This window comes from Pyramidobacter sp. YE332, from assembly GCF_033060595.1.
In the GTDB taxonomy this organism is placed as follows: domain Bacteria; phylum Synergistota; class Synergistia; order Synergistales; family Dethiosulfovibrionaceae; genus Pyramidobacter.
This window is the reverse complement of record NZ_CP133038.1, coordinates 288,358-514,825: the sequence shown is the minus strand read 5'-3', so window position 1 is coordinate 514,825 and position 226,468 is coordinate 288,358. Positions and strand designations below refer to the sequence as shown.

Below are 226,468 nucleotides of genomic sequence, written 5' to 3'. Positions count from 1 at the left end.
GTTCTGCTGGTTCAGCACGTTGAAGATGGCTCCCGGCGACAGCCCCAGCGACGACAGGCGCGTGGCCGAGAACTCCACGTAAACGGCTTCCTTCTGCTCGCCGAGGATCTTCACGCTGGCCACGCCGGGCACGAGCACGAGCTGCTTTTTGAGGAAATCGGCGTAATCCCACAGCTCCTTCATCGTGTACCCGTCTCCGACGAGCGCGTAATACTGACCGTAAACGTCGCCGAAGTCGTTGTCGACCATGATCGTGCTGCCGGCGGGCATGAAGACCTGCACGTCGTTCAGCTTCTGGCGCAGCACGTCCCAGATCTCCGGCAGGTCTTTCGACGCGTATTTATCCTTGATGTCCACGTAGACGATCGCCATGCCGGGAACGGAACGCGAGCGGATGCGCTTGATCTCGCCCATGGCCTGCACGGCGTCCTCGACGCGGCTGGTCACTTCGCGTTCCACCTCGTAGGCCGTGGAGCCCGGATAGACGATGGTGACCACGGCGGTCTTGATCGTGAAAGAAGGGTCTTCCAGCTTGCCGATGCGGAAATACGCCGCCACGCCCGCGATCGCCACCAGGGTGCAGAGGAACAGGACGACGGCGCGGCGTTTCAGACTGGCGCGCGCGACGCTCATGACCGTTCACCGGCTTTCATCAGGCGGACTTTCTGACCGTCCTTCAAAAAATGCACGCCGGCCGTGACGATCAGGTCGCCGTCGCGCAGCATCTTTCCGCTCACTTCGAGGCGGGCGCCCTTCCAGCCGGCGACAGCGACGGGCACGCGCCGGACCTGCCCGTCTTCGAAGCGCCACAGCCAGCGCGCTCCGTCCTCGCCGGTCAGCACGGCCGGCTCGGGCACGAGGAAGCGGTTTTTCGCCGCGCCGGCGGAGAAATCCACCGTCACGGTGACGGCCATGCCGGGCAGCACGCGCGCGCCCTCCGGCTGAGGCATGGTGACGGTGACGGGATACGTTTTGGTGCGCGGATCGGCCTGCGCGGCGAATTCCTTGAGGCGCACGGGGAACGACCGGCCCGCGATGGCGTCGAAGCGGGCCTCCATGCCGAAGGAGGCGGCGTATCGCGCCAGATCGCGGGCGTCGGCGCCGGCCGGCACGGGGGCGCTGAGCACGTCCTTGTCGGGCACGGCGAAGACGATCTCCAGCGTGGAAATGTCCTGAAGGCTGAGGATGGGCTGCTTGGGCAGCACGTCCTGAAACTTCTCGGCCATGCGGTCGACGACGACGCCGTCGAAGGGGGCGCGCAGCTCGGTGTCGCGCAGCGCGTCGGCGGCCGTGCGCGCCTGGGCCTCGGCCTGCTGCACGGCGGAGCGCGCCACGTTCAGCTGCGTCTTGTAGGCGTCGTACTGCGCCGCGGCGATGACTTTCTGCCTGTAAAGCTCGTCGTAACGTTTGAAGTTGGTGGCGGCGTCGCTGTACTGGGCGCGCGCCTGCGACAGCGCGGCCTGCGCCTGCGTCAGGCGGGTCTGGAAATCGCGCGGATCGATGCGGCCCAGCAGTTCGCCTTTCTTCACGGCGACGCCCTTTTCGGCCGGCAGTTCGAGCAGCGGCCCCGAGACGCGGAACGACAGGTTGACGCGCTGCGCCCCCTGCACGGTGCCGAAATAGCGATGTACGTTCTCGCCCGCGCCGCTGTCGAGCCTGACCGTGCGCACGGGGCGGACGATCTCCGGCTCGGGCTTCGGCTCGCGCAGCTGACGGAATCCCTCGATCCCCGCGCAGGCGGCGAAGATCGCGGCCAGCCCGGCGGCCATTTTCAGCAGCGAAAAAGCGGAAAACTTTTTCATCCTCATTCCTCCAGTGCCATTCTTTCGCTTCCGCAGGCGGCGAAAAAAACGCCCGCAAACTCCGGAAATCCACCGCGTTGATTGTACCACGCGCCCCATCCCTTTGCACGGAGGGCGCGGACAAACCCGCCGTGGGACGGGAAGAAGTTCCGTCACGCTATTGGCATCCCGCGGAAAGCGATTTTACGAAAAGAGCCTTTTGAACCACATCCGATGAAAAGCGTCCGGAAGCCGATGGATCCTCGATCATCGGCTTCCGGACGCTTTCAATGTTCCACGTGGAACATTGACACCGGTCAGCGGTTCTCCGTTTCATCGTCCGCGAACGACGAAGCGTTCATCTGTTCAAAGAGTTTCTGCGCGGCCTCCCGGGCGCGTTTGCATTTTTCCGCCGAAAGCCTGGCGCTGCGGAACATGCCGCGCCCTTCCAGCCTGTTGATGAGAGGTGCCGTGCCGACGGCGCCGTTCAGGCGAGCCAGCCACGCCCACTTATAGGCCTCCTCGTCGTCGCGGGGCACGCCGGCCCCTTTGCTGTACAGTTCGCCAAGGGCCTTTTGCGCGGGAGCGTGGTTCTGACGGGCGCTTTTCAAAAACCACGAAGCGGCCTCGGCCAGGTTTTGTCCGACGCCGCGGCCGGCGCGATAGCAGGTGCCAAGGCTGAACTGCGCCCGTTCGTTGCCCTGGCGGGCGGCGCGCAGATACCAGCGGGCCGCTTCGTCAACGTCCTTCTTCACGCCGGCGCCCCGTTCGCACAGACTGGCGTAGCGTTCCTGAGCGGCGTCGCTGCCCTGCTCGGCGGCCAGTCGGTACCATTTGGCCGCTTCGAAGGGCTCTTTTTCGCCGCCCCAGCCGTTTTCGCAGATCTGACCGAGCAGGAACTGCGCGCGCTCGCGTCCCTGACCGGCATAGACGCGGCAAAAGTTCGTCAGCGCCGCGTAAATCTCGCCGCTGCGCCGCGCCAGATCTTCGTGACGGACCAGCAGAACGCCTGCCCGAACACGTCCCTGAGGCACGCCGAGCCTGCCGCGCCACAGCTGCGCCTCCACATAGCAGGGCACGGGAGCGCCGGGGTGGAGGCGCTGCAGTTCCGACGCCATGCGCCGCGCCGTGCCGTCCTCATGATTGAACCACGCCGTCAGCAGATCCAGCGTCTCCACAGGCACGTTCACGTTCGCCAGCACGCGCCAAAAACCGCGGCGGAAGTGCGTCATGTCGAAATCGCCGGACTCCATGGACTCGAGCACCACAGGGCTGATCTGCGTTTCCGCCTCGAACAGCACGTTGTTGCGCACGGCCGTCACCCCTGCCTTGCGGTCCCCCAGCGCCCAGCTGACCGTGCCGTAAAAGAGATTGTCGAGCCAATCGCGCGGCCCAATGTTCTCCCTGATCTCGGCCAGCAGCTCTTTGAGACGGGACGGCGGCAGACTTTTGTCGAGCAGGATGCGCTGCTTGGCCGTCTGCACCCTGTAGGGATCGCGGCGCAGCACGCGCCGCCATTGGCGGTCGAACTCGTCGAAGCAGGCCAGCGCCGTCTTCACATCGCCGCAGCGGCCGGCCGCCTCGCCATAGTAATACCAGAACGGAGGATAGGCGCCGAACGATTTCTTCAGCGCCGGGAACATCAGCAGCGCCTTGCGCTTGTCGGGCTGCGCCAGCGTCTGCTCGAGGTAGTCCAGATCCTCCTGGCTGATGCGGTAGGCGTCGGGCAGGCGGTATTTGCGCAGCAGCGCCCACGAGTCGGCCAGCAGCTCCTTCTGCAAGTCGTTCAGCGCCGTCAGCGCTTCTTTTTTCAGCGACCACATCTTCTGATCCATCGTGTTGCGGATCTCCGCCATCTCGCTGCGGTAGCCGAAGTAAGCCGTGATGCCGCCGCTGAACAGCGAGGCGAAGAAACTGTCGAGGTCGCCGCCGACCGGCCACATCTTCGACAGCGACGAGATCAGGGCATGATGCTGCTGCGTGTCGTACACGCCCTGAAAAACTTTGCTTTCCTCCTCGGTCAGACGGTAAGTGTTGATCGTGTCCAGCAGCCGGCTGTAAAGTTTGACGATCTCATCGTCGCTGGCGATGTCGCCAAGACTGAGATTGTTGATGATGCTGCGGTACTCCTGATCGAGCACGATCCGGTCGCGGCTGGCCGTCATGTGCTTGACCGAGACCACGGCCATGTTCAACGCCACCGCCGTGTTGACCGGATCGTAGTCGTCGGCCGCCGACGCCGTGGGCACGACGCACAGCCACAGCGCCGCCAGCGCCGCGGAAATCCTCCTGATGAACCATTTCATTGCGATCGTCCTCTCCCTTCCAGCGGAAAAAGCGCGTCCTTTCCCCGCAGAGCTTTATTATACACAGATCGCCCAACGCACGTAAATTCCCGCCGAAAGCAAATGACGAGCACGCCGCGGGAAGTTCTGTATAGAGCGCTTGACCTGGTGGGAAGCGGGGAGTATTCTCTCTTTGCGCATCCCGTCGCAGGGAATGAACGTCTTCTGCGCAATCCTTACCGCACGGTGGTTTTGACTCAGACCCCGGCGGCACGCAGACGCATCCCGCAGGACCGGCAGACGGCCTTCATCAACAGAGCCCTGAACAAAGCGGAAGACATCGAATACGGCGAGATTCCCGCCGGAACTCACGCGGACTACGCGACCGTCGATTTTGAACTTTTCAAGACGGCGATGAACAGCGCTGAAAACGGGGAGTGACAAGAGTCCCTTCCTCTTCGGCAGCAAAAACTCAAAACGAGGTGATCGGCATGAGCATCAAAGAAAGACTGAAAGAACTGGGCATCGAGCTTCCGCCCGCAAACAAGCCCACGGGATCCTATGTGCCCGCCACGGCTTCGGGAACGCTGTGCTTCTCCTCCGGACAGACGCCGCGCGTCAACGGCGAGGTCGCGTACGCCGGCACGATGGGCGCAGAAAACGGCCCCAGCCTCGAGGAGGCCTACGCGGCCGCCCGCGTCTGCGCCATCAACTGTCTGGCCGCCATCGACATGGCCGCCGGGTTGGACAACGTGGCACGCGTCCTCAAGGTCACGGGCTTTATCAACGCCGCTCCGGGCTTCACGCAGACGGCCAAAGTGTTGAACGGCACCTCCGACCTGCTGCTCGAGGTCTTCGGTCGGCCCGGCCGCCACGCCCGCAGCGCCATCGGCATCCAAGCCTTGCCCGGCAATGCGGTCGTCGAGGTGGAGATCGTTGTCCGCCTCAAGGAACCGCGCGAATTCCCCGCGGACTGACTCCGCGCTCTGCAAAAAAATCCCTGCCGCTTTCGCGGGCAGGGATTTCTTCATGCCGCCCCAAAACAGGAACGCTTTCGCAGCTTCCAGCCGCCGCGGATCTTCGCAAAAAAACCGCCTTCCCGGTGTCGGGAAGGCGGTTTTCGATCCTTTGTGATTTTTCGAGGACCGTTACGCTTCGAAGGTGCCCTTGGCGAGCACTTCGCCGTCGCGCATCATCACGCGGCCGCGGCCGATCAGCGTGCGCAGGCGGTAATCCTTGTCGAGGATCATCAGGTCGGCGTCGAAGCCCTTTTCCAAACGGCCCTTGCCGGGCAGCTTGAGCCAGACGGCCGGATTGGCGCTGGCGAACGCGAAGATCTTTTCCAACGGAGCGTCGCCTGCGCGCGCGCAGTCGCCGATCGCCTGCAGGATGGAGGCCGGGTCGCCCACGCCCATGCCGGCGAAATTTCCCGCCGCGTCGAAGCGCGGCATGCTGCCGTTGCCGTCGGAGCTGAAGCAGACGTGCGACAGGTCGGCCCCCTCGGCCACGTAGCGGGCGACCGCGCCGGGCGTCTTTTCGTCGGCGGTGATGTCGGCCACGCCGCCGGCCTTGACCCAGGCGACCGCGTCGTCGAGAAGCTCGGGGCAGCGCGTCGTATGCGTCGGCATGAACTGGCTCAGCGGCACGCCGGTACCTTTGACGGCCTCGCGCAGCGGTTCCAGTCCCGAAGCCTCGCTGCCCATGTGCACGCAGACGACGCCGGCCTTGCCGGACAGCATCCCGGCCACGCGCGCTTCGGATACCAGCGCGCGGATCGTCTCCACCGCAGGATGCGAGGAACGGTGATCGGACAGCGCGATCTTGCAGCCGATGACCTTGTCGATCCAGGCGATGTCGTGGCCGACCTTGCCCGTGATCGTCGGCCCGGGCAGCTGATAGGAGCCGGTGTACATCCACGTGCTCAGCCCTTCGATGTCGAGCGCGCGGGCCTTGGCCAGCAGTTCGGTGAGCGAACGGCTGAAGCCGTCGGTGCCCAGCAGGCCGACCGCGGTCGTGATGCCGGCTTTGACGAACGTGGAAAACTGCGCGGGCGGCGTGCGGAAGTTGAACGCGCCCTCGCCGCCGGCGCCGCCGAAATGATTGTGATGATCGACGATACCGGGCGCGGCGATCAGCCCCTCCGCGTCGACGACTTCAAGGCCGGGGATCTTTACGTCGAGCCCTTTTTCCACGGCGGCGATTGCGCCGCCAAGGATCAGCAGATCGGTCAGGCCCACGTGCTCGGGCGCGTACAGATCGATGTTTTTCAGAAGCAACGGATTATACATTGTCCTTTCCTCGATTCACAGCAAATGATTGATTCAGTTTCACGCAAAGAAATCGCAGGCCAGTCCGGTCTGCGATTTCCTGTCCCAAAACGCGATTATTTGCTTTCCGCCGTTTTGGTGCGGAAAATCGCGATGTTGCAGAACGCGTAGATCCATGCCAGCACCGCGCCCGAGTAACACATGATCGTCCAGGGCAGGTACTCCAGCACCGGCACGTCGAGCACCGACGCCATGTAAACGCCGGCGGCCGACCAGGGGATCAGCGGCACGACCACCGTACCGGAATCCTCGAGCGTGCGGGACAGCACGTTGCGGCGGATGCCGAACTCGTCGAAGGGATCGCGGTACATGATGCCGGGCATGATGATGCTCAGATAGGAATTGCCCGTGCCGAGCGCGGTGATGATGCCCGTCAGCGAGGTGGAGAACACCAGGCGGCCGACGCTGCTCTTGATGAAGCGCTCGCGCATGGCGTTGGTGATCACCTTGATCGTGCCGGTGCACTCGAGCTGCCCGGCGAAAATGTAGGCGAAGAACACGACCACGACCGAGCCGGACATGAAGGAAAGCCCGCCGCGGCTGAGCAGGCTGTCGACCACCTTGACGCCCGTCGCCGCCTTGGGGCCGCTGGCCATGATCTTGACGATCGCGGGCAGCGAATGGCCCTGCATCATCGCGAACGGTATGGCCGAAACCATCGACGCCCAGAGCACGGGGATCGTCGGCTTGCCCATGTAGGACAGCACCAGCATGACGCCCGCGGGGATCAGCACGAGCGGCGTCAGCTTGTAGGATTTCTCGATCGCGCCGACGATCTCGTTGATGCGGGTCATGTCCATCGTGTCGGCGCTGGAGGAGCCGACGTAGGCGTACACGGCCAGGCCGATGCAGAACGCCGGCAGCGTTGTCCACATCATCGACTTGATGTGGTCCATGATGTCGCACTCGGCGGTCGCGGCCGCCAGGACCGTGGTGTCGGAAATGGGGCTGATCTTGTCGCCGAAGTAGCTGCCCGCGATGACCGCGCCCGCGGTGGCGGCGGGATTGATGCCGAGACCGTGACCGATGCCCATCAGCGCCACGCCGAACGTGGCGGCCGAACCCCACGAAGTGCCCGTCAGCACCGAAGAGATGGCGCAGATCACCGAGGCCGAGATCAGGAACGTACTGGGACGGAGGATCGACAGGCCGACTTTGATCAGATAAGGTACCGTGCCTCCGGCCATCCAGATGGCGATCATCGGGCCGACGATCAGCAGGATCAGGATCGCGCCCGAAGCGCGGGCGACCATCGGGATGACGCCTTCCTTGAACATATAATCCCACGTGAAGCCATAGCCGAACACGTACACGACCGTCGTCGCCAGCGCGACGATCAGGCACAGCATGCCCGTGTCGAAATTCATGAACAGTTTGCCGACGACCATGATCGCGAGGATCATCACCATGATCGCAATCGCGCCGCCCAGTCCGACTTCCTTGTGCGGCTTTGCTGCTTTCTCTGCCATACTCCTTCAACCTCCTGCACCAAAAACAAAACCGTGCCCTTCGTCAGGGCCCTTTACGCCGCCAGCCGGCGCCAAAACGCCGGCCGCAAAAAAGCGAGGCGTCGCCCGGCGGGCGACAAAAGATTGGATACAGATTCGAATCCACGCGATTAGTATAATTAAAAATATTTCTCCTGTCAACGGAAAATTTTTCGGTGCGGAAAAACGTCCCTAACGCGGCCGGAAACGGAAAAGACGGGAACGCGCGCAAAAAAAATGACGGAGCGCCCGCCGAGAGCGTCCCGTCATTGAAAAACGCGCGTTACTGCCTTTCCGTTTCCTCCAACAGCGAACGGTAACGGAACGTGTTCAGCACGTGCTCTTCCATCAGCCGGCGGCTGCGCTCGGCCTCGTGGGCCTCGAGCGCGTCGATGATCAAGGAATGTTCCTTCCAGCTCGGCACGTTTTCCCCCGTCGAACGCGTTCGTTCCCGATAAAAACGGGTATAAAGCAGCGTGTACATCGTGGAGCGCCAATAACTGCTGTTGAAGAAACGCAGCAGGTACACGTTGCCGGAAAAAGAGACGATCAGGCGGTGCAGTTCTTCGTTCAGCTGCGCGTACTGCGCTTTCTCCTCGGGAGTTTGCCGCTTTCGTCCGAACAGTTCCGCCTCTTTGGCGTTGATCGCGCGCAGCACCGTCACGTGTTCCGGCGTGCAGCCATGCGCCAGCCGCGCCGCGGCGGCCCCCTCCACGGCGGCGCGGCTGTAGAAGATCTGCCGCATGTCCTCCGACGACAGCGCCGGCAGCAGATAGCCCTTGCGCCCCCGCTCCTTGACCAGGATGCCCTCCGCGACCAGCCGGCTGAGCGCGGTGCGCAGCGGCGTGCGGCTCATCGACAGCCGTTCGGACAGATCCGGCTCGAAAAGCCGCTGCCCGGGAACGATCTCGCGCTGACGGATCAGCTCCACCACGGTGTTGAACGCGCGCAGCTCGGCGTTTTGCTTCGACGCTTCTACCTCTTGGTCCATCGAAAATTTCCCTTCCGACGTCGCTTTCGACGCTCGAAAAACGTTCCTCCGGCAATGAAGCGCCGCCGAACGGGAACTCTCTTTCCGGATATCCGCTCTCTATTGGCCGGTGCGCGCGGCGAGACGGCGGCTTTTCAGCTTCCAGCGGCCGGAGTTGAAATAAAGCCACAGCAGCGCGCCGCGCACGCCTACGTCGAGATCCATGGCGTACCACGCGCCGGCCAGTCCCAGCCCCAGCTTGTTCACGAACAGCCAGGCCGCGCCCAGACGCAGCCCCAGCATGGAAAAAATGCCCAGCCACAGCGGCACGACCGTGTCGCCCGCGCCGCGCAGCGCGCCCGAGCTGGTCAGCGCCGCGCCGAAAAGCGTCTCCACCCACGCCACGATGCGCAGCGCCCGCGCGCCCTGTTCGATCACGGCCGCGTCGGACGTGAACACGCGGATCAGCCATTCGGCCCCGAAATACATGCCCGTGCTCACCACCGCCATCACGGCCAGACAAAGATGGATGCAGGCCCGGCCCTCGGCCTCGGCGCGCCGTTCGTCGCCCGCGCCCAGAGCCTGACCGACCAGCGTCGTGGCGGCGATGGCGATGCCGTAAACGGGATTGTAGCACACGCCTTCGGCCGTCGTCGCCAGATAATGCGCCGAAACGGCCACCGTGCCCAGCGCGGAGATCACCGACATGTAGAGGATCTGCCCGCTGGAGAGCACGATGCGTTCGGCCGCGATCGGCAAACCGACTCGCAGCAGATCGTCCAGGCGTTTTTTCTCGAAGCGCAGGAACCGCGGCGCCGACAGCTCGAGCTCGTCCCGGCGCCGCCTCAGCGCCGCCGCCATGGCGGCGGCCGCCAAAACGATCGAAACCGCCGTCGACACCGCCGCGCCGCGCACGCCCCAGCCCATGCCCCACACCGGCAGGCCGCCCAGCCAGTCCAGATTCCGTCTGGGATAGATGAGCAGGAAGTTGCCCGCCACGTTGCACAGGTTGGCGGCGACGGAGATCTTCATCGGCGTCACCGTGTCGCCGGCGGACTGGAGCACGCCGGCCATCGTCCGCTCCGCCATGAGAAAGGGCAGGGACGCGCCGACGATGCGCATGTAGGCCGCCGCGTCGGGCGCCACGTCGGGGGCGGCATGCATCAAGGCGACGTACAGGCCGGCGCCGGATTCGGCGGCCGCGGTCATGCACAGGCCGATCAGCGCGCCGAGCACGACCGCCTGCGCGGCGTAGCGCCCCGCCAGCGCGTAATCCTTCGCGCCCCAGCAGCGCGCCACCAGCACGGAGGCGCCGCCGGCAGCGATCATCGTCACCGCGTAGGCCAGCCACATCGGCTGCGCGTTCAGCGCCGCGGCCGCCGTCGCCACGGCCCCCAGCGAACCGACCATGGCCACGTCGACGATATTCACCAGCGTGAACATCACGTTTTCGAAGACAGCCGGCAGCGCCAGACGGATCACCCGTCTCAGCGTGTCCCGACGTTTTTCTTCCATGCCCTTCCCCGTCCCTTCGCGCCCACTTTACCAGTTTCGCGGCGTTTTTGCAAAAAACAGACGGGCCGCGAAAAAAGCCGTCGATCGGAGTAATCGACGGCTTTTTTTGTATATCATGTTTTTCCTCGCGGCGCCAAGCCGGCCGCTTTTCGAAACGGCGCGGGCGTTACCCGATTTTACTCGCCTTCGCCCTCTTCGATGTGGATCGTCCTCAGCTCGTAGTCGAGCGAGCCCATGCCGATCTTGGCGCCGTGCTCGAACTGGGCGTGGGGAGCGGTAGTCGGATGAAGGAGCTGGAACTTGTCGTCGCCCTCGTGGAAATGATGTTCCTCTACAGCCGAACCCGAAGCGGCCATGACCATATCGTAGCAGGCTTTGTCGAGCGCCACGGGATCGGTGCTGGCGGCGACGCCGATGTTGGGGACGATGGGCGTGTCGCTCCAGCCGCAGCAGTCGCACAACGGCGTGATGTCCATCATGACGTTGATGAAGAGGGAACGTTCCTTGTCCTTGATCGCGCCCCAGGCGTACTCGGCCATGCGGCAGTTGAAACTCGACTTGTCCTCGTCAGCCGTCCAGATCATGCCGACGGCCTGAGTGGGACAGACGGTCATGCACTCGCAGCAGCCCAGGCACGGTTCGGCGTGGATATGCGACGTCGTTCTGCCGGCGGCGTCTTTCTCCATCGTGATGGCGTGGCCGGGGCAATTGCGGAAGCAGCGGCCGCAGCCGATGCACTTTTCCTCGTCGACTTCGAGACGCACCGCGTGCTGGGCTTTTTTGCCGCGGGCCGGCGCGCAGCCCATGGCGAGGTTCTTGATCGCGCCGCCGTAACCGGCCGCCACGTGTCCCTTGAAGTGCGAGACGACGACGAGCGCGTCGGCTTCGGCGACGGCGGCCGAGACTTCGACTTTTTTGAAATACTGGCCGTCGATCTCCACCTCGCGGAAATCGTTGCTCTTCAAGCCGTCGGCGATAATCAGCGGCGCGCCGGTGACTTCGTAACCGAAGCCGTTCTCGATGGCGGTGATCAGATGATCGACGGAATTCTTGCGGCTGCCCACGTAGAGCGTGTTGCTGTCGACGAGGAACGGCTTGCCGCCGCACTTCTTGACCTCGTCCACGACGGCGCGGATGAAGATGGGCCGCAGATAGGTGTCGTTGCCCTTTTCGCCGAAGTGCAGCTTCACGGCCGTGAGCGCGTCCTTCGCGACGGTCTTTTTGAACTCGACGGCCTCGACGGCTTTTTTCAGCACGTCCACCTTGCTGACGCCGGGCGTGAAAGGCGCAAAATAAACGATCGACTTTTTATTTCCCATTGTGAAAATCCCCCCTGCGAATGTTTCCGCAGCCGGCCGATCCCCCCGGGCCGCCCGCGGTCGTTCGACGAGAGTTTACCACATGAAGTGAACTCCAAGTCAAGCGGGCGCTTAAAATAGGCGATTTTCCCGATTAGCATTTTCAGACATACTGGCTTATAATTTTCGATGAGACCCATCAGGATTCAAGGAGTGTTGCCGATGAAAAAAATTCTCCCGCTCGCCGCCGCGCTTTTGCTCGCAAGCGGCGCCATTTTCCCGGCCGGAGCCATCGACGCGCTGTCGCTCATCACCGGCGCCGACGCGGGAACCGCCGTTGATGCGGCGACATCCGCCGACCGGGCCGTCGGAAAAGACGAGACGCCTCAGCCTTATACGCCCTCCGCCGATCCGGAAGCCTGCAGCAAGCGCCTCGCCGAGATCGAACGGCTTCTCGCCGAATGGGAAAGCCTCAAAGCCGACGAGGCCGCCGCCCGTTTCGGCGTCACCGCCGAAGACGTGACGAGGCGCGTCGAAAATCTGACGCTGCTCAAAAACGCTTACCCGCGAATCATCAACGCCATCAGCCGCAAAAAGCAGGACGACGCCGATCTGGCCCGTCAGAAAGGCGACGTCAGTTCGCCCGAACTGACGCTGAACGACAAACCGCCCTACAAGCTCGGCTACTACGACGCGTACATCGCCGGCCTCGACGATATCCGCAAGCAGATCGACGACGCCAAGGAAGATCTGGAGCGCTTCGACTCGTACGCCGCCGCCTCGCAGAAACTCGTCGAGGAGCGCGAAGCGGCGTGGCGCCTTGCCCGCGACAATTATCAGAAAGCGCGGGATCAGAAGACTTCCTGGCAGCTTCATGGCGCCGCCTATCTGCTGGAAATCGCCCGCGCCCAGCTGATCCTCGACGGTTTCGAAAAAGAACGCGCCGCCACCGCGCTCGCGAAATACGAGCTGCAGTATCAGCGCCGCGGCTATCTGCAAAAATACATCCGCGAGAACCTCGACCTGAGCGCAGAAAGTTTTGCCGCCCAGATCGCCGCGTTGAACGCCGAGATCAAAAAACTGGAAGACTCGCGCCCGGCCCTGAACCGCCAGATCAAACAGGCGGAAGCCGCCGCCGAGACTGCCGAAATGAAATACGCCGCCGACGACAAAGACAAGCGCGCCGCCCAGCTGGAAATGAGCTACCGCACCGCCGAGCGCGACCGCTACCGCCTGCAGCTCGAACAGCTGCAGGAAACGCTGGTGCTCTACGCCGAACGCAAGCGCCTGTGGACGCTGCGTTACGACCTGGCCCGCGGCGCCGTCGACGAAACGACCATTCCCGCTGCCGTCAAAAACATGAACGCCGAAATCAAAACCCTCGAAAACAACCTGCTCGACGTGCAGAAAGACCTGCTCTCGCTGCAGAGCCGCCAGTCCGCTATCAGCAAGATGCTCGACAGCGGAACGACCGAGCCCAAATACCTGCCCGGGCTGAAAAAATACAGCTCCGCCATACAGGCCTCTATCGACAGCTGCCTCAGTTACACCGCCGCCGTCGTCTCGCTGTCCGCGCAGGAACGCGCTTTCGTCGGCGAACTGCAGGAGACCTACAAGACCGTGTCCACCTTCGACAAGATCCGCGCCTTCTGGAAAACGCACGCCGCCACGCTGCTCAACACCGAGCTGTGGCAGAGCGGCGGTTATGCCGTGCGCCTCAGGGAATTTCTGATCGCGCTCGCCATCATCGTCTTCGGCACGTGGGGGGCCCGCAAACTGGTGCACATGTTCTCGTGGGCCGTGGGCAAATATTTCAAGTTCGACGAGACCAGCCGCCGCACCTTCGACCGCTTCGTGTTCTACCTCGCCGGCATCGCCATCTTCCTGACGGCGCTTCACATCGTCGGCATACCGCTGACGGCCTTCGCCTTCCTCGGCGGCGCCGTTGCCATCGCCATCGGTTTCGGCGCTCAGAACATGTTCAAGAACCTCATGGGCGGCATCCTGCTGACGCTCAACCGCCCCTTCCGCCTCGGCGACGTCATTGAAGTGGCCGGCATCGCCGGCACCGTCACCGACCTGGGCGTACGTTCCACGCTGATCCGCACGTTCGACGAAAAGGAAGTCGTCGTCCCCAACAGCCAGCTGCTCGACAACCAACTCATCAACTGGAGCCTGTCCGACGCCCTGCTGCGGGTCGGCGTCGACTTCGGCGTCGAATACGGCACGCCGGCGAAGAAAGTCCGCGACACAGTTCTGCGCATCGCCGACGCCAATCCCAAGATCCTCAAGAATCCCGCGCCGTGGCTCTATTTCGCCGCTTTCGGCGACAGCGAGCTCGATTTCACGCTTTACTTCTGGGTCAACCAGAAGATCGCCAGCGGCATGAAAGTCAGCGGCGAGATCCGCGAGGCCATTCAGGAAGCCTTCGCCCAGGAAGGGCTGGTCATGGCGTACCCGCACATGGACGTCAGCATTTCCTCCGCCGGCACGAAAAACGGCGCGCCCCAGGCCGCGGAGAGCGAAAAATAACGCGCTGCAAAAGCTCTCCCGCGCGGAACACAACGAGGGGATGCGGACGACTCTCCGGTCGTCCGCATCCCCTCTTTAAATTTGTCCTCTTGATTTTCCCACCCGCGCGGCGCTACGGCAGTTCCCGGTGCGGGATCAGGGAGCGGTGGATCTTCGCCACGATCTTGCGGATCCGCCGCGGCGTCCCCGGCGCCACGCAGGGACGGTGGGCGTCCTCGGGGAAGAAGACGGCGAACATGCCGCCCGTGCAGTCCAGCGTCAGCCCTTCGCCCTTGAAGAACTGAACGTCGCGCTTTTCGTCGTACTCTCCAAGCGGCGTCACCTGAGCCAGCGGCGCATAGCCGATCAGCTCGTCGCCGGCGAGCGTCATCTGCACGTCCACGAACTCGCGGTGCGCCTCGAAAAGCGTCCGCTCGAGCGGCTTCGTCTCCGGCTCGTCGATGGAAAACCACGCCTTGCCGGGAATCAGCTCCGTCGTGCCGACCGGCAGCTCCTTCAGGTCGGCGCGGGCCAGCTGGCGCACGGCCCAGGCAAAGACCTCGTCGAGGCCGCTGTAATTCCTCGCATCGTCGATATGCGCGTAAATCATGGACTCTCTCTCCTTCGGATAAAAACTCCGTTTACTTGAAACTGTCGAAAAGCCCCTTCACCTCGTAGCCGGCCACCCGGCGCGAGGCGAAAGAATCGTACAGGCGCATGGACGCTTCTTCCAGCGCCGCGGGGCGCACGCCGATGCGGATCGACTCGCGCGCTTCGATGTAGGCCGACAGCTTGTCGCAGACCTCGATGACGCGGCCGTCGACGGGATCCATCTCGTCGCGCCCCTCGGCGTCGGCGAGATCGCGGCCGATGACGCGCACGCGGCCGTTCGTGCGGACGCGGTTTTCGAACTCGTCCATGACCATGTAGAGCACGTCGTCACGCCACGCCGGCGGCAGCAGCGGGAACAGGTTCTCCTCGACGCCGCGGCGTTCCAGCTTCTTGACCAGCTCGTCGAGTCCCTTGACGGAGCGCTTCACGGGCGAAATGATATCGCGCGTCAGCACCTCGGGCAGGTCGTGGAAGAGACCGCCGTAAAAATCGTTGCGCCGCCGCCGCGCGCCCGCGCCGATCTCGAGCGAAATGAGCCAGCTCAGCAGCGCGACCACCAGCAGATGGCCGAGCACCGACGTGGGCGGCAGGCGCTGGATCTGCGCCCAGCGCTTCTGGAACTGCAGCTGCCCGACGAGGCTGATCAGATCGTTGAAGGCGCTGTGCTCCGACGAAAGGATGTCGCCCACCGCGGCCAGATCGCGGTATTTTTCGATCTCGCCCATGATCTCTTCACGCGTCTTTTCGATGCCGTACAGCGGCTTGCTCCAATAGTAGATGAAGCCAAACTCCCAGCGCGTGGCGACGTAGTGCGCGGCGCCGAGGATACGGTCTTCGAGGCTGTCGGGGACCGATCCGAGATAGGCGCGGCACTGCTCGCACAGCGGATAACCGAGCGGCGACAACAGCGGCTCGAGCTGGGCGTAGACCCAATCGTTGAGCTGACGCTGCTGCGCGCGGTCCTGCATGAGGCGGTGAAAGACGGGCGGCTTGATGTCGGTGACGAGCACGCGGTGCAAAAAACTGAACGCGCCGTTGGCGATAAGCCGGTTCCAGTCGACGGCGCGGCCGCGGTCCTCCTCGGCGCGGGCGATGAAATAGGCGATCATCGCCTTGTGCGCCTGCTTGTCGATCTCGGTGAACTGGGCCGTGCGCGGATGGTCGTTCCAGCGTTCGATGCTCGAAGCGGAAAAAATCAATTCCATCAGGCCTTTTGAAATCATGAAACGTTCATCCCTCCTTCAGCGGGGATTCCGCACCGATTATAATGGATCGGGACGTTTTATGACAGCCCCGCCGGTCTTCATGTATTATAATAAAGGATCTTCGAAACCGCGCTCTCGTTTCGAAGACGAACAGGAGGTTTGACCATGAAAAAAATCATCCGGACGCTGCTGACGTTTCTGATCCTGACAGTCCCGCCGCTGACGGCGGCGGCGCAGCAGCCTTCCCCCGAAGAACAGGCCGCGGAGAAATTCTTCTTGAGCCGCAACTGGAAGTCCATCGAAACGCTGCTCGAACAACGGGAAAAACTTTCGCCGCGCGCCCTGTCGCTGGCGGCGAACGCGCTTTGGTATCAGTCACGCTGGGGTGACGCTCTGGAAGTGATGGAACAGATCGGCAGCCGCTATCCCAAAAGCGTCGTCCCCTATGCGAGCCTGCTCACAGCTCTGGCACTGGAACGCACCGAACGGCCCCGGGAAGCCTATCAGGCCGGGCTGGCGCTCTATCAGGCAAAATCCACGCCGCGGCTGGCGCGCTACTACGCCATGTATCTGCTCTTCCGCCTCACCGAGAACGTCGACGAGAAGGAAAAGTGGCTGCGGCGCATGGCCGACGCGACCAGCAGCGACGACCAGGAAGCGGAGATGCTGAGCGAGCTGGCCAAGCTCGGGCGCATGAAGTCCGCCGACGCGCTGCGCCTGCTCAAACTGGAGCCGCGCAATGCCGCCGCGCTCAAGATCGCCGCAAAAGCGCCTTCGTCGCTGCAGCGCAGCTATCGCCTCGGCTACGCCGCCTACCTCGACGGCCGTTATCAGGACGGCGTCAAGTTCCTGAGTCAGCTCAAATGGGGCGGCGCTTACGGCGAGTCGGGGACTTATTATCTGGCCATGTGCTGGCAGCGCCTGGGGAAGCCGCCGCTGGCCGCGCCGCTTTTCGAGAAGCTCGTTTTCAAAAAAGACGGCGATTACGTGCCCCGCTCGCTCTCGCGCCTGTCGCTGATGATCGGCGGCCCGGCGGAAAAAGCGGCGCTGGCCGCCCTGCTCAAGGCCTCCGGCGACAAAGACGCGTTCCGCGCCGCGTCGGCGCTCTATTCGCTGGCCACCAGCCGCTGGAGCAAAGCCGAGGAAGCGCGCGACGACTACATCGAACGCTTTCCCGACGGGACGCGCGCGAACGCGCTGATCTGGGGCAAAGGCTGGGACGCTTTCTGCCGCAAAGATTACGAGACGGCGCTGAAAAACTGGAAACTTTCGGCCGCTCACCCCGGCGACCTGAGCGCCGCCCGCCTGCTCTACTGGCACGTCAGAGCGCTGAACGATCTGGGGCGCGCCGGCGAAGCGGAAAAATACGAGAAAGAACTGGGAGACGACCACGCCCTGAGCATCTACAGCTTTATGGCCTTCGACGGCGGCTCGCTCAAAATCGCCGACGCGCCGCTGCCGAAGGACCTCGCCCCCGCGCCCGCGAGCGAACTGGAACGCTGGGGCTTCATGACCCACGCCCGCATGCTGCTGACCGGCAGAAACGATCTGCCCAGCCGGATGCGCCGCTCCCAGCTGGCCCGCTGGCTCGGCCTCGAGGGGCAGGCGTACGCCGACCTGCACGGCGCCATCGAGAGCAAACTGAAAGGCCGCGAGATCCCCCGCTCCCTGCTGGAGCTCGTCTACCCGCGTCCCTACCGCGCCGCCGTCGAGGCGCAGGCCGAAAAGTTCGGCGTCGATCCGCTCCTGATTTGGTCGATCATGAAGCAGGAAAGCTCGTTCGATCCCCGCGCCACCAGCTGGGTGGGCGCGGCCGGCCTGATGCAGCTCATGCCGGCCACGGCGGCCGGCGAAGCCAAAAAGATCGGCCTGAAAAAGTACAGCTCCTACAATCCCTCCGACAACATCGCCATGGGCGCGTCGCACATCGGCGGCCTGATCGCCCGCTTCAAGCGCCTCGACTGGGCCGTATCGGCCTACAACGCCGGTGGCGGCAACGTGAACAAGTGGAACGCCGAGCGCGGCGGCTGGGAACAGGACGCCTGGATGGAAGGAGTTCCCTTCCGCGAGACCAACGATTACGTCAAAAAAGTCCTCGGCAACTACGAAGTGTACAAAAAGCTCTACGGCGACTTCTACGCCAAGCAGAAAGAGAAGCGCGAAGCCGCCCGGAAGGCGACCCCCGGCGATCAGACGCCGCCCGTCCATGAATAAGTCCGTCTGCTGGATCGCGGGAGCCGGCGAGTTCTACGCCCCCGCTTTCGCGCCGCTGCCCGGCGATTATGTGATCGCGGCCGACGGCGGCTATGAATCGCTGCGCCGCCGCGGCGCGCCAATCGACATGGTGCTGGGCGACTTCGACTCGCTGGGTTATGTGCCCGAACACCGCAACGTCGTGCGCTGCGCTCCCGTCAAGGACGACACCGACATGGCGCTCGCCGTCAAGGAAGGACTGGCGCGCGGCTGCGAGCGTTTCGTCCTGCTGGGGGGACTTGGCGGTCGACTGGCGCACACGCTCGCCAACCTGCAGACGCTGATGTACCTTTCGCGCCGCGGCGCGCGCGGCTTTTTGGCCGGAGAAAACGAGACCGCCACAGCGCTGACCGACGGCGAGCTGCGCTTCAGCGCCGCGCATCGCGGCTACCTCTCGCTGTTCTGCCTGAGCGAGCCGGCTTGCGGCGTCACGCTGCGGGGCCTCAAATACGAACTGACGGACGCCGTGCTGGAAAGTTCCGTCGCCCTCGCCGTCAGCAACGAATTCACCGGCCGAGAAAGCTCGGTGGCTGTCGCCCACGGCACGCTCGTCGCGCTGTGGCAGGACGGCCGTCTGGAAGAAATGCTGCGCGCTTGACGCGGGCGCCGCAGGGATTATAATTTCAAACGGGAGTTCCATCACGCAGGGGAGTCCGCACAGGCGGGCTGAGAGGAGGCCGCACGGCCTCGACCCTTTGAACCTGATACGGGATCATGCCGGCGAAGGAAGCGCTTTCTGAAAAATGACGGGGGAGAACCGGCGCGCAGGCTCTCCCCCGTCATTTTTCTGCGGCGAGAATCGCCCCGCGACGAACGCCTCTGGTGAACACCTCTGATGGAAAGAAGGGAAACTCATGAACTGCTCAAGAGAATCGCTGCGCCTCTACGCCGTCACCGACCGCCGCTGGCTGGGGACGAAGACGCTGGCACAGGCCGTGGAAGAGGCGCTGCGCGGCGGCGCCACGATGGTGCAGCTGCGCGAGAAGGACCTGCCCGACGGCCTTTTTCTGGCCGAAGCGCTGGCGATCGGATCCGTCGTGAAAAGATACAACGCGCCGCTGATCGTCAACGACCGCGTCGAGATCGCGCTGGCCTGCGGCGCCGACGGCGTCCACCTCGGACAGGACGACGCGGATCCGCGCGCGGCGCGCCTGCGGCTCGGGCCGCGCAAAATCATCGGCGTCTCGGCTCACAACGTCGCGGAAGCCGTCGCGGCCGAACGGGGCGGCGCCGACTACCTCGGCTCGGGGGCGCTGTTTCCGACCGATACCAAGGCCGCCACTGCCGCGCTTTCGCTCGACGAGCTGAAACGCATCGCCGCCGCCGTCTCCATTCCCGTCGTGGGCATCGGCGGCATCACGGCGGACAATCTGCCGCGGCTGAAAGGCACGGGGCTGTGCGGCGCGGCCGTCGTCTCGGCGCTCTTCGCCGCCCCCGACGTCGAAGCGTCGGCGCGTCGCCTGCGCCGCCTCGCCGACGAAATCTTCGGCGCCTGAAATTTTTTCGCAAAGGAGTCTTTCCGATGATATACAAAGTCCTCACGATCGCCGGTTCCGACTGCTCGGGCGGCGCCGGCATCCAGGCCGACCTCAAGACCATGGCGGCCCACAAGGTGTACGGTATGAGCGCGATCACGGCGCTGACCGCCCAGAACACCACCGGCGTCTTCGGCGTGCTCGAAGCTTCGCCGGAATTCGTGGCGCAGCAGATCGACTGCGTCTTCGACGACATCCGCCCCGACGCCGTGAAAATCGGCATGGTGTCCAGCGCCGCCATCATCTCGACCATCGCCGCCCGGCTCAAGGCTTTCGGCGCGCGCAACGTCGTCGTCGACCCCGTCATGGTCGCCACCAGCGGCTCGCGCCTGCTCGACGAAGACGCGACCGGCGCGCTGCGCGGCGAACTGCTGCCATTGGGGACGGTGATCACGCCCAACATCCCCGAGGCGGAAGCACTCTGCGGCTTCGCCATCGCCGATCACGGCGACATGGAACGGGCGGCGCGGCGCCTCGCCGCCGGCCTGGGCGGCGCCGTGCTGATCAAGGGCGGCCATCTGACCGACTGCGCCGACGACCTGCTCCTCAGCGAAGGACGTCTCGTCTGGCTGAATTCGCCGCGCCTGGACAACCCCAACACTCACGGCACGGGCTGCACGCTCTCGTCGGCCATCGCCTGCCATCTCGCTATGGGGCGCAGCGTCGAAGAAAGCGTGCGCCGCGCCAAAGCCTACGTCACCGACGCGCTGCGGGCCGGACTGGATCTCGGGCGCGGCTCGGGGCCGCTCGACCACGCCTGGGCCGTCAGAGAAGCGGACTGAATCCTATTTCTTGATAAAAAGCACCAATATAGTTTGCAGAGCGCTGCGGAGTGCCGCCGCGCGCCGAAACATTTTTCCGACTCTGCCGGAGTTGAAAAACATCTTTCCCCAACTTTGATTCCTGGGCTGAATCCTCACGTTGACACCGTGAGGTAGCATTGTTACAATCCCAAAGCGCCACATAAAAATTTTAATAACTGAAAAGCGGCCGTCAAAAGCTGACGGTATCATACAAACGAGACGGGGTGTTTGCATGTCGTTATGGATCCGCAACGCGGCGATCGCCACCATGGACCGCGAGAACCCGGCCGCCGATTCGGCGGTCGTCGTCGGGGATTTCTTCGCGTACGTGGGCAGCGACAGGGGGCCGAGGCCTATCTGAAGGAGCATCCGCAAAAGGAACTCGAAGTGCTGGACTGCGGCGGGGCGTTTTTGATGCCCGGCTTCAACGACAGCCACATGCACTTCCTGCATTACGCCAAGTCCAAATTGGGCTCGGTCGACCTGCGGGGGACGAAGTCCGTCGGCGAGGTCGTCGAGCGCATGAAAAAGGGGCTGGAGAAGTACGATCCGTCCTCGGGGCTGTGGCTGCTCGGCGAGGGCTGGAACCACGACTATTTTACCGACGAGAAGCGTTATCCCACGGCGGCCGATCTCGACGCCGTGACGGCGGACTATCCGCTGCTGGTCATGCGCACGTGCTTCCACGTCGGCGCGCTCAACTCCAGGGCCATGGAGCTGGTAGGGCTGGACAGGGCCGCGGCGGAAAAGATGGGAGAGTTCGCCGGGAAAAATCCCGACGGCTCGCCCGACGGCGTCGTCAAGGAACATATCGTCGACAACATCAAGGCCAACCTGCCGGCGCCCGATTTGGAGACGCTGCTGGACATGGTGCTGGCCTGCCAGAAGGATCTGTTCGCCTGCGGCATCACCAGCATCCAGTCGGACGACTTCAAGTACACGCCCGACGGCTGCGCTTACGAGATGATGCGCCTGCTGCGCGATGCCTCGGAGGACGGGCGGCTCAAGGTGCGCTGGGGGGAGCAGGCGCTGCTGCCCACCAAGGCCGAGATCGATGAGTTCTTCGACCGCAAGGGATTCGACGACAGCTACGGCAACCGCAGCTTCAAGATCTCCACGGTCAAGCTGCTCACCGACGGCTCGCTCGGGGCGCGCACGGCCTACATGCGCAGGCCCTACGCCGACGATTCCTCGACGCGCGGCCTGCCGACCTACACGCAGGAAGAACTCGACGCGCTGGTGCTGAAGGCGCACGAGAACAACATGCCCGTGGCCATGCACGCCATCGGCGACGGCGCCATGGAGATGGCGCTTGGCGCCATCGAGCGCGCCCGCAAGGCAATGCCCTATGTGCACCCGCGCCACGGCGTCGTTCACTGCCAGATCACCGACCGGCGCCAGGTGGAGCGCTTCAGGGAACTCGACGCGATCGCCTTTATCCAGCCGGTCTTCATTGACTACGACATGCACATCGTCTTCGACCGCGTCGGCAAAGAGCTGGGAAGCACTTCTTACGCCTGGAAGGATTACATCGAATCGGGCGTGCACGCGCCGTTCGGCACCGACGCGCCGGTGGAAGACTTCAATCCCATGCGCGGCCTGTACTGCGCGGTCACCAGCCGCGACCTGAACGGCGAAGGGCCGTTTTTGCCGCGGCAGATCCTCAGCCGCGAGCAGGCGCTGTACGGCTACACGGCGGCGGGGGCCTGGGCGACGCGCGACGAGGACGTGAAGGGCAAGATCAAGCCCGGCATGTACGCCGACTTCATCACGGTGGACCGCGACCTGCTGAAATGCCCGGAGCGCGACATCCTCGCCGCCAAGGTCACGGCGACGTATATCGGCGGCGAAAAAGTGTTTTAAGGGGCCGCGCACGCGGATAAAACGACTTTTCTCAGGGGGAAAAACAAAAAAAATGGCGGACAATCAGAATCTCGTTTCTCAGCTCAGTTCCGAAAAGACGGAGTTCAAGCGCGAAATCACGCTGTTCGGCGGCGTCAGCATCCTCGGCGGCATCATGATCGGCGGCGGCATCTTCTATCTCGGCTCCTACGTTTTGCAGCGGGCCGGCTTCAGCCTCGGGCTGGCGCTGCTGTGCTGGTTCGTGGGCGGCGTCATTTCGCTGCTGGGCGGCCTGTGCTTCGCCGAACTGGGGGCGATGATCCCCAAGGCCGGCGGCGTCACGGTGTACCTGAACACGGCCTACCACCCGCTGGTCGGCTTCATCAGTGGCTTCAACAGCTGGCTTTTGACCGGCCCCGCTTCGCTGGCCGCGGGCGCGGTGGCGCTGACGGCCATGTTCGGCCTCGGCGGCGTGGCGGCGCAGGTCGCCGCTTCCGCCATCCTGATCGCCTTTACGGCCTACAACTGCTTCGGCATCAAGCGCGGCTCCGTGCTGCAGAACGTCACGATGGTCGCCAAGCTGATCCCCATCTTCATCATCATGGGTTCGGCGCTTTTCATGGGCGACGTCTCGCCCGACCTTTCCTTCACGCCCATGGACGGGCCGGTGCCGTTCTCCAAGGTGCTGAACATGATCGGCTTCGCCACACTGGCGACGCTGTGGGCCTACGAGGGCTGGACGAACCTCAACGCCGTCACCGAGGAGATCAGGGACCCCAAGCGCAACCTGCCGCTGTCGCTGATCATCTCCATCTCCGGCATCGCCGTGCTCTACATGCTGTTCAACTACGCCATTTACCGCGTGCTGCCCCTGGCCGAAATGCGCGCCATGATCGAGGCGAAAAAGCTCTATCTGGGCACCGAAGTCGCCCTGCGCCTGCTGGGCGGCGCCGGCGGCATTCTCGTCACCGTGGGCATGGTCGTCTCCATGCTCGGCTCTATCAACGGCATGGTCATCGCCTTCCCGCGCAACTACTACGCCATGGCCAAGGAAGGCCACTTCTTCCGCTCGTTCGGCAAACTGCACCCCGCCTACAAGGTCCCCACGGCGCCCATCCTCTGCCAGTGCGTCATCTCCATCGCCTACATCTGGGTGCGCAGCCTCGACCAGCTCACCAACCTGGTGGTCTTTGGCTCGATGCTCATCAACGTGCTGATCATCGCCGCCGTGCTGGTGCTGCGCAAAAAGCTGCCCGACCTCGAGCGTCCCTACAAGGTGTGGGGCGGCGCCTTCACCGTCTGCCTGACGCTGCTGATCAACTTCGGCATGATGGTCAACACGCTGGTCAACGACCCCGTCACCTGCGTCACCGGGCTCTCCATCCCCTGCATCGCGGCCTGCGTCTATTTCTACTTCGGCTACAGGAACAAAAGGGAAGAACAGCGGTAAGCTTCCGCACGGCCGAAAAACCGCGCCGCGGAGCAGGGCGGCCCGTCCTGTTCCGCGGCGCTTTCGCAACGGAGCGGAGCGCTCCATCGGAGGTACGAGAAAAATGAAAAAATTCGCCCTTGTCAACGGGAAAATCTACGTGGAGCGCGGCCGTTTCGCTCAGGCGCTTTACGCCGAAGACGGCGTGATCCGCCTCGTCGGACGCGACGACGAGATCAGATCGGCCGCCGGGCGCGGCGCGGAGATCCTCGACTGCGAAGGGCGCGCGGTGATCCCCGGCCTCAACGACAGCCACATGCACCTGCTCGGCGTCGGCATGGAAATGTCGCAGCTGCGGCTGAACGGCGCGCGTTCTGTCGGCGAGATCGTCGCGCGCGGCCGGCGCTTCCTCGCCGAGCATCCCGAGCTGTGCCGCCACGGCGTCGCCGGCATCGGCTGGAACCAGGACCTTTTCGACGAAGGCGAAAAGCGCCTGCCCAACCGCCACGACCTCGACCAAATCTCCACCGACATCCCCGTGATCGTCGAGCGCGTCTGCCGCCACATCGCCGCCGTCAACACCAGAGCCATCGAGATGCTCGGCCTCGGCAAAAATTCGCCGCAGTACGAAAACGGGGAGTTCGAGCTGGAAGCCGACGGCTTCCCCAGTGGCGTCTTCAAGGAGCAGGCCGTCGTCCATGCCAACCGGCTGATCCCGCCCAAGTCGGCGGCCGAATACGAAGACATGTTCGTCAAAGCCGCCGATTACGCCGTCGCCCACGGACTCACCAGCGTACAGTCGAATGACGCCGGCTTCGTCCCCGTGCCGGCCGGCACGCTGATGGAGATCGTCACCCGCGCCCACGCCGGCGGCCGCACGACGCTGCGCTACCGCCACCAGATGACCTTTCGCGGCGTCGGCGACTTCGAAGAATTTCTGCGCGGCGGTGCGCGCGAAAAATACCACGACCCCGCCGCCCACGTCGAGATCGGCCCGCTCAAGCTCTTCAAGGACGGCTCGCTGGGCGGCCGCAGCGCCAAAATGAGCCGCGATTACCGCGACGACCCCGGCAACCGCGGCGTGGAAACGCTCTCCAACGAGGAAATGGACCGCTTCTGCCGGGCCGCCCGCGACGCCGGCGTGCAGGTCATCACCCACGCCATCGGCGATCAGGCCATCGCCGACACGGTCGCCTGCTACGAGCGCGTCACAGACGGCGGGAAAAACCCGCTGCGCCACATCGTCAACCACTGCCAGATCACCGACCGCCCGCTGCTCGAACGCATCGCCGCGGACGGCCTCTGCGTCGCCTATCAGCCCATTTTCCTCGACTACGACATGCACATCGCCGAGTCCCGCTGCGGCGCGGAGCTGGCGAGCACGTCCTACGCCTTCGGCACGGCCGCCGCGCTCGGCATCCCCGTCGGCTACGGCACCGACGCGCCGGTCGAAGACTGCAACCCGTTCCCCTGCATCTGCTCCGCCGTCGCCCGCACGGACCGCCTCGGCCGGCCCGAAGGCGGCTGGTTCCCGCGGGAAAAAGTCGACGTCGAGACGGCGATCGACGCCTACACGGCCGGCAGCGCCTATCTCGAGTTCCACGAGCGCGACAAGGGACGCCTCAAGCCCGGCTTCGTCGCCGACCTGGCCGTGCTCGACCGCGACATCTTCGCCTGCCCGATCGCGCAGATCCGCGAGATCCTGCCCGCAGCGACCGTGATCGGCGGCGAGATCGTCTACCGCCGCTAGAACCGCGTTTTTCCGGAACGAAACGCCGAAAGAGCAGCGCCTCCTTTTCCGCGGCCGAAAGAAAATGTTCCACATGGAACATGGACTCATGAAACGTTGAAAAAAACGCGCTCCGCCGCGGCGGTCATAAAACAAACGAAAAGGCGCGGACTGGGAGACAAATCCAGTCCGCGCCTTTCATATGATTTCTTATGCTTTCCCCGCCTACCGGGCCCTCCCCGAGGCGCGCAGCAGGCGTTCCAGTTCCGCCATGCGCGCTTTCAGTTCGGCCTGTTGGCGAGCCTGCGAAGCCTTCAGTTCCGCAATTTCCTGAGCCTGCGAAGCCTTCATCTCCGCCATCTCGTGCTCCATCGAGGCCACCTGGGCCTGCAAGTTCGGCGTTTTCCTTCTGCATCACGTAGACGCTGCCGATCGGGCCCTTGCGGTAACGCGCCGGGATCGCGTCCTTGTCTTCCTTCTTGCCGATCTTCCACGTCAGCCCGGCGTTGGCCATCGATTCGCCGTGGTGGGTAATCGACACGCCGGCGTGGACCATGAAGTCTTCCCTGACGTAATGCGCCACGCCCAGCGCCAGCGCCCACGTGTCGCGGTAGTTGCCGAACCTGGCCATGATCTGGCTGGGCCTGACGGGATCGTACTGGATCGGTTTCAGCCCGGAGAGCGCGGAGCTCAGCGCGCCGACGTTCTTGACGTCGCTTCGCAGTTCGCCCATCTGTTCGTAGACGCTGCCGAAATTGTTGTAGATGTTGGTGAATTCGGTGTCTGCGGCGCTGAGGGCGTCGCCGACGTTATGGTATGTGCCGCCGCGGATGGTGTAGGCAGGCGCGCTGATCGAGCCGTCGGAATTGACCGTGGAGCCGCCGCCGAAGCGGCCGGCAACGCTCGACGAGACGCCCCAGAGCTGCGAGCCGTTGATGGCGTCGGCGCTGGTCTGGCTGACTTCTCCTTTGGCGACGTTGGCGATCTTTTTGTTTCCGGCGTCGATGCCGGCCCTGGTGACTGAGGGGCCGTTTTCAATGACGAGGCCGTTGTCGGTGATCGAGGCGCCACCGGCCGTAAAGGCGTTCGCCGTGACGCTGTTGAAGTTCGCGTCGGCTTTCGTGGCGATGGTGACGTTTTTGTCGTCGCGGGTGATGGCGATGTTGTCGCCGCTGGTGAACGTCACCGTGTCGTTGGGATTGACGGCGGCCGGGGGCTGCGCGCCGGGCTTGGTGTCGAGGTTCCAGGAGCCGCCGGCGCCGTCGAGTTCGAGGACGAGGGTCTGGCCGTCGACGGTCAGTTTCAGTCCTTCGCCGGCCCTGAAGGCCGGGGCGGCCGCGGCGCTTTCCATGTCCAGCGCGCCCAGGAGCGCGCCGTTCGAGTCGAAGGCGCGGAACGAGAGGCCGCGTTTGAGCTGGGCGATGTTGACGGCGTCGGTGCCGTGCGTGCCGCCTGCCACGCCGGTGATCTGGCGGCTGGCGGCCGGCACGGTTTCCGTAACGGGATTGCCGTTCAGGTCGGTATAAGTATAGCTGTACGGCGTCCGGTTGCCCACGGCGACGGCGTTGTGCGTCGATTTCCAGGCCGGCTCCGTCTGCCCGCCGGCCAAAAAGGCCGTTTCCCCGGCGGGGGTGTCCGCGGTGGCGAAGCTGCCGAGGGCGACGGAACCGGCCAGTTTGGCGTGGGCGCCCCAGCCCGCGGCGAGGGAGTTTTCCGCCGTTCCCTCAGTGACGCCGCCCGACGCGGCCAGGGAGTTTCTGCCTTTCGCCTGCGAAGCGTACCCCATCGCGGCGGAAGCGTCGCCGCTGGCGGTCGCCCACTGCCCCATCGCGGTGGAAGCGAAACCGCTGGCGGTCGTCCCCTTCCCCATCGCGGTGGAATATATGCCGCTGGCGGTCGTTTCCCCCCCAGGGCAATCGCTTACGAAATAAGCAAGCCCGTCGGCACCAGTCCCAGGACCTGCAGAGCCGTAGGGACGCCAAGCCCGCAGAGCTTGCGCTTGCTCCTCATCCCGCATTTGCACGTTTCACAGGTCTTCAGCATCTGCAAAGCAAGTTTTCGCAGAATGTTCATCACTTCCGCCGCGTTCTTCGCTCTCGCCCGACAGTCATCCTCCCTGAAGGCCATGTCCAGCATCCAGTGTAAGTTGTTCTCGATCGCCCAGTGCTCTCTCTTGATGCGCAGAAGGTCTTGCGCCCGGGCTCCTTTCAGGCTGTAGATGAAGTAATGGTCTTCAGTGCTGGTCTTGTTATCGACGTTCCGGGTGTTGTGGATCCAGGCGACGCCCGTGATGCCTCGCCAGCCTTCAAGTCCTTCGAACCAGCTCAGGTCGTTGGAGAGGTAACATTCTCTTCTCTCGATGCGCCCATGATCCTTCTCCAGGGTGCTGGCATACTGTCCTTTGGCTTTGAGTTCTCTTGTGCTTGTGTCCTGCGCTTCGCTGCGCAGGTGCCAGATGATGTCGTCGTGCAGTTTCTTCTGATTGCCTTTGACGGCGAGGACGTAATCTCCGCCCTTTTCGATGATCTTAGCGGCGATGTCCTTCTGCGTCCCCATGGCGTCGATGGTGACGACGGTGTCTTTGACCTGAAAGAGATCCAGCAGTTCGGGGATGGCCGTGATCTCGTTGCTCTTCTCGTCGGTCTTGATCTGACCGAGGACCAGCTGCGCCCGACTGGCAAAAGCGGTGAGCACGTGACTGGCTTTCTGTTCGGAACTGCCGCTGCGGCATATGGTCTTGCCGTCGATGGCGACGGTCATGCCTCCTGACTCCGCCAGCTTGCCCAGGTGGACGTACAGCTCGCTCATCCAGGCGTTGAAGCGTTCGGACAACACACGGGGATCGAGGCGGCTCAACACCTTGCCAAAGGTATCGTGAGAAGGGGTGCCGTGGCGGAAGTCGCAGAACGGCGCCAGATATTTCTTCTGATGATCGGCAAACATGGCCATTTCCGTATAGGTATCCATGTTACAGATCACGGCCAGCACGCTGACCAGAAGGATATCCTGGAGCCGATAGTGGATCGCGTTGCCTGTGCGGAAATCTTCAATTTCTGCCAGCAGTTCCAGAAATGTCTGGTTCATTCTCGTGCCTCCTGTCGGTGTTTTGGGGCGTTTTCGGTGTTTCTTTGTATTCTACCGCAGGGAGGCTTTCTTGGGATGAACTTACTTTTCTGCGTTGCGGCTTTCTTCTTCTCGTGAGCTTAATGGCAATTTCCTCGAGTGGATTTTCGTAAGCGATTGCCCTGTTTCCCCCCCATCGCGGTGGAAGAGCTGCCGCTGGCGGTCGTTTGCTGTCCCATCGCGGTGGAAAACTGGCTGCTGGCGGTCGTTCTCCATCCCATCGCGGTGGAAGAGTCGCCGCTGGCGGTCGTTCTCCATCCCATCGCGGTGGAAGAGCCGCCGCTGGCGGTCGTTTCCCCTCCCATCGCGGTGGAATAGTCTCCGCTGGCGGTCGTTTTCCATCCCATCGCGGTAGAAAACTGGCTGTTGGCAGTCGTTTTCCATCCCATCGCGGTAGAATAGTCGCCGCTGGCGATCGTTTCCCCTCCCATCGCGGTAGAATAGTCGCCGCTGGCGATCGTGTAACTCCCCATCGCGGTGGAATAGTCGCCGCTGGCGGTCGTTTGCTGTCCCATCGCGGTGGAAGAGAAACCGCTGGCGGTTGTTTCCCCTCCCATGGCGGTGGAATAGTCGCCGCTGGCGGCCGTTTTCCATCCCATGGCGGTGGAATAGTCGCCGCTGGCGGTCGTTTCCCCTCCCATCGCAGTGGAAGAGCCGCCGCTGGCGGTCGTTTGCTGTCCCATCGCGATGGAAGAGAAACCGATGGCGGCCGTCCCCTTCCCCATCGCGATGGCGTCAGCGCCGGTCGCCTGCGAGTCGGAGCCGATCACGACGAGCGCGCCCACGCCCGGAAGGGCGGCGCTGCCGATCTGCAGCTGGTCTCCCGTCACGATGCCCCAGCCGGCTTCCGCTGTCGTGACCGCCAGCGCCAGAGCCAGAAGCGCCCGCGCGGCGCAGAATTTTCCCTTCGTTTTCATCCCGATCCGCCTCCTTTGTGTGGCACGCCGCATGGAGCGGCGTACGATATGTTGTCTTTTGACGTTTACAAGTTTAACATCCCCCCCCCCCGCGTAAAGATAACGAATTGTATTCGTCGCGGCGCGGATTTTTCATCGCAAAGCGCGCCGCCGAGGGAGTCGGCGGAGGGCCCGCGGAAGCTCCCGCCTTTCGGGGCGGCGGGGCCGCGGCCGCCGCCCGAGCGACGTTTCGCGCGAAAATCCTTGAACAAATCGTTTTTCAGGAGTAGAGTAAGCGGGAAATCACCCAGAAACGGAGACCTGCCATGAATGTCCTCACCCTCGCGCTTTTGATGAGCTCCGCGGCCGCCGGCGGGATCATCAACACCGTCTGCGGCTTCGGGCTCGGCGCCGTGGCCATGTCGGTCTGGCCTTACCTGATGCCCTACATGCAGTCCGTATCGGTGGTCACTCTCTGCGGGCTGACGATCGATCTGCTGCTGCTGTCCAATACGTACCGCTTCATCAGCTGGAAAAAGCTGGTGCCGTGCCTGATCTGCGGGATGATCTTTTCCAGCCTGTCGGTCTATCTTTCCGTCGGCGCCGCCGAAAAGGCGCTCACTCGTTCGCTGGGCGTCATCCTCATCGCTCTGGGCGTATATTCGGTGTTCTTCAGCGGCCGGATCCGCATCAAGGCGTCGCCGTTCAACGGCTGCATCGCCGGCGCGCTGGCGCAACGGCATCATCACGGCGCAGGTGCTGCGGGTCTGGCTGCTGCTGGCCGCCGCCGTCGGGCTGAGCATTCTCGTCGGCAACAAAGTCTTCCACAAACTCGACGGGGCGAAGCTGCGCAAAATAGTTTACGCTTACCTGATCTTCTCCGGCGCGCTGCTGCTCTTCCGCTGAGTTCCGAGCGCCGGCGGGGACCGCCCCGCGGAAAGCGGCCTTTGTTTTTTTCGCGCTTGAAAAGGCGCGCCGGAAAGCGTAAAGTGGATACATTCCCCCATTGAAAAGGAGTTTTCTTCATGCCGCCTCTCACTTTCGCCGCAGCCTTCTCGGTCAGCCTGATCGGCGCGGTCATCCAGGCCGTCTGCGGTTTCGGCTACGGGCCGGTGAACATGTCGCGGCTGCCCTACCTCTTCCCCTACGCGCAAGCGGTCGCCCTCTCCGGCCTGTGCGGCTCGACGACGGCCGTTTTCGTCGCCGCCAGCAGCTTCAGGTACATCCGTTGGAAGACCGTGCTGCCCTGCGCTGTGACGGCGCTGGTTTTTGCGGCTCTGTCGGTGCAGCTTTCCGCCGGCGCCGCCGACGGGTTCATGGTTCGCAGTCTCGGCGCCGCGCTGGTCGCGCTGGGCGTTTATTCGATCTTCTTCAGCGGCCGCCTCCGCATCAGGCCGACGCCGCGCAACGGAGCCATCGCCGGCGCGCTGGCCGGCGCGCTCTCGGGGCTCTTCTCCGTCGGCGGGCCGCCCATGGCCCTCTACCTGCTGGCCGCCACCGACAGCAACGACGAATACCGCGCCTCGCTGAACGCTCATTTTTGCTTCACCGCCTGCATCACCACGTTTATGCGTTGGCGCAACGGGGCCTTTACCGCCGCCACGCTCCGCGCGTACGGGCTCGTCCTCGTTTCGCTGCTGCTGGGCGCCTGGATCGGCGGGAAAATCTTCCGCCGCCTCGACCCCAAGCGCCTGCGCCTGCTCGTCTACGGCTATCTGATCGCCTCCGGGCTCCTGATGCTCTTCAAGTGAGAAAAAATCATCCCCCGCCCGAAAGCGCTTCCGCGCTGCGCTCTCGATCGGTTGTTCCACGTGGAACATTCGTTCTCGAAAAAAAACGGTTCTCCGGCGTTCGTCATGCCGAAGAACCGTTTTTTTGTCGCCGCGGAATCTCAGCGGCCGTGGCGCGCCAGCCACGTCATGGCGCTGCCGGCGGCCATGGCGGCGCCGCGCCAGAGGATGCCGTCGTCGATCTCGAAGCGCGGGCTGTGCTGCGGCGTGGGGCCGTGGGACGAGGGCGTGTACATGAGCAGGAAGGTTCCCGGCCCCTTGAGCAGATAGCCGGCGAAATCCTCGCCGCCCGTGGTGGGCAGCGGCACGCGCAGGAAGGCTTCGTCGCCGAAGAGTTCGCGCCCGATGGCGACGACTTCTTCGGTCGCCGCCGGATCGTTGACCAGATTGGCGGCGCCGCGCGTCCAGACCAGCTCGGCCGTGGCGCCCGACGCCTCGGCGATCAGCTCCGCCATGTTCCTCATGCGCTCTTCGATGCGGCAGCGCTCCTCCTCGGAAAGGGCGCGGGCCGTACCGTTCATCACGCAGGTGTCGGGGATGATGTTGAAGGCCGCGCCGGGCGTGCGCACCTTGCAGACCGACAGGACCATCGGCTTCGTGGCGCTCTGTTCGCGGCTGACGAGGCTCTGCCAGGCGTCGATGACGCGGGCGGCGATCAGCACGGGATCGACGGCCAGCGACGGGAAGGCGCCGTGACCGCCCTTGCCGGTGATGGTGCACTGCCAGCTGTCGAGGAAGGACATGAACGCGCCGGGATAGAATCCGAACGTGCCCGCCGGCCAGTCGTGCGGCGCGATGGAACCGGCGTGAAGGCCGACGATGAAATCGGTGTGCGGATTCTCGAGGCAGCCGTCGGCGATCATGGCGTTGGCGCCGTTGCCGGTCTCCTCGCCGGGCTGGAAGAGGATCTTCACCGTGCCGTTCAGTTCGTCTTTGTGTTTCATCAGCAGGGATGCCGCGCCCAGCGCCATGGCGGCGTGCGTGTCGTGGCCGCAGGCGTGCATGCAGCCGTTTTTCGAGGCGTAGTCCACCGGCGTCTGTTCCACGACAGGCAGGCCGTCGCAGTCGGCGCGCCAGGTGAAGCACTTGCCGGGACGCCCTTCGATCAGGGCGACGACGCCGTGACCGCCCACGCCTTTGCGGTACGGCACGCCGAGCGAATCGAGCGCCGCGCAGATGTAGGCTTCGGTCTGGGGAGTTTCCAGCCCCAGCTCGGGGAACTGGTGCAGCTCGCGCCGCCAGGCGACGATCTGGGAACTGAGCTCTTTCGCTTCGTCAAGGATCGTTTTCATGTCATTCGCCCTCCTTCGCAAGCCACTCGAGCGCCAGCGCCGCGAACAGCGCCGTGCCGCGCCACAGCCAGCGGTCGTCGATGCGGAAATGGCAGTTGTGCATGTTGTACGCGGGTCCGTCGGGCGGCGGCACGACGAGGAACGCCATGGCGCCGGGAACATGTTCCGTGTAAAAGGCGAAATCGTCGCCGGCCAGCATCGGCTCGTTCACGAACAGCGCGTTTTCGCCGCCGAACAGGGCCGCCGCCGTCTTTTGCGCCGCGCCGATCACCTTTTCGTCGTTCAGCAAGGGCGGCGCGCCGCGCGTGTATTTCACGCCGGCTTTCACGCCCATGCTCTCCGCCGTCAGGCGGGCGATCTCGCCCAAGCGCCGCTCGATCAGGTCGCGCGTCTGCGGCCACAGCGTGCGCGCCGTGCCCACCAGACGGGCCGTCTCGGGGATGACGTTGGACGTCTCGCCGGCCTCGAACTGGCACACGGAGACGACCGAGGGGCACATCGGGCAGGCGTTGCGGCTGACGATGGTCTGCACTCCGGTGACGATCCGTTCCGCCGCCACGACGGGATCGCGCGACATCTCGGGGATGGCGCCGTGGCTGCCCTTGCCCGTCAGATCGATCTCGAACTTGTCCATGCAGGCCAGCGCCGCGCCTTTGATAAAATGGAAGGAACCGGCTTTTTTGTTTTCGCCCGATCCCATCGACACGTGGATCGCAAACGCCGCGTCGGGCGTTGGATCTTCAAGGCAGCCGCCGGCCATCATCGCCTTCGCGCCCGCGCCGATCTCTTCGGCGGGCTGGAACAGCACCTTGACCGCGCCGTTCAGTTTGCGCCGGCGCGCCAGCAGCAGTTTGACGGCGCCCAGCCCCATGGCGCTGTGGGCGTCGTGCCCGCAGGCGTGCATGTTTTCGTTCTGCGACGAGAACGATTCGCCCGACTCCTCGCGGATCGGCAGACCGTCGCAGTCGCAGCGGAACATCAGGCAACGGCCCGGCAGTTCTCCCCTGACCACGGCGGCGACGCCGTGCCCGCCCACGCCGCGGCGGTATTCGGCCCCCATGGCGTCGAGCTGGCGGCAGAGATAGTCCTCGGTCCACGGCGTCTCCAGCCCGACTTCGGGGAAGGCGTGGAGCTCGCGCCGCCAGCCGCGGATCCGCTCCTGGAGCGCCTGAGCCTCGTTCAAAACAGTGTCCATTGCGTACTCTCCTTTGTTTTCATGAAATTCCGCCTGCCCGGGACGGACAGGCGGAACGGCAAATTTACTTCTTGATGATGCCGGCTTTGTAAAGCACCCGCGCCGTGATGATCGTGCCGAACACCGCACCGAGGATCAGCGTGGCCGGATGTTGCAGCGCCGGCCTGCCGCTGGCGAAAAGCAGCCCGGGGATGCCGATGCCGGGAACGGCCAGCAGCGGTTCCTTAATGACGCAGGAAACGAACATGGCGCCGAAGACCGCCGGCACGGCGCAGCTCTTGAACGCCGAGACGATGCCCGCGGGCAGCACGGAGAGCACCGAAGCGCCCGCCACCGCCGCCAGCGTGACGAAGAACAGGTTGACGACCACCGAGCCCGTCAGCCCCACGGTGGAGACGATCAACGCCTCGGGCGAACCGCTCTCGGTGCCGACAGCTTCCTGCGCCGCCGCCGAGCAGGGCACGCGCAGATTGCCGATGTTGCCCGTCAGGAAGGCGATGTAGATGCCCACTTCGCCAAGCACAGGGAAGTAGGAGATCGGTTCGATGAAGTACACGGCGCCGCAGATCGAGACGATCATCAGCCAGGCCTGGAACGCCGCGCCCCAGCCGGGCCACGCGCCGTGAACGAGATAGAGATACAGGTTCGGGAAGAAGCAGGCCACGATCACGATCCACAGCGTCGTCACGCCGATGCCGCGGGCCGGACGGTTCCACACGCCGCCGAAAGCCGAAAGTTTGTCAGACATGAGTTTTCCCCTCTCTTCCTGCGATTAAAAGAACGTAGCCACGATCATGCCGGCCAGCATGGCCAGACCGAGATTGTACTCGCGCAGCTTGGGACGTTTTTTCGAGACGCGGATCAGGATCGCCATGGCGATGCCGGCCGCAATCGTGGCGATCATCGGCTGCAGCGGCGTCGTGCCCGAGCCGCCCGCGGCGAGCGCCTTGCGGTAATTGCGCAGCGCCTTGCCGATCGTGTCGGCGCTGAGGTAGCCGTAACAGCCGGTCGTCGCCGCCACGGCGATGAGCACCAGCCAGCGGGCGTCGCCGCCGCCAAACTTGGCGCGCACCTTTTCCAGATGGGGCGTCAGCACCGCGGCCACGATCAGCCAGCCGATGCCGTTCACCGACATCGTCCACCACGAGGCGGCCAGCGCGTTGAGATCGTATTGGGCCGAGTTGAGTTCGACGCCGTACGCCTGAGCGCCCAGCATCGCCCCCGTCATCTCGATCGGCGCCGAGCCGATGATCGAACAGCGCAGCCATGCGATCGGCGCGCCCACGGCGCTGATCAGGCCGACCATGACGAGGAACACCGCGAACGACGGCCCCACCGACGAGACCGCGCCCGTCCACAACCCCTTGTACACGTTGCGCCGCTCGAAACCGATCGCGTCGGCCGCCTTCAGCGACAGACGGATGTAGAGCAGCGACTGGATCAGCGCCACCGCTACGACGATAAAGCAGAGGAACCACACCACCGCGTTGTTTGCAACCTGAAAAACTTCCTGCGGCATCACAAGACCTCCCCATTAAAGAATAAAAATGATCTCCGCGCCGCGAAAGCATGACTTTCGAGCGCCGAGACCATTATCCAAATTCTTGTTTTTCTTTTCATCGTTATTTCACGACGAAAAACGATCATGAAATTTTAATATTCCGTTCCCGAAACAGTGATTCTCGTCTAAATGAACTTATCAGACAAAGATTCTTCACTAAAATCGTCCATCTGTTTCATCTTCAGCGCCAGTTCCGCGCAGAAACGGCTTTCGCTGCTGGAAAAATCCTCGCTCAGCAGGGAGCAGATCTTTCCCCATCGGTATTTGAGCGTATTGTAATGAAGCCCCAGCGCCGCGGCGCTCTTCTTCACGCTCCAGTTGCAGGCGATCATCGTTTCCAGCGTGCGCCGCAGCGTGTCTTCCTTTTTTTCTGCGTCGCAGCGCAGCAGCGGCCCCAGCTGCGCCTCGACGAATTCCCGCGCCGCCGGATTCTGAAGCGTCGTACAGAGCACGCGCGGCGCTCCCATACGGTTCCACCAGGCGATGCGGTTGCCGCCGGCCGTCCGCCGCGTCAGCTCCAGCGCCGTGCGCGCCTGATTGTAGCCCTTCCAGCAGAGAAACACGTCGCCGCAGCGGCCGCTGACGCCCACGGTGACGGAAAAGCCCGTCTGCGCGGCGATCTGCTCCATCATCGGCGTCAAAATGCATTCCAACTGGCGCTGCTCTTCCTCGAAGATTCCCCGCGAGGAAAGGATAAACGCGGCCGAGTCGCTCATCTCCGCGTAGGGCACGTGCTTTTCCATGCGGCCGATGAACTCGCGGCAGACGGCGAAGATGCGCCCCTTCGACTCTTCGAGGACGGCCGGCCCCTGCCCGGCGGCCATGGCGCGGGTGAGGCGGTTCTTGTAGTCGTCGATGTCGCAGACCACGACTTTCTTGGCGCCGCCCAGATCCCAGCCGAACGAACGGGCGCGGTTCCACACTTCGTCCTTGAGGCGCAGGTTGTTCATGAGGATGTCCATGACGAACTCGTTGCGGTAACGCCGCTCCACCTGCGCGCCCGAGCTCCAGCGCTGGAAGAACAGCAGCAGCGCGCCCTTGGCCTGGGTGATGGGGATCTCGTTCCAGGACTCGCGCAGCCGGGACGGCTCCGCGTCGAAAACGAGCCAGGCGGAAGCGGACTCGCCGCAGAGGGCGATTTTCTCCCACGGATAGCGCTTCAGCACTTCCGGCAGCGGCAGCGACGCCAGCGCTTCCCGGAAAGGGCCTGCGTCGGCGCAGAGACGGTCGAAAGAACTTTCCGTACAGCGCAGCGCCAGGTTGAGATGAGTGAAATTGCGCAGCGTTTCCAGCAGATCCTCGAGGCTCGCGCACTGCACGTTCAGGTCGAAAAAGGCCTTCTGCACGGTGCTTGAATAGCGGAGCAGATGCGCCTGATCGCTGATGACGCGCGACTGTACGGGATGGAGGATCTCGGCGAAGGGCATTTCCAGCGGGATGGAGATCAGCGGATAACCGATTTTATCGGCCAATGCCAGCGCCTGCGGCGGCAGCCTGTCGATGTAACGCCCCAGTTTGATGCCCAGGGCCGCCGTGCCGGACTCGCAGCAACCGCGGATCAGCTGTTCCACGTTTTCCGGATCGCGGAACGGATAGCCCGAGGTGATCACGAACTCGCCGCCCTGCGACCATTTATAGCAGTCCGGCGCGTCGCCCACCGTCGTGCGCAGCACCTCGCGCCCCAGCCCGCCGGCTCCGCCCAGCAGGCGAAAGCCCTTGAACTCGGGCATGTTGAGAATGTCCCGTACGGTTACAACCATTTCCCTCTCCCCCTTGACCGCCGCTTCAGCCTGTAGATTTCGCCGCGGCGGAACTGAGCCACACCCCGGCGACGATCACCAGCCCGCCGAGGATCTGCCGCGCGGAAACCGCTTCATGAAGCACCAGGCAGGAACAGACGATGCCCACCACCGGCACCAGATTCAGCAGCGCCGCCGCCGCAGACGCCGAAAGCCCCGTCAGCGAATAATTGTAGAACAGATAAGACAGCAGCGAACAGCACACGCCCAGAAAGAGGATCGCCGCCCCCGACGAGACCGTCGGCATGATCCAGGGACGCCCCTCGAACGCGGCGAACGGCACGAAAAAGAGCGCGCCGAAGAGCATCTGCCAGGCCGTCAGCATCGACGCAGGATAGCGAACCGCCACCTTCTGAGTGATCAGATTGTAGAATCCCCAGGCGATGCCCGTGGAGATCAGCAGCCAGTTGCCCAGAGCCTCCCGCGGGCCCCGCGACACCGCCGCGCCCGTCAGCAGCGCCACTCCCGCGATGGCGACGAGGATCCCGACGACCTGACGCAGCGGCGGCATCCTTCGGCGCGCGGCGCACTCCATCAGCACCGTGATCGCCGGATAGGAAGCCACGATCAGCGCCGCGTGCGACGACGAGGTCATGTCGAGCCCCAGATTCTGAAAGGAGAAATAGAGCGTCACGCCGAAAAAACCGCTCAGAGCGATTGCCGGCAGATCCTTGTTCGCCGGCCGCCCGTCACAGCCCTGCAACCGGCAAAAAGCAGCGCCGCCAGCGCGGAGCGCACCAGCCCCAGCTGCAGCGGCGCGATGGTCCGGTAGGCGATCGCCGTGACAATGAACGAAGCTCCCCAAAAAACGACGGCCGTCAGGACCGCAAGATAGTGTCTGCCCATGATCAAAGTTCCGTTTCCTCTGTAAAAGAATTTGCGCCCCCACGCGGAGGCAATTTATCATACCACATTCGCCGCTCGGCAGCGCCCCCATCCGTCGGCTCCGGCCGTTCCCGACGTACGGACTTTCCTCAAAAAGGAAGCGCTCGCGCAAATTTTGCGATTTAAGGCATTGACCTTACCTGATTTATTTTGCCCGTTCTTTGAAAAAGCGAAAAAATCCGGCTTCCTTTTGCCGGGCGACGCTCTTGCGTGGAAAGGGACGGGCGGCTGTGTTATACTATTTTTGACAAAAAGCATTAACAGAGTTTGCAGGGCGCCCATCCTTATTAATTGAGAAATAGCATTACAGTGCCCGTGGACGCTTGACAAAAAAGCCCCCGCGGCAGGATTTTTTGCCGCGCGGGGGTTTATCTTTCAGAAAAAGGGGCTCAATAAAAAAATGCCTTCTCCCGTCACGAAACGGCAGGAACCGGAGCTGAGCTGGCGCGTCGGCGTGCCGGTCGGTTCCAATCCGCTGATCCTGCTCGACTTCGCTTCGATCCTCGTGGTCGCCTTCCTGCTCGCCTGGCTGGTGCTGCTTGCCGCGCAGTTTTACTTCGACGGATTCGTTACCGCCGCCCACGTATGGAGCGGCGCCATCGTCGCCTTCGACTTCTGCGTCCTGCTCGCGATCTTCTACGCGGTCGTCTGTTTTCTCGTCATGCGCAACCGCTACGCCGCGCTCTACCGCTTCGACCGCACAGGGGCGCACTGCGACAACCTCAAGTGCTATCCCAAAGCGCTGTCGCGCAAAGCGCTCCACTGCCTCTGCTATCCGATCGAGCCGCCGCCGTTCTCCGCGCGCAGCGTCGAAAAACACGTCGGCTGGGGCGACGTCACCCGCGCCGCCGAGCTGCGTTCCCTGCGCGTCCTCCTGCTCAAGGGGAAACGCGGCACGTTGATGCGCGTCTATTGTCCCGATCGGGAAAGCTACGCCGCCGCGCTCCGCTTCGCCGAAGCGAAGATCGCCGCCGAACGAACGCCGACCGGCGGCCAGTGAAACCGGCGGCGGAGGCCCGGCGCCCGGACGCCTGTCGAAAAAGCGCGCCCCGTAAAGAGCGCATGAGCGCCGCCCCGTCCCCGGGACACGGCGCGCCCCGTCAGCAAAAAACGAGTGCGGATGGCTGGATCGTGCGCCAGTCATCCGCACTCGTCGTTCCCGCGCTTATTCCGCGGCGAGGACGTGGACGGCGTTGCCGCTGGGGACCAGGATCGACAGGCCGTTCATTCCCGACTGTTCCTGCAGCCACCTTTCGGCCGACTGCATGTCGCGGAAAACCTGCCCGGGAAAAGGCACGTTCTCGCGCGAAGTCACCAGAGCCGCGGGGCGTCCCCGCATTTCCAGCACGGTGCGCAGGGCGATGTAGCCGGGGATCGTGAACGCCGTTTCCATGTGGCGCATAAAGGCCGACGCGTCGTGCAGCGAACTGCGCAGCGAGGCCTCGAAATCGCCGGGGCCGAGGCTGTCTTCCAGATCGGCGACCAGCACGATCGGCGCCCCGGGCTCCAGGGCCGCCAGCGGCGAAAACAGCGCCTTGGTGGCCTGGTAAAGATCGAGATCCAGCGGAAAGCCGCCGCAGGAAGAGACGGCGCGCGCCGCCCGGCGCGGGATCCACAGCGAGGCGAAGGAACGGCTCGTCTGGCAGCCCGCCTCCCACGCCTGCCAGATGTCGCCCGCCACCCACGCCGCCGGCTCGCCCACGCTGTCGGCGATCGTGTTGAGGACGAAGCATTTTTTGCCGCGCAGCGCCAGATCGGCGTAAGCGCGCTGATCCTGCGCCATCGGGTTGTGTTCCAGCAGGCCGCTGTCGGTGGCGGGATTCAGTCCGCCGTCTTTGAGACAGTGGTTGTGATTTTTGACGATCGAAAGGCGTCCGGAAACGCCGGGCATGATCATCTTGCGCCCGCCCGAAAAGCCGGCCATGTCGTGGAACGTGATGCCGCCCACCAGCACCGCCAGATCGGCGGCGACGAAGGCCGGATCGAGCGTGACCGGCGTGCCCAGCGGCGTGACCAGCCCCGTGTCCACGACGTCTTCGCAGTCGTGGCTGAGCCAGCGGTCGCCGGACATCATCGCGCCGCCGAAGACCAGTTCTTTGTCCCGCTCTTCCACGGCGCGGTGCTGTCCCGTGGCGACGATCCACGTCACCTCGGCCGATTTGTTGACGGCAAGGCGTTTTCTTACCGCCGCGTTCATCTCGGGGGCGCGGCACCAGCCGCGCGTGACGTCGGGCACGACGATGGCGATGCGGCGGGAGTCTTTCGCCAGTTCTTCCAGCGAGGGAGAACCGATGGGGCGGTCAAGCGCCTCCTCGACGGAGCACGACGCGCCGCACAGGCCGCGGCCGCGCGGCTGCGGGACGATATAGTCATACGGGCTCTGCCAGCGCTGCACGCCGCGACCCATCTTCACCTCGTAAGTTTTCATGGCGGACTCCTTGCGACAGAAAATTTTGTCTCATTATAGTCTCATTTGAGCTAAAAGGTCAATCATCATTTCAAAAATAAATTTCTGTACATAACGCTGATTCCTGATAGAAAGTGTTAGGATGGGTTTTTAGGCGCTGCGAGGGAGTTCAGCCGCTCGGAACTGCCGCGCAGCGCCCTCGTGTTCGGCTTTTTCGATCAAGAAATAGTATCAAAGCGCGCTGCACCTGCATTTCAACTGAACTGGATCTGATACGCATGAAGCGCCGCATTCCCTGCGTTGGGGAATGCGGCGCTTCATGCGTTTAGCGGCGATGGTTCCAATCGCGCGTCGCGTATTTATTTTCGATCAGGTCCTCCGCCAACGAAAGCTCGTCGTCAGTCAAGTCGTCTTCCACGAAATGAGCGTCCAGATCGCGCTCCAACGCGATGAAGAAGCCTTCTTTGAACGCGTCAAAGAGCTCGTTCCACGGAAGCGGGCGGCCAGTGAGATGGCGTATACTCGTCGCTTTTTCAAGAAACGTCGCCTTGGCCCGTTCCAATCTCCGAGGGTTTTCGTCCTTCATGGTTGCAAAAAGCATCTCCGGATTCAGGTCGTTGAGCACTGAACCATGCTGGAGTACGGAGCCAAAGCGACGGGCTTGGGCGCTCCCAACAATTTTTTTGCCGTCCGCTTCAAGCTCCCAGACCGAAAGGGCGTCGAAGCAGGCCGCGGAACTTCCCGGTTTACCGCTTCTCGGCGCCGGATGACTCATCGTTACGGGCAAATCGAGTATCCGAAAGCCTTCGGCCAGTCCTCTGGAGAGCACGCGATACGAGTCAGTGATGCTGTCGGGCAACGGGCACCCCTCATGAGGCATAACGATGCTGTAGGTCAATTCTTGATCGTGAAGAACGGCGCGGCCGCCGGTGAGACGGCGCACGACGTCGATGCCGAGATGAGCGCAGGCGTCGAAGTTCACGTCGCGTTCGGCCTTTTGAAAATACCCCAGCGTGAGCGCAGGAGGCCCCCAACGGTAAAAACGAAGAGTCGGCGGCACGCGTCCGGCGGCGCAACAGGTCATAACGGCCTCGTCGATCGCCATGTTCCACGCGCCCGAATGGATTTCGGTATCAATGAATCGCCATTTCATGAGGGCACCTCCTTGTTTCCTTGCCGGTGACGGGCGTCAGATCGTTCAGGTCTGTCTGAGCAAATAAATGCGTTTCTTTCAAGGCCTGGATGACCTCTGAGTTTTTCAGCGGGCGAGGGTAGTTGTACATCACGCCGTGTCCGGGATTTTCGTTGTAGTAAGGACGGTTGCAGTCGCGGCATCCCGCCGTCTCAAACGCTTCGCCGGAGGATAGGACTGACAGCAGTTCTTTTATGTCTCCGTCAATGCCAGAGAGTCGCCCATTCGAAAAAGACATGTCGGAAACGCGCCGACGTTTCGTTTTGATCAACCAGTTTGCCAGCTGAACGCGACGGTAGCGTCCGGCCTCGGGGGGCGGGCACTTCGCCATGCGCGTGCCGCGCAGAGGCGTGAAGGCGAAAAGCCCCACGGTGACATTCAGGTCGTGCATGTTTTGTATCGCGGCGATCACGTCTTCCTCCGACTCTCCAAGACCGACGATGAAGTGCGTGGTGATTCGGCCGGGGTAGCGCCTCGCGCACTCGGTCAGGAGTTGGACCTTGCGAGCGTAGCCCGTGCCTTTCACCTGATCATGAAGGGATTGAGTAGCGGCGTCAAGCGCAATGCTTACTCGCGCCGCCCCGCTTCCCATCAGTCGATCGACCTGGCTGGCGGAGGTGATATTGGTCGAGACGCTGACGGGGAGCGATACTGCGTTCGTCACGGCTTTGAGAATAACGAGGGTGCGCTCAAAGGAACCGGCGTTCAGGGTAACCTGAATACACGCACGGCGAATAGTCCCGCCTCGAGCGGCGGTGATAAGGCCGCTGAGAACGTCTCCTAAGTCATAAACCGGCCAGATAACCCTTGAGAGATGATCTTCTCCAGTTTCGGCCTCTCGCGCCTGAGCGCAGAACGCGCAATTGTGCGCGCATCTGCCGCCCGTATCCATCAGATACGCTGTGGTGGGAAGCGCGTCGGATTTAAGACGCGCAAGACCAAGGGCAGCCGCGGTGCCGATTGACAGACGTATCTTCACAATACGCAGCACTCCTTCCGGTCAATGAGCTTAAGGCCGAGCGAGCGCGCCAGGCGCAGCGCCGGCGGCGTGGGATTCACAAGACGGTTGAGACCGCTGGCGACGGCAAGCGTGTCAAGTTCGGCTCTGTAGCGTCCTGCCGGACGCATGCATCCAAGATTGATCGATTGGCGCGGGAACAGTTCCCGCGCGCGGGCAAAGACGTTCGCGACATCCTCAAGCGGAGGCGGCTGGCGGTCGGCAAAAGCCGTGCCGGGGGTCGGTATGAGAACGATAAAGACCAGCGCGTCAGCGCCAAGTTCGGCGAGCACGCGCAGCGCGTCGTACTCGCCACGCACCTGACCGCCCCAGAGGCCGACGCAAATGTGAGGGACGACCCGGGCTCCAGCGGCGCGCAGCCGGCGATAAGTATCAATATAATCATCTCCGGTACGCGTCAGACCAAATACATCACGGATAGTCCGATCGTCAGTCACCATATCGAATGAGATCCGATCGGCGAGCGGCGCTAAAACGTCGATCTCGGCCTGGCTGATGAGGCCGGCGTGCACGTTGATTTTCAGCCCGCGGCTCTTAAGCCGCATTACGAGTTTTTCCTGGCGGGCGACTTCAACCTTGCCGGCCGGCGTGCATCCGCCCGAAAGGAGACAGCTGGTATAGCGCCCCGTCGCGAGAGCCGCTTCAATTTTTTCAATTGGAGTCATCCCCTCGAGGTAGTGCCCACCGCAGTGAGCGCAGTTGAGAGCGCACTTCGCGCCTGTAAGCGAAACGGCGAGCGTGGAGCCGGGACGATCGCAGATCAGCTGCGGCGGAAAATGCGAGCGGGCCGTGTTCCAAGCGCGCTCGACCGCGGCCCTTGCTTTTAGCGAAAGTCTTGTCAATTCGTCGGCGGTCATGGCGGCGTTCCTTTCAGTCATATCTCTGCAGAAACATTTTATTTATTATAGCACGGCCGTTCTCCTCTCATACTGATTCTTGATAGAAAGCGTCAACATAGTTTTCCGGGTGCTGCGAGGAAGTTCACTCGCCCAGAACTACCTCGACTGCCGCGCGGTCCGCGCGGCTCTCTTTGTGAATCTCCCTCGCAGCGCCCTCGTGTCCGGCTTTTTGCCCGAGAAATGGGTATTGAACGTTCCGCTGGCGGTCACGTATGATCCGGCGGAACGTTTTTGATTTCCGTCGGCGCCGTACTATAATGTGCACATCAACGTTTTTCAGGAGGACGCCATGGAATATCGCATCACCCGCGCCGTCAGAAACCAGCCCCGCGTCAGCTACGCGCTCGGAACGGAAACGCCGCCCTGCGAAGTGGACTGCGGCGAAGGCGTTAACGTCGAACTGGCTTCGCCGGCGGCGCGCCGAGCCTTCGCGGCGCTCGATTTCAACATGTGCGCGCCGTATCCCCACGCCAACGGACTGAAGGAGGCGATCGCCGCCTATTGGAAGGATCATGCCGCGCTGGGAAACGAGAACATCGTCCTCACCGAAGGCTCCGTCAGCAGTCTGTATCTCGTCAACCGGCTGTTTCTGGAACCGGGCGACCGCGTGCTGGGCGGCGCTTCGCTGTTTTTCGAGTACGGCGCCGACGTGCGTCTGCACGGCGGCTTTTTTGAGACGGTGCCGCTGAAAGCGGAGGAGGATTACCGTTTCAGCGCCGCGCGTTTTGCGGCGGCGCTGTCGCCGCGCTTCAAGCTGGCGGCGTTCGACAATCCCAACAATCCGACGGGACAGGCGGTCCCGCCCGCCGCGCTCGAGGAGATCCTCGCCGCGGCGCGGGAGGCGAACGTCTGTGTGCTCGTCGATGAAGCCTACGGCGATTACGTGCCGCGCGGGCGTTCGGCCGTGAGCCTGTTCGACGCGTACGACAACCTGCTCGTCGCCCGTTCCTTCTCCAAGGGATTCGGGCTGGCGGGGCTGCGCGCCGGCTACCTGCTCCTGCCTCCCAAGCTGGCCGCGGCGGCGAACACCCTTTCCAATCCCTATGCCGTGTCGTCGCTCTCGCGCCGCGTGGCCGCCGCCGCGTTGAGCGAACCGGAGTTCCTGGACGAGCTGCGCGCCCGCACCGCCGCCGCGAAAAAAAGCCTGATGCGGCCGTGGCGGCATCTTTCTTTCGCGCATACGACCGACAGCGTGGCGATCTGCATGGTCGTCCACGCCGACTCGAACGTCGACCTGGCGCGCGAGTTCGCCCGCCGCGGCGTGCGTGCCGTCTCCTGCGAAGGCTTTGCGGGGCGCAACGCGGCGCGCCTGCGCGTGCCTATCGGGCCTCGCCTCGAAAAAGTCCTGACGGCCATGGAACGGATCGACGCGGGGCAATAGAGCGAGAGGACGCCCTCGGGCGTCTTTTTCTTTGCGCGCCGAACGGCGGCCTTGTCAGCGGGGAATAAAACTGTTATGCTTTTCGTAATCGAAAGGCCGGGCGGCGCTTTGCCGTTTGGGGAAGCGCCGGCCTTCATGAAAGGAAAAGGGAAAGAAAATGGAAAACGACGAACTGAACGTGACGAACGCGCCCGAAGCCGCGGCGAAGCGCAGCGCTTTCGAGATGACGCTGGCCGACTGGGAGCGTTTCGTGCAGGAAGAGCTGGACATGCCGCGCTACACGGCCGATCAGCTGTGCCAGTGGATCTACAAGAAGAAAGTTTTCAGCTTCGGCGCCATGACCAACCTGTCCAAAGCGCTGCGCGAGCGTCTGCCCGAGCTGCTGGAGATCCGGCTGCCGAAACTGGCCAAGCGGCAGACGGCCGCCGACGGCACGCGCAAGTACTTATGGCGGCTCGACGACGGCGAGTACGTCGAGTCGGTGCTGATGGACCACGGCAACCACTACACGGCTTGCATCTCCTCGCAGGTCGGCTGTCCGCTGCGCTGCGAGTTCTGCGCCACGGGGCAGCAGGGCTTCAGGCGCAACCTCAGCGCCGGCGAGATCGTCTCGCATTTCGCCGCCATGGAGTCCGACGTCGGGCACGATATCAACAACGTCGTCTTCATGGGCATGGGCGAGCCGCTGCTCAATTACGAGAACGTCGTCAAAGCCGTGCGCATGTTCCTCGAGCCGAAGATGCGGGGCTTGAGCGTGCGGCACGTCACCATCTCCACGTCCGGCATCCCCGAGGGCATCCGCCGCCTCGCCGACGAAGGGCTGGACATCTACCTGTGCCTGTCGCTGCACGCGCCCAACAACGAGCTGAGATCGCGCATCATGCCCGTGAACGAGCGCTTCCCGCTCGGCGCCGTGTTCAGCGCGCTCGAATACTGGCAGCAGAAGACCGGCGTGCGCCTCACCATCGAGTACGTCATGCTCAAGAACGTCAACGACACGCCGGACTGCGCTTACGAGCTGGCGACGCTGTTCTCGAACCTGCAGGTCTACGTGAACCTGATCCCCTACAACCCCGTGGCCGGCACGAGATTCGCCCGCCCTTCGGCCAGCCGCATCGCGCCGTTCATGAAGATCCTCAAAGAGCTGAACGTGGAGTGCGAAGTGCGCAAGGAGCATGGGACCGACATCGACGCCGCCTGCGGCCAGCTGCGCGGCAAGACGGTCAGTTAAATGAAGCCCAATCCTCTCGGCCCGTCGGCGAAGGTCATGGCGCTCGCGGCCGCGCTGGCGCTCGTCGTCTGCACCGTCGTCCTCTGGGGCGTCGTCGCCCGCAGCGGCAAAGTGACGCGCGATTCCGCCGAACTGGCGGCGCGGATGCGCCTGATGGCTCCCGAACCACGATGGAATGACCGCCTGAACCGCGCGGCGCTGGAGAAGTCTCTGCGCGCGGCCCGGCCCGATCTGCCCGGAAACGCCCAACTCTGTTTCGTCGCGCCGTGCTGGGCCGTCGTGCACCTTGCCGATTCCTCGCTGTTGCTGCGCTGGCAGCCCGAAGCGGCGGATTTCGGCTGGACCGAACTGGACCGGACGCAGCGCTGAGGGCCGCGCGGGAACCCCGCGAAGCGAGCTGCGCCGTTCGCTTTGTGGATTTTCCTCGCAGCGTCTTGAGTTCGACCCGAATCAATAAAGAAACAGCATGACATTATCACTGAACAGCGACACGTCAGTTGAGGCCCCGACTTATTATTTCAAAAATCGATAATGAGAGGGGAAACTATCGCACACTTCTGGAGACAATGAAATGACTATACCTCTTTATTATCAAATTTATCGCGATTTACAGTACAAGATCTGCGAAGGACTCTATAAGCCGGGGGCAATGCTGCCGACGGAGGCCGATCTCGAGAAAATTTACGGCACCAGCCGCGCCCCGGTACGACAGGCTCTGGGGGCGCTCGAAAACGAAGGGCTCGTTCTCCGCCTCCAAGGCAAGGGGACTTTTGTCACCAAGCAGGTGCGCACGCACCCTTGGTTTACCGCCACAGGCTTTGTGAACGTGTATGAGCAGTATTGGGACCGGCTTTCAACCCAAACGCTGGAGATCTCCCTGAAGGTCCCGCACGATCGGGACATCCAAACCTTCCTGAATTTGGGCAAAAAGGAGCAAACGACTTATTTGATCCGCAGCCAATGTATCGAAGAAACCCCCGTCTTCGTCTTTGAACATTATCTTCCGCAGCGTTTTGACCTCTCCATTTTCAAAGCGGCAGGAGATTTTATCTCCATGAAGGAGATGCTGACCTCTAAATTCAACACCATGATCTGCCGCGTTCACGAGAAACTTGCCGTTCGTATCCCGCCTAAAAAGATCACGGATTATTTGCAGGTCGCTGAACACACGCCGGTTCTAAGAGTTCGTCGTTTCTTCTCCGACAACCAGGGGAAAGCCGTGTGGGTGAGCAATCAATACGTTTTTACTGAAAAATGGGAATACGAGATGGATTCCACGCTTAACTATTGACGCTCGTAATCCGGGCATTCTGCCGGCACGCATAAAGCACGCCTTAAAACTGTTGGGATGGCGCAAACGGTCACGTTTACGCCATCCCAACAGTTATTTACAAAGTTTTACGAAAAGTCCAGCCTTTCCGGTCTAAGCTCCAAACGCTTGTCTAAACTCAGCCGATTGATTTGCCGCGCCCGGTGGCAGGCGACAAAGTGGCGCGGGCGGAGCTCGTCGAGCCTGGGCGTTTCCCGAAAGCAGCGATCCTCGGCATGAGGACAGCGTTTCGCAAAACGACATCCGTCGCCGAGCCCGACAGGCGAGGTGATCTCGCCTTTCAGCAACGAGCGCTCCTTCTTCGCTCCGATCACCGGTATGGGGACGGCGGCCAGCAAGGCCTGCGTGTAGGGATGCAGACGGACGTTGAACATTTCTTCCGAATCGGCAAACTCCACCATGCTGCCCAGATACATGACCATGATATCGTCGGAAACATGGCGGACCACCGACATGTCGTGGGTGATGAACATATAGGTGAGGTTCATGGCTTCCTGAAGATCCTGCATCAGGTTGATGATCTGCGCCTGAATGGACACGTCCAACGCCGACACGGGCTCGTCGCAGACGATGAACTTCGGTTCCAGCGCCAGGGCGCGGGCGACTCCGATGCGCTGCCGGCGTCCGCCGTCGAGCTCGTGGGGATACGAGTTCGCCAGACGGCGCGCCAGGCCGACGGTATCCATCAGTCGGGCGACGTGACGCGCCAGTTCGCGCTCAGTTCCGTGTTTCTTATAGATCAGCAGAGGCTCGGCGATCAGCTGGCCGACGGACATGCGCGGGTTCAACGACGAAAAGGGATCCTGAAAAATCATCTGCATGTCTTCGCGCAGATCTTTGAGCCGATGTTCGTCAACGCGGCTGATGTCCCGCCCTTCAAAGACGATCGTGCCGGATGTCGGTTCCTGCAAATGGATCACGGTACGCCCCAACGTGGATTTGCCGCAGCCCGATTCGCCCACGACGCCGAGAGTCTTGCCCCGTTCGATGGCAAAGGACACGCCGTCCACGGCGTGCAGCAGACCGCGGGGCGTCTCGAAATACTTTCTCAGATCGACGACTTCAAGGATCGCAGACATGGCTACTCCCCTCTGCCCGCAAAGTTCAGGCAACGCACGAAATGGCCGGGGGCGATCTCCACGTTGGAAATGACGCCGTGACGGCAGGATTCCCTCGCCTCCGGACAACGGGCGGCGAATACGCATCCGTCGGGCAGGTTGGCGGGGTCGGGCATCAGACCGGCGATCGGTTTGAGGCGGCGAACTTTTTTGTCGAAGTTGGGGATCGAGCCGAACAGTCCCTGCGTATAGGGATGCGACGTATGGTTGTAGATATGCTCCAGCGTGCCGTACTCCACGATGTTTCCGGCGTAGACAATGCCCACTCGATCGCAGACTTCGGCCACAACGCCAAGATCATGGGTGATCAGCACCAACGACGTGCCGAAACGCTTCTTGAGCGTTTCGATGAGGTGCAGCACCTGTTCCTGGATCGTCACATCCAGCGCCGTCGTCGGCTCGTCGGCCAGCAGCAGCGAAGGATTGCAGGCCAGCGCAATGGCGATGACAATGCGCTGCTGCATGCCGCCGGAAAACTGATGGGGATATTCGTGGCAGCGTCCGCCCTCGATGCCGACCATTTCCATCATTTCCATGGCCTTGCGCAGCGCTTCCTTCCTGGCGATCTTCCGGTGCAGGCCGATGACCTCGGCGATCTGGTCGCCGACGGTCAGTACGGGGTTCAGCGCCGTCATCGGATCCTGAAAGATCATGGAGATCTCGTGACCGCGGATCTTGCGCATCTCCTCTTCGGATTTCTTGCAGAGATCCTCCCCTTTGTAGAGGATAGAGCCGCCGACGATACGCCCGGGAGGATTGGGGACCAAACGCATAATGCCGAGAGCCGTCGTGGTTTTCCCGGCGCCGGTTTCGCCGACCAGGCCGAGAGATTCTCCCTGCGCCAGGGCAAAACTGATGCCGTTGACCGCTTTGACCACCGTTTTATCGACGAAATAATGAATCGTCAGATCTCTGACTTCAAGGAGGTTCTTGTCGTTTTCACTCATCGTGTCGGCCTCCGCTCATCAGGATTTCAAACGGGGATCCAGCGCGTCGCGCAGACCGTCGCCGAACAGGTTGAAGGCGAACACCGTGATCATGATGGCCACTCCGGGGAACGTGATCAGGTTCCAGTGGTCGCGGATGAACTGACGGCCGGTGGAAAGCATGCCGCCCCACTCGGGCGTCGGCGCCGGCACTCCCAAACCGATGAAGCTCAGACCGGAAATGGTCAGAATCGCCGTCGCGATGCCCATGGACACCTGGACGATGATCGGCGCCATGGCGTTCGGCAGCACATATTTCCAGATGATGCGCAGATTTGAGGCCCCCGTGGAACGGGCCGCTTCGATATACTGCTCGCCGCGTACCGTGATCACGGCCGAGCGGGTGACGCGCGCAAAACTCGACATCAGCCCCAGACCGATGGCCAGGATCAGGTTGGGAATGCTGTTCCCCAGCGCGGCCACGATGGAGATGCCCAGCAACAAGTTGGGAACCGCCAGCAGCACGTCGATGCAGCGCATCAGCACGTTGTCAAGCCAACCGCCGTAAAATCCAGCCACACAGCCCACCGCCGTGCCAATGACGCAGGCGATCACGACCGAGCTCAGTCCGATCGTCAGAGACGTGCGGCAGCCCCAGATCACGCGGGTAAAGATATCGCGCCCCAGCTCGTCGGTCCCCATCCAGTGCTCCGCCGACAACGGCAGATAACGCATGCGAAGGTTGGGGCGAGCATAATCGAATCCGCTGATCTGACCGGGAAACAGAGCGCAGACGACGAGGATGACGATGATGACCAGGCCGAGCACGGCGGCTCGATTCTTCAGGAAGCGTCTGCAAATGTCTTTCAGCTGTCCGCGGCTGCTGATGGAGATTTCTTCGAGTCCGGCGAGATCTTCGAACGCCGCTGTTTTGTTCTCGATCCCTGACATCTACGCTCCCCCCTTTGCCGATTTCCTGCCGAGACGCGACCGCCGCGGCTTCAGATATTGCGAACGGATGCGCGGATCCACGTAAGCGTAAAGCACGTCGACGATCAGATTGACGACCGACATGGCCAGAGCGATGAACATGATGCCTCCCTGGACCAGCGGCGCGTTCTTCACCTTGATGGCGCCGATGATCAGGTTCCCCAGGCCGGGGATGGCGAAAACGACCTCGCTGATCGCCGCGCCGCCCAACATCTTGCCGAAGTTGACGCCCACCACCGTCATGACGGGAATGATCGCGTTGCGGAAGGCGTGATGCCAGACGACTTTCACTTCAGACTGTCCTTTGGAACGAGCCGTGCGCACATAATCCTGACGGATGGCCTCCAGCATGCTGGAACGGGTCATGCGCATCACGGCCGCCGCCGAGGAAGTACCGATGGTCAGCGCCGGAAGCACCACATGTTTCCAGCTGCTGAATCCCGACGACGGAAACCACTTCAGAACAACCGAAAAGAGAATGATCAGCAGCAGGCCCTGCCAGAAATTCGGCATGGACACGCCGATCATGGCCAGCACGCGGCAGATATTGTCCCACACAGTATACTGTTTGACCGCCGAAACAATGCCGGTGACAATCCCCAGAGCCACCGCGATCAACGTGCTGAAAAAAGCCAGCTGAAACGTGGTCGGGAAGCGGCTCATGATCTCGGTGACCACAGGCTGCTTCGTCGTGTAGGAAATGCCCAGATCCCCCGTCAGGGCTTTCCTGATATAGTTGAAATACTGGATGATGAATGGATCGTTCAAGCCGTTTTCAGCCCGGAATTTTGCCTTGTCCTCTACGGTCGCCATGTCACCGAGGATGTAATCCTCAGGCTTTCCGGGAGAAAAGTACATCATGCTGAAGACCAGCAGCACGACGCCCAGCATGACCGGAACCATCATCAGGACGCGTTTGCCGATGAATTTGAGCATACGCCGGATTTCCCCTTCCTCGTGAAACACTCATTCTAAAAAGCAGCCGGATCCTTCGGAAGAGTCCGGCTGCCCAATCATGGCGCGTGAAGACGAGACGCGAATGCTATTCTTCGACTTCCCAGTCCTTGACGTTGACGCGGAAGATCGTCGTAGGCATGACGAAGTTTTTGATCTTGTCGCTGACGCCAAAGATCGTGTCGGCTTCGGCAAAGGGAATGGAATAGCGTTTCTCATAGAGATAATCCTGGATCTCGCCGAGCAGGACCTTCCGTTCCTCCCGATCGTACAACGTCTTCAACTTTTTGAGCATGCCGTCGAGTTTCATGTCGTTGGGAGCCAGGCGCGAACCGAACTCTTTCTCGTAAATGATGAGGATATTGGAGATCTCGTTGGCCGTCGCCGTGCGGATCGAGGCCTCCCAAGGCCCCTGCGCCTCGCGGGTCGCCAGGGCGCTCTGTTCGATGCGAGCGTTCACGCCGACGGCTGCCCAGTACGCCTGAACGATCTCGCCCATCCGCTGATACAGCGCCTCGGGCAGAAGGTGCAGCTCGACGTCGAAGCCGTTGGGATAGCCGGCCTCGGCCAGAAGCTGCTTGGCTTTCTCCGGGTTGTATTCCCAGCCGCCCATATCCTTCCAGCCCTCGACGATGGAGGGATATACGCCCGTCATGGCGTGAGCGTGACCGTCGAAGGCCGCGTCGGCCAAAGCGGGAATGTCAACGGCATACGACAGGGCGTGACGGACTTTCTGATTCGACAGAATCGGGTGGTTCATGGCCATCGTGATCAGATAATATTTTTCGGAACGTCCCGATTCGACGTGGCAGCCGTCGATCGCGTTGACGCGGTCGATGTCGGATCCGTTGATGTAGAACGCGAAGTCGGCGGCGCCGGTCTCCAGCTCGATCACGCGGGAAGCGGGCTCGGGGACGAATTTGAGCAGGACATTTTTGGTCTTCGCCGGCGTACCCCAATATTTTTCGTTCCGCTCAAACAGCATGCTGGCGCCGTTGGTCCACTTGACCAACTTATAAGCGCCGGAACCGACGGGCGCTCGGGCATAATCCTTTTCGCCCATCTCCTCCATGGCTTTCTTGCAGCCGATCCAGCAGCGTCCGCTGGCCAGCACGTTGAACACGGGAGCGTAAGGCTGATGCATGGCCAGGACCACTGTGTAGGGATCTTCGGCTTTGGAGTTTTTCTCGTCGTACCAGATCATCGTCGAATAAGAAGTGGAATCGTCCTTGGTGCGCCCCAGGCTGAAGAGGACGTCCTCGGCAGTCAGCGGGTATCCGTTGGAAAACACCACGTCGCGGCGCAGATGCATCCTCAGGTGCGTGCCGTCGATGAACTCCCAGCTCGTCGCCAGACGGGGAATCTCTTTGCCCTCGCGGTCAAGATCCACCAGCGAGTCGTAGATCAGCGTCATGACGATGTTGTTGGAAATGCCGTTGCCGCGCCGCGGGTCCAGCGTGTCCGGCTCCAACTCATTCACCATCGTGATCGTGTCCTTGAAAGCCGCGGGGGCAGACGCAGCGCACAGTCCCGACAGGGACGCGACGCACAGAACCATTGCGAAAAGTTTTTTCATGATTTTTCCTCCTGCCGAACAAATATGATGAGATTCAATCCGCGGCCGCAGGGCCGCTCCCCGCCGCAGAGGCGCAAAGGCTACAGCTTCTTCGTGCCGGAACGAATATCGGCGACAATCTGTTCCATGTTCGCCTCGATAAGAGGATCGACGCTGCGCAGCGGAAATTTTCCATCAGCAAAGTCCTCGCGCATCTTCGCTTCTCGCAGCGCCGCCGCTTCGGCTTTGGCCAAGTACGCTTCGCAGTTATCGGGCGGCATCACGATCACGCCGTCGGCGTCGCCAAAAACGATATCGCCGGGATGCACGACGGCGCCGCCGCAATTGACGGGAATGTCGTACTGCCCCGAGAGCCCCCAGACGTTGGTCGTCGCTGCCGAGATGCCGGCGCAGAACACGGGGAACCCCATACGGTCGATCCAGACCGAATCGGTCGCCGGACCGTCGATGACGATCCCTGCCAGACCGAGAGCCCGGGCGTTGCGCGCCACCATTTCCCCGACACAGGCAAAAACTTCGTCGCCGGCGCGATCGACGACCAGCACAGAGCCTCCGGGAGCCTCCTGAATGGCCTTATACATGGCGCAGGAATCCTTGCCGAGGATGCGCGCCGTGTAAGCGGGGCCGACCATTTTCATCGAACGGCTGACCGGTTTGATGCGCGGCATCATGAAGCTGACGCCGGGAAAATGTCCGTAAGTCGCCGGATCGGTGCCCATAAAACGCTTTACCAGTTCGGGCGTCCATTCCATGGCAGGCGCCTACTTCCTGACCGTGTCATACACGTCGGCACGGCGATTTTTCAACGACGGCAGATGCGCGCGCACCTTGTCGAGATACTCGAGGTCGATCTCGCCGACGGCGAAGCCGGCGCCTTCGGAGGCGCGGGCGACAACCGTTCCCCACGGGTCGATGATCATGCTGCCGCCGAAGGAATCGGACGTTCCGTGTTTTTTGCCGTACTGCCCGGCCGCCACCACGTAACAGGTGTTCTCGATAGCGCGGGCGCGCAGGAGCGCTTCCCAGTGATCCTTTCCCGTCGCCATGCGGAAGTTGGCCGGCGCGAACAGGATCTGAGCGCCATGCAGGGCCAGATAACGGTACAGCTCGGGAAAACGGATATCGTAGCAGATCGACAGCCCGAGACAGCCCATTTCCGTGCCCACCGTCACCATCTCCCGGCCGGGCTTGATGCGGGCCGATTCCTCAGCCACGCTGCCATCGGGGAGCGTGATGTCGAACGTGTGAAGCTTACGGTATTTGGCAACCATTTCTCCCCGGGGATTCAACACGGCGGTCGTGTTGAACTTGCGGTCGCCCTCCGGGTTCACTTCGGCGATGCTGCCGCAATGGATCCAGAGATTATGCCGGCGGGCTTTTTCGGCCATCAGGGAAATCGTCCGCCCTTCGGGAACAAGTTCAGGCGCCTCCTGCCCCTCGTCGATCACATTGAAAACTTCCGGGAAAGAGACAAACTTCGCGCCTTTGGACGCCGCCTCGTCGATAAAGTCACAGGCAGCCTTCAGATTGGCGTCTTTATTGTCGCGCGTATCCATTTGAATCACGGCCATCAGGTATTTTCTCATCTGTTTCGCAATCTCCTTTGTGCTGCTTTAACGCCATTGCTTGAGGAACTCGACCACACGTTCCACTGTTTTGCCGACGATCTGTTCGCCTTTCTCCGCGCTGGCCGGCGTGGGATCCCCTACGTGGGCCTCGGGATACGTTTCCACAAAGGGAACAAACTGAGGAATATCGGGATATTCGTTGGCGGCAAGCCCCACGTCCTTCAAGCGCTCGGTCTTGACCAGGTCGGGGCGCAGATACATAAACGTGGAGGTGCCGGCCTCAGCGGCATGAGCATGGGCGGGACGGCCGTCATACTTGAGAATGCCCCTGCAAATGGGCTGGATGATCCGCCACCAGTCGATCAGACAGCACTTCACGTTCCTGGTACGGCGCAGGTGCGTGGCGATCTCGGTAATAACGGACACGTTGCCCAGATGCGGGGCAACAAAGCAGAAACGGTTCACTCCCGTTTCCACAAGGCTCTCGACAATGTCATAAAGATAATTGCGCAGCGATTCGGGACGAACCGTAATAGTACCGCCTTCAGGCGCAAAAAGACTTTCCGAATAGCCGACGGGAACCGAAGGGCCGACGACCCAGCCAATCTTTTCGGAAATACGATTGGCGATCTCTTCGGCCACCAGCGTATCGGCACCGACGGGGAGATGAGGCCCCCAGACCTCGAACGCGCCAACCGGAAGAATTATCGCGCGAGTTTTGGCAACCTCGGCACGGTAATCGACAAAGTTCATCTCTTTCATCAACAGCATCTGACAGCCTCCATATCGCACTACAAAAACTCTGAATTTGACCATGGATCTCCGTGAATTGCATATGATTATAACATCATAATCACATGGCCGCAAGTTTTTCATCAGCTCTATTGACTGTGAAACGCCCCTTTGGGCACGGTATAACGTGCATAAAGCTGAATGTGCCCTTCTGCTCCCTTTTTATAGAGCTTCTGATCCAACTGCACAGAGGTTTATTACCTACTCCGATTTCTCTTGTACCTTCGCCTATGCCTTGCTCGCTGCCGAGACACTCTCGAATGATCTCGACCGTTCCTCTTACGGATATTCTTTGCTTGTGTGCCATAACAATGCTCCCCCTATGATTACAGTGTTTTTCTCTTTTCACTGTCTCTCATAGAGGGAGCATATCAACTGAAGCCTCAGGGATTTTTCATAGGCCGTGTTCCACGTGGAACATGGCGGTCGGCACGTCTTTCTCGCGCGGCGGGCTCCCGGAAATATCAGAACTCCGTCAGCACCAGCGAACCGTCCTCGCCGCTCACGTTGACGGCGAAGTTCCGCGTCGCGCCGTCCTCGCCGACGTAAGAGAAGCCGTTGTTGGGCAGGTCGCCGAAAAACGTCGTCACGACCGCCAGAGGATGTTCCGGCGCGAGCTGGTCGAGCCGATACAATTCCTTGACCGCGAACGAGACTTTTCCGTTTTCGTCCACGCTCTCAAACGCCAACGCCAGCACCTTGAAGTCTTTTACGGCGCGATCGGCCGAAAAGAGGATCTTGGCCTGCGGTTCCGAACTGCCGGCGACAAACTCGCCGCAGACGGAGATCCCGGCCGGGACGTCTTTCGCCCACTGCGCGCGCACGAGCGGTTCGGCGCGGTTCGCGGCCGGCGCATTTTCCCCCGCCGGCTTGTACTCCGAAAACGGGGGCAAATCCCGTGAAGCCGCGTTCGCCGTCGCGGCCAGCATAGCGCAGAGCGCCGACAATCCCAAAAACGACAACAACGTGCGCTTCATGTTTTTTCCTCCAGCTTTTTCGAATATCGTTTCTTCGCAGCCGCGCGAATCCGCCGGCTGAGTTCAAGCACATTATAGCACGGCGTCCGCGCTCTCCGGGGATTGCCTGCCGGTTCCGGCGCGTTTACGCGGCGGTTTTTCCTTCGCCGCCCCGCTCCGGCCGCGCCGTACGCCAAAAAGCGCGGCCGCGCCCAGTTCGGCCGACATGGAGAAGATCGCCATGCCCGCCGGAGAGCGGTCGTACAGACAGCCCATCAGCCAGCCGCCCGCGAACAGGCAGACGCCGAACGCCGTCTGGAACGAACCGTAGCCCGAGCTGCGGCGCTCCTTGGGAACCAACGTCGCCACCGCCGCCTTGAGGATCGATTCCTGTGCCCCCATGCCGGCGCCCCACAGCGCCGCGCCGACGTACAGCGCCACGCCACCCGGCAGCAGGAAAATCAACGCGCTGAAAGGCGCCGTCAGCAGCGCCGACAGCGCCAGCGCCTTCATGCCCCGGCGGTCGTAAAGCCAGCCGAAAGCAAGCGCCGCCGCCGCGTCGACGCCCATCGCCGCGGCGTAAAGCAGCGGCAATGCGCCCGGCGACATCAAGCCGCGCCGCGAGACGTGCATGGAGATCATCGCGAAATCCATGAAGCCCAGCGCGAATAAACTGATTCCGGCGATATAAAGCGTGAATTTCTTTCCGGAAGCAAAATTTCCGACGGCAGCTTTTTTCGTATCCGGTTCGAAATTCTCCGGCTGCGGAAAGAGCCGGCGCGCCGCCAGCAGCAGCCCCATCGTGACCAACGCCGGCACGGCCAGCAGCGCGAAACAGCGGCGGTAATCGGTAAGGCTGTCGCCGGAACCTTTGAAGTACATCACGGCGAACAGCGCCACAGGCCCCAAAAACGCCCCCAGCTGGTCGAGAAACTCCTGCAGCGCGAAGCTCCGCCCCACGCCGTTCTGCGCGGCGGCAAAGGACAGCAGCGTGTCCTTGGCGGGCTTCTTGACGGCCTTGCCGGCGCGTTCCACGACGATCAGCGCCGCCGCCCAGAGCCAGCCGTTTTCGGGGACCAGCGCCAGCGCCGGCACGGCGAGAAGATCCACGGCGTAGCCGACGATCGTCAGCAGCCAATATCTCTTCGTGCGGTCGGCCAGACGTCCCGTCGCGCAGCGCAGCGAATACCCGACCAGTTCGCCGAAGCCGGAAACGAACCCCACGACCGCCGCCGACGCTCCCGTCAGGCTCAGATAAGCGCCGAGAATGCTCTTGCCGCCCTCGTGCGTCATGTCCGAAAAGAGGCTGACGACGCCCATCAGCACGATGAACGACAGCGCGGCGCGCTTCAGATCCTTGTTTTCATCGACTCCCTCATTCACGAAGACTCACGGCTTTCGAGAAAAATTTTTTACGCGTTCACGCCCGTATTTTAATAGATCCAGAACAGTTTGAGGAGAACCCCCGACGAGGGCAATCCGGAGATCAGCACCCGCGTCGTCGACCTGCCCGTGCGGGGCGGCGCCGTCTGAACGGCTCTTGACATTGAAGCCCACTTCAATGTTAGATTATCATCGTTGTCATATTACGTGAGAGCAGGGTGAGAGCCATGGAGTATTCGATCAAAGAGGCGGCGCAAATGCTGAACATCCCCATCAGCACGATCCGGTACTACGACAAGGAGGGGCTGCTGCCTTCCCTCGAGCGCAAAAGATCGGGCTATCGCGTGTTCTCGGAACACGATATCGAAACGCTGAAAACCGTGATCTGGCTGAAAAAGGCCCATATGCCGCTGAAGGAGATCGGCCGTTTCATCCAGCTGCTGAAAGAGGGCGACGCCTCGCTGCGGCAGCGCCTCGAACTGTTCGAACGCCGTCGTCAGGCCATGGAGCGGCAGCTCAGGGAGGATCAGGCCGTGCTCGATTTCATCAACTATAAATGCCACTATTACCGGACCGCCGTCGAAGCCGGCACGGAAAAGATCCACCGCGGCGGCGAAAAACTGAAAATGCCGCCCTGCGCCTGCGATCCGTCCGGAAAACTTTTATGAAGAATATCAGCCGGGATCCCGCCAACGCTCGGGATCCCGGCTTTTGTTCTGCCCTTTGCGGGGCTCCACGCGCCGCAGGAAGACGCATGAAGCGTGATGGAGTTTCGCCGCGCTGACGGGCGCTTTTTTATAGAATCTTTGCGCCTTCATTCACATTATTATATTTTCAAGTATAATTTACATGTTTCTTGCTTCATCAATCTTTTGTTTTCCATAAAAAATGCTATCATTAAAAACGAATTGATCCGCGTATACAAAATACGTCGATCCGACAGACTCAGCGGCTGTCGGAAAAGGCAAAAGGGGGAAAGATTTATGGGATTTCCTACTTTTTGGGGCGGCGTGCATCCGCCTCAAAACAAGGATCTGACGCGGGACAAGCAGATCGAACCGTATCTGCCCACAGGCAATCTGACGTTTCCGATGTCGCAGCACATCGGCGCGCCGAACGCGCCCGTCGTCGCCAAGGGGGACAAAGTCAAAGTCGGCACGCCGCTGGGCAGCGCCGATGCGTTCGTTTCCGCGCCGGTGCTCTCGAGCGTCTCCGGAACGGTGAAAGAAGTGGGACCTCGCCCAACCGTGCCCGGCACGTTCGACACCTGCGTGGTCGTGGAAAACGACGGCCTTTACGAGAAAGACGGACGCTGGGCGCCGCTGCCCGATTACGAGAACTGCGATCCCAAAGAATATCTCGCGCGCATCCGCGAGGCGGGCATCGTCGGCTTCGGCGGCGCCACGTTCCCGGCGGCCGTCAAGTTCGCGCCGCCGCCTCAGGACAAAATAAAGTGGTTCATCGTCAACGGCGCCGAATGCGAACCGTATCTGAACTGCGACTTCCGCCTGATGATGGAAGCGACCGACGAGATCGTCAAAGGCACGGCGCTGTTGCTGCGTCTCTTCCCCGAGGCCGAGGGCGTGATCGCCGTGGAGAACAACAAGCCCGAGGCGATCGCAGCGCTGTCCGAGTCGGTCGCGCGCCTGGGGGCGAAGAACGTGCGCGTGCAGCCGCTCACCGTCAAATATCCGCAGGGTTCCGAAAAGATGCTGATCGAGGCGCTGACGGGACAGGAGTACGTCGTCACGGCGCTGCCGGCCGACGTGGGCTGCATCGTCGCCAACGTGCGCACCGTGCAGCAGTGCTGGCGCGCCATCGCCCTCGGCGAACCGTCGACGGAGCGCGTCGTCACCGTCACCGGCGACGCGATCGCCGAACCGAAGAACGTGCGCATCCCGCTGGGCACTTCCATTCGGGAGCTCGTGGATTTCTGCGGCGGCTTCAAGGAAGCGCCCGTCAAGGTGTTGGCCGGCGGCCCGATGATGGGCATGTCGATGCGCTCGCTCGACGTTCCCGCCGTCAAGGGCACTTCCGGCGTTCTGGCGCTGACGGCGCGATCGACGATGCTCAGACGCGCTACGGCCTGCCTGCACTGCGGCCGCTGCGTCGACGCCTGCCCGATGGGGCTGGTGCCCAGCGCGCTGGATTCGCTGGTGCTCGGCAAAGAATACGAGCGCTTCGAAACCGAAGGCGGCATGAACTGCATCGAGTGCGGCAGCTGCACCTACGTGTGCCCGGCCTGCCGGCCGCTGACGCAGAGCTGCCGCGACGGCAAGAGCTTCGTCATGGCGCAGCGCAAAAAGAGAAAGGCGGCGGGGAAATAATGGATCATAAGCTGGTCGTTTCAAGTTCTCCCCACGCCCACGCCGGTCTGACGACGCCGCAGATCATGGCCTGGGTGCTGGCGGCGCTGGTTCCCGCCGGCGTCATGGGCGTCGTCCGCTACGGCGCGCGCGCCGCGGCGGTGATGGCGGTGTGCGTGCTCGCCTGCGTCTTCTGCGAATATTTCTGGCAGAAGTGCACGGGCCGCGCGGTCACGGTGAGCGACGGCTCGGCGGCCGTCACGGGGCTGCTGCTGGCCTACAACCTGCCGCCCACGATCCCCTACTGGATGGCGGTCGGCGGTTCGCTGTTCGCGATCATCGTCGTCAAACAGTTTTACGGCGGCCTCGGCGGCAACATCGTCAACCCGGCGCTGGCCGGACGCGCCATGATGCTGGCCAGCTGGCCGGTACCGATGACGACCTGGACGCTGGACGGCGTTTCCGCGGCCACGCCGCTGGCGCTGATGAAATCCGGCGACGTGAGCGCCCTGCCCTCGTATCTCGATCTGTTCCTCGGCAGGACGGGCGGCTGCATCGGCGAGAGCTGCACGCTGGCGCTGCTGATCGGATTCGCCGTGCTGCTCTGGAAAGATATTATCAAATGGCAGGTTCCGGCGGTCTACGTCGCCGTCGTCGCCGTGCTGTGCACGGTTTTCGGCCGTCCGGCGGCGCCGCTGGCGGAGATTTTGTCCGGCGGTCTGTTCCTCGGCGCCATTTTCATGGCCACCGACTACACGACGTCGCCGATCACGCTCAAGGGGCAGATCGTCTTCGCCGCCGGCTGCGGCCTGCTCACAGCGGTGATCCGCACGTGGGGCGGCTATCCCGAGGGCGTCTCCTATTCGATCCTGATCATGAACCTGCTGGTGCCGCTGATCGACCGCGCCACCAAGCCGCGCATTTTCGGAGAGGTGAAGAGCCATGCCAAAAATCGCTAAGCTCGGTTCGATCCTGTTCGCGATCACGGCCGTCACGGGGTTGCTCCTCGGCGCCGTGCAGAACATCACCAGCGGCTCCATCGCCGCCCAACGCGTCCGTCAGAAAAACGACGCGCTGGCGGCGACGCTGCCCGGCGCGAAAAACTTCACGCCCGTGGCGCTCAAAACCGACGCCGGCATTATCGCCGAGATCTTCTCCGGTTCCGGCGGCGGCAAAACGCTCGGCTACAATTTCACGCTCACGCCCAAGGGTTTCGGCGGCCTGATGACGCTGGTCTGCGGCATCGACGCCGAAGGCCGCGTCACGGACATCGCGATTCTCGAGTCCAGCGAGACGCCCGGCCTCGGCGCCCGCGCTTCCGAGCCCGCGTTCGCCGGGCAGTTCCACGGGCGGCTGGCCGACGGCGATCTGCAGGTTACCAAGACGCCGCCCGAGAACGGCGACCAGATCCAGGCCATTTCCGGCGCCACGATCACGTCGCGCGCCGTCACCGACGCCGTCAACGCCGCGCGCACTTACTGGAAAAACCATCTGAAAAAAGAGGAGGCAAAGTAAAATGGGCAATCCTCTCAAAACCATCATCAACGGCCTTTTCGCCGAAAACCCGATCTTCGTCCTCGTGCTCGGCATGTGCCCGACCATCGCCGTCACGTCCAGCGCCATGAACGGCCTCAGCATGGGGCTGGCCGCCACGGCCGTGCTGATCGGCTCCAACGTGGCGATCTCGGCGCTGCGGCGCGCCATCCCCGACGAGATCCGCATCCCCTCGTTCATCGTCGTCATCGCCGGATTCGTCACCGTGCTGCAGCTGGTCATCGCCGCCTATTTCCCGGCGCTGGACAAGGCGCTGGGCATCTTCATCCCGCTGATCGTCGTCAACTGCATCATTCTCGCGCGCGCCGAAGCGTTCGCCTCCAAAAACGGCGTCTTCGCTTCGGCCTGCGACGGTCTGGGCATGGGGCTCGGTTTCACGCTGGCGCTCATCGTCATCGGCGCCATCCGCGAGCTGATCGGCGCCGGCGCGGTCTTCGGCGTCCAAGTTTTCGCGCCCGGTTTCTACCAGCCCGCGCTGCTGGCTATCCTCGCTCCGGGCGGCTTCATCGTGCTGGGCGTGCTCATGGCCGTCATGCATCAGCTCAAAATCCGCAAGGAACTGAAAAGTCGCGCGCCTCTGGCCGAACCCGCTTACGACGGCTGGGCCGAACTCGGTTCGTGCAGCGGCTGCGCGCTGGCGGGCGCGTGCCGCAAGACGGACTGCGCCGCGAAAAAGGACGGTGAGGGCAAATGAATCTGCTGGGTCTGCTGATCAGCTCCATCTTCGTCAACAACATCGTTTTCATGCGCTTCCTCGGCTGCTGCCCGTTCCTCGGCGTTTCCGGCAAACTGGAGACGGCCAGGGGCATGGGACTGGCCGTGGTGTTCGTGATCACCTTCTCGTCGGTGATGACCTGGCTGGCCTACAACTTCCTGCTCGTGCCGCTCGGCCTCGAATATCTCTACACGCTGGCCTTCATCCTCATCATCGCCGCGCTCGTGCAGTTCGTCGAGATCGTCATGAAGAAAATAATGCCGGCGCTGTACAAGTCGCTGGGCATCTTCCTGCCGCTGATCACCACCAACTGCGCCGTGCTCGGCGTGGCCGTGATCAACATGAACGAGAAGTACGACCTGCTCACCGCCGTCGTCAACGCCTTCGGCACCGCCGTCGGCTACATGCTGGCGATCGTGATGATGGCCGGCATCCGCGAGAAGATCGAGCTGAACGCGGAAATGCCCCGCTGCATGCGCGGCCTGCCGATCGCGCTCATCACCGCCGGGCTGATGTCCATCGCCTTCATGGGCTTCAGCGGCCTGGTCAAGTAGGTGACAGCCATGACTGCCATCGTTTACCCCATGTTCGTCATGGGCGGGCTGGGCGTCGTCTTCGGCTGCCTGCTCGCCTTCGCTTCCAAAAAGTTCGCCGTCGCCGTCGATCCGCGCCAGATCAAGATCCGCGCCGCGCTTCCCGGCGCCAATTGCGGCGGCTGCGGCTATCCCGGCTGCGACGGCTACGCCGAAGGCTGCGTCCTCGGCGCCTGCGCGCTGAACAAGTGCGTCGTCGGCGGCGCCCCCGTGGCGGAAAAAATCGCCGAGATCATGGGCGTCTCCGCCGATGGCGCCGAGCCCGAAGTCGCCTTCGTGCGCTGCCAGGGGATCTTCGACAAGACACACAAAGACTGCGTTTATCTGGGCATCGGCGACTGCCAGAGCGCTTCCGTCGTGCCGGGGCGCGGCCCCACCTCCTGCGCTTTCGCCTGCATGGGTTTCGGCACCTGCGTCAAAGCCTGCAAGTTCGACGCCATCCACGTCATAAACGGCGTCGCCAAAGTCGACCGCGACAAGTGCGTGGGCTGTAAAGCCTGCGTCGAAGCCTGCCCGCGCGGCATCATCGCCATGGTCCCCAAAAAGAAAACGGTCCACGTCGCCTGCAGCAACCCCATGCCCGGCGCTTTCGTGCGCAAAGTCTGCACGATCGGCTGCATCGGCTGCCAGATGTGCGTGAAAGTCTGTCCCAAGCAGACCATCTCCATGAAAGGCGCTCTCGCCGTCATCGACCCGAGCAACTGCATCAACTGCGGCCTCTGCGCCTCCAAGTGCCCCGTGCACGCCATCAACAATTCCAAGGCCAAGCCCGTCGTCGTGCCGCCGGCGTCGGTAGCGTAATATCCGCGTCGTCAAAGAACAAAAAAACGTCTCGCGCCGGACATTCGCGAATGTCCGGCGCGAGACGTTTTTTAACGACGATGCCCTTCGTACCAGTAGGACTGTTCGAGGCCCTTGAAGATGACTTCGCGGTCGTCGATGCGATCGGTAAGGTTGGGCAGAAGGAGGCAGCGCAGCTCCAAGTCGTTGACGGGGCTGCGCTCCATGGCCTGAAGATAGAGGGCTTTGTCGACGTTCTGCCAGTCGACGACGCGGCGCAGTTTTTTCCTGAGCATCAGATCGAGCCAGATGCGCATGGCGCGCCCGTTGCCCTCCATAAACGGGTGAGCGACGTTCATCTCCACGTACTTGGCGACGATCTCTTCGAAAGAGTTTTCGGGCATTTTTTCAATGGCGCGGAGCGCTTCTTGCAAATAAAGACAGTTGGCGAAGCGGAAATTGCCCCTGGAAATGTTGCACGTGCGGATCTGCCCGGCGAAATCGTACAACCCGCCGAACAGGGCCTCGTGGATCCGCCGCAGCCCCGCGACGGTACCGACCTCGACATGATCGACGTCACCGCTCTCATAAAGACGGCGGGCGTTGCGCAGGCTTTTTTCGTCAACGTCGTTCATCCTTGCGTCCCCTCTTCCTTCCGGCGTTTTGCGCTTTCATGATACCATCGATCATACCACAGCGGCCAAGAACGCGGCGATCGTTTGGGCCAATTCTTCGGGGCAGTCGTACATGACGGCGTGACCGGCTGGGAAGAGGCGGAAGCGCGCGTCCGGCAGGGCGGCGGCGAGTTTTTCGACTTCTTCCGGCGGGAACAGGAGATCGTGTTCCCCGGCGCAGACCAGCGCCGGCTGTTTGATTCGCGGCAGGACGGGGTTCAGCGGGGGCGCGGCTTTCAGCGCTTCGCGCTGGGCGTTCCACAGGAGCGCGTCGTCCGGCGTCCGGCGCGCGGCCGTCAGGCGCATAAAGTTCAGCGCCGCGGCGGGGCGCTCACGCAGGAACTGGGGCATGACGGCCCGCATCAGCAGTTTGTGCCAGCGCGGCCACGGCGCTTCGAGCAGTTCGCGCAGCGCGGCGTTCCGCTGCGCCGACGCCGGTTGGTCGGCGCAGGCGGCGCACAGCACGAGCGAGGCGACAAGCTCCGGGCGTTCCAGCGCCAGACGCAGGGCGACTTCCGCGCCCATGGACCAGCCCAGCACGGCGCAGGGAGCGCCGCGCCGTTCGATCTGCGCGGCGGCCGCGGCGACGGCGCGGGCGAACGAATAATCCCGCGGCGGCGCGTAAAGCAGCGGGGTCGCGCCGGCCCGCCGCAGGGCGGCGAGGAACGGCTGGCCCCAGCAGTCCGCGCCGCCGGCCAGTCCCGGCAGCAACAGCAGCGGGACGTTCGGCGTCATCTTAGCCCTCGACGATCCTCAGGCAGGCGTCGCGGAAGCACTCGCACAACGTGGGATGCGCGTGGATGGAATAGGCCACGTCGCGCGCGGTCAGCCCCTTGGACACGGCCAGCGCCGCTTCGCCCAGCAGCGACGCCGCTTCCGGCCCCATGATGTGCACGCCCAGCAGCACGCCGTCGGCCTTGCGCGCAACGACTTTGACGAAGCCGTCGCCCTCCCCCATGGCCAGCGCCATGCCGTTGGCGGCGAAGTAGGCGCGCGAGGTCACGTAATCGATGCCGCGGGATTTGGCTTCTTCCTCGGTAAGGCCGACGGTGCCGACTTCCGGCTCAATGAAGACGCAGGCGGGCAGGGCGTCGAGGTTGACGGCGTACTCGCCGCCGGTCATGCTGCTGACGGCCGCCAGCGCCTGATACTCGGCCAGGTGCGCCAGCATGGCGCCGCCGGTACAGTCGCCGATGGCCCAGACGCCGTCGACGGAGGCGCGCATCTGCGCGTCCACGGCGAGGCAGCCTTTTTCGATCTTCACGCCGCTGTTTTCCAGACCGTAGCCTTCGAGGATCGGCGTCATGCTGGAGCCGACGATGAGGCGGTCGCAGCGCTCCTCGAACGGTTCGTCTTTCGACGTGCCGCGCAGGATCAGTCCGTCGCCGTCGGGTACGGCTTCGGTGAGGCGCACGTAGTCTTTGACGATGGTCTTGCGGCGCTTGACGGCCAGCGCAACTTTTTTCTTGACGTCGCCGTCGAGGCGGCGCAGGATCTGGTCGGAGTGCTTGAGCAGGATCACTTTTTTCCCCAGCCCCTGCAGGATCATGCCCATTTCCAGCGCGATCACGCCGGCGCCGAGCACGGCCACGGTCCGCACGTCGGCGTTGCGTTCGGGATCCCAAAGCTGCGGGTCGGTGATGGCCCAGTCGCCGGTGAGCACCTGCGGCAGGTCGTTGCCGGCGAACTCGGGGCGCACGGAACGCGCGCCGACGGCGATCAGCAGGCGCTTGCCTTCGATCTGTTCCTCAGAACCGTCGTCGTGAGTGACGGTCATTTTTTTGGTTCCTTCCCATTCGGTGACGACGCCGGTCCCGCGCAGCACTTTGACGCCGGCCATCTTCATCAGCTGGGCGTTGCCCTTGCGCAGCGTGTCGATCACGCCTTCGAGGCGCGCCCACAGCCCCTCGCGCGGCCCCTTGCCGCCGATCACGTGGGAATAGAGCGCTTTGGTGGGGATGCAGCCGCGGTTCAGGCAGGTGCCGCCGAGGTGGGCTTTTTCCACGAGCGCGACCTGCATGCCGCAACGGGCCGCCAGTTCCGCGGCGCGCGTGCCGCCGGGGCCGCCGCCGAGGACAATCAGATCATACATGTGTTTTTTCTCCTTCTGTTTTCGTCAAAAAAATGCGAAGCGGTCGCGCCGCGGGGAGCCGCCTGTGGCGAAAAATCCCCCGCGGCGCGATCGCTTCGCGTTTTGACGTCTGATTCCGGTATTAGAACTGCCAGCGCAGAACGGGATGGCGCGCCGCTTCGGTTTCGTCGGGACGCGCGATCACGGTGCTGTGCGGTTTGGCGTGGAATTCTTCCGCGCCCTTGGCCTTGGCTTCTTCGACGATCTTCTGCAGAGCGTCGACAAAGCCGTCGAGCGTTTCCTTGGACTCGGTCTCCGTCGGCTCGATCATCAGCGCCTCGTGGACGATGAGCGGGAAGTAGGTCGTGGGCGGATGATAGCCGGCGTCGATCAGGCCTTTGGCGACGTCCATGGTGGACACGCCGGTCTCGTGCTTGAGCTCGCTGCCGTCGGCCACGAACTCGTGCTTGCAGAAGCCGTTGACGGCGAGCGGGTAGAACTTCCCGATCTTCGCGGCCAGATAGTTGGCGTTCAGAACGGCGATGTCGGAAACTTCCTTCAGCCCGGCGGCGCCGAGGTTGCGGATGTACGCGTAGGCGCGCACCAGCACGCCGAAGTTGCCGTAGAAGCTGCGCACGCTGCCGATGCTCTTGGGATGCTCGGCCTTCGTCTCCAACGTATAGGCGCCGTCCTTGCGGACCACGATGGGCGTGGGCAGATAGGGCAGCAGCTTCTCGTTGACGCCGACCGCGCCCGCGCCGGGGCCGCCGCCGCCGTGCGGCGTGCTGAAGGTCTTGTGCAGGTTGAGGTGCAGCACGTCGAAGCCCATATCGCCGGGGCGCACCTGACCGACGATGGCGTTGGCGTTGGCGCCGTCGTAGTAGCACAGGCCGCCGGCCTTGTGGATCATGTCGGTCAGTTCGAGGATGTTCTTCTCGAAGATGCCCAGCGTGTTGGGGTTGGTCAGCATCAGCCCGGCCACGGTGTCGTCCATCAGCTTGGCCAGCTCGTTCAGGTCGACCATGCCGTCCTTGTCGGAAGGCACGGCCACCGGCTCGAAGCCGGTGACGGTGGCCGAAGCGGGGTTGGTGCCGTGGGCCGAATCGGGGACGATGATCTTGGTGCGCTTGAGGTCGCCGCGGTCTTCGTGGTACTTCTTGATCAGCATCAGGCCGGTCTGTTCGCCGTGAGCGCCGGCGGCCGGCTGCAGCGTGACGGCCGCCATGCCGGTGATCTCCGCCAGCATCGCGGACAGGTCGTGGATCAGGCCGAGCGCGCCCTGTACGGTGCTCTCCGGCTGCAGCGGGTGGATGCGGGCGAAGCCGGGCAGACGGGCGGCCGCTTCGTTGATCTTGGGATTGTACTTCATGGTGCAGGAACCGAGCGGATAGAATCCTTCGTCGACGGAGAAGTTGAGATGGGACAGGCGCGTGAAGTGGCGCACCACATCCACTTCCGCCATCTCCGGCAGACGGGGAGCTTCCGCGCGGGCCATGCCGCCAAGGGCGTTCGCCGGCGCGGCGGGAACGTCGAGCCTGGGCAGCGAATAACCGACGCGGCCGGGACGGCTGGCTTCGAACAGAGATTCAACAGGGCGGAGCATTAGCGGTCACCTCCTGCGGCGATCGACACAAGGCGGTCGATTTCTTCCTTCGTGCGCTGTTCGGTCACAGCCAGCAGCCAGGCGTTGCCGAGTTCGGGATGGCTCTTCGAGAGGTCGAGGCCGCCGAGGATCCCGGCCTCGAGCAGGCGGGCGTTGAGGCTGGCGACCGGTTCGTCGCAGATCAGCACGACTTCGCGGAACGCGGGAGCACCGGCGAAAGCCGGACGGAACTTGCCGGTCTTGACCAGAGCGTCCACGGCGTAGGCCGTCTTGGCGAGGATCCGCTCGTCCACTTCGCGCAGTCCCCGCGGCCCCATCAGACTGAGATAGACCGAGGCGGCGACGATGCACAGATTCTGATTGGAGCAGATGTTCGACGTGGCCTTCTCGCGGCGGATGTGCTGCTCGCGGGCCTGCAGGGTGAGCACGTAGCAGTTGCGCCCCTTGACGTCCTTGGTCCGGCCGACGATGCGGCCGGGCATCTTGCGCATCAGTTTTTTCGTGGCGGCCATAAAGCCGAAAGCGGGGCCGCCGAAGCTGACGCTGCTGCCCACGCTCTGTCCGTCGCCGACGACCACGTCCGCGCCGAACTCGCCGGGAGCCTTGAGGCAGCCCAGCGCCAGCAGGTCGGTGGAGACGATCAGCAGCGCCTTGGCGGCGTGCAGCTCGTCGGCCAGACCGGTCAGATCCTCGACGACGCCGAAGAAGCTGGGCGTCTGCAACAGCAACGCCGCCACGTCGCCCTTGGACAGTTCGGCGTTTAGGGCTTCGCGATCAAGCTGACCATTCTTGCAGGGCAGGACGGTCAGTTCATAGCCGCGGCTCCAGCAGTAGGTGCCGAGCACGCGGACCGTTTCAGGATTGACGCTGCACGATACGAGCAGGCGCGAACGGCGCGTTTCGGCGGCCGCGATCACCATCGCTTCGGCGGCGGCGGTGGCGCCGTCGTACATCGAAGCGTTGGAGACTTCCATGCCGGTCAGCTCGCAGACCATGGTCTGGTACTCGAAGATGGCCTGCAGCGTGCCCTGAGCCGCTTCCGGCTGGTAGGGCGTGTAGCTGGTGGTGAACTCGCCGCGCGAAACGATCGTATCGACGGCGGCGGGGATGAAATGGTCGTAGGAGCCGGCGCCCAGGAAGCAGGTCAGCTCGTCAAGGTTCTTGTTCTTTCCCGACAGCGCGCGCAGATGGCACGCCAATTCAGGCTCGGAAAGCGCCTCGGGCAGGTCGAGCGCCTTGGCCAGGCGGACCTGAGCGGGAATATCCGAGAACAGTTCGTCGATCGACGCGACGCCGATGACGTCGAGCATCGCGCGGCGATCAGCCTCGGTGTTGGGGATATATTGACTCATAAAGTTGAACACCTCCATTGATCGGCTCAAAAATCACGGTCTTCCGGCGGGAAATCTCGTCCGGAAAGCGACAGCCCTGTCTCCGGACGAGACTTCCCGTAGCGGAACTACGCCTCCGCTTCTTCCTTCTCCACCAGCGCCTGATAGGCGGCGGCGTCGAGCAGGTTATCCATTTCCTTCAGGTCGGCGGGCTTCAGCTTGACCATCCAGCTGCCGTACGGATCGGCGTTGACTTTTTCGGGAGCGTCCTCAAGCTCGGAGTTGACCTCCACCACCGTGCCGGACACGGGGGCGAACACGTCGTTGGCGCCCTTGACGGACTCGGCGATCACGGTGGCTTCGTGAGCCTTCACTTCGCGGTCGACGTCGGGCAGCTCGATGTAAACGAGGTCGCCCATGGCGTGCTGCGCGTGGTCGGTAATGCCCATCAGGCCGAAGCCGTCGGCGTCGATCTTGATCCACTCGTGGTCCTTGGTGTACTTCAGCTCAGGCAGAACTTTGGTCGTCATTGTCAGTATCCTCCTCAAAAATTTTTGTTGATTCGCTCGATGCGTTTTCAGCGCGAACGCCGCGTTACTTCTTGTAGCTCTTCTTGTAGAAGGGCTTCTTCACCACTTCGGCCTTCTTGGCCTTGCCGCGGATCACGATCCACAGGTTCTCGCCCACAGCCGGCGCGGGCACGTTCACAAGGCAGTTGGCCAGGTTGGCGTCCAGCGAGGGGCCGTAGCCGCCCGTGGTGACCACGCCGATGACATTGCCGTCCTTGTCGGCTACTTCCATCTCGTGGCGCGGCACGCCCTTGTCGATCAGCTTCGCGGCCACGATCTTGCGCTTCAGGCCGTCGGCCTTCTGCTGCTTGAGCACCGGCTGGCCGATGAAGCCGCCCGCCTTGTCGACCTTGACGAAGAAGCCGAATCCGGCTTCCAGCGGTCCGAGCGTGTCGGTGAATTCCTGCCCGCACAGCGGCAGCCCGGCCTCGAAGCGAAGGCTGTCGCGCGCGCCCAGGCCGATCGGCATCAGGCCGAGGTCCTTGCCGGCCTCCATGACGATGTTCCACAGCTCGGCGCCCTTGCTCCAGTCCACGTAGATCTCGAAGCCGTCCTCGCCGGTGTAGCCGGTGCGGCTGACGATGGCCTTGATGCCCCCCACGTCGACGGGATCCTTGAAGTGGAAGAACTCCAGCGCCGCGGGATCGAAATCGACAATCTTCCTGAGGATCGCCTCGGCGTTGGGGCCCTGCAGCGCCACTTCGGCCGTCTGCATGGAGATGTTCTCGATCTTCACGCCGTCGGTCAGGTGGTCGTTGAACCAGGCCCAGTCCTTCTCCACGTTCGCCGCGTTGATGACGAGCAGATAGCGCTCCCTGGTGTAGCGGTAGACCAGCAGGTCGTCGACGACGCCGCCCGTGGGGGTGCACATGATGTTGTACTGCACCTGTCCGTCGTGCATCTCCGTCACGTCGTTGGTGACGAGGCCGGAGATCCAGGCTTCGGCCCTGGGGCCGACCACCGTCACTTCGCCCATGTGGGAAACGTCGAACAGACCGGCCTTGGAACGCACGTTCAGGTGCTCGGTCTTGATGCCCGTCGCTTCGTACTGCACCGGCAGCTCCCAGCCGCCGAAATCGACCATGCGGCCGCCGGCGGCCACGTGGCACTCGTACATCGGGGTTCTCTTCATCTTTTGACCTCCTGCTTTCTCAAAAGGCGCCGCCTGCGCGGCAGCGCCGCCAATCCCCGGCACCCACAAGGATGCCTGTTTTTACAAAAAACGCGTCCGTCCGCAAGGGGCGGACTGAAATACGCCGAAATCCGCGCCGTTATGCCTGCAGCGCCGGATGCTCGCGGAACCACGCAGCCAGATCGCCCATTTCCGCCTGCTGCGGGAACGCGCGTTCCAGCGCTTCCGCCAAAACGTTCCAGTCGAAAGCCTGTCCGTCCAGGCAGCGTTCCGCCGCCTGGATCAGTTCGCCGTCCATGGCGTCGGAAAAGACGCGCAGATCCTTCACCGCGGCGTCTTCGATGTCGAAGCACAGCTGCACGCCGCCCCAGGCGAAACGGCGGCGCAGCGCGGCCTCGCACTGCGGCGAGCGCCCCAGCAGCCACTCGCGACTGCCGTAACGGGCGTACAGTTCGCGGTACAGGTCGTCGTCCGGCAGCGAGTTTTCGCGCGTCACGCGATCGCCGCCGTACTCCGCCAGAAAGGCTTCTTCCAGCGGCGCGTACATCTTCTCCACCGTCAGCGACGGGGCCGCTTCCTTCAGATTGACGACGCGGGACGCCACCGATTTGACGCCCTTGCTCTTGAGCTTTTCGGGATCGACGTTGAGGTAGCGCGGCAGCACCGACATGTTGGAATCGACCAGCAGCGTGCCGTGATGCAGCCCGACGCGCCTCGTCAGCTGATAGGCATTGCCGGAAAATTTGCGGCCGTCCACGGTCAGGTCGTTGCGCCCGGTGAACTCCGCGTTCACGCCCAGCGCCCGCAGCGCCGACAGGATCACGTTGAGCTGCCGCGTCATGTCGTAATGCCCGCGCGGCACGACGAAGGAGAAGTTCAGATTGCCCAGGTCGTGATAGACCGCGCCGCCGCCCGTCGAACGGCGGGCCAGCGTCACGCCTTCCTTCTCCATCAGTTCGACGCGGCACTCGGCCCAGGCGTTCTGATTGCGCCCGATCACCACGGTATGGGCGTTCTGCCAGAGATAAAAGATCGCTTCGTCGTCCGCGCAGTTTTTCGTCAGATATTCTTCCCAGGCGAGATTTCTCCACGGATTGCACATCGGCGAGCGAACCAGGCGGGCCCTGACAACGTCCATAAAATTCTCCTCTCGTGCGCGCGATTTTTTTTACATCCACATCGATACATCAATCCGACGCAAGTTTCTTCAATCGCCGTAAAATAATATTACCTCTAAGACAATATAATCATAAATTACCCGTCCGTTTTTTTCAAGCAAGAACCCCGCGAATCATAGTAATCAAACTAGAAATAATCTACACCGACAAGTGCGAATATTCGCACTTGAGATTTTTCTTTAAGGCGCTGAAAGTAAGAAATCATGGCATTGTTTGATTTGTAAGTTAGAGTCATACAACTCACACTATTGAAGCAAAAAGAGATTTTCCCGCGGCGCTGCTCAGAGACAGTTTTTATTCCCGCGTCACACGAAATCGTCGGCGACGCCATAGGCCGTCCGTGGACGGAAAACCGTAAAGAGTCGTCCCTTGCAAAATTTTGAGTTCACGCTACAATATGTGGCGCGAAAGCCACGTGGCACTTATTTCACATAAACGTGAACGTCAGTCACGAAAGGAGAACCTCATGAATCAAGATGACCTGAAAAGTTGCGCCGCTGTGTTCAAGGCCGTCGCCCATCCCGCACGGCTGCTTATTCTCGAAGCGCTCGCTCAGGGAGAGCTGTGCGCCTGCAAGATCGCGGAGCTTTTTCCGGCGCTGGACCGTACCACGGTGAGCAAGCATCTGGCGCTGATGGTGAGGAAAAACGTCCTGCGCGTCGAAAAGCGCGGCGTCAACAGCTACTATTCGCTCAAACTGACCTGCCTGCCCGGCACGCTGGAATGCGTGCGCCGCGCGCTGGGGGGAACGCCCCGCGCCGGAACGGACGGAACGGATGGACAATGCCGCTGCGGCGGCCTTCACAAGGAGGACACTCGATGAAACTGATCCAGATATTCGGTATGGGCTGCGCCCGTTGCCATGAGACAGAGAACAACGTGCGCAAGGCGGCAGCGCGGCTGGGGCTCGACGCCCAGATCGAGTTCGTCGGCGATCTGAAAAAGATGACGGCCATGGGCATCATCGGCACGCCGGCGGTCGCGGTGGACGGCAAGGTCGTTCTGGCAGGCTCCGTCCCCAGCGCGGCGGCCTGCGCCGCGCTGCTGGAAAAATACAGATAACGCGGTTTTACATGAAGGGGCGGCGCTTCGTTTTCCGCGCCGCCCCTTCACGTCATGAAAGGATGTTTCTTTTCCCATGTGGGATTTCATTCAGCACCAGATTCTCGCCATGCGCTGGCTCAACGACCTCGCCAGCCGGGCGCTGACGGCCTGCGGCGTGGACACATCCACGCGGCTGGGCGGCAGTTTGCAGTTCTTTTTCTTCGACGTGACCAAGATCGTCATTCTGCTCTCGATATTGATCTTCGTCATTTCCTATATCCAGAGCTATTTCCCGCCCGAACGCACCAAAAGGATCCTCGGGCGCATGCACGGCCTTGCGGCCAACACCGCCAGCGCCCTGCTGGGGACGGTAACGCCGTTTTGCAGCTGCTCTTCGATCCCGTTGTTCATCGGCTTCACCAGCGCCGGACTGCCCATGGGCGTGACCTTCTCGTTCCTGATCTCGTCGCCGCTCGTCGATCTCGGCTCGCTGATCCTGCTGACGAGCATCTTCGGCGCGCGCATTGCCGCCGCCTACGTGGCCGTCGGCATCGCGCTGGCCGTCGCCGGCGGCACGGCGCTCGACCGTATGGGCATGGAAAAGTACGTCGAACCGTTCGTCAGGTCGATCGGAGCCGCCGACCTCGACTCGCCGGAGCTGAGCGTACGCGACCGTCTCGCCTACGCCAAGGGACAGATGCTGTTCACGCTGAAAAAAGTGTTCCGCTACATTCTCATCGGCGTCGGCATCGGCGCGCTGATCCACAACTGGCTGCCGCGCGAGTTCGTCGTCAGTCTGCTGGGCAGCGGCAATCCGCTCGCCGTCGTGGCGGCAACCGTCGTGGGGATCCCCATGTACGCCGACATCTTCGGCACGATCCCGATCGCCGAGGCGCTTTACGCCAAGGGCGCGGGGCTGGGTACGGTGCTGTCGTTCATGATGGCCGTCACGGCGCTGTCGCTGCCGTCGCTCGTCATGCTGCGCCAGGCCGTCAAGCCGAGGCTGCTGGCGGTCTTCACCGGCATCGTCGCGCTGGGCATCATGGCGATCGGCTTCGGCTTCAACGCGTTCGGGAATCTGTTCGTCTGATACTGACTTTCAATGAGAAAGCGGCGTTGAAAATGCCGCGCCGGCACGTCGAAATCCGGCGCGGATCAACGCGGCTGACGCTGCTCTCGCCGGTTCGTATCTCCGAAGCGAGCCGCAGAGGGCTTCGGGCGAAATTTTTGCAACAAAAAATCGGGCGGAGGCCGACGAGAACGATTTCGCCGGCTTCCGCCCGATTTTTTCATGTCCCGCGTAGAGGGCCGTCAAAAAAGCAGCGCCGCGGCCAGAGGCGCGTCGACCCATTTCTTTGCGGCTGGCGAGTTTTTAGGGGAATTTATCATATTAATTTTGAAGTATATAAATAGAACCGTTACAAAATCTACGTTTGAGGCATAACGTTTCACGTGGAACATCGCGAAGAAGCTTTTCGCTCCCGCTTTTTTCTCCGATCGACGAGCGTCATGGAGGAAAACGAACGCGCGCCCTTCGCTTCCTCTCCATGAAAATCCGGGCAAGGCTCGGACAGTTTTTCGATTGACAATTATGCATAAAATAACTAAACTCATGACAATGCGATCGTCTTACAAACAATCCCGCAAAAAAAATGACAATTTCAAGAGAGGCCGGAATGGAATCCAAAGTCACCTTATCGAAAAAAGTCGAAATCTATCTGAGGAACAAGATCCTCAACGGCGAGCTGCTGCCGAACGACAAGATCGTGGAGCTGGACGTGGCCGGGGAAATGGGCGTAAGCCGCGGCCCCGTGCGCGAAGCCTTGAAGACGCTGACGTTCGAAGGACTTGTGGAGTATCAGACCAACAAGGGGTGCTCGGTCACGACCCTTTCGCCCAAAGACGCTTACGAAGTTTTCTTCATGAGGGGGAGCCTTGAAAAGATCGCTCTGGAACGGTGCGGCGGGAAGTGCAGCGACGAGGCCGTCCTGAAAATGGAGATCGCCCTGGGGCAGATGAAAAAGGCCTGCGAGGACGATTCGCTGACCGCGATCATCGCCGCCGACGAGATGTTCCACCGCCAGATCGTGGACATGGGGCGGATGTCGCGCCTGACCAAGATGTGGCAGATGCTCAGCCCTCTCAACGGCGCGATGTTTTTGACCGTCAAGAATTCGCGCAAGCTGGGGGCGGACGTTTTCGACGCGCCGTCGGCCAACAAGTACGCCGTCGGCCACAAGAACAATTACGAAGCCCACAAGGTCATCCTAGAGGTTCTCAAGAAAGGCGATCTGAAAGATTCCTGCCTGTGCCTCGACGCGCACTACCTGATCGTTGGGGAAAAGATCTATCGCGTAAATTTGGAGGACGAAGCCAGGAAAGCCTCTATCTGCAACTATTCAGCGCCGCCGCGATGAATTTCATGTCTTCCGTGGAAAAGCGCTGGTCGCAGGGCAGGCTCAGCACGTGGTCGTATATGTAGCGGGTATCCTCCTGCCCGTCCAGATCGATCAAAGGCCCCCGGGGCCAATAGACCGAAGTCTTGACGTCCAGCGCCTGCAGGGCGGCCCGGACTTTTTCCCTTTCGCCGGCGAAGACCGTGAAGTGGCTGGGGACGGCGCCGGCGTCGAGAACGGGGAAAACGACTTTGAGGTTTTCGCTTTCCCTGACGTTTTCCAGAAGGGTCCGGTAGTTCTCGCGCCGCTTTCTGCAAATCGATGGGAAATCGGCGTGTTTCATCAGATAGACCGACTCATCGTCGCTGCCGAAATCATCGAAGATCCGCCGCAGCATCATTTCCCCTTTCCAGAAGAGTCCCATGTCGTCCCGTTCTATGGCGTCGTATCTCAGCTTCAGATGTTCCCGGTGCGGCGGCATCGGCGCGCGGGCGAACCGCCCCCGCCTCTTGAGCGCGAAGCCGCCGCAGGCGACGCCCATCCACTTGCGCAGGCTCCCCGCCGCGTAATCGCAGTTTTCGTCAAGTCCGTCGGCGGACAGGACCGAATGCGTCATGTCTTCCATGACGGTGAGGCCGCGCGCCTTGCACTTTCTCACAAAATCCCTGTCGAAGGTGGAAAATCCGTAATAGCCGCAAACGGAAACGAGGCTGACGCCGTCCAGCGCGTCTTCGGAAAATAGGGGGCGCATGTTCCGGTCAAGCGGATAAAATTTCAGCGCAAAGCCAGCTTTGACAAAGGGGGCCACGACGGTCTCGCAGGTATATAAAGGAAGGTACGCCACCCGTTTTTTATCGTACCGCGCGATGTCCAGCAGGCAGTGATAGATCCCGCACCGGCCGGACAGGAGATACGCCAGGCCTCCTTCGGGACACAGGCTTTCGAGAAGCCCGTTCTCCTCTTCGACGGTCGCTTCCAGCGGGAACAGGCCGTTCGCTCGTTTCATGCTCGCCACTTCCTTCGTTATTAAAGTCAGGCCGCGTCGGCGCGGGGATCACACCTTGACTTTTCTGAATTCCTCCGCTAGGTCCGCGATGTAATCGGCGCAGGCCGCCAGCATTTTCTTTCCCCATTCTTCCGTGGCCGTACCGGGATGATCGGGGCCGATCCAGCCGCTGTCGGTGATCTTGCTGATCTGGCGGGGGACGTTGAAGCTCACTCCCTTGTAGCTGACGCTGTAAAATCCCGTCGCTTTGATTGCGCCGGAGATGTCGTTAAGTTTCAGCGCCGGGCCGATCTCGCTCCGATCGACCAGGGCCGGGTTGATGCCCAAAATCGCGGCCGTCTCTTCGCCGCCGCCGTGGCCGCCCTTCCAGGCGGGTTCCATGTCCCACGCCATCAGCCACCAGTTCAGCACCGCCGTGAGGCAGCCTTTCTTGTCCATGTCAAGGGCAGCTCTTTCAATGGGTTTCACGTTGCCGCCGTGGCCGTTCAGGATCAGGAACTTTCCGGCGCCGTGGCGGCGCAGGCTCTCCATGACGCAGAGAAGGTACCTGTAAAGGACGTCGTTGTCGATGTCCACCGTACCGGGGTACTCGTTCAGGGACTGCGTCGCGCCGTAGGGAATGGTCGGCGCGATCAGCACGTCCGTCTTTTCCTCGATCATGGCAAGGAGTTTGTCGGGGATCAGCGTATCCGTCCCCAGCGGCATGTGCCGGCCATGGCTTTCGATGCTGCCGATGCCGATGATGACCGTACCGTCCTCTTTCAAATAGCGCTCGGCCCGGGGCCATGTGATGTTTTCCAGTCTCATGATGATTTCCTCTATTCTCGGTTATTGTCACGTCCGCACGCCGCGGAAGGCGCCCTTCTGCCGAAGGGGCGCCTTCCGTTTTTTTTGTGAAGAGCGCCGGCCGTCTCGCCGGCTTCCCGACAAAATCCTATTTTTCCGGAAGGGGAAGCTTTTTGAACTCTTCCATGAAATCAACGATGTAATCGGCGCAGGTTTGGAGCATTTCCCGGCCCCATTCCCCGGTCGCGGTCGAAGGATGGTCGGGGCCGATCCAGCCGCCGCTCGGGGTCACATGATCGACGGGCCTGAGGATCTCGATATTGACGCCTTTGTACTTGACGGACCGGAAGCCCGTCGTCTCGAATTGATCGGAAAGATGAATGTATTCCAGCGGGCCGCCGATCTCGCTGCAATCTACAAGATCAGGATCCACGCCCATCACGCCGGCCGTCTCTTCGCCGCCGCCGTGCCCGCCTTTCCACGCGGGATTCATGTCCCACGCCATCAGCCACCAGTTGAGCAACGCAACGAGGCAGCCTCTCTTCTCGAAATCGAAACCGACGTTTTCGATTGGCTTGATGTTGCCGCCGTGTCCGTTCAGGATCACGAACCGTCTCGCTCCGTGACGGTAAAAATTGTCCATCACCGCCGCCAGCAAACCGCACAGCAGTTCGTCGCCGATGTCGATGGTGCCGGGATAGCACGCCAGGGATCTGGTGGAACCGTAGGGGATCGTCGGGGCGATCAACACGCCGCTTTTTTCCTCGATCAGCTCCAGGATCCTGTTGGGAATGATCGTGTCCGTGCCGAGGGGCAGGTGCCGACCGTGGCATTCGCAGCTTCCCACGGCGATGAGGACGGTGTCGTTCTCTTTAAAGTATTTTTCCGCCCGGGGCCAGGCGATATGTTCCAATCTCATGCAGACGCTTCCTTTCTCCAAAATCGCGTCCCGTCTCCCCGCTCTTCCGCCGGAGACGGGACGCACTCGCAATATGCAAAACCGCGCGCGCAGCGTGCAACGGAACGCCCTTCAGGCCCGTCAAAACACGCTGCGCCCGGTTATCGTCCGATCTTATCGAGCAATTCTTACGGCGTTAAGTTCGTGATAACCTACCGGGTCGATCACGAAACCTTCGACTCCCTTCCGCGCGCCCACGTTGATGGTGGAGTAATAGATCGGCGCGTTGTTGTTGATCTTTTTCAGCAGCAGCGCGAGGTCTTTGTAAATAGTCCTCCTCTGCTCGGGATCGGAAATGCTTCTGCCGCTTTCGACCAGCCTGTCCACCTCGGGATCGTGGACGAACGAACGGTTGCCGGAAGCGCCCTGCTTGCTGGAATGTTCAAGTGAGTAATAGGTGTAATCGGCGTCGCGGGTAGAGGTCGTCCAGCCGAAGAAGCCCATGTCGTGTTCCCCAGCCGTAGTCTTCTGGATGAACGAACCGAACTCCATGACCTCGACAGAGCAGTCGATGCCGATATCCAAAAGCATGGCCTGGACCGCCTGACAGATCTCGATCCTGGACTGGTTGTCGTTGACCCAGAGCGTGGTCTTGAAGCCGTTTTCATATCCCGCGTCCTTGAGGAGCGCCTTGGCCTTTTCCGGATTGTATTCATAGACGCCCGAAGGGTAATATCCGAAGACCGACGGCGCGATGATGGCGTCGGCGGCCTGCCCGTTGCCGGACATGATCGTGTCGACGATGAGCTGACGGTCGATGGCATAATTAACGGCTTCTCTCACCCGCGGGTCGTCAAAAGGCTTCTTGTTCATGTTCATCGAGATGTACCAGCAGGAAAGGCTGGGGGCCTCCAAAATAACAAGGTCTTTGTTGTCGCGCCCTCTCTTGACGTCGTTCACGCCGAGATCGTAGGAGATGTCAAGATCGCCGGTCTCGAGCGCGATCAAGCGCTGAGACGTCTCGGGAACGACTTTCATGACAAGGTGAGGCGTCGCCGGCCTGCCGTCCATGTAATCGTCGAAGGCGTCGAGCTTGACCGTATCGCCAGGTTTCCACTCGACGAACTTGTACGGCCCGGAACCGATGGGATGCAACTTGAAAGCTTCCTCGTCCTTCTCCACGACATCCTTGCAGACGATCGCGGCGAAAGGAACGGCAAGGTTCCTCAGGGCGGGAGCGTACGGCGCGCGCAGGACCACTTGCACCGTAAAGTCGTCCTTCACGTTCACTTCCTTGATGAAGTCGACGATGTAAGAGACGGAAGCGGAAGCGATGGCGCGGTCGAGCGAGAACTTGACGTCGGCGGCCGTCAGTTCGCTTCCGTTGTGGAACTTGATCCCTTTCCTGATGTGGAAGACGTAGGTCGTATCGTCAAGCTGTTCCCAGCTTTCCGCGATCTGCGGCTTCACTTCGCCGGTTGCGGGATCGACGGCCGTCAGCGTATCGAAAATCTGACAGGTGACCGTGACCGCAGGTGTTTCCTTGCCTTGGTGCGGATCGAAGGACGTCACGTCGGCGCCCTGTCCCCAAACGATCGTATCCTTGTACCCCGCTCCGTCCGCCGCTGCGCCGGCGCAGAACACCGAAGCCGTGGCCAATACCGCTCCAAGAGCGATAACCAAAAGTTTCCCGCTGAAGTTCTTCATTCTTTTCGTCCCCTTTCATTTTTAAGCCGGACCTTATGGCTGACGGCTTTATTAAAAGCCGATACGGCCTTTAACCTGAATGAAAATGTTACTCAACTTTAACGCAGCTAACGAAATGATTCGCTTCGACTTCCGCCAGCGTCAGATCTCCAGACGTACAAGCGGCTTCGGCATACGGACAGCGTTTGGCGAAGCGGCAGCCCTTCGGCGGATTGACAGGCGAAGAAATCTCTCCCGACAAGGCAATCCTCTGCATGGGCAGATCGGGATCGGCGACAGGGATCGCCGAAAGCAGCGCTTTCGTATAAGGATGCAACGGATTTTTGAAAAGCAGGTCGGAAGGCGCCTTTTCCACCATCTGCCCCAGATACATCACGATAATGTCGTCGGAAAAAAACTTCACCACGGAAAGATCGTGGGTGATGAACAGGTACGTCAGCCCCAGCCGGTCCTGCAGATCCTGCATGAGGTTCAAAATCTGAGCCTGGATGGAAACGTCCAGCGCGGACACCGGCTCGTCGCAGACGACGAACTTGGGATTCAGCGCCAGCGCCCGCGCGATGCCGATTCGCTGCCGCCGCCCGCCGTCCAGCTCGTGCGGATACGTGTTGACCAGCCTCGGAGCCAAGCCGACGAGATCCATGAACTCGGCGACCTTTTTGCGAAGGCCTTTTTTGTCCCTGCGGCTGTAGACATTCTGCACGACAAGCGGCGCGGCGATCGCTTCCGCGACGGTCATGCGCGGGTTGAGGGAAGCGAACGGATCCTGAAAGATGATCTGCATGTCTTTTCTGAGAGCTTTCAGCCGTTTTTTGCCGTAAGCGAGGATATCCTCCCCCTCGAAACGGACGGAGCCGGACGTCGGCTCGTGCAGCCTCAGGATCGCCCGCCCCATCGTCGACTTGCCGCAGCCGGATTCGCCGACCACGCCTAGCGTCTTGCCCCGGTTGAGAGAGAACGTGATGTCATCTACCGCGTGGAGCGTTCCCGCAGGTGTGTCAAAATATTTTTTGAGATGCTCGACCCGCAAAATCTCATTCGTCTCCGCCAAGCCCCGTCCCTCCCTTCCCGCAATATTCGAAGCAGCGGACTTTATGCCCCGGCCCGTACTCGACCAGCTCGGGAAGTCCGCGGCGGCACCTTTCAGCGGCGCGGGGACATCTTTCGTAAAACTTGCAGCCGCCGGGGAGCCTCGTGGGATCCGGCATCATGCCGTCGATCGCGCGGAGCCGCCTTTCCGTCGAAGAGAGCGAAGGGACCGAACCGAAAAGCCCGTTCGTATACGGATGAAGCTTTTTGCGGTACACGTCCTTTATATTTCCCACTTCAACGATCTCGCCCGCGTAGACGATGGCGACCTCGTCGCAGTTCTGGGCCACCACGCCCAGATCGTGGGTAATGAGCAGCATCGAAGTGTTGTCCCGCCTTTTGAGTTGATTGATCATGTCGAGAATCTGCGCCTGGATCGTGACGTCAAGCGCCGTTGTCGGCTCGTCGGCGATCAGCAGCTTCGGCCGGCACGCCAGCGCGATGGCGATAACCACGCGCTGCTTCATGCCGCCGGAAAACTGGTGCGGATAATCGCCGTACCGCCCCCTGGCGATGCCGACCATTTCCAGCATCTCTTCGGCCTTTTTCTTCGCCTCTTCGCGCGCCATCTCGCGATGGTGCGTTTCGATCACTTCGAGAATCTGGTCGCCGACCGTCAGAACGGGGTTCAGCGACGTCATCGGGTCCTGAAAGATCATCGAGATGTCTCTGCCGCGAACCTTCATCATTTCCTCTTCGGAAAGAGCGAGAAGATCCCTTCCTTCGAACAGAATCTCGCCGTCGATGATTTTTCCGGGCGGATCGGGAACCAGACGCAGAATTCCCCGCGCCAGCGTGCTTTTCCCCGCTCCCGTTTCGCCGACCAGCCCCAGCGTTTTCCCCTCTTCGATCGTGATGGAAGCTCCGTTCAACGCTCGCACGACGCCCTCGTCCGTTGAATAATGAATGCGCAGATTTTTCACTTCCAGCAAACTGCCCGGCATGTCTTCCCCGCCTTTCCTCAAAAGCTTCTTCTAGTTTTTCAGTCTGGGGTCAAGCGCGTCACGCAGCCCGTCGCCCATAAGGTTGAGGGCGAGGATCGTCAGCATGATGCCCATCCCGGGAATGATCGTGATGTGCCATGCGTCCCGGATGTACGTCCTCGCGTTGGAAAGCATCGCCCCCCATTCCGGCGTGGGCGGCTGGATCCCCAGACCGAGGAAGGAAAGCCCGGCGATAGAGAGAATCGCCCCGGCGATCCCCAACGTCACCTGGACGATCGTCGGCGCCAGAGAATTGGGCACGATGTACTGAAAGATGATCGTGAAGTCGTTGCAGCCGATGCTCCGCGCCGCCTCGATGAATTCCTGTTCCTTCACCATCAGCACGGAAGCCCGCACCGTTCTCGCGAAAACGGGGACGTAAGCCACGCCGATGGCGATCAGAACGTTCGTGAGACTGGTCCCCAGCGCGGCCACGATGGCGATGGCCAGCAGCATCGAAGGGATCGCCAGCAGAATATCCATAAACCGCATCAGCGCGTTGTCCAACGCCTTGCCATAATATCCGGCGACCGCCCCAGAGCCCCGCCGACGACGCTGGAAAACAGGATCGCCAGCGTTCCCATAAAAAGAGAATAGCGGGTTCCCCACAGCATCCTCAAAAGCATGTCCCGCCCGAATTCGTCGAGCCCAAACGGGTGCCGCAGGCTGGGCTTCTGAAGACGCAGCCGCAGAGACTGCTTTATCACGTTGCGGTTATAAAAATCCCCGTTCGTCGCTACGTCCACCGCCGTCGTGGCGACGGACGTCAGCACCAGAAAAAGAATGAAGTAGAGCCCCGCCATCGCCATCCGGTTCTTTTTGAAACGCCGCCACGCTTCCTGCCACAAAGAACGTTCTTTTGCCGGTCCGTCTGAACGGAGCCGGATATTTTCCCCGTTTTTCTCCATAAAAATTCGCCTACTTTCCCCTGTACTGGGACTTGATCCTCGGGTCGACAAAGGCATAAATGATGTCCACAACGAGATTGACGATCGAGAAAGTCGTCGCCATGAAAATGATGGATCCCAAAACGAGCGGGATGTCCTTCGACTTGATCGCGTCCACCATCAACCGTCCCAGCCCCGGCCAGGAGAAGATCGTCTCCGTCAGCATCGCGCCGCCCAAAAGGCTGCCGAACTGCAGGCCGGTGGCCGTAATGATGGGGATAAGCGCGTTTCTCAGCATATGACGGCGGGTGATCGTCTTTTCATCCAGTCCCTTCGCCCGCGCCGTGCTGATATAGTCCTGCCGGATCACTTCGAGCATGGAAGAACGGGTCATCCGCGTCACGGTCGCCGCGCAGCCCGTCCCCAACGTCAGCGCGGGAAGGACGATGCTTCGCAGCAGGGGGACCAGCCCTTCCCCCATCCCCTGAGAGGGCAGCCAGCCGAGCGTCAGCGAGAAGACGATAACGGCCAAAAGTCCAAACCAGAAGTTCGGCATGGCGACGCCGATCAACGCGAAAACCATGGACACGTTGTCTATGATCGAATATTGTTTTTTCGCCGAGATGATGCCGACCGGTATGCCGATCAGCAGCGCCACCATAATTCCCGCCACCGCCAGGACGCAGGTGTTGGGGAACCGCCCGATCACCTGATCCCAGACGCTGATGCTGTTCTTGTAGGAAAGGCCCAGGTCGCCGTGGAGCATATCCCACATGTAGCGTCCATAGCGCTTGAGAAGCGGATCGTTCAGATGCAGCTCTTCCCGCTTCATGGCGAGCGCTTCCTCCGTGGCCTGCTCGCCCAGAATGATGGCCGCCGGGTCTCCGGGAGAAAGGTTCAGAATGAAGAACACAATAAAGGTCACGCCGACGATGACCGGTATCAGCGTTAAAAGACGCCTGACGATGTATTTTGACATTTTCACCATTCTCCAATTCGCACTCTCTAATTTTTACTACCGACTATCATTATAATATTAATTTTAATAATGTCAACTTATTAGCTATATATTTTACAATAATATCTGACTGTAAAACCCATATAAAACCAATTAGATAATATTATATTCAAATCTGCAAAAACTCCGTCGAACATTATAAATCCTGATTTTTATCCAAAGAGATTGGCCAGTGCGCCTATAGAATCACCAATCTTAAGACTCTGCGGCCCGAAATCGCAAACTTAAAAAACGACCGGCAGCGCCGATCGTTTACTAGGCTTCTTTTTCCGCAGTGAATCCCCAGACGCTCGCTCGATAAAGTTCATAAAAAACTCGCAACGGTTCCCCAAAAAGAGACCGTTGCGAGTTTTCGTATTTTCACGAGGGGCAGAACGTTATTTGCCGCCCAGATAGGCCGCGGCGATCTCGGGATCGGCGAGCAGGTCGCGCGACGGGCCCTGTTTGACGATGCGGCCGGTCTGGAGCACGAAGGCGTGCTGCGAGAGCAGCAGCGCCTGCCGGGCGTTCTGCTCGACGAGCAGGATGGTGAGCCCTTTTTCGTTGATGCGGCGCAGCTCGCGGAAGATGTCTCTGATAATCACGGGAGCCAGCCCCAGCGACGGCTCGTCGAGCAGCAGCAGCCGCGGTTTGGACATCAGCGCCCGGGCCACGGCGAGCATCTGCTGCTCGCCGCCGGAGAGCGTGCCGGCGTACTGGTTAATGCGTTCCTCGAGGCGCGGGAACAGCGAGAACACCCAGTCCATGTCTTCTTTGACCGCTTTTTCGGAATCGCCGCCGCTGCGGGGGAACGCGCCGATTTGCAAATTTTCCAGCACGGTCAGCGGCGCGAAGATGCGGCGCCCTTCCGGCGAAAGCGAAATGCCCGCCTTGACGACCTGAAACGAGCGGCGCGGCAGCGGCTTGCCTTCGAACTCGATCTCGCCGGAATGGTACGGCACCTGTCCCATGACGGCGCTCATCAGCGTGGACTTGCCCGCGCCGTTGGCGCCGATGACGGAAACGATCTCGCCGGCGGGGATGGACAGCGACACGCTGTCGAGCGCGCGGATCGCGCCGTAGCTGACGCAGAGTTCTTTCACTTCGAGCAGTCCGGCCATTCAGATCGCCTCCTCGTCGTCGCCCAGATAGGCTTTGAGCACCTCGGGATTTTTGCGGATGTCGTCGGGGCCGCCCTCGGCGATCTTGGCGCCGAAGTTCACGCAGACGATGTGCGGGCAGATCTGCATGATCAGGTCCATGTGGTGCTCGATCACGAGGATGGTCAGTTCCAGGTCGCGGTGGATGCCCGTGATCAGTTTGTTCAGGTCGGCCACTTCTTCGGGGTTCATGCCCGCGGCCGGCTCGTCGAGCAACAGCAGGATCGGCTCCAGCGCCAGAGCGCGGGCGATCTCGAGGCGGCGCTGCATGCCGTAGGGCAGCGTGCCGGCCGTCTGAGCGGCGCGATCGGCCAGCCCGACGCGCTCGAGGAACTCCATGCTGCGGCGACGCGTGATCTCCTCGCAGCTGCGCCAGCGCCCCAGATGAGTGATGGACTCGATAAAACCGTAGGTATGATGCACCTGAGCGGCGGTCATGACGTTGTCGAGCACGGTGGACTTGCCGAACAGGCGCAGGTTCTGGAAGGTACGGGCGATGCCGCGGCGGATCACCTGATAGGACTTGAGGCGGATCGTGCTGAGACCGTCGAAGATGATGTCGCCGGAGTCGATCGGATAGACGTTGGTGATCAGGTTGAAGACCGTCGTCTTACCCGCGCCGTTGGGACCGATCAGCCCCATCAGCTCGCCCTGCTCGATCTTGAAGCTGACGTCCTTGACGGCGTGCACGCCGCCGAACGACTTGTTGATGTTGAGGATCTCAAGGATGGGCGCGTTCATCGCGATTCCTCCTTCTTCGTCCCGCGCGCGCGGCGGAACTCCCAGATCTCGCGGCTGCCCAGCAGGCCGTCGGGGCGCAGCACCATGACCATCACCAGCACGGCGCCGTAGATCAGCATGCGATACTGTGAGATGGGACGGAACAGTTCGGTGATCAGCGTGATGATGCCGGTCGCCAGCAGCGTGCCGCTCATCGAGCCGAGACCGCCGAAGACCACCAGCGAGGTCAGTTCGGTGGACTTCATCATGTCGAACATGGCCGGCTGGATGAAGCTGAGGTAGCCGCCCAGCAGCGCGCCGGCGATGCCGCAGTAGAACGCGGAGATCAGCAGCGAGACGAGGCGGATGTTCGGCGTGTTGAAGCCCAGCAGCGACGCCGCCGTGACGTCGTCGCGGCAGGCGCGGAAGTAGCGTCCCCAACGGCTGTAAATCAGGTTGAACATGAACAGCGCCAGCGCCACGAAGAACCACACCGCCACGGCGCGCGTGGTGTAGGGATCGATGCCGGGAATGCCGCGCGCGCCGCGCGTCACCGACTGCCAGTTCTCGATCACGAGGCGGATGGCCTCGCACAATCCCAGCGAAGCGATGGCGTAATAGTCGCCCGTCAGCTTCATCGTCGGCACGCCGACGACCCAGGCCAGCGCCGCGGCCAGCACGCCGCCGGCGAGCACGGACGGGAGCCAGGCCACGTCGTAGTTCATGATCAGGATCGCCGCCGTGTACGCGCCCATGGCCATGTAGGCCGCGTGCCCCAGCGTGAAGATGCCGGTGAAGCCCGTCAGCAGCGACACGCCCATGGCCGCGATCATGTTGATGCACAGCAGCATGAGGATCCCTTCCGTGTAATAATCCATCGGCACGTAAGCCAGGACCGCACCCAAAGCCGCGAGGGACAGAGCGCCGAGAAGCGATTTTTTCATGACGGTCCCTCCTCTACACCTTGTCGCGGATGTCGCGGCCGAACAGGCCGGACGGCTTGATGATCAGCGTCGCGATCAGCAGCGCGAAGACGACGAAGTCGCGCATCTGGCTGCTGATGAACCCGGCCGTCAGCATTTCCGCCAGCCCCAGCAGGATGCCGCCGATCACCGCGCCAGGCAGGCTGCCGAGACCGCCGATCACCGCCGCCACGAAGGCTTTGGTGGTGATCATGTTGCCCAGCTGCGGATAAAGCGTGTAGCGCGTCGCCAGGAAGATGCCGCCCACCGCCGCCAGCGCGCCGGCGACGAAGAAGACGATGGCGATCAACAGATTGACGTTGACGCCCATCAGCCCCGCCGTGCGCAGGTCGCAGGCCGCGGCGCGGATCGCCAGCCCCCAGCGCGTGCGCATCAAAAACATCTGCAGCAGCAGCAGGAAGACGACCGTCACGCCCAGCGAGATCAGATCGAAGGCGCTGATCGTCAGCAGCGGCGTCAGCCCCTCGGCCGCGCCGGGGAAAAACCTCATCACCGACTCGCCCGCCGCGCCGGCGGCGCGCGCCGCGAGGACGATCGGCTGCGAGGGGAACACCTCGGGCAGCGCGCGGTAACGGCCGCCGATGGTGACGACGAAAATGTTCTCGATGACGATGGAAACGCCCATCGAGGCGATCAATAAATAAAGCGTGGCCGACGTGCGCTCGCGGATCGGCCGGTAGGCCATGCGCTCGGTGACGATGGCGACGACGCCTGCGGCGAGGATCGCGCCCGCGCCGGCGATCCAGATATTCATGCCCATGGAGTTGAGCATGCCGTAGGCCGCGTAACCGCCCACGACGAGAAAACCGCCGTGAGCGAAATTGGAAAACAGCAGGATCGAGTACACCAGCGAATACCCGACCGCGATCAGCGCGTAAACGGAGCCCAGCGAGAGACCGTTGACGACTTGTTGCAGAAAGGTTGCCACGACGACTCCTCCCTTTCATGACGAAGGGGCGGCGGCCCTTGCGCCGCCGCCCCTTGCAGTGAACCCGTCGGATTTGAAAACGCTTTTTACATTTCGGGCTTGATCGTGGCAAAGTAGCTCGTCTTGCCGCCTTCAGCCTTGAGCATGATGCCTTCCTTGCCCTTGGGGTTATGGAACTCGTCCATGGTCAGCGTGCAGTGCATCAGCTTCAGATCTTTGGTCTGCTCGAGAGCGTCGCGGACCTTTTCGGGATCGAGGCTGCCGGCGCGTTCGACGGCGTCCTTCAGCCAGTACACGCAGTCGTAAGCCATCATCGCGTTCATGAATTCCTTGCACTCGGTGCCGGTCTTCTGCTCGAACTTGTCGAAGAACCCCTTCAGCTTCGGGTCGCCCTTGTCCACGTGGCTGACCCAGTAGGTGTTTTCCATGGCGTCGCCGGCGATCTCCCACCAGAAGTCGCCGTAACCGTCGCCGCCGATGATCGGGCAGGTGAAGCCCATCTCGCGGGCCTGTTTGATCGCCAGAGGCGTGCACTTGCCCATCGTCGGGAACACGAGGATGTCGGGCTTGGCTTCCTTGAACTTGGTCAGCTGGGCGCGGAAATCGACGTCTTCGCCGCGGTGCCCTTCGTCGGCCACAACCTCGCCGCCCATCTTCTTGTACTCGGTGACGAAGAACTCGCGCAGCCCCTGCGAGTAGTCGCTGGACACGTCGTACAGCACGGCGGCCTTCATGAGGTTCAGGTTCTTGACCGCGAACGTGGCCAGGATGGCGCCCTGATACGGGTCGAGGAAACAGATGCGGAAGTTGTAGGGACGTACCTTGCCGCGCTCGTCCATGGTCACCATCGGGTTCGTCGGCAGCGTGCCGAGGTGAGGCACGTGACCGCGGTTGAACACGGCGGCGGCGGAAATGCACAGCCCGGAACCGCTCGGGCCGATGACGGCGACGACCTTGTCCTGATTGACGAGGCGGCGCGCCGCGTTGACCATGTCTTCGTTGCGCGTGCGGCAGTCGTACTGAATGACGCGCATCGGCAGCATCGCGTCGCCGACCTTGACGCCGCCGGCGGCGTTGATCTCTTCGAGGGCGATCTTCACCGACTCGACTTCGGCGAAGCCGTAAGCGGCAAAGTCGCCCGTCGAAGTCGAAATCTCGCCGACCAGCACTTCCTCCGCGGCGAACGCCGGGAACGCGAACATCGCAACTGCCACAACAATCGATAGGAACTTTTTCACGCTGGCACCTCCATTTTTAAAATATAAAGTTTGTTACACGAGAATCTTAACATAACTTATCTTTCGAAGCAAGTTATTTTTATGCAGCGAATATTATAGAAACACGCCGCGTTTATCGTTCTTTTGCGTCCGAATAAATCATTTGCGTTTTGCTGAAAACGCAATTCATGGCATGAGATTTCGGCAACGCGCGCGTCCGCGGAAGAACTCGCCCGGAACGGCGAACGGCCGTCCGCCTCCGCCGCGAACGTTTGACAAAGCGCCGCCGATGATCTATCGTCAAAAAAACAAAAAGCCCTTGATTCTTTCTCATAGCAAAGGAGACGCCATGGACACGAAAAAATGCGCCGTGCTGCTGCGGGCCGTCGAAAACGGTTCGCTGACCACCGCCGCCGAAGAGCTTGGTTACACTCCGTCGGGCGTGAGCCGCATCATCGCTTCGCTGGAAAAAGAGGCCGGCTTCCCGCTGCTGCGCCGCAACCATATCGGCGTCAATCTGACGCGCGAGGGCGAGCTGCTGCTGCCCGTCCTGCGCGAGCTGGTGCGCGCCGCCGGACAGTTCGCCGAAACGTCCGCCCAGATCCGCGGCGTCGAATGCGGCAGCGTCACCGTCGGGGCGGCGTACGGCGTTTATTATCCGCTGCTGGCCCGTCTCGCGGCCGAGTTCGGGCGGCTTCATCCCGGCATCGCCGTTTCCATCGCCGAGGGGTTGAGCAGCGACCTGGCCGCCATGGTCGAAGAGGGACGCGCCGATTTCTGCGTCATCAGCCGGCGCGAGGGCAGCTTTCAGTGGACGCCGCTTTGCAACGACAAGCTGGTCGTCTGGGTACCCGCCGGGCACTGGTCCGTCGCCCGCGGCGCCTTCCCCGCCGAAGCGTTCGCCAGCGAACCCTACATCGAAATGTACCCCGGCCGCGAGAGCGACAACTCGCGCTACTTCGCCGCCCGCGGCGTCACGGCTGCGGCGCGCTGCTCCACCTCCGAGGTCAGCGCCGCCTTCGCCATGATCGAAGCCGGCCTCGGCGTGGCGCTGATGAACGGCATCCTGCAGCGGCCGCCCAGCCCGCGCGTGGTCAGCGTGCCGCTCGACCCGCCCGAAACCGTCAAGATCGGCCTGGCTTGGCCGAAGGAAGAGTTTCTCTCGCCGGCGGCGCGCACGTTCGCTGCCTTCGCCCGCGGCGAATTCCTCAAAAACAGGCGCTTGCCGTAACACGCCGTCCGCCGACAAAAAATCCGGTCCCTTTTCGGGGCCGGATTTTTTGTCGGCGGACGAAGCGTTCCTTGCCAATGCTAATGGCGGCACGAGCCGTTTCCGCAGGAATGTTCCGCGCCGTGATCGTGATGATGACAGTTCGCCTCGGCGTTAGCGGAAAGCTGTCCGGCGGCAAACTTTGCGGCAGCTTCGTCCGCGCTGCCCTGATTGCCGGCGTAAATGGCGATCCCCGCCTCCTGCAGCGCCGTCACCGCGCCGCCGCCCAAACCGCCGCAGATCAGCGCCTCGACGCCCCTTTCCTTCAAAAAGGCCGCCAGCGCGCCGTGCCCGTGCCCCTCCGTGCCGATCACTTCCGAGGCGCCGACCGCGCCGTTTTCGATCGTGTAGATCTTCACCGTTTCGGTGTGTCCGAAATGCTGAAAGATCGCGCCGTTCTCATACGTTACCGCTAATTTCAAGTCTCATCCCTCCATTGTATTTTACGCAGCCGAAAAGGAATCAGGATCCGTCGCGGAGGACGTCCCTGTTTTCGAATCCCAGCGGGTGTTCGACGCTGTAAACGCAGCGCGGCTTCCTTCCCTCGCACACGTCGAACAGCGCCTGCACGGCCGCCGTGCCGACGCGGCGCAGCGCTTCGTCCGTGTTGGCGCCGAGATGGGGCGTGGCGATCACGTTGTCCAGCGAGAGCAGCCGATGTCCCGCCGTCGGCGGCTCGTGCTCCCACACGTCGCAGGCGGCCCCCGCCAGCCGACCGACGCGCAGCGCCTCATAGAGCGCCTCCTCGTCGACGACGCCCCCACGCGACGTGTTGATCAGCACCGCGCCCTTTCTGGCCGCGGCCAGTTCCTTGGCGCCGATCAGATGAAAGGTCTCTCCCGTCAGGTGCACGCCCAGCGAGATCACGTCGGCGCCCCGCATCACGTCGATAACGGAAGGGCGATGTTCCACGTGGAACATTTTCGCTTTCTCGGGCGTCAGCGAGGGCGAATAGCCGATGACTTTCATGCCGAACCCTTCGCGCAGAATGCGCGCTGCGCGCCGGGCGATGTCTCCGACGCCGATCAGTCCCAGCGTCTTGCCCGCCAGTTCGCGCCCGCAAAACTCCGGCGGCGCGCTTCTCACGGGGCGCCCCGAACGGACCGCACGGTCGGCGGCGGTCACGCGGCGCATCAGATCCAACGCCAGCGCAGCGATCAGTTCCGCCACCGAATCGGCATTCTGCGCAGGCACGTAGGTTACGGTAATGTTACGGGCCGCGCACCATTCCAGATCGATGCCGTCGCTGCCCGTGCCGTGCACGGCAATCACCTTCAGCCGCGGCGCGCGTTCCAGCGTTTCCCGCGGCAGCTTCAAATTGCGGCTGATCAGACCGTCGCACTCCGCCAGACGCCCCCAGTCGGCGACGATCTCAGCCCGCGACCGCAGCAGGGCCACGGCGTCACGGTGCAGATGTTCGCAAAGGAAAACATTCATGAGCTCGTCCTCCGTTCGTTCTCTGATCATTCGCTCCGCCGAGAGCCGGAGCCGCGCGCGCCTGTCTCGCTCCTGCTTGACCGCCGGCGCCGCAGAAGGTAATATCGTTCCATCTTCTCCGAACGAAGGAGGACCGCTGATGGACTACTCTCGACGCATTGCCCGGGCGCTGTTCGGGCTGCTGCTTTTCGGCACGGGATCGTGCTGCAACATCCAGGCCAACGTGGGGCTCGGCCCTTGGGAAGCGTTCAGCATGGGCGTGGGAGCTCGGCTGGGGTTGAGTTTTGGGACCGTGCTGGCCGGATCGGGGCTGGTCATCCTCGCCGTCGACCTGCTGCTGCGCGAAAAAATCGGGCTCGGCACGCTGCTTGACATCGCCTGCATCGGCCCCATTGCCGATCTGCTGCGCGCCGCCGGCGTCATTCCCATGATGACCGGCTTCCCCTCGGGCATCGCCACGCTTTTGACGGGACAGCTTCTGATCGCCGTGGGCAGTTATTTTTACATCGGCGCGGGGCTGAGCTGCGGCCCCCGCGACGCACTGATGGTCGCCCTGCGCAAGCGCTTCCCGCGCACTCCCGTAGGCGTGATCCGGTTTTCCATCGAAGGCGGCGCTCTGCTCACCGGCTGGCTCTGCGGCGCCAAGATCGGCGTCGGCACCGTCGTCGCCGTCTTCGGCATCAGTTTTATCCTTCAGGCCGTGTTCTCGCTGCTGCGCTTCGACGTCAGCACGATCGAACACGAGGATCTGCTCGCCACCGCCAGGAACCTTCTGAGCCCCAAAGCGCCCCGCTGAGCGCACTTCAACAATAAATGCCTCTGAATATTATTTCTTAAATCAAAAAGCCGAACGCAACGGCGCCGGCCGGCGGCTGCATGAGCAGTCCCCGTCCGGCGCCGTTCATTTCGATCCGCCCGGGGCGTCGGTTCAATACAGCCCGGGATAGAGCGGTTTCGCCTCGCAGAGTTCGGTGATCTCGGCGCGGACTTTCCCGATCTCCGCTTCGTCGTCGATGTGGGTGACCACGCGGTCGATCCAGCCGGCGATCTTCTCCATTTCCTCGCGGCCGAAGCCGCGCGTGGTCGCCGCCGCCGTGCCGATGCGCACGCCGCTGGTCACCATCGGGCTCAGGGTCTCGAACGGGATGGTGTTGCGGTTGACGGTGATGCCGGCCTGGTCGAGCGCGATCTGCGCCTGTTTGCCGGTCACGCCTTTGCTGGTCAGGTCGACGAGGATCAGGTGGTTGTCGGTGCCGCCGGAGACGAGGCGGAAGCCTTTCTCCATCATCTTTTCGGCAAGGTGTTTGCAGTTGCCGACGATGTTCTGCTGGTAGGTCTTGAACTCGGGTCTGAGGGCTTCGGCGAAGGCGACGGCTTTGGCGGCGATGATGTGCATGAGGGGGCCGCCCTGCATGCCGGGGAAGATGGCGGAGTCGAGTTTCTTGGCGTACTGTTCTTTGCACATGACCATGCCGCCGCGGGGGCCGCGCAGGGTCTTGTGGGTGGTGGTGGTGACGAAGTCGCAGTAGGGCACGGGATTGGGATGGACTCCGGCGGCGACGAGGCCGGCGATGTGGGCGATGTCGAACATGACGAGGGCCCCGACTTCGTCGGCGATCTCGCGGAATTTCGACGCGTCGATGATGCGGGGGTAGGCGCTGGCGCCGCAGACGATCATCTTGGGATGATGCTTGCGGGCAAGCTCGCGCACCTGGTCGAAGTCGATGGTCTCGGTGTCGCGGCTGACGCCGTAGGGGACGACGTTGTAGAGTCTGCCGGAGAAGTTGACGGGGGAGCCGTGGGTGAGGTGTCCGCCATCGGTGAGGTTCATGGCCAGGATGGTGTCGCCGGGCTGGAGCTGGGAGAAGTAGACGGCCATGTTGGCCTGGCTGCCGGCGTGGGGCTGGACGTTGACGTGGTCGCAGCCGAAGAGTTTCTTGGCGCGGTCGCGGGCGAGGTTTTCGGCCTTATCGACGACTTCGCAGCCGCCGTAGTAGCGTTTGGCGGGGTAGCCTTCGGCGTACTTGTTGGTGAGCACGGAGCCCATCGCCGCCATGACGGCGCGCGAGGTGAAGTTCTCGGAGGCGATCAGCTCGATCTGGTGGTTCTGGCGGCGGTACTCTTCGATAATGATGTCGGCGATCTCGGCGTCAACGTCCCGGATGTACTTGTCGCTGTTCTTGTCCATTGATATCTACCTGCCCTTTCATTTTAGAACTGTCAGTTTATATAGTAAAAACATCAGCAACGCGCTTTTAAACAAAGTAACAATACATCATTTTACTCCGTCTGTCAAAAGGATATACCACCTTCCATGAAAATATAAAACATCCGCCATCCCGCTCCCGGGCAATTTCCGTTCGGTTCCGGAAAGGCAAGGCGATAGCTTCGGACGAGAAAACGCAAAAAGGCAAAATTTTCCTGCCTTTCTGATAAAATAAAAACCAAATCCGTGAGAGAAGGCTTCGTCTATGAGAGATCAATCCGCGCTGCTCACGCAGGGCCCTATCGCCAAAACGCTGCTCACGTTCGCGCTGCCGCTTTTTCTCGGCAACCTGTTCCAGCAGATGTACAACACGGTCGATTCGCTGGTGGTCGGCAACTTCATCGGCAGCGACGCCCTCGCCGCCGTCGCTTCGTCGGGACACATGGCCTTTCTGCTGATCGGCTTCCTGCAGGGCGTATTCGTCGGCGCCGGCGTGATCATCGCCCGCTATTATGGCGCACGCGATGCCGAACGGCTGCGCATTTCCGTGCACACCACGGCATTCTTCGCGCTCCTGGGGGGCGGTCTGCTGTCGGCGCTCGGCGTCGTCTTCTCGCCCGTCATCCTCAGGCTGATGGGCACGCCGGAGACCGTGCTGCCCAATTCGCTGACCTACTTCCGCATCTATTTCGGCGGCTTGCTTTCCGTGGTGCTCTACAACTGCGTCAACGGCATCCTCCAGGCGGTCGGCGACAGCCGGCATCCGCTGTATTACCTGATTTTCTCCTCGTTGGTCAACGTGGCGCTGGACCTGGTTTTCGTGGTCGTTTTCCGCTGGGGCGTGGCCGGCGTGGCGGTTGCCACGGTGATCTCGCAGGCGGCCAGCGCCGCGCTGGGGTTTTATCACCTGAGCCGTCACGGCGGCGAGGCGCGCGTGTCGTGGCGCGATCTGCGCCCCGACTGGCCGATGCTGAAACAGATCCTGCGCATGGGCGTCCCCTCGGGGCTGCAAAACTCCATCATCTCTTTTGCCAACATGGTCGTCCAGTCGCACATCAACTCTTTCGGCGCCATGGCCATGGCCGGCAGCGGCACATTTCTGAAACTGGAGGGATTCGCTTTCCTGCCCATTTCCAGTTTTGCCCTGTCGATCACGACCTTTATCGGTCAAAACATGGGAGCGTGCCAGCATGAGCGGGCACGCCGCGGCGCCGTCTTCGCGCTCTGCGCCGGAGCGATCATGGCGGAGCTGCTGGCGCTGCTGATCCTCTTCAACATCCGCCCGCTGATGATGGCTTTCGGCGCCGAGCCGGAGGTCGTCGCGTTCGGCGTCGCACAGTCGCGCATCGCCACGCCGTTTTACTTTCTGCCGGCGATGTCTCATTGCATGGCGGGCATCCTGCGCGGTTTGGGCAAGGCCGTCGTACCGATGCTGGTCATGCTGGTGTGCTGGTGTCTGATCCGCGTCGGCTATCTGTCGGTCGCGCTGCGCATCAATCACGACATCCGCCTGCTCTACGCCGCCTATCCCATCACCTGGGCGCTGAGCGCGGCGACGCTGCTGATCTGCTGCCTGCGAGTCCGATGGGACGTGCAGGAACCGGACTGATACCGCTTCTTGATCAAAAAGCCGAACACGGGGGCGCTTTCTTCGTACCGCGGGGACGGAGCCAAATAATCCGACTGTCGATAATATATTTCGCGTGGATAATTTGTATTTTCTGTTTTTCTACTTGAAAACCTCTATTCAATAACTTATAATCTTTTAAGCGTCGTTATCCACATAATACACGAAAGGAGAAATAAAGTAATGAGGAAATTTTGCGCTTTTGCGGTAGCTTTCTGCATGATGGCTTCAACGGCCCTGGCGGCGAATAAGGTCGTCCGTATCGGCATTTTCCAGCCGGCGTCCGGCGACAGCGGCGCGGGCGGCAAACAGGAAACCCTGGGGTCGCAGTTCGGCTTTCACGAAACGCCGACGGTCGTGATCAACGGCGAGACGTACGACGTCGAACTGGTTTACGCCGACAACGGTTCTTCGCCCGACAAGGCGCCTTCGGCGGCCCAGAAGCTGGTCAGCGCGGGCGTTTCCGTGGTGCTCGGCTCCTACGGTTCGGCCGTTTCCATCGCCGGCTCCCGCTACTTCGCCGACGGCGGCGTTCCCGCCATCGGCATCGGCTGCACCAACCCGCAGGTGACGGCGGGCAACACGCACTATTTCCGCGTCTGCTTCCTCGATCCGTTCCAGGGAACGGTGCTCGCCGACTACGCCTACAACGAGCTTGGCGCGCGCACGGCGTACTGCCTCGGCGAACTGGGCAACGACTACGACGTCGGCCTGTGCCACTATTTCAAGATGACTTTCGAAAAGCTGGGCGGCAAGGTGATTACCGACACGTTCCCCACGGGCAACTCGGACTTCACATCCTATCTGACCAACGCGAAGATGTACGGCGCGGACGTGTTCTTCTGCCCCACTTCGCTCGCCTATTCGACGCAGATCCTCGCCCAGGCCGGCGCTCAGGGCGCGACGTTCCCGATCCTCGGCGGCGACACGCTCGACAGCAACAAGACGGCCGAAGCGGCCAAGGACGCCAAGGTCAAGCTGGTCGTCTCCACCTTCTACCAGGAGGGCGGCTCGCCCAAGTTCGACGAGGGATTCAAGCAGTGGTTGCACGACGATTCCGAAGCGATGACGAACAACGGCGGCAACGACATGATCGCCGCGATTTCAGTGATGGGCTACGACGCGTATTATGTGGCGCTCGAGGCGCTCAAGGCTTCCGCTTCCCCCGATCCCAGAGACGTGAACAAGGCGCTGTGGGGCGTCAAGTATAAGGGCGTCAGCGGCATGATCTCCTTCGACAAAAACGGCGACGCCATCCGCGACTCGGCGTTCCTCAAAACCGTCAATCCCGAGACCGGCCAGTGGGACTTCCTGGCCGAGCATCATGTGGGCGGCGTAAAGTAAGCGGCGTCAAAAACGCTTTGTAATATTTTCAGAAAAAGAAAAGAAGGCGTTGTTTTTCCGATTGCGAACGAGGGCGCGGCGAGGCTGTCAGGTTCTTCCCCGCCGCGCCTTCCGCGTTGAAATCTAATCTGAAAGGGAGTCGTTCTCCTCATGTGGAAAACCGTTTTTCCCTATCTGCTGTCGGGCATTTCGGTGGGGGGGCAGTACGCGCTGATCGCCATCGGCTACACGATGGTGTACGGCATCCTGCGTCTCATCAACTTCGCCCACGGCGACGTGTTCATGGTGGCCGGTATCCTGATGGTCTATATCTCGGCTGCGGCGCCACTCTATGTCTCGGTGCCCGTCGTGCTGATCCTGACGTCGCTGATCGGCTTCTTCATCGAGCGCATCGCCTACAAACCTCTGCGCGCGGCGCCCAGGATGAGCGTTATGATTTCGGCCATCGGCGTGAGCTACACGCTTCAGAACCTCGTGCTCTACGTCACGGGCGGCCTGAACCAGTTCTATCCAAAGATTCCTTTCATCTCGGATTCGGTCCGCATCAGCGGCGCGACCACTACGATGGTCACGATCATCACGCCGTTTCTGACGCTGCTCCTGGCGGGCATCCTCGTCATGCTGATCAACCGCACCAAGCTGGGCATGGCGATGCGCGCGGTCAGCAAGGACTTCGAGACGAGCCTTCTGATGGGCATCAAGATCGACCGGGTCATTTCGGCGACGTTCGTCATCGGCTCTTTCCTGGCGGCGGTCGGCTCGGTGCTGTATTTCACGAACTATTCGACGGTCATTCAGACTTCCGGCGCCATGCCCGGCCTGAAAGCCTTCGTCGCGGCGGTGTTCGGCGGCATCGGCTCCATTCCCGGAGCGGTCATCGGGGCTTTCATCATCGGCATCTGCGAGAATCTTATCAAAGGACTGGACGTTATTCTGTTCCGACTCGGCTTTATCGCAAAACCGCTGGGACTGGCCACGTTCTCCGACGCCTTCACGTTCGCGCTGCTGATCGTCATTCTTCTCGTCAAGCCCACCGGCCTGTTCGGCGAAGAACATACGGACAAGGTATAGGTGACGGCCATGATCGACAAAAGACAACAACGCACAGCCAACGTCATCAGCGTACTCATCATCGTGGCGATCTATATCGCCGTGTTCGTAGCGGAGCAGTGCCTGCCGCCGCGGTCGATGCTCTTTACGGTCCTGAAGAAAGGGGCCGTCTACGCGCTCGTCGCCGTGGCGATGAACCTGCTCAACGGCTTCACGGGCATCTTCTCGCTCGGACAGGCCGGGTTTATGCTGATCGGCGCTTACGTATATTGCATCTTCACGATCCCCGTCGTCTCCCGCCCCATCGTATATCAATATTTCGGCGGCGGCATCGTCCAGTTCACGCTGCCGTGGTTCGTCGCCATGTTCCTCGGCGGCCTCGTCGCCGCGGCGTTCGCTTGGCTGATCGGTCTGCCGGTGCTGCGGCTGAAGAGCGATTATCTTGCCATCGCCACGCTGGGCTTCGCCGAGATCATCCGCGCAATTTTCCAGTGGAACCAGCTGGGGCCGCTGACGAACGGCTCGAACATGCTGAGGCTGTTCACGATCTTCACCGACTTCAATATCCTCAACGTCGACGGTTCCGTGTCGGTCTATCTGGCGACGACCGTGCCGATGTTGATTTCAGGCTTCTGTATCGCGCTGCTGGTGATGTTGATCAACTCCACCTACGGACGCGCGCTGCGTTCCATCAAAGATAACGAGATCGCCGCCGAAGCCATGGGCATCAATCTGGCCCGGCACAAGCAGCTGGCGTTCTGCGTTTCTTCGTTCTTCACGGGCATTTCCGGCGCCATGCTGGCCATGTATCAGACGTCGGTGCAGGCCAAGAGCTTCACGGCGGCCATGACCTACGAGATCCTGCTGATCGTCGTCATCGGCGGCGTCGGCTCGGTGACGGGGTCGTGCCTGAGCTCGTTCCTGTTCGTGGCCTGCTCCGAGTGGTGGCTGCGCTTCCTCGACGAGAAGCAGATCGTCAACGGCTTCGAGGTGCCTCTGCTGCGCAACGGGTTCCGTCTCGTCGTGTTTTCGATCATCATCATGATCGTCGTGCTGTTCTTCAGCCGCGGCATCATGGGCACCAAGGAACTGCCCGATCTGTTCAGGCGGCGCAGAACGAAGGAGGCGACGCCCCATGACTGATCCGAAGAACGTGCTGCACCTCGACCACCTCACCATGCAGTTCGGCGGCGTCGTCGCCGTCAACGACCTGACGATGGACGTCAACGAAAGAGAGATCGTCGCCCTGATCGGCCCCAACGGTGCCGGCAAGACCACGGCCTTCAACGCCGTCACGGGCATTTACGCGCCCACGAACGGCGAGATCTCCTTCCACGGCACCCCGATCGTGCGCAACCACCCTTCCGACAAGATGAAAACCCTTTACGCGGGGACCAACGCCGACCGCTACAAAACGGGCGTGCTGCGCCCCACGCCCGATCAGATCACCAAGCTCGGCATCGCCCGCACGTTCCAGAACATCCGCCTGTTTTCGGGCATGACCGTGTTCGAGAACGTGCTCACGGCGCGCCACCTGCGCCGCACCAGCAATTTCATCACCGCGACGCTGCACCTCAACGGCCGGGAAGAAGCGATGATGCGCGAGCGCTCGCTGGAACTGCTCGATATCGTCGGCCTGGCCGACGAGCGCGACGAAATGGCCGTCAGCCTGCCCTACGGCAAACAGCGCGTGCTCGAGATCGTCCGCGCGCTGGCGACCGACCCTACGCTGCTGCTGCTCGACGAACCGGCGGCCGGCATGAATCCTCAGGAAACGCTGGCGCTGGGGCAGTTCATCAAACAGATCAAGAAAGATTTCGACCTGACCGTTTTCATCATCGAACACCACATGGACCTCGTCATGAACATCTCCGACCGCATCTACGTGATCGAATTCGGGCGCCAGATCGCCGAAGGCACGCCCGCGCAAGTTCAGAACGACCCCGTTGTCATCAAAGCCTATCTGGGAGGTGACGAAGAATGAGCCTGCTCAAGATCATGGATCTGAAGGTCAGCTACGGCGGCATCGAAGCGCTGAAAGGCGTGTCCTTCTCCGTCGAAAAAGGCCAGATCGTCACCCTCATCGGCGCCAACGGCGCCGGCAAATCCACCACGCTGCGCGCCATCAGCGGGATCGTGCCGATCAAGGAAGGTACGATCACCTACGACGGCAACGTCATCAGCGGGCAGGATCCGCAGGCGATCGTGTCGCAGGGCATCTGCATGGTGCCCGAAGGGCGGCGCGTCTTCCCCAATCTGACCGTGCAGGAAAACCTGCGGATCGGCGCTTACCTGCGCAGCGACGACCTGACGGCCGACCTCGAACACGTGTACGAACTCTTCCCCCGCCTCGAGGAACGTTCGTGGCAGATGGCGGGAACGCTCTCCGGCGGCGAACAGCAAATGCTGGCCGTCGGCCGCGCGCTGATGATGCGCCCCAAACTGCTGATGATGGACGAACCCTCGCTGGGACTCGCCCCGATCGTCATCCGCGACATCTTCAAGATCATCGAGACGCTGCACCGCGAAGGCATCACCATCCTGCTCGTCGAACAGAACGCCAACGTCGCGCTGAAGATCGCCGACTACGCCTTCGTCCTCGAGACCGGCTCGCTCGGCGTCCAGGGCAAGGGCAGCGACCTGCTCAACGACCCCGCCATCAAGGCGGCCTACCTCGGCAAGGCACGGTAGTTTATGCCGTTTCCCGATCGAAACGCCGAACCGTCCCCAGCCCCTCTGGGGAAAAACGCAAAACGCGCGATGCCGCCAAAAATACGTCACCGCACAATTCCATCAGTTTTCAGCGCGCTTTGGGCGCTATAAAAAAAGACCAGAGGAACCTTGGCACTTTTAGCGAAAATCCAGTACAAAACAGCCGAGCCCCTCGGTCTTGTCGAAACAGCAAACCGGTCCATGAACGTTCGTCCATGGACCGGCTTGTTTGACAGGCTCTTATTACAGCTTGTACTTGGAATACTGATCGCGGATGCCTTTGACGGCAGCGGCGAGCGCCTCGGGATCGAGCACCATCTCCATCATGGAAATCTGCTCCTCCCACGCCTTGGGATCAGCTTCAGCACGAATCTCTTCATCGAAGATGTCATAAACGGCGAGTCCCAACGGGACGCCGGCCAGGGGACCTGCAAAGGTGGGATCTCCGTTGGTCACGGTTTCGGCGTAAATCTCGGCGCCTTCGGCGTCGGACGAACCGAAAATGACCACGCAGTTCTCAGCACCGTACTTCTCAGCGCAATCCTTGACGCGCTGCTGGTTCTGCAAGTCCATGGCTCCGGCAGCCGTTCAGACGAAGCACTCCGTTGCTTCGAAGACGACTTCGGCTCCACTGTTCTCAAAGCAAGCCTTCATAGCAGGCGCAGGTACACCGTCGCGCTCGCCGAGAAGGATCAATTTCTTGCCTGCGAGTTTGCCCATAAGTCGCACCTCCTTCTTTTGATGTTCTGGGTTCATTATAACCAAATTTTTCTTTCCCGCAAGAGGACTATAACATTTCTAGATAAAGCGCTCGAAATCACATTCTTGATTTGTGCGTTTTATACATCCATCAGCGTCGATTGGCTGGCTTTTCCGGTCATAACAAATAAGACACTTCCTTTTCGGAGATTCCGTCCGTCGCTCCTTTCGCCCGACACGGGCCGACTTTCGAGCCTTCTCCCCGCATTGCTCCCCTTTCGCCTTGAACGATCTCCCTTGGATTTTGAGCGATCCGTGTTATAATGGGCGGCAGCATGCCGCGCACCATTTTCCATCCTAAACTTTTCCCCTAAAGGAGCCTGTGTTTATGAACGAGATCCGCCTTGCCGATTTTCGCGCCGAGAGCCTGCAGTTCGACATGAATCACCACTTTCAGCCCAAGAAGGACGAGAACCTCCCCCTTTCCATCAAACTGGATCAGCGCGTGCGCATGAGCGCCACGCCCAAGGAGCCGACGTTCCTCAACATCCGCGTCACCGTGTTCGACGACGCCGAGAACAACAACTATCCATTCGAGATCATCGCCGACGTCACCGGCGTGTTCTTCATCGACGCCGAAGGCGCCGACCGCGAGGCGATCCTCAAGGACAACGGCATGACCATGTTGCTGCCCTATGTGCGCGCTATGATCAGCCAGCTCGTGTCGCTGGCCAACCTGCCCACGCCCGTCATCCTGCCGCCCATGGATCCTTCGCAGATGAAGCCCATGGAGCAGCCCTCAGCAAACGACTAAGAACAATAAACGTCCTTCCCGTGAAAAAACGGGAAGGACGTTTATTGTTCTTGATCACGCGAATATTATCTTACGAATACAGCCCCGCCGTCTCGCCGCCGTCGATACGGATGTCGGCGCCGGTAATGTATCGAGCGTCGTCGCTGGCGAGGAAGGCGTAGAGCGCGCCGATCTCCTCGGGCGCGGCGTGGCGCTTCATGGGAATGCCTTCGTTGACCTTGGCCAGCATCTCGTCGGTGTATTCGGCACGCTGCATGGGCGTGAGCACGTAGCCGGGACACACGCAGTTGACGCGCACGACGGGGGCCAGCTCGAGCGCCAGCGTCTTGGTGAGCAGGATCACGCCCGCCTTGGAAGCGTTGTAATCGGCGTACCAGCGGTGGCCCTCGGTGCCGTTGCTGGAGGCGGTCATGAGGATCACGCCGCCGCCCTGGGCTTTCATGCGCCTGCCGGCTTCTTTGGCGCAGAGGAACATGCCGCCCAGGTTGATGTCCATCACCTTTTTCCACTGCGCGTAGGGGATATCCAGCGCGTCGCTGCGGACGGAGATGCCGGCGTTGGAGATCAGCACGTCGATGCCGCCCAGCAGGCGATCCATCTCCGCAAAAGCCGCTTTGACGTTCTCCTCGTCGGAGACGTCGGCCGCGGAAAATCCGGCGAACTCGGGACGTTCCTTCTGCGTCGCCTCGAGAGCTTTTTTGTTGTAATCGACGATGAAAACCTTCGCGCCTTCCGCGGCGAAACGGCAGGCCGTCGCCAGTCCGATGCCGCTGGCCGCGCCGGTGATCATCACGCGCTTGCCTTTGAGTTCTTCATAACGTGCCATAAAAAGACCTCCTCAAAGAATGTTCTCGTTCGGGCGCTTCGCCCGAACTTTTTTATTCTACGGCAAAACGTCGGAAATATCTCAGCACTCCACGCGGCACATCTGGCGGCGGTCGTAGCCGGTCACCACGGCGGCGTAGCCGGCGAACCGGCGGTCGAGTTCGGGGTCGCCGGTGTCCACGAGCAGGGGCTTGGGGAACAGGCCGATCAGCTTGGCCGGCGTGGCGACGACCGTCACGTTCTCCACGCCGACGCGGCGCAACACGGCGGGGCTGATCTGCTGGTTGCCGCGGCCGAAGATGTGCCCTTGGCCGCCGATGACGGTGACGATCAGCGTGGTGTTGCCCGGCTCGACCAGGTCGAGGAGCTGGCGCTCCGTCAGGTCGGCGGCGACGAGGCGGCGGTCCTTGACGGCGTCGACGCCCAGCAGCGTGCCGGGGAGCTTCAGCTCGTCCATAATGGCCTGAGTGGTGGTGCCCGAACCGATCAGATACAGACGCCCGGGGCCATGTGCTCCGCCGCCCAGGCGGCGATGGCCGAGCGGTCGTAGGCGTCGGGGTTCGCGCCGCCTGATTTGCGGTCCTGCAGGCAGCCGCGGTCCAGCGGCACTTTCAGGTAGCCGTAAAGGCGAGCGTTGACCGTGCCGCGGCGGAAAGCGTCTTCGTCGATGTCCATCACTTCGGCGTCGCCCAGCTCCTTCACGCCACCGGAGGCAAATTTGCGCAACAGCTGCCCGGCGCGCACCGGCGTGACGCCGTAGACCGCCGAATGGATCTTCACGCCCGCCGGTACGCCGATCACGGGGATGTCCGCGCCTTCCGTCGCCGCGCAGACGTCGCGGGCCGTGCCGTCGCCGCCAGCGAAGAAGATTAGTTCCGCTCCGGCGGCGACCATGGCCTTAACGGCCGCGCGCGTGTCGGCGGCCCCGGTTTCGCCTGCCGGACGGTACACGGTCTCGTACGAAAGCCGCCGTTCTTTCAAAAGCGCTTCTCCCATTTCGCCGCAGCAGGCGAGAAAACCAACGCCGTCAGGCAGCAGCAGGGCGGCGTCCAAAGCCTGCGCCATGCGCTCCGCGGCGCGGGGCACGGCGCCGAGCGCGCGGGCGCGGCGGAGCGTTTCCGCCCCGTCGGTGCCCTTCAGCGCCACGGAACCGCCCATTCCCGCCACGGGATTGACGAGAAAACCGATTCTCATCTACTTCTTTTTCGGCTGGAAATAGCCTGTGTACTTCTGCTTGTAATTGCGCCACGACAGCACCCACTTGTCGGGGTCGTCGAAATAATCGTGGCTGGTATGGTGCACGGTGCTGTTCAGAGGCGCTTCGCGGATGACCTCGGGCTGTTCGTAGCACTCGCGCGCGATGGCGGCGAGGATCTCGCAGTAGGCGTCGAGGTCGCGCTTGCTGTACGACTCGCTGGGCTCGATCGTGAACGGTTCGGGGATCACCCACGGTTCGTGGCTGCTCCAGTAATGCGTGCCGTAATCGGGGATGCGCCGCGAGAAGTCGGCGGTGCCGAAGCCGGTGTCCTTTTTGAGCTGTTCCCAGCTGTAACGGACCTGCTCGATACGCGGTTTGTGATTGGGGAAACTGATCGACGCGCCTTTGATGGCGAGGATCTTTTTCATGCAGTAGTTGTTGTTGAGGATCGCCACGCGGCTCACCTCGCGCAGACCTTCCGCGCCGAGGCTCATGATCCAAGCGTAGGCGCGCACCGCCACGGGCGCGACGCCCCAGAAGGACTTGACCTTGCCGCAGCTGCGGGGCAGGTCGAAATCGAGGTAATAGCCTTTCTCCCCGCTGTGTTCGACCAGCGGCGCGGGCAAATAGGAGCGCAGTTCTTTGCGGCAGGTCACCATGCCGACGGCGGGGCCGCCGCAGCCGTGCGGCGACGAGAAGGTCTTGTGCAGGTTGAAGAACGACATGTCGAAGTCGGCCTCGACGGTGCGGGTGATGCCCAGCAGGCCGTTGGCGTTGGCCTGATCGTAGCAGCAGATCGCGCCGGCTTCGTGAGCCAGCCGCGTGAACTCGCGGATGCGGCGGTTGAAGATGCCGGTGTCTTCGGGATTGGTCATGAAGATGGCGGCGACCTTGTTGTTTTTCAGCGTCGCCTTGAAAGCTTCGATGTCGGGCAGCCCCTCGGCGTCGGGAGGCAGCACGACGGCTTTGTAGCCCTTGACGATCGGGCAGGCCGCGTCGGCGGGGTGCGAGAAGAACGTGGTGACGACGGTGTCGCGGTCGTTTTCGCCCTTGGCTTCCCAGTAGGCGCGCACCACCGACGCCATGGCGAGGATGCCGTGCGCGCCGCCGCCGGGCTGGATGCTGAAGCAGTCGAGTCCGGAAATTTCCTTGAACAGCTCGCCCAGACGCCAGACGATTTCGAGAATGCCCTGCGCCGTGCCGTCCGGCTGCAGCGGATGCATGTCGGCCACCTTGGGACAGCCGGCGAGGCGGTCGTTCACCTTGGGGCTGTACTTCATCGTGCAGGTGCCCTGGCCGATGTCGATGTTGCTGTCCACGCCGAGGTTCTCCTGCGCCAGATGGTTGTAGTGACGGGCCAGCTGCGGCTGGCCGATCTCCGGCAGGTCGGGCGCGGTTTCGCGCCTCATGCACTCGGGCAGACTGGAAACGCCGTCGCCCGCTTCGGCCGCGGCGGCTGGCGAAACTTCCGGAACCAGCACGCCGCGCTCGCCCTTCACGCTCAACTCGTAAATGATCGGCTCGTTCCAGCTCGCCTGATGGAAACGATCCAGTCGGGTGTCTCTTTTGTCTGCGATTTTATCCATGACGATCCTTCCTTTCCGTCCCTCAGGCGAGGATTTCCGCAAGAGCGGCGGCCAGCGCGTCCACATCGTCTTCGCCCGTGCGCTCGGTAACGCACAGCAGCGCGCATTGCCCCAGTTCGGGGAAGTCCCTGCTCAAATCGAAGCCGCCGAGAATATTCTTTTTCAAAAGCGCCGCGTTGACTTCGGCGACGGTTTTGTTCTCGAAGCGCACGACGAACTCCTGGAACGTCGCGCCGCTCAGCGGGCAGACCGTCAGCCCCTTCACGGCGCTCAGGCGCTTGCGCAACAGCAGGGCGCGCTGCAAAATGGTCTTGCCCAGTTCCTGCATGCCCTTCGGCCCGAGGCTGGCGAGGTACACCGCCGCGCCGATGCTCCACAGCGCCGCGTGCGTGCCGACGAATTCCTTGGCGCGGTCGCGGACGGCGAACGAGGTGCGCTCCCACATCACGTCGCCGAAGCCCCATTCGCCGTGAGTCGTCGGAGCCAGGCCGAACAGGCGCGAAGGATACTCGCGCACGATCTCGGGCCGGTCCTTGGCGGCCATGTAGCCGCCCACGCCGCCGCCGTAGTTCATGTGGATGCCCAGCGCCTGGATGTCGCCGCAGGCAAGGTCGGCGCCGTATTGGAAGGGCGGCTTCATCACGCCCAGCGTCGAAGGTTCGGCGTAAACGACGGACAACGCCCCGGCCGCGTGCGCCAGATCGGCGATCCGAGACGCCTCTTCCTCGACGACGCCGAAGAAGTTGGGATTCATCACCATTACCGCCGCGGTCGCACCGCTCAGCTTCGCCTCGAGGTCGCTCAGGTCGAGACGGCCGGTCCCGCGATCGTAAGCGACGGTCGTCACCTTCACGTCGGGATGCAGATACGTCTTCACGGCGCGCGCCACGTCGGGATTCAGCGTTGCCGGGATCAGCACTTCGTCGCGCTTCGTCACGCGCGTCGCCATGCGCAGCGCCGTGCCCGCGGCCTGCGAACCGTCATAGTTGGGCACGTTGACCACGTCGCAGTCCAGCAGCTCGGCCATCATGCTCTCGTACTCGAAACAGGCCTGGAAGCGACCGTGATCCTCGTACGGCTCGCCGGCGTAGGCCGAAAGGAACTCGGAGCGGTTGATCACCTCGTCCACCAGCGCTGGAACATAGCGGTTATAACAGCCCGCGCCGAGGAAGCAGGTCATTTCGCTGGCCGTCTTGTCCTTGTTCAGAATTCCCGAGACATGGCGGACAAGATCGCACTCCGCCGCGTAAGGCTGCGGAAGTTTGAGCGGCTCCTTCATGAGCAGCTCCCGAGGAATGTTCTGCCCGATCAGCTCGTCGATGGATTCCGCCCCGATGAACTTGAGCATCTCCGCCTGAACGGCCGGATCGGAGTTGGGAATGTAGGGATAATTCCTTTTCGACATCGTAAGACCTCCTTGAAAATCCGCCGCGTTAGGCGATGCCGCCGCCGTCGACGACCAGCGCCGAACCGGTGACCCACGGCGACATTTCGCTGCACAGGAAGAACACGCACATGGCCACGTCCTCCGGCGTGCCCAGCCGGGCGATCGGCCGCACCGCGCACGACGCCTTGAACGCCGAGTCGTACGTGCCGCCCAGCTGCTCGCATTCGCTTTTGAGCATCGGCGTGTCGCTGTCGCCCGGACAGACGCAGTTGACGTTGATATTATGCGGGCCGCAGTCGATCGCCAGCGCGCGGGTCATGTTCCACACGCCGCCCTTGGACGCGCAGTACGCCACGGCTTGGTCGCCGCCCTTGAGCGCCCAGCCCGAACCGATGTTGACGATCTTGCCGTGTCCCTGCTTCTTCATGTAGGGCACCACGTTGTGGCACATCAGGTAAACGCTTTTCAGCGTCACGTTCAGCACCAGATCCCAGTCTTTTTCTTCGAGATCTTCCACCGTGCGGCGGCGGGTCGCTCCCGCGCAGTTGACGAGACTGTCGATGCTGCCCCAGCGCTGGAACGCCGCTTCGGCCGCCGCGGCGCAGTCGGCCTGACTGGTGACGTTGCAGCGCATGAACGCCGCGTCGCCGCCGCTGGCCCTGATTTTCGCGACCACTTCCTCGCCGCCCTTCTCGTTGATGTCCAGCAGCATCACTTTCACGCCGGCGTCGGCGAAGAAGCGGGCGATCCCCGCCCCCAGCCCCGACGCGGCTCCCGTGATGACGGCGTTTTTGCCTCTCATGCCGCACAGTTCGTTCAAATCCAACATGACGACGCCTCCCTGTCATAAAAACTCCGTATACAAAAAAAAGCGCCCGACGCGCGAGCGCAAAAGAGTCCCTTTCGCCCGCCAAACATCGTTCGCCGTCCGCCGCGTTTTTCAAGAGCAAAAGCCGAAAAACGCCCGTCAAAACCACGAGGCGATGCTCTTACGCTTGTTTGTATACAATTTACTTGAAAAAATATTACGACATAAACGTTCATTTGTCAAGAGAACTTCGCCGGCAAAAAGACGGCGCATTGCCGTTTGTCCGTCCCGTTTCGTCCATCTTCCTCTGTCAAAAGTCGCCGTTCTCGTCATCGGGAAATGTTCATCGAAAATCCAGTATACAAAAATTCCGCGGCGTTTCTCTCACACGCCGCGGAATTTTTCACGCGCCCGACGGGCGCCGATACGACCTGTATTTTTTCTGTCAGATCAATCTAATTATTTTATCTTTGACATAAAAACATAAAGGCCCCTCTGTGCTCAATTATAGAGAGTCCACGGAGAGTCCTCTATGTTTTGATTTTTGACTGAACAGTCGAATTGAGACAACAAAGCAAGTTACACAGACCACAGCGCTCTCGCCTATACGTGCCTTGCAAACGGTACCAGACGGTTAGAAAACTTCATCGCCATGGTAAAAATGACATCTGAGTGACTGAAGAAAACGTCTTTCCCGCTACAATGCAAGACCACAGTATCCGTCTTTTCACCACCCCTGCGCAATATCAACGCGGCGGTGGCAGCGTAATCGTGTATGCCGTGCTTTAGTACAAGCTCGTCGCCAACGCGCTCATTGACGCAGATGCTTTTGGCACTGCAAGGACACAGAATGAAATGGGTACGGTCGCTTTCGCTCTGTGGCTGGAAACGGTAGAGGCAATAATGTGATTCTATAATATTAAACAACTACTCTTTGAAAAACTGATCAATAACTTTTGAGAAGGAGGTGGGGTCAACTTACTGACAATTACCAAGGTCAACGTGCAGGTGAACAGTGAAGGTAAGATGGGAAACCAGCCGAACGGTCTATTCAAATAGCCCCAGATGGCTGCCGTAAGAATGCCAACAATCATTGCGGCAAGAGCGCCCTGAGCATTGGCTCGTTTCCACGCAAAAGCTGCCAGTACAACGACAGAGAGCATCGACCCCATATAGCCGACAGCATTAGCCTGAACCCACATAACACCCTGATTAGTGTGTATGGTGAAGAAAATTGCTAGAATGCCGATGATGAACGTAGTGATGCGAGCCATCTTCAACGTCTGCTGGGGCATGAACTGTCTAGAACTGCAACGCTGCACAATGTCGCGTACAAAAGTGGTTCCTGCGAGCAGCAACACGGAATCCGCTGTTGAAATTGAGGCCGCAAGAATACCGGCCATCATGATACCGCCGCCCCAAGGCCCCATCACTTTTTGAATGATTGTCGGAGCATAGGTATCAGCAACCCCTGTCAATCCGGGGAAAAGGACAATGCTGGCCAGCGCAGCGAGCATCAGCGGCAAATAGAAAAAGATAAAAGTAACACCCGTCCATGCCTGGCTCAGAGCAGCAGTTTTAGGATCCTTTGCAGAATAAATTCTCGTACTGAACTGCGGCGCTCCGATATTACCGATACCCCATGTCAAGAACCATGACATGGCTACACCCAATGGAATGGCACCGTTGGCAAATGGATCAAGTGCGCTAGGTTTTATCTGTGCAAGTGTTTTATGGATTTTTACAACACCGCCTGCTTCGTTAACAGCGTTATAGCTCAGTAACCACACGCCGATAAGAATGATGGCACTACAAAAGGTGTCTGTCCAAGCGACGGCTTCCATACCGCCCATCACGGTAAAAAGGATGAAGATTATCCCAATAACGATAATTGCTGTCGTGCGATCTATACCCATAGACGTTGTGACTACGGCTGCGGAACCAGTCAGTTGTGCAGAGGTAAAGAACAACATGGCAACAAGAATGACAACACCGGCAATAATGCTGTGAGCTTTGCCATAACGGGCAGCGAGAAGATCGGGCAGCGTTGTCTGACCAAACTTGCGCAGTTTCTCAGCAAACCATAGAGCCGCAATCATTGATGTCAAAGCCGTACCAGCCCAGTTCCACCAGCCAGCCCAACCATAGCTATAGTAATAGCCAAAATAACCGATAACAGAAACAGTGCTGATAATTGTGGCAAAGTACGTACCGACCAGTGGAACAACACCAAGGTTGCGTCCTGCAACGAACCAATCCTGATCGTTTTTAATGCGTTTAGAAACAAAAAGTCCGATCAGAAAAAGCAGGATCAGAAAAACAATAATACAAACGGTTAATTCCATAGATTTTCATCTCCTTTTCAGAGCATATAGAAATTGACGAGAACCTACCCCTTTTTTAGTAATTTCACAGCAAGACACACAATTGGGCAAATACACAGAACCGCAAAAAATCCCCAGAAAACATAAAGGGATGTCGGAATGATCTCGCTCATGCAAAATCCCCTCTCATTATAATTTTATATATTTCTTTATTGATTAAATTAGCTACTCTGCCAACAGAGCGACCGTCTCTGTCAGGACCTGAACACCCTTGAGCATATCTTCATCGGTAGTAAATTCAGCTCTGTTATGACTAATGCCGTCATGACTCTTTACGAAAATCATGCCGGTAGGCATAAAGTGTGCCATAGCTACGGCATCATGCGACGCACCGCTGGGCATACGCTGATAAGCATAGCCGCACCTCTTTACCGCTTGTTCAATTGTAGCAATGATATTCTCGTGCAGAGCAACAGGAGCTTTATTGACTATCTTTTCGATTGTAGGAGAGTATGCGGCATACTCGGAAGCGTTTACCATCTCATGAAGCTTTGCAACTAACTCATCACCAACTTTATCTGACAAAGAACGCAATTCCATGACAAAAGATGCCTTGCCGGGGACAACAGCCGGCGAATTAGGATCGAGGATAAATACGCCAGTGTTGTAAACAAAGTTATCTTTTTTCACAAGACGTTCATCGGCCCAAGCAAACCATCGTGTTAACAGTTCTGATGCCGGACGCATCGCATTTTTGCGCTCTGACATTGGTGTCGTGCCTGCATGATTTTGCTGTCCGTTCATTGTGATTTTATAGCGGATAATACTGACGATGCCGGTAGGAATACCGATTTCCAAATTTTTGCGTTCCAGTACGGGCCCCTGTTCGATATGCAACTCAAGATACGCACCGTAATCGTCAATCTTGATACGGGCATTGACAAGATCATCACAAGTTAACCCTGACCACTTAAACGCTTCTTCCGGCTGATTCAAAGGCGCCAGTCCAGTAATTGCACGGCTGCCAAATGTCCCCCCAAACAAACTCGCTTCTTCGGCGATGAAGCCGACAACTTCAATCGGAGCTGACAGAGAGCCGAACTTTTCATGAAGAGACTGCAAGGCTTCGATGCCTCCCAAGACTCCCAATGCACCGTCATAGATGCCGCCGTTAGGAACTGAATCAAGATGCGATCCGACGAGGATTGTTTTGCGTGTCGGATCAGTCCCACCATATCGTCCATAAATGTTGCCGATTGTATCTACACGGACTTTCATGCCGGCATCTTCCATCTTTTTCTTCACGTAATCACGTCCCTCGGCATAGGCAGGACTATATGAAGGACGATTCAAGCCCGCTTCGGACCAGCCGATTTTCGCCAGGCCGAAGAAGTTATTCAGAAAGCGTTTGTCATTAATCTTGATCATAACAATGCCCCCTTTTTTGCATTTCCTGCTAGAAAGGCCACAGTGACAGGAATGGAACGTACGTGATCAGCAAAACGCCGGTCAAGTTCCAGAGCATAAAGGGGATTGCCCCCTTAAGAATCCTTTCAAACGGTGCATGGGCAATATTGGCCGCAACGAACAGATCAACTCCCATGGGAGGCGTAGCCATCCCAAGCGCCAGATTGGAGATAACAAGGACACCAAAATGAATGGGATTGACGCCGAGCTTGGTAACCAGCGGCAGGAAAATAGGACAAAAAATCAGAATATTGGACAAGGTATCGATAAACATGCCGCCTAATAGGAACAGGACGTTCAAGAGCAGAAGGATAATAACCTTGCTGCTCGTAATACCAAGGATTAGATTGGAGATCAGCGTCGGAACGCTGCGCATGTGCAACAGTTTAGCGAAAGCACTCGCTGCTCCCATCAGGAAAATGCAAGAACCGGTGATTACAGCCGCTTCAACAAGTGCTTTGATCAGTCCCTGGAAGGAAAGCTGACGTGTGCAGAAACCGAGCACCATGGCGTAAACAACGGCAACAATACCAGCCTCGGTAGGCGTGAAAATACCGCAGTAAATACCGCCAAGGATAATAATCGGCATCAGCAGGGCTGTCTTAGCCTGCCAGATTTTTTCCAACACCCACAGCCAGTTACCGCCGCGGGGTTTGCCAACAAAATGATGTTTGCGAGCGATGATAATCGTGGGAATGATCAGAAACACGGCAACAATAATTCCGGGTACAATGCCAGCGACGAACAGATCGGTGATGGACACATTACAGTTAACACCGTAAACAATCATCGGAACGCTGGGGGGAATCAGCACACCAATGCCGCCGGCACAGGCTATTAAGCCGCCAGAAAAGCCGACGTCATAACCTCGTTCCAACATTGTCGGCAGCATAATTGCGCCGATCGCCGCAACTGTGGCGGGACCTGAACCGGACACGGCTGCGAAAAATGTGCAAGCAACGACAGCAGAGATTCCAAGACCACCAGGAAAGTCGCCGGAAACAGCTTCGGCAAGGTTAGTCAACTGACGGGCAATACCACCATGTGACATCAACGTACCGGCAAGAATGAAAAAAGGTAACGCTAAAAGTGTAAATGAATCCGCAGTAACAACCATACGCTGACCAACAAAAAACATCACCTTTGCTAGACCGCCGGGGACCCACGGAGTGAACGCGATGCAGCTCAGACCAATGGTCGCCGCAATGGGGATCGTCAAAAGCAGTGCCAGAAACATGGTACCGAAGACGGCGAGTAACATTAGCGATCATCTCCTTTTTTATCTCCGAAAGAGAAAAACTCTTTTATTTGAGGAATAATGGATTTCTGGATGATGCGGAACGCCATAATAGTGAAACACATGGGACCAAAAACAAAATATGTCCATGTCGGAATTCCCATAGCTGCTGTGACCTGATGGCTACGGTATTGAAGACTCATAATGCTCCATGAATGCTGGATTAAAAGAATCGTAAAGGCAAGAAAGACCGTAGAGGAAAAGACTTTAATAAAAGTCCCCAAGCGTTTAGGCAGAACTGTAAGGAGCGCTTCTACCTTAACGTGCTCAAGCTTTTTGGCACAAAGAGAGAAACTGAACAGCGCCAGAATCACAAAGCAAATGCGCATCAGTTCTTCTGCCCAGCTAAAGACGAAATGCAACAAATAACGAGTGATAACCTGTTCAGTACCAACGACAAGGATCATGAGAAATAAGATGACAACGACAGCCTCTTCAAGGTAATCGTCAAACAGCCTCAAGAGTTTCATATTTTTATACCTCCAGGATATTGGCAATCTATGGAAAAGGCGGAAAGGGACTCCTTTCCGCCTCCTGACGATGAAAACTAGTTCTGAGGAGATTCCGCGGGGAAGGACTCCTGAATCTTCATGATCTTATCGTATGTATCTTTGCCAACTTTCTCGAGGAATTCATCATAAACTGGCTGCGTTGCCTTGCGGAATGCTTCGCGTTCTTCATTGGTCAGCTCGATGATAATGTTCTGCGTGCCGGCCTTGTATGCCTCAAGCAGTTTCTTGCTGTTGCCGAATATATTTTCACGCCCCCAATCGCAGGCAAATTTCGCAGCTTCCGTAACCCAACGCTGTTCTTTCTCGTTCAGGCTTTCCCAAGTAATTTTTGACATAACGAGCAGCATCGGGTCAAGAATATGTCCGTCAAGCGTAATGTATTCCTGAATAGTGTCAAACCCCTGCGACTTAATGTTTTCAAGGGGCTGCTCACCAGCATCGATAACGCCCTGTTGTAGAGAGGTAAACACTTCGCCGAAATCCATAGGGATAGCGCTAGCACCCATCGCATTGAAAATGGCCATACGAATGGGAGCGGGCTCCGTACGAATCTTCACGCCCTTCAACTGTTCAGGCTTACGGATGGCAATATTGCTGTGAATGTGTCTCCAGCCCATGGGGAAATAACCAAGAGCTTTGATGCCTTTCTCCTCAAGCGGAGCAACGATCTCTCTCGCAACATCGCTATCCATAAAAGCCAGCGCGGCTTTCTCGCTCTTGAACAGATAAGGGAGGTCGAAGATCGAGACTGTATTTGAGAAAGGAGCCAAAAGGCCCGTGGAGATTAACCAGAAGTCGGTCATGCCCTGTTGAATCTGTTCAATGCCTTCGCGGTTGTTGCCAAGAGCAGAAGCGCCCATGACGGAAACGGTCAGTTCTCCGCCGGAAAGTTCTTTGACCTTATCGGAAAACTGGAGTCCAACGCCGGAGAACGTAACCGAAGGTTGACCGGTATGGCCAAGTACGAGCTCGCGGGCAGAAACAGCGGAAGCTCCGATCAGAACGAACGCTGCACATGCGAGAGTTACGCGGCGAAACATTGTCATAACTATAGCCTCCTGTCAGATAGTTTCTACGAATCAATCATTAGGTTTGAAACGACAGCGCTTGCTGGTACTGTATCCGGCATTGACGAGCCCTTCAGCGACCATCAAAGCGCACACTGTACCGTCAAGCACGGGAACGTGAAGTTCCTTGCTCATCGCCTTGTCAAGTCCTGCAAATTCTGCACAACCGAGCACGATGACTTCCGCACCGTCTTCTTCAATGGCACGTTTCGCTTCGGGCATTAGCAAAGTCTTTATATCCGTTCCTTCCATGGCCGTTTTTTCAGGGGCACGCACGGAAGCAAGATAACCACCCATGCGGAAACGGTCGCGGATCATTGCGGCCTTATTAGGAATACTGCGTTTGCCAGGGGAGATAACGGAGAATTTATCGCCAAGCATTGAGGCAATCTTTACGGATGCCTCACAAATGCCAACAACCGGTTTGGCTGAAATTTCCTTGAGCAGCTCCAGATTGGGGTCACTGTGGCAGGCAATCACAAAGGCATCAAATTTATCGTAATTGTCTTTGAGCAACTGCACCATGCCAGGTATAGAACGAGCATAATCTTCAAATGTTACGACAAATGGAGCTGCACCAGGAGTTGAAACTGTTGCAACCTCAAAGCGGCCATCGGCATACTGCTTGGCAATTTTGTCAATAACTTCGGTTCCTGCCCTGCTGCTGTTAGGGTTGATAATAAGAATGCGCATATGTCACTCCCCGTGACGAATCAGTCTACCCCAACCTTTGGCACCATGATCAACAATGCCGTTCTCCATCACAACACGTCCGCGGACGCAGGTCATTTCGGGTTTGCCAATCAACTTCATACCGTCGTACCACGTGGAAATGCCTCGGCCGTGAGTCAAGAACTTGTTGTGATCAACGGTGAATTCCTTGCTGGTGTCGCAGATTACGAAATCACCGTCTTTACCAGGGATCAGCCCCCCCTTGGTTTTCAAGCCGAAAATACGAGCAGGATTTTCGCAGATCAACTGCATCAGTCTGGGTAGTGTCAGCTTGCCATCGCGTACAGCCGTCAGCATCAGTGGCAGCGTCATTTCGATGCAGGCAGAACCAGCCGCAGCAGTGAAGATATCCTTGTTACCTTTCTCCTTTTCAGCAAGCAGGAAGGAACCATGGTCGCTACCGATGTAGTCGACGGTGCCGTCTTTGACATACTTCCACAGTTTGTCTCGGTCAGTGGCACTGCGAAGCGGAGGATTGCACTTGGCCATGGGGCCGTATTTCAGCAAGGCATCTTCCGTGAGAATCAGATAATGCGGGCAAGTTTCAATATAAACTTCCTGTCCGGCCAGACGAGCCTGTTTTAAAAGCTCCATCGCTTCCGGCGTGGAAATGTGTGCGATGGCTAGGCGAACTCCAGTTTCGCGGGCAACGCGAATCAGCTTTTCAATGCATTCGATTTCACTGATTTTAGGGCGTGAAGGGCAATGATACCCCCAGCCAACTTTGCCTTCAGCGCGGAATTTGGTAATCAAACGTTTGATCATGTCGTTGTTCTCCGCATGGACAGTGAGAATCAATCCAGTTTTTGCAACGGCTTCGAAGCCTTCCATGATGCCGCCGTCGTTGGGCATAGTCAAACCGCGGAACTCTTCGTCACGCCCTTCGGGAGCTTCGTGAAGGAACGTTTTAAAGGCGACAATGCCCTCTTTGGCAACACGCTCGGCTTCCTGCGGAAACTCGGAACCAGCCGCACCGAAAAACGCATAGTCTACGATACAGCGGGACTTAGCACGCTCAATACGTTTGGCAAGAATTTCAGGCGTATAAGGAGGAGGAGTGGAAATAGGATGCTCAAGGAATGCCGTTACGCCGGCGTTCGCCGCTGCCGCTGATTCTGATTCAAAATCTCCGCGTTCAATATGCCCGGGATCGCGTACATGCACGTGAGTGTCGACAATGCCAGGAAGCAGAAGTCTGTTCTGGGCATCGATCTCCCGATACGCCTCGGGCAGGTAATCATCGGCACAAACATCAACAATTTTCTCGTTTGCGATCGCGATGCCACCGTGGAAGACGGTGCCGCTTGAGTAGACCTGTGCGTTATGTACTACCAAATCCACCTTTACCATAGAAACCCCTCCTTAAAAATTTATTTTTATCAACATCCGCAGAAAACGGAAATTGAACAGAAAAACTAAACAAGCACTTCTCTCCCCCAACCCTGCATGCATGGAATCGGCGCGCCGTCTTTAAAAACAAATTTGCCGCGAACCAACGTATGAAGAATTTTGCCATGCAGTCTCCATTGTTCGTAGAGACGGGCAATGGCTTTACCATGCGAAAGCGTATTCTCGCATGACGGACAGACTTCAATGCGCGGGTCGACTACAACAAGATCTGCGTCAGAACCGGGAAGCAGCGCACCTTTTTGCGGGTACAATCCGAAAACTCTAGCGGCATTGGCTGACGTCAGTTGGACAACATCCTTCAGCATCAAATTGCCGTTGAGGACAGATTCAAGCATCAGCGGCAAACGAGTCTCAAAACCGACATTGCCAGCGGGAGCCTTGAAAATATTTTTTTCACCTGGAAGCTTTTCTTCAGGCAAAAACGCTCCATGGTCGCTGCCGACGTAATCGAACTGTCCTCGATACAACCATTTCCATAATTGTTTTCGTTCCGCACAAGAACGGATAGGCGGATTATATTTTGCGTATGGCCCATAACCGAGTTGATCGGCTCTCTCATAATCAAGATAAAGGTACTGCGGACAGGTTTCAGCATATACGTCTAAGCCCTCAGCCTTTGCCCGCGCGATCAGATGCATAGAATCATTGCAGGAAATATGGCAGAAGCTGACGCGTGTGCCATATTCCCGAGCAAAACGTATTATTTTCTCCACAGCTTGAACTTCACAAACCGACGGCCGTGATTGAGCGTGAAGTTGTAGAGGAGACCGTTGCGGTTCATTTTGCAAACGTCGGGTATACCATGAAGCTATTGGGCCATTTTCAGCATGCACAGCCAAAATTTTGCCAGTTGCAGCGACAGCCTGCATAATCTCAATGAGAACTCCGTCATCAGTCGCCGTCGAAGCAATGAATTCCTTGGCGCGCGGACCGTTTACATCAAAAAGAAAAATTTTAAAGCCGATCACGCCTGCCTGTGCGAGCTCGTAAATATTTTGTACGCCGCCCGCAGCGGCACCGTAAAACGCAAAATCAACGCATGACTTTTTAGCGGCGATTTGTTCACGCTGATGAAGAATTTCCACAGTTGCCTGGGGTGGAGCGGAAATGGGCATTTCAAAAAAATGGTGATACCGCCGGCTGCAGCAGCGATCGATTCGGAAGCGAAATCGCCACGCTGTGTCAGTTCAGGTTCACGAATATGAGCATGCGTCTCAATCCCCCCAGGGAGAATCCAAGCACCCTTAACATCAAGTTCTTCAACACCTGTTACGTTATTTTGACCAAGGGAAACAATCTTCCCTTTCGAAATACCAAGGCAACCGCGATATAAGCCTTCTCCGTTGAAAATCTCGGCATTTTTGAGCAATAGATCGACTTTCATACTTCCCACAACCTTAACGTCTCATTTATTAAGACGATAAATCATTGTATGAGACAAGTATAACACTTAAAGAACCACTTTTATAGACGACCAGTCAAAAAACATTAGAGCGTTTTGGAATATATAAATATGATGTATTTTAAAGAAACACTGAAAACGGTAAAAAATAAGCCGATTTCAGCAGGAAACCCTTTCCTCTGAAGTCGGCTTAAATCTCAATATGATTGTTTTCCCAGACAAAACGAATTAAATTTCGCCTAATGATGTCAGCCCAGGCGTTATCGCTTCTTCAATTTTAAGACGCGTCTTATTCATTTCATCAACAATTTCACTGATGCGTTTTTGCGAACTGCGATAATCGGGAAGGACAACACCCAAACTGCCGTAAGTGTTTTCCGCTGGGAACCAGATTGGCATAGCAATTCCCGTAATACCGGGATCGACCTGACCGCTGGCAAGCGAATAGCCGCGAGCTTTTTCCAGACGATAACGTTCCATCAACCGTTCAATGTCCGTGACAGTTCGTTCCGTATAGCGAACAAGTTCATGACGCTCAAGATGAGCCCTCGCTTCCTCTTCATCCATACCAAGCAGAACAGCAAAACCTGTCGCACCGGCATGGCAGGGATAAATGCGTCCGATTTCAGATGTACAGGAAAGCCGTTGGTGCGACGAGGCTTTATCGACGCATGTAGTCTCGTCGTTGATCATCATTGTCAGCACAGTTGTTTCCTGTAGATGATCGCGTAACTGCGTAAGATATTCATGAGTAATTGACAGTGAAGAAACCTGATCACCGCCCTTATGCCCGAGAATGACCGGTTTAATGCCAATCTGAAAACGGTCACCTTTTGTGCGGCGCAACCAGCGGCATTCTTCCAGCGTCGTCACGAGGCGGTGTACGGTGCTTTTATGAAGCCCTGTAAGTCGGCTAAGATCAGAGATCCCCAGCGTATCAGATGATTTAAAAAACTGTTCCATAATTGTCAATCCGCGAAGGAGCGACTGATTCGTGTATTTCCTTTTGATGATGTCTTCGTTTTCCAGCATCAAAACAAATCCTGCCTTTACGCTATTCATTAAATATTAATATACAGCTCATGTTATGTAAAATTTCGGCAGCACGGGGCAATGAGTGCACTACTATTGATAAGAATAGCATAAACAGCGGCCCTTTGCACAGATTATTTGAGTATCTATTGCCGGTCAGCAATAGATACCCTATCAATGTTCAAAAAACAGAATGAAAAACAATGCTCCAGACATGATCGTGGATAGCCCTTAGTGTAAGCAACGAGACAAAAATCGGCGCGTACAAGACGAATGCCGTTCCAGCGCCACATTTTCCGCAATCCCTTCGAACCTGCCTTCATCCACCAAACTCTGTTCGAAGCCTCCTGAGCAGATAGAGTGCTTCTGCTGCCAAGATACTCTCCGGAGCTCCAGACGCTTCCCGTACGTTGCGTATGAGCTTGTAACAGAAAGAAGCGAGAGAAGCATACGGCAAATGTCGGCGTACAGAAGCCTTCTTCAAAAACTGCACGTCGTTACCGCGCCTGACAGGAGGATGTCAATTCCTCGGCTTCCTCCTCCGCGCTTACTTTGCGGGCGTTCTGTTCACACGAATCGTCTTGCTGATGGTGCGGCCGCGGCTGCCGCGCTCGGTATGGAGCACGGTGATCCATCCGGCCAGCGCCAGTTCGTTCAGCGCCCGCGCCAGCTTGTCGGCGCGCACTCTCATTTTTCCGGCCAGCTCGTCGATGACGATGACGCCGCCGCTGCGGGCGGCCTGACAGCTCAGCATGACGAGCCAGTCGAATTTGTTCATCACGCCGGGTTTCATGGCCTGGTACCAGTCCCACACGGCATCCTGTCCCGCAAGCGCTTCGGCCGTCGGCGCTGCGGCGGCGGGAACGGATTCGTCCGTTTCCGCGGCGACGGGCAGGGGCTCTTCTTCGAGCGATGAGCTCTCAGCCGCCGCGGAAGGCGTTTCCGGTTCCTGATTGAAGGCTGCGAAGCTCTGCAACGCTTCCGCGACGTTTTTGTCCAGTTTGAAGGAATCTTTTTCCATATCACGGCACCGCCTTTCCGTTGTCAGTCCCGCAGCGAAAGCGTCTGCCAGGCCAGATCGCCGAAGACTGTCAGCGCTTCTTTTTCCCTTGCCTCGAGCCCCTCGACGCCGAGGAAACGGTTATAACAGTCGGCGATGGCCGCGCGGCGCGGCACTTCGTACAGCGGGATGCCGCTTTTGGCCAGCTGCTCGGTCACTGCCGCGAGGATTTCGCGGTCGAGGCGCTGGCGCCGGTCGCAGCGCGAGAAGATGACGCCGCAGATGCGCAGGCGGGGGTTGCGGTGCTTGTACTCCGCCAGCGTCGCGGAAAAATGCGGCAGAGTCTTGAGGCACTGGCGGCTCGGGTCGATCGGCAGCAGCACGTCATCGGCGGCCAGCAGCGCGTTTTTCAGCGCCAGGGTCGCCGAGGGCGGCGTGTCGATCAGCACCAGCCGATATTCCCGCGCGGCGCGGTCGAGAAAACGCGCCAGACGGTCTTCCAGCGCGCCCTCCGCCGCCGGCAGGACGTCGGCGGCGGAGGGATGGGCCGGCAGGATGTCGACGTGGGCATAGCGGGTGGAGCGGATCAGCAGTTCGGGATTGCCGGCATAGGGCTGGGGGTCCAGCAGGGCGCGCAGGCTGAGCTCGGCGGGGACGTCCTCGGCGCGCAGGAAGAAATCGGTCGCCGAGCCCTGCGGATCGGTGTCGACGACCAGCAGGCGCTCGCCGCGGTCTTCTTCGTCCCAAATTTTCTGGATCGCCGTGGCGATGAAACAGGTGATCGTCGTCTTGCCGACGCCGCCCTTGAGCATGGAAACCGCCACGCGCTTCTGCGCGGCGCGAGCGGCGCTTCGAGTCCCGCTGTCCGCCGCGCTTTTTTCGTCCGCAGCCGCTTCCGCCTGGGCGGGAACGTCTTCCGCCGCCACAGGCTCTTCCGCTCCCGTCGCTTTGTCCGCGGCGGGAACGGACGGCTCGTAATCGAATTCGACCACTTCCAGCCGCTGCGGGACGATGTCGCCCATCTGCGCGGCCCAGCCCGCCCACTGCTCCACTTCCTCGCGCTCTTCATCGCTGAGGGGGATCTCCTCTTCGGCTTCGGAAAGCGGCTGAGGCGGCAGCGGCGCGGGAGGCGGCGGGAGATTTCTGATCCGCATCAGCCCTATGGATTTCAAGATGCTGTCCAGAATGGTCATGTTCTCACCGTCCAATCGATGGATGCTCATGTTCACATTATAATGCATGGGCGCAAAAATAAAAAAGGCTCGCCGCAAAGTTCCTTCACAAAAAGGCTTTCATACGGAACGCGGCGTCGCCGCTTCCGCCTGCCATACTCCATACCGGCGGAGCTGTCAAAAGGCGCGCGGGGCCAAGTTTCAAGCCCGCTTCAGCTTGACAGCTTCCCCTATAATAGATTCGGAAAGGTGTCACATCATGAAAGGGATGATTTTTATGCGCAAGGATTTCGGCAAACAAACGATCGTCACGCCGCTGCCCGTGCTTATCGTCGCGACCTACGGCGACGACGGACGCCCCGACGCCATGAACGCCGCCTGGGGCGGACAGGTCGACACCAACATGGTCCACGTCGAGCTGGACAACTCACATCTGACCACCGACAACATCAAACGGAGAAAAGCCTTCACGGTCAGTTTCACCGACCGCAAAAACCTCGTCATGGCCGATTATTTCGGCCTCGTCTCCGGCCGTAAGGAAGACAAGATCGCCCAATCGGGAGCGCATGTGGAAAAGAGCGCTCACGTGGACGCGCCCGTCATCACCGACTTTCCGCTGACGCTGGAGTGCCGGCTCGTCAGCGTCAGCGAGGAGTTCGGCGGCACCCGCGTGGTCGGGGAGGTGGTCAACATGAGCGCCGACGAGTCGATCCTCGACGAAAAGGGGCACGTCGATCTGGGCAGGGGCGAGTTCCTCTGCTACGATCCCGCCGCTTTCGCGTACCGCGTCATCGGCGAACGCGTCGGCACCGCCTTCAAAGACGGTCACAAGGTCGGCGGCTGATTCGTTCCGGCGTGACGGGACGCGGAACGTTTTACGCCGAGCCGACCGCCGCGTCGGAACGTGCCGTTTCATAAGAGGTCAAGAGAATTTATTCATGAATCGCCGCGAGCGAGAATCCCTATAGGGAATCCGTCCGCGGCGATTCGTTTTTTTCGAAAAAAGTTTTATTCGTCGTCAGGCGTCCAGTAACGCAGAACCCGTCCCGCGCGCTCGCCGGTCGTTTTGCCGCGGTAGGCGCCGAGGCAACCGCCGACCCAGACGGCTTCGACGCCGACGGGCGGAGTCATGGGGCGTTCGTAGGTACTGCTGTCGAGAACCGTTCCCGGGTCGAAGAGCACCAGATCGGCGTCCATGCCGGGGCGGAGGATCCCCTTGCCGCTCAGGCCGAGGCGCGCTGCCGGGAGCGAGGTCATCTTGCGCACGGCCTCTTCGAGGGAAAACAGCTTCAGTTCGCGCGCGTAGCGTCCGAGAACGCGCGGGAACGTGCCGCTGTAGCGGGGATGCACGAATTCTTCCGGCGCGGCGATCGCGCCGTCCGAACCGATCATCACCAATGGATCGACGATCACGTTGCGGACGTCCTGCTCCGTCATCGTAAAATAGATGCCGCGGTCGGCGCCCTGGTTGCGAAGGATGACTTCGAGCAACGCCTCGAGCGGATCGGTCCCCATTTTCCGGGCAGCGTCCTCGAGGTTCATGCCGCGGTATTCGGGCGTGAGCGGAAGCTCGCCGAGCACGATCCCCTTCGCGCCGCCGCCGTGCTTCATCGTTTTTTGCCAACGCTCCGAGCCTTCCATTTCCTCGTGCAGCGCCCGCCGCGCCTCGGGATCGGAGAGAAGTTTCATGATGCCGGCGACGCCGCCCGAATGCACCCACTTGGGCATCAGCGAGCGCAGATTGGAGCTGGCCGCCGTGTAAGGATACTGATCCACGGTGATATCCAGTCCCTCGGCGCGGGCGGCGCGGATGATGGAAAAAAGATGTTCGGCCATGCCGGGGCGATCGCTCTCGCGCGCCTTGAGATGCACGACCTGGGCCGGGATATGGTTGACGCGCGCCACGTTGATCGTCGCGCGCACGCACTCGGGCGATTTGTCGGCCTGATTCCTCATGTGGGACAGATAGAGGCCACGGCGCTTCGTCAGGCCGCCGGCGACGAACTCGAGCTCTTCGTCGGACGAGTAAATTCCGGGAGGGTACGCCAGACCGCTGCTCAGGCCAAACGCGCCTTCTTCCATGCTCTGTCCGACGAGCGCCCGCATCCGTTCCAGTTCCTCGCGCGAAGGGTCGCGGCTGTCGAAGCCCATCACGCAGAGGCGCACCGTTCCCTGCCCGACAAACGAACCGGCGTTGACGCCGAGCGGCTGTTTGTCGAGGCGCACCAGCCATTCGCCGAAACTGTTCCAATCCCAATCGACGCGACGGCCGCTCTTGGTCACGCCGGCGTACTCGTCCAACTCCGCCTTGCGCTCGGGGCAGATCGGCGCGGGGCTGATGCCGCACTGTCCCATGATCACCGAGGTGACGCCCTGCAGCATGACGTTGGCGGCCTCGGGATTGCAGATCATGCCGAAATCCGCGTGGCTGTGGATGTCGATGAAGCCGGGAGCGAGCATCAGCCCTTCGGCTTCGATCGTTTCGTCGTTGCGCCCGGCTTTGACGCCGCGGCCGACGGCGGCGATCTTTCCGTCTTCCGTCCTCAGGCTGCCCCGATACCACGCCGCTCCGGTTCCGTCGCAGATTTTCGCGTTATGGATGAAATAATTTCGCGCCACATTCTTCAACTCCTGATCCACAAGATAAAATTTTCCACTTTTCGTCGCGCTGACGCTGTATATTTGTATACAACATACTCTTCTCGCTTGCTGATTTCAGGACGTCTCAGCCATCGGCCAGCAAACTGTTTTATTAGGGCTTGTTTAAAAAACATTTCAGCTTGTATTATTTCAATAAAATAACACTGGCAGCGACAAGAACAAAAGCGAAAAACGAAGCGTCAAGTTTGTCATAGCGGGTGAAAATTCTACGGAACCATTTGATTTTCTGAAAGAAACATTCAACCAAGTGTCGTTCCTTGTAAACATGCTCATCTATAAACCACGGTTCGGGATTATCGCTCTTCGGCGGGATAGTGTAACTTCCCTCCCGAGAAGTAATGTACTCTCTGATGGCTTGCGAACCGTAAGCCTTATCGCCGATGACGTTGCTCCCTCTGATTTCCGCTTGCCCGAGCAAGGACACGGCATGGCGGGAATCGTGGTCATTGCCGGGACTGAGCAGGAGCGCCAGCGGATTGCCTAAACCATCTACTATCGCATGAATTTTCGTATTCTTGCCGCCTCTGGACATGCCAATCGCTTGAGCCCCTTTTTTCCCCCTTCCGGGGTTTTCCCTCTCCCGTTGGCACTTTGATGTACTTTGCAGGACGTGGAGTCGATAGAGAGATTTTCCATGTCGGCATCAGCGCTTAGGGCGGCAAAGATCGCCTCGAATATTCCCCGCTGTTTCCACAGCCTGAAACGTGCGTAAACTGCCTGCCATTTGCCGTAACGCTCCGGAAGATCTCTCCATGGCGCTCCACTTCTGGCAAGCCACAGAATCCCATTGATGATCCTGCGGTTATCGTATTTTGCCGGGCGTCCACGTTGACCTGATTTCGGGTGTTCGGGCGGCAGCATTCTCTTGATTCGATTCCACTCGCTGGAGGTCAGTTCATATCTTCTCTCTTCCATGAGAAAAGTTTAAGCGATTGGATCGATTTAGGCAACTTTGACGTTTTTTAAACAAGCCCTAGATTACTAAGGCTTTTATGTGCTGTCAAGACGCCTATGGGACCGTAATGCATTTTTTATAGCTTTATGATATACTGTGCACAAACATGACAAAGTAAAATTTTACGTTAAGAATCTAATTTCGATAACATCGCTTGCCTTTCATGAACTCCAGACGGCGCTCCGCTTTCGCTCGTTTTTCGAAAACAGGAGCGGCCGTTTCGTTTGACGGGAAAAACGCAAACGCCGCCGTTTGTGTGGAAATAATTTTCTGAGTAAAGGGAAGGGAGAACCACATGCTCAAGTACACGTTGCGAAGGCTTATTCTGCTTGTTCCCGTGCTGGCGGGGGTAGCGCTGCTGGTCTTTACGCTGCTCTACATCACGCCCGGCGATCCGGCGCGCATGGCTCTGGGAGAGGACGCGCCGCAGGAGGCGGTCGAGCAGTTCCGCAAAAATTACGGGCTTGACGATCCGTTTTTCGTGCAGTTCGGGCGCTACTGCTACAAGGCGCTGCTCCACGGCGACATCGGCAATTCCTACGTCACGAAGTCTTCGGTGAGCGAGGAGATCATGACCCGCTTCCCCACCACGTTGAAGCTGGCGTTTTGGGCGGTTGTGCTCGGCGTGGCGCTGGGGCTGCCGTTCGGCATCATCTGCGCGATCCGACAGTATTCGATCTTCGACTCGGTCTCGATGGTTCTGGCGCTGATCGGGGTGGCCATGCCCAACTTCTGGCTGGGGGTCCTGCTGATCCTGCTCTTCTCGGTCAAGCTGAACTGGCTGCCGCCTTCCGGCTTCACGACGTTCGCCGAAATGGCGATGCCCGTCTTCACGCTCTCGGGCGGCACGCTGGCCGTGATCACGCGCATGACGCGTTCCAGCATGCTCGAGGTCATCAAGTCGGATTACGTGCGCACGGCGCGCGCCAAGGGGCAGCGTGAGTCGGTGATCATCTGGCGCCACGCGCTGCCGAACGCGCTGATCCCGATTTTGACGATCGTCGGCATGCAGTTCGGCGGCCTTCTGAGCGGCGCGATCCTGACGGAAACGGTGTTTTCCATTCCCGGCGTCGGCCGTCTGATGGTGGAGTCGATCAAGATGCGCGACTTCCCCGTGGTTCAGGGCGGCGTGCTGTACATCGCGCTGGTTTTCTGTTTCATCAATCTGGCCGTGGATCTTCTGTACGCTTGGGTCGATCCGCGCATCAAGGCAAAGTACCGCTAAGGGGGCCTTTTCGATGCTTCTCAAGAAAAACAGCATGCTGCGTCTGACGCTGGTGCGTCTCAGAAGAAACCATCTGGCCATGATCGGCCTGGCGATCGTGCTGACGCTGATCTTCGTGGCCGTTTTCGCCGATTCCATCGCGCCGTTCAAATATTCTCGCCAGCATCTGCGCGAAACGTTGCAGGCGCCGAACGCCAAGTATCTGCTGGGTACCGACGAGTTCGGGCGCGACGTTTTGAGCCGTCTGATCTACGGCGCCCGCGTCTCGTTGCAGGTCGGGCTGGTCGCCGTTTCCATTTCGCTGCTCGTGGGCGGCTCGCTGGGAGCCGTCGCCGGCTTTTACGGCGGCAAGCTCGACAATCTGATCATGCGCCTGATGGACGTGCAGCTGGCCGTGCCTTCCACGCTGCTGGCCATCGCCATCGCGGCGGCGCTGGGGCCGGGGCTGTTCAATCTGATGATCGCCGTCGGCATTTCCTCGGTGCCGCGGTTCGCTCGATTACTGCGCGCCTCGGTGCTTTCGGTCAAGGAGATGGAGTTCGTCGAGGCGGCGCGGGCCATGGGCGCCAGCGATTTCCGCATCATCGTGCTGCATATCCTGCCGAACTGCTGCGCGCCGCTGATCGTCCAGGCGACGCTCAGCGTCGCCAACGCGATCCTGTCCTCGGCGTCGCTGAGCTTCATCGGCCTCGGCATCCAGCCTCCCTATCCCGAATGGGGCGGCATGCTGTCGAGCGCCCGCGACTATCTGCGCAGCAGCCCGTATCTCAGCATGTTCCCCGGCATCGCCATCGTCGTCACGATCATCGCCCTGAACTTCATCGGCGACGGGCTTCGCGACGCGCTGGACCCCAAGCAGAAACGATAAACGGAGCGTAAAACATGGCAGACTTTCAGAAAAAACTTCTCGATATCCGCGATCTGACCGTTCAGTTCGACACCGACTCCGGCGTCGTCCACGCCGTCAACCATCTCAACATGCAGCTGGAAGAGGGCAAGGCGCTGGGTTTCGTCGGCGAGACCGGGGCCGGAAAGACGACGACCGCGCTGGCGGTCCTGCAGCTGATCCAGTCACCTCCCGGCGAGATCACCAGCGGCGAGATTTGGTTCAAGGGGCAGAACGTGCGCGAGATGACGGAAGCGGAGCTGCGCAACATGCGCGGCCGCGAGATCGCCATGATCTTCCAGGATCCGATGACATCGTTGAACCCGATCATGACGGTGGAAGAGCAGATCATGGAGATGATCTCGCTCCACTCCGACCTCAAGGGCAGCGAAGTCCGCGAACGGGCGCTGGAAATGATGCGTCTCGTCGGTATCCGTCCCGAACGCGCCAAAGACTATCCGCACCAGTTCTCCGGCGGCATGCGCCAGCGCGTCGGCATCGCCATCGCTCTGGCCTGCAAGCCCAGTCTGCTGATCGCCGACGAGCCGACGACGGCGCTCGACGTGACGATCCAGGCGCAGGTGCTGGAGCTGATCAAAGACCTGCAGAAACAGGTCAAGACTTCCATGCTGCTGATCACTCACGACCTCGGCATCGTCGCGGAAACGTGCGACAGCGTCGCCATCATGTACGCAGGGCATCTTGTGGAATACGCGGACATTCAGCATCTGTACGGCAATCCGCTGCACCCTTACACGCAGGGACTGTTCAACGCAGTCCCCGATCTGGAAAGCCCGATCGGCGAAAAGCTCGCCGTCATTCAGGGGCTTCCGCCCGATCCCACAAATCTGCCGTCCGGCTGCAGCTTCTCGCCTCGTTGTCCCTACGCTCAGGAAGAATGTCTCGAAAAACCCTGCGGCATGAGGGAAATCGAGCCGGGCCATTTCATCGACTGTTATTTCCCGCATCGATACGAGGGAGGTTCGCGCGCATGATCGGCACAATCGAAAAGACAGACCCCATCGTCGAGGTCAAACGCCTGAAAAAATATTTCCAGGTGTCGGGCGGTCTGCTTCACGCCGTGGACGACGTCACCCTCTCCATTCCCCGCGGCAAGACCCTGGGGCTGGTCGGCGAATCGGGCTGCGGCAAATCGACGCTCGGGCGCGTGGTGATCGGCCTGATCAGCGCCACCGGCGGCGAAATCTTCTTCAACGGCAAGGACTCACTCAAGTACAATCCTGCCGAGCGCACCCAGTTCCGCAAACACGCGCAGATCGTCTTTCAGGATCCTTTTTCCTCGCTGAACCCGCGCATGACCGTCTCGCAGCTGATCGCCGAGCCGATGGTGATCAACAGGGCGTATTCGCACCGCTCCGAGCTGGATCACAAGGTCAAGAAGCTGATGGATACGGTCGGTCTGGCGGAACGCCTGATCAACTCGTTCCCGCACGAGCTGGACGGCGGACGCCGCCAGCGCATCGGCATCGCCCGCGCCCTGGCGCTGGATCCCGAGTTCATCGTGCTGGACGAGCCCGTGTCGGCGCTGGACGTGTGTATTCAGGCCCAGATCCTCAACCTGCTGGGCGAGCTGAAAAAGGAGCGCGGCTACACCTATCTGTTCATCTCCCACAATCTCAGCGTCGTGCGCTACGTTTCCGACGAGATCGCCGTGATGTACCTCGGCCAGGTCGTGGAGAAGGCCGACAATCTCAATCTCTTTAAGGATCCCGTGCATCCCTACACGCAGGCGCTGCTTTCGGCCATTCCCGTGGCGCGCCTGAACCGCAAGAAGAACCGCATCCTTCTCGAAGGCGACGTGCCCAGCCCCGTCAACCCGCCGCAGGGCTGCCGCTTCGCCGGACGCTGCGCCTACCGGCAGGACGTCTGCACGGAACAGACGCCGGAGCTGCGGGAGATCGAGCCGTCTCACTTCGTCGCCTGCCACTTCGCGCGGGATCTGCGGCCTCACGCCTGACGGCATGAGCACGCTGCCGCACGGTCGGGATGCCGGCGATGCCGCGCTGCGGTGGTTCGTCGGCGTGCCGCTGGGGACGAATCCGTTGATCCTGCTCGATTTCATCACGCTGCTGGCGATCGCCTGGGTCGTTTCCTGGGGAGCGCTGGTGGCGACGCAGTTCGTCCTCGGCGGCTACGTGGACGTTTCGCATTACAAAGGCGCCGCCGTCGTCGCGTCCTATCTTTCGCTGATCTTCATCGGCTTTTACGGCGTGATCTGCTTCATCATCACGCGCAACCGCTACGCGGCGCTGTACCGCTGCGACCGCGCCGCCATTCTGTGTGAAAACATGCGCTGCGCCCCCCGGGCTTTGGAACGCCGGCTGCTCCGTTTCGCGCCCTATCCGATCGAGCCGGTACGCGCTCCCATCCGCAGCGTGGAACGCCGGGCTTTATGGAAAGACGTGACGAAGGTGCGGAAGATCGACGACCTGCGCGTGATCGTCCTCAAAGGAAAACGCGGCACATTGATGCGGGTATACTGTCCCGACGGGAAAATTTACGCCGAGGCTCTGGCGTTTGTCGCAGAGCGGACGGGCATCGCTGCCGCATAGGCGCGCGGGAGTTTTTTCAAAAGGGTTTTACCTTGCCGGCATGGGCCGGCAGGGCGTTTCATCAGCTTGATCACTTTGAAAGGAAGTGTGTTTATGAAGTTGAAGAGGTATTCCGTTTTGTGCGCCGTACTTGCGTTGGGTCTGATGTTCTGCGGCGCGGCCGCGGCCGTTCCCGAGGACACGATCACGGTGGGCATGGCGGCCGACGCCAAGTCGCTGGATCCGCAGATGACCAACGACACCACGTCGAGCACCTACATGATCCAGATGTACGAACCGCTGATCGAGATCGGCAGCGACAAGAAGCTGCTTCCCTGTTTGGCCGAGAGTTGGAAACAGCTCGACGATCTGACCTACGAAATCACGCTGCGCAAAGGCGTCAAGTTTCACAACGGCGCCGAAGTGACCGCCGACGACGCCGTGTTCACCCTGAACCGCATGACCACGCCCGCGGCGGCGGCGGTCAAGTCCTACGGCGCGAACATCGACGCTTCAGGCCTGAAAGTCGTCGACCGCTACACCTTCCAGGTGAAGGCAAGTTCTCCGATGGCTGGCTTCCTGTCCTATCTGACCCATTCGTCGGCCTATATCCTCTGCAAGGCCGCGGTCGAAGCCGCCGGGGACGATTACGCCAAGCACCCGATCGGCACCGGCCCCTTCAAGTTCGTGGAAATGCTCAAGGGCGATCACGTGTCCTATGAGCGTTTCGAGGACTACTGGGGAACCAAGCCCCGCTACAAGAAACTGCTGATCCGCACGATCCCCGAGGCCACCAGCCGCGTCATCGAGCTTGAGACCGGCAACGTCGACATCGCCTACGCCATTCCCAACAACGATTTCAAACGCCTTCAGGACGAAGGCAAGGTCGCCGTGTACAACAAGCCCGGCCTTTCCATCACCTACATGGGCTTCAACACGCAGACGCCCCCGTTCGACAACCCCAAAGTCCGCAAGGCCATCACCATCGCCATCGACCGCGAGGGCGCGCTCGACGTCGTTTACAAGGGACTGGGACGCGTGCCCACCAGCCCGTTGATCCCCGTGAACAATTATTTCCCCGATCCCGTGCCGGTGGAATACGATCCCGACAAGGCCGAAAAGATGCTTGAAGAAGCCGGCGTCAAGGATCTCGAGTTCACCATCTACACCAACGAGAACAAACAGCGCAAGGATTACGCCGAAGTCATCCAGGCCATGCTGGGCGATCTGGGCATCACCGTCAAGATCCAGGTCCTCGAGTGGGGCACCTTCCTCGAACAGCTCAAAGGCGGCAAGCTGCCCGTCTTCATGATCGGCTGGGCCGCCGACAACGTCAATCCCGATCCCGATGCCTACATCAAGGCCGCCATGCACTCCAAGTTCGCCGGTCCCTCCAACCGCGTCTGGCTGAAGGACGCGCTGGTCGACGAGCTGCTCGACAAGGGCACCGTCACGCCCGACGGCCCGGAGCGCGCGGAAATCTACAAGAAATTCTGCGACCGCGTCAACGAGCTGAATCCCTGGTGCTATCTGGCCATCGCCGACACCCTGTATGGCGCGAACAAGAACCTGAAGGGCGTGGAAAATTTCTATCGCGGTTCGATCAACCGTCTGGACCGCATCTATTACGAATAAGATTCACTGGCAATAAAATCAGGCGCCGAGACTCTTCAGTTTCGGCGCCTGATTTTACAGAATTCATGTCGCATTGGACGAGCGAAGGAGGAAAAAACATGAACGTGAAACCTCCCAAAACGGCATTCTTCGTACTTCTTTTCGTGTTTCTGCAGACCGGCAATATCGCCGCGGCGGAAAAGGAGCTGCTGTCCGTCGGTATGCCGGCCGACGCGAAGTCTTTCGATCCTCAGATGACCAGCGACACGGTCTCCAGCACTTATATGATCCAGATGTATGAGCCGCTGTTCGATTTTTCCCGCGACAAAAAACTGATCGGCCGCCTCGCCAAGAGCTGGAAAAAGCTGGATCCCCTCACCTACGAGATCACGCTGCGCAAAGGCGTCAAGTTCCACAACGGCGCGGAACTGACCGCGGAAGACGCCGTTTTCACGCTGCACCGCATGACGACGCCCAAAGCCGCGGCGGTCAGGGCCTACGGCGCCAACATCGATCCCGACGGTTTCAAGATCGTCGACAGGTACACGTTCCGGGTTAAAACAAAATCGCCCATGGCGGCTTTTCTTTCCTACCTGAACCACTCCTCCAGTTACGTCCTGAACAAGGCGGCGGTCGAAGCCGAAGGCGACGATTACGGCCGCCGTCCGATCGGGACCGGGCCTTTCAAATTTTCGGAAACGCTGGAAGGCGACCATGTCGCCTTCGAGCGCTTCGACGACTACTGGGACGCGAAGCCACGCTTCAAGAGCCTGATCATGCGCACGATCCCCGAACCAGCCAGCCGTGTGATTGAACTCGAAACGGGCAACGTCGACCTCATCTACGACATCCCCAACAGCGATTTCAGACGCCTTGAAAACGAAGGAAAAGTCAAGGTGTACCACAAGCCCGGGCTGGCGCTGACCTACATGGGATTCAACACGCAGACGCCGCCCTTCGACGACCCGCGGGTCCGCCGCGCCATCGCTCTCGCCATCGACCGCGAAGCCGCTCTGAACGTCGTTTACCACGGGCTCGGCGTCGTGCCGTCTAGCGTGCTGCTGCCGATCCACAACTATTTCCCCGCGCCGGTCCCGCCGGAATACGACCCCGACAAGGCGCGGAAACTCCTCGAAGAAGCGGGCGCGGCCGATTTGTCGTTTACGCTTTACACGAACGAAAGCAAGCAGCGCCGCAACTACGCCGAAATCATCCCGTCCATGCTCGCCGACGTCGGCGTGACCGTGCAGATCAACGTGCTCGAGTGGGGCAGTTTTCTCGAACAGCTGAAAAACGGCAATCTCCCCGTCTTCATGATCGGCTGGGGATCCAGCGTCAATCCCGATCCCGACGCCTACATCAAGACCGCCATGCACTCGCGCTTCGCTGGCTCGACCAACAGAGTTTGTCTGAAGGACAAGGAAGTGGACGAGCTTCTCGAAAAGGGAGCCGTGACCGAGGACGGCCCCGAACGCGCCGAAATCTACGCGCGCCTCTGCGAGCGTATCGACGAGCTGAACCCCTGGTGTTGTCTGGCCATCGCCGACACGCTCTACGGCGCCAATAAAAACCTTAGAGGCGCCAACGGCTTTTACCACGGCACGCTGAACCCGCTGAACACCGTCTTTTACGAGTAACCGCGACCTCGCGGCGCGCGCAAAAACGAACACGATCGTTTCGCCGACGGGCCTGTCCCACGAAAAAAACGCTGATCACTTCGATCAGCGTTTTTTTCATGTAAAATGTTTGGCAGAGAGCTGTGACCGATTGCTCAGGAGGGAAGGCCGGAAAACGCGCTGAAAAACACGGCGGGATGGCGCAAGAGGGGAAGGTCCGCGCTGTTCCCGCAAAAGACCGCGAAGCTTCAATGTGCCGGCGGATATAAAACGGCGCCCGCGCCGTCAAAAAGCTGTAGGGGAGGGAGAAAAAATGAATCTGGAGAGAGACAATATCGTCAGGTTGATATTTTATTACTCTGTGCCGGCGACAGTAGGCATGCTTGTCAATGCCGTCTATAACCTAGCGGACAGAATATTCGTAAGCTACGCCGTCGGCGCGGAGGCTTTTTCGAGCATGAGCGTCGCTAGCGCGGTCTTTTTGGTGCTTCAGGCTTTCGGCGTATGGATTGGCATCGGCGCGGCCTCTCTCATCGCGATCAAAATGGGAGAAAGACAGCAGCAGCGGGTCGAGGAACTGATCGGCGGCGCGCTGGTCGCCCTGGCGGCGACCTCGGCCATCGTCTTCTTGGGCGTATCCGCATTTCTTGACGAAGTGCTGTATTTTTTCGGCGCCAGCGGCAGCACCATCCCCTACGGCAGAGAGTATCTGACGGTGATCGCGCGGGGCCTGCCGCTGATGATCACAGGCACGGGACTGTATCACATAAACAGGGTGATCGGCTTTCCGGGGAAAGCGATGCTGTGCACGGCCGCCAGCGCGCTGCTCAACGTTTTCCTTGACTTCATTTTTCTCTTTCCTTTCGGCATGGGGATCGGCGGCGCGGCGCTGGCCACGGTGATCTCGCAGTTCGTGCTGCTGCTGTGCATGCTCCGGCTCCTGTCGAAAAAGGCGAAGTCGTGCCGCGTCGATCCGAAAGGTCTGAGACTGAAGTGTCGCGACGTGCTGGACATATACATCGCGGGACTCTCCACGTTTTTCACTCAGGTCGTCTCCTCGCTGATCGCCGCGGCTGCGAACAATCAACTGCTGCGCTACGAAAACTATTTTGCCGTCGGCGCTTACGGCGCCATAAACATCACGTATTCCATCGTTTTGATGCCCGTCTTCGGGATCGGACAGGGCAGTCAGCCGATCATCGGCTACAATTACGGAGCAAGAGCCTACGCGAGGGCCAGAGAAACTCTTTATAAGTCGATGTTCCTCGCCTTCGTCATCGGCATCGGCGGCTGGCTGCTCTTTCATCTTCGGGCCGCGGCAATAATGTCGGTCATCACCAACGGGGACGGACGGATCATGCCTTACGCCGCGGACGGTCTGGAAAAACTGACGCTGCTGTTTCCTCTCGCCACTGTCCAGGCGGTCGGGCAGGTGTATTTTCAGTCGATCGGAAAGCCGAAGAGGACTCTGCTGCTCAGCGTGCTTCGCCAAACCGTCTTCTTGATCCCGATGCTTTACATCCTGCCGAAGTTCTGTGGAACAGACGGCGTTTGGTACGCCATCCCCGTCGCGGAGTTCCTTTCTTTGCTCTGCACGGGCTCTTTTATCGCCGTGGAAAACTATCGGATGAAGAAATACTTGGGCTAGCAAGGCGCTCAGCCGACTTTCGGCACGATGCGGTCGTTCAGGCGCAGGGCCCAGACGGCGCCGTTTTCGTTGAAGCAGGGGCGCAGCTCCGACACGGCGAAGCCGCTGCGCAGCAGGGCCATGCGGCCGCGCACCATGCGTACGCTCATCGGTTTGCCGTCGTTGAGGACGGAAATGCCGCGGCCGTCCTTTTCGATGGTGACTTTCGCGCCTTCGCCGGAGCGGTAATGCCCGCAGGCCGCTTCGATAACTTCCGGTTCCCAGGGACAGTCGGTCCAGAGGTCTTCCGGCGGCGGCTCCCAGCCGGCGGCGATCCTGAGCAGCGCGTCGGCAATCAGGGAGACGGGGACGTTCTGCGTGTTGCACAGCACGATCACACCCCGGTCGAGTTCCGGCGACCAGGCGATGTGCGAGGAAACGCCGGGCAGGCTGCCGCCGTGGCGGTACACCGTGAGGTCGCGCATGAAGCCGACGCTCAGCCCGTAGCCGTAGAACTGATGATGCTTCGCCGCCACGCGGGGGCTTACCATGTCGCGGACGCTCCGTTCCGCGACGATCGCGCCCGCTTCGCCGCGGCCGCCGTTGAGGTACATGCGCAGATATTTTTTCAGGTCGGCCAGCGTGGATTTCATCGCGCCGCCGCCGTTGAGGACGAAGGCGCTGCGGTAAAAGTCGCGGTCGCCTTCGCTCACGCCGAGATCGTCGCTGTACAGCAGCGACGTGTCGGCGTCTTCGGAGGGACGCAGGAACTCGCAGGTGCTCCGGCCCATGCCGAGCGGCCCGAGGATGCGGCGTTCCACGTAGCGGGCGTACGATCCTTCGCCGCCGCAGCGGCGGACGATGTCGCTGAGGATGCCGTAGCCGTCGTTGCAGTAGCTCATGTATTCGCCGGGGCGTCCCAGCCGCGGCGCCGGCGCGTCCAGACCGCGCGCGACCTGTTCGACCGCCGCCTGGGCGACGCGGTCGTCGTAAGCCGTTTCCTGCGAGCGCGGATCGACGCCCAGTTTTTTCAGGAGGTCGGGCAGCAGCGCTCGCGGCATGGGGAAATAGCCGCCGCTGTGGCTGAGGAAGTGCGCCACGCTCACGGGCGCTTGCCCGCCGTTTTTGAATTCCGGGCAGTAGGCGGACGCCGGCACCTGCAGATCGACGAGCCCTTGCTCCGCCAGCTGCATCAGCGCCAGCGCGGTGAAAGACTTGGTCACCGAGGCCAGGCCGAAGATCGTGTTCTCGCCGACGGGCAGGCGGCGCGCCGCGTCGCGGAAGCCGAAAAATCTCTGATAGGCCGTACCGCTCCGATCGACGACGGCGACGGCAAGGCCGCGGGCGCGATGAGCCGTTATGATTTGTTCCGCATAGTCGCAGAAAGCGGACTCTTTCGTCCGAAAAGGATCTGTCATCGATGATTCTCCTTGAGAGCGTAAATTTTGAGGCGTGAAAACGGCCTTATTATAAACGAAGCGGGGCAAAACAGACGGCCAAGAGTCCCGTTCAGCCCGCCTTTGGGCGGCGGCTCGCGTGCCGGATAAAAAATACGCTGCGGAAGGGGGACAAAGCGACCCTTTCGCAGCGTATTTTTGTCGCCGTACGGTCAATGGCCGGCGGCGCTTTTTTCGCCGATGGAGGCGGCGATTTTGTTGGCTTCGGCGTCTTTGCCGAAGACGTAGACCATGAGGATGCGGCCGCGGCTTTCCAGCACGCGGACGTTGACCGGCTCGCCGTTCTGGACGAAATCCAGGCGCAGCGAGCCTTTTTTGTCGCGGCGGATGTCGTTCTTTTTCACGCCCACCGCGTCGGCCAGATTTTCGGCCACGCTCTTGACGGTGCCGCTCCGGGTGGTGGCGGCCTGGTCGACGATGACGGCGGCGCTCTCGTTCTGGTTGTAGATCAGGACCTGTTCGCCCTGTCTGAAGGACCAGCCCTCGGGGATCTCGACCGACAGATCGTAAAAATTGACGCTCATCGCCGCCAGAGGACGCGCGGCTGACAAGAAGAACAGCATCGTCAGCAGGACAACGTTCGACGCCAATATTTTTTTCATGCAAGACAGACCTCCTTTGCCGCCGGAGGCTTACGGACGCCTCCGGGAACCACGCCCTGATTCTAGCAGACGAAAAATGCCCGCACATGAGAGAAAACAACAATTCTTTGGACAGCCATGGCCGCCGCCGTTCGTTTTCTCTCTCGCGTCTTTTCGGCGGCGCGAAATACAACACTGAAACTTGAACCGTCTTTTTCCTTCCGAACGTTTCTTTTTGCCCTTTTGAGGTGGATTCGAGGGAATTTTTATTGTAGAATGAGAAGTCATGATATGCAGTTTCAGCCCGGGGAATTTGGTGAAAGACCAAAGCGGCCCCGCCACTGTGAGCGCGCTGCGCGCGAGTCAGGATACCGGCCTGAAACGGGGGGAACAGAGAGCGAATCTTGCGCGGGCGGGATTTCGCCGCGCAAGCGCGTTCTCTTCGCTGAATTTTTTCCGACAGCGGGGAAACGGGCAAAATTTTCAGCGTCAGGGAGGATTTGATTCATCATGGAAAAAGACCAGCAGAAATCTGCGCCGATCACTCCTGTCACCTTTGACGAGTTCAAAGTCCCCACGTACGAGGAGTGGAAGCAGGCCGCCGCAGTGGCTCTGAAGGGGGCGCCCTTCGACAAAAAAATGTTCACGAAGACGTTCGAGGGCATCACACTTCAGCCCATCTACACGGCCGCGGACGTGGAGAATCTGAAAGACTGCCATGCCTTTCCCGGAGCGCAGGACTTTTTGAGAGGCGTCAAGAGCGCGCCGCAGCACGATCGTCTCTGGGAGATCGCCCAGGGCGTCGATGCGCGCTGCCCGCGCCAAGCCGGCGAACTGGCCGCCGAGGAACTGAAAAGGGGCGCCACGGCCATCCACCCGGTGCTCGATTACTCCAGCACGCACGGTATGGACGTTCCCGCCCGCGAGCGTCGCGGCGTCAGCATCTGCGCGCTGGAACATCTGGAAAAGTTTTTCGCCGCCGCCGATCCGAGCGCGCACGAGCTGCACATCGCCGCCGGCGCGTCGGCCCTGCCGATGCTGGGTATGATCGCCGCCTGGTGCGAAAAGCACGGCGTCGCGCTTTCCAGCCTGAAAGGCTGCGTCGGCGCCGACCCCGTCGGCTCGTTGGCCCGCGACGGCTCGCTGAGCCGCTCGCTCGACAGCTTGTACGATGAGATGGCGCAGACGCTGCTCTGGGCCGAGAACCATCAGTGCGCGCTGCGCACGATCCTGATCCGCGGCAGCATTTACGCCAACGCCGGAGCGTCCGCCGTCCAGGAGACGGCCTGCGCGCTCGCCGACGCCGTCGCCGTGATCCGCGCCATGTCGGAGCGCGGCATTGCCCCCGACGCGACCGCCCACCATCTTCGCTTCGAAGTCGGGCTCGGCGCCAACTTCTTCATGGAGATCGCCCGCCTGCGCGCCCTGCGCGTGCTCTGGGCGCACGTGGCGCGCGCCTTCGGCTGCGAGGGCGAGAGCGCCAAGGTCAACGTGTTCGCCGAGACCTCGCCGTTCACCGCGACGGTCTACGATCCCTACGTCAACATCCTGCGCACGTCCACGCAGGCCTTTTCGGCCGCCGTGGCCGGCGTCGACGCCATGAACGTCAACTGTTTCGACTGGGCCGTCCGTCCCGCCACCGAGCAGGCGCGGCGCATCGCCCGCAACCAGCAGATCATGATGCAGACCGAGTTCAACTTCGACGCCGCCGTCGACCCCGCCGGCGGTTCCTGGTACGTGGAGACACTGACCCGCCAGGTCGAAGACCGCGTCTGGGAACTGTTCCAGAAAATCGAATCCGAAGGCGGAATCGTCAAGGCGCTGCAGTCCGGCCTGATCCAGAACGAGATCGGCGCCGTGCTCGCCGACCGCTTCAAGAAGCTCGCCACCCGCGCCGAACGCGCCGTCGGCAACAACATGTACGCCAACATGGCGGAAACGCCGCTCGACGTGCCCGCAAGCGACCTAGCCGAGTTCAAGGCCGCCCGCGAGGCCAAAGTGGCGGAGATCAAAGAACGCCGCTGCCCCGACTGCCTCGCCAAGGCGCTGAAAGACGTGGCCGAAAGCGCCAAATGCGGCAAGGGCGGCCAGGTCGTCCACGCCGCCGAGGCGTTCGCGGCCGAGGCGCTGCTGTCCGATCTGTGGAAAACTCTCGACGCCGCCGGCGCCTGCGAACTCAAAGTCGCGCCGCTTGAGCCGCACCGCTGGACCGAACAGTACGAAGCGCTGAGGAAGCGCACCGAAGACTACGCCGCCACAACCGGCGGCAACGTCAAAGTTTTCCTCGCCAACATGGGCCCCATCCCGCAGCACAAGCCGCGCGCCGATTTCAGCACGGGCTTCTTCGAGGTGGCTCGCTTCGAGGTGCTGAAGAACGACGGTTTCGAGACCGTGGAGCTGGCCGCCGAGGCCGCCGCGAAAAGCGGTGCCGACGCCGCCGTGATCTGTTCGACCGACGACACCTATCCCGAACTCGTGCCGCCGCTGGCCAAGCTGATCAAGGAGAAGCGCCCCGACATGACCGTGTTCCTCGCCGGCGCGCCCGCGCCCGAGTTCAAACAGAGCTATCTCGATGCCGGCGTCGACGATTTCATCCACGTGAAAGCCAACTGCCTCCAGGTCCTCACCGCCATGCAGAAGAAAAAGGGGATGTGCTAGAACCATGTATCAGAATCCTGATTTCACCAAGATCGCCTTCAAGGAAGAAAGCCGCGCCGAATCGCGTCAGGACTGGGAAGCGCGCGTCCTCAGGGAGACGGGCCGTTCCGTCTCCGAACTGTGCACGCGCACCATGGAGCAGATCGACGTCAAGCCGCTCTATACCGCCGACGACTACGCCGGCATGAACCATCTCGGTTCCATGGCCGGCATCCCGCCGTTCCTGCGCGGGCCGTATCCCACCATGTACGTCGCCCGTCCCTGGACGGTGCGCCAATACGCCGGTTTCTCCACGGCCGAGGAGTCGAACGCGTTCTACCGCCGCAACCTCGCCGCCGGCCAGAAGGGGCTCTCCATCGCCTTCGACCTGGCCACGCACCGCGGCTACGATTCCGACCACCCGCGCGTCGTCGGCGATGTCGGCAAAGCCGGCGTGGCCGTCGACTCGATCCTCGACATGGAGATTCTCTTCTCCGGCATCCCGCTGGGGCAGATGTCCGTCTCCATGACCATGAACGGCGCCGTGCTGCCCGTCATGGCCTTCTACATCGTCGCCGCGCAGGAACAGGGCGTCGACATGAAAGTCCTGAGCGGCACGATCCAGAACGACATCCTCAAGGAGTTCATGGTGCGCAACACCTACATCTACCCCCCCGCGGCCTCCATGCGCATCATCGGCGACATCTTCGCCTTCACCTCGCGCAACATGCCCAAGTTCAACTGCATCTCCATTTCCGGCTATCACATGCAGGAAGCCGGCGCCACCGCCGACATCGAACTGGGCTACACGCTGGCCGACGGCCTCGAGTACATCCGCACCGGCATGAAGGCCGGACTGGGCATCGACGATTTCGCGCCGCGTCTTTCCTTCTTCTGGGCCATCGGCAAGAACTACTTCATGGAAGTGGCCAAGATGCGCGCCGCGCGCATGCTCTGGGGCAAGATCGTCAAACAGTTCGACCCCAAGAACACCAAGTCCATGGCGCTGCGCACGCACTCGCAGACTTCGGGCTGGAGCCTGACCGCCCAGGATCCCTTCAACAACGTCACGCGCACCTGCGTCGAGGCCATGGCCGCCGCGCTTGGACACACCCAGTCGCTGCACACCAACGCCCTCGACGAAGCCATCGCCCTGCCCACGGATTTTTCCGCCCGCATCGCGCGCAACACGCAGCTCTACATCCAGGACGAGACAAAGGTCTGCAAGGTCATCGACCCGTGGGGCGGCTCCTACTACGTGGAAGCCCTCACCGACGAGCTGATCCGCCGCGCCTGGGCGCACATTCAGGAAGTCGAAAGCCTCGGCGGCATGGCCAAGGCCATTGACACCGGCCTCCCCAAGATGCGCATCGAAGAGGCCGCGGCCCGCCGCCAGGCCCACATCGACTCCGGCAACGAAAAGATCGTCGGCATCAATTACTTCCCGCTCGAGAAGGAAGACCCGCTCGACATTCTCGACGTCGACAACACCGCCGTGCGCCAGGCGCAGATCGCGCGCCTCGAAAAGCTGCGCGCCGGCCGCGATCCCGAAAAAGTGCGGCAGTGCCTCGACACCATCACCCACGCCATGGAAAGCGGCGAGGGCAACCTGCTCGAGCTGTCAGTTGAAGCGGCCCGCGCGCGCGCGTCGCTGGGCGAGATTTCCTTTGCCATCGAAAAAGTGTGCGGGAGGCACAAAGCCGTGATCCGTTCGATTTCCGGAGTGTACAGCAGCGAATTCGCCGACGACGAAGTGATCAAGGAAGTCCGCCAGATGACCGACGACTTCGAGAAGCGCGAAGGGCGCCGCCCGCGCATCATGGTCGCCAAGATGGGGCAGGACGGTCACGACCGCGGCGCCAAGGTGGTCGCCACCGCCTACGCGGACATGGGTTTCGACGTCGACGTCGGGCCGCTGTTCCAGACGCCAGCCGAGACCGCTCAGGACGCCGTGGACAACGACGTCCACATCGTCGGCATGAGCTCGCTGGCCGCCGGCCACAAGACGCTGCTGCCGCAGCTCGTCGAAGAGCTGGAAAAGCGCGGCCGCGGCGACATCATGGTCGTCGCCGGCGGCGTCATCCCGGCGCAGGATTACCAATTCCTGTACGACCACGGCGCCGCCTGCATCTTCGGCCCCGGTACGGTCATCCCCGCCGCCGCCCGCGAGATGCTGCAGGTGCTGAACAAGCGTCTTGCCGCCCAGGAGGGAGCCGCGAAGTAGAAGCCTCCTCCCCCGAAAAGGAGAAAAAACCGATGAGCATCGAAAACAACACGTACCAGCCCGACTGGCAGCCGCAAAACGCCGGCAGCGAATTCGCCTGTTTCGTGACGAAGGGCGTGGACGACACCGGCGGTCCCACGGCCGCCAACGTCCAGCCCGTGAGGCGCAATCTCTCCGTCGACGAATACGCGCGGGGCATCCTGAACGGCGACCGCGCGATCCTGTCGCGGGCCATCACGCTGATCGAAAGCAACGCTCCGAAACACTTCGCCACGGCGCAGGAACTGATCCAAAAGCTGCTGCCCCACACGGGCAGATCCATGCGCGTCGGCATCACCGGCGTGCCCGGCGCCGGCAAAAGCACCTTCATCGAAGCGCTCGGCTCGTGGCTGTGCGATCACGGGCACCGCGTCGCCGTGCTCGCCGTCGACCCCAGCAGCACCGTCACCAAGGGCAGCGTCCTCGGCGACAAGACGCGCATGGAAAAGCTGTCGCGCCACTCCAACGCTTTCGTGCGTCCCTCCCCTTCGGGCGGCACGCTCGGCGGCGTCACGCGCAAGAGCCGCGAGACGCTGCTGCTCGTCGAGGCCGCGGGCTACGACGTGGTCCTCGTCGAGACCGTCGGCGTCGGCCAGAGCGAAACGACCGTGCGCAACATGGTGGATTACTTCCTCATGGTGGCGCTCACCGGCGCGGGCGACGACCTGCAGGGCATCAAGAAGGGCATCATGGAGATCGCCGACTCGATCCTCGTCAACAAGGCCGACGGCGACAACAAAGTCAAAGCGCTGTCGGCGCGCGCCGACTTCGACATGATGCTCCACTACCTGCGTCCCGCCACGGAAGGCTGGGTCAGCCGAGCCTACACCTGTTCGTCGCTGACGGGCGAGGGAATCCCCGAGATGTGGGGCGTGGTCGAGGAGTTCTTCAGGACCGTGCGCGGCAACGGCGTCTTCGAAAAACGGCGCAAAGAACAAGTGCTCAAATGGGTCAACGACATGGCGCAAGAACATCTGGAAAACCTCATCGGCGCCAACCAGGCCATCGCCGCCGCCAAGGCGCGCATCGAGGAGGAGGTCACCGCGGGCAAATTGCCGCCCACGCAAGCCGCCCAAGAGATCATCGACGTGATGGAGCGCGAGCTGTTCCAGGGCGGACGGTAATCCTCGCTCCGCCGTTCATCAGACACCGTTCTTTCCCGAACAAAAAAATGGAAGCGGGGAAAACGTTCTTTTTTCCCGCTTCCATTTTTTCTGCTATAATCTGTCTCAGAAACCCAATCGAATAATCAGCACGGTTCGAGGCGTTGCGCCTCGATCAAAAAGGAATCGGGTGAGAATCCCGAGCGGTCCCGCCGCTGTAAAAGCCCCCGCTTCTCCACGCGCCACTGTGAGCTTCGCGCTCATGGGAAGGCGGAGAAGGCTCCATGGGCTTGAGCCAGAAGACTTGCCGCGCTGAGCACAAAAAAGTTTTCGCGAGCGACGGAACGTGTGTGCTGCTTCAGACCTTTCTTTCTGATCGAGGCCCCGGCAGCGGACGTTCTTTCGGCATGAGATGCCGGAAGAATTTTTTTTCGCATGGGACGGCGCCGCGCCGAAAGGAAGGAAAAAACGTGTACAACCGCATCAGCAATCGCGAGGCAGAGAGCAAGACCATGTCGGCGGCGCAGGCCGCCGAGCTGATCAAGGACGGCATGACCGTCGGCACGAGCGGCTTCACCATGGCCGGGTATCCCAAGGCCGTTCCCATGGCGCTGGCCCGCCGGGCCGAACGCGGCGAGAAGATCCGCATCAAGCTGATCACCGGCGCTTCCGTCGGCGACGAGCTCGACGGGCGGCTGGCGCGCGCCGGCGTGCTCGAACGGCGCTATCCCTACCAGACCAACCAGAGCGTGCGCGAGCTGGCCAACGACGACCGCCTCGCCTACGTGGACATGCACCTCAGCCAGGTGCCCTTCTGGATCAAAAACGGCTACTTCGGCACAATCGACGTGGCCATCATCGAAGCGATCGGCATCGACGACGAGGGCAACATCATCCCCAGCACGTCGGTAGGCTGTTCCAACGTGCTGGCGGAATACGCCGAGAAGGTGATCGTCGAGGTCAACACGGCCCAGCCCGTCAAGCTGGAAGGCATGCACGACGTGTACAGCCCGCGCCGCATGAAGGAGACCGAACCGATCCCGATCGTGCGCCCCAACAACCGCGTCGGCATGCCCTACATCCGCTGCCGCCCCGACAAGATCGCCGCCGTGGTCGTCACCGACATCCCCGACTCGACGCGCCATCTGGCGCAGACCGATGCGAGATCGCAGATCATGGCCGATTACCTGGTCGCTTTCCTCGAGAACGAAGTGGCCTGCGGCCGGCTGCCGCGCAAGCTGCCGCCGATCCAGTCCGGCGTCGGCAACATGGCCAACGCCGTGCTGGGCGGGCTACAGAAGTCCAAATTCCGCAACCTTTCCATCTATTCGGAAGTACTGCAGGACTCCGTGCTCGACCTGATCGAGACGGAACGCGTCTCGTTCGCCTCGGGGACGGCGCTGACCATCTCGCCCGAGCGCATCGACGCCTTTTACAAAAGTCTGGAAATGTACAAGTACAAGATCATCCTGCGCCCCGTGGAGATCAGCAACTCGCCGGAAGTGATCCGCCGCCTCGGCGTCATCGCCGTGAACACGGCGCTGGAAGTCGACCTCGAGGGCAACGTCAACTCCACGCACATCGGCGGCTGCCAGATCGTCAACGGCCTCGGCGGCTCGGGAGACTTCGCGCGCAACGCCGCGCTCTCGGTGTTCACCACGCCGTCGACGGCGAAGAACGGAACGATCTCCTGCATCGTCCCGCATGTGGCGCACGTGGACCACACGGAACACGACCCTCACGTGATCATCACCGAACAGGGCTGCGCCGATCTGCGCGGGCTCACGGCCTACGAGCGCGCCCGCGCGCTGATCGAAAACTGCGCGCATCCCAAATTCCGCCCGGCGCTGCAAGCGTTCGTCGAGCGCAGCTTCGCGCGCCCCGGCTTCCGTCACGGCTTCGCGCCGGAAGATCCGCAGCGCTGGACGCAGGATTATCGCCCCGAAGAAAACGAATCAGAGAAAGGGAATGACTGAAATCATGTTTTTGAAATCGCTTCTCGAGATCACCATGCTGATCTGCTTCGGCGCCGCCTGGCCCATCTCCATCTACAAGTCGTGGACCTCGCGCAGCAGCAGGGGCAAAAGTCTGCTTTTTCTCGTCGTCATCATCGTCGGCTATCTGGCCGGAATCGGCAAATGCCTGCTGGACGGCGCCACGCACTGGAGCGTGGTCGCGCTTTACGTCGTGAACGTGACGATGGTTTCGATCGACACGTTGCTCTACTTTCGCAACGAAGCGCTTGAGAAAAAGACGGCGGAGATCCGTTAGCCGCCTGTTTCGCACGTTGCGTCCCGCCGTTCATGTCCATATCTAGGGTCTTAATGTTAAAATCTACAATATATATAGCGTTTTTGTCTTTACGAGATCGTTTTTATGGTGTATGATGGCAGCGAAAAATCCCGGGCAAGCCTGTCCGCTTCGTCCCGTTTTTCGCGCGCCCGCTGCGGGCGCCGCATTTCGCTCTTGGAAAGAGAGGCCTTTCAAGTGATCGAGACCATCAAGAAGAGGGACGGCCGTCTGGCGCCCTTCAACGAAGACCGCATCACCCGCGCTATTTTTCTCGCCGCCTCCGCCGTGGCGGAGAAAGAGGGAACCGCCGCCGATTTCCGCATCGCCGAGGGGCTGACGTCGCAGGTCGTGCGCCGCCTCAACGAAAAGTACGCCTCCGGCTCGCCCAGCGTCGAGGACGTGCAGGACATGGTGGTCAAGGTGCTGATCGAAAACGGGCACGCCCGCACCAGCGAGGCCTACATCACCTACCGCAACGAACGCACGCGCGTGCGCGACTCCCACACCCGCCTGATGAAGGCCATCGAGGAGATCACCTTCGCCGACGCCAAGACCGCCGACGTGAAGCGCGAAAACGCCAACATCAACGGCAACACGGCCATGGGCACGATGCTGGAATACGGCAGCGCCGTCTCGCGCGAGTTCTGCAAGACGCACGTGATCCATCCCGCCCACGCCAGGGCGCACGACGAGGGCGACATCCACATCCACGACATGGACTTCCTCAACATGGGCACGCTGACCTGCTGCCAGATCGACATCCGCAAGCTGTTCAAGGGCGGCTTCTCGACGGGGCACGGTTTCCTGCGCGAGCCGCAGGACGTGATGAGCTACGCGGCGCTGGCGGCCATCGCCATCCAGAGCAATCAGAACGATCAGCACGGCGGCCAGAGCATCCCGTATTTCGACTACGGCATCGCCGACGGCGTGCGCAAGACGTTCCGCAAGCTGTACGTGAGCAATCTCGCCAAGGCGTTGGAACTGCTTTGCGACCTCGACGCGAAGGCCGCCGTCAAAGAGGCGGAAGCCCGCGCCGAAACCGAAACGGGGCGTGCCATCAGCCTGACGGACGACGCCGAACGGGACGAGGCCGAGCGGAACATCTTGGCCGCGTCGCTGAAAACCGGCGAGGCGGAGCTGGGCAAACTTCAGGCTTTCGCCCGCAAGGAAGCCCTCGCCGAAACGGACCACCGCACCTATCAGGCCATGGAAGCCTTCATCCACAACCTCAACACGATGCATTCGCGCGCCGGCGCGCAGGTCCCCTTCTCGAGCATCAACTTCGGCACCGACGTCAGCGAGGAAGGGCGCATGGTCACGCGCAACCTGCTGCTGGCGACCGAAAAGGGACTGGGCAACGGCGAGACGCCGATCTTCCCGATCCTCATCTTCAAGGTCAAGGAGGGCGTCAACTACAATCCCGGCGACCCCAACTACGACCTGCTTCAGCTTTCGTGCCGCGTCACTTCCAAGCGGCTTTTCCCAAATTTCAGCTTCCTCGACGCGCCCTTCAACGCCCAATACTACAAGCCCGGCGACCCCGACACGGAAGCCACCTACATGGGCTGCCGCACGCGGGTGGTCGGCAACCGCTGCGGCGAATCGACGGTGAGCGGCCGCGGCAATCTGTCGTTCACCACCATCAATCTGCCCCGCCTGGGCATCGTCCACGGGCAGGCGCTGGGCGGCGCGACCGATCTCGACGCCTTCTTCAAAGATCTCGACGGCAAGATCGACCTGGTCGTCGACCAGCTGCTGGAACGCATGGAAATCCAGGGACGCCGCCGCGTCAAGAACTTTCCCTTCCTGATGGGACAGGGCGTGTGGAAAGGTTCCGACGGCATGAACGACGAGGACGAACTGCGCGACGTGATCCACCAGGGCACGCTGACGGTCGGTTTTATCGGCCTGGCCGAGTGCCTGGTGGCCCTGACGGGCAAGCATCACGGCGAGAGCGCCGAGTCTCAGGAGCTGGGGCTGAAGATCGTCCGCCACATGAGAGAGCGCATGGATCAGGCTTCGGAACAGTACGACCTGAACTTCTCGCTCATCGCCACGCCGGCGGAGGGATTGTCGGGACGTTTCACCCGCCTCGACGCCAAAAAGTTCGGCGCGATCCCCGGCATCACCGACCGCGAGTACTACACCAATTCCTTCCACGTGCCCGTCTATTACAAGATCGGCGTCTTCGACAAGATCGCCCGCGAAGCGCCCTACCACGCGCTGACCAACGGCGGCCACATCAGCTACGTGGAACTGGACGGTCTGGGAGCCAACAATCCCGAAGCCTTCGAAGCCATCGTGCGCGCCATGAAAGAGGCAGGAGTCGGCTACGGCAGCGTCAATCACCCCGTCGACCGCGATCCCGTCTGCGGCTACACGGGCATCATCCCCGGCGACGTGTGCCCTCACTGCGGACGGCATGAGAGCGACGGCCCCGTCGGCTTCGAGCGCATCCGCCGCATCACGGGCTACCTCGTGGGAACGCTGGACCGCTTCAACAACGCCAAACGCGCCGAGGTCCGCGACCGCGTCAAGCACAATCAGTGTCAAACGGAGGAAGAGGCGGGCGGAAAATGAAGATCCGCCTCGCCAGTCCGATGACCCGCGACAGCATCGTCGACGGGCCGGGGCTGCGGGCGGTGATCTGGGCGCAGGGATGCTTTCACAACTGCCCGGGCTGCCACAATCCCTGCACGCACAACCCCTTCGGCGGCTTCGAGATGGATTCGGCCGATCTGATCGCCCAGCTCGATTCGCTGCATTTGCAGCAGGGGCTGACGCTCTCCGGCGGCGAACCGTTCCTGCAGGCGCGCGCCCTGGCCGAAGTGGCCCGCGCGGCGCGCCGGCGCGGACTGAACGTGTGGGCCTTCACCGGCTTCACCTTCGAGCAGCTGACCGACCGCAAGAATCCGGCCTGGGCGGACCGCATGGCCCTGCTCGAGCAGATCGACGTGCTCGTCGACGGACGCTTCGAGCGCGACAAGCGCGACCTCTCGCTGCGTTTTCGCGGCTCGTCCAATCAGCGCATCCTCGACGTGAAAAAAAGCCTGACCCTGCAGGCCCCCTGCGTCATCGAAGAGTACATGCGGCAAGCCATGTGACGCATATAAAATCAGCCGTCCAGAGGAACAGGTTCCACCTCCTCATCAGGACCGGGAGACGTTCACCCCCTCGGAGCGCCCCCGGTCCGCTTTTTTCGATAAAAACGCGCCAAGCCGCGGGCAAAACGTTTTGCCCGCGGCTTGGCGCGTTTTCCATGTTTTTTCGTTAATATTGTCCCTCGATAAAAAACGCCTACATAGTTTACAAGGTGCTGCAGGGAAGTTCAGTCGCTCAGGACTATCTCGACCGCTGTGCGGTCTGCGCAACTCGCTTTGGGAATCTCCCCCGCAGTGATTCTGTGTTCGGCGTTTTAATTGAGAAATAGTATAAAGCGCCGTTTGAACCCTGCTCCGTGCGCTTGTTATTTTGCCAGCAGTTCCGGCATCGGATCGACGCCGGCGGCCAGTAGCAGCCCGACGACCGTTGCGACGACGGCGGCATAGATCAGGCAGGGAAAGATGTTCGTGCGGATCAGCTTGCCTTCGTTGCCGTTCGTGCCAGTGGTGGCGCAGACTGCGACGATGTTGTTGACGCAGATCATGTTGCCGATGCCGCCGCCCATGGTCTGGAGCGCCACGATGAGGACCTGGGACAAGCCGACGAGGGTCGCGGTCTCGAACTGCAACGAAGCGAACAGCGTGTTTGACACCGTGCAGGAACCCGACATGAACGCTCCGAGAACGCCGATGAGCGGGGCGATAATGAAGTAAGTCCCCTGGAAGAGCTTCGCCAGTGCGTCGGCCATGACGTAGAGCATCGAGCTGTTCTTGAACGTAAACTCCGCGTCCGCCGCGACTCCGGCAATGGCTGCTCCGATTGGCGCGCTCGACGTGTAGCGGTACAGGTTGACCATGGCGACGCCGAACAGCAAGGCTGTGGCCGCGCCGGACCAGTTTTTCACGGAATCTGCGACGGCGATTTTGGCCTCTTCCCGCGACATGCGGTGCAGCGGGACCGTCAGGATTGCGACGAGGACGAAGGGCATGATGCCGGGGTTGTACAGGAACTTGAAGTTCCAGCCGATTTCCTCGAAGCCGAGGATATTCCCGACGCGCAGGATGAACGGATCATTGTTAAAAAGGGTTTTGAGGCCGAAAGCGTTCAGTCTCGTCAGCACCAGGATAACGCCGATGACGATATAGGGCCCCCAGGCCAGAAGCGGTTTCATGCCCTTGTCCTTAACGGATGTGACGACTGTGGTGGACTGCCAGGAGAACTCACCCCATTCTTTGTAGCCGTCAAAGGTCCAGACCTTTTTGGGAACGCAGACGCCTTTTTTCGCGCAGAACATCATCACGATCATGCCGCCGAGGAAAGCCGTCATGGAAATCAATTCGGGAGCGGCGAAGAACGACATGACGATGTAGATCGAGCCGACGACGACGCCGGTGAGTAGGCAAAACGGAACGGCAGGGACGGCGTCCCTGAACGAACGGTTCTTCCCGAACACCTTACACATCATGAAGACGATGGCCATGATGATAAACAGACCGCCGATCATGTTCGGGATGCAGACCCAGCGCGTCAGCACCGTCGTGAATTTTTCGGGATCGCCGCCGAGATGTTTTACCGCGTCCGCAACGACTTTGGAAGCCGTGAGCAGCGGCACGCCGACGGGGCCGGGGTTGACAGGCGTCGAGTTGCAGACGAGGCAGATCGCCGCCGCGGCGAGAGGAGGAAACCCCAGGCTGATCAGAATTGGCGCGCCCAAGGCGGCCGGCGTGCCGAACCCCGCCGCTCCCTCGATAAATCCGGCGAAGCAGTAGCCAACGATGATAGCCTGAAGACGCGCGTCTTCGGTGATGCCGGAGAACATTCCGTTGATGGAAGCCATGGCGCCCGACTGCTTGAGCACGTTCATCAGCAGGATTGCCCCGAAAATGATGGCGCTTGTTTCGAAAGAAGCCAGGAAGCCAGCGACCGTTCGGGCGGCGGCTTCTCCGATCCCCATGCCCCAGACGGAGCACGCGACGGCAAAAGCCGCGAGCCATGAAATAACCAGCGACCGTTTGGCGGACCAGTTCAGAAAGACCATGAAGACGATAGTGAGCAAGATCGGTACGGCGGCAATCAATGCATACATGCGGGTAAGTCTCCTTTCGCCTTGTGCCCCCCGGAAGCGCAGGGAATAAAGGCCGCGATGAGATTTGATGAAAGGATGTTCCGACGTCGCCCCTTATGGTACGTTTTTGCGGAAAAATATGAACCGTACAGACTCTGGAAATGTATGAATTTTTAACACAGCCACGACGTACATGCGAAAAAATGCACAAAAATCGTACAGTATCACGATATGCGCAAATTATAACGTGGGAGAATGGAGAATCCCTTTTTTTTTAAACCAAAAGTGTGCTATAAAATATATGTAATAGATTGTTAAAAGTATGTGATTTCCATGGGAATATCGATATCCAAACGCGCCGAAACGATATGCAGCGTCGATCCGAACCGGCCAGGAAGGAGAAGACGGAAAATGTCTGTAAATCTTATTACGAAGGAAGCGATCGCTTCGACGCTGGAGAGTCTTCTCCTGGAGAGGCAGTTTTCGAAGATCCCCGTAAAGGACGTCACCGAAGCCTGCGGCATCAGCCGGAATACATTCTATTATCACTTCAAGGACAAGTACGAGCTGATGAACTGGATCCTGGACGACGACATGGCGAAGAACGTGGAAAATTACGACGATCCCATGCGCATCCCCGAAACGTTTGTGTCCATGTGCGGTTTTATGTACCGGAGAAAGAAGTTTTACTACCCCTGCATGCAATACGACGGTCAGGATTCGTTGTACCAGCATCTGACGGATTTTTTCTTCGAACTGTGGAAACTCAACATCGACATGGTGTATGCGGCGTCCGGGTTCAAGCTGAGCGAGTACGAGATCACCGTTTACGCGAAAATGAACGCTCACGCTCTGGTGGGGCTGATGCGGGACTGGGTTCATGCAGGGATGCGCGACAATTACAGGAGTTATTTCGAGCAAGTCAGCGAGATATTCCGCGTACAGAGCGAGATGTACGCCATCATGTCCGAAAATAAACAGATATCGAAACGCAGCGGCGCGACGAAAAACATTGGGGGAGTACAGGCGTCATGAACAAGGCGGAAATCATTTATTCTGTGACGGAGGAATCGGGCGAGGCGCGGGATAGCGTCATCCCGTTCATCGCGTACCATACGCCGGCGCCCAAACGCTGTCTCGACATGCTGCTCGCCAAGTATTACGGGGAAAAGTTTTGCTCGGAAGTGAAAATGCCCGTACCGGAAGAGCACGTGACGCCGGTTCTTTCCGTTCCGCTCGCGGCGGCGCGGATCATGGTGGTCACGGACGGGGGGCTGGTGCCGAAAGGGAATCCCGACTGCCTGCCGCCGTCCAACGCGCGAGAGTTCCATGCCTATGGCTTCGGCTGGGCGGAGCGGTTCGAAGCGGACAAATACGAAGTGTCCCATCAGGGGTACGACCACGGCGACGTCGACGAAGACCCGAACCGCCTGCTTCCGCTGGATATTTTGCGGGAGATGAGCCGGGAGGGAACGATCGGCGGCGTATACCCGCGTTTTCTATCGACGACAGGCGTTATGATGCCGTCCGAAACGGCGCGCCGGATAGGGAGGGAAATCGCCGACTGCGCGTCGGCTTGTCCAATCGACGCCGTGCTTGTCGTTTCGACCTGCGGGACCAGCACGCGGTGCGGAGCCTGCATCGTACTGGCGCTGGAAGATCGCGGGATCCCGGCCGCGCAGATCGCGAACCTTACGGAGATCGCGTGGAACGCAGGCGTTCGGCACGTCGAAAAGGGAGCCAGCGTGGGAAGCCCGATCGGTTTCGCGGGGCTTTCGCGTCCGGAAGAGTACCGCCGCCGCCGGCGGATCGTCTGCTCGGCGCTGCGCAGGCTGTGCGAGGACGCCGTCTAAACGGCGCGTGGTCGGGGGCTTTTTGAACAGATTAATAATATGTAAAGAAAACAGACATGGGCGTCATTTGCCTATTGTCTGTTTTTTTGCGCGGATAGAGAATGTACGTATGAAAGCGTTCCGGCGAAACATTGTGCGACGATGCAAACGGAAAGGAGAGGGAAATCAATGAGCAAGAGATTGCAGATTGATTACATCCACATTAAAGACGTGAAGTTCGGGGACCGAACGGCGCTCGATCACGGCGTTCTGACCATCGACAAACAGGAACTGCTGGATATGGCGGGCAGCGAGCTGTTCGGAAAGCTGGACATCAAACTTGCCCGTCCCGGCGAAAACTGCCGCATCCTCGGCATCCACGACGTCATGCAGCCCCGGTGCAAAGCGGACGCGCCCGAGACGTCGTATCCCGGCATTTGGGGGAAACTCGCCCCCGTGGGCGAGGGACGCACGGTGGCGCTCAAGGGCGTGGTCGTTTCCGACATTTACTACGCCAAGTGCAACGTCAAATACTATCTTGACATGGGCGGAGAGTGCGCCAGGTACACGAACTTTTCGCGCCACTTCCACGTGATCCTGGACGCCGAACCGGCGGAAGGGGTCAGCGACCTGAGCTATGCGGAAGCGCTGAAATACGCGTCCCTGACGCTCAACGTCCGTCTGGCAAAACTCGGCATCGGCAAAACCCCGGACGAGACGAAAACGTACCAGCTCGGTCCGGTAGGCCCGGGCCCCGACGGCAAGCCGCTTCCCCGGGTCGCGTACCACGTCGTCCACATGGCTTCGCACGATACCTGGAACTTCCTGATGTACGGGCAGAGCGCGCTGAACTTCCTGCCGATCGTCGTGCAGCCGACCGAGATATTGGACGGAGCGATGATCTGGCGCTACTGGGAGCCGAACTACTTCCTGCAGGAAGAGATCTACATCAAGGAACTGATGGAACGCCACGGCAAAGATATTGATTTTGCCGGCGTGGTCTTCTCCAACAACGTCATGAAAATCGACGGCAAGGACACCATGGGCATGATGACGGCAACGCTCTGCAAGGAAACGCTGAAGGCGGACTGCGTCATCGTCAACAAGTCCGGTATGGGGCACTGCCAGCTGGATCAGGCGCTCGCCTTCAACTGGGAGGAAAAGATGGGCATGCGGTGCGTGATGAATCTGAGCGCCGTTTCCAACGACAGGCCGGGCGACATGCTGGTCATCGCCGACCCAAGGATCGACGCGGTCATCAACAGCGGCCGGAACTACGATCTGCATCACCCGCGCGTGGAGCGCCTGATCGGCGAGGGGACGAACGTGCCTTCGCTGCTGGGCGTGGACGCGCGAGGCCCGTTCACGCATACGACGAACTTCGCGTATCAGGGGATCTGGTCGCAGCTCGGCGACTGTTACGTGACGACGGACGCGGACCTTCCCTACTCCAAATGACCGGGAAAGGAGGAATCAACATGTCTGAACCGATCAGAGTAGTACATTACATCAATCAGTTCTTCGCCGGCATGGGGGCGGAAGATACCGCGAGCGTCGGCATCTCCGTCAAAGAGGGGCCGGCAGGCCCCGGCCTCGGGCTCCAGAAAGAGCTGGGGGACGATTATAAGATCGTTGCAACGATTATTTGCGGCGACAACACGATCGCGGAAAAAACGGACGAGGTCCTCGCCGAATTCGACAAGCTGCTCCGAAAGTACGGCGCCCAGCTGTTCATCGCCGGCCCAGGCTTTAACGCGGGACGTTACGGGATCGGCTGCGGCGCTTCGGCCGCCTACGCGACGGAGAAGATGAAGCTCCCCGCGGTGACGGCGCTGTACTCCGAAAATCCCGGCACGGACCTTTACAAGGACCGCTGCTACATCCTGCAGACCGACAACAGCGCGGCGGACATGCGGAAAACGCTTCCCAAGCTGGCCGCGTTCGCCAAACGGCTTGCGGAGAGGAGCCCAATCGGCGACGGGAAGAAGGAAGGCTATCATGGCTCCGGTCCCGCCGTGGAGATCGATTATTCCGTTCCCGCAAGCAGCAGGGGAGTGGATATGCTGCTTGCCAAGTATTACGGCCGCCCCTTCGCGACGGAAGTTCGCATGCCGAATCACGAGGAGATCCCGCTTCCGGTGCTGCATAAACCGCTGAAAGAGATAAAACTCGCGCTGGTCACGGACGGGGGCCTCGTGCCCAAGGGCAATCCGGACAGCATGGTGCCGACCAACTCCAAGACCTTCAACAAATACAGCATCGGTGATGTGACGCGCCTTGACGCGAAAGACTACGAAGTCAGCCACCAGGGTTACAACAACGCTTTCGTGCTGGACGACCCAAACCGCCTCGTCCCCGTGGACGCGGCGCTCGATCTCAAGAAAAAAGGCGTGATCGGCGAATTGCTGGATTCGTACTACACGACGGCCGGCGTGATGACGCCGATGGAAATGGGCAAAAAATTCGGCAGCGAGATCGCCGCGGACCTGCGCAAGCAGAACGTCGACGCGGTCATCCTCACCAGCACGTGAGGCACGTCCTCGCGCTGCGGTGCAGTGATGACGAAAGAGATCGAACGCGCCGGCATCCCGGTCATCCACGTGACAAACCTGACGGAAATTTCCAAGGGGATCGGCAGTCACAGGATCCTCAGGGGCAACAGCGTCCTGCACGTCTTTGGGAACCCGAAACTGCCGAAGGAGCAGGAATTCAAATATCGCGAGGAACGCCTGGAAAAAGCTCTCGACATGCTGGAAGAAAAACCGGAAGCCGGACAGCACACGCTTATCGAGGAGTAAACGGCCAAAGATGAGCATTTTTCACAACTGCGCAAAATGGAGACAGTTTCGTTATGTGAAGAATGCGGACAGAAAGCGCGCATAGTATGATGGTTTTAACGAGAGAGCGCCGGGAATCCGGCGTTCATCGAAAGACCTGAAAGGAGACGGTTTTATGAAGTACAATTGCGAAGTGATCGATCTGGCAAGGAAAGACAATGGCAAGAAACTGTACTTTACGAAATTTGACTGTCCCGCCAGCTGGGGCGACAAGAATGTACTGCTCGTACACGGTTTAACCTACACCCAGCACGTTTTTGACATCAAGTACAAGGATTACAGCGTCTGCGAATATTTTGCGAAAAACGGCTACACGGTGTGGCGCGTTGATCTCGGCGGATACGGACGTTCGGAAGAATACGAAAATGGTTTCGACGTCACGACCGAGAACGCTGCGAAAGATATCCTCTGCGCTGTGGAGAAAATCTGCGAACTCCAGAAGGTCGAGAAGGTCCCCGTCGTCGGCTGGTCCTGGGGAACCATGACGACGGCGAAGGCCGCCGAACTCGACAAGAGTACCCATATCAGCAAGATCGTCTGGATGGGACCGTTCCTGGGCGGCGCTTTCCCTCCCGCCGAGTGCAAGGATCCGTTTACTTTCCTGCAGTACCCGTACGTCGTCCGGGTATTCCAGCATCTTCCCGGCAGCGATGAAGACGTCGACATGGACACTGTCGAGCCCGAAATCGTAGGACTTTGGTGCGACCATGTCTACAAGATCGACGGCAAGCACGGCCGCCCGAACGGCGGAAACAGGGAAATTCTCGGCTGCGGCGACAAATGGTCGGTCGAAACCAAGAAAGTCCCGTGCCCCGTTCTGATCGTTACCGGAGACTGCGATTTCTATGTGAATATCGACCGCGTCTACCAAGCGGCCAAGGAACTGCCAGAAGGTTCTCAGCTTCTTCACCTGCACGGCGCCGGCCACTGCATGTACCTCGAGAAGGATTACTACAAGAAGGCCAGGGAGACGATCCTCGACTTCCTGAACAAGTAGCCGCAATCTATGGGGCCGCACGCGCGTTGACCGGCGTGCGGCTTTTTTGCGCGCCGCGCCGGAAGAGGCGGAAAGGAGGATGGGACATGAAGATACTGACGGCGGCCGAGATGAAAAGAAACGTTCCAGAGCGCTTTGCGCGGATCCTGGATTACGTTTTCGAGCAGGCGCGCGCCGGGCGGATAAAGGTCGGAGAGGAACTTCCGTCCGCCGGCAGGATCGCCGCGGCGCTCGGCGTTTCCGAAAACGAGTCCGCCGCGGCCCTTCGCGAGATGGAGACTCTCTGCCTCGTCGAAAAACGTTCCGGGTCGGGACCCTATATATTCGGAAGTGTATCGAACGGCTTCACCCACACGTTCGACGTCATGCGGATGCTGGGGATCGTCGGGCCGCGCGACGTCGGCGCTTTTCGAAAGAGCATGGAGCTGGCAGTTTACGACCTCGCGTTCCGCAATCGGAACAAAAGGCTCGAGCTGGCGGAGATGAAAGAAGTCCTCGGCGCTTTCCCGCAAGAGAATATCGAGACGCAGATCAGGCTGGATCAGAGGTTCCATTATCTGCTGACCGAAATGACGGACAACGGAGTTATGACGATGCTGATGTCCGCGATCTTCGAAATCTACGGACGCTGGGTGACGCGGGGGCTCGGCGCGATGCCAGAGCGGGGCATGCGCCGCCTGCACAACGCCCATACGAAAATATACGAAAGCCTTCTCCACAACGACAAGGCGGCGGGGCTTGAAGCGATCGACGAACATTATTACCTCATAGAATTGGCGGGAGAAGAAATGCTGAACGTCCGCAGTCCGCGGCAGCCGTTGGTCTGACGGGAGCGCGCCGCTGTTTTTAACGTGATGTGATGGAAATGACCGGCCCCGGGAGCGCGCGGGCGGTCATTTTTGCGTTTTAACGCCGGAAAAATTTTGCCGCGTCTTATAGCCGTCTTGACAGTGATGTATTTTAGGAGTATTGTGCGGGTGAAAAGTGGTAGGACCAAAATTGGTCAGGGGAGGAACAGATGACCTGTCTTCGAGAGTTCGAAAAAGTCATAGACTACATCATCGGCGAGATCCGCGAAGGCAGGGCAGTCGTCGGGAGCGAGATCCCCTCGGAGCGGCAGATCTCGACGGAGCTCTGCATCAGTCGGAACTCCGTGCGCGAAGGCGTACGCGCTCTCGAGAACATGGGCGTCGTCGAAAGCCGCCATGGTTCGGGAAATTACATTTCTGGCAGCATTTCCGGCAGCGTCAAGCGTGCTCTCGACGTGATGCTCCTGCTGCGGAAGATCGACATGAAAGAGATTTCGGACTACCGCAAGAGCACGGAATTGGCCGTTTTCGATCTGGCTTTCGGCAACCCCGACAAAAACAACCAGCTGCGCAAGATCTCCGAAATACTGGACGACTTTATGAAACAGCCGCTGGAAGAGCGGATCCGGAGGGACAACGAGTTCCATTACGCTCTGGTAAAAATGGCGGATAACCAGATCCTTTCGATCGTCATGAGCAGCATTTCCGAGGTGTACTCGCGGTGGGTGCGGCAGGTGCTGGAGTCGATGCCCGAAAAGGGCATGCGGCAGCTGCACGAAGCTCATACGAAACTCTTCGAAAGCTTCATCCATAACGACAAAGCGGCAGGCATCGCAGCGATCGACGAGCATTATTTTACGATCAGCCTGATGGCCGGCCGGATCGGCAAAAAAGACGCAGGAAACGGCGTGTGATTATTTCTCAAATAAAGTGGTAGAACCAATTAAGCCGGCACAAACGGGGAGGAATCTGTTATGACAGCGCTGAACTGCATCGTTTTCATCGTCGCCGTCGTTGCGCTGATGTTGGGCGGCGCGCGCGTCAAACTGCGAGCGCCCTCGTTGGCCGCGAGGACCGTGCGGAAAAACGACAGCGGCCTGGTTCTTGAATTCGACGATTTTGGCCGTTTGCCGCCGCCGGTGGTCGACGTTTTCCGCGCGGTCTATTCCGTGGGGAAAGAGTACGTCTACGAAGGCGCAACGTACCGCCTCGCAGAAATGAGGACCGTCACGCAGGCGGGCGAAAAGGGCGCGAAAATGGTCTGTACGTTTGTGGAACGCGGTGGCTAAGATTCTATGGGAAAAAGCGGACGTCCGCACAGATTGCCGGAGGGGCCGCGCAGACATCGGATACGGCGCGCGGCTCACGATGCGCGGGCACTTCGGGGAGTCGCGGCGAACGAATTCGGATTGTGAAAAAGGAGGCATTCATGGAGTTCTCGTTTGAAAGCGTTTTTGTACGGAGAAAAGACAACGGCAAGAAGATCTTCGTAAACAGGTGCTTCTGTCCGGCCAGCTACGACGCGAAGAACCTGCTTTGCGTACATGGGCTGACGTCGTCGGACCACGTATTTGACCTCGATTACAAGGATTACAGCGTGGCGCGCTATTTCGCGCGAAACGGTTATAACGTCTGGTGCATGGATTACGGCGGCTATGGGCTGTCGGACAAATACGAGAACGGTTTCGATGTGGACACGGAGAACGCGGCGAAGGACGTTGTCGCCGTCGCCGGGGAAATCTGCGCGCGCCAGCATGCCGACAAGCTGAACGTCCTTGGCTGGTCTTGGGGAAGCATGACCTCCGCCCGGGCTTCCGCGATGCGTCCCGAACTGTTCCGAAGAATGGCGTGGGTCGGCCCCTGTTTTGGCGGCACGCTTCCGTCGACCGTGGTCAAAGAACCTTTTACCACGCTTTCCTATCCGTATTGCGTGCGCGTGTTTCAAAGGGTGAACGGCTCGGATACGGAAGTCGACTATGCGACGGTGGAGCACGGTTTGGTGAGTCTGTGGGTCGAACAGGTGTTCAAAAACGACGCGGGTCACGGACGTCCCAATGGAGGCAACCGCGACATCTCGGCTGCAGGGGACAAATGGCTGATCGAACCGGAGACGGTCACGTGCCCCGTCCTTCTTCATTTCGGGGACAAAGACGCGTACGTCGACGAAGGACGGGTCAAAATAGCCCTTGACAAGCTACCGAACGGTTCCGCCTGCAATTTCATGAAAGGCGCGGGGCACGCGCTCTGGGTGGAAAGGGATTATTACAGACCCTTCCGCGAGCGGACTCTGGCGTTCTTTGAAGAGGAGTGATGCAGGGGCAGGGGATACGGAGGACGGAAGGAACAAGGGCGCCGGTCGGCATTTGCCGCGCGGCGCCCATATTTTTACAGTTTCGGCTCGACAAGGGCGAGTCCTTTCCTGCGCATCGAAAAAAACGACAACGAGGAGGGAAACATGAACGAAAGCGGAAAAAAGCACCGCGTTACGATGTTCCTTGACGTTATTTGCGAATGGTGTTACCTGGCCAAAGGGATTTTGGACAGTCTGCGCGGCCGTTACGATCTTGACGTGACCCTGCTCTTTATGGAAATACATCCCGACGCGCCGGAAGGCGGGATGCCCATGAGCTGGCACGTCCCCGAACCGGAAAAGTTCTTCGGCATGCTGAACGCGATGGGAGCGCCTTACGGCGTCCGTTTCCGCGACAGGGACGTTTTTTCCAACACGCACAAGGCCCTGCTCGCCGCCGAGTACGCGAAATCCATCGGCAAGGGAGAAAATTTTCTGCGCGCGATCTGGAGAGCCTATATGGAAGAGGGAAAAAACATTTCCGAAGAGGCCGTGATCGAAGAAGCGGCCATGACGGCGGGGCTCGGCCCCCAGGCGCTCGAGGTCGCGTGGGGAGCTCCGGAGTGGGGCGAGCGCCTTCGGGAAAATGCCGTGCTGAACGATCGCTGCGGAATGGACGGCAACGTGCCCGGATTTGTCATCGACGGAAAATACACGCTCTCAGGCGCTCAGTCCGCAAAGACATGGGAAGAGATCCTGCAGAGGATCGAACGGAGGGGAGATTGACGCTTTTCGTCGATCAAAATATCCGATCGGCAACGCCGTTTTCCACGCCGCGCCGTCATAAATCTTGCGTTTTTCGGGAAATAAATATATACTTTTTATGCTTAACGCTATCTTTATTTCCAAAGGAGGAGTTTTTGATGAAGAAGTATCTCACTGGGATCTGTCTCGCTGCCGCGCTGCTGGGCGCCGGCGCGGCCTTCGCCGCCGTGGAGCTGAAGCCGCAGAAGCACGGCCAGTGCTACACGGCCGAACAGCTCTTCGTCCTCGACAAGGAAGGAGCCGGCGGCGGCATGGGCACGCTGCACGGCGAGTTCGCCTTCCGCCGCGAACAGGCGCTCGAAGACGACGCGATCAAGGAGATCGGCTGGATGACGCTGAAACCCGGCGCCTACATCGGCCTGCACGCCCACAAGGACAACGAGGACGCCTACCTGATCATCTCCGGCAAGGGCGTTTTCACCGACGGCAACGGCAACGCCTGGGTCGTCGGCCCCGGCGACATGACGCTGGCCCGCCCGGGACAGGCTCACGGCCTCGCCAACCTTTACAAGGAAGACCTCGTCTTCCTCGACATCATCGCCAAGAACAACGCCGCCAATCTCGAGGCGATCGCGCAGAACCCCACCGGTCAATGTTTCCAGCTGAAAGACCTTTTCGACAAGAACGTCGAGAAGGCCGGCGCAGGCAAGGGCACGGGCGTGCTCTACGGCAAGTTCGCCTTCCGCCGCGAGCAGGCCACCGACGATCAGGCCATCAAGGAGATCGGCCGGATGACCCTGAAGAAGGGGGCTTCCATCGGCATGCATCCGCACGTCGATAACGACGACACCTACATCATCATCGCCGGCACGGGCGTTTTCACCGGCAGCGACGGCAAGGAGATCGAAGTCGGGCCAAAATCCGTCACCATCGCCGGCCCCGGCGAAAGCCACGCGCTGCGCAACGACAACGATCAGGATCTGGTCTTCATCGACCTGATCGCCAAGAACCACGCGCTGAAGATCGCCAAATAACCGGACGATTCACGAAACGCAAAGGCAGGAAAGGGAGAACGTTCTCCCTTTCCTGCCTTTGCGTTTTCATTTTTTTACCCCAGCGCCAGCTTCGCCACGCCGTCGGGCGAGAGGGCGCGGACTTCGCGCAGGACGATGGGCGCGTTCCGGGCGAAGCTGCCGTGCTCGATGAAGCGGAACGCGGCGGCGCAGACGTCGACCAACGCCTCTGCGCTCCGATGTTCCCGCGTCCAGCCCACGGTCATGAAGCGCGTCAGCGCGTAGACGGCGCAGAAAGCGGCGAGCTCTTTTTCATCGATTCCGCCGCGGCGGAGCCGGGAAAGCCGGCAAAGAAGACGTGATTCACCAACAGATGTTCGGCAAAGGTCGGCCAGACGGGAAAATCCGCCGCGAATTCGTCCGAGAAGCGGACGTATCTCTCCACGGCGGGCGCGAGCTCCGCGGCCGAGACCGCTTTGAACGAGCCCGCCGCGAAAGGAACGCCGTACAAGGCGAAAACTTCGCTGGCATAGCCGCTCAGGCTCAGGCTGCCGCCGGCCAGCTCGCTCAACAGCAGCGCGCAGAGACGGAACGCTTCCGCGCGGTCGGGCTCCGGGCTCGTCTCCGCAAGCCCGGCCAACGCGCCCAAATCCATCAGACGCTGCGGCACGGAGCGGCGGCGATCTTGTAAGATCGCCAGACAACGGTCGCGCCGTTCCCGGTCGCGGCGGGCCGCTTCGGGATTCTCTCCGATCCGGAAGTCGGGCAGCGAAGCGGGCTTTTCGATGAGCAAAAAGCGCAGCGGCTCCCGCTGCTCCAGAAGCAGCTCCAGAGTGCGCTCGCAGCTGTTGGCGCAGGCGCATTCCCCTTCGAAGGCGGCGCGCAGACCGCGCGGATAGAGCCGGCACACGCCGGGGATCGCCGCTTCGCCGCGCTCCCGCTGCAGCGCGCAGTACCCGTCTTCCCTCTGCAGGTAGCAGCGCCCCCGCCAGTCGTGGTTCAGCCCCGCGTAACGCTCGGGCGTCGCGTCGGGGAGCACGGAAAAAGCCCGGTCCAGACGCTTGCGCAGCGAGGCCGTGCAGTTCATTCCCACCAGGCGGAAGTAGTCGTCCCGGGACACGCAAACGCCCCAGCCACTGCAGCAGCACGAGCGGCAGGCGCCGCACTTGCACTGGAATTTGGGAAAATACTCCGGCACGAGAATTTGCTGAATTTCAGCCATTTATAAAAACCTCTTCGGACAGGTTGAAAAAGCGCAGAGCTTTTCGAACGAATTATAATTCTGCGTGACGCTGTCGATGAGGTTTTTATAAATACATAATGCAAATTATAATTTATATTTTTGTCCCAAAGGGTTTCGGCCCTTTCGAGCCATCATGGTATGGCAAAAAGGGAAAAAACTTTTGAGGCGGCTTCCGCCTCCTCGCCGTGACATCCCGCGGCGTTTACCGCACGTCACACTTCTGCATCAGGAAGTTCCTGACGCCTCCGGAAACGCGATATATGTCACACTGATTTTTGACAAAAAGCATTAACATAGTTCGTTGGAGGCTGCAAGCGACTGGGCTTCTTCGAGGCGCTAGCAGTTCGCTGTTAAGTCATTCGATTCCGATTAAGGATAAGCATCAGCCTTTGAGTCAACAAGGAATGCCTTTTTAAAACCCCAGTTTCGCGAGCCACTCGGTCACGGCCTGTTGGGCCTGAGTGCGTTCGTTCTGGGCGACGGCGCCGCGCACGGCAAGGCCGCCGAGGACTGTGGCGTCGGGCAGGGCTTTTTGCAGCGACTCCTGCGTGCGCCCCATGCCGCTGCCTTCGTGGGTGGCGAACGGGATCACGGTTTTGCCCTTCCAGTCGTGGGATTCGAGGAAGGTGAACACGGCCATGGGCATTTCGCCCCACCAGATCGGATAACCGAGAAAGACGGTGTCGTAGGCGCCGATATCTTTGTCCTCCGCCAGTTCGGGGCGCACGCCCGCGCGCAGTTCCTTTTTGGCGACGTCGGTGGTTTCGTCATAGCCTTCGGGGTAAGCGTTGACGGTCCTGATCTCGAACAGGTCGGCGCCGGCAGCAGCGGCGATCATCTTGGCGACGATCATGGTGTTGCCTTCTTGAATGACGCCGACATTGTACTGCTCGCCGGTCTTGGAGAACACGGCGACGAGCGCTTTGCCCCGCGGCGCGGCCAGGGCGCAGCCGGCGGCCAGGGCCAGGACGCTCAGCGCGAGAATGCACTTTTTCATGTGGAACCACTCCTTTTTGTGTGAAAACTTTTTTGACCGGGGACGGGATCCCGCCGTCCGGCGTCAGTATAACACTGAAGCCCGCTCCAATGGCAGGCGCCCGGAGCGGGCCTTACGCTTCAGCAAGCCGAAAGGCGCGTCTGCATTTTTCCTTTCTTTGTGTTAGACTGGGGCCGTACCATAAAAATCAACGGTTCGGGAGGATGCACATGAAAAAGTTTGCGGTTCTGATTCTGACGGCGTGGATGGCGGCAGGCGCGGCCTGGGCGGCTGAAAGGCCCAAGGTGACGATCTACACCTCGATGTACGAGGACATCATCGAGGCGATGACCGACGTGCTCGCGGAGAAGTTCCCCGACTACGACGTCGAGTTCTTCTACGGCGGCACCGGCACGCTGCAGGCCAAGATCGCGGCGGAGATGGACACTCAAAAGCTGGGCTGCGACATCCTCATGGTGGCCGACCCGTCCTACGCGCTGGAGCTCAAGGCGAAGGGCGTCCTCCATCCCTACCTCTCCAAGGAAGCGGCGCATCTGGCCTTCGAATACGACCCCGAAGGCTGCTGGTATCCCGTGCGCGTCAGCAACATGATCCTGGCGTACAATCCCGAGAAGTACAAGAAAGAAGACGTGCCCCGCACGTTCGGCGATTTCGCCGGTGAATCCATGAAAGGCGTCGGTTCCATGTCGAACCCGCTCACGTCGGGCACGGCGCTCGTCGCCATCTCGGCGCTGAAGGACAAATACGGCTACGGATACTACGACAAACTGGGCGCCAACCGCGTCATGGTCGAGTCCGGTTCGGTGGCGCTGACCAAGCTGGAGACGGGCGAATGCAAGGAGATCATGATCCTCGAAGAGTCGGTGCTGAAAAAGCGCGAAGAGGAAGACAGCGCCATCGAAGTGATCTATCCCGAAGACGGCACGATCTGCGTGCCCTCGCCGATCATGACCGTGAAGAACGAGTGGAGCGCCCACGGGCACGAAAAAGTCTGCGAAGAGCTGACCGACTGGTTCCTCTCCGCGGAGGGGCAGAAGTACATCGTCAAGGCATGGATGCACTCCGTGCGCAAGGATTATCCCGAAGCGCCCTACGACGCGATCGCCACGGCGGACATCGTCGCCGACTCCATGCCCGTGAACTGGCAGCGCTGCCTCGACGAGCGCGCCGAACTGAGGACCAACTTCGAAGAGCGCGTCAAGAACGCCGCCAAGTAAGGTCAAACAAATACCACGGCAGGGCGGAGAATCGAAAAAAACAGAAGTCCCGCCTCCGCAAGAGAGTTATGCGAAAAGCCTGACGGCCGTTTCGGTCGTCAGGCTTTTCTGCGTTGGTGGCAATGATTCCGTTTGACGGAACCCGGCGATGAACGTATGATGGATCGGTCGGGGAGCGCGGGAGGCTTTCGCGCTCCGATTTCCTGTATAATAATGACGTTCCGGCGCCCGGCGTCCGCGGGGCGCGCGGACAAAATCTTCCGAAGGCGGGGCTGTTTGGGTGCTTGCGAGCGGGAATCCACCAACAATACAAAATCCACGTCGTTTCCGGTTCGACGCGAAGGCGCTGCTGATCCTCGCGATCGTCGGCTTTCTGGTTCTGTTCAACGTGTTTCCGATGTGCTATCTGGTCGTCCGTTCGTTCTTCGCCGACGGCGCCTTCTCGCTGGCCGCGTTCGAGCGCATCTACACGTACCAGCTGAACTGGGAGGCGCTGCGCAACACGCTGGCGACGGCGGGGCTGTCGATGGTCTTCGGCGTGCTGATCGCCTTTCCGCTGGCGTGGCTGGTGGGGCGCACCGACATGTACGGACGGCGGTTCTTCCGCACGCTGTTCGTGACGACGTACATGGTGCCGCCCTACGTGGGGGCGATGGCCTGGCTGCGACTGCTCAACCCACGCGTGGGCACGCTGAACGTGTGGCTGGCGCGTCTTTTCGGACTGGCGGAAAACCCGTTCAACATCTACAGCATCGGCGGGCTGGTCTGGGTGCTGACGACGTTCTACTATCCCTACGCCTTCATCACCATCTCGCGCGCCATGGAGAAGATGGATCCCTCGCTGGAAGAGGCTTCGAAGATCTCGGGCGCCTCGCCGCTGAAAACGGTGCTGACGGTGACGTTCCCGATCATGCTGCCGTCGATCGTCGCCGCGGGGCTGCTGGTCTTCGTCTCGGCGGCGTCGTGTTATGGCATCCCCTCCATCATCGGCGCGCCGGGGCAGATCGACACGGTGACGACGCGCATCATCGACTACGTTTACGTGGGCTCGGCGGAAGGCCTGACGGACGCCACCACGCTGGCGGTGTCGCTGATGCTGATCGCCAATCTGGTGCTTTACGCGTCGACGTTCCTGTGCGGCAGAAAGCAGTATATCACCGTGTCGGGCAAGTCGACGCGCCCCAACATCGTCGAGCTGGGGCGCTGGCGTCTGCCGGTCACGGTCCTGGTGGCGCTGTTCGCGCTGGTCGTGGTGGTGCTGCCGTTCGCCACGGTGGCGATGACGTCGTTCACGAAGAATCTCGGCAAGGCGTTGACGGCCTCCAACTTCACGACGCGCTACTGGCACATCCTCTTCACGCGCAAGGGCATCCTCGACACGGCCAAGAACAGCCTCGTCGCCGCCTCGGCGGCGGCCACGGCGGGCATGGCGATCTCCTGCGCGATGGCCTGGCTGCTGACGCGCACGCAGGCCAAGGGACGGCGCATCCCCGACTTTCTGATCACGGTCGGCAGCGGAACGCCCAGCGTGGTCATCGCCCTGGCGCTGATCATGACGATGTCGGGGCGCTTCGGCATCAACATTTACAACACGCTGACGATCATGATCGTCGCCTACATGATCAAATATCTGCTGATGGGAATGCGCACGGTGGTGTCGGCCATGAGCCAGATCCACCCGTCGCTGGAAGAGGCGTCGCTGATTTCCGGCGCGGGCTGGCTGCGCAGTTTCAGGGACGTGACGCTGCCGCTGATCGCGCCGTCGATCGTGGCGGGGTGGTTTCTGATCTTCATGCCCAGCTTCTACGAGCTGACCATGTCGACGCTGCTCTACTCCACCGACACCAAGACGATCGGCTACGAGCTGTTCACCTATCAGACCTACCACAGCCAGCAGACCGCCGCGGCCATCGCCACGGGGATCCTCGGGCTGGTGGCCGTCGTCAACTGGATCCTCAACAAGCTCACCAAGGGCGAGTTCTCGATTTAGACAAGGAGCGCTTTTCGCATGTCCTCGATTACGTTGAACGAAGTGACCAAATCCTACGGCAGCGCGCAGGTGATCCAAAAGTTCAGCAGCGTCTTCCGCGATCGCGAGTTCGTGACGCTGCTGGGACCTTCCGGCTGCGGCAAGACCACGATGCTGCGCATGATCGCCGGCTTCGAGAAGCCCACTTCGGGCGAGATCCTCATCGACGACGCGGTGGTCAGCGGCCGCGGGCAATTCGTGCCGCCCAACCGCCGCAACATCGGCATGGTCTTTCAGACCTACGCCGTGTGGCCGCACATGAACGTGTTCGACAACGTCGCCTATCCGCTCAAGATCCAGGGCCTGCCCCGCGACGAAATCAAGAAGCGCGTCTTCGACATTTTGGAGGCCGTTCACCTGACGCAGTACGTCAAGCGCCTGCCCAACGAGCTTTCCGGCGGTCAGCAGCAACGCGTCGCGCTGGGGCGCGCGCTGGTGTGCAATCCACGCGTGCTGCTGCTCGACGAGCCGCTTTCCAACCTCGACGCCAAGCTGCGCGAATCGATGCGCTTCGAGATCAAAGACATGCAGCGCCGCTTCGGCATCACCGTGGTCTACGTCACCCACGACCAGACCGAGGCCATGGCCATGAGCGACCGCGTCATTGTATTCAACAAAGGCGCGGTGCAGCAGATGGACACGCCGACGAACGTTTACCGTCACCCGGCCAATCAATTCGTGGCCGATTTCGTCGGCAAGATCAACTTCATCCGCGGCGACGCCTCGGAAGGGCGCGTCGACTTTCCCGGCGGCCAGTGGATGGCGTACGGCGGCGGGCGGCGCGGTCCCGTGGTGGTGGCCGTGCGCCCCGAGAACATGGTCATGCGCCGCGACCGCGGCGTGCTCAAGGGCACGCTGGCCAAAGCCTATTATCTCGGCGACACCAACGACTGCCGCGTGCGCATCGGCGCCGCCGACGTGCGCGTGATCGCCGCCGGCCACACTTACGGCCAGATCCCCGAGGGCGAAGAGCTGTGGCTCGACTTCGACGAGTATCTCGTCTTCGAGGACGACGGCAAAGACCAGACGCAGATTTTATCGTAGCGGGGGAGCGGCGGGGAAATCGCGAAGCGATCCGCGAAAAAGACTCTGTCCGTTACCTTAAGATCTCATGAAGGGGAGTGAAACATCCATGCTTTTGCAAGGCGATCAGCTGAGCCGGATGAAAATCAGCGGCTATAAGTCCATTAAGGATTGCGACCTTGATTTCGGCAGGATCAATGTCCTTATCGGCAGCAACGGCGCGGGAAAATCCAACTTTATCTCCGCCTTTTCTCTGCTGCAGAACATCCTGTCGAAAAATCTCCAGGTTTTTGTCGCTCAGAGCGGCGTAAATGCGCTTCTCTACAAAGGCCGTAAAGAGACGGACGAGCTCGCTTTCGAGGTGTTCTTCGGTCATAATTCCTATGGCTTTATCCTGGTCCCGACCGACGACAACAGGCTAATTTTCCGCAAGGAATACTTTTGTTATCACGGACAATGGGAGAACGAGAGCAACGTCGGCCGAGGGCACGGCGAATCGATGTGGGAGAATGGCGCAGGCAACAATATCGATCAGTACGTCATTCCCATTCTGCAAAAACAGAACTGGCGGGTCTACCATTTTCATGACACGGGGCGGAGTGCGAGGGTCAAGCAGGAGCACAATATTTCCAACAGCAAAGTCCTCATGTACGACGCGGCGAATCTGGCCGCGTTCCTGTATCGCTTGAAAAACAGCTATAAACGGGACTACGATGAAATAGTTCGGACGATCCGTCTGATCGCTCCGTATTTTTCCGATTTCGTTCTCGAACCGCAGGAGGGCAACGAGGAGCAGATCGTGCTGAAATGGCGCCAGGTCGGCTGCGACGACATCTTCAACGCTTCCCAGCTTTCGGACGGCACGCTTCGCTTCATTTGTCTGGCGACGCTGCTTCTTCAGCCTCATGAACTGCAGCCGGCCACGATTGTTGTCGACGAGCCGGAACTGGGACTCCATCCCTATGCGATCGCCATCTTTTCCGAAATGGTACGGCAGCTTGCGGACGAAAAGCAAATCATCGTATCGACCCAGTCCGTCGAGCTGCTCAACGAATTCGACGCCGAAGACGTGATCGTCGTTGACAGGGGCGAAAACGGATCGGAATTCAAACGGCTGGACGCGGACGCTTTGAAGGCGTGGCTCGAGGAGGATTACTCTCTGGGGAGCTGTGGAAAAAGAATCTGCTGGGAGGTCGGCCTTAACAATGACGCGGGTCTATATTTATTGCGAAGGCCAGACGGAAGAATCCTTTGTCGACAAAGTGCTGTACCCTTATTTACTCGATATCGGCATTATCGTCGTCCCGATCGTCTGCCAGACGAAGCGCACGGCGGTCAAGAAGTACAGGGGCGGGGTGAGAGACTACGCGAAGATCAGGAAGGAACTCACCATGCTCTGCAGGCAGCATCGTAGCGAATACGTGACGACCATGTTCGATTATTTCGCCATGCCGGAAAATACACCGGGCATTGCCTCCGATATTCGGGATCTCTATGAGCGCATGGAGGCGATAGAGTCCGCCATCGATGCCGATATCGGCGAAGCGAACTGCCACTTCCACTTTATGGTGCACGAATTCGAGGGAATACTATTTTCACGTCCGGAGTCGTTCCGCCTCATTGCCGATGATGACGTCGTGAGCCGCGTTCGGAAAATACGGGATTCCTACCCCACTCCAGAACATATCGACGATTCTCCCGAAACCGCGCCGTCGAAGCGACTTGAAGCTCTTATCCCACGTTACGCCAAGATCATCAACGGTTCGCTGCTTTCAATCGATATGGGGCTGGATGTCATAATGGGGCAATGCCCGTATTTCCGGAAATGGATCGCGGGAATCGCGGCGATGGGGACCTCTTGATGTTATCGATGTGAGGCGAGCTTTTTTCCGTAGACAGAAAATACCGCCATCGCGGCAAAGTCCTCAACGAAATCGTACGGAATGTTCCACGTGGAACATTTTGTCTTGGAGCCAGTCGTCGACGGCGTTCGGGTAACGTACTCAAAAAATATGACGAAACGATAAAAGCGTCCGCAAGGCGGTGAAGTCCAATTCATCGCCCCTCGGCCGCTTTTTCGTTTTCGATGTTTTCAGTTGTGTCCGCGGTTATTTGCCGGCGGCCGGAGCGGGAGCTTCGGCCGGCTTTTCCGCGGGTTTGTCGGCCTCGGGAGGCGGCGGCAGAGGCACGTCTTCGACCTTCATGACTTCGCGGGAGACGACGTTGAAACCGTCGTCGCTGATCTCGAGATTGTAGACCACGGGCGTGGAGTTGGGGATCTCGAGCTTCTGCAACTCTTCCGGGGTCAGGTGAGGCTCGACCCACGAGGAGAGGGCGCGCAGGGCGGTGCTGTGACCGACCACGAGCACGTTCATGCCGGCGCGGAGCGTGGGGGCGAGCGTGTCGCTCCAATAGGGCGCTTCGCGGGCGATCACGTCCTTGAGACTCTCGGCCTGAGGGATAAAGCGGCGGTCAAGGCTGGCATAGCGGGGATCGTGCACGGGCGAACGAGGGTCCTCGTAGGCCAGGGCCGGAGGCGGCACGTCGTAGCTGCGGCGCCAGATGTCGACCTGCTCCTTGCCGACGGCTTCGGCCACTTCCGTGCGGGTCTTGCCCTCGAGGTCGCCGTAGCAGCGCTCGTTGAGGCGCCAAAACTTCTCCACGGGCAGCCAGCGGCAGTCCAGGGCGCTCATGGCCAGCCAGGCGGTGGCGATGGCGCGGCTCAACAGCGAGGTGTGCACGACGTCGAACGTCAGATCGGCGTTCTTCATGGCGATGCCGGCGTTGAAAGCGCCTTTCACGCCTTTGCGGGTCAGGCGCACGTCGGACCAGCCGGTGAAGCGGTCCTCGAGGTTCCATTCGCTCTCGCCGTGACGGAGCAGCACCAGCGTCACGTTCTTGGGCGCCGCCCAGGCGGAAGCCGCCAGGACCGTCAGCAGGGCCAGCGCTCCCAAAAGCCGTTTCAGGTTCTTCAAACAAATCGCCTCCTGTAAAAAGTCAAAAGATGTTTTTGCCGCTTTAAGATAATCAAACGGCGGGACCTTGTCAAGCAAAACGCGGCGGCTACTCCATGATCTGTGTGAACGGTTCTTCACAAAGTTTCAGCCTGAAATCGCAGCGGTCCGCCCCGTCGGCGAGCGTCCGCGTCCGTTCGAGGCGGACGCCCATGGCGGCATGGAGCGGATAGTCGTCGCGGCAGAACCAGGCGGCGAAGCGCCGCAGGCCGCGCTCCTCAAGGTACTGGACGACGGGGCACTTGAAGACGTCGTAGCCGACGTCGAAGGATTCGCCTTCGCGCGGCAACACAGCTTCGACGAGCCAGTCGTCAGGGAAGCGGCGTTCGCGCGAGCGCGCGGCGATCTTTTCGGCCAGCTCCGGCGAGCACATGGCCGCGCCCATGGCGGAACGCTTTTCCGCGGGAAGGCTGGATTGGGCGAAAGCGGCCAGCGCTTTCTGCGTCGCCAGGGAGATGCGCGGCAGGCTCCAGCCGCGCTTTTCCAGTTGGAGCCACACGCCCGACAGCCAGGCGACGCCGACGAGGCTCTTGAGCCAGGGGTTGTCGGCGCCGACTTCGGGAATGGACGGGACATTGGCTTGAAAGGCTTCGTCCGCCCGCGTCAGCATGTCGCGGACCGCGGCTTCTTCGAACCCGCCCGCAAGCTGCGCGGCGACCGCAGCCGCCATGCCGCGCAGCATGGAGAAAAAGGGGGCGGCGGCTTCGCGTCTCATCGCGCCGCTCCCGCCGAAGCGCCTGCGGGGCCGCGTCCGCAGGTCGGCGGCGCAGCAGAGATTTTTTTTGAGTCACGCAAGGGAAACGCCTCCTTCTTCAAGAATTTCCTGCCCATGAAGATATCGAAGCAACGGAGCGTTGTCAAGCCGGACGCGGCGGCTCCGCTCATTTTGAGGCCAGGAACGGACGTATCAAAACTTTTATCGCCAGAAAACCTCCGCGTTATTGCGGAAAGACTATCGACAATCAAGCCGACTTATACACATTATTTTGTGGATAATGTGCCTCTTCTGTGGATAGTCTTCGCATCGTGGTTTCAAAAGTCCTCGTGGAGCCAAAGATCAGACCGCGTTTTCCACATGCCCCGGGCGTCCCGGCGTGCATAGTTCCGCCGACAATCAACCTATCGCGGCGGGCTGGACGGCGGCGGCTTTTGTCGTCGGTCGAAAAAGACGGAACGGGCCGAGCGCTGTGGAAAAGTCTCTTCCCGCCGCCGCGCAGGAGAAACGGTCCGCATGATACAATAAAGACGCGGCCAAGCCGGGCGCGCGTTCTTCGCGCCAAACGCCCGTCCGCCGCGCTGCGAAAATTTTTTGCGGAAAGGATGGTTTTCATGGCTAAACTTTTGATCGCGTACTTCTCCAAATCGGGCACGACCCGGGCCAAAGCCGAGCAGATCGCGCGCGTTACGGGCGGCGACCTGTTCGAGATCAAGACGGAGAAGGCGTATCCGCAAAGCTACGCCGGCACGGTGATCGTCGGCAAAAAAGAACAGCTCACCGGCGAGCTGCCCAAGCTGACGGGCCGCGTGGAGGACTTCGCCGCTTACGACCGCGTCGCGCTGGGGTTCCCCGTGTGGTGGTTCACCTGCCCGCAGGCCGTCGTCAGCTTCCTGTCGCAGTACGACTTTTCCGGCAAGACGGTCTGGCCGTTCTGCACGCACGGCGGCAGCGGCCCGCGCGGCAGCGCGGGGAAGATCCGCGCCCACTGCGCCGGCGACGTCAAGGACTGCCTTGACGCCAACAAGCTGACGGACGAGGGCGTCGCAGAGTGGCTGAAAACGGAATAACGGACGTTCTCAGACAGGGGATTTTCTCATGACCTCTCGATTTCGCGCCGCCCGCGGCGGCGACCTGGAACAGATCGAAGCGCTGATCGACGCGCGCATCCGCTGGATGGACGAAACGGGCATCCGGCAGTGGAACGTCACGAACTACCGGGAAGTCTACCCGCGCGGCTACTACGAGCGGATGCTGCGCGAGGGCAAACTGTTCGTGCTCGACGACGGCGGCGAAGCGGTCGCGGCGGCGGTCCTGCTCGAAGAGGATCCGCGCTGGCGCGACGCGCCGCTGCCGGCGCTGTCCGTGCACAACCTGGTCTCGTCGCTGCGCGGCCGCGGTGCGGGACGCGAGTTCCTGCGGCTGGCCGGCGAGCGGGCGGCGGCGCTGGGAAAACGCGCGCTGCGCCTCGACTGCGCCGCGGACAACGCGAAACTGAACCGTTTTTACGAGAATCTCGGCTTCCGCGCCGCCGGGACCGTGGAGGACGGACTATACCGCGGTCTGCGCCGCGAGAAGACCGACCTGCCCGGACGTTCGCTCGACGTGAACGCGTTCCTTTTCGAAGGTTACGAGACGCTCGACGTCTTCGGCCCCGCGGAGATCCTCGCTCACATCGGCGACTACCGGCTGCGCTGGTTCTCGCGCGGCGGCGGCGAGGTGATCAACGCCCAAGGGCTGCGCGTCCTCACCGAACCGCTCTCGGCGGCCGACCCGCGCGGCGCGCTGCTGCTGCCGGGCGGCCGGGGCACGCGGCCGCTGGCCGGCAACGGAGAGTTTCTCGCCATGCTGCGGGAACTGGCCGACGCTTCCACCTACTGCCTGTCCGTCTGCACCGGCTCGGCGCTGCTGGCCGGGTGCGGCGCGCTGGACGGGCGCGAAGCCACGTCGAACAAGCGCGCGCTGGCCTGGGCCACGTCGTGCGGCGAAAAAGTCCTGTGGCGCGACCGCGCGCGCTGGACGAAAGACGGCAAATTCTACACGTCCTCGGGCGTTTCCGCGGGCATGGACATGGCGCTGGGCTTCGTCGCCGACCGCTTCGGCCGCGAACGGGCGGCGGAGATCGCGCGCCAGATCGAGTACCGCTGGAACGACGACCCGGACGACGATCCCTTCTCGGAAAATTCACGGCGTTAGTTTTGCCGGCGCGGGATCCCGCGCCGGACGCCGCGAAAAAATGCGGGAGCGAATGCCCGGCCTCTGCCGGCTATCCGCTCCCGCATTTTTTCGCGGTTTATTGTTTTTCGCTTCAGGCATTTTGCTGACTGAAAATGTTTTTGCTCGATTCTTTTCGGGCATTGTGCAGTTTTATTCTTGATTTTGGCTTCTTGTGATGCTATTCTATTGTTTAGTTTCATAGTTCGTCATTATTTTCAGAAAGGGGATTTTCTATGATGGAAACTGCACAGAAGCGCTGGTATGGGGATTTTCTATGATGGAAACTGCACAGAAGCGCTGGTATGAAAAACTGCCCCATCCTTATATCCTGCTGTTCCTGATCGTCGTCGCGGTAGCGATCCTGACGTATTTCCTGCCGCCGGGAGTGTACGACCGCGTCGTCGTGAACGGACGCAAAGTCGTCGATCCCACCACGTATCACGCGGTCGATCCCACGCCGGTGACGCTGATGCAGTTCCTCACGGCCATTCCTCGCGGCATCGTCAACGCCGGCATCGTCGTGGTCATCACGTTCATCTCCGGAGCGATGTTCAAAGTGCTGCAGAGCACGGGCGCCATCGAGCACGGCGTCGGCTACGCGGTGAAGCGGATCGGCGTCGGCAACTACAGGAAGCTGATCTGGATCGTCATGTTGATCTTCGGCTTCCTCGGCGCGACCGTCGGCTTCGAGAACAACATCGCCGTCACGCCCATCGCCGTGTTCGTGGCGCTGGCGCTCGGCGGCGACGTGATGGTCGGCGCGGGCATGGCCATCGCCGGCATCGGCATCGGCTTCGCCACGTCGCCGATCAATCCCTACACGGTCGGCACGGCTCACGCCATCGCCCAGCTGCCCATCTATTCGGGCATCGCCTTCCGCTCGCTCTACTGCCTGTGCGCCATCATCCTCACGGGCTTCCACGTCACCAGTTACATGGACAGGATCCGACGCGATCCTTCCAAGAGCCTTGTTCCCGACGCGGACACTTCGGGGCTGACGCTGACCAAGCCGATCGAGGAATACGAGCTGACCGCCCGCGACAAGGCCGTGCTCTCGGTGTTCGTGGCCGGCATGGCCTTCACGATCTTCGGCGTGCTCAGATGGAAATGGTACCTGAACGAGATGGCGGGGCTGTTCCTGCTCATCGGCATCGTCGGCGCTTTTGTGGGCGGTATCCGTCCCAACCGGATGGTGGAGCTGATGATCGAGGGGGCCAAGTCGGTCGCCGGCGGCGCGCTGGCCATCGGCGTGGCTCTGGCCATTCAGGTCGTCATGAAGGACGGCAACATCACCGACGCCGTCATCCACGGGCTGGTCGCGCCGCTGCAGGGGCTCGGCATTTACGCCTCCGCCGTGCTGATGTCGGTCGCCCACTGCCTGATCAACTTCCTGATCCCCTCCGGCTCCGGCCAGGCATTGGCGACGATGCCGGTGATGATCCCGCTCTCCGACCTCGTCGGCATGACGCGCCAGGTCTCCGTGATGGCGTTCCAGATCGGCGACGGCGTCACCAACCTGTGCTATCCCACCGGCGGCGGCATGCTGGCCATGCTGGCTCTGACCCGCGTGCCCTTCGACCGCTGGTTCCGTTTCGTGTTCCCGCTGGTCGTCAAGGTGGTGCTGCTCGGCTGGGTCTTCATGTGCGTGGGAATCGCCATCGGCTGGAATTGAACCATGAAAACGCCTGACTTCAAAACCCGCGCCGAAGAACTTGAAAGTGCCGTCGTCGCCTGGCGGCGGCATCTTCATGCTTTTCCCGAGCTCTCCTTCGACGAAGTGAAGACCAGCGATTACATCGCCGCGGCGCTGTCGGAGATGGGCTGCGAGAACGTCGCCGTCGGCACGCGCGGACGGCCCACCGGCGTGATCGCCGACATTGCGGGCGCGCTTCCCGGGCGGCGGGTTGCCCTGCGCGCCGACATCGACGCGCTGCCGGTCGCGGAGGAGACGGGACTGCCGTTTTCCTCGCAGCGCCCCGGCGTCATGCACGCCTGCGGGCACGACGGCCACATGGCCATGCTGCTGGGGGCGGCGCGGATGCTCTGCGAAGCGAGGACCCAGCTGCGCGGCTCGGTGCGGCTGATCTTCCAGCCCTCGGAAGAATCGGCCAATTTCGTGCAGGGTGCGCGGGCCGTAGTGGAAGACGGGCGCGCGCTCGACGGAGTGGACGCGATCTTCGGCGCGCACCTGTGGAGCCCGCTGCCGTCGGGCGTGCTGGGCTGGCGCGCCGGGCCGATGATGGCCTGTTCCGACTCGTGGACGGTGAAGCTGCGCGGACAAGGCGGGCACGGCGCCTCGCCCCATCAGACGCACGACCCGACCGTGGCGGCGGCGCAGCTGATCTGCGCGCTGCAAACGTTCGTCAGCCGCGAGCTCGACCCGCAAAAGAGCGCCGTGCTCTCCACCGGCGTCATGAAAGCCGGCGGCGCGTTCAACGTCATCCCTTCGGAAGCGGAGCTGATCGGCACGGCCCGATCCTTCGAGCCGCAGATCAGCCGCGACTGCGAGGCGTTCATCCGCCGCATGGCCGAGAACATCGGCGCGGCCTTCCGCTGCACGGCCGAGCTGGATTACCGCCGCAACCTGCCGCCCACCGTCAACGACGCGGAAATGGCGCGGCTGGGAGCGGAGACCGGCCGCGGGATCTTCGGCGCCGACATGGTGCGCGAAGTGCCGCCGACCATGGGCGGCGAGGATTTCAGTTTCTACCTCGAAAAAATCCCCGGCGCGTTCTTCTTCATCGGCTGCGGCGACGCCGCCAAAGGCTCCGACTGGCCGCACCATCACTGCAAGTTCACCATCGACGAATCTCAACTCTGCAAAGGCGCGGCCTTCGAAGCCGCCTGCGCCTGGGCGTTCCTCAATCAATAGCGCGCATCGCGCACAAAGTCCCCGCTTCCGTCTGGAAGCGGGGACTTTGTGCGTCAATCCTTTTTCATTTCGTTCAGGAACGTCGCGCCGAGGATCAGGGCGCCGCCGGCGAGCTGCAGCGGCGTTATCGATTCGCCGAGGAGCAGCCAGCTCATGAGGACCGCCGAGAGCGGGTCGATATAGCTCAGCGCCGCCGTGGTCTGGGCGGGCAGGCGGCGCAGCGCCGTGAAGTACATCAGATAGGCCAGCCCGGTGTGGATCAGGCACAGCGCCGCCAGGCAGGACCAGCCCGCGCCGTCCAGGCTGGCCAGCGGGGGGCCCCCTTCGACGAGCACGTAGGGGGCGAGAAAAGCCGCCGCGAGCAGCAGCTCGGCGGCGGTGGACTCGTACGGCGTGACGCCGCGCAGGAACTTGTTGGCCATGACCGCGCAGGCGTAGAAGACGGCCGCGCCGACGCCGCAGGCGACGCCGAGCAGGTCGTTTCTCCCCGCGCCGCCGCTGCCGCCCGCGACGCAGGCCAGGCCGCACAGCGAGACGAAGACGCAGACGACCGTACGCTTTTCCAGCTTTTCGCGCAGCAGCCACGGCGCAAGACAGAGCATGAACACGGGAGCCAGATAATAACAGACCGTGCCCGTGGCGATCGACGTCCAGCGGAAAGCCTCGAAGAACAAAATCAAGTTCATGCCTATAAAAGCTCCGGCCGTGAGCAAATATCGGGCGTTGGCACGGATCCTCTTCCACGAGAGTCCATTGCCCACCGTCACGGCCGCGGCGAGCAGGCAAAGGCCGCCGACGGCGGCGCGCCACAGCGAGAGCTGCGCCGATGAAAGCGGAACGCGGCGCGCGAACAGGCCGATCGAGCCGAAGATCAGCATCGCCCCGGCCATGAGCCATTTCATCGAGTTCATCGGAAACACTTCCTTTGGGCAGGATCGCGGAGACAGAAAAAGGCTGTTCCATTATATCAAGCGCACAAGCCGGCCGCACATGTTCCAAAACACGCCGCGAGTCCGCCGTTTTGGACGGAACTGGCGACGCTCTTGAAGTACGTACAGACAAAAGCGCCGCTGGAGATACCGCGGTAGAGCGTCGCATAGCTGATGGAGATCGGGTTTTTCTCTTCTTTCGGGCGGGCAGCGATCTGTTCGGGAGACCACTGCCCGAAGCAGAAAAGTTCCCGTACCCGCTTCAAAGTCTCCCCGTCGTCGAGCTTTCGCCGGGGACAGCAACCTTTCTGCGGGAACGATATGCTCCCTGTGCCGCAAACGAAGAGTAACATCCGGGAAAAGAGTCCCTCTTCAGCTCTCTGGAGATCGTCGATTTATGACGTCCAGGACGGCGTGCGATTTCGGAGATTCCTTCGCCGTTATTGTGAAGCAACATGAGCTTTTCGCGATCGAATGGCGTAAGATGAATATAGGATCTCATAGTTCTCCTCGTAATATGGTTGTTGGCGTAAACATCATTTTACCGGAAACTATGAGCCCTTGCTTATTTTCTTCTCATGGTGCTCTTAGATTGTATATCTAGGCGTGGAACATTTTCCGCGGTTCATTGCAGGAACTGCTCTCTCATTACATGTTGTTTTTTATATTTGAGAAAAAACTCCGAAAAACGCCGCGCGGGTCACTTCCGGCACAGGCAGAACGGGTGCCCGGCCGGGTCGATCATGGTCACGAACCGTTCGCCGCCGAACTGCGCCGCGGCTTTGACCGCGCCCAGCGCTTCGGCTCTTTTCACCGCCTCCGGCAGATCCTCCACCTGAAAGTCGAAGTGCATCTGCTTCTGCTGTTTCCCTTTTTCCTCCGGCCACACGGGCGGCGCGTAATCTTCTTCCTCGATGAACAGGAAGACGACGCCGCCCGAGCTTCTGACCGCCGGGCAGCCAAACAGCGCACACTTTTCCCAGCCCAGCAGCTCGGCGTAAAAATTTTGCAGTTCCGTTTCGTCGCCGCAGTCGACCATCACGTTGCCGAGAATCGCTTCCATGATATTGGGCTCCTTCCATTGTCCTCGGTTTTCAGCGGCGGCGGGCGAACAGCGCGTAGCCCGACAGGGAAAGGATGATCACCATCCCGTGGACAAACCGCGTCCAGAGGCCCGTCAGCCCGGCGCTGACGATGCCGGCTTCAATGATGCCGATGACGACGGAGCCAATGAACGAGCCGTAGACCGTTCCCTGTCCGCCGTAGGCCGACGTGCCGCCCACGAAGACGGCCGCAAAGACCAACAGCATATAGCCGTCGCCCTGCGTCGGCCACCAGTTGTTCAGTTCCAGCGTCGCCAGCATCCCGGCGAAAGCCGCCAGAAAACCCATCAGCACGAACGCGCCGACGCGCACGCGCGGCACGCGGATACCCATCATCTCCGCCGTCTTGCGGTTGTCGCCGATGAACAACAGCGCCTCGCCGAACGGGCGGCGGTTCAACAACAGCCCCAGACAGACGGCCGCCCCCACCGCCCAGAGCGCCTGAGCGGGAACTCCCCACGCGCCCAGACGGCCCGCGAAAACTTGATGCAGCGCCGTACCGCGCACTTGCGCCAGCGGGATCGCCACGCCGTCGGAAAGCAGCAGTGCCAGACCGCGCCACAAAAACTGCGCACCGATCGTAGCGATGATCGACGGCACGCCCACGACGACGACCAGCAGACCGTTGAGCCAGCCCATCAGAGCGCCCGCCGCCAGCGCGGCGACGAACGCCGCCCACGGATCGATCCCCGCCTTCGCGTAGGCCCAGGCGAAGACGAAGGCCGCGGCCGCCGACACAGACGGAAAACTCATGTCCATCTCGCCCGCCACGATCAGCAGCGTCATGCCCAGCGTTAGAACCGTCGTCACGGGAATGGTGGACATAAAGGAACGATACAGCCGCGCGCTGCCAAACGAAACCGGGCTGGCGAGAGCGAACGCGCCCCACAGCACCAGCAAAAGCAGCGTCACCAGCATCTGGCGACGGTAATTACGCCAGTTCATCGCCTTCGCCTCCCGCCATCAGACGGCGCATCAGCCCGTCCAGCGATACTGCGGATTTATCCAGCACGACGGCGATTCGCCCGCGCTCCAGCACCGCGAAGCGGTCGGCGGCACGGTAAACGTGCGGCAGCTCGTGGCTGATGAAGATGCAGCTTTTGCCCGCGGCGCGGATGCGCGCCACGAACTGGAGCACCTTCTCCACCTCCGAGACGGCCAGCGCCGTGGTCGGCTCGTCGAGAACGATGATCGAAGCGTCGAAGTACATGGCCCGCGCGATGGCCAGCCCCTGCCGCTCGCCGCCGGAAAGCGTAAGGACGCTGGCGTCGGCGTGCAGCCCCGCGCCCTTCAGGCCAAGAACGTCCGACAGCAGCTTCATCGTCTCCGCCTTCTCGCGCCGCGCGTCGATGAAGCCCAGCCGATTCTTCAGCGGCCGTCCCGCGAAGACGTTGCGCCACAGCGGCTGACGCTCCCCCAGCGACCGTTCCTGATAGACTGTCTCGATCCCCATCGCCCGTGCCTGCGACACCGAATATGCGCGGAAATCGACCGGCCGCCCGTCCACGATCATCTCGCCGCGGTCCGGACGATGGACTCCGGCCAGAATTTTGATCAACGTCGATTTGCCCGCGCCGTTGTCGCCCAGCAGCGCCAAAATCTCGCCCTTTTTCAGCTCCAGATCGACGCCGCGCAGCGCCGACACCGCGCCGAAGGACTTCCACAGCCCGCGCAGCTCCACCGCGTATGATGACGCCATTCCATCGCCTCCGATTCGAAAAAAATTTTCCCCGTCATAAACAAAAAGCGGGGAGAAAAACTCTCCCCGCCGCGAAAAAGCCGCTTTATCGGATGCCGGCGTTCGCCAGCGGCGCGACCGTCGCGATGTTGTCCTGCGAGACGTAGCCGCCGCCCGTGTCCACGTTCAGACCGCCGAACTTGTACTTGGCCGTGCTGACGATCTGCAGCACCGACAGGTAACCCATCAGATAGGGCTGCGCTTCGGAAGTCAGACTCACGTAGCCGCGCTCGATGCCACTGACCGTTGCCGGAGTGAGGCTGAATCCCGTGGCGTAGATCTCGCCCGGCTTGACGCCCGCCGCCTGCAGGAAGTTGCCCAGCTGTCCCGTCAGTCCGCCGTGATCGACGACGATCGCCCTGCAGTCGGGATGCGAAGCCAGATAGCCCGCCAGTACCGGCGCGCCGAGGGCCGCGTCCTTGTTGATCTCGTCGGAGATTTCGAGGTAGTCCACGGTCAGCCCGGCTTTTTCGAACTCTTCCAGCAACGCGCGAGCGCGGCGGCCGCGGCCTTCGAGACGCTTCAGCCCCCACACGAAGGCGCGATCGCCCTGCTTGGCGCCGCCGCGGCGCAGGATCTCGCGCGCCATCTCGGCGCCCTGACGCCAGTTGTCCGTGCCGATGTAGCCGAAGCCACGCGCCTGATACTTGCCCTGCAGACGTGGCAGCGCCGTGTCCACGCAGGTAACGATCATGCCCTTGGCGAACGCCTCGTCGATCAGCGGCTCGTAGGCATCGTCGCCGGGATGTCCCATCACCACGAATCCGGTGGGATTGGCAGCCAGGCCGGTCTTGAAGTTTTCGAGCATCTTTTCCGGGTTCCAGTCCGAATAGACGATCTTGAGCTCGACGCCCAGATCGACGGCCGCCTGCTTGGCGCCGTTGACCACAGTCGTCGCGTACGGCTCGCCGACCGAGCCGCCCGCGTCGAACCACACCGTCATGCCCTTGCCGCTCTGCGTCATCTCCGCCGCGCCGGCCGCACCGGCAAGCACCGCGGCGGCGGCAGCCGCCAGAAACAGTTTTTTCATCCAAAAACAAGCTCCTTTCGTTGATGCAGAATCTTATGATTCTTTATATTTATATACTTTATGAGTCTACATTGGGAGCAAACTTCTGTCAACAGCCCTCTTGGGACACGCTCTCCCCGATCCCGCAGCGCGGATTCTTTTTTCGCGCGAGGATCGGGGAGAGCGTGTTGTTTCGAAAGCGTCCGTCGCTTACGGCTTGAGGCGGTAGATGGTTCTGGGGAAGGGGATGACTTCGCGGATGTGGGGCAGGCCGCAGATCCAGGTGATGGTGCGTTCGAGGCCGATGCCGAAGCCGCTGTGGGGCACGGAGCCGAACTTGCGCAGGTCGAGGTACCAGTCGTAGGCGGCGGGGTCCATCTTCAGCTCTTTCATGCGGGCGACGAGTGTGTCGTAATCGTCTTCGCGCTGCGAACCGCCGATGATCTCGCCGTAGCCTTCGGGCGCGAGCAGGTCGGAGCAGACCACGGTCTCGCCGTTGTCTTCGGGGTTGGCTTTCATGTAAAACGCCTTGGCGTCTCTGGGGTAGTTCTCGACGAAGACGGGGCGGTCGTACTGCCGGGTGAGGACGGTCTCGTCGTCGGCGCCGAGGTCGTCGCCGAATTCGATGTCGCTGCCCAGTTCGTTGAGTTTCTTGACGGCGTCGCGGTAGTCGAGGTGGTAGAACGGGCCGGCGACGACTTTCTCGAGCGGCTCGACGTCGCGTTCGAGCGCGGCCAGTTCCTTCCCGCAGCGGGCGAGGACGTTCTTCACCGTGTCGGCGACCAGGTCTTCCTGAAGCTGCATGTTCATCTTGTTGTCGTAGAACGCCATTTCCGGCTCGAGCATCCAGAACTCGGTGAGGTGGCGGCGGGTCTTCGATTTTTCGGCGCGGAAGGTGGGGCCGAAGCAGTAAACTTTGCCGAAGGCCATGGCCGCCGCTTCGGCGTAGAGCTGGCCGGTCTGGGCCAGATAGGCTTTCTGGTCGAAGTAGTCGAGCTCGAACAGGCCGTCGGATCCTTCGCCGATGGAGCCGGTGAGGATGGGGCTGTCCATGAGCATGAAGCCGCGGTCGTGGAAGAAGCAGCGCCAGCTCCAGATGATCTCGTTGCGGATCTTCATCAGCGCGTTCTGACGGCTGGAGCGCAGCCAGAGATGGCGCTGATCGAGCAGGAAGTCGATGCCGTGGTCCTTCTTGCCGATGGGGTACTCTTCGCTGGGGTTCTGAAGGATTTTCAGATCCGTCACGGTCAGCTCCACGCCGGAAGGGGCGCGGCCGTCCGCGCGGACGACGCCGGCGACTTCGAGGCTGGCCTCGAGCCAGAGCCCCTTGGCGGCGTCGAACTGTCCGTCGGGGACTTCGCCTTTGACCACCACGCCCTGAACGGTTCCCGAGCCGTCGCGGAGCTGGAGGAAGTGGATCTTTCCCGAACTGCGTTTGTTGTACATCCAGCCTTTCACGCAGACGCTCTCGCCCACGTGCTCTTTCAGATCTTTGACGTATACCCATGGTGCTGCCATTGCCATCAGCCTCCTACGCTGAATATTTTCATTCGCCGTCTATTATCCCACGAAAGGGCGAAAAGATTTCAAAAAAATCGCTCCACTTTATCTTGTATATGATACACTATTGCCTGGCATTTGAGACGCGGTCGGGACATTTTTTCAGGGGGAAAATTTGTCTCTTTTTTTCTTTTTTGCACGCCGAGGGACAAGCGCTGCGGCCCAAAAACGATTTTACGACGTTTGCCGCTTGCGCTCGAAACGCCGTTTTTTATGCAGCGGAGTTCTTCCCGTAGGTTTTCTTATGCTTTTTACGGCGGATTCATGAGAGTTCAAAGGAATTTTTCAGGAGGGGTATTTCCATGGCAGAGAAATTGAGACTGGAAGACGTTATTGCGGCTCACTGGTCGGCGCCTCGGCAGATGGCATGGTACGAAGGCGAATGGTGGACCGCGGAGCGCGTGTTCCGTCTTGTGGGGGAAAACGTAAAGCGGCTGCAGGCCGCCGGTTTCGGCGCCGGAGACCGCATCGTGACGATGCTGCCCAACAGTCCGTCGTTTCTGGCGCTGTGCATGGCTGCCTGGGAAATGCGCGGTTCAGTGACCCCGCTCAACGCCCTGGCCGGACCTCAGGCGCTCGGCGCGCTGATCGAGCATTCCATGCCGGCGGTGATCGTTGCCGATCCGGCGTTGAAGGGACATGCCGAGGGGCTCAAAGGGCTGCCGTTCCCGCTCGTGTTTCTCGAAGCCACGGGCCCGCTGCCCGAGTTCAGAGCCGTGCCTTCGCTCAAATCCAGCGAAGACTGCTGCTCGATCTTCTATACCTCCGGCACGACGGGCACGCCCAAGGGCGTGCCGCTCACTCACATGAACATCCTCACCTGCCTGGATCAGGCGCTGAAACAGGTGCTTCCCGACATCGGCGAACAGACCATGCTCAACGTGCTGCCCAACTTTCACACGCTCGGCTGCGTCGTTTCCGGTTTCATGCCCCTGTTTGTCGGCATTCCTCAGGTGATCCGCAACAGCTTCCTGCCCGTCGAAGGCACCATGCGCGCCATCGACGAAGGCGACGCTACATTGCTGGTGACGGTGCCCACGCTGCTGCACTTCCTTTGCGGCGCCGCCGTCAAGACCGGCTGGAAGCCCCGCCGCGTCAAATACGTGGTCTCCGGCGGCGACCGCCTCGTGCCCTCGCTGCGCGGCCGCATCGCTCAGCTTCTCGGCGGCAAGCCCATCGAGGGGTACGGCCTGACCGAGTGCTCGCCGATCCTCGCAGCGCAGGCGACGGGTGGTTCTCCCGAAGGTTCCGTGGGTCCGCTGCTCGAAGGCATCGAATACCAGCTGCGCGACATCGACGGCTCCCCCGCGACTGGCGACGAAGGCGTGCTCTGGGTCAAAGGCCCCAACGTGGCGTCGGGATACTTCAACGCCCCCCAGATCACGGCCGAGAAATTTCAAGACGGCTGGTTCAACACCGGCGACATGGTGCGCGTCGACGAGAAGCGCAACGTCTTCATCCAGGAACGCGTCAGCGACCTTATCATCGTCGGCGGCTTCAACGTCTACCCGCAGGAAGTCGAAGCCGTGCTCAACGCCAATCCCAAAGTCAGAGAATCGGCCGCCGTCGGCGTGTCGCGCTCGGTTACGGGACAGATCGTGCGCGCCTTCGTCATCCTCAAGGAGGGCGTCACCTGCTCGTCTTCCGAGCTGACGGAATGGTGCCGCGAGCGCCTGCCTCACTACAAAGTGCCGCGCAGCATCAAGCTGGTCACCGATCTGCCCCGCAACGCTCTCGGCAAAATCCTGCGCCGCAAGCTGCGCGAAGAATCCCAGAACAGCGGTGACGACTAGGCCGTCTCCACAAATTTTGGGAGCTGTTTTTCTCAGCCGCTCAAGAATGTGGTATGATATTTCCCGTAGAAATTTGCCCCCGCCGATGGCGAGGGGGCTTTCATTTGAGAGAAGCTTTTGCGAAAGGAAGTGTGATCTATGCTGTTGAGTCCCAGCCGCGCGGACTGTATCGTCTTCAGCGTCGACGGCGTTCTCGTCGACGGCGCCGGCATCTCCGCCGCCCTTTCCCGCGCGCTTTCGCTCAGCTGGAGCGAGCTGCTGAAGCGGGAAGCGTCGGAGGCGGTCGACGCGGCGCCCTACCTGCAGGCGGCGCGCCGTCACAACATTTTCGGCAGTCGCGGCGACATAGCCTGGACGCTTCTGTCCCTGGCCATGAAGAGCGAACGGCAACGTCTCGCCGAGGCGCTGCCTGCCCCGGAACAATGGGAGGCCCGCCTGATCGCCGCCGAAGACGGACACGGCATGGAGGATTTCACGTCCACGATCTCCGCCGCCGACTGCCGCACTATCGTCGCCCTTTACAACGACATCTACTTCGGACCGACCGACGGCAAGGCGCCGTTGCTGGAAGACCTGCCGGAAGGAGCTTGCGTCCTTGAAAGACCGCTTTTTTCGACGCGCTGGGACAAACTGCCGCTTCCCGTGGGCATCTGCACCTCGCGCGATCGAGACGAGCTTGACTGCGCCTTACGGACGCTCGGCTGGCAGGACCTGCCCAAGGAACGCTGCGTCACGTCGGATATCGCCCGCAAACCCGACACTGCCGGGCTCGAGAATCTGTGCAGATCGTTGGGCTGCCGCTGGCCGCTCTATCTCGGCAGTCTTCCCGCCGACCTCGAGCTGATGGAAAGCTTCGGCTGCGGCGATTTCATCTCCGTCGGTACGCAGCTCAACCACAACGTCGTCAAATTCCCAAGCGCCGCCGATGCCCTCAGGGCGATCCTCGGCGTCGTCTAGGCGTCACGCGCCCCCGTCTCCGCGGGGGCGTTCTTATTTTTTAAGCGTCTTCGAGACGCGACCACGGCGGCGCAAAACCGAATCACGCAGCGGAGATAAGGGTTGCGCCGCCATCAAAGGAGAGATCTGTATGGCAAAATACGTTTTCGTCACCGGCGGCGTCGTTTCGTCGCTCGGCAAGGGCATCACCGCGGCCTCATTGGGCATGCTGCTGAAACAGCGCGGCTTGAACGTCGGCATCCTCAAGATGGATCCCTATCTGAACGTGGACGCGGGGACCATGAGCCCGTTCCAGCACGGCGAGGTGTTCGTCACCGACGACGGCGCCGAGACCGACCTCGACCTCGGCCACTACGAACGCTTCATCGACGAAAACCTGAGCGGCGCCAACAGCTGCACTTCCGGCAAGGTCTACCTGTCGGTCATCACCAACGAGCGCCGCGGCGATTACGACGGCCGCACCGTACAGGTCATTCCCCACGTCACCGACGAGATCCTGCGCCGCATCACCGCGCTCGGCGCCGCGTGCGACGTGCTCATCTCCGAAATCGGCGGCACCGTCGGCGACATCGAGGGGCAGCCCTTTCTCGAAGCCATCCGTCAGCTGCCCGCGCGCGTCGGCAAGGGCAACGTTTTGTACTGCCACGTGACGCTGCTGCCCTACATCGGCGCCTCCGGCGAGCTGAAGACCAAGCCCACCCAGCACAGCGTCAACGAGCTGCGCCGTCTCGGCATCCAGCCCGACGTCATCGTCTGCCGCTCGCCCCTGCCCGTCACGGCGGAGACGCGCGAGAAGATCGCCCTGTTCTGCTCCGTGCCGCCGCAGAACGTTATCGAGGAGCGCGACGCCGACACGATCTACCGCGTGCCGGAGGTACTCCGCGCCCAAAACTTCGACGCGCTCGTGCTGCGTTGTCTCGGGCTCGACGGCGCGAAGGAGCCCGACCGGAGCGACTGGAGCCAGTTCCTGAGGAGGCGCGACGCCGCCGCCCAAACCGTGACCATTGCGCTCGTCGGCAAGTACACCGAGAACAGGGACGCCTATCTGAGCGTCAACGAAGCGCTGTCCCACGCGGCCATCGCCAACGGCGCCGCCGTCACGATCGTTCCCGTCGACTCGGAAACGCTGACGCCCGAAAACGTGGACGAGACGCTGGCCTGCGCCGACGGCATCCTCGTGCCCGGCGGCTTCGGCGCCCGCGGCATCCCCGGCAAGATCCTCGCCGCCCGCTTCGCCCGCGTGCACGACGTGCCTTACCTCGGCATCTGTCTGGGCATGCAGGTCGCCGCCATCGAGTTCGCCCGCGGCGTGCTGGGCCTCGCCGAAGCCGACAGCTGCGAGTTCAACCCCGACACTCCCGATCCCGTGATCCACCTTATGGAGACTCAAAAGGGCGTCGTCGTGCGGGGCGGCACCATGCGCCTCGGCGCGTATCCCTGCGATCTCGTCGCCGGTTCCAAGGCGCGGGACGAAATCTATCGCGTCGCCGCCGTCAGCGAACGCCACCGTCACCGCTTCGAGTTCAACGAGCGCTATCGCGCCCGTTACGAAGCCGCCGGCATGAAAGTGGCCGGCGTCTGTCCAAGCGGCGGACAGGTGGAGATCATGGAGAACGTCGATTGCCGCTGGTTCGTGGGCGTGCAGTTCCACCCCGAGTTCAAATCCCGCCCCGTCCGTCCCCATCCGCTGTTCGCGTCCTTCATCGCCGCGGCGATGAAAAAACAGCCCGCCGCGGAGTGAGCGCGCCAGGCGAAAAAATATCCAGCCCGCGCGTACGCGAAGGCTGGATATTTTGTATCGAAAGATTTTCGGGCGGCGCAGCTCAAGCATCCATGCCGAAAGCATAGCTGGTCATCGAAATGGCGGCCAGCGTGCGCACGGCGTTGAACACGCAGGGTTTTTCGCCGGCCGACGCGCCCAGCGCGTAAAGCAGCGGCAGGAAGTGATCGGGCGACGGAACGGCGTAGGCCGCGTCCTCGTGGCTCCTGTAATCGATCACGGCGTCGTCGCGTCGCGCTCCCACCTGCGCGCGGATCCACTCGTCGAAAGCGTCCGCCTCGGGCGTTCCGGCGGGGTTGTCCCAGTCCACGCGGCGCAGATTGTGCACCACGTTGCCGCTGGCGAGGATCAGATAACCCTCGTCGCGCAGGAAGGCCAGCTTTTTGCCGGCTTCGTAGGACGCCGATGCGTCCAGAAAGCGGTTCACGCTCAGCTGCACCACCGGCACGTCGGCTTCGGGGAACACGTGCACCAGCACCGACCACACGCCGTGGTCGACGCCCCAGCTGTCGTCGACGCGCGCGTCGAGCCCCGGCGCGGCCAGCACGCGGGCGCTCAGCCCCGCGTCGCCGCGGACGGGGTACTTCAGCTCGTACAATTCTTTCGGAAAGCCCGTCATGTCGTAGACCTGACGCGGCTCGGGATCGGTCTGCACGAACGTGCGCGCGTTGTACCAATGGGCGGAGACCGCCAGGATCGCTTTCGGCCTGCCGAATCCGGCGACGATCCGCTCCCCCAGCGCGCGGAAGCGGCGCGTCAGCTCGTTGTCGGCCAGCGCGATCATCGGATCGCCGTGACCGAGGAAAACCGCGGGCATTCGTTTCATGTGAATGACTCCTTCAAATGAATTCCATTCGAATTTTGGACCTGCCCGGATCATAGCCCGCCGCGGGCAGCCTTACAAGAAAATTTTTCAAACGCTTCTGGACCGGCCGGCGTTCAGATTCCCTGTCCATGAACATGTTGCGGCAAAATTGCCTGACATGTTATTATAAGCATACATTTTATCCAGAGAGAAGCGAACGCGAATGAAAAAAATATGCATGTATTTATGCGAGGCAATGGCGGACTGGGAGCACGGTTATGCGCTGCAGGGGCTGTCGCTGCAGAAGATGCTGCCCGAGAAAAAATACGAACTTCTCACCGTTTCGAATTCAAAAAATCCCGTTCATACCGCAGGCGGACTGACGATCGTCCCAGACGCCGCGCTGAAAGAGATCAACGGAAACAGCGTCTCCGCCTTGCTGCTGATCGGCGGAGACGCGTGGCTGAAAGAAGAACAAAAAGAAGCGCTCGATCTAGCGGCCGCTCTGGTCGAAAAAAACGCCGTAGTCGCGGCGATCTGCGGCGCGACATTGGGATTGGCCGAGCGAGGGATCCTGAACGACAGGGAGCATACCAGCAACTCGCCGTCCTTCCTGAGCGGACTGGCTAAGAATTACGGCGGCCTGGCTCATTACAGGCACGTCCCGGCCGTTTGCGACGGGAATCTGATAACGGCCGGCTCGGCAGGCTCCCTGCTCTGGGCAAGATATATCATCGAACGGTTGGGCCTCTATTCGCCAGCGACCGTAAGCGCGTGGTACGACTATTTTTCTACCGGAGAACCCGAATACTTCGCCGCGTTGATGAAGTCTTTCGAAAGGTAACCCCCGTTCCGCCGATCAACAACCGTATGACGTGCGAGCGGCCGCTCGTTTTTATTCGCGCGGCGGCGCGGAAGTTTTTCAGTCCAGCTCCAGCACGCGGCGCAGCTCGGCCACGTCGCCGCTGGCGAACTGCCAGGCGTCCATGCCGCAGTCGACGGCCCCCTGCACGTTCCATGTCAGGTCGTCGATGAAGAGGCAGTCGGCCGGGTCCAGGCCGTAGCGCTCGAAAAAAAGCCGATAGATCCATTTCTGCGGCTTGACGCACCGTTCCGGCGCGGAGAAGACGACGCCGTCGTACAGATCCGGGCAGGGCAGCACGCGCCGCCAGCACTGCGTCAGGCGCATCCCCGCGTTGGAAAGCACGTAGACGTTCTGGCCGCGTGCTTTGACGGCTTTGACCACTTCTTCCATGCCGGGCTTGGGCCACAGGTTGTAATCCTCCCAGTGCTCGAAGCTTTTCCGCGCGATCTCTCGCACGGCGTCGGAGCTGAGGCGGCGCAGCGTGTACCGCAGCGCCGTATCCTCGTCGATGAGCCCCGCATCGAGCATCTGCCACTCGCAGGAGCAGTACAGCACGTAACGGATCTCCTTGATCACGGCCTCGTCGTCCGTGAACCGCGCGATGGCGCGGCGCGAGTCGTACTCGGACAGCACGTGTCCCATGTCGAAAACGATGTTGCGGTATTCCCTGGCGGGCCTCATGGTCTTCCTCCGAATCTTTCTGCACAATGCGCTCTCATACCGGTTGGGGAAGTTTTTGCGCAATGACGCTGCATTTTTCGCTTCTATTGTGATACTTTACGGCGCGGAAATCAATATACTTGATTCAGTTCGGGGAACATCATCCGCGAAGGGGGCTTTTTTATGATCGCTCAGAAATTCTGGAACGAAACGCACCGCCGCGACCTGCTGGATTTTTACGTCGCGGCCGTGAAAACGCGCAGCTATTCCGATCAGGAGGGCGAACTGGCGCAGAAACTCCTCGCCAAAATGAAGGAACTGGGGTATGACGAAGCCTACGTCGACGCCGCGGGCAACGTTTGCGGCCGCGTCGGCTGCGGCGGCAGGGTGATCCACTTCGATTCGCACATGGACACCGTGCTGGCCGAGAACGCAGACGAATGGAAGCATCCGCCCTTTGCCGGCGAGATCGAGGACGGCATGCTCTACGGCCGCGGCGCCGTGGACATGAAAGGCGGCCTGACCGCGTCGATCTGCGCGGCGGGAGCGGCGAAAAAGCTTGGCCTGCTCGAAGGCAAGACCGTCTGGGTGACAGGCTCCGTCTGCGAGGAGTACTGCGACGGCGTCTGCCTCGAACATTTTTACCGCGACAGCGGCGTCAGACCCGACTTCTGCGTGATCTGCGAGCCGTCCGACAACGTGATCACGCTCGGGCACACCGGCAAAGTGCAGGCGCGCCTCGTCACGCACGGCGTTTCGGCGCACGGCTCGGCGCCCGAAAAGGGCGTCAACGCCGTCTACGAGATGGCGGAGATCATCCAGCGCGTCGAAGCCCTCAACGCCGCACTGCGCGAGAACGGCGGCGGCACCATCGTGCTGTCGCACATCTCCTGCCAGACGGCGTCGTTGAACGCCGTGCCCAACCGCTGCGAGATCTATCTCGACCGGCGCCTGCGCCTCGGCGAGACCACCGCGCAGGTCGCGACGGAACTGGCGGCGCTGGCCGCCGGCAAACGAGCTTCCGTCGAACCCGGCACGCTGATCCACACCAGCTGGAACGGAGCGCGGCTCGTCTATCGGCCCGAGCACGATCCCTGGAAGATCGGCGAGAACCATCCACTCACGCTCGCCTGTAACGCCGCGTATGAAAAGACGTTCGGCGAAGCGCCCGCCCGCTACGACTTCTGGGATTTTGGCACCAACGCCGTCGTTCCCGTGGCGATGGGCGTGCCTACGATCGGCTTCGGTCCCGGCGAATACAAGCTGGCGCACATGACCGACGAACGCTGCGCTCTCGCAAAAGTCGAAGAGGCGTGCTGCTTCTATACCCATCTGATCGAGACGCTCTGAAAAAGGGCGCGAGGATGTTCATTCAAGGAGGAACGAAAATGGAGGCACTGTTCAAGGCGGTTCATTACGAGCGCGGCGCCGGCGCCGCGGCGGCGGAACAATTCGGTCCGGCTCAGGCCGAGAAGGTGCGCGCCTTCCACCGCAGCTTTCCCGAGTACGCCCCCACGCCGCTGGCCGACCTGCCGCATCTGGCGCGCGAACTGGGGATCGCTTCGCTGCACGTCAAAGATGAAAGCTACCGCTTCGGCCTCAACGCTTTCAAAGTGCTCGGCGGCAGCTACTGCCTCGGCCGCTGCGTCGCCGAACGGCTCGGGCTCGATCCCGATTCGCTGACCTTCGCGGAGCTGACCAGCCCCGAAGTGCTGGCGAAGATCGACGGCTCCACCTTCGTCACCGCCACCGACGGCAACCACGGCCGCGGCGTGGCCTGGACGGCCGCCAAGCTGAAACAGCGTTGCGTCGTTTACATGCCCAAGGGCAGCGCCGCCGAGCGCCTCGAGAACATCCGCAGGACAGGCGCCGACGCGTCGATTACGGAATTCAATTACAACGATACCGTGGCGCTGGCCCGCGATACCGCCGCGAAGAACGGCTGGACGCTGGTGCAGGACACTTCCTGGCCGGGCTACGAGGAGATCCCTCTGCGGATCATGCAGGGCTATCTGACCATGACGCTGGAGACGGCGGAGCAGCTGGGCGGCAAAAAGCCCACGCACGTGTTCCTGCAGGCCGGCGTCGGTTCCATGCCGGCCGCGGCGGCGGCGTTCTTCGCCAATCTGTACGGCGCGGAACGCCCGATCGTCACCATCGTCGAGTCGAATCAGGCCGACTGCATCTACCGCACCGCCGCGGCGCGGGACGGCAAGATCCATGCCGTAAACGGCGACATGCGCACGATCATGGCCGGGCTGGCCTGCGGCGTGCCGGGCATGACGGCCTGGGAGCTGCTGCGGCGCTGCGCCGACAACTTCGTCTCCATGCCCGACTACCCGGCCGCGCAGGGTATGCGCATCCTCGGCGCGCCGCTGCCCGGCGATCCGCGCGTGATCTCCGGCGAAAGCGGCGCTTCCGCCTTCGGCCTGGTGACCGAGGTCCTGCGCAGCCCCGGGCTGAAATGGCTCAAGGAGCAGCTGCGCCTCGACGAAAACTCGCGCGTGCTCTGCTTTTCCACCGAAGGCGCTACCGACCGCGCCAACTACCGCCGCATCGTCTGGGACGGCGCGTTTGCGCGGGACCGTTCGGTTTCTTGATCGATAAGGTTAAATCGAAAACCTGTACGACCGGGCTGCGGCGAAGGGAAAAGTCTTTCGCCGCAGCCCGGTTTGTATCCGCCACGTTTTTATCGTTGACTTCATCGGAAGCTCCCGCTAAAATTTAATTACGCAGACACTTAATTAAAGGAGCGTGCAAAATGGATCATCTGGTTCTTTTCAAAGCGCTTGCGGATGGGACGCGCCTGAAAATCGTCAGGCTGCTGCTCGAACATCGCCGTTGCGTACGCGCGCTGGCCCGCGAGCTGGATCTTTCCGAAGCCGCCGTATCCCAGCATCTGAAAGTGCTGCGGGAGGCCGGCATCGTCATCGGACAGAGGCGGGGATATTTTATGCATTACGACGTCGATCGTCGGACCCTTCAAGATCTGGCCCGGGAAATCGGAGACCAGGCCGCCGCCGTCGAACGGACGTGCCCGCCCGACGAACGGAACCGCCAAAACGCGGGCGCTCGTTGTCGATCGGACTTTTCAACTGCCGGCGAGCGCGAGACGAAGGAGGAGAGACAATGAAAAAGCCCGGCATTCTGCTCAGGCTGCTGCTCGTCTTCATGAAAGTCGGTTTTTTCACGTTTGGCGGCGGCTATGCCATGATCTCTCTGATTGAACATCTCTGCGTCGAGCGGGAAGGCTGGATCACTCACGACGAGATGATGAACGTCGTCGTCATCGCCGAGTCGACGCCCGGACCGATCGCCATCAACTGCGCCACCTTCGTCGGTTACCGCCAGGCCGGTCTGAGCGGCACGCTGGCGGCGACGCTGGGAATCGTGCTGCCGTCTTTTGCGGTGATCTATCTCATCGCCTCCCGCTTCGACCGCTTTCTCGCGATACGAGCCGTGTCGTCCGCGTTTCGGGGCATCAAGCTGTCTGTCGGCCTTCTTGTTTTGGACGCGGGGATCCGCATGGTCCGGAAGATGCCGAAAAAGGCGCGCCCCCGCCTGTTCATGGCCGGCGCGTTCTTAACCATGGGAGCGTCGGAAATTTTCGCGCTGAAAATTTCTTCGATCGCGCTCCTGTCGTGCGCCGCTCTGCTGAGCCTCGCGCTGTTTTCAGCGGGAAACCTTCTCCGCGCCGGGAGAGAAGAAAAATGATCCTTGCCGATCTGCTGTGCGCTTTTCTCAAGGTGGGCTTTTTCGCTTTCGGCGGCGCCTACGGAGCCATCCCTCTCATCCGCGACGTCGTTCTGTCTTACGGCTGGCTCAGCGAGGAGCGACTGAGCTACTGGATCGCCGTCAGCGAAAGCACGCCCGGCCCCATTATGGTCAATCTGGCGACCTGCGTCGGCAGCCAACAGGCCAGCATTCCGGGAGCGCTTGTCGCCACTGCCGCCGTCGTGCTGCCGTCTTTCGTCATGATCCTGCTGGTCATGGGCTTCTTCAGCGCCGCGTTCCGCAACCGACGTTTCCAGGCCGTCCTATCCGGCCTGAAACCGGCCGTGATCGGCATCGTCCTCGCGGCCGGCGTCAGCATGACCGTTCATAACTGCCTGCACAAGGAGGCGGGCGGAGCCGACGTAAAGGCCATGGCTCTTTCGGCCCTTTTGGCGGCAGCGTTTTTCTTCCCCATCCTGCCGCATCGGCGGAGAATATCGCCGATCGCGCTGATCATTCTGTCAGCCTTCCTCGGCATCGCCGCATACGGATCCTGACACCGATTTTCAATTACGGCTTTCGACTGAAAATCAACGTCAGTATCGCATGCGCAAAAAAATCCCCTGCAGTCGCCAGGCTGCAGGGGATTTTTCGACGAGCGGGGATTCGCGTCCTCGCGCTTTTTTACGGCTGCGGCGCGGCGAACAGGCTGCGCACGTCGACGGCACGCTCCATCATGCCCTGCGCGGCCATGAAGTCGACGGTGCGCTGCAGTCCCGCGGCGTCGGCGGGAGTGATCTCCATGGAGAAATCGTAGAGCGGCAGCTGCGCTTCCACGTCTTCGCGGCTCAGGTCCAGTTCCTCGGCGGCGATGCGCACGGCCTCGCCGCGATGATCGGCGATCCATCGCAGCGTCTCGCGACGGGCGGCGAGGAATTTTTCCACCAGGTCGGGATGGTCGCGCAGCATCGCTTCCGTGGTGACGGAAAGCACTTCGCCGCCGACCAGCCCGTCACCGTCGCGCAGCACCGTGTAGCCGTCGCGGGCCATCCGCCAGGCCGGCACGCCGGTGACGAGCGCGGCGTCGACCCTGCCGGCGGCGAGAGCGGCCGCCGCCGCGGGCACGTTCATGGAGACGAATTCCACGTCTTTGACGGTCATGCCGGCTTCGGCCAGCCAGAGGGCGAGCAGTTCGTGCAGGATGGTGCCGCGCGGCCCGGCGACGGTTCTGCCGCGCAAATCTTCGGGACGCGCCAGCGGCGAATCCTTGGGCGCGAGGATCTTGAAACTCCGCGGCGAGCGCGCGAAGATGCCGAGGATCCTGAACGGCGCGCCGCTGGCCGCCGACAGGAAGACGTTGGTGGAGCCGGCCGCGGGCAGGAACTGAACGTCGCCGGCGGCGAGAGCGTGGGCCTGCTCGGGCCCGTTCCTGAGGACGACGTATTCCACGGGCTGGCCGAAATGCTTTGCGAACAGTCCGAGGCGTTTCTCGACCATGGAGGGGACGTTGAGCGGCGGCGTGATGTAGGTTACGGCGATCTTGCCGTCAGCGCGCGCGGGCAGGGAGGCAAGCGCCAGCAGCAGCGCGGCGGCACATTCTTTCAGACGTCCGTTCATCGTCGGCCCCCTTATCGATGAGCGTACTGGGCGATCTCTACGAGATTGCCGTCGGGGTCGCGCGCGTAAACGCTCCGCATCGGACCGCGGGCGCCGTTCCTGTCGACAACGCCCGCGACGATGGACACGCCTTTGGCGACGAGTTCGGCTTTGACGGTTTCGATGTCGTCCGTCGTGATCAGGCAGAAGTCGAGGCTGCCGGGGAGGGGACGTTCCGCCGCCGGCAGGAACTCGGCGGGGCGGGTGTGAACGTTGATCTTGCGGGCGCCGAAATGGAAGGCACCGCGGCCGTCCCTCTCGCGATACTCCATGCCGAGCGCGCCGCAGTAGAAGCGGCGGCAGGATTCGAGGTCGGCCGTGGTGAGAACGAGATGATCAAAGTCCATGATGCGCATGGGATAACCTCCTTTGCGCGAGCGCCGCGCTGCGGCGCGATTTTTTGCAGCTGCACGATCTCCTCCGGAGATCATTCGCTGCATCAGCTGGGCGTCAGCAGGCGCAGCTGACGATAGTAAATAAACGAGCGCAGGGCCTGCGGCCCGGCGAGGCCGAGCGCTCTTTGGCGCGCCTGCGTGCGCGTGAGCGCGTCGAAATCCTTGTCGGTCAGCTGCGGCGAGAAGGAACGCCCGCGGCGCAGTTCTTCGCCCCGAGCGGCGTCAAGACCGGCAGCCCGCGCCAGAAGCGCCGCCGCTTCTCCATCCCGTTCCAGCCATTCGGCCGCGTCGGCCTGCGCGTCCATGAAAGCGCGCACGGCATCGTTGTGATCCATGATGAACTGGCCGGTCGTGACGGAGACCAGTTCGTCGTCTTCCGCCGTGTGTCCGGCACGTTCCGGCCGCGGGCGGCAGGCGACGGTGACGATGCGCAACGCCTGGCCCCGGGCGGCAGCCGCGAAGACTTTTGAGGCGCGGATCGAAGCGACGATGTGGACGCGCCCTTCGGCCAGAGCCGTCAGCTGCTCTTCGTCGCCGGCGCAGAAAACTTTCTCCACCGGCAGGTCGAGATGGTCGCGCCACAGCAGTTCCGGCGCGGCGGCCAGCACGGAGAGACGCTCCGCGCCCGGCGCGAAGGCGACGCGCAGCCGCTCCAGCGGCGCGGGGACCGCCCGGACGGGCGCGGCGGACACAAGCCAGAACAGACACAGCCATAAATATTTTTTCATCTTTTCCCCTCTTTCCTGTTAAGAGTCTGATTCATGATGCGCGCGAGAATCTCCCGGCGCAGCCTGCCCACTTCGGGCAGCGAAAGATCGCGCGGATAGGGCAGTGAGCCGAGGTCGTAGCGAGCGTCGATGACGCCGCGGTCGAGGACGACGATCCGGCGCCCGAGCAGCAGCGCCTCGTCGATGCTGTGAGTGACGAAAACCACGGTGACGCCGGTGCGTTGGTACAGTTCGACGAGCAGTTCCTGCATGGTCATGCGCGTAAAGTAGTCGAGCGCCGCGAACGGTTCGTCCATGAGCAGCACGCCGGGGTCGAGCGCCAGCGCGCGGGCCAGCGCGGCGCGGTGCTGCATGCCGCCGGAAAGCTGCGCCGGCCTGACGTTCTCGAAGCCGTCGAGGCGAACGGCGCGGATCAGCTCCATGATGCGCGCCCTTTCGGGCTTTTCGACGCCGAAGGCCACGTTGTCGTACACGTTCAGCCACGGCATCAGGCGCGGCTCCTGAAAGACCATGCCGACGCGGGCGCGCTCCGGGGCGCGCACCTCGCCCTCGTAGGACTCCAGCCCGGCGAGGATGCGCAGCAGCGTGGTCTTGCCGCAGCCGCTGCGGCCGGCCACGACCACGAAGTCCCCGTCTTCCAGCGTCAGGTCCAGCCCGCGCAGCACGGGCAGCTTTTCGCCGCCGAGGGCGAAGCTTTTGCGCAGACCGACGATCTCGTACTTAGCCAACGCCGTCGCCTCCCGCTCCGGGCGCGACGCGGGCGATCAGCGCCGCCAGCGCCGCGTCGGTCAGATAACCGACGAGGCCGATCACGAAGACGCCGGCCACGACTTTGTCGGAACGCGACATCTGCTGGGCGTCGAGGATCATATAGCCGAGTCCGCTGGCGGCGGCGATCATCTCCGCGCTGATGATGGCGCGCCAGCTGTAGCCGATGCCGATGCGCATGCCCACGAGAATGTCGGGCACGGCGCAGGGAAACATGATGCGCGAGAACAGCCGCCATTTGGAGAATCCCATCGTGCGCCCCACCTCCATCAGCTTCCTGTTGGCGGTGACGAACCCCTTGTGGACGCTCATGTAGATGGGGAAAAACGTCGCCAGCACGATCAGCACGGTCTTGGACTTTTCGCCGATGCCGAACCAGAGGATCAGCAGCGGGATCAGACTGAGCGGCGGCACGTGGCGCAAGAACTCGACGAGGTGCCCGTAGTACTCGGTGCGCCGCGTCCAGATCGACGCCAACCCCAACGCGAACGCCAAGGCAAAGGAGATGGAAAAGCCGACGGCAACGCGGCGCACGCTGGCCCATAGATCGCCGAGCAACGCGCCGCTGCATGTCATCGACCAGAAGGCGCGCCACACCTGCGCGGGCGACGGCAGCACGTACGAACTCCACCACTGACGGGCGCTCCCCCACCACCAGAGCGCGTACAGCAGCGCCGGCAGGACGCAGCGCTTGGCGAAAATCCGACGGCTCATGGGCGGACCTCCGCGTCGAGACTGACCTTGTCGAGGATGCCCGTCAGCCACGCCAGCGCGATGCCGTAGTTGGTGATGGGCACGCCCTGCCGGCGCGCTTCGGCGATGCGGGCCAGCACAAAGCGGCGGTTGAACATGCAGGCGCCGCAATGGACGACGAGGTCGTAGCCGCCCAGATCGGCGGGAAAATCGACGCCGCGCGCGAAGTCGATCGTCAGCCCCGCGCCGAAACGTTTGCGCAGCAGGCGCGGGATCTTGACGCGGCCGATGTCCTCTTCCAAAGGCGCGTGCGTGCAGGCTTCGGCGATCAGCACGCGCGACCGCCCGGTCAGTTTTTCCAGCGCCCGCGCCCCGGCGGCGAAGGCGGCGATGTCGCCCTTGTAGCCGGCAAACAGGATCGAGAACGACGTCAGCTTTACGCCCGGCGGGACCTGCGGGTAAATTTCGGCGAACGTCTGCGAATCGACGATCACCAGCGCCGGAGGCTCCTTCAGCGACGCCAGCGCCGAGGCAAAACCGTCGGATGTCGCGCAGAGAGCGCGGCATTTCTTGTCGAGCAGCTCGCGGATCGTCTGCACCTGCGGCAGGATCAGACGCCCTTTCGGCGCCTGGATGTCCTGAGGCATCACCAGCACCACCGTGTCGCCGGCGCGGCACAGCGAGCCGGTGATGCTCAGGTCTTCCCGCTCGGGCAGCGCCGTCAGCAGCGCCTCGCGCAGCGCCGCCACGCCTTCGCCGTTCGCGGCGCTGACGGGCACGGCGTCGGATCCGGTCGCGGCTTTGAGGCTTCGCAGCGCCGCCTCCCGCTCGCCGTCGCTCATGCGGTCGATCTTGTTCAGGACGGCGATCACGGGGACGCCTTTCGCTTTCAGCAGACCGACCCATTCCAGCTCTTCGGGACATGCGGCGCCGGCAAAGACCATCAGCGCCACGTCGGTGCGGTCGGCGGCCTCGCGCGTTTTGCCCACGCGCAGCGCGCCGAGCCCGCCTTCGTCGTCGAAGCCGGCCGTGTCGATCAGCACCGCTGGGCCGACGCCGCGGATCTCCATGGCCTTGTAGACCGGGTCGGCGGTGGTGCCCGGCACGTCGCTGACGATGGCGGCCTTCTGGCCGGTCAGCGCGTTGATCAGCGACGACTTGCCGCTGTTGCGCCGCCCGAAAATGCCGATGTGCAGCCGCTCCGAACGCGGCGTTTCGTTCAGACTCATTGGACTCGCTCCCTTCCGCTGAAAGGATCTTTTCAGCCGCGGCGGCGCGCCGTCGTGCGCCGCCGGTGGAATCGGCCCCATTATAGAATCTGCGCGGCCAAAGAGCAACGCGCCCGGCGTTCCGCGCGGCGCGGATGCATAAAATTTTCATTCGCATTTCTTATTTATCTCTTGTGTCCTGCGGAAATTGCTTTATACTGAACGCTGAAATTAAGATTTTTCATCCTTAAAAATCAGGAGTGATACAAACGATGCAGCAGTTCGTGCCCGTAAAAGAAGGGAAAGTCCGCGAGATCTACGACCTCGGCGAAAATCTCGTCATGGTCGCCACCGACCGCATCAGCGTCTTCGACATCATCCTCAGGAACGAGGTGCGCGGCAAGGGCGCCGTGCTCACGCAGATGAGCCGGTTCTGGTTCGACTTCACGCGGGACATCGTCGCCAACCACATGATCAGCACCGACAACGCGGCGATGCCGGAGTTCTTCCGCGCGCCCCGCTTCCAGGGCCGCGCCATGCTGTGCAAAAAACTGAAGATGATCCCCGTGGAGTGCATCGTGCGCGGTTACATCACCGGCAGCGGCTGGGCCAGTTACCAAAAGGACGGGGCCGTCTGCGGCGTCCGGCTGCCCGCGGGGCTGAAAGAGTGCCAGAAGCTGCCCGAGCCGGTCTTCACGCCCAGCACCAAGGCCGAGATCGGCGATCACGACGAGAACATCGACTTCGCGCGGAGCGCGGCGCTGCTCGAAAAGACCTTCCCCGGCCGCGGCGAAGAGTACGCGCGCACGATCCGCGACAACACGGTCGCCCTTTACGAGAAGTGCGCCGCCTACGCGCTGTCGCGCGGCATCATCATCGCCGACACCAAATTCGAGTTCGGCGTCGACGAGAACGGCCGCGTCGTGCTCGGCGACGAAATGCTCACGCCCGACAGCAGCCGTTTCTGGCCGCTGGAAGGCTACGAGCCGGGGCACGGGCAGCCGTCGTTCGACAAGCAGTTCGCCCGCGACTGGTATAAGGCTCATCCCGGCAACGACGGCACGCTGCCGCCCGACGTCGTCGAAAAGACGATCGGCAAGTACAAAGAGGCCTATAAGCTTCTTACCGGCCAAGAACTTTAAACGGCGGCAAAAAATATCCGAGCTTCTTCCGCAGCGGAAGAAGCTCGGATATTTTTTATAGTTTGCCGTTCGTTTCGCGCGCGAACAAAACTCGAAAAATTTCATGAACTCAAAGCCTCGTCAATTTCACTCCCATGATTTACAAAAGCTTCCGCCCGACGCCGACAAAATTTTGTACGTTTTTGTTCGATTTGCGTTCCCGACAACGCTCAAAAGACGCGCGACGCCGTTGCGAGTATACAATATTACATTGATTTTCTTCTTGATGAAAAAGCATTTTCGCTTTATAAAAGTTCAGTATGCTGTAGTGTAGGCTGCGGCAATTTCCCGGTGAAACGGCGTCGGGAAAAAGTTTGACCGCAATTTTTTGTGAGGAGGCTTTTTTCATGAAGAAGATTTCGTTGTCGCTGCTTGTGACCATGCTGCTGTGCCTTGCGCTGGCGGCGGGCTCGTTCGCCGCCGTGACCGGCGCCGAAGCGCCCAAGGGCGATCTGCCGCTGCTGGTGACCAACGCCGGGCAGGGCCCCGGAGGCAAGATGGGCCGTCTGCTGATCCGCCGCGCCAAGGCCGTGGAAGACCTGACCTACAACGCCGAACCCAAGCCCGAAGACCTGGTCGCCGGCGGCTTCAAGACCATGGTCGTGGTGATCGGCTCGTCCGCCAAGGGGCTGGGCGCTTCCGGCATCACCATCGATCAGGAGATCGTCCGTCTGGACGCGATGATGGCCAAGGCCAAGGAGCTGGGCATCCAGGTCATCGCCGCCCACATCGAAGGCAAGGCTCGCCGCGGCAAGCCCGGCAGCGCCGACGAGCGTTCCATCGACGCCATCATCCCTCTGGCCGACCAGATCGTGGTCAACAAGGAAGGCGACGCCGACGGCAAGTTCACGAACCTCGCCAAGGAAAAGAACATCCCCATCACCTATCTTGACAGCGCCATGGATCTGGGCGAATTCGTCAAGATGATGTACGCCAAGTAGAATTTCGCGGCACCAGAAGCTGAGCGCTGGATCCCGGCCTGTGAGAGAGAAGTTTTCGTTTCCCCCGCGTCGCCGATCGAGCGCTCTTTATTGTGACAGGAGGTTCGTAATGTACGCCGAAACTTCTATGGTTCTGGCGGTCATGGTGATCGTCTTCGCCCTGGCCAGCTGGAAGCTGAAATCGCCCGAGCTTTCCATGGTCGTCACGGCCATCGCCGGAGCGCTGGCCGGCGGTCTGGGGTTCCCCGTCCGCCTTTTCGTGGAGGGAACGTTCACGTATTTCGACGTGGCCTTCACGTTCCTGACCGCCTCGATCTTCATCAATTTCTACTCCGAGACGGGCGCCATGGACGCGCTCGTGCGCAAGATGGTGGAGCGCTTCTACGGCTCCAAATGGGTGCTCTTCTTTCTGCTGGCGGTGATCATGCTGATCCCCGGCGCGCTGACCGGCGCGGGCAGCGTCTCCATGTTCGTGGTCGGCGGCATGGTCGCGACGGTGCTGCGCTTCATGGGCATCGGCGACAGGAAGATCGTCGCCTTCATCTACGTCACTTCGATGCTGGCCGCCGTGGCGCCGCCCATCAACCTGTGGGTGATGCTGATGTGCGCCCAGGCCAACATGCCCTACGTCGGTTTCGACGTGCCGCTGCTGGCGCCGATCGTCCTCATCACGGTTTTCACAGTGTTCTATCTGCTGCGCGGCGGCAAGCCCGAATCCAAGGAACAGATTTTGGCCGAGCTGCCCGAAGCGCCGGCGGGCATGAACTGGTTCCGCATCCTCGCGCCGCTGGCTGTCTTCATCGTGCTGCTGCTGCTTTCCAAGTACGCGGCTTTCAGCATCCCGACGCTGGGCATCCCGCTGATCTTCCTGATCAGCACGCTGGTGGCCGTGCTGGTCTCGCCCAAAAGGAGCGGCTTCAAGCGCTGGTACGAGGTGCTCGCCAACACGTCGGAGCAGGTGTTCCCGCTGCTGGCGACGGTCATCAGCGTCGGCGTGCTGGTCAACATCATGACCGCCACGGGCGTGCGCGGCCTGATCGCGATCACGTTCGTGACGCTGCCGGTGGTGCTGATCTACGTCTTCGCGCCGTTCGTGCTGCCCCTCGCGCAGGGCTCGCTCAGTTACAGCAGCGGCATCATCCTCGGCACGCCGTTGATCTTTTTGTTCAACTCGGTCGGCGTCAACGTGACGATCATCGCCACGGCGCTGAGCCTGCTCTACCCGCTGGGCGACTGCCTGCCGCCCTCGCGCATCTCCGGCCGCGTCGCGGTCGACGTTTCGGGCTACAAGGGCAGCTACATGTCGTTCCTTGGGGCCATTCTCGTCCCCTGCATCTTCATGGCCGTCGTCGCCGTGCTCATGCTGATCTACGCCAACAAGCTGAGCTGGCTCATCGTTTACTAGGGAGGATGGTTGAACATGGACGAATTCATGCGCAACGCCAATGAGATCATCCACTACATCTACTTCGGCATGGCCGGAATCTGCGGCCTCGTCCTGCTGAGGGGGCTGTTTTTCAGGAAAACGCGCCGCTCGATCGTTTACGACATCGTCTACGCGTACACGCTGATCCCCTTCATCCTGCGCGCGCTGCGCATCAAGTAGGAGGACGGACACAATGGCTTTCAACTACGAAAAAGGCGCCGTCGCGCGCAAGCTGGCGTTCCTCGCCGTCGCGGGCGTCATGGCCTGGCTGGGCGGCAAAGAATTTTTGGAGCTTCGCAACTACAAGGAACAGGTGGTCGTTTCCGATTCGTTCACGGAGAAGAAGATGCTCTCCGACTGGTTCCCGCCGATCAAGGGCACGGGCGTGGACACCCCCGTCTACGTGTTCGACTCGGGCGTGCCCGGCGGTAGCATGTTCTACCTCGGCGGCACGCACCCTTACGAGCCGGCCACGTCGATGTCGGCCTACGTGATGATGGAAAACATCAAGGTCAAAAAAGGCCGCGTGCTGATCGCGCCGCATGCCAATTACAGCGCCTCCACCGTGGGCATGCTGGGCAACGCCTATCCCAAGTTCTTCCACGTGGAGACCGATCACGGCCTGCGCCGCTACCGCATCGGCGACCGCAACACGGCGCCCGTCGATCAGTGGCCCGACCCGTTCACCTACGTGCACTATCCTTCGGGACAGAACCTCGACTACACCGACTCGCGCAACCTCAACCGCACCTATCCCGGCCGCCCCGACGGCAACCTGACCGAGCAGCTGACCTGGGCGATCATGGAAGTGAACCGCAAGGAGAACATCACGCTGTTCGTCGATTCCCACGAAGCGTCGCTGATGTACCCCGTGGTCGCCACCTACGTGGCCCACGACCGTTCGCTGGACATGGCCATGATGGCTTCGATGGTGCTGACGGCTTCCGAGTTCCCGATGAAGTGCGAAGCTTCGCCCAAGAGCCTGCGCGGTCTGAGCCACCGCGACGCGGGCGACTTCTGCGACTCCTACGTGGTGCTGATGGAGACGCCGGAACCGTTCATCGACCGCGTCGCCGGCAAGATCACCGAGAAGCTGATGATGGACGGCAAGGACGAATTTTTGCAGACGGCGGCCGATCACGGCCTGCTTTACTGCGACTACGACATCAAGGACGGCTGCCCGATGTGGGACCGCGTCGGCCGTCACCTTTCGGGCGCGCTCGAGATGATCAACCAGATGAACGACTTCCTGATCGACGAGCCCGAAAAAGAGCTGCTGGTGGAGTTCCCGCGCCATCCCGACCTGAAGGAAAAGGGGCTGGGCGCGTTCCTGCACGATCCGGCCACGGCCGATCCCAAGAAAGTGTTCCTCGACTGACGCGACTGGTTTTTCGGGCGGCTTTCGGCTGCCCTTGCACCGCCCTCTCCGGCTGCCGGAGAGAAAATGATTTTTCAGGAGGGATTCATTTATGAAACTGAACCGCAAAGTTCTCGTCGGCGCACTGCTCGCCCTGTCGCTGACCGCCCAGGCGTCGTTCGCCTGCACCGTCATCGCCGTCGGCAAGAAGGCCAGCGTCGACGGCAGCGCCATGATCACGCACAACGACGACTCGCGCACGGCCAATTCGCGCCTGTACATCGTGCCCGAGGCCGACTGGCCCGAAGGATCCATGCGCGCGATCGTCAAGGACCAGCACGGTTACCCGGGCGAACAGCAGAAGCTCGACGAGACGCCCCAGGTCAAGCACACCTACCGTTATTTCTCTTCCCGCTATTCCTTCATGAACGAGAAGGGCGTCGCCATGAGCGAAGCCACCAACGGCGTGGACGACACCGACGAACGCGCGCTCAAAGTCAAGCAGATCATGGAGAAGGACGCCGTCGGCTCTCTGGACGCCTGGAGCCTTCAGGACATCGCCCTCGAGCGCGCTTCCACCGCCCGCGAGGCCGTCAAGGTCATGGGCGAGATGGTCGAGAAGCACGGCTTCTACGATCTCAGCGAGACCATGCCGATCACCGACGGCAACGAGGTTTGGATCTTCGAAGTCTACGGCAACGGCATCTGGGCCGCCTGGCGCATGCCCGACGACCACATCTTCGTGGCCGCCAACCGCGCCCGTCTGCGCAATCTGAATCTGGACGACAAGGAAAACGTCATGGCCTGCCCCGACATCGTCGACTTCGCCGTCAAGAACGGCTTCGTCGACGCCAAAAAGGTCGACCGCAAGAACTTCAGCCCTGCCGACGTGTACTGCCCCAGCACCGAGCTGTACGCCATGCGCCGCGAGTGGCGCGTGCTGTCGCTGATCGCCCCCAGCAAGACGTTCGATCCCAACGCCATGGAGCTGCCCATGTCCATCGTTCCCGACAAGAAGGTCAGCGTTCAGGACATCTTCACGATCACCGGCGACTGGTACGGAGGCACGCCCTACGACCTCAGCAAGGGTCCCGCCGCCGGCCCCTGGGGCAATCCGATCCGCTTCGCCAACAGCAGCAAGACCAAGCCCGGTTCGACGTGGGAGCGCTCCATCAACATGATGCGCACCTGCTACGTGCACATCGCCCAGGTCCGCGGCGACCTGCCCGAAGAGATCCGCGGCATCAGCTGGTTCGGCTACGGCGCTTCCGACACCACCTACATCACGCCGCTGTGGCCCATCATGAGAAAGCTGCCCGATTTCTACAACATCGGCGACCGCTTCCACCCCTACGACAGCAAGTCCGGCTGGTGGGTCAACACCCGCGTCCAGGAGATCGCCGGCCTGCACTATCAGGACGCCCGCAAGGACATCCACGCCGCCCGCGACGAGAAACTTCAGCCGCTCTACGTGCTGACGCCCATGGTCCAGGACAAGGCCGCCGAGCTGATCAAGGCCGGCAAGCGCGACGAAGCCGTCTCCCTGATCACCGACTTCGCCTACGCCAACGCCGTCGATTTCAACCAGCGCTGGCAGACCCTCGGCGACGTGCTGCTGGGTAAATACGCCCTCGGCTACGTCAACTTCAAGACCACGCCCTATCCGCAGGAGTGGAACGACTTCATCGGCTACGGCCCCGTCACCCGTCCCGCCAAATAACAAACGTATCCGCGCACAAAGGATCGCCCGGCCAAATCCACTGGCCGGGCGATTTTTCGCGCGCGTTTTGGTGCGGGAGCCGGTTTTATACTAGGGCTTGTTTAAAAAACATTTCAGCTTGTATTATTTCAATAAAATAACACTGGCAGCGACAAGAACAAAAGCGAAAAACGAAGCGTCAAGTTTGTCATAGCGGGTGAAAATTCTACGGAACCATTTGATTTTCTGAAAGAAACATTCAACCAAGTGTCGTTCCTTGTAAACATGCTCATCTATAAACCACGGTTCGGGATTATCGCTCTTCGGCGGGATAGTGTAACTTCCCTCCCGAGAAGTAATGTACTCTCTGATGGCTTGCGAACCGTAAGCCTTATCGCCGATGACGTTGCTCCCTCTGATTTCCGCTTGCCCGAGCAAGGACACAGCATGGCGGGAATCGTGGTCATTGCCGGGACTGAGCAGGAGCGCCAGCGGATTGCCTAAACCATCTACTATCGCATGAATTTTCGTATTCTTGCCGCCTCTGGACATGCCAATCGCTTGAGCCCCTTTTTTCCCCCTTCCGGGGTTTTCCCTCTCCCGTTGGCACTTTGATGTACTTTGCAGGACGTGGAGTCGATAGAGAGATTTTCCATGTCGGCATCAGCGCTTAGGGCGGCAAAGATCGCCTCGAATATTCCCCGCTGTTTCCACAGCCTGAAACGTGCGTAAACTGCCTGCCATTTGCCGTAACGCTCCGGAAGATCTCTCCATGGCGCTCCACTTCTGGCAAGCCACAGAATCCCATTGATGATCCTGCGGTTATCGTATTTTGCCGGGCGTCCACGTTGACCTGATTTCGGGTGTTCGGGCGGCAGCATTCTCTTGATTCGATTCCACTCGCTGGAGGTCAGTTCATATCTTCTCTCTTCCATGAGAAAAGTTTAAGCGATTGGATCGATTTAGGCAACTTTGACGTTTTTTAAACAAGCCCTAATTCTTGATAGAAAGTATTAACATAGTTTTCCGAGCGACTGAACTCCCCCGCAGCCCCTTGCGTTCGGCCTTTTAATTAAGAATTAGTATTACTGCGGCGCCGGCTTCGCAAAACAGGGAACCCCGACCGTCGCCGCGTTCCATTACAGCCGATGAACGTTCCTCATGGAATCGCCCGCGGGCGCGCCTTTTCAAGGGGAGCGGAGCAAGTTATAATAGACTAACTCAATTGCGCGCAAGGAGGGAACACGATGGAACTGAAACTTCGAGAGCTGGAAGGCACGGCGCTGATCACCGTCGTCGCCCGGGCGCGGGCGTCGCAGAACCCGGACGAAGACTTTTACGACCCGTGGGCGGAGGAGATCGTCGGGAACCTGACGCCCGAGCAGATCAAAAGTGTGGAAACGGGGCGCATCAACGCGGGCGTTTTGGTACGCGAGCTGGCCTTCGACGCCGCCGTCGCGAAAATTTTGAAGGAGAAGCCGCAGGGCGTGGTCGCCAATCTCGGCGCGGGGCTGGACAGCCGCCCGTTCCGCCTCGGCGATCTGGCCGCGCGGTGGTACGACTACGACCTGCCGGACGGGATCGCGGCCCGCCGGTCGGTCTACGCCGAGGACGCGGCGCACCATTTCATCGCCGCCGACGTGCTGCAGCCCGAGTTTGTCGAGCTCCTGCCGCCGCGCGTCGATCTGTTTTACGCCTGCGGCGTTCTCATGTACCTCAAAGCGGACGCGCTGAACGAGATGTTCGCGCGGCTGGCGCGGCACAGCCCGGGAGCGGCGGTGCTCTTCGACACGGCCACGCCGTTTTTCGCCCGCCACGCGCACCGCATCGTGCGCGGCGTCAAACCGGGGCTGTTCGGCGGCTGGGGCTTCAAATACGACGCGCGCCCCGAACAGGTCAAGGCGCTGTTCCCCGTCCTCGGCGACATCGAGGTCAGCAATTACGGCGACAGCGGGCTGCTGCGCCGCCTTCACGGAAGTATGAAGCTGTTCTTCCGCCTGCTGCGGCCGGTTTTTACCGACAGCCTGTTCGTGACGGCGCGGCTGGGGGAGCGCCCTCTGTTCTTTTAGACGTAAACGGAACGCGCCGCAAAAGCGTCAAGGGAAACGGCGCCAGCCGCGGAAAAAAAACGGCACGATCTACGGTCATCCCACAAAAAGAGCCTGTCTCCCGGTTCGCCTTACGCGAGCTTTGAGACAGGCTTGTCGTTTATGAGACGTCGTTCAAAGGGATCGTCCGAACTTCCGCGCGCGGCGCGATGCGCGCCAGCAGCGCGGGCAGGAGCGGGCCAAGGGAGCAGGGCCGGCCTCGGCCAGCACGGCCGCGGCGACAGGGTCGTCCGCCGCGCCGTCGAGGGCGCGCAGCGTCAGGGCCGTCTGCAGCGCCGTCAGCGAAGGGTTGTAGGCGCCGCTTTCCAGCAGACAGCCGGCGTAGACCCGGCCGGAAGCCGTGCGCAGCGCCAGGCCGCTGCGCGTGCCCGTGTAGGGGGCGTAGCCGTGCGCGGCCGCGGCCCGCGCCAGCCCGTCCAGGTCGGCCGCTTTCAGAACCGCGGCGCGGGTAAGCAGATTCTCGCCGCCGCGTTCCAGGACGAAAGCGTGCGGCAGATAAGCGCCGAGCGGCCGCGCTTCGCCGTTCAGCACAACGTCCAGCGGCGCTTTCAGCTCCGTCAAAAACTGGCGGCAGTAGCCGCAGGGCGCGGCCGACACGGCCAGCGCGATCAGCCGCGTTTCGCCGTGCGCGCGGGCGGCGATCGCCGCGGCCTGTTCGGCGTGGACGGTGAAGTTCAGCGGCAGCCCCGCGAACTCCTGATTGGCGCCCAGATAGACGCGCCCCGAATTTCCCAGCGCCGACGCGCCGACGCGAAAGCCGCTCAGCGGCGTCCGCGCGGCCCGCGCCGCTTCGTCCAGAAACGCGGCGAGTTCAGCGTACACGCAAGTCCTGCTCCGACTCATATCCAACCGAATGATCGTTTCCCCGCCGTCCCGTTCCATGCGATTCGCTCCTGTCGATGCGCGCCGCCGCGAAATGTTCCACGTGGAACATTTCGCGCTCGACGCCGATGTCTCCTGTGTCGGCGAGATGTCCCCGTTTTCGCCGTTTCATGCCGGGCGTCGTTTTCGCGCCTCAGTGATCGGATTTCAGCCCCGCGCCGCACATGGGGATGACGCTGTCGGGCGTTCTCCCGTACAGTTCGCAGTAGCGGCGGTAGCCGGCGTAGTTGGCGGCCGCCGTGTGCTCGCAGTAAACGCCTTTCGCGGCCAGTTCGCGGCGGCAGGCGAGGATCGCGTCCTCGGGCACGGCGACGATCTTGAAATGGTACTTGCGCACCGACGCGAGGATGGCTTCGCCGCGCATCGGCTGTCCGATGGCGATGCCCTCGGCCAGCGTGGGACGGGGGACGATCCGCGCCAGCCGCTCCTCGCCGCTGCGCCAGGCTTCCAGCAGCGGCGCGCAGTTCTCGCTCTGCATGACGACGACGTTGGGCATTCCCGTGATGATCCCGGCGGCGAGGAACTCTTCCAGCGCTTTGACGACGCCGAGGTAGAGCGTGCCGTTGCCGACAGGCACGAAGATGTTCCGCGGCACGCGCCCCAGCTGCTCGTAAATCTCGTACAGGTAGGTCTTGGTCCCTTCGTAGAAGAAGGGATTGTAGACGTGGTTGGCGTAATACAATCCGCGCTCGCGCACGGCGGCGCGGCACACGTCAGCGCAGTGGTCGCGAGAGCCGGGAACCACGTTGGCGACGGCGCCGTGGGCGCGGATCATGTCGATCTTCTTCGGCGAGGTGCCTTCGGGCACGAAGATCTCGCAGGCGATGCCGGCCCGCGCGCAGTAGGCCGCCACGCTGTTGCCGGCGTTGCCGCTGCTGTCCTGCGCCACCGATTCTACGCCGGCGGCGCGGCAGTGCGACACCAGCACGGCGGCGCCGCGGTCCTTGAACGACAGCGTCGGCATGAAGTAATCCATCTTCAGCGACAGATCGTCGTCGAAGCGCACCACGGGCGTCAGCCCCTCGCCGAGGCTGACGGCTCTCCATGCCTCGCCGAGCGGCGGCATGAAGGCGCGGTAGCGGAAAACGCTCCACTCGTCCCGGTCGACGAGGTCGAGGCTGAACTTCGGCTTTTCGAACTCGAGATCCCACAGCCCGCCGCACTCGCAGCGCGGCTTTCGCGTTGCGGCGTCTTCCTCTTTCCCGCATCTCGAACAGACGTACTTCATGACTTTTATTCCTCCTCGCGCCGGATTTTTCCCGGCGTGGTCTTATTGTACAATATTTTCCCGCCGCCCGCTCGGCCTTTCGTGGTACAATGCCGGCAGAAACGCGGCGCAAAAGCGCCCGCTGCGAAAGGAGCCTGTGAGATGATCTCCGTCGAAATCCCCGCCAAACTGACGAAGGACGAACGCTACCGCCTCATTTCCGCCCGGCTGGCCGCCCTGGCCGCCGCCGAACGCGACCCGCTCGCCAACCTGTGCAACTTCATGGCCTATCTGTACTGGACCGTGGGCGGCGTCAACTGGGTCGGGCTGTATCTCCTGCGCGGCGGCGAGCTCGTGCTCGGCCCCTTCGCGGGCAAGCCCGCCTGCTCGCGCCTCGCGCCCGGCAAGGGCGTGTGCGGCGCCGCCGTCCGCGCCGGCAAAAGTCAGCTCGTCCCCGACGTGCGCGCCTTCCCCGGGCACATCGCCTGCGACGACGCCTCCCGCTCCGAGCTGGTGATCCCGCTGACCGTCGGCGGCCGCCTCTGGGGCGTGCTCGATCTCGACAGCCCCGAACCGGCTCGCTTCGACGAAACGGACCGCGCCGCGCTGGAAAAGATCGCCGCCCAGATCGAAGCGCAGGCCGCGCGCCTGTAAGCCCCAAACGAAAAAGCCGTTCCCGTCTCCGCGCCGCGGCGCAGAGATGGGAACGGCTTTTTATTGCCGGCACTTCTATCGCAAATTGGAAAAGTAATACTATTTCTCGATAGAAAGCATCAGCACAGTTTTCGGGGGACTGCGGGGAAGTTCAGTCGCTCAGAAGGAGCTCGACCGCTGCGCGGTCTGCGCAGCTCGCTTTGCGAATCTCCCTCGCAGCGCCCTTATGTTCGGCCTTTTAATTGAGAAACAGTATTACTCGACGGCGGCGATGACTTCGATCTCCACTTTCAGGCCGGCGTTCAGCGCGCCGACGGGGACGATCGAGCGGGCCGGGTGACGGGCGCCGAAGAACTCGGCGTAGCACTGGTTCACCGCGGCCCAGTCGTCTTCGCCGCCGACGAAGGCGGTGGTCTTCAGCACCTTGTCGCGCGAGGAACCGCACTCTCTGAGGATGAGGTCGACGTTGTTCAGCGCGCGCATGGTTTCATCTTTTATGGATCCGGGTCGGTTCTCGCCCGTTTCCGGATCCTTGGAGAGCTGGCCGGAGATGAAGATCAGTCCGTCGTGGATCAGCGCCAGCGCGTAATGCCCGCGGGGTTTCAGGCCTTTGACCTGCATGATTTCTTTCATCGAACGCACGCTCCTTTTATTTTTTGCCCGAGGCGGGCTTTTTCACCCGGACGGTGAAGGTCGCACCGCCGCGCTTCAGGTCGAGGATGGCCGTCAGGCCGCCGGCGACGCGCTTTTCGATGGTTTCGCGGGCTTTCGCCGCGCCCGTGTCGCCGAACTTGACCAGATTGAGCTCGACGATCACGTCGCCGGGCTTCACGCCCGCAAGATCGGCCGGCGAACCGGGCGCGACCGACGCGACGCGGCCGGCGTCGTCGAATTCCATGCCGCTGGACGGTACGGCGGGGGCATTTTCGCGCGCCCTTTTCTCCTCGGGGGAGACCCAGCGCCGCGTCGAGGCTTCCACTTCTTCGCGCGTCCGGCCGGGCTGGACGCCGCTCACTCCGAAGAATCGTTCGAGCCGCGCCGTCTGGGCGGGGATGTAGTCGTTGCTCAGCTCGGCGTGCCAGCGTTCGCCGTTGGGGCGCTCCATCTCGACGGTGAAGGGCTTGCCGTAGTCGCTCCACTGGTATTTGCGGCCGAAATAATCGAGCGCCACGCTGTCGGCAGGGGTCTTATTGATGACGCGGATGCGGTCGCCTTCGCGGATGCCGGCGTTCCAGGCCGAGCTGCCTTCGAGCACGTCGAGCACGTGCATGCGGCCGTTCCGCTCTTCGAGATCCATGCCCGAGCCCCAGCCGCCGGTGAAGAAGGCCTGGGCGTAGCGGGCGTAGGCGTGGAAATCGCCACAGTCGCGCGATACGGTGCGTTCCCGGCGCCACATGCCGGGGTTGGCGACGAGGTCGGCGCGCATCGTCACGGTCAGGCCGCCGTCGCGGGAGGGACGGAAGCTGAACGTGGCCCGCTCTTCGGCAAAGTCGACGGGCTCGCGTTCCCAGCGGTCGGGAACGAGGGGGTCGCGCGAGGGGACGCGGTATTCCGGCATCAAATGTTCCACGCGGGACGCGGGGATCTCTTTCGCCAGCGCCAGCACGACGTCGTTCTGCTCGATCACGTCCATGCGGGCGGAACCGTCGAACGTCGCCAGGATGAAGCGCTGCATCTGGGCGGCGTCGAAGCCGTAGACCGTGAGCGACTCGGACGCGGCCGCCGGCGCCGCGGCGCTCAGAAAAACGACCGCACAGGCCAGAAACTTTTTCATCAGCATGCCTCCTTGAAAGTCGTTGGGGGAATCTGGAGCTATTTTAAGGCAGAAACGCGGCAAAAGCCACCGCCGTTTGCGCGCTCGTCCCGCGATCTTCGCAATAATTGACAATTCCGGGGGAGGCGCAGTATACTTAACGGTATCGAAAAGTATCCTGCCCACAGAGGCATGACGGAGCGTTCCTGATGATGAACGTCAGCTTTTTTGCAGCCGAATGCTATTACTTTTACTTTTTTGGAGCTTCCAGAAAAGTGATTTTGTGCTGCCAAAAAGCTGATCGGTAAAACGCAGTTTTTTTCGGAGAGTCATAAGGCCGTGCAGAATCGCTGCACGGCCTTGTTTTTTTCCGTCCGCGGAGGACGAGACGGTTTCGACGATTTCCTAAGGAGGAGTTTTCACATGATCGCAGTCTTGAAGAACGGCACCACCCCGGAGCAGCGCGACAGTCTCTGCAAATGGTTCGAGGGCATGGGGCTCTCCTGCCACGTTTCGCAGGGCGAGTTCCACACCATCATCGGCCTCATCGGCGACGTCAGCAAGGTCGACATCGAGATGCTCGAGAGCCTGTCCATCGTCGAGCGCGTCACGCGCATCAGCGATCCGTTCAAAAAAGCGAACCGCAAGTTCCACGAGGAACCGACCGTCGTCGACGTGAGCGGCGTCAAGATCGGCGGCGGCCATTTCCAGATCATCGCCGGCCCCTGCTCGGTGGAAAGCCACGAGCAGATCGTTTCGATCGCCAAAGCCGTCAAGGCGTCGGGCGCGACGATGCTGCGCGGCGGCGCGTTCAAGCCGCGCACGTCGCCTTACGCGTTCCAGGGGCTGCGCGGCGAGGGGATCGGGCTGCTGCTCGAGGCCAAGAAGGAAACGGGGCTGCCGCTGGTCTCGGAGATCATGAACATCAACGATCTCGACCTGTTCGCCGAGGTGGACGTGCTTCAGGTGGGAGCGCGCAACATGCAGAACTTCGATCTGCTCAAGGAACTGGGACGCTGCCGCAAACCGATCCTGCTCAAGCGGGGGCTGGCCAACACGCTCAAGGAACTGCTGATGAGCGCGGAGTACATCATGGCCGGCGGCAACGAGAACGTCATTCTCTGCGAGCGCGGCATCCGCACGTTCGAGACCTACACGCGCAACACGCTCGATCTTTCCGCCGTGCCCGTGCTGCACGAGCTCACCCATCTGCCCGTGATCATCGACCCCAGCCATTCCACGGGCTACTCGCGCTACGTGGCGCCGATGTCCTACGCCGCCGCCGCGGCCGGCGCCGACGGGCTGATCATCGAGGTCCACAACGATCCCGCCCACGCGCTGTGCGACGGCGCCCAGTCGCTGACGCCCGAGCAGTTCGACGCGGCGGCGCGGAAGGTGCGCGCCGTGCGCGAGGCGCTGGCATGAAGACGATCGGCATCGTCGGGCTGGGATTGATCGGCGGTTCGTTCGCGCGCGCCTACAAGGCGGCCGACGAGACGTTTGCCGTCTACGCCGCCGATCGGGATCAGTCCACGCTGCAATTCGCCCGGCTGCTGGGGGCCATCGACGGCGAGCTGGACCGCGAAACGCTGGGGAAATGCGACGGCGTGCTGGTCTGCCTGCACACGGAACTTTCCTGCCAGTGGCTGGAGGCGAACGCGCCCTTCATTCCGGCGGCGGCGCTGGTGATGGACTGCTGCGGCATCAAGCGCCGCATTTGCGAAGCCGGCTTTCGGCTCGCCAGGCGGTACGGTTTCGAGTACGCCGGCGGGCACCCGATGGCGGGCACGCACCGCTGGGGTTTCAAAAACAGCCGCGCCGACATGTTCCGCGGCGCCAGTTTCGTCGTGGTGCCGCGCGTGTACGACGACGTCGCGCTGCTGGAGCGCGTCAGGAGTTTCGTGATGCCGGCGGGGTTCCAACGCCTCGCCGTGACGACGGCGGAGAATCACGACCGGCTGATCGCCTTCACGTCGCAGCTGGCGCACGTGGTCTCGAACGCCTACGTGAAGAGCCCGACGGCGCGCGAGCACCGCGGCTTCTCCGCCGGTTCCTACCGCGACCTGACCCGCGTGGCCTGGCTCAACCCGACGATGTGGACGGATCTGTTCCTCGAAAACCGCGATCATCTGCTCTCCGAGATCGACCAGATTCTCGGCGAATTGCGGCAGTACCGCGACGCCATCGCCGCCGGCGACGAAAAACGGCTCTGGCGGCTGCTCGAGGAGGGACGCCGGAGAAAGGAAGAGGTGGACGGATAAATGAACAGCGTCACAGTTTCCACGCCTTCGAAGAAGTACTACGTGCATACCGGCGCCGATCTGCTCGGCGCCGCCGGCGAGATCGCCGCGCCCCTGCGCGGCGCCGGTCAGGCGCTGATCGTCTCCGACGCCAACGTGGCGCCGCTTTACGCGCGGCGCGTCGCCGACTCGCTGGAACGCGCCGGCTTCCGGCCGACCCTGCACGTCGTTCCCGCCGGCGAGCGGAACAAGAACATGCGTTCGCTCCTCGACCTGCTCAACCGCATGGCCGCGCTGCGCATGATCCGCAGCGACACGCTCTTCGCCCTCGGCGGCGGGGTCGTCGGCGACCTGGGCGGGCTGGCGGCCTCGCTGTATATGCGCGGCATCGGCCTCGTACAACTGCCGACGTCGCTGCTGGCCGCGGTCGACTCATCGGTGGGCGGCAAGACGGCCATCGACCTCGAGACGGGCAAAAACCTGGTCGGCACGTTTTACCAGCCCGATCTGGTGCTCTACGACACGGAAACGCTGGCGACGCTGCCGAAAGAGCAGCTGGCCAACGGCTTCGGCGAGATCGTCAAGACGGGCATGATCCGCGACGCCAAACTTTTCGGCGCGGCGTGCAAGCCCGACCTCGGCGCCGCCGAGATCGCCGGGATCGTGCACCGCTGCGTGGAGATCAAACGCGACGTGGTGCGCCGCGACGAGAAGGAGACGGGGCTGCGCCAGATCCTCAACTTCGGGCACACGTTCGGCCACGCCGTGGAAAAATGCAGCGGCTTTTCGATCCCGCACGGTTTTTGCGTCGCCATCGGCATGATGATCATCACCGCCGCCTGCGCCAAACGCGGCATCTGCGCGCCGGAGACGCTCGTCCAGCTGTCCGGCGCCCTGCGGCGGCGCGGCCTGCCGCAGACGACCCGGTTCGGAGCCGACGAACTTTTCGCGGGCATGCTCGCCGACAAAAAGCGCGCTTCCGACACGGTCACGCTCGTGCTTCCCCGCGGCATCGGCAGCGTGGAGCGGCGCAAGGTCATGCTCGAAGAGGCGCGAGAATTCCTCGAAGACGGGCTCGAAGCCCTGTCCGCGGACGAAACGGAGGGCGTCACGGCATGATCGTCACCATCACGCCCCGCAAACTGAGCGGCGCGATCGCCGCCATCCCTTCGAAGTCGCACGTCCATCGTCTGCTGATCTGCGCCGCGCTGGGCGACCGGCCGGCGAAGCTGCCCTGCCGCGTCGTCTCGCAGGACATCGAGGCCACGGTGCGCTGCCTGAAAGCTCTGGGAGCCGGGATCGCCTTCGACGGCAGCGCCATCGCCGTCACGCCGCTGGACCGGAACGCGGGCGGCGCGGTCGAACTCGACCCGGGGGAAAGCGGCTCCACGTACCGGTTCATGACGCCGCTGGCGGCCGCGCTGGGGCGAAAGGCGCGCTTCACGCTGCACGGCAAACTGCCGTCGCGGCCGATGGACGATCTGTGGAACGAAATGGAGCGGCACGGCGCCGTCATCACCGGCAAGGGAACGGTTCACCCCGTCGTCGAGGGGCGGCTGACGGCGGGCCGGTACCGTCTGCCCGGCACGGTGTCGTCGCAGTTTTTCACGGGACTGCTCTTTGCGCTGCCGCTGCTCGAAGGCAGCAGCCGCGTCCTCATCGCCGACCGGCTGGAATCGGCCGGTTACGTCGACATGACGCTGGCGGCGCTGGCGGCTTTCGGCATCACCGTCGGCCGTTCCGTCGGCGGCTTCTCCGTCTCCGGCGCGCAGCGATACGTCGCCCCCGCCAAGCTGAGAGCCGAAGGCGATTGGTCCAACGCGGCCTTTTGGCTCTGCGCCGGGGCGGCCGGCGCAAAGCTCGCCGTCACGGGGCTGGCGCTGCCGTCGCTGCAGGGCGACAGCGCCGTGGCGGAGTTCCTGCGGCGCATGGGGGCCGAAGTCTCGATCGCCGGCGATTCCATCGCGGCGGCGCCGGCGGAGCTGCGCGAAACATGCATCGACGCGAGCGACACGCCCGATCTGGTGCCCGCGCTGGCCGTCGCCGCGGCGGCGGTCAAAGGGCGCACGGCGATCGCGAACGTCGGGCGGCTGCGGCTCAAAGAGAGCGACCGCGTCGCCTCGGTCTGCGGCGCGCTGAACGCTCTGGGGGACACGCGGTGCCCGACGGCAACTGCATCCTCATCGACGGGTGCGGCTCGCTGCGCGGCGGCATCGTCGACGCGTGCGGCGATCACCGCATCGCCATGCTGGGCGCGGCCGCCTCGGTGCTGTGTTCCGAGACGGTGACGATCACGGGCGCGGAAGCGGTGGACAAGTCCTATCCGGGCTTTTTCGGCGACTTCGCCGCGCTCGGCGGCGTCGTCAGAACGGAGGCATGATCATGAGTTCAAGCTGGGGGGAACGCATCCGCCTCTCCATCTTCGGGCAGTCCCATTCGGCCGCCGTCGGCGCCGTGATCGAGGGGCTGCCGGCCGGGTTCCGCGTGGACATGGAGCGGCTGGACGCCTTCATGAAACGCCGCGCGCCCGGCGGCCCGCTGGCGACGCCGCGCCGCGAGGCCGACCGGATCGAGTTCCTTTCGGGTCTTGCCGGCGGGCGGCTGTGCGGCTCTCCGCTCTGCCTGATCATCCGCAACGCCGACGCGCGGCCCGGCGATTACTCCGAATTTCGGGACGTGCCGCGGCCGGGGCACGCCGACTACACGAGTGCCGTCAAGTACGGCGGCTTTCAGGACGCCTCGGGCGGCGGCCATTTTTCCGGCCGGCTCACGGCGCCGCTGACCGCGGCCGGCGGCGTTTGTCTGCAAATCCTCGAGGCGCGGGGGATCTTCGTCGGCGCGCATCTCAGGAGCGTCGGCGGCGTGGAGGATCGCGCTTTCGACGCCGTGTCCGTCTCCCGGTCCGATTTCGACGCGCGCCTTTTCTCGCCGCTGACGGTGCTCGACGCGGCCGCCGGGGCGCGTATGGCCGCGGCGATCGAGGCCGCCCGCGCCGCGGGGGATTCGCTCGGCGGCGTGGTCGAATGCGCCGCCGTCGGCCTGCCGGCGGGGCTCGGCGAGCCGATGTTCGGCGGGCTCGAAGGCGGGATCGCCTCGCTGCTTTTCGGCATTCCCGCCGTCAAGGGCGTGGAATTCGGCAGCGGTTTCGCGGCCGCGGCCATGAGGGGCAGCGAGCACAACGACCCGTTCGTGTGCGAAGACGGCGCCGTACGCACGGCCACGAACCACGCCGGCGGCATTCTCGGCGGCATCTCCACGGGCATGCCGCTGATCTTCCGCGCCGCCTTCAAGCCGACGCCTTCCATCGCCCGCGCGCAGCGGACCCTCAACCTCAGGACCATGCAGCCCACGGAGCTGAGAGTCAAAGGCCGTCACGATCCCTGCGCGGCCGTGCGCGCCGTCCCCGTCGTCGAAGCGGCCGCCGCCGTCGCCCTCTGCGACGCCCTGCTTCCGGGAAATTACGAACCGCTCAAAGGAGCCGAATGAAAAATGGACATGAAAGATTTTCGCACCCAGATCGACGAGATCGACCGCGGTCTGGTCGACCTGATCACGCGGCGCTTCGCCGTCGTGCGCGACATCGCCGCCTACAAAGCCAAAAACAAGATCCCCATCTACGATCCCGCCCGCGAACGTCAGAAGCTCAACGATCTGGCCGGTTCGGTCGGGGAAGAGATGGCGCCGTCCATGGACGCGCTGTTCTCGCTGATCTTCGACTTGAGTCGTTCCGAGCAGCACCGCATCATCGCCGGCGGTTCGCCGCTCAAGCGGCAGATCTCGCTGGCGCTGGCCAACACGCCGGCGCAGTTTCCCATCCGTTCCGCGGTCGCCTGTCAGGGCGCGGAGGGGGCCAATTCGCAGATGGCCTGCGAGCGCATGTTCCCCTCGGGCAGCATCATGTACTTTCAGTACTTCGAAAACGTCTTTTCCGCCGTCGAGCAGGGGCTGTGCCGCTACGGCGTGCTGCCCATCGAGAACAGCACGGCCGGCTCGGTGAACCGTATCTACGATCTGATGATGGAGCACAGCTGCTACATCGTGCGCAGCTGCCGCGTCAAGATCGACCACTGCCTGCTCGCCAATCCCGGAGTTTCCATCGGCGACATCAAAGAGATCATCTCTCACGAGCAGGCGCTGGCGCAGAGCCAGAGCTTTCTCAAGTCGCTCGGCGTCAAGGCCACGCCCGTCAAGAACACGGCCGTCGCCGCGCAGATGGTGCGCGAGTCGGGGCGCAAGGATCTGGCGGCGCTGTCGTCGCGCGGCTGCGCCGAACTCTATGGCCTGGACTGCCTCAAGGCTTCCGTACAGGACGCGGGCAGCAACTTCACGCGCTTCATCTGCATCGCCAAAGATCTGGAAATTTATCCCGGCGCCAACCGCACCAGCCTGATGATGGTGCTGCCGCACAAGCGCGGCTCGCTGTCGCACGTGCTGTCCCGCTTCAAGGCGCTGGACATCAATCTGCTCAAGCTGGAGAGCCGGCCGCTGGCCAACAGCGATTTCGAATTCATGTTCTATTTCGACCTCGACTCCTCCGTCTATGACGATTCCTTCCTGCGCATCTTCGACGACCTGCAGGGCGCCGTCACCACGCTCAAATATCTGGGCAGCTACTCCGAGGTGGTGTAAATGGGGCGCTTCGGCCTGATCGGACGCGCGCTCGGCCACAGCTTCTCGCCCGCCATCCACGCCCTGATCGGCGATTACGAGTACAAGCTCTATCCCCTGGAGCCGGAAGAGCTGGACGGCTTTCTGCGCGCGAGCGACGGCGACGGCTTCAACGTCACCATTCCCTACAAGATCGACGCGATGAAAAGCTGCCGCGAGCTGTCGGAGCGCGCCCGCGCCGTCGGCTGCGTCAACACGCTGACGCGCCTGCCCGGCGGGGGATGGCGCGGCGACAACACGGACTGGGACGGTTTTCTGCATCTGCTCGGGGAAGACGCGGAACGTCTGCGCGGTCGCCCCGCGCTCGTGCTGGGCAGCGGCGGCGCTTCGCGCACCGTGCGCGCCGTGCTGGCAAGCTGCGGCATCCCCTTCGCCGTGATCTCGCGCTCGGGGAGCGACACCTACGCCACCCTCGAAAGGCACGCCGACGCCGAGCTGATCGTCAACGCGACGCCCGTGGGAATGTACCCGAAAAACGGCGCCTCCCCCGTGGATCTGCGGCTCTTTCCCAGATGCCGGCTCGTGCTCGACGTGATCTACAACCCGCTGCGCACGGCGCTGCTCCTTCAGGCCGAAGAACTCGGCCTCCCCGCGCGCGGCGGCCTGGCGATGCTGGCCGCCCAGGCCGTGCGCGCCGGCGAACTGTTCCTCGGCCGCGGACTGCCCGCGGCGCTGACGGACCGCATCGCCGCAGCCATCGCCCGCCGTACCGGCAACGTCGCGCTCATCGGCATGCCCGGCTGCGGCAAGACCACGACGGCGCAGGTTCTCGGCCGGCTGACGGGGCGCCCCGTGCGCGACCTCGATCGGATCGTCGCCGAACGCGAGGGCTGCCCGATCGCGGAAATTTTCGCCCGCCGCGGCGAAGCCGCCTTCCGCAGGCTCGAGACCGAGGCGCTGGCCGACGTCTCCAAGGAGAGCGGCATCGTCATCGCCACCGGCGGCGGCGTGGTCACGCAGCCGCGCAACCGCCCGCTGCTCCGCCAGAACGGGATCTGCGTCTGGCTCGACCGCCCTGGCGAACTGCCCGTCGACGGAAGGCCCCTGTCGCAGTCCGTCGGCGTGGAAGAACTGCGCCGCCGGCGTCTGCCGCTGTACCGCGCCTGGGCCGACCTGACCGTTTCCGCGTCGTCGGCGCAGGACGCCGCCGCAAAAATCAAGGAGGCTTTGCAGCTATGAAGATCCTCGTCGTCAACGGCCCCAACATGAACATGCTCGGCGTGCGCGAGCCGGAGATCTACGGCCGCGCCACGCTGGCCGACCTGGAGAAAATGATCTGCGCGCACTGCGCCGCCGCCGGCGCGGACGTGGAATTCTTCCAAAGCAACCACGAAGGCGCGATCGTCGACCGCATCCAGGAAGCCTATGGGAAGGTCGACGGCATCGTCATCAATCCCGCCGCCTACACCCATACCAGCGTCGCCATTCCCGACGCGCTGCGCGCCGTGGGCATTCCCGCCGTCGAAGTCCACGTCAGCGACATCCAGTCGCGCGAGGATTTCCGCCGCCATTCCTACACCCGCGCCGCCTGCGTCGCCCAGATCGCCGGGCGCGGCCTGAAAGGCTACCTCGACGCCGTCGACCTGCTGCTGGACCGGGATCGGGAATAGCGGGCGCCGCGACGACGCGGAGATGGCCCGCGCCTGTCGTGGAGATTATCGAGAAAAAATAATACTAATTCTTGATAGAAAGTATTAACATAGTTTTCCGGGTGCTGCGGGGGAGATTCACAAAGCGAGCCGCGCAGACCGCGTAGCGGTCGAGTATGTCCGAGCGACTGAACTCCCCCGCAGCACCCTTGCGTTCGGCCTTTTAATTAAGAAATAGTATAAAACGGAGCCAAGCTCCCACTCAAAGCGAACACGCGAAGAAATTTCGCGAGGCGCTCCCGAGGGGGAGCTTTTTTATCGGCACAAGAAAGAGCCATGGAGAAGAACGTTCCCATGACGCGAGGCGGATTGACAGCGTCCGATTGGAATGGTATAACTCAAAAAGTTAGTCTCAACTAATAAAAATTCGGGCGGAGACTGACTTTTATTTTCAACATCCGAATTAGAGAAATCTAACTTTTAAAGAGAGATCTTCGGGGGCAAAAGAATGATCAAAATCGCGATTTACGGAAAGGGCGGCATCGGCAAATCGACGACGGCGTCCAACCTCTCGGCGGCGCTGAGCCGCCTCGGCCATAAAGTCATGCAGATCGGCTGCGATCCCAAGTCGGACTCCACCAAAACGCTCATGGGGGGCGTGCGGATCCCGACGGTGCTGGACCGCATCCGCGAAAAAGGCGCGACCGGCGTGACGCTGGAAGACATCGTTTTTACGGGCTTCGACGGCATCCTCTGCGTCGAAGCCGGCGGCCCCACGCCCGGCATCGGCTGCGCGGGGCGCGGCATCATCACCGCCTTCGAAAAGCTCGAGGAACTCGGCGCCTACGACGCATACCGGCCCGACGTCGTCTTTTACGACGTGCTCGGCGACGTGGTCTGCGGCGGTTTCGCGATGCCGATCCGCGGCGGCTACGCCGACCGCGTGCTGATCGTCACCTCGGGCGAGATGATGGCGCTCTACGCGGCTTCGAACATCGTGAGCGCCGTGAATAACTTCGGCAAGCGCGGCTACGCCGGCGTCGCCGGGCTGATCCTCAACTCGCGCAACGTGGCGGACGAACAGGCGCTCGTGGAAAAGGCCGCCTCGGAGATGGGGACGCGGGTGCTCTACACGGTGCCTCGCGACGGGGCCGTGCAGGCCGCCGAAGCGCAGGGCAAAACCGTCGTCGAAGCGCTGCCCGATTCGGCCATGGCGTCTCGCTACCGCGAGTTGGCGCAAAAAGTCATGGAGGTCTGCTCATGAGCTGCGGCGGCTGCGCTTCCTGCGGCAGCCCGTTTCGCGGCACGCTGACGTACACGTCGCCGGCTCACGGCAGCTGGGGCGTGGCGCGCATGGGGCAGCTGCTGCCCGAGAGCTATCAGCTTTTCGCCGGCCCGGCCGCCTGCGGCCGCCACGGCGCGCTGAGCGCCTGTCTGCAGGGGCGCAAGGACACCATCTCCTATCTCTATCTGAGCGAGGACGACATCGTCTCCGGCGGCTACGAACAGGCCATCGTCGACGGCGCGGAAGAGCTGCTGGCTTGGCTGGAAAAGCGCGGCCGCACGCCGCGGGTGATGATGATCTTCGTCACCTGCCTCGACGACCTGCTCGGCACCGACCACGAGGCGCTAGCGGCGGAACTGCACGCGCGCCATCCCGAAGTGCGCTTCATCGACTGCCACATGAACCCCATCACCACCGACACCAAGGTGCCGCCGGCCGTGAACATCCGCGACAAGATCTATTCCACGCTCGACGTGGCCGAGCGGAAAGACGGCGGCGTCAACCTGATCGGCAGCCTCGTGCCGCTGCTGAAGGACGGCGAGTATTACGATCTGCTGGCGCGCATGGGCGCGGTTCCCGCGCGGCAGATCACCGACTTTTCGACGTTCGGTGAGTTCCAGCAGATGGCGCGCAGCCGCCTGAACGTGGTTCTGGCGCCGCCGGGCGTTTACGCGGCGGAGCGGATGGAAAAGAAGCACGGCACGCCCTGGCTGCGGGCGCTGGTCAGCTACGACCCGCGCGAGGTGACGAAAACGTATCGCGCTCTGGCGGCGGCGCTCGGCGCGGATTGTCCCGACCTTTCGGGTTACGAGGCGGCGTGCGAAGAGGATTTCGCGCGCACGCGCGAAGTTCTGGCCGGACAGCCCGTCGTCCTCGACGGCGACGCCGTGACGCGGCCGTTCGATCTCGCCAGGGCGCTGCTGGAACGCGGCTTCTGCGTGAAGCGCCTGATCGTGCAGGACGTCGTCGGCCCCGACGCGGAAAATTACCGCTGGCTGCGCGAACGCTGCGCCGCAGTCGAGATCATGCAGCCGCAGGATCCGCAGCGCGCGCTTTTCCGCGACCGCCTGCCCGGAAGCCTCTGCATCGGCTACAACAGCGGCTACATCACCGGCTCGCGGCACGTGGCCCCCGCCGACGCGCAGCAGGGGCACTGGGGCTACCGCGGCATCGCGGCGATGCTGGAGATGATCCGCGCCGCGGCCGCCGCGGAGAGCGACCTGAAAGACATGGTGAAGAAAGCGGGGCTGGTGCTGTGAGCAAACTGTGGATCACGCTGCCGGCCTACGCCGGCGATTATTCGGGCGTCTGCTCCGCCATGTACGAGCTGGGCGGCCTCGCCGTCATTCACGACGCCTCGGGCTGCACGGGCAACTACACGGGCTACGACGAGCCGCGCTGGTACGACGCGCCGGCGCGGACGTTCTGTTCGGGACTGCGCGAGATCGACGCCGTGCTGGGCGACGACGACAAGCTCGTCGACCGCGTCATCGCGGCCTGCGAGGAACTCCGTCCCACGATGGTCGCCGTGATCGGCAGCCCCGTGCCGATGGTGATCGGCACGGACTTCAAGGGCATCGCCGCGGAGCTGGAAAACCACACCGGCCTGCCCTGTTTCGGTTTCCCGACCAACGGCATCGTCCGCTACGGCGCGGGCGTCGGCGCCGCGCAGACCGCGCTGATCGAGCGCTTCGCGAAGGAAACGAAAGAGAAGATCCCCCGCAGCGTCAACATCCTCGGCATGACGCCGCTGGACTTTGCCGACAACGGCAACGCCGCCGAACTGGCCGCGTTCCTCGAAGGGCATGGGCTGAAAGTGAACGGCCGCCTGATGATGGGCGTTTCGCTCGAACAAATCGAACGCCTCGGCGAAGCCGCGCTCAACCTCGCCGTCACGCAGTCGGGGATGGACGCGGCGGAACTGCTGCGCCGCCGTTACGGCGCCCCGTGGGTCGCGGCGCTGCCGCTGTGCGGCGGCGAGACGGCGCTGGAACTGATCGAACGGACGCTGGCCGACGGCCAATGCCGCGCGCAAAACGCGCCCAGCCGCGACGGCGGCGTGCTGATCGTCGGCGAACAGGCGTGCGCCGCCGCGCTGCGCGCGGAGCTCCTCGCCCGTTCGCCCGGCCTGCCCGTGACGGTCGGCACGATGCTGGGGCTGGACCGCCGCCTCGCTTCGCCCGGCGATCTGGACGTCGCCGACGAAACGGCGCTGCGCGGGCTGGTCGAGTCGGGGCGCTTCCGCACGATCGTCGGCGATCCGCTGTTCGCCGGGCTGATCCCGCCGGACAGCGGCGTCGAACTCGTCGGACTGCCTCATCCGGCGCTGTCGAGCAAACTCTATTGGGATCACGCGCCCCATTGGCTGGGCGCCGAAATGGACCGCCTCGTCGAGGCGATTCTATCGAAGAGTAAAGGAGCGTAAAAGACATGAAACGATTTTTCGCGAGTTTTCTGGCCGCGGCGCTTTGCAGCGCGGCTCTGGCGGGCGCGGCTGCGGCTGCGGCCGCGGAGCGGGAGACAATCACGCTGGTGGACGACCGCGGCGTCGAAGTGACGTTCCCGAAAAATCCCCAGCGCATCGTGATCTCCTCGATCCTGCCGCTGACCAGCGTCTACTGCCTGTACCGCGGCGGCGTGCAGAATCTCGTGGGCATCCCCGCGGCGGCCATGAGCGCGGCGCGCCATTCCTATCTGGCCAAGGTCTACCCCGACATCCTCACGCTGGAATGCGATTTCGCCAAAGGCGGCAAGGTGAACGTCGAAGAAGTGATGAAGCTGCATCCCGACGTGGTCTTCTACCGCGCCAACGAGGTCGCCGAGGGCGACATGTACCGCAAGGCCGGGCTGCCCGCGGTGGCGTTCAGCACCAGCAAGCACGGCGTCGACACCATCGCCACGTTCGCCGGCTGGATCGAGCGGCTCGACCAGATCTTCGGCGGCGGCGGACAGACCAACGGCATCGCCGAATACGGCCGCGAGACGCTGGAAAAACTGCGCGTCCGCACCGCGTCGCTCAAGCCCGAACAGCGTCCGCGCGCGATCGTTTTCTCCGGGTTCCGCGACGGCCAGCTGGCGGCGGCCGGCGGCACGATCTTCGCCGAGTTCTACATCAACGAGGGCGGCGGCGTCAACGTCGCTTCGGCGCTGAACGGCTCGAAGACGGTCAACCTCGAACAGGTCTACGCCTGGGATCCCGAGGTGATCTTCATCAATAACTTCTGCCCCTACGTGCCCGAGGACTTCTACGCCAACGCCATCAAGGGCTACGACTGGAGCAGCGTTTCCGCCGTCAAGAACAGGCGCGTCTACAAGTTCCCGCTGGGCATGTACCGCTGGTACCCGCCCGCGGGCGACGCGCCGCTCAGCCTGCTGTGGGCGGCCAAATGCCTGCAGCCGGAACTGTTCGGCGACGTGGACATGGCGCAGGCGATGAAGGACTATTACCGCCGCTTCTACGGCTACGATCTGAGCGACGGAGACGTGGAATACATCTGCGCCCCGCCGCGCGAAGCGGCCGTCTATTAGGCGTTTTCGCGGCGCGGCCGCGTAAATTCGATTTCGTTCATATCAAAGGAGAATCGCGATGAAGCGGACAAATTTTCTTTCGTTCCTGCTGATCGGAGCGCTTTTTTTCGCCGCTCCCGGCTGGGGAAAAAGCGGGGAGACGGTGACTTTTGTCGACGATACGGGGGCCGAGGCGACGGTTCCGAAAAATCCCGAGCGCGTGGTGATCTCTTCGATCATGCCGCTGACCAGCATTTACTGCCTCTACCGCGGCGGCGCGCAGGGGCTCGTTGGCATCCCCGCGGCGGCCATGAGCGCGGCGGAACATTCCTACCTGGCGAAGATGTATCCCGACATCCTCAAGCTGAAGTGCGACTTCGCCACAGGCGGCAAGATCAACGTCGAGGAGATCATCAAGATGGCCCCCGACGTGGTGTTCTACCGCGCCAGCGAGAAGGCCGAGGGCGAGATGTACCGGCGCGCCGGCATCCCCGCCGTGGGCTTCAAACCCGGCAAGTACGGCGGCGATCCCGTGGGCACGTTCGCCGACTGGGCGGACTATCTTGGCAAGATCTTCGGCTCCGGCGACAAGACCGACGGCGTGGCGGACTTCGGCCGCGAGACGCTGAAGATGATCCAGGAACGCACAGCGAACACAGCCGAAAAACCGCGCGCGCTGATGTTCGCCGGATTCAGCGGCGGCCAGCTGGTGGTCGCCGGTTCAGGCGATTACGCTTCCTTCTACCTCAAACACGCCGGCGGCGTCAACGCGGCCGCGGAACTGAAAGGCTGGAAGACGGTCAACCTCGAGCAGATCTACAGCTGGGATCCCGAGGTGATCTTCATCAACAACTTCTGCCCCTACGTGCCCGAGGACTTCTACGACAACGCCATCGAGGGCTACGACTGGAGCAACGTCGCCGCCGTCAAAAACAGGCGCGTCCACAAGTTCCCGCTCGGCGTCTACCGCTGGTACCCGCCCTCCGGCGACACGCCGCTGAGCCTGGTCTGGGTGGCGCAGCGCGTGCATCCCGAGCTGTTCGGCGACGTCGACCTGGACGCGATGATGAAGGATTACTACCGCCGCTTTTACGGTTACGAGCTGACCGGCGAGGATCTGAAAGCCATTTATAACCCGCCCCGCGAGGCCGCGATCTTCTGATGGCCGGTCAATCACGTCGCTTCGGCGCGCTGCTGCTCTGGGCCGTTCCCGTGCTGGCGGCGCTGCTCTGCCTCGGCTTCGGCCGTTACGCGCTGAGCACGAGCGACACGCTGCGCGTGCTGCTGTCGCCGCTGACCGGAGCGGAGATCGCGCCCATGGAGCGGTCGGTCGTCTTCGGCGTACGCCTGCCCCGCGTGCTCACGGCGCTGTGCTGCGGCGCGGCGCTGGCGCTCTCGGGAGCGGCCTTTCAAAGCCTGTTCAACAATCCGCTGGCGACGCCCGACACGCTGGGCGTTTCCAGCGGCGCTTCGTGCGGCGCCGTCGCGGCGCTGATGTTCCGGCTCGACATGGTCTCCGTGCAGCTTTTCGCGCTCTGTTTCGGCCTCGGCGCCGTGGCGCTGACGTGGACCATC

213 protein-coding genes, 2 pseudogenes and 3 riboswitches (2 of these 218 running past the window's edge) are annotated in these 226,468 nt (G+C 61.4%); of the genes and pseudogenes, 106 read left to right on the top strand and 109 right to left on the bottom strand.

The window, feature by feature from the left end; all coding sequences use genetic code 11:
* The 3 genes from RAH42_RS02430 to RAH42_RS02420 form a co-directional block, all read right to left on the bottom strand.
* Positions 1-633 carry the beginning of an efflux RND transporter permease subunit gene (locus tag RAH42_RS02430; RefSeq protein ID WP_317539884.1) on the bottom strand. The gene continues 2,409 nt to the left of window position 1, outside the view, so the window shows 633 of its 3,042 coding nt (coding positions 1-633); its start codon is at positions 631-633; its stop codon lies beyond the left edge, outside the window.
* A complete protein-coding gene (locus RAH42_RS02425) occupies positions 630-1,802 on the bottom strand; it encodes an efflux RND transporter periplasmic adaptor subunit (protein ID WP_317539883.1) in 1,173 nt (390 codons plus the stop codon). Before RAH42_RS02425 ends, RAH42_RS02430 begins: the two co-directional genes overlap by 4 nt.
* A gap of 296 nt (positions 1,803-2,098) precedes the next feature.
* Positions 2,099-4,087, bottom strand: a complete 1,989-nt coding sequence (locus tag RAH42_RS02420; RefSeq protein WP_317539882.1) for a tetratricopeptide repeat protein — start codon at positions 4,085-4,087, stop codon at positions 2,099-2,101.
* A 102-nt stretch (positions 4,088-4,189) separates the two neighbouring features.
* Between RAH42_RS02420 and RAH42_RS02415 the strand changes: the two genes are divergently transcribed.
* Both RAH42_RS02415 and RAH42_RS02410 read left to right on the top strand, forming a co-directional pair.
* Entirely contained in the window at positions 4,190-4,507 is a 318-nt protein-coding gene (locus RAH42_RS02415) for a GrdX family protein (RefSeq protein WP_317539881.1), read from the top strand.
* 50 nt (positions 4,508-4,557) lie between these two features.
* Positions 4,558-5,043, top strand: a complete 486-nt coding sequence (locus RAH42_RS02410) for a RidA family protein (protein WP_317539880.1) — start codon at positions 4,558-4,560, stop codon at positions 5,041-5,043.
* A gap of 171 nt (positions 5,044-5,214) precedes the next feature.
* Here the strand turns inward: RAH42_RS02410 and iadA are convergent, their stop codons facing one another.
* The 5 genes from iadA to RAH42_RS02385 all read right to left on the bottom strand — a co-directional run bounded on the left by iadA (position 5,215) and on the right by RAH42_RS02385 (position 11,684).
* Positions 5,215-6,342 (bottom strand): beta-aspartyl-peptidase, encoded by a 1,128-nt coding sequence (gene iadA, locus RAH42_RS02405; protein ID WP_317539879.1) that lies wholly within the window; start codon positions 6,340-6,342, stop codon positions 5,215-5,217.
* A gap of 107 nt (positions 6,343-6,449) precedes the next feature.
* Positions 6,450-7,862 carry a Na+/H+ antiporter NhaC gene (gene nhaC / locus RAH42_RS02400; RefSeq protein ID WP_317539878.1) on the bottom strand — a complete coding sequence of 471 codons (1,413 nt, stop codon included), beginning with the start codon at positions 7,860-7,862 and terminating at the stop codon, positions 6,450-6,452.
* A gap of 301 nt (positions 7,863-8,163) precedes the next feature.
* Positions 8,164-8,871, bottom strand: a complete 708-nt coding sequence (locus RAH42_RS02395) for a GntR family transcriptional regulator (protein ID WP_317539877.1) — start codon at positions 8,869-8,871, stop codon at positions 8,164-8,166.
* Positions 8,872-8,970: 99 nt separating this feature from the next.
* Complete coding sequence (locus RAH42_RS02390; RefSeq protein WP_317539876.1) at positions 8,971-10,365, bottom strand: MATE family efflux transporter; 1,395 nt, start codon at positions 10,363-10,365, stop codon at positions 8,971-8,973.
* A gap of 176 nt (positions 10,366-10,541) precedes the next feature.
* On the bottom strand, positions 10,542-11,684 hold the full coding sequence (locus RAH42_RS02385; protein ID WP_317539875.1) for a DUF362 domain-containing protein: 1,143 nt from the start codon (positions 11,682-11,684) through the stop codon (positions 10,542-10,544).
* Positions 11,685-11,885: 201 nt separating this feature from the next.
* Between RAH42_RS02385 and RAH42_RS02380 the strand changes: the two genes are divergently transcribed.
* A complete protein-coding gene (locus tag RAH42_RS02380) occupies positions 11,886-14,195 on the top strand; it encodes a mechanosensitive ion channel domain-containing protein (RefSeq protein ID WP_317539874.1) in 2,310 nt (769 codons plus the stop codon).
* A 112-nt stretch (positions 14,196-14,307) separates the two neighbouring features.
* On the opposite strand, the gene RAH42_RS02375 is transcribed toward RAH42_RS02380, so the two are convergent.
* A complete protein-coding gene (locus tag RAH42_RS02375; RefSeq protein ID WP_317539873.1) occupies positions 14,308-14,784 on the bottom strand; it encodes a YhcH/YjgK/YiaL family protein in 477 nt (158 codons plus the stop codon).
* Positions 14,785-14,815: 31 nt separating this feature from the next.
* Positions 14,816-16,009: an HD domain-containing protein gene (locus RAH42_RS02370; protein ID WP_078015705.1), complete on the bottom strand. Its 1,194-nt coding sequence runs from the start codon at positions 16,007-16,009 to the stop codon at positions 14,816-14,818.
* A 147-nt stretch (positions 16,010-16,156) separates the two neighbouring features.
* Between RAH42_RS02370 and RAH42_RS02365 the strand changes: the two genes are divergently transcribed.
* The 8 genes from RAH42_RS02365 to RAH42_RS02330 all read left to right on the top strand — a co-directional run bounded on the left by RAH42_RS02365 (position 16,157) and on the right by RAH42_RS02330 (position 25,603).
* The gene (locus RAH42_RS02365; protein WP_317539872.1) at positions 16,157-18,205 is read left to right on the top strand and encodes a transglycosylase SLT domain-containing protein; all 2,049 of its coding nucleotides are present in this window, start codon (positions 16,157-16,159) and stop codon (positions 18,203-18,205) included.
* The gene (locus RAH42_RS02360; RefSeq protein ID WP_317539871.1) at positions 18,198-18,842 is read left to right on the top strand and encodes a thiamine diphosphokinase; all 645 of its coding nucleotides are present in this window, start codon (positions 18,198-18,200) and stop codon (positions 18,840-18,842) included. Before RAH42_RS02365 ends, RAH42_RS02360 begins: the two co-directional genes overlap by 8 nt.
* 37 nt (positions 18,843-18,879) lie before the next feature.
* A riboswitch (TPP riboswitch) is annotated at positions 18,880-18,990 on the top strand.
* A 108-nt stretch (positions 18,991-19,098) separates the two neighbouring features.
* Positions 19,099-19,740 carry a thiamine phosphate synthase gene (thiE, locus tag RAH42_RS02355; protein WP_317539870.1) on the top strand — a complete coding sequence of 214 codons (642 nt, stop codon included), beginning with the start codon at positions 19,099-19,101 and terminating at the stop codon, positions 19,738-19,740.
* 26 nt (positions 19,741-19,766) lie between these two features.
* Complete coding sequence (gene thiD, locus RAH42_RS02350; RefSeq protein WP_317539869.1) at positions 19,767-20,561, top strand: bifunctional hydroxymethylpyrimidine kinase/phosphomethylpyrimidine kinase; 795 nt, start codon at positions 19,767-19,769, stop codon at positions 20,559-20,561.
* 253 nt (positions 20,562-20,814) lie between these two features.
* On the top strand, positions 20,815-20,943 hold the full coding sequence (locus tag RAH42_RS02345) for a hypothetical protein (protein WP_317539868.1): 129 nt from the start codon (positions 20,815-20,817) through the stop codon (positions 20,941-20,943).
* A 26-nt stretch (positions 20,944-20,969) separates the two neighbouring features.
* Positions 20,970-22,445 carry an amidohydrolase family protein gene (locus RAH42_RS02340; protein ID WP_317539867.1) on the top strand — a complete coding sequence of 492 codons (1,476 nt, stop codon included), beginning with the start codon at positions 20,970-20,972 and terminating at the stop codon, positions 22,443-22,445.
* A gap of 52 nt (positions 22,446-22,497) precedes the next feature.
* Positions 22,498-23,874 (top strand): amino acid permease, encoded by a 1,377-nt coding sequence (locus RAH42_RS02335; RefSeq protein ID WP_317539866.1) that lies wholly within the window; start codon positions 22,498-22,500, stop codon positions 23,872-23,874.
* A 103-nt stretch (positions 23,875-23,977) separates the two neighbouring features.
* On the top strand, positions 23,978-25,603 hold the full coding sequence (locus tag RAH42_RS02330; RefSeq protein WP_317539865.1) for an amidohydrolase: 1,626 nt from the start codon (positions 23,978-23,980) through the stop codon (positions 25,601-25,603).
* 124 nt (positions 25,604-25,727) lie between these two features.
* Here the strand turns inward: RAH42_RS02330 and RAH42_RS02325 are convergent, their stop codons facing one another.
* The 3 genes from RAH42_RS02325 to RAH42_RS02315 all read right to left on the bottom strand — a co-directional run bounded on the left by RAH42_RS02325 (position 25,728) and on the right by RAH42_RS02315 (position 29,622).
* Positions 25,728-27,599: a YadA-like family protein gene (locus tag RAH42_RS02325; RefSeq protein WP_343228913.1), complete on the bottom strand. Its 1,872-nt coding sequence runs from the start codon at positions 27,597-27,599 to the stop codon at positions 25,728-25,730.
* Positions 27,503-28,666: an ISAs1 family transposase gene (locus tag RAH42_RS02320; protein ID WP_317539863.1), complete on the bottom strand. Its 1,164-nt coding sequence runs from the start codon at positions 28,664-28,666 to the stop codon at positions 27,503-27,505. The genes RAH42_RS02325 and RAH42_RS02320 overlap by 97 nt, the downstream gene beginning before the upstream one ends.
* Before the next feature lie 119 nt (positions 28,667-28,785).
* Positions 28,786-29,622, bottom strand: coding sequence for a hypothetical protein (locus RAH42_RS02315; RefSeq protein WP_317539862.1), 837 nt, complete (start codon positions 29,620-29,622; stop codon positions 28,786-28,788).
* Between the two features lie 305 nt (positions 29,623-29,927).
* Here RAH42_RS02315 and RAH42_RS02310 point away from each other — a divergent pair, with 305 nt between their 5' ends.
* Positions 29,928-30,611 carry a sulfite exporter TauE/SafE family protein gene (locus RAH42_RS02310; protein WP_317539861.1) on the top strand — a complete coding sequence of 228 codons (684 nt, stop codon included), beginning with the start codon at positions 29,928-29,930 and terminating at the stop codon, positions 30,609-30,611.
* A 15-nt stretch (positions 30,612-30,626) separates the two neighbouring features.
* Positions 30,627-31,352: a sulfite exporter TauE/SafE family protein gene (locus tag RAH42_RS02305; RefSeq protein WP_317539860.1), complete on the top strand. Its 726-nt coding sequence runs from the start codon at positions 30,627-30,629 to the stop codon at positions 31,350-31,352.
* A 140-nt stretch (positions 31,353-31,492) separates the two neighbouring features.
* On the opposite strand, the gene RAH42_RS02300 is transcribed toward RAH42_RS02305, so the two are convergent.
* From RAH42_RS02300 to RAH42_RS02270, 7 genes are all read right to left on the bottom strand, one after another.
* Complete coding sequence (locus RAH42_RS02300; protein WP_317539859.1) at positions 31,493-32,683, bottom strand: M20 family metallopeptidase; 1,191 nt, start codon at positions 32,681-32,683, stop codon at positions 31,493-31,495.
* Position 32,684: 1 nt separating this feature from the next.
* Positions 32,685-33,878, bottom strand: coding sequence for a M20 family metallopeptidase (locus RAH42_RS02295; protein ID WP_317539858.1), 1,194 nt, complete (start codon positions 33,876-33,878; stop codon positions 32,685-32,687).
* A 64-nt stretch (positions 33,879-33,942) separates the two neighbouring features.
* Positions 33,943-34,626 carry a hypothetical protein gene (locus RAH42_RS02290; protein WP_317539857.1) on the bottom strand — a complete coding sequence of 228 codons (684 nt, stop codon included), beginning with the start codon at positions 34,624-34,626 and terminating at the stop codon, positions 33,943-33,945.
* 24 nt (positions 34,627-34,650) lie between these two features.
* Positions 34,651-35,397: a DUF5058 family protein gene (locus RAH42_RS02285; protein WP_317539856.1), complete on the bottom strand. Its 747-nt coding sequence runs from the start codon at positions 35,395-35,397 to the stop codon at positions 34,651-34,653.
* A gap of 167 nt (positions 35,398-35,564) precedes the next feature.
* Positions 35,565-37,199, bottom strand: a complete 1,635-nt coding sequence (locus RAH42_RS02280) for a PucR family transcriptional regulator ligand-binding domain-containing protein (RefSeq protein WP_317539855.1) — start codon at positions 37,197-37,199, stop codon at positions 35,565-35,567.
* Positions 37,200-37,224: 25 nt separating this feature from the next.
* Positions 37,225-37,941 carry a DMT family transporter gene (locus tag RAH42_RS02275; protein WP_317539854.1) on the bottom strand — a complete coding sequence of 239 codons (717 nt, stop codon included), beginning with the start codon at positions 37,939-37,941 and terminating at the stop codon, positions 37,225-37,227.
* A complete protein-coding gene (locus tag RAH42_RS02270) occupies positions 37,887-38,084 on the bottom strand; it encodes an EamA family transporter (protein ID WP_317539853.1) in 198 nt (65 codons plus the stop codon). The genes RAH42_RS02275 and RAH42_RS02270 overlap by 55 nt, the downstream gene beginning before the upstream one ends.
* Before the next feature lie 439 nt (positions 38,085-38,523).
* Between RAH42_RS02270 and RAH42_RS02265 the strand changes: the two genes are divergently transcribed.
* Positions 38,524-39,123, top strand: a complete 600-nt coding sequence (locus tag RAH42_RS02265) for a hypothetical protein (RefSeq protein ID WP_078015723.1) — start codon at positions 38,524-38,526, stop codon at positions 39,121-39,123.
* A gap of 165 nt (positions 39,124-39,288) precedes the next feature.
* Here RAH42_RS02265 and RAH42_RS02260 read toward each other — a convergent pair whose 3' ends face one another.
* The 4 genes from RAH42_RS02260 to RAH42_RS02245 form a co-directional block, all read right to left on the bottom strand.
* Positions 39,289-40,551 (bottom strand): lactate racemase domain-containing protein, encoded by a 1,263-nt coding sequence (locus RAH42_RS02260; protein ID WP_120372318.1) that lies wholly within the window; start codon positions 40,549-40,551, stop codon positions 39,289-39,291.
* Between the two features lie 304 nt (positions 40,552-40,855).
* A complete protein-coding gene (locus RAH42_RS02255) occupies positions 40,856-41,683 on the bottom strand; it encodes a biotin/lipoate A/B protein ligase family protein (RefSeq protein WP_308559512.1) in 828 nt (275 codons plus the stop codon).
* Complete coding sequence (locus RAH42_RS02250; RefSeq protein WP_317539852.1) at positions 41,664-42,701, bottom strand: radical SAM protein; 1,038 nt, start codon at positions 42,699-42,701, stop codon at positions 41,664-41,666. The genes RAH42_RS02255 and RAH42_RS02250 overlap by 20 nt, the downstream gene beginning before the upstream one ends.
* Entirely contained in the window at positions 42,698-43,597 is a 900-nt protein-coding gene (locus RAH42_RS02245; protein WP_317539851.1) for a radical SAM protein, read from the bottom strand. The genes RAH42_RS02250 and RAH42_RS02245 overlap by 4 nt, the downstream gene beginning before the upstream one ends.
* 331 nt (positions 43,598-43,928) lie before the next feature.
* Between RAH42_RS02245 and RAH42_RS02240 the strand changes: the two genes are divergently transcribed.
* From RAH42_RS02240 to RAH42_RS02225, 4 genes are all read left to right on the top strand, one after another.
* The gene (locus RAH42_RS02240) at positions 43,929-45,020 is read left to right on the top strand and encodes an aminotransferase class I/II-fold pyridoxal phosphate-dependent enzyme (protein WP_317539850.1); all 1,092 of its coding nucleotides are present in this window, start codon (positions 43,929-43,931) and stop codon (positions 45,018-45,020) included.
* A gap of 157 nt (positions 45,021-45,177) precedes the next feature.
* On the top strand, positions 45,178-46,251 hold the full coding sequence (rlmN, locus tag RAH42_RS02235; protein ID WP_120372321.1) for a 23S rRNA (adenine(2503)-C(2))-methyltransferase RlmN: 1,074 nt from the start codon (positions 45,178-45,180) through the stop codon (positions 46,249-46,251).
* The gene (locus tag RAH42_RS02230; RefSeq protein ID WP_120372322.1) at positions 46,252-46,620 is read left to right on the top strand and encodes a hypothetical protein; all 369 of its coding nucleotides are present in this window, start codon (positions 46,252-46,254) and stop codon (positions 46,618-46,620) included.
* Positions 46,621-46,822: 202 nt separating this feature from the next.
* Positions 46,823-47,542 carry a GntR family transcriptional regulator gene (locus tag RAH42_RS02225; RefSeq protein WP_317539849.1) on the top strand — a complete coding sequence of 240 codons (720 nt, stop codon included), beginning with the start codon at positions 46,823-46,825 and terminating at the stop codon, positions 47,540-47,542.
* A gap of 107 nt (positions 47,543-47,649) precedes the next feature.
* Here the strand turns inward: RAH42_RS02225 and RAH42_RS02220 are convergent, their stop codons facing one another.
* The 10 genes from RAH42_RS02220 to RAH42_RS02175 form a co-directional block, all read right to left on the bottom strand.
* Complete coding sequence (locus RAH42_RS02220; protein ID WP_317539848.1) at positions 47,650-48,660, bottom strand: oligopeptide/dipeptide ABC transporter ATP-binding protein; 1,011 nt, start codon at positions 48,658-48,660, stop codon at positions 47,650-47,652.
* A 2-nt stretch (positions 48,661-48,662) separates the two neighbouring features.
* Positions 48,663-49,646 carry an ABC transporter ATP-binding protein gene (locus RAH42_RS02215; protein ID WP_317539847.1) on the bottom strand — a complete coding sequence of 328 codons (984 nt, stop codon included), beginning with the start codon at positions 49,644-49,646 and terminating at the stop codon, positions 48,663-48,665.
* Positions 49,647-49,664: 18 nt separating this feature from the next.
* The gene (locus RAH42_RS02210; RefSeq protein WP_120372325.1) at positions 49,665-50,576 is read right to left on the bottom strand and encodes an ABC transporter permease; all 912 of its coding nucleotides are present in this window, start codon (positions 50,574-50,576) and stop codon (positions 49,665-49,667) included.
* Positions 50,577-51,551, bottom strand: a complete 975-nt coding sequence (locus RAH42_RS02205) for an ABC transporter permease (RefSeq protein ID WP_078015734.1) — start codon at positions 51,549-51,551, stop codon at positions 50,577-50,579.
* Between the two features lie 106 nt (positions 51,552-51,657).
* On the bottom strand, positions 51,658-53,145 hold the full coding sequence (locus RAH42_RS02200) for an ABC transporter substrate-binding protein (RefSeq protein ID WP_317539846.1): 1,488 nt from the start codon (positions 53,143-53,145) through the stop codon (positions 51,658-51,660).
* A gap of 80 nt (positions 53,146-53,225) precedes the next feature.
* Positions 53,226-53,897 carry an RraA family protein gene (locus tag RAH42_RS02195; protein ID WP_078015736.1) on the bottom strand — a complete coding sequence of 224 codons (672 nt, stop codon included), beginning with the start codon at positions 53,895-53,897 and terminating at the stop codon, positions 53,226-53,228.
* A gap of 9 nt (positions 53,898-53,906) precedes the next feature.
* Complete coding sequence (locus tag RAH42_RS02190) at positions 53,907-54,731, bottom strand: carbon-nitrogen hydrolase family protein (protein WP_317539845.1); 825 nt, start codon at positions 54,729-54,731, stop codon at positions 53,907-53,909.
* Positions 54,732-54,758: 27 nt separating this feature from the next.
* On the bottom strand, positions 54,759-55,484 hold the full coding sequence (locus tag RAH42_RS02185; RefSeq protein ID WP_158606281.1) for a creatininase family protein: 726 nt from the start codon (positions 55,482-55,484) through the stop codon (positions 54,759-54,761).
* Between the two features lie 485 nt (positions 55,485-55,969).
* On the bottom strand, positions 55,970-56,482 hold the full coding sequence (locus RAH42_RS02180) for a hypothetical protein (RefSeq protein ID WP_317539844.1): 513 nt from the start codon (positions 56,480-56,482) through the stop codon (positions 55,970-55,972).
* Between the two features lie 72 nt (positions 56,483-56,554).
* Complete coding sequence (locus RAH42_RS02175) at positions 56,555-57,844, bottom strand: MFS transporter (protein ID WP_317539843.1); 1,290 nt, start codon at positions 57,842-57,844, stop codon at positions 56,555-56,557.
* Positions 57,845-58,071: 227 nt separating this feature from the next.
* Here RAH42_RS02175 and RAH42_RS02170 point away from each other — a divergent pair, with 227 nt between their 5' ends.
* From RAH42_RS02170 to RAH42_RS02140, 7 genes are all read left to right on the top strand, one after another.
* Entirely contained in the window at positions 58,072-58,512 is a 441-nt protein-coding gene (locus tag RAH42_RS02170; protein ID WP_078015741.1) for a MerR family transcriptional regulator, read from the top strand.
* A 315-nt stretch (positions 58,513-58,827) separates the two neighbouring features.
* Positions 58,828-60,171, top strand: a complete 1,344-nt coding sequence (gene rsxC / locus RAH42_RS02165) for an electron transport complex subunit RsxC (RefSeq protein WP_317539842.1) — start codon at positions 58,828-58,830, stop codon at positions 60,169-60,171.
* Positions 60,171-61,109, top strand: a complete 939-nt coding sequence (locus tag RAH42_RS02160) for an RnfABCDGE type electron transport complex subunit D (RefSeq protein ID WP_317539841.1) — start codon at positions 60,171-60,173, stop codon at positions 61,107-61,109. The genes rsxC and RAH42_RS02160 overlap by 1 nt, the downstream gene beginning before the upstream one ends.
* Entirely contained in the window at positions 61,093-61,665 is a 573-nt protein-coding gene (locus RAH42_RS02155) for an RnfABCDGE type electron transport complex subunit G (RefSeq protein ID WP_317539840.1), read from the top strand. Before RAH42_RS02160 ends, RAH42_RS02155 begins: the two co-directional genes overlap by 17 nt.
* A gap of 1 nt (position 61,666) precedes the next feature.
* A complete protein-coding gene (locus RAH42_RS02150) occupies positions 61,667-62,398 on the top strand; it encodes an electron transport complex subunit E (RefSeq protein ID WP_317539839.1) in 732 nt (243 codons plus the stop codon).
* Positions 62,395-62,973: an electron transport complex subunit RsxA gene (gene rsxA / locus RAH42_RS02145; protein ID WP_120372335.1), complete on the top strand. Its 579-nt coding sequence runs from the start codon at positions 62,395-62,397 to the stop codon at positions 62,971-62,973. Before RAH42_RS02150 ends, rsxA begins: the two co-directional genes overlap by 4 nt.
* Before the next feature lie 9 nt (positions 62,974-62,982).
* Positions 62,983-63,813 (top strand): RnfABCDGE type electron transport complex subunit B, encoded by an 831-nt coding sequence (locus RAH42_RS02140; RefSeq protein WP_317539838.1) that lies wholly within the window; start codon positions 62,983-62,985, stop codon positions 63,811-63,813.
* Between the two features lie 71 nt (positions 63,814-63,884).
* On the opposite strand, the gene RAH42_RS02135 is transcribed toward RAH42_RS02140, so the two are convergent.
* The 8 genes from RAH42_RS02135 to RAH42_RS02100 form a co-directional block, all read right to left on the bottom strand.
* Positions 63,885-64,427, bottom strand: a complete 543-nt coding sequence (locus RAH42_RS02135; RefSeq protein WP_296427253.1) for a Fic family protein — start codon at positions 64,425-64,427, stop codon at positions 63,885-63,887.
* A 51-nt stretch (positions 64,428-64,478) separates the two neighbouring features.
* Entirely contained in the window at positions 64,479-65,201 is a 723-nt protein-coding gene (locus RAH42_RS02130; protein ID WP_317539837.1) for an alpha/beta hydrolase, read from the bottom strand.
* 1 nt (position 65,202) lies between these two features.
* Positions 65,203-66,558 (bottom strand): NAD(P)/FAD-dependent oxidoreductase, encoded by a 1,356-nt coding sequence (locus RAH42_RS02125; protein WP_317539836.1) that lies wholly within the window; start codon positions 66,556-66,558, stop codon positions 65,203-65,205.
* A 121-nt stretch (positions 66,559-66,679) separates the two neighbouring features.
* Positions 66,680-68,140, bottom strand: coding sequence for an aminomethyl-transferring glycine dehydrogenase subunit GcvPB (gcvPB, locus tag RAH42_RS02120; protein ID WP_120372340.1), 1,461 nt, complete (start codon positions 68,138-68,140; stop codon positions 66,680-66,682).
* A complete protein-coding gene (gene gcvPA, locus RAH42_RS02115) occupies positions 68,140-69,492 on the bottom strand; it encodes an aminomethyl-transferring glycine dehydrogenase subunit GcvPA (protein WP_296426362.1) in 1,353 nt (450 codons plus the stop codon). The genes gcvPB (RAH42_RS02120) and gcvPA (RAH42_RS02115) overlap by 1 nt, the downstream gene beginning before the upstream one ends.
* Positions 69,493-69,599: 107 nt before the next feature.
* Positions 69,600-70,001: a glycine cleavage system protein GcvH gene (gene gcvH, locus RAH42_RS02110; RefSeq protein ID WP_120372342.1), complete on the bottom strand. Its 402-nt coding sequence runs from the start codon at positions 69,999-70,001 to the stop codon at positions 69,600-69,602.
* A 64-nt stretch (positions 70,002-70,065) separates the two neighbouring features.
* Positions 70,066-71,172, bottom strand: a complete 1,107-nt coding sequence (gene gcvT / locus RAH42_RS02105; protein ID WP_120372343.1) for a glycine cleavage system aminomethyltransferase GcvT — start codon at positions 71,170-71,172, stop codon at positions 70,066-70,068.
* A gap of 139 nt (positions 71,173-71,311) precedes the next feature.
* Complete coding sequence (locus tag RAH42_RS02100; RefSeq protein WP_317539835.1) at positions 71,312-72,310, bottom strand: lipoate--protein ligase; 999 nt, start codon at positions 72,308-72,310, stop codon at positions 71,312-71,314.
* A gap of 506 nt (positions 72,311-72,816) precedes the next feature.
* On the opposite strand from RAH42_RS02100, the gene RAH42_RS02095 reads away from it, so the two are divergent.
* From RAH42_RS02095 to RAH42_RS02080, 4 genes are all read left to right on the top strand, one after another.
* Entirely contained in the window at positions 72,817-73,173 is a 357-nt protein-coding gene (locus RAH42_RS02095) for a metalloregulator ArsR/SmtB family transcription factor (RefSeq protein ID WP_296426355.1), read from the top strand.
* The gene (locus tag RAH42_RS02090) at positions 73,170-73,412 is read left to right on the top strand and encodes a thioredoxin family protein (protein WP_317539834.1); all 243 of its coding nucleotides are present in this window, start codon (positions 73,170-73,172) and stop codon (positions 73,410-73,412) included. Before RAH42_RS02095 ends, RAH42_RS02090 begins: the two co-directional genes overlap by 4 nt.
* 76 nt (positions 73,413-73,488) lie before the next feature.
* Positions 73,489-74,484, top strand: a complete 996-nt coding sequence (locus RAH42_RS02085; protein WP_317539833.1) for a permease — start codon at positions 73,489-73,491, stop codon at positions 74,482-74,484.
* 586 nt (positions 74,485-75,070) lie between these two features.
* Positions 75,071-75,811 carry a GntR family transcriptional regulator gene (locus tag RAH42_RS02080; protein WP_296426349.1) on the top strand — a complete coding sequence of 247 codons (741 nt, stop codon included), beginning with the start codon at positions 75,071-75,073 and terminating at the stop codon, positions 75,809-75,811.
* Here the strand turns inward: RAH42_RS02080 and RAH42_RS02075 are convergent.
* From RAH42_RS02075 to RAH42_RS02010, 14 genes are all read right to left on the bottom strand, one after another.
* Positions 75,780-76,796, bottom strand: coding sequence for a DegT/DnrJ/EryC1/StrS aminotransferase (locus tag RAH42_RS02075; RefSeq protein ID WP_317539832.1), 1,017 nt, complete (start codon positions 76,794-76,796; stop codon positions 75,780-75,782). The genes RAH42_RS02080 and RAH42_RS02075 overlap by 32 nt on opposite strands.
* Before the next feature lie 48 nt (positions 76,797-76,844).
* On the bottom strand, positions 76,845-77,603 hold the full coding sequence (locus RAH42_RS02070) for a creatininase family protein (RefSeq protein ID WP_296426645.1): 759 nt from the start codon (positions 77,601-77,603) through the stop codon (positions 76,845-76,847).
* Positions 77,604-77,730: 127 nt separating this feature from the next.
* The gene (locus tag RAH42_RS02065) at positions 77,731-78,501 is read right to left on the bottom strand and encodes a creatininase family protein (protein WP_296426644.1); all 771 of its coding nucleotides are present in this window, start codon (positions 78,499-78,501) and stop codon (positions 77,731-77,733) included.
* A 153-nt stretch (positions 78,502-78,654) separates the two neighbouring features.
* A complete protein-coding gene (locus RAH42_RS02060; RefSeq protein WP_317539831.1) occupies positions 78,655-80,187 on the bottom strand; it encodes an ABC transporter substrate-binding protein in 1,533 nt (510 codons plus the stop codon).
* Positions 80,188-80,275: 88 nt separating this feature from the next.
* Positions 80,276-81,238: an oligopeptide/dipeptide ABC transporter ATP-binding protein gene (locus tag RAH42_RS02055; protein WP_296426640.1), complete on the bottom strand. Its 963-nt coding sequence runs from the start codon at positions 81,236-81,238 to the stop codon at positions 80,276-80,278.
* Positions 81,222-82,220: an ABC transporter ATP-binding protein gene (locus RAH42_RS02050; protein ID WP_317539830.1), complete on the bottom strand. Its 999-nt coding sequence runs from the start codon at positions 82,218-82,220 to the stop codon at positions 81,222-81,224. Before RAH42_RS02050 ends, RAH42_RS02055 begins: the two co-directional genes overlap by 17 nt.
* 30 nt (positions 82,221-82,250) lie before the next feature.
* Positions 82,251-82,742 (bottom strand): ABC transporter permease, encoded by a 492-nt coding sequence (locus RAH42_RS02045; RefSeq protein WP_317539829.1) that lies wholly within the window; start codon positions 82,740-82,742, stop codon positions 82,251-82,253.
* An 8-nt stretch (positions 82,743-82,750) separates the two neighbouring features.
* Positions 82,751-83,107: a hypothetical protein gene (locus RAH42_RS02040; RefSeq protein WP_317539828.1), complete on the bottom strand. Its 357-nt coding sequence runs from the start codon at positions 83,105-83,107 to the stop codon at positions 82,751-82,753.
* A 70-nt stretch (positions 83,108-83,177) separates the two neighbouring features.
* Positions 83,178-84,125, bottom strand: a complete 948-nt coding sequence (locus RAH42_RS02035) for an ABC transporter permease (protein WP_296426808.1) — start codon at positions 84,123-84,125, stop codon at positions 83,178-83,180.
* Between the two features lie 416 nt (positions 84,126-84,541).
* The gene (locus tag RAH42_RS02030; protein ID WP_317539827.1) at positions 84,542-85,264 is read right to left on the bottom strand and encodes an ABC transporter ATP-binding protein; all 723 of its coding nucleotides are present in this window, start codon (positions 85,262-85,264) and stop codon (positions 84,542-84,544) included.
* A complete protein-coding gene (locus RAH42_RS02025; RefSeq protein WP_296426811.1) occupies positions 85,265-86,044 on the bottom strand; it encodes an ABC transporter ATP-binding protein in 780 nt (259 codons plus the stop codon). It lies immediately after the preceding gene.
* Positions 86,041-86,901 (bottom strand): branched-chain amino acid ABC transporter permease, encoded by an 861-nt coding sequence (locus tag RAH42_RS02020; protein WP_317540238.1) that lies wholly within the window; start codon positions 86,899-86,901, stop codon positions 86,041-86,043. The genes RAH42_RS02025 and RAH42_RS02020 overlap by 4 nt, the downstream gene beginning before the upstream one ends.
* Before the next feature lie 79 nt (positions 86,902-86,980).
* Positions 86,981-87,934, bottom strand: a complete 954-nt coding sequence (locus RAH42_RS02015; protein WP_120373093.1) for a branched-chain amino acid ABC transporter permease — start codon at positions 87,932-87,934, stop codon at positions 86,981-86,983.
* An 86-nt stretch (positions 87,935-88,020) separates the two neighbouring features.
* Positions 88,021-89,172 carry an ABC transporter substrate-binding protein gene (locus RAH42_RS02010; RefSeq protein WP_296426813.1) on the bottom strand — a complete coding sequence of 384 codons (1,152 nt, stop codon included), beginning with the start codon at positions 89,170-89,172 and terminating at the stop codon, positions 88,021-88,023.
* Between the two features lie 328 nt (positions 89,173-89,500).
* Here RAH42_RS02010 and RAH42_RS02005 point away from each other — a divergent pair, with 328 nt between their 5' ends.
* A complete protein-coding gene (locus RAH42_RS02005; protein WP_078015763.1) occupies positions 89,501-90,382 on the top strand; it encodes a LysR family transcriptional regulator in 882 nt (293 codons plus the stop codon).
* Positions 90,383-90,462: 80 nt separating this feature from the next.
* Here RAH42_RS02005 and RAH42_RS02000 read toward each other — a convergent pair whose 3' ends face one another.
* Together RAH42_RS02000 and RAH42_RS01995 are read right to left on the bottom strand one after the other, a co-directional pair.
* A complete protein-coding gene (locus RAH42_RS02000) occupies positions 90,463-90,843 on the bottom strand; it encodes a NifB/NifX family molybdenum-iron cluster-binding protein (RefSeq protein ID WP_317539826.1) in 381 nt (126 codons plus the stop codon).
* 40 nt (positions 90,844-90,883) lie between these two features.
* Complete coding sequence (locus RAH42_RS01995; protein WP_317539825.1) at positions 90,884-91,858, bottom strand: hydroxyacid dehydrogenase; 975 nt, start codon at positions 91,856-91,858, stop codon at positions 90,884-90,886.
* A gap of 139 nt (positions 91,859-91,997) precedes the next feature.
* Between RAH42_RS01995 and RAH42_RS01990 the strand changes: the two genes are divergently transcribed.
* Complete coding sequence (locus tag RAH42_RS01990; protein WP_317539824.1) at positions 91,998-92,654, top strand: hypothetical protein; 657 nt, start codon at positions 91,998-92,000, stop codon at positions 92,652-92,654.
* Between the two features lie 132 nt (positions 92,655-92,786).
* Here the strand turns inward: RAH42_RS01990 and glyA are convergent, their stop codons facing one another.
* Complete coding sequence (gene glyA / locus RAH42_RS01985; protein WP_317539823.1) at positions 92,787-94,046, bottom strand: serine hydroxymethyltransferase; 1,260 nt, start codon at positions 94,044-94,046, stop codon at positions 92,787-92,789.
* 283 nt (positions 94,047-94,329) lie between these two features.
* Between glyA and RAH42_RS01980 the strand changes: the two genes are divergently transcribed.
* The 6 genes from RAH42_RS01980 (at position 94,330) to RAH42_RS01955 (ending at position 100,776) form a co-directional block, all read left to right on the top strand.
* The gene (locus RAH42_RS01980) at positions 94,330-95,673 is read left to right on the top strand and encodes an MATE family efflux transporter (protein WP_317539822.1); all 1,344 of its coding nucleotides are present in this window, start codon (positions 94,330-94,332) and stop codon (positions 95,671-95,673) included.
* A gap of 201 nt (positions 95,674-95,874) precedes the next feature.
* Positions 95,875-97,035 (top strand): ABC transporter substrate-binding protein, encoded by a 1,161-nt coding sequence (locus tag RAH42_RS01975; RefSeq protein ID WP_317539821.1) that lies wholly within the window; start codon positions 95,875-95,877, stop codon positions 97,033-97,035.
* Positions 97,036-97,185: 150 nt separating this feature from the next.
* Positions 97,186-98,106: a branched-chain amino acid ABC transporter permease gene (locus RAH42_RS01970; RefSeq protein WP_078015564.1), complete on the top strand. Its 921-nt coding sequence runs from the start codon at positions 97,186-97,188 to the stop codon at positions 98,104-98,106.
* Between the two features lie 9 nt (positions 98,107-98,115).
* Positions 98,116-99,228 (top strand): branched-chain amino acid ABC transporter permease, encoded by a 1,113-nt coding sequence (locus RAH42_RS01965; protein WP_317540237.1) that lies wholly within the window; start codon positions 98,116-98,118, stop codon positions 99,226-99,228.
* Positions 99,221-100,069, top strand: a complete 849-nt coding sequence (locus RAH42_RS01960; RefSeq protein ID WP_317539820.1) for an ABC transporter ATP-binding protein — start codon at positions 99,221-99,223, stop codon at positions 100,067-100,069. Before RAH42_RS01965 ends, RAH42_RS01960 begins: the two co-directional genes overlap by 8 nt.
* Positions 100,066-100,776, top strand: coding sequence for an ABC transporter ATP-binding protein (locus tag RAH42_RS01955; RefSeq protein WP_296425680.1), 711 nt, complete (start codon positions 100,066-100,068; stop codon positions 100,774-100,776). Before RAH42_RS01960 ends, RAH42_RS01955 begins: the two co-directional genes overlap by 4 nt.
* Before the next feature lie 264 nt (positions 100,777-101,040).
* Here RAH42_RS01955 and grdA read toward each other — a convergent pair whose 3' ends face one another.
* Positions 101,041-101,517: a glycine/sarcosine/betaine reductase complex selenoprotein A gene (gene grdA, locus RAH42_RS01950; protein ID WP_078015561.1), complete on the bottom strand. Its 477-nt coding sequence runs from the start codon at positions 101,515-101,517 to the stop codon at positions 101,041-101,043.
* Between the two features lie 367 nt (positions 101,518-101,884).
* Between grdA and RAH42_RS01945 the strand changes: the two genes are divergently transcribed.
* The gene (locus RAH42_RS01945; RefSeq protein WP_078015560.1) at positions 101,885-102,310 is read left to right on the top strand and encodes a protein-export chaperone SecB; all 426 of its coding nucleotides are present in this window, start codon (positions 101,885-101,887) and stop codon (positions 102,308-102,310) included.
* A gap of 70 nt (positions 102,311-102,380) precedes the next feature.
* Here the strand turns inward: RAH42_RS01945 and RAH42_RS01940 are convergent, their stop codons facing one another.
* From RAH42_RS01940 to RAH42_RS01855, 18 genes are all read right to left on the bottom strand, one after another.
* The gene (locus RAH42_RS01940) at positions 102,381-103,136 is read right to left on the bottom strand and encodes an SDR family oxidoreductase (protein ID WP_317539819.1); all 756 of its coding nucleotides are present in this window, start codon (positions 103,134-103,136) and stop codon (positions 102,381-102,383) included.
* An 81-nt stretch (positions 103,137-103,217) separates the two neighbouring features.
* A complete protein-coding gene (locus RAH42_RS01935; RefSeq protein WP_317539818.1) occupies positions 103,218-103,592 on the bottom strand; it encodes a hypothetical protein in 375 nt (124 codons plus the stop codon).
* Between the two features lie 29 nt (positions 103,593-103,621).
* Positions 103,622-104,329 carry an NAD(+)/NADH kinase gene (locus tag RAH42_RS01930; protein ID WP_317539817.1) on the bottom strand — a complete coding sequence of 236 codons (708 nt, stop codon included), beginning with the start codon at positions 104,327-104,329 and terminating at the stop codon, positions 103,622-103,624.
* Positions 104,330-105,919, bottom strand: coding sequence for an aminomethyl-transferring glycine dehydrogenase subunit GcvPB (gene gcvPB / locus RAH42_RS01925; protein WP_317539816.1), 1,590 nt, complete (start codon positions 105,917-105,919; stop codon positions 104,330-104,332).
* 22 nt (positions 105,920-105,941) lie between these two features.
* On the bottom strand, positions 105,942-107,324 hold the full coding sequence (gene gcvPA / locus RAH42_RS01920; RefSeq protein WP_302295439.1) for an aminomethyl-transferring glycine dehydrogenase subunit GcvPA: 1,383 nt from the start codon (positions 107,322-107,324) through the stop codon (positions 105,942-105,944).
* A gap of 28 nt (positions 107,325-107,352) precedes the next feature.
* Positions 107,353-108,135: an SDR family NAD(P)-dependent oxidoreductase gene (locus tag RAH42_RS01915; protein WP_296425697.1), complete on the bottom strand. Its 783-nt coding sequence runs from the start codon at positions 108,133-108,135 to the stop codon at positions 107,353-107,355.
* An 890-nt stretch (positions 108,136-109,025) separates the two neighbouring features.
* The gene (locus RAH42_RS01910) at positions 109,026-110,459 is read right to left on the bottom strand and encodes a sodium:solute symporter family protein (protein WP_317539815.1); all 1,434 of its coding nucleotides are present in this window, start codon (positions 110,457-110,459) and stop codon (positions 109,026-109,028) included.
* Between the two features lie 204 nt (positions 110,460-110,663).
* On the bottom strand, positions 110,664-111,866 hold the full coding sequence (locus RAH42_RS01905) for a Zn-dependent hydrolase (protein WP_078015552.1): 1,203 nt from the start codon (positions 111,864-111,866) through the stop codon (positions 110,664-110,666).
* Between the two features lie 28 nt (positions 111,867-111,894).
* On the bottom strand, positions 111,895-113,166 hold the full coding sequence (locus RAH42_RS01900; protein ID WP_078015551.1) for a TRAP transporter large permease: 1,272 nt from the start codon (positions 113,164-113,166) through the stop codon (positions 111,895-111,897).
* Positions 113,166-113,672 carry a TRAP transporter small permease gene (locus tag RAH42_RS01895; RefSeq protein ID WP_078015550.1) on the bottom strand — a complete coding sequence of 169 codons (507 nt, stop codon included), beginning with the start codon at positions 113,670-113,672 and terminating at the stop codon, positions 113,166-113,168. Before RAH42_RS01895 ends, RAH42_RS01900 begins: the two co-directional genes overlap by 1 nt.
* A gap of 77 nt (positions 113,673-113,749) precedes the next feature.
* The gene (locus RAH42_RS01890; RefSeq protein WP_078015549.1) at positions 113,750-114,760 is read right to left on the bottom strand and encodes a DctP family TRAP transporter solute-binding subunit; all 1,011 of its coding nucleotides are present in this window, start codon (positions 114,758-114,760) and stop codon (positions 113,750-113,752) included.
* Between the two features lie 33 nt (positions 114,761-114,793).
* The gene (locus RAH42_RS01885) at positions 114,794-115,474 is read right to left on the bottom strand and encodes an aspartate/glutamate racemase family protein (RefSeq protein ID WP_078015548.1); all 681 of its coding nucleotides are present in this window, start codon (positions 115,472-115,474) and stop codon (positions 114,794-114,796) included.
* Positions 115,475-115,477: 3 nt separating this feature from the next.
* Positions 115,478-116,863, bottom strand: a complete 1,386-nt coding sequence (locus tag RAH42_RS01880; protein WP_078015547.1) for a dihydroorotase family protein — start codon at positions 116,861-116,863, stop codon at positions 115,478-115,480.
* 65 nt (positions 116,864-116,928) lie between these two features.
* Positions 116,929-118,002, bottom strand: coding sequence for a dihydroorotase family protein (locus RAH42_RS01875; RefSeq protein ID WP_317540236.1), 1,074 nt, complete (start codon positions 118,000-118,002; stop codon positions 116,929-116,931).
* Positions 117,888-118,307: a hypothetical protein gene (locus tag RAH42_RS01870; RefSeq protein ID WP_317539814.1), complete on the bottom strand. Its 420-nt coding sequence runs from the start codon at positions 118,305-118,307 to the stop codon at positions 117,888-117,890. The genes RAH42_RS01875 and RAH42_RS01870 overlap by 115 nt, the downstream gene beginning before the upstream one ends.
* Positions 118,308-118,553: 246 nt before the next feature.
* Positions 118,554-119,357 (bottom strand): IclR family transcriptional regulator, encoded by an 804-nt coding sequence (locus RAH42_RS01865; RefSeq protein ID WP_158606330.1) that lies wholly within the window; start codon positions 119,355-119,357, stop codon positions 118,554-118,556.
* A gap of 547 nt (positions 119,358-119,904) precedes the next feature.
* Entirely contained in the window at positions 119,905-120,378 is a 474-nt protein-coding gene (locus tag RAH42_RS01860; protein WP_078015544.1) for a hypothetical protein, read from the bottom strand.
* Positions 120,379-120,401: 23 nt separating this feature from the next.
* A complete protein-coding gene (locus RAH42_RS01855; protein ID WP_317539813.1) occupies positions 120,402-121,550 on the bottom strand; it encodes a ParA family protein in 1,149 nt (382 codons plus the stop codon).
* A gap of 238 nt (positions 121,551-121,788) precedes the next feature.
* Between RAH42_RS01855 and RAH42_RS01850 the strand changes: the two genes are divergently transcribed.
* On the top strand, positions 121,789-122,373 hold the full coding sequence (locus RAH42_RS01850) for a flavin reductase family protein (protein ID WP_205948255.1): 585 nt from the start codon (positions 121,789-121,791) through the stop codon (positions 122,371-122,373).
* Between the two features lie 164 nt (positions 122,374-122,537).
* On the opposite strand, the gene RAH42_RS01845 is transcribed toward RAH42_RS01850, so the two are convergent.
* Positions 122,538-124,148, bottom strand: a complete 1,611-nt coding sequence (locus tag RAH42_RS01845) for a D-aminoacylase (protein WP_317539812.1) — start codon at positions 124,146-124,148, stop codon at positions 122,538-122,540.
* Between the two features lie 166 nt (positions 124,149-124,314).
* A protein-coding gene (locus RAH42_RS01840) for an IS5 family transposase (protein ID WP_317539161.1) occupies positions 124,315-125,105 on the bottom strand; the annotation gives its coding sequence in 2 pieces (ribosomal slippage) (positions 124,315-124,734 and positions 124,737-125,105; 789 coding nt in all).
* A 335-nt stretch (positions 125,106-125,440) separates the two neighbouring features.
* On the opposite strand from RAH42_RS01840, the gene RAH42_RS01835 reads away from it, so the two are divergent.
* The 8 genes from RAH42_RS01835 to RAH42_RS01800 all read left to right on the top strand — a co-directional run bounded on the left by RAH42_RS01835 (position 125,441) and on the right by RAH42_RS01800 (position 134,686).
* Complete coding sequence (locus tag RAH42_RS01835) at positions 125,441-126,370, top strand: ABC transporter permease (protein WP_078015541.1); 930 nt, start codon at positions 125,441-125,443, stop codon at positions 126,368-126,370.
* A gap of 13 nt (positions 126,371-126,383) precedes the next feature.
* Positions 126,384-127,238: an ABC transporter permease gene (locus RAH42_RS01830; RefSeq protein WP_078015540.1), complete on the top strand. Its 855-nt coding sequence runs from the start codon at positions 126,384-126,386 to the stop codon at positions 127,236-127,238.
* A 14-nt stretch (positions 127,239-127,252) separates the two neighbouring features.
* Positions 127,253-128,251 carry an ABC transporter ATP-binding protein gene (locus RAH42_RS01825; protein ID WP_078015539.1) on the top strand — a complete coding sequence of 333 codons (999 nt, stop codon included), beginning with the start codon at positions 127,253-127,255 and terminating at the stop codon, positions 128,249-128,251.
* The gene (locus RAH42_RS01820; RefSeq protein WP_078015538.1) at positions 128,248-129,234 is read left to right on the top strand and encodes an oligopeptide/dipeptide ABC transporter ATP-binding protein; all 987 of its coding nucleotides are present in this window, start codon (positions 128,248-128,250) and stop codon (positions 129,232-129,234) included. The genes RAH42_RS01825 and RAH42_RS01820 overlap by 4 nt, the downstream gene beginning before the upstream one ends.
* 4 nt (positions 129,235-129,238) lie before the next feature.
* On the top strand, positions 129,239-129,829 hold the full coding sequence (locus tag RAH42_RS01815; RefSeq protein WP_078015537.1) for a hypothetical protein: 591 nt from the start codon (positions 129,239-129,241) through the stop codon (positions 129,827-129,829).
* Between the two features lie 93 nt (positions 129,830-129,922).
* Positions 129,923-131,443, top strand: coding sequence for an ABC transporter substrate-binding protein (locus RAH42_RS01810; protein ID WP_078015536.1), 1,521 nt, complete (start codon positions 129,923-129,925; stop codon positions 131,441-131,443).
* Between the two features lie 98 nt (positions 131,444-131,541).
* Positions 131,542-133,059, top strand: a complete 1,518-nt coding sequence (locus RAH42_RS01805) for an ABC transporter substrate-binding protein (RefSeq protein WP_317539811.1) — start codon at positions 131,542-131,544, stop codon at positions 133,057-133,059.
* 292 nt (positions 133,060-133,351) lie between these two features.
* Entirely contained in the window at positions 133,352-134,686 is a 1,335-nt protein-coding gene (locus RAH42_RS01800; RefSeq protein ID WP_078015534.1) for an MATE family efflux transporter, read from the top strand.
* Between the two features lie 8 nt (positions 134,687-134,694).
* Here the strand turns inward: RAH42_RS01800 and RAH42_RS01795 are convergent, their stop codons facing one another.
* Together RAH42_RS01795 and RAH42_RS01790 are read right to left on the bottom strand one after the other, a co-directional pair.
* Positions 134,695-136,083, bottom strand: coding sequence for a serine hydrolase domain-containing protein (locus RAH42_RS01795; protein ID WP_317539810.1), 1,389 nt, complete (start codon positions 136,081-136,083; stop codon positions 134,695-134,697).
* Positions 136,084-136,274: 191 nt separating this feature from the next.
* The gene (locus tag RAH42_RS01790; protein WP_240496103.1) at positions 136,275-136,724 is read right to left on the bottom strand and encodes a hypothetical protein; all 450 of its coding nucleotides are present in this window, start codon (positions 136,722-136,724) and stop codon (positions 136,275-136,277) included.
* Positions 136,725-136,967: 243 nt separating this feature from the next.
* Positions 136,968-137,098: riboswitch (cobalamin riboswitch) on the top strand.
* 115 nt (positions 137,099-137,213) lie between these two features.
* On the opposite strand from RAH42_RS01790, the gene RAH42_RS01785 reads away from it, so the two are divergent.
* From RAH42_RS01785 to nrdG, 7 genes are all read left to right on the top strand, one after another.
* Complete coding sequence (locus tag RAH42_RS01785) at positions 137,214-139,361, top strand: methylmalonyl-CoA mutase family protein (protein WP_317539809.1); 2,148 nt, start codon at positions 137,214-137,216, stop codon at positions 139,359-139,361.
* Between the two features lie 4 nt (positions 139,362-139,365).
* Complete coding sequence (gene scpA, locus RAH42_RS01780) at positions 139,366-141,564, top strand: methylmalonyl-CoA mutase (protein WP_078015531.1); 2,199 nt, start codon at positions 139,366-139,368, stop codon at positions 141,562-141,564.
* Positions 141,565-141,596: 32 nt separating this feature from the next.
* Positions 141,597-142,727: a methylmalonyl Co-A mutase-associated GTPase MeaB gene (meaB, locus tag RAH42_RS01775; protein WP_078015530.1), complete on the top strand. Its 1,131-nt coding sequence runs from the start codon at positions 141,597-141,599 to the stop codon at positions 142,725-142,727.
* 114 nt (positions 142,728-142,841) lie between these two features.
* Positions 142,842-143,033, top strand: a riboswitch (cobalamin riboswitch).
* A gap of 143 nt (positions 143,034-143,176) precedes the next feature.
* Positions 143,177-144,682, top strand: coding sequence for a succinate CoA transferase (locus RAH42_RS01770; protein ID WP_233543477.1), 1,506 nt, complete (start codon positions 143,177-143,179; stop codon positions 144,680-144,682).
* Positions 144,675-144,977, top strand: a complete 303-nt coding sequence (locus tag RAH42_RS01765; protein ID WP_199674710.1) for a hypothetical protein — start codon at positions 144,675-144,677, stop codon at positions 144,975-144,977. The genes RAH42_RS01770 and RAH42_RS01765 overlap by 8 nt, the downstream gene beginning before the upstream one ends.
* 216 nt (positions 144,978-145,193) lie before the next feature.
* Positions 145,194-147,578 (top strand): anaerobic ribonucleoside triphosphate reductase, encoded by a 2,385-nt coding sequence (locus tag RAH42_RS01760; protein ID WP_078015570.1) that lies wholly within the window; start codon positions 145,194-145,196, stop codon positions 147,576-147,578.
* On the top strand, positions 147,575-148,102 hold the full coding sequence (nrdG, locus tag RAH42_RS01755) for an anaerobic ribonucleoside-triphosphate reductase activating protein (RefSeq protein WP_078015528.1): 528 nt from the start codon (positions 147,575-147,577) through the stop codon (positions 148,100-148,102). The genes RAH42_RS01760 and nrdG overlap by 4 nt, the downstream gene beginning before the upstream one ends.
* A gap of 362 nt (positions 148,103-148,464) precedes the next feature.
* Here the strand turns inward: nrdG and RAH42_RS01750 are convergent, their stop codons facing one another.
* Positions 148,465-150,186, bottom strand: coding sequence for an L-lactate permease (locus RAH42_RS01750; RefSeq protein WP_078015527.1), 1,722 nt, complete (start codon positions 150,184-150,186; stop codon positions 148,465-148,467).
* 390 nt (positions 150,187-150,576) lie between these two features.
* On the opposite strand from RAH42_RS01750, the gene RAH42_RS01745 reads away from it, so the two are divergent.
* From RAH42_RS01745 to RAH42_RS01695, 11 genes are all read left to right on the top strand, one after another.
* Complete coding sequence (locus RAH42_RS01745; RefSeq protein WP_317539808.1) at positions 150,577-151,200, top strand: TetR/AcrR family transcriptional regulator C-terminal domain-containing protein; 624 nt, start codon at positions 150,577-150,579, stop codon at positions 151,198-151,200.
* A complete protein-coding gene (locus tag RAH42_RS01740; RefSeq protein WP_317539807.1) occupies positions 151,197-152,018 on the top strand; it encodes a glycine/betaine/sarcosine/D-proline family reductase selenoprotein B in 822 nt (273 codons plus the stop codon). Before RAH42_RS01745 ends, RAH42_RS01740 begins: the two co-directional genes overlap by 4 nt.
* A gap of 168 nt (positions 152,019-152,186) precedes the next feature.
* Positions 152,187-153,455 carry a glycine/sarcosine/betaine reductase component B subunit gene (locus RAH42_RS01735; RefSeq protein WP_078015524.1) on the top strand — a complete coding sequence of 423 codons (1,269 nt, stop codon included), beginning with the start codon at positions 152,187-152,189 and terminating at the stop codon, positions 153,453-153,455.
* Positions 153,452-154,795: a glycine/betaine/sarcosine/D-proline family reductase selenoprotein B gene (locus RAH42_RS01730; RefSeq protein ID WP_317539806.1), complete on the top strand. Its 1,344-nt coding sequence runs from the start codon at positions 153,452-153,454 to the stop codon at positions 154,793-154,795. Before RAH42_RS01735 ends, RAH42_RS01730 begins: the two co-directional genes overlap by 4 nt.
* Positions 154,796-154,949: 154 nt before the next feature.
* Positions 154,950-155,831 carry an alpha/beta fold hydrolase gene (locus RAH42_RS01725; protein WP_078015522.1) on the top strand — a complete coding sequence of 294 codons (882 nt, stop codon included), beginning with the start codon at positions 154,950-154,952 and terminating at the stop codon, positions 155,829-155,831.
* A gap of 86 nt (positions 155,832-155,917) precedes the next feature.
* Entirely contained in the window at positions 155,918-156,658 is a 741-nt protein-coding gene (locus tag RAH42_RS01720; protein WP_078015521.1) for an FCD domain-containing protein, read from the top strand.
* 191 nt (positions 156,659-156,849) lie between these two features.
* Positions 156,850-157,554, top strand: a complete 705-nt coding sequence (locus tag RAH42_RS01715; protein ID WP_317539805.1) for a GntR family transcriptional regulator — start codon at positions 156,850-156,852, stop codon at positions 157,552-157,554.
* 60 nt (positions 157,555-157,614) lie between these two features.
* A complete protein-coding gene (locus RAH42_RS01710; protein WP_078015519.1) occupies positions 157,615-157,929 on the top strand; it encodes a hypothetical protein in 315 nt (104 codons plus the stop codon).
* 140 nt (positions 157,930-158,069) lie between these two features.
* Positions 158,070-158,951: an alpha/beta fold hydrolase gene (locus tag RAH42_RS01705; protein ID WP_078015518.1), complete on the top strand. Its 882-nt coding sequence runs from the start codon at positions 158,070-158,072 to the stop codon at positions 158,949-158,951.
* Positions 158,952-159,095: 144 nt separating this feature from the next.
* Complete coding sequence (locus tag RAH42_RS01700) at positions 159,096-159,716, top strand: DsbA family protein (protein WP_078015517.1); 621 nt, start codon at positions 159,096-159,098, stop codon at positions 159,714-159,716.
* Positions 159,717-159,853: 137 nt separating this feature from the next.
* Positions 159,854-160,729 carry a cupin domain-containing protein gene (locus tag RAH42_RS01695; RefSeq protein WP_078015516.1) on the top strand — a complete coding sequence of 292 codons (876 nt, stop codon included), beginning with the start codon at positions 159,854-159,856 and terminating at the stop codon, positions 160,727-160,729.
* Between the two features lie 74 nt (positions 160,730-160,803).
* Here the strand turns inward: RAH42_RS01695 and RAH42_RS01690 are convergent, their stop codons facing one another.
* The 3 genes from RAH42_RS01690 to RAH42_RS01680 form a co-directional block, all read right to left on the bottom strand.
* Positions 160,804-160,974 (bottom strand): hypothetical protein, encoded by a 171-nt coding sequence (locus tag RAH42_RS01690; protein WP_317539804.1) that lies wholly within the window; start codon positions 160,972-160,974, stop codon positions 160,804-160,806.
* An 8-nt stretch (positions 160,975-160,982) separates the two neighbouring features.
* On the bottom strand, positions 160,983-161,930 hold the full coding sequence (gene fliB, locus RAH42_RS01685) for a flagellin lysine-N-methylase (protein ID WP_317539803.1): 948 nt from the start codon (positions 161,928-161,930) through the stop codon (positions 160,983-160,985).
* A 433-nt stretch (positions 161,931-162,363) separates the two neighbouring features.
* The gene (locus RAH42_RS01680) at positions 162,364-162,948 is read right to left on the bottom strand and encodes a flavodoxin (protein WP_078015514.1); all 585 of its coding nucleotides are present in this window, start codon (positions 162,946-162,948) and stop codon (positions 162,364-162,366) included.
* 209 nt (positions 162,949-163,157) lie between these two features.
* On the opposite strand from RAH42_RS01680, the gene RAH42_RS01675 reads away from it, so the two are divergent.
* From RAH42_RS01675 to RAH42_RS01655, 5 genes and pseudogenes are all read left to right on the top strand, one after another.
* Complete coding sequence (locus tag RAH42_RS01675) at positions 163,158-164,165, top strand: ABC transporter substrate-binding protein (protein WP_078015513.1); 1,008 nt, start codon at positions 163,158-163,160, stop codon at positions 164,163-164,165.
* Positions 164,166-164,445: 280 nt separating this feature from the next.
* Positions 164,446-166,155, top strand: a complete 1,710-nt coding sequence (locus RAH42_RS01670; RefSeq protein ID WP_205948253.1) for an iron ABC transporter permease — start codon at positions 164,446-164,448, stop codon at positions 166,153-166,155.
* Positions 166,156-166,173: 18 nt separating this feature from the next.
* Positions 166,174-167,238 (top strand): ABC transporter ATP-binding protein, encoded by a 1,065-nt coding sequence (locus RAH42_RS01665; protein WP_317539802.1) that lies wholly within the window; start codon positions 166,174-166,176, stop codon positions 167,236-167,238.
* Between the two features lie 67 nt (positions 167,239-167,305).
* Positions 167,306-168,256 (top strand): annotated as a pseudogene (locus RAH42_RS01660) (AAA family ATPase); the annotation flags it as partial.
* A gap of 166 nt (positions 168,257-168,422) precedes the next feature.
* A complete protein-coding gene (locus RAH42_RS01655; protein WP_078015510.1) occupies positions 168,423-169,079 on the top strand; it encodes a DUF4276 family protein in 657 nt (218 codons plus the stop codon).
* A 246-nt stretch (positions 169,080-169,325) separates the two neighbouring features.
* Here the strand turns inward: RAH42_RS01655 and RAH42_RS01650 are convergent, their stop codons facing one another.
* Positions 169,326-170,192, bottom strand: coding sequence for a 2,3-bisphosphoglycerate-dependent phosphoglycerate mutase (locus RAH42_RS01650; RefSeq protein ID WP_240496102.1), 867 nt, complete (start codon positions 170,190-170,192; stop codon positions 169,326-169,328).
* An 88-nt stretch (positions 170,193-170,280) separates the two neighbouring features.
* A complete protein-coding gene (locus tag RAH42_RS01645) occupies positions 170,281-170,946 on the bottom strand; it encodes an L-2-amino-thiazoline-4-carboxylic acid hydrolase (RefSeq protein WP_078015508.1) in 666 nt (221 codons plus the stop codon).
* A 614-nt stretch (positions 170,947-171,560) separates the two neighbouring features.
* Here RAH42_RS01645 and RAH42_RS01640 point away from each other — a divergent pair.
* The 4 genes from RAH42_RS01640 to RAH42_RS01625 all read left to right on the top strand — a co-directional run bounded on the left by RAH42_RS01640 (position 171,561) and on the right by RAH42_RS01625 (position 176,035).
* Positions 171,561-172,016, top strand: coding sequence for a flavodoxin (locus tag RAH42_RS01640; RefSeq protein WP_168169979.1), 456 nt, complete (start codon positions 171,561-171,563; stop codon positions 172,014-172,016).
* A gap of 28 nt (positions 172,017-172,044) precedes the next feature.
* Positions 172,045-173,142, top strand: a complete 1,098-nt coding sequence (locus RAH42_RS01635; RefSeq protein WP_078015506.1) for a GNAT family N-acetyltransferase — start codon at positions 172,045-172,047, stop codon at positions 173,140-173,142.
* Between the two features lie 295 nt (positions 173,143-173,437).
* A complete protein-coding gene (locus RAH42_RS01630) occupies positions 173,438-174,835 on the top strand; it encodes a TIGR00366 family protein (protein ID WP_317539801.1) in 1,398 nt (465 codons plus the stop codon).
* 3 nt (positions 174,836-174,838) lie between these two features.
* Entirely contained in the window at positions 174,839-176,035 is a 1,197-nt protein-coding gene (locus RAH42_RS01625) for an amidohydrolase (protein WP_078015505.1), read from the top strand.
* Positions 176,036-176,088: 53 nt separating this feature from the next.
* Here RAH42_RS01625 and RAH42_RS01620 read toward each other — a convergent pair whose 3' ends face one another.
* The 7 genes from RAH42_RS01620 to asnS all read right to left on the bottom strand — a co-directional run bounded on the left by RAH42_RS01620 (position 176,089) and on the right by asnS (position 182,332).
* A complete protein-coding gene (locus RAH42_RS01620) occupies positions 176,089-176,946 on the bottom strand; it encodes a DMT family transporter (protein WP_078015504.1) in 858 nt (285 codons plus the stop codon).
* Positions 176,947-177,002: 56 nt separating this feature from the next.
* Positions 177,003-177,317 carry a hypothetical protein gene (locus RAH42_RS01615; protein ID WP_317539800.1) on the bottom strand — a complete coding sequence of 105 codons (315 nt, stop codon included), beginning with the start codon at positions 177,315-177,317 and terminating at the stop codon, positions 177,003-177,005.
* A 347-nt stretch (positions 177,318-177,664) separates the two neighbouring features.
* Positions 177,665-178,027, bottom strand: coding sequence for a VOC family protein (locus RAH42_RS01610; protein WP_078015501.1), 363 nt, complete (start codon positions 178,025-178,027; stop codon positions 177,665-177,667).
* 31 nt (positions 178,028-178,058) lie between these two features.
* On the bottom strand, positions 178,059-179,012 hold the full coding sequence (locus RAH42_RS01605; RefSeq protein ID WP_120372618.1) for an ABC transporter permease: 954 nt from the start codon (positions 179,010-179,012) through the stop codon (positions 178,059-178,061).
* Complete coding sequence (locus RAH42_RS01600) at positions 178,999-179,766, bottom strand: ATP-binding cassette domain-containing protein (protein ID WP_078015499.1); 768 nt, start codon at positions 179,764-179,766, stop codon at positions 178,999-179,001. The genes RAH42_RS01605 and RAH42_RS01600 overlap by 14 nt, the downstream gene beginning before the upstream one ends.
* An 85-nt stretch (positions 179,767-179,851) precedes the next feature.
* Positions 179,852-180,835: a substrate-binding domain-containing protein gene (locus RAH42_RS01595; RefSeq protein ID WP_078015498.1), complete on the bottom strand. Its 984-nt coding sequence runs from the start codon at positions 180,833-180,835 to the stop codon at positions 179,852-179,854.
* 189 nt (positions 180,836-181,024) lie between these two features.
* Positions 181,025-182,332, bottom strand: coding sequence for an asparagine--tRNA ligase (asnS, locus tag RAH42_RS01590; protein ID WP_078015497.1), 1,308 nt, complete (start codon positions 182,330-182,332; stop codon positions 181,025-181,027).
* A gap of 344 nt (positions 182,333-182,676) precedes the next feature.
* On the opposite strand from asnS, the gene RAH42_RS01585 reads away from it, so the two are divergent.
* The 3 genes from RAH42_RS01585 to RAH42_RS01575 all read left to right on the top strand — a co-directional run bounded on the left by RAH42_RS01585 (position 182,677) and on the right by RAH42_RS01575 (position 186,865).
* Complete coding sequence (locus RAH42_RS01585) at positions 182,677-184,167, top strand: AMP-binding protein (RefSeq protein WP_078015496.1); 1,491 nt, start codon at positions 182,677-182,679, stop codon at positions 184,165-184,167.
* Between the two features lie 138 nt (positions 184,168-184,305).
* Positions 184,306-185,124: a hypothetical protein gene (locus RAH42_RS01580; protein WP_078015495.1), complete on the top strand. Its 819-nt coding sequence runs from the start codon at positions 184,306-184,308 to the stop codon at positions 185,122-185,124.
* Between the two features lie 130 nt (positions 185,125-185,254).
* Positions 185,255-186,865 carry a CTP synthase gene (locus RAH42_RS01575; protein ID WP_078015494.1) on the top strand — a complete coding sequence of 537 codons (1,611 nt, stop codon included), beginning with the start codon at positions 185,255-185,257 and terminating at the stop codon, positions 186,863-186,865.
* Between the two features lie 82 nt (positions 186,866-186,947).
* Here the strand turns inward: RAH42_RS01575 and ygiD are convergent, their stop codons facing one another.
* Positions 186,948-187,730, bottom strand: coding sequence for a 4,5-DOPA dioxygenase extradiol (ygiD, locus tag RAH42_RS01570; RefSeq protein WP_317539799.1), 783 nt, complete (start codon positions 187,728-187,730; stop codon positions 186,948-186,950).
* A 202-nt stretch (positions 187,731-187,932) separates the two neighbouring features.
* On the opposite strand from ygiD, the gene RAH42_RS01565 reads away from it, so the two are divergent.
* Entirely contained in the window at positions 187,933-188,553 is a 621-nt protein-coding gene (locus tag RAH42_RS01565) for a DJ-1/PfpI family protein (protein ID WP_296427316.1), read from the top strand.
* 78 nt (positions 188,554-188,631) lie between these two features.
* Here the strand turns inward: RAH42_RS01565 and RAH42_RS01560 are convergent, their stop codons facing one another.
* The gene (locus tag RAH42_RS01560) at positions 188,632-189,255 is read right to left on the bottom strand and encodes an HAD-IA family hydrolase (protein WP_296427318.1); all 624 of its coding nucleotides are present in this window, start codon (positions 189,253-189,255) and stop codon (positions 188,632-188,634) included.
* A gap of 162 nt (positions 189,256-189,417) precedes the next feature.
* Between RAH42_RS01560 and RAH42_RS01555 the strand changes: the two genes are divergently transcribed.
* From RAH42_RS01555 to RAH42_RS01535, 5 genes are all read left to right on the top strand, one after another.
* Positions 189,418-190,584, top strand: coding sequence for a YgeY family selenium metabolism-linked hydrolase (locus RAH42_RS01555; RefSeq protein ID WP_317539798.1), 1,167 nt, complete (start codon positions 189,418-189,420; stop codon positions 190,582-190,584).
* Positions 190,585-190,622: 38 nt separating this feature from the next.
* Entirely contained in the window at positions 190,623-191,834 is a 1,212-nt protein-coding gene (gene dpaL, locus RAH42_RS01550; RefSeq protein ID WP_317539797.1) for a diaminopropionate ammonia-lyase, read from the top strand.
* A gap of 161 nt (positions 191,835-191,995) precedes the next feature.
* Positions 191,996-192,367, top strand: coding sequence for a metalloregulator ArsR/SmtB family transcription factor (locus RAH42_RS01545; protein ID WP_317539796.1), 372 nt, complete (start codon positions 191,996-191,998; stop codon positions 192,365-192,367).
* Positions 192,364-192,948 carry a chromate transporter gene (locus RAH42_RS01540; protein WP_317539795.1) on the top strand — a complete coding sequence of 195 codons (585 nt, stop codon included), beginning with the start codon at positions 192,364-192,366 and terminating at the stop codon, positions 192,946-192,948. The genes RAH42_RS01545 and RAH42_RS01540 overlap by 4 nt, the downstream gene beginning before the upstream one ends.
* The gene (locus RAH42_RS01535) at positions 192,945-193,505 is read left to right on the top strand and encodes a chromate transporter (protein ID WP_317539794.1); all 561 of its coding nucleotides are present in this window, start codon (positions 192,945-192,947) and stop codon (positions 193,503-193,505) included. The genes RAH42_RS01540 and RAH42_RS01535 overlap by 4 nt, the downstream gene beginning before the upstream one ends.
* A gap of 127 nt (positions 193,506-193,632) precedes the next feature.
* Here the strand turns inward: RAH42_RS01535 and RAH42_RS01530 are convergent, their stop codons facing one another.
* From RAH42_RS01530 to hydF, 6 genes are all read right to left on the bottom strand, one after another.
* Positions 193,633-194,565 carry an NrtA/SsuA/CpmA family ABC transporter substrate-binding protein gene (locus RAH42_RS01530; protein WP_317539793.1) on the bottom strand — a complete coding sequence of 311 codons (933 nt, stop codon included), beginning with the start codon at positions 194,563-194,565 and terminating at the stop codon, positions 193,633-193,635.
* 11 nt (positions 194,566-194,576) lie between these two features.
* Positions 194,577-194,960 (bottom strand): VOC family protein, encoded by a 384-nt coding sequence (locus tag RAH42_RS01525; protein ID WP_317539792.1) that lies wholly within the window; start codon positions 194,958-194,960, stop codon positions 194,577-194,579.
* An 83-nt stretch (positions 194,961-195,043) separates the two neighbouring features.
* Positions 195,044-195,727 carry a hypothetical protein gene (locus RAH42_RS01520; RefSeq protein WP_317539791.1) on the bottom strand — a complete coding sequence of 228 codons (684 nt, stop codon included), beginning with the start codon at positions 195,725-195,727 and terminating at the stop codon, positions 195,044-195,046.
* On the bottom strand, positions 195,724-196,455 hold the full coding sequence (locus RAH42_RS01515; protein WP_120372600.1) for an ATP-binding cassette domain-containing protein: 732 nt from the start codon (positions 196,453-196,455) through the stop codon (positions 195,724-195,726). Before RAH42_RS01515 ends, RAH42_RS01520 begins: the two co-directional genes overlap by 4 nt.
* Positions 196,448-197,209: an ABC transporter permease gene (locus RAH42_RS01510; RefSeq protein ID WP_120372599.1), complete on the bottom strand. Its 762-nt coding sequence runs from the start codon at positions 197,207-197,209 to the stop codon at positions 196,448-196,450. Before RAH42_RS01510 ends, RAH42_RS01515 begins: the two co-directional genes overlap by 8 nt.
* Positions 197,206-198,417 (bottom strand): [FeFe] hydrogenase H-cluster maturation GTPase HydF, encoded by a 1,212-nt coding sequence (gene hydF, locus RAH42_RS01505; protein WP_317539790.1) that lies wholly within the window; start codon positions 198,415-198,417, stop codon positions 197,206-197,208. Before hydF ends, RAH42_RS01510 begins: the two co-directional genes overlap by 4 nt.
* A 251-nt stretch (positions 198,418-198,668) precedes the next feature.
* On the opposite strand from hydF, the gene RAH42_RS01500 reads away from it, so the two are divergent.
* The 6 genes from RAH42_RS01500 (at position 198,669) to RAH42_RS01475 (ending at position 205,021) form a co-directional block, all read left to right on the top strand.
* Positions 198,669-199,538, top strand: coding sequence for a phosphoribosylaminoimidazolesuccinocarboxamide synthase (locus RAH42_RS01500; protein WP_317539789.1), 870 nt, complete (start codon positions 198,669-198,671; stop codon positions 199,536-199,538).
* Positions 199,539-199,924: 386 nt separating this feature from the next.
* Positions 199,925-200,518, top strand: a complete 594-nt coding sequence (locus tag RAH42_RS01495) for a DUF6305 family protein (protein WP_120372596.1) — start codon at positions 199,925-199,927, stop codon at positions 200,516-200,518.
* Positions 200,519-200,627: 109 nt separating this feature from the next.
* Complete coding sequence (locus tag RAH42_RS01490) at positions 200,628-201,923, top strand: citrate transporter (RefSeq protein ID WP_078015478.1); 1,296 nt, start codon at positions 200,628-200,630, stop codon at positions 201,921-201,923.
* A gap of 15 nt (positions 201,924-201,938) precedes the next feature.
* Positions 201,939-202,124, top strand: a complete 186-nt coding sequence (locus RAH42_RS01485; RefSeq protein ID WP_078015477.1) for a hypothetical protein — start codon at positions 201,939-201,941, stop codon at positions 202,122-202,124.
* A 13-nt stretch (positions 202,125-202,137) separates the two neighbouring features.
* The gene (locus RAH42_RS01480; RefSeq protein WP_078015476.1) at positions 202,138-203,322 is read left to right on the top strand and encodes a deacylase; all 1,185 of its coding nucleotides are present in this window, start codon (positions 202,138-202,140) and stop codon (positions 203,320-203,322) included.
* Between the two features lie 91 nt (positions 203,323-203,413).
* Positions 203,414-205,021, top strand: coding sequence for a C69 family dipeptidase (locus RAH42_RS01475; RefSeq protein ID WP_078015475.1), 1,608 nt, complete (start codon positions 203,414-203,416; stop codon positions 205,019-205,021).
* Between the two features lie 123 nt (positions 205,022-205,144).
* On the opposite strand, the gene RAH42_RS01470 is transcribed toward RAH42_RS01475, so the two are convergent.
* Positions 205,145-205,935 (bottom strand): IS5 family transposase gene (locus RAH42_RS01470; RefSeq protein WP_317539161.1). Its coding sequence is split into 2 segments (ribosomal slippage): positions 205,145-205,564 and positions 205,567-205,935, totalling 789 coding nucleotides; the frame shifts between segments, so codons are not numbered across the junction.
* 312 nt (positions 205,936-206,247) lie between these two features.
* Between RAH42_RS01470 and RAH42_RS01465 the strand changes: the two genes are divergently transcribed.
* A complete protein-coding gene (locus tag RAH42_RS01465) occupies positions 206,248-207,069 on the top strand; it encodes a class I SAM-dependent methyltransferase (RefSeq protein WP_078015474.1) in 822 nt (273 codons plus the stop codon).
* Positions 207,070-207,222: 153 nt separating this feature from the next.
* Here the strand turns inward: RAH42_RS01465 and cdd are convergent, their stop codons facing one another.
* From cdd to RAH42_RS01450, 3 genes are read right to left on the bottom strand one after another with little or no spacing between them, the layout of a single operon-like run.
* The gene (gene cdd, locus RAH42_RS01460; RefSeq protein ID WP_317539788.1) at positions 207,223-207,930 is read right to left on the bottom strand and encodes a cytidine deaminase; all 708 of its coding nucleotides are present in this window, start codon (positions 207,928-207,930) and stop codon (positions 207,223-207,225) included.
* Entirely contained in the window at positions 207,920-208,102 is a 183-nt protein-coding gene (locus tag RAH42_RS01455; protein ID WP_158606357.1) for a hypothetical protein, read from the bottom strand. The genes cdd and RAH42_RS01455 overlap by 11 nt, the downstream gene beginning before the upstream one ends.
* Positions 208,103-208,123: 21 nt before the next feature.
* A complete protein-coding gene (locus tag RAH42_RS01450) occupies positions 208,124-209,218 on the bottom strand; it encodes a threonine synthase (protein WP_078015472.1) in 1,095 nt (364 codons plus the stop codon).
* A 141-nt stretch (positions 209,219-209,359) separates the two neighbouring features.
* On the opposite strand from RAH42_RS01450, the gene RAH42_RS01445 reads away from it, so the two are divergent.
* The gene (locus RAH42_RS01445; protein ID WP_078015471.1) at positions 209,360-209,851 is read left to right on the top strand and encodes a GAF domain-containing protein; all 492 of its coding nucleotides are present in this window, start codon (positions 209,360-209,362) and stop codon (positions 209,849-209,851) included.
* Between the two features lie 255 nt (positions 209,852-210,106).
* On the opposite strand, the gene RAH42_RS01440 is transcribed toward RAH42_RS01445, so the two are convergent.
* Entirely contained in the window at positions 210,107-210,484 is a 378-nt protein-coding gene (locus RAH42_RS01440) for a RidA family protein (protein ID WP_120372689.1), read from the bottom strand.
* 16 nt (positions 210,485-210,500) lie between these two features.
* The gene (locus RAH42_RS01435) at positions 210,501-211,625 is read right to left on the bottom strand and encodes a PDZ domain-containing protein (protein ID WP_078015469.1); all 1,125 of its coding nucleotides are present in this window, start codon (positions 211,623-211,625) and stop codon (positions 210,501-210,503) included.
* A gap of 402 nt (positions 211,626-212,027) precedes the next feature.
* Between RAH42_RS01435 and aroF the strand changes: the two genes are divergently transcribed.
* From aroF to RAH42_RS01360, 15 genes and pseudogenes are all read left to right on the top strand, one after another.
* Positions 212,028-213,029 (top strand): 3-deoxy-7-phosphoheptulonate synthase, encoded by a 1,002-nt coding sequence (gene aroF / locus RAH42_RS01430; RefSeq protein ID WP_296428904.1) that lies wholly within the window; start codon positions 212,028-212,030, stop codon positions 213,027-213,029.
* Positions 213,026-213,865 (top strand): prephenate dehydrogenase, encoded by an 840-nt coding sequence (locus RAH42_RS01425; protein ID WP_078015467.1) that lies wholly within the window; start codon positions 213,026-213,028, stop codon positions 213,863-213,865. Before aroF ends, RAH42_RS01425 begins: the two co-directional genes overlap by 4 nt.
* Complete coding sequence (gene aroB, locus RAH42_RS01420) at positions 213,866-214,963, top strand: 3-dehydroquinate synthase (protein WP_296428903.1); 1,098 nt, start codon at positions 213,866-213,868, stop codon at positions 214,961-214,963. It abuts the gene before it with no gap.
* Positions 214,960-215,985 (top strand): annotated as a pseudogene (locus RAH42_RS01415) (hypothetical protein); the annotation flags it as partial. The gene aroB and the pseudogene RAH42_RS01415, both read left to right, overlap by 4 nt.
* 17 nt (positions 215,986-216,002) lie before the next feature.
* On the top strand, positions 216,003-216,224 hold the full coding sequence (locus RAH42_RS01410) for a hypothetical protein (RefSeq protein WP_317539787.1): 222 nt from the start codon (positions 216,003-216,005) through the stop codon (positions 216,222-216,224).
* Between the two features lie 2 nt (positions 216,225-216,226).
* Positions 216,227-217,330 carry a chorismate synthase gene (aroC, locus tag RAH42_RS01405; RefSeq protein WP_078015464.1) on the top strand — a complete coding sequence of 368 codons (1,104 nt, stop codon included), beginning with the start codon at positions 216,227-216,229 and terminating at the stop codon, positions 217,328-217,330.
* A 9-nt stretch (positions 217,331-217,339) separates the two neighbouring features.
* A complete protein-coding gene (locus tag RAH42_RS01400; protein WP_317539786.1) occupies positions 217,340-218,473 on the top strand; it encodes a prephenate dehydratase domain-containing protein in 1,134 nt (377 codons plus the stop codon).
* Positions 218,474-219,691 carry a shikimate kinase gene (locus tag RAH42_RS01395; RefSeq protein WP_317539785.1) on the top strand — a complete coding sequence of 406 codons (1,218 nt, stop codon included), beginning with the start codon at positions 218,474-218,476 and terminating at the stop codon, positions 219,689-219,691.
* Positions 219,688-220,122 carry a type II 3-dehydroquinate dehydratase gene (aroQ, locus tag RAH42_RS01390; RefSeq protein WP_078015461.1) on the top strand — a complete coding sequence of 145 codons (435 nt, stop codon included), beginning with the start codon at positions 219,688-219,690 and terminating at the stop codon, positions 220,120-220,122. The genes RAH42_RS01395 and aroQ overlap by 4 nt, the downstream gene beginning before the upstream one ends.
* 487 nt (positions 220,123-220,609) lie before the next feature.
* Positions 220,610-221,365, top strand: a complete 756-nt coding sequence (locus tag RAH42_RS01385; RefSeq protein ID WP_078015460.1) for a nitrogenase iron protein NifH — start codon at positions 220,610-220,612, stop codon at positions 221,363-221,365.
* On the top strand, positions 221,362-222,645 hold the full coding sequence (locus tag RAH42_RS01380; protein WP_078015459.1) for a nitrogenase component 1: 1,284 nt from the start codon (positions 221,362-221,364) through the stop codon (positions 222,643-222,645). Before RAH42_RS01385 ends, RAH42_RS01380 begins: the two co-directional genes overlap by 4 nt.
* The gene (locus tag RAH42_RS01375) at positions 222,642-223,811 is read left to right on the top strand and encodes a nitrogenase component 1 (RefSeq protein ID WP_078015458.1); all 1,170 of its coding nucleotides are present in this window, start codon (positions 222,642-222,644) and stop codon (positions 223,809-223,811) included. The genes RAH42_RS01380 and RAH42_RS01375 overlap by 4 nt, the downstream gene beginning before the upstream one ends.
* A gap of 5 nt (positions 223,812-223,816) precedes the next feature.
* On the top strand, positions 223,817-224,914 hold the full coding sequence (locus RAH42_RS01370) for an ABC transporter substrate-binding protein (RefSeq protein WP_078015457.1): 1,098 nt from the start codon (positions 223,817-223,819) through the stop codon (positions 224,912-224,914).
* Between the two features lie 58 nt (positions 224,915-224,972).
* Positions 224,973-226,055, top strand: coding sequence for an ABC transporter substrate-binding protein (locus RAH42_RS01365; RefSeq protein WP_078015456.1), 1,083 nt, complete (start codon positions 224,973-224,975; stop codon positions 226,053-226,055).
* Positions 226,055-226,468: the 5' end (the start) of an iron ABC transporter permease gene (locus RAH42_RS01360; protein WP_078015455.1), read on the top strand. It continues 594 nt past the right edge of the window; 414 of the gene's 1,008 nt are visible here — the first part of the coding sequence; its start codon is at positions 226,055-226,057; its stop codon lies off the right edge, out of view. Before RAH42_RS01365 ends, RAH42_RS01360 begins: the two co-directional genes overlap by 1 nt.

What these genes read in the sequence shown, in the direction of transcription:
- RAH42_RS02415 (WP_317539881.1), top strand. Translation starts at nt 4,190, where the DNA reads ATGACGAGCACGCCGCGGGAAGTTCTGTATAGAGCGCTTGACCTGGTG.
- RAH42_RS01370 (WP_078015457.1), top strand. Translation starts at nt 223,817, where the DNA reads ATGAAACGATTTTTCGCGAGTTTTCTGGCCGCGGCGCTTTGCAGCGCG.
- RAH42_RS02170 (WP_078015741.1), top strand. Translation starts at nt 58,072, where the DNA reads ATGGAGTATTCGATCAAAGAGGCGGCGCAAATGCTGAACATCCCCATC.
- RAH42_RS02180 (WP_317539844.1), bottom strand. Translation starts at nt 56,482, where the DNA reads ATGAAGCGCACGTTGTTGTCGTTTTTGGGATTGTCGGCGCTCTGCGCT.
- RAH42_RS02020 (WP_317540238.1), bottom strand. Translation starts at nt 86,901, where the DNA reads ATGGATTATTACACGGAAGGGATCCTCATGCTGCTGTGCATCAACATG.
- RAH42_RS01725 (WP_078015522.1), top strand. Translation starts at nt 154,950, where the DNA reads ATGAAGTACAATTGCGAAGTGATCGATCTGGCAAGGAAAGACAATGGC.
- RAH42_RS02195 (WP_078015736.1), bottom strand. Translation starts at nt 53,897, where the DNA reads ATGGAATGGACGCCCGAACTGGTAAAGCGTTTTATGGGCACCGATCCG.
- RAH42_RS01540 (WP_317539795.1), top strand. Translation starts at nt 192,364, where the DNA reads ATGAAAAAGCCCGGCATTCTGCTCAGGCTGCTGCTCGTCTTCATGAAA.
- RAH42_RS02125 (WP_317539836.1), bottom strand. Translation starts at nt 66,558, where the DNA reads ATGTATGATCTGATTGTCCTCGGCGGCGGCCCCGGCGGCACGCGCGCC.
- RAH42_RS01810 (WP_078015536.1), top strand. Translation starts at nt 129,923, where the DNA reads ATGAAGTTGAAGAGGTATTCCGTTTTGTGCGCCGTACTTGCGTTGGGT.
- RAH42_RS01720 (WP_078015521.1), top strand. Translation starts at nt 155,918, where the DNA reads ATGAAGATACTGACGGCGGCCGAGATGAAAAGAAACGTTCCAGAGCGC.
- RAH42_RS01905 (WP_078015552.1), bottom strand. Translation starts at nt 111,866, where the DNA reads ATGATCAAGATTAATGACAAACGCTTTCTGAATAACTTCTTCGGCCTG.
- RAH42_RS02060 (WP_317539831.1), bottom strand. Translation starts at nt 80,187, where the DNA reads ATGAAGAACTTCAGCGGGAAACTTTTGGTTATCGCTCTTGGAGCGGTA.
- RAH42_RS02245 (WP_317539851.1), bottom strand. Translation starts at nt 43,597, where the DNA reads ATGACCGCCGACGAATTGACAAGACTTTCGCTAAAAGCAAGGGCCGCG.
- RAH42_RS02210 (WP_120372325.1), bottom strand. Translation starts at nt 50,576, where the DNA reads ATGTCAGGGATCGAGAACAAAACAGCGGCGTTCGAAGATCTCGCCGGA.
- RAH42_RS01980 (WP_317539822.1), top strand. Translation starts at nt 94,330, where the DNA reads ATGAGAGATCAATCCGCGCTGCTCACGCAGGGCCCTATCGCCAAAACG.
- RAH42_RS01890 (WP_078015549.1), bottom strand. Translation starts at nt 114,760, where the DNA reads ATGACAATGTTTCGCCGCGTAACTCTCGCATGTGCAGCGTTCGTTCTG.
- RAH42_RS02420 (WP_317539882.1), bottom strand. Translation starts at nt 4,087, where the DNA reads ATGAAATGGTTCATCAGGAGGATTTCCGCGGCGCTGGCGGCGCTGTGG.
- RAH42_RS01855 (WP_317539813.1), bottom strand. Translation starts at nt 121,550, where the DNA reads ATGACCATTCTGGACAGCATCTTGAAATCCATAGGGCTGATGCGGATC.
- RAH42_RS02220 (WP_317539848.1), bottom strand. Translation starts at nt 48,660, where the DNA reads ATGTCTGCGATCCTTGAAGTCGTCGATCTGAGAAAGTATTTCGAGACG.
- thiD (WP_317539869.1), top strand. Translation starts at nt 19,767, where the DNA reads ATGATATACAAAGTCCTCACGATCGCCGGTTCCGACTGCTCGGGCGGC.
- RAH42_RS02035 (WP_296426808.1), bottom strand. Translation starts at nt 84,125, where the DNA reads ATGTCAAAATACATCGTCAGGCGTCTTTTAACGCTGATACCGGTCATC.
- gcvPB (WP_120372340.1), bottom strand. Translation starts at nt 68,140, where the DNA reads ATGCTCCGCCCTGTTGAATCTCTGTTCGAAGCCAGCCGTCCCGGCCGC.
- RAH42_RS01510 (WP_120372599.1), bottom strand. Translation starts at nt 197,209, where the DNA reads ATGAGCCGTCGGATTTTCGCCAAGCGCTGCGTCCTGCCGGCGCTGCTG.
- RAH42_RS02215 (WP_317539847.1), bottom strand. Translation starts at nt 49,646, where the DNA reads ATGAGTGAAAACGACAAGAACCTCCTTGAAGTCAGAGATCTGACGATT.
- RAH42_RS01750 (WP_078015527.1), bottom strand. Translation starts at nt 150,186, where the DNA reads ATGTATGCATTGATTGCCGCCGTACCGATCTTGCTCACTATCGTCTTC.
- RAH42_RS01565 (WP_296427316.1), top strand. Translation starts at nt 187,933, where the DNA reads ATGAAAAAAATATGCATGTATTTATGCGAGGCAATGGCGGACTGGGAG.
- RAH42_RS02345 (WP_317539868.1), top strand. Translation starts at nt 20,815, where the DNA reads ATGTCGTTATGGATCCGCAACGCGGCGATCGCCACCATGGACCGCGAG.
- RAH42_RS02375 (WP_317539873.1), bottom strand. Translation starts at nt 14,784, where the DNA reads ATGATTTACGCGCATATCGACGATGCGAGGAATTACAGCGGCCTCGAC.
- RAH42_RS01930 (WP_317539817.1), bottom strand. Translation starts at nt 104,329, where the DNA reads ATGAGAATCGGTTTTCTCGTCAATCCCGTGGCGGGAATGGGCGGTTCC.
- RAH42_RS01585 (WP_078015496.1), top strand. Translation starts at nt 182,677, where the DNA reads ATGGCAGAGAAATTGAGACTGGAAGACGTTATTGCGGCTCACTGGTCG.
- RAH42_RS01465 (WP_078015474.1), top strand. Translation starts at nt 206,248, where the DNA reads ATGGAACTGAAACTTCGAGAGCTGGAAGGCACGGCGCTGATCACCGTC.
- RAH42_RS01705 (WP_078015518.1), top strand. Translation starts at nt 158,070, where the DNA reads ATGGAGTTCTCGTTTGAAAGCGTTTTTGTACGGAGAAAAGACAACGGC.
- RAH42_RS01675 (WP_078015513.1), top strand. Translation starts at nt 163,158, where the DNA reads ATGAAAAAGTTTGCGGTTCTGATTCTGACGGCGTGGATGGCGGCAGGC.
- RAH42_RS01695 (WP_078015516.1), top strand. Translation starts at nt 159,854, where the DNA reads ATGAAGAAGTATCTCACTGGGATCTGTCTCGCTGCCGCGCTGCTGGGC.
- rsxA (WP_120372335.1), top strand. Translation starts at nt 62,395, where the DNA reads ATGAATCTGCTGGGTCTGCTGATCAGCTCCATCTTCGTCAACAACATC.
- RAH42_RS02100 (WP_317539835.1), bottom strand. Translation starts at nt 72,310, where the DNA reads ATGGACGTTGTCAGGGCCCGCCTGGTTCGCTCGCCGATGTGCAATCCG.
- RAH42_RS01815 (WP_078015537.1), top strand. Translation starts at nt 129,239, where the DNA reads ATGAGCACGCTGCCGCACGGTCGGGATGCCGGCGATGCCGCGCTGCGG.
- RAH42_RS01825 (WP_078015539.1), top strand. Translation starts at nt 127,253, where the DNA reads ATGGCAGACTTTCAGAAAAAACTTCTCGATATCCGCGATCTGACCGTT.
- RAH42_RS02300 (WP_317539859.1), bottom strand. Translation starts at nt 32,683, where the DNA reads ATGAAAACGATCCTTGACGAAGCGAAAGAGCTCAGTTCCCAGATCGTC.
- RAH42_RS01795 (WP_317539810.1), bottom strand. Translation starts at nt 136,083, where the DNA reads ATGACAGATCCTTTTCGGACGAAAGAGTCCGCTTTCTGCGACTATGCG.
- RAH42_RS02410 (WP_317539880.1), top strand. Translation starts at nt 4,558, where the DNA reads ATGAGCATCAAAGAAAGACTGAAAGAACTGGGCATCGAGCTTCCGCCC.
- aroB (WP_296428903.1), top strand. Translation starts at nt 213,866, where the DNA reads ATGAACAGCGTCACAGTTTCCACGCCTTCGAAGAAGTACTACGTGCAT.
- RAH42_RS01665 (WP_317539802.1), top strand. Translation starts at nt 166,174, where the DNA reads ATGTCCTCGATTACGTTGAACGAAGTGACCAAATCCTACGGCAGCGCG.
- RAH42_RS01735 (WP_078015524.1), top strand. Translation starts at nt 152,187, where the DNA reads ATGAGCAAGAGATTGCAGATTGATTACATCCACATTAAAGACGTGAAG.
- RAH42_RS01425 (WP_078015467.1), top strand. Translation starts at nt 213,026, where the DNA reads ATGAAGACGATCGGCATCGTCGGGCTGGGATTGATCGGCGGTTCGTTC.
- RAH42_RS01385 (WP_078015460.1), top strand. Translation starts at nt 220,610, where the DNA reads ATGATCAAAATCGCGATTTACGGAAAGGGCGGCATCGGCAAATCGACG.
- RAH42_RS02135 (WP_296427253.1), bottom strand. Translation starts at nt 64,427, where the DNA reads ATGAACGACGTTGACGAAAAAAGCCTGCGCAACGCCCGCCGTCTTTAT.
- RAH42_RS01990 (WP_317539824.1), top strand. Translation starts at nt 91,998, where the DNA reads ATGGACTACTCTCGACGCATTGCCCGGGCGCTGTTCGGGCTGCTGCTT.
- RAH42_RS01395 (WP_317539785.1), top strand. Translation starts at nt 218,474, where the DNA reads ATGGGGCGCTTCGGCCTGATCGGACGCGCGCTCGGCCACAGCTTCTCG.
- RAH42_RS01700 (WP_078015517.1), top strand. Translation starts at nt 159,096, where the DNA reads ATGAACGAAAGCGGAAAAAAGCACCGCGTTACGATGTTCCTTGACGTT.
- RAH42_RS01865 (WP_158606330.1), bottom strand. Translation starts at nt 119,357, where the DNA reads ATGCTGGAAAACGAAGACATCATCAAAAGGAAATACACGAATCAGTCG.
- RAH42_RS02150 (WP_317539839.1), top strand. Translation starts at nt 61,667, where the DNA reads ATGGGCAATCCTCTCAAAACCATCATCAACGGCCTTTTCGCCGAAAAC.
- gcvPA (WP_296426362.1), bottom strand. Translation starts at nt 69,492, where the DNA reads ATGAGTCAATATATCCCCAACACCGAGGCTGATCGCCGCGCGATGCTC.
- RAH42_RS01635 (WP_078015506.1), top strand. Translation starts at nt 172,045, where the DNA reads ATGACCTCTCGATTTCGCGCCGCCCGCGGCGGCGACCTGGAACAGATC.
- RAH42_RS01495 (WP_120372596.1), top strand. Translation starts at nt 199,925, where the DNA reads ATGAAGAAGATTTCGTTGTCGCTGCTTGTGACCATGCTGCTGTGCCTT.
- rsxC (WP_317539842.1), top strand. Translation starts at nt 58,828, where the DNA reads ATGGGATTTCCTACTTTTTGGGGCGGCGTGCATCCGCCTCAAAACAAG.
- rlmN (WP_120372321.1), top strand. Translation starts at nt 45,178, where the DNA reads ATGGAAAACGACGAACTGAACGTGACGAACGCGCCCGAAGCCGCGGCG.
- RAH42_RS01575 (WP_078015494.1), top strand. Translation starts at nt 185,255, where the DNA reads ATGGCAAAATACGTTTTCGTCACCGGCGGCGTCGTTTCGTCGCTCGGC.
- fliB (WP_317539803.1), bottom strand. Translation starts at nt 161,930, where the DNA reads ATGGCTGAAATTCAGCAAATTCTCGTGCCGGAGTATTTTCCCAAATTC.
- RAH42_RS01605 (WP_120372618.1), bottom strand. Translation starts at nt 179,012, where the DNA reads ATGAACTGGCGTAATTACCGTCGCCAGATGCTGGTGACGCTGCTTTTG.
- RAH42_RS02425 (WP_317539883.1), bottom strand. Translation starts at nt 1,802, where the DNA reads ATGAAAAAGTTTTCCGCTTTTTCGCTGCTGAAAATGGCCGCCGGGCTG.
- RAH42_RS01560 (WP_296427318.1), bottom strand. Translation starts at nt 189,255, where the DNA reads ATGAGGCCCGCCAGGGAATACCGCAACATCGTTTTCGACATGGGACAC.
- RAH42_RS02025 (WP_296426811.1), bottom strand. Translation starts at nt 86,044, where the DNA reads ATGAACGCGCCCATCCTTGAGATCCTCAACATCAACAAGTCGTTCGGC.
- RAH42_RS01710 (WP_078015519.1), top strand. Translation starts at nt 157,615, where the DNA reads ATGACAGCGCTGAACTGCATCGTTTTCATCGTCGCCGTCGTTGCGCTG.
- RAH42_RS01885 (WP_078015548.1), bottom strand. Translation starts at nt 115,474, where the DNA reads ATGCGCATTCTTATTATCAACCCTAACAGCAGCAGGGCAGGAACCGAA.
- RAH42_RS01655 (WP_078015510.1), top strand. Translation starts at nt 168,423, where the DNA reads ATGACGCGGGTCTATATTTATTGCGAAGGCCAGACGGAAGAATCCTTT.
- RAH42_RS01940 (WP_317539819.1), bottom strand. Translation starts at nt 103,136, where the DNA reads ATGGCACGTTATGAAGAACTCAAAGGCAAGCGCGTGATGATCACCGGC.
- RAH42_RS02095 (WP_296426355.1), top strand. Translation starts at nt 72,817, where the DNA reads ATGAATCAAGATGACCTGAAAAGTTGCGCCGCTGTGTTCAAGGCCGTC.
- RAH42_RS01615 (WP_317539800.1), bottom strand. Translation starts at nt 177,317, where the DNA reads ATGTTACTCTTCGTTTGCGGCACAGGGAGCATATCGTTCCCGCAGAAA.
- RAH42_RS01455 (WP_158606357.1), bottom strand. Translation starts at nt 208,102, where the DNA reads ATGAAACGGCGAAAACGGGGACATCTCGCCGACACAGGAGACATCGGC.
- RAH42_RS02155 (WP_317539840.1), top strand. Translation starts at nt 61,093, where the DNA reads ATGCCAAAAATCGCTAAGCTCGGTTCGATCCTGTTCGCGATCACGGCC.
- RAH42_RS02315 (WP_317539862.1), bottom strand. Translation starts at nt 29,622, where the DNA reads ATGAAAACGAAGGGAAAATTCTGCGCCGCGCGGGCGCTTCTGGCTCTG.
- RAH42_RS02255 (WP_308559512.1), bottom strand. Translation starts at nt 41,683, where the DNA reads ATGAAATGGCGATTCATTGATACCGAAATCCATTCGGGCGCGTGGAAC.
- RAH42_RS02260 (WP_120372318.1), bottom strand. Translation starts at nt 40,551, where the DNA reads ATGAAAACTTACGAGGTGAAGATGGGTCGCGGCGTGCAGCGCTGGCAG.
- RAH42_RS01365 (WP_078015456.1), top strand. Translation starts at nt 224,973, where the DNA reads ATGAAGCGGACAAATTTTCTTTCGTTCCTGCTGATCGGAGCGCTTTTT.
- RAH42_RS01915 (WP_296425697.1), bottom strand. Translation starts at nt 108,135, where the DNA reads ATGTTGGATTTGAACGAACTGTGCGGCATGAGAGGCAAAAACGCCGTC.
- RAH42_RS01640 (WP_168169979.1), top strand. Translation starts at nt 171,561, where the DNA reads ATGGCTAAACTTTTGATCGCGTACTTCTCCAAATCGGGCACGACCCGG.
- RAH42_RS01595 (WP_078015498.1), bottom strand. Translation starts at nt 180,835, where the DNA reads ATGAAAAAACTGTTTCTGGCGGCTGCCGCCGCCGCGGTGCTTGCCGGT.
- RAH42_RS02365 (WP_317539872.1), top strand. Translation starts at nt 16,157, where the DNA reads ATGAAAAAAATCATCCGGACGCTGCTGACGTTTCTGATCCTGACAGTC.
- RAH42_RS01960 (WP_317539820.1), top strand. Translation starts at nt 99,221, where the DNA reads ATGACTGATCCGAAGAACGTGCTGCACCTCGACCACCTCACCATGCAG.
- RAH42_RS02080 (WP_296426349.1), top strand. Translation starts at nt 75,071, where the DNA reads ATGGAATCCAAAGTCACCTTATCGAAAAAAGTCGAAATCTATCTGAGG.
- RAH42_RS02185 (WP_158606281.1), bottom strand. Translation starts at nt 55,484, where the DNA reads ATGCTGTTGATGAAAGAGATGAACTTTGTCGATTACCGTGCCGAGGTT.
- RAH42_RS02285 (WP_317539856.1), bottom strand. Translation starts at nt 35,397, where the DNA reads ATGCCGCAGGAAGTTTTTCAGGTTGCAAACAACGCGGTGGTGTGGTTC.
- RAH42_RS01440 (WP_120372689.1), bottom strand. Translation starts at nt 210,484, where the DNA reads ATGAAAGAAATCATGCAGGTCAAAGGCCTGAAACCCCGCGGGCATTAC.
- RAH42_RS01520 (WP_317539791.1), bottom strand. Translation starts at nt 195,727, where the DNA reads ATGAAAAAATATTTATGGCTGTGTCTGTTCTGGCTTGTGTCCGCCGCG.
- RAH42_RS02280 (WP_317539855.1), bottom strand. Translation starts at nt 37,199, where the DNA reads ATGGTTGTAACCGTACGGGACATTCTCAACATGCCCGAGTTCAAGGGC.
- aroC (WP_078015464.1), top strand. Translation starts at nt 216,227, where the DNA reads ATGAGTTCAAGCTGGGGGGAACGCATCCGCCTCTCCATCTTCGGGCAG.
- RAH42_RS01545 (WP_317539796.1), top strand. Translation starts at nt 191,996, where the DNA reads ATGGATCATCTGGTTCTTTTCAAAGCGCTTGCGGATGGGACGCGCCTG.
- RAH42_RS01535 (WP_317539794.1), top strand. Translation starts at nt 192,945, where the DNA reads ATGATCCTTGCCGATCTGCTGTGCGCTTTTCTCAAGGTGGGCTTTTTC.
- RAH42_RS01610 (WP_078015501.1), bottom strand. Translation starts at nt 178,027, where the DNA reads ATGGAAGCGATTCTCGGCAACGTGATGGTCGACTGCGGCGACGAAACG.
- RAH42_RS01785 (WP_317539809.1), top strand. Translation starts at nt 137,214, where the DNA reads ATGGAAAAAGACCAGCAGAAATCTGCGCCGATCACTCCTGTCACCTTT.
- RAH42_RS02320 (WP_317539863.1), bottom strand. Translation starts at nt 28,666, where the DNA reads ATGAACCAGACATTTCTGGAACTGCTGGCAGAAATTGAAGATTTCCGC.
- RAH42_RS01555 (WP_317539798.1), top strand. Translation starts at nt 189,418, where the DNA reads ATGATCGCTCAGAAATTCTGGAACGAAACGCACCGCCGCGACCTGCTG.
- RAH42_RS02380 (WP_317539874.1), top strand. Translation starts at nt 11,886, where the DNA reads ATGAAAAAAATTCTCCCGCTCGCCGCCGCGCTTTTGCTCGCAAGCGGC.
- aroF (WP_296428904.1), top strand. Translation starts at nt 212,028, where the DNA reads ATGATCGCAGTCTTGAAGAACGGCACCACCCCGGAGCAGCGCGACAGT.
- RAH42_RS02200 (WP_317539846.1), bottom strand. Translation starts at nt 53,145, where the DNA reads ATGAAAAAACTTTTCGCAATGGTTCTGTGCGTCGCGTCCCTGTCGGGA.
- RAH42_RS02050 (WP_317539830.1), bottom strand. Translation starts at nt 82,220, where the DNA reads ATGCCGGGCAGTTTGCTGGAAGTGAAAAATCTGCGCATTCATTATTCA.
- RAH42_RS02325 (WP_343228913.1), bottom strand. Translation starts at nt 27,599, where the DNA reads ATGCGGGATGAGGAGCAAGCGCAAGCTCTGCGGGCTTGGCGTCCCTAC.
- RAH42_RS02190 (WP_317539845.1), bottom strand. Translation starts at nt 54,731, where the DNA reads ATGAGAAAATACCTGATGGCCGTGATTCAAATGGATACGCGCGACAAT.
- RAH42_RS01830 (WP_078015540.1), top strand. Translation starts at nt 126,384, where the DNA reads ATGCTTCTCAAGAAAAACAGCATGCTGCGTCTGACGCTGGTGCGTCTC.
- asnS (WP_078015497.1), bottom strand. Translation starts at nt 182,332, where the DNA reads ATGGCAGCACCATGGGTATACGTCAAAGATCTGAAAGAGCACGTGGGC.
- RAH42_RS02290 (WP_317539857.1), bottom strand. Translation starts at nt 34,626, where the DNA reads ATGTCTGACAAACTTTCGGCTTTCGGCGGCGTGTGGAACCGTCCGGCC.
- RAH42_RS02005 (WP_078015763.1), top strand. Translation starts at nt 89,501, where the DNA reads ATGGACACGAAAAAATGCGCCGTGCTGCTGCGGGCCGTCGAAAACGGT.
- RAH42_RS01630 (WP_317539801.1), top strand. Translation starts at nt 173,438, where the DNA reads ATGATGGAAACTGCACAGAAGCGCTGGTATGAAAAACTGCCCCATCCT.
- RAH42_RS02370 (WP_078015705.1), bottom strand. Translation starts at nt 16,009, where the DNA reads ATGATTTCAAAAGGCCTGATGGAATTGATTTTTTCCGCTTCGAGCATC.
- RAH42_RS02265 (WP_078015723.1), top strand. Translation starts at nt 38,524, where the DNA reads ATGCCTTCTCCCGTCACGAAACGGCAGGAACCGGAGCTGAGCTGGCGC.
- RAH42_RS01800 (WP_078015534.1), top strand. Translation starts at nt 133,352, where the DNA reads ATGAATCTGGAGAGAGACAATATCGTCAGGTTGATATTTTATTACTCT.
- RAH42_RS01870 (WP_317539814.1), bottom strand. Translation starts at nt 118,307, where the DNA reads ATGAAAGTCGATCTATTGCTCAAAAATGCCGAGATTTTCAACGGAGAA.
- gcvH (WP_120372342.1), bottom strand. Translation starts at nt 70,001, where the DNA reads ATGACGACCAAAGTTCTGCCTGAGCTGAAGTACACCAAGGACCACGAG.
- RAH42_RS01970 (WP_078015564.1), top strand. Translation starts at nt 97,186, where the DNA reads ATGTGGAAAACCGTTTTTCCCTATCTGCTGTCGGGCATTTCGGTGGGG.
- RAH42_RS02045 (WP_317539829.1), bottom strand. Translation starts at nt 82,742, where the DNA reads ATGGATATTCTGCTGGCGATCCCTTCGATGCTGCTGGCCATCGCCATC.
- RAH42_RS02085 (WP_317539833.1), top strand. Translation starts at nt 73,489, where the DNA reads ATGTGGGATTTCATTCAGCACCAGATTCTCGCCATGCGCTGGCTCAAC.
- RAH42_RS01995 (WP_317539825.1), bottom strand. Translation starts at nt 91,858, where the DNA reads ATGAATGTTTTCCTTTGCGAACATCTGCACCGTGACGCCGTGGCCCTG.
- gcvT (WP_120372343.1), bottom strand. Translation starts at nt 71,172, where the DNA reads ATGAAGAGAACCCCGATGTACGAGTGCCACGTGGCCGCCGGCGGCCGC.
- RAH42_RS01955 (WP_296425680.1), top strand. Translation starts at nt 100,066, where the DNA reads ATGAGCCTGCTCAAGATCATGGATCTGAAGGTCAGCTACGGCGGCATC.
- RAH42_RS01860 (WP_078015544.1), bottom strand. Translation starts at nt 120,378, where the DNA reads ATGGAAAAAGATTCCTTCAAACTGGACAAAAACGTCGCGGAAGCGTTG.
- RAH42_RS01745 (WP_317539808.1), top strand. Translation starts at nt 150,577, where the DNA reads ATGTCTGTAAATCTTATTACGAAGGAAGCGATCGCTTCGACGCTGGAG.
- RAH42_RS02230 (WP_120372322.1), top strand. Translation starts at nt 46,252, where the DNA reads ATGAAGCCCAATCCTCTCGGCCCGTCGGCGAAGGTCATGGCGCTCGCG.
- RAH42_RS01805 (WP_317539811.1), top strand. Translation starts at nt 131,542, where the DNA reads ATGAACGTGAAACCTCCCAAAACGGCATTCTTCGTACTTCTTTTCGTG.
- scpA (WP_078015531.1), top strand. Translation starts at nt 139,366, where the DNA reads ATGTATCAGAATCCTGATTTCACCAAGATCGCCTTCAAGGAAGAAAGC.
- RAH42_RS01435 (WP_078015469.1), bottom strand. Translation starts at nt 211,625, where the DNA reads ATGAAAAAGTTTCTGGCCTGTGCGGTCGTTTTTCTGAGCGCCGCGGCG.
- nhaC (WP_317539878.1), bottom strand. Translation starts at nt 7,862, where the DNA reads ATGGCAGAGAAAGCAGCAAAGCCGCACAAGGAAGTCGGACTGGGCGGC.
- RAH42_RS01580 (WP_078015495.1), top strand. Translation starts at nt 184,306, where the DNA reads ATGCTGTTGAGTCCCAGCCGCGCGGACTGTATCGTCTTCAGCGTCGAC.
- RAH42_RS02225 (WP_317539849.1), top strand. Translation starts at nt 46,823, where the DNA reads ATGACTATACCTCTTTATTATCAAATTTATCGCGATTTACAGTACAAG.
- RAH42_RS01530 (WP_317539793.1), bottom strand. Translation starts at nt 194,565, where the DNA reads ATGAACGGACGTCTGAAAGAATGTGCCGCCGCGCTGCTGCTGGCGCTT.
- RAH42_RS01445 (WP_078015471.1), top strand. Translation starts at nt 209,360, where the DNA reads ATGATCTCCGTCGAAATCCCCGCCAAACTGACGAAGGACGAACGCTAC.
- RAH42_RS01380 (WP_078015459.1), top strand. Translation starts at nt 221,362, where the DNA reads ATGAGCTGCGGCGGCTGCGCTTCCTGCGGCAGCCCGTTTCGCGGCACG.
- RAH42_RS01500 (WP_317539789.1), top strand. Translation starts at nt 198,669, where the DNA reads ATGCAGCAGTTCGTGCCCGTAAAAGAAGGGAAAGTCCGCGAGATCTAC.
- RAH42_RS01965 (WP_317540237.1), top strand. Translation starts at nt 98,116, where the DNA reads ATGATCGACAAAAGACAACAACGCACAGCCAACGTCATCAGCGTACTC.
- aroQ (WP_078015461.1), top strand. Translation starts at nt 219,688, where the DNA reads ATGAAGATCCTCGTCGTCAACGGCCCCAACATGAACATGCTCGGCGTG.
- ygiD (WP_317539799.1), bottom strand. Translation starts at nt 187,730, where the DNA reads ATGAAACGAATGCCCGCGGTTTTCCTCGGTCACGGCGATCCGATGATC.
- RAH42_RS02075 (WP_317539832.1), bottom strand. Translation starts at nt 76,796, where the DNA reads ATGAAACGAGCGAACGGCCTGTTCCCGCTGGAAGCGACCGTCGAAGAG.
- RAH42_RS01935 (WP_317539818.1), bottom strand. Translation starts at nt 103,592, where the DNA reads ATGGACGAGCTGAAGCTCCCCGGCACGCTGCTGGGCGTCGACGCCGTC.
- RAH42_RS01645 (WP_078015508.1), bottom strand. Translation starts at nt 170,946, where the DNA reads ATGAGACGCGAAGCCGCCGCCCCCTTTTTCTCCATGCTGCGCGGCATG.
- RAH42_RS02160 (WP_317539841.1), top strand. Translation starts at nt 60,171, where the DNA reads ATGGATCATAAGCTGGTCGTTTCAAGTTCTCCCCACGCCCACGCCGGT.
- RAH42_RS02090 (WP_317539834.1), top strand. Translation starts at nt 73,170, where the DNA reads ATGAAACTGATCCAGATATTCGGTATGGGCTGCGCCCGTTGCCATGAG.
- dpaL (WP_317539797.1), top strand. Translation starts at nt 190,623, where the DNA reads ATGGAGGCACTGTTCAAGGCGGTTCATTACGAGCGCGGCGCCGGCGCC.
- RAH42_RS01900 (WP_078015551.1), bottom strand. Translation starts at nt 113,166, where the DNA reads ATGTTACTCGCCGTCTTCGGTACCATGTTTCTGGCACTGCTTTTGACG.
- gcvPB (WP_317539816.1), bottom strand. Translation starts at nt 105,919, where the DNA reads ATGGATAAAATCGCAGACAAAAGAGACACCCGACTGGATCGTTTCCAT.
- RAH42_RS01765 (WP_199674710.1), top strand. Translation starts at nt 144,675, where the DNA reads ATGACTGAAATCATGTTTTTGAAATCGCTTCTCGAGATCACCATGCTG.
- RAH42_RS01910 (WP_317539815.1), bottom strand. Translation starts at nt 110,459, where the DNA reads ATGGAATTAACCGTTTGTATTATTGTTTTTCTGATCCTGCTTTTTCTG.
- RAH42_RS02070 (WP_296426645.1), bottom strand. Translation starts at nt 77,603, where the DNA reads ATGAGACTGGAAAACATCACATGGCCCCGGGCCGAGCGCTATTTGAAA.
- glyA (WP_317539823.1), bottom strand. Translation starts at nt 94,046, where the DNA reads ATGGACAAGAACAGCGACAAGTACATCCGGGACGTTGACGCCGAGATC.
- RAH42_RS01475 (WP_078015475.1), top strand. Translation starts at nt 203,414, where the DNA reads ATGAAACTGAACCGCAAAGTTCTCGTCGGCGCACTGCTCGCCCTGTCG.
- RAH42_RS02330 (WP_317539865.1), top strand. Translation starts at nt 23,978, where the DNA reads ATGAAAAAATTCGCCCTTGTCAACGGGAAAATCTACGTGGAGCGCGGC.
- RAH42_RS02395 (WP_317539877.1), bottom strand. Translation starts at nt 8,871, where the DNA reads ATGGACCAAGAGGTAGAAGCGTCGAAGCAAAACGCCGAGCTGCGCGCG.
- RAH42_RS01625 (WP_078015505.1), top strand. Translation starts at nt 174,839, where the DNA reads ATGAAAACGCCTGACTTCAAAACCCGCGCCGAAGAACTTGAAAGTGCC.
- RAH42_RS01715 (WP_317539805.1), top strand. Translation starts at nt 156,850, where the DNA reads ATGACCTGTCTTCGAGAGTTCGAAAAAGTCATAGACTACATCATCGGC.
- RAH42_RS01895 (WP_078015550.1), bottom strand. Translation starts at nt 113,672, where the DNA reads ATGAAACTCTTGAGGCTGTTTGACGATTACCTTGAAGAGGCTGTCGTT.
- RAH42_RS01490 (WP_078015478.1), top strand. Translation starts at nt 200,628, where the DNA reads ATGTACGCCGAAACTTCTATGGTTCTGGCGGTCATGGTGATCGTCTTC.
- gcvPA (WP_302295439.1), bottom strand. Translation starts at nt 107,324, where the DNA reads ATGTCGAAAAGGAATTATCCCTACATTCCCAACTCCGATCCGGCCGTT.
- RAH42_RS02065 (WP_296426644.1), bottom strand. Translation starts at nt 78,501, where the DNA reads ATGAGATTGGAACATATCGCCTGGCCCCGGGCGGAAAAATACTTTAAA.
- RAH42_RS02360 (WP_317539871.1), top strand. Translation starts at nt 18,198, where the DNA reads ATGAATAAGTCCGTCTGCTGGATCGCGGGAGCCGGCGAGTTCTACGCC.
- RAH42_RS01835 (WP_078015541.1), top strand. Translation starts at nt 125,441, where the DNA reads ATGCTCAAGTACACGTTGCGAAGGCTTATTCTGCTTGTTCCCGTGCTG.
- nrdG (WP_078015528.1), top strand. Translation starts at nt 147,575, where the DNA reads ATGAAGATCCGCCTCGCCAGTCCGATGACCCGCGACAGCATCGTCGAC.
- hydF (WP_317539790.1), bottom strand. Translation starts at nt 198,417, where the DNA reads ATGAGTCTGAACGAAACGCCGCGTTCGGAGCGGCTGCACATCGGCATT.
- RAH42_RS02130 (WP_317539837.1), bottom strand. Translation starts at nt 65,201, where the DNA reads ATGACGCCGAACGTCCCGCTGCTGTTGCTGCCGGGACTGGCCGGCGGC.
- RAH42_RS01790 (WP_240496103.1), bottom strand. Translation starts at nt 136,724, where the DNA reads ATGAAAAAAATATTGGCGTCGAACGTTGTCCTGCTGACGATGCTGTTC.
- RAH42_RS02390 (WP_317539876.1), bottom strand. Translation starts at nt 10,365, where the DNA reads ATGGAAGAAAAACGTCGGGACACGCTGAGACGGGTGATCCGTCTGGCG.
- RAH42_RS02335 (WP_317539866.1), top strand. Translation starts at nt 22,498, where the DNA reads ATGGCGGACAATCAGAATCTCGTTTCTCAGCTCAGTTCCGAAAAGACG.
- RAH42_RS01525 (WP_317539792.1), bottom strand. Translation starts at nt 194,960, where the DNA reads ATGCGCATCATGGACTTTGATCATCTCGTTCTCACCACGGCCGACCTC.
- RAH42_RS01620 (WP_078015504.1), bottom strand. Translation starts at nt 176,946, where the DNA reads ATGAACTCGATGAAATGGCTCATGGCCGGGGCGATGCTGATCTTCGGC.
- RAH42_RS01740 (WP_317539807.1), top strand. Translation starts at nt 151,197, where the DNA reads ATGAACAAGGCGGAAATCATTTATTCTGTGACGGAGGAATCGGGCGAG.
- RAH42_RS01880 (WP_078015547.1), bottom strand. Translation starts at nt 116,863, where the DNA reads ATGGTAAAGGTGGATTTGGTAGTACATAACGCACAGGTCTACTCAAGC.
- RAH42_RS01945 (WP_078015560.1), top strand. Translation starts at nt 101,885, where the DNA reads ATGAACGAGATCCGCCTTGCCGATTTTCGCGCCGAGAGCCTGCAGTTC.
- RAH42_RS01450 (WP_078015472.1), bottom strand. Translation starts at nt 209,218, where the DNA reads ATGAAGTACGTCTGTTCGAGATGCGGGAAAGAGGAAGACGCCGCAACG.
- RAH42_RS02305 (WP_317539860.1), top strand. Translation starts at nt 30,627, where the DNA reads ATGCCGCCTCTCACTTTCGCCGCAGCCTTCTCGGTCAGCCTGATCGGC.
- thiE (WP_317539870.1), top strand. Translation starts at nt 19,099, where the DNA reads ATGAACTGCTCAAGAGAATCGCTGCGCCTCTACGCCGTCACCGACCGC.
- RAH42_RS02295 (WP_317539858.1), bottom strand. Translation starts at nt 33,878, where the DNA reads ATGGACACTGTTTTGAACGAGGCTCAGGCGCTCCAGGAGCGGATCCGC.
- RAH42_RS02030 (WP_317539827.1), bottom strand. Translation starts at nt 85,264, where the DNA reads ATGGCCGGACTGCTCGAAGTGAAAGAACTCTGCGTCAGCTACGGCGCG.
- RAH42_RS02140 (WP_317539838.1), top strand. Translation starts at nt 62,983, where the DNA reads ATGACTGCCATCGTTTACCCCATGTTCGTCATGGGCGGGCTGGGCGTC.
- RAH42_RS02205 (WP_078015734.1), bottom strand. Translation starts at nt 51,551, where the DNA reads ATGCTCAAATTCATCGGCAAACGCGTCCTGATGATGGTTCCGGTCATG.
- meaB (WP_078015530.1), top strand. Translation starts at nt 141,597, where the DNA reads ATGAGCATCGAAAACAACACGTACCAGCCCGACTGGCAGCCGCAAAAC.
- RAH42_RS01975 (WP_317539821.1), top strand. Translation starts at nt 95,875, where the DNA reads ATGAGGAAATTTTGCGCTTTTGCGGTAGCTTTCTGCATGATGGCTTCA.
- RAH42_RS02240 (WP_317539850.1), top strand. Translation starts at nt 43,929, where the DNA reads ATGGAATATCGCATCACCCGCGCCGTCAGAAACCAGCCCCGCGTCAGC.
- RAH42_RS01690 (WP_317539804.1), bottom strand. Translation starts at nt 160,974, where the DNA reads ATGACCGTGGGCTGGACGCGGGAACATCGGAGCGCAGAGGCGTTGGTC.
- RAH42_RS02310 (WP_317539861.1), top strand. Translation starts at nt 29,928, where the DNA reads ATGAATGTCCTCACCCTCGCGCTTTTGATGAGCTCCGCGGCCGCCGGC.
- RAH42_RS01680 (WP_078015514.1), bottom strand. Translation starts at nt 162,948, where the DNA reads ATGAAAAAGTGCATTCTCGCGCTGAGCGTCCTGGCCCTGGCCGCCGGC.
- RAH42_RS01600 (WP_078015499.1), bottom strand. Translation starts at nt 179,766, where the DNA reads ATGGCGTCATCATACGCGGTGGAGCTGCGCGGGCTGTGGAAGTCCTTC.
- RAH42_RS02385 (WP_317539875.1), bottom strand. Translation starts at nt 11,684, where the DNA reads ATGGGAAATAAAAAGTCGATCGTTTATTTTGCGCCTTTCACGCCCGGC.
- RAH42_RS01485 (WP_078015477.1), top strand. Translation starts at nt 201,939, where the DNA reads ATGGACGAATTCATGCGCAACGCCAATGAGATCATCCACTACATCTAC.
- RAH42_RS01400 (WP_317539786.1), top strand. Translation starts at nt 217,340, where the DNA reads ATGAAAGATTTTCGCACCCAGATCGACGAGATCGACCGCGGTCTGGTC.
- RAH42_RS02270 (WP_317539853.1), bottom strand. Translation starts at nt 38,084, where the DNA reads ATGGGCAGACACTATCTTGCGGTCCTGACGGCCGTCGTTTTTTGGGGA.
- RAH42_RS01480 (WP_078015476.1), top strand. Translation starts at nt 202,138, where the DNA reads ATGGCTTTCAACTACGAAAAAGGCGCCGTCGCGCGCAAGCTGGCGTTC.
- RAH42_RS01850 (WP_205948255.1), top strand. Translation starts at nt 121,789, where the DNA reads ATGAAAGGGATGATTTTTATGCGCAAGGATTTCGGCAAACAAACGATC.
- RAH42_RS01820 (WP_078015538.1), top strand. Translation starts at nt 128,248, where the DNA reads ATGATCGGCACAATCGAAAAGACAGACCCCATCGTCGAGGTCAAACGC.